Annotated in this window: 213 protein-coding genes and 3 tRNA genes (2 of these 216 running past the window's edge); 87 read left to right on the forward strand and 129 right to left on the reverse strand. The window is 66.5% G+C overall.

What is annotated here, in order from left to right; translation table 11 throughout:
* Positions 1-590: the 3' portion of a YebC/PmpR family DNA-binding transcriptional regulator gene (locus ABS767_RS10820; RefSeq protein ID WP_408078356.1), read on the forward strand. It extends 154 nt beyond the left edge of the window; only the last 590 of its 744 coding nucleotides appear in the window; its start codon lies beyond the left edge, outside the window; it ends in the stop codon at positions 588-590.
* 45 nt (positions 591-635) lie between these two features.
* On the opposite strand, the gene ABS767_RS10825 is transcribed toward ABS767_RS10820, so the two are convergent.
* A complete protein-coding gene (locus tag ABS767_RS10825) occupies positions 636-1,091 on the reverse strand; it encodes a hypothetical protein (RefSeq protein WP_408078357.1) in 456 nt (151 codons plus the stop codon).
* Positions 1,092-1,311: 220 nt separating this feature from the next.
* On the opposite strand from ABS767_RS10825, the gene ruvC reads away from it, so the two are divergent.
* Complete coding sequence (gene ruvC / locus ABS767_RS10830; RefSeq protein ID WP_408078358.1) at positions 1,312-1,806, forward strand: crossover junction endodeoxyribonuclease RuvC; 495 nt, start codon at positions 1,312-1,314, stop codon at positions 1,804-1,806.
* A gap of 5 nt (positions 1,807-1,811) precedes the next feature.
* Here ruvC and ABS767_RS10835 read toward each other — a convergent pair whose 3' ends face one another.
* Positions 1,812-2,267 (reverse strand): hypothetical protein, encoded by a 456-nt coding sequence (locus ABS767_RS10835; RefSeq protein WP_408078359.1) that lies wholly within the window; start codon positions 2,265-2,267, stop codon positions 1,812-1,814.
* A gap of 111 nt (positions 2,268-2,378) precedes the next feature.
* On the opposite strand from ABS767_RS10835, the gene ruvA reads away from it, so the two are divergent.
* From ruvA to ABS767_RS10855, 4 genes are read left to right on the forward strand one after another with little or no spacing between them, the layout of a single operon-like run.
* Positions 2,379-2,978 (forward strand): Holliday junction branch migration protein RuvA, encoded by a 600-nt coding sequence (ruvA, locus tag ABS767_RS10840; RefSeq protein WP_408078360.1) that lies wholly within the window; start codon positions 2,379-2,381, stop codon positions 2,976-2,978.
* A gap of 17 nt (positions 2,979-2,995) precedes the next feature.
* Complete coding sequence (locus tag ABS767_RS10845) at positions 2,996-3,391, forward strand: hypothetical protein (RefSeq protein WP_408078361.1); 396 nt, start codon at positions 2,996-2,998, stop codon at positions 3,389-3,391.
* Complete coding sequence (gene ruvB, locus ABS767_RS10850; RefSeq protein ID WP_408078362.1) at positions 3,388-4,413, forward strand: Holliday junction branch migration DNA helicase RuvB; 1,026 nt, start codon at positions 3,388-3,390, stop codon at positions 4,411-4,413. Before ABS767_RS10845 ends, ruvB begins: the two co-directional genes overlap by 4 nt.
* On the forward strand, positions 4,403-5,752 hold the full coding sequence (locus tag ABS767_RS10855) for a tetratricopeptide repeat protein (RefSeq protein WP_408078363.1): 1,350 nt from the start codon (positions 4,403-4,405) through the stop codon (positions 5,750-5,752). The genes ruvB and ABS767_RS10855 overlap by 11 nt, the downstream gene beginning before the upstream one ends.
* Positions 5,753-5,785: 33 nt before the next feature.
* On the opposite strand, the gene ABS767_RS10860 is transcribed toward ABS767_RS10855, so the two are convergent.
* From ABS767_RS10860 to ABS767_RS10875, 4 genes are all read right to left on the reverse strand, one after another.
* Complete coding sequence (locus ABS767_RS10860) at positions 5,786-6,667, reverse strand: OmpA family protein (RefSeq protein ID WP_408078364.1); 882 nt, start codon at positions 6,665-6,667, stop codon at positions 5,786-5,788.
* A gap of 148 nt (positions 6,668-6,815) precedes the next feature.
* Entirely contained in the window at positions 6,816-7,796 is a 981-nt protein-coding gene (locus ABS767_RS10865) for a helix-turn-helix domain-containing protein (protein ID WP_408078365.1), read from the reverse strand.
* Between the two features lie 104 nt (positions 7,797-7,900).
* The gene (locus tag ABS767_RS10870) at positions 7,901-8,269 is read right to left on the reverse strand and encodes a hypothetical protein (RefSeq protein ID WP_408078366.1); all 369 of its coding nucleotides are present in this window, start codon (positions 8,267-8,269) and stop codon (positions 7,901-7,903) included.
* A 21-nt stretch (positions 8,270-8,290) separates the two neighbouring features.
* A complete protein-coding gene (locus tag ABS767_RS10875) occupies positions 8,291-9,061 on the reverse strand; it encodes an HNH endonuclease (protein WP_408078367.1) in 771 nt (256 codons plus the stop codon).
* A 28-nt stretch (positions 9,062-9,089) separates the two neighbouring features.
* Between ABS767_RS10875 and ABS767_RS10880 the strand changes: the two genes are divergently transcribed.
* A complete protein-coding gene (locus tag ABS767_RS10880) occupies positions 9,090-9,254 on the forward strand; it encodes a hypothetical protein (RefSeq protein ID WP_408078368.1) in 165 nt (54 codons plus the stop codon).
* Between the two features lie 125 nt (positions 9,255-9,379).
* On the opposite strand, the gene ABS767_RS10885 is transcribed toward ABS767_RS10880, so the two are convergent.
* From ABS767_RS10885 to ABS767_RS10905, 5 genes are all read right to left on the reverse strand, one after another.
* Positions 9,380-9,700, reverse strand: a complete 321-nt coding sequence (locus ABS767_RS10885; RefSeq protein ID WP_408078369.1) for an XRE family transcriptional regulator — start codon at positions 9,698-9,700, stop codon at positions 9,380-9,382.
* 1 nt (position 9,701) lies between these two features.
* On the reverse strand, positions 9,702-10,064 hold the full coding sequence (locus tag ABS767_RS10890) for a type II toxin-antitoxin system RelE/ParE family toxin (protein ID WP_408078370.1): 363 nt from the start codon (positions 10,062-10,064) through the stop codon (positions 9,702-9,704).
* Between the two features lie 128 nt (positions 10,065-10,192).
* Positions 10,193-12,007 (reverse strand): translational GTPase TypA, encoded by a 1,815-nt coding sequence (typA, locus tag ABS767_RS10895; protein ID WP_408078371.1) that lies wholly within the window; start codon positions 12,005-12,007, stop codon positions 10,193-10,195.
* Positions 12,008-12,080: 73 nt separating this feature from the next.
* Positions 12,081-12,539, reverse strand: coding sequence for a hypothetical protein (locus ABS767_RS10900; RefSeq protein ID WP_408078372.1), 459 nt, complete (start codon positions 12,537-12,539; stop codon positions 12,081-12,083).
* A 154-nt stretch (positions 12,540-12,693) separates the two neighbouring features.
* Positions 12,694-12,861 (reverse strand): hypothetical protein, encoded by a 168-nt coding sequence (locus ABS767_RS10905; protein WP_408078373.1) that lies wholly within the window; start codon positions 12,859-12,861, stop codon positions 12,694-12,696.
* 156 nt (positions 12,862-13,017) lie between these two features.
* Between ABS767_RS10905 and ABS767_RS10910 the strand changes: the two genes are divergently transcribed.
* A complete protein-coding gene (locus ABS767_RS10910; RefSeq protein ID WP_408078374.1) occupies positions 13,018-14,226 on the forward strand; it encodes a toxic anion resistance protein in 1,209 nt (402 codons plus the stop codon).
* Positions 14,227-14,232: 6 nt separating this feature from the next.
* Positions 14,233-14,943 (forward strand): hypothetical protein, encoded by a 711-nt coding sequence (locus tag ABS767_RS10915; protein ID WP_408078375.1) that lies wholly within the window; start codon positions 14,233-14,235, stop codon positions 14,941-14,943.
* A gap of 6 nt (positions 14,944-14,949) precedes the next feature.
* On the opposite strand, the gene ABS767_RS10920 is transcribed toward ABS767_RS10915, so the two are convergent.
* The 3 genes from ABS767_RS10920 to ubiA are packed head-to-tail and all read right to left on the reverse strand — an operon-like array spanning position 14,950 to position 18,020.
* The gene (locus ABS767_RS10920; RefSeq protein WP_408078376.1) at positions 14,950-15,732 is read right to left on the reverse strand and encodes an inositol monophosphatase family protein; all 783 of its coding nucleotides are present in this window, start codon (positions 15,730-15,732) and stop codon (positions 14,950-14,952) included.
* The gene (locus ABS767_RS10925) at positions 15,725-17,071 is read right to left on the reverse strand and encodes a TldD/PmbA family protein (protein WP_408078377.1); all 1,347 of its coding nucleotides are present in this window, start codon (positions 17,069-17,071) and stop codon (positions 15,725-15,727) included. Before ABS767_RS10925 ends, ABS767_RS10920 begins: the two co-directional genes overlap by 8 nt.
* Before the next feature lie 31 nt (positions 17,072-17,102).
* Entirely contained in the window at positions 17,103-18,020 is a 918-nt protein-coding gene (gene ubiA / locus ABS767_RS10930) for a 4-hydroxybenzoate octaprenyltransferase (protein ID WP_408078378.1), read from the reverse strand.
* A 123-nt stretch (positions 18,021-18,143) separates the two neighbouring features.
* Here ubiA and ABS767_RS10935 point away from each other — a divergent pair, with 123 nt between their 5' ends.
* The 5 genes from ABS767_RS10935 (at position 18,144) to ABS767_RS10955 (ending at position 24,031) form a co-directional block, all read left to right on the forward strand.
* The gene (locus ABS767_RS10935; protein WP_408078379.1) at positions 18,144-19,220 is read left to right on the forward strand and encodes an oxidoreductase; all 1,077 of its coding nucleotides are present in this window, start codon (positions 18,144-18,146) and stop codon (positions 19,218-19,220) included.
* Entirely contained in the window at positions 19,217-19,960 is a 744-nt protein-coding gene (locus ABS767_RS10940; RefSeq protein WP_408078380.1) for a 16S rRNA (uracil(1498)-N(3))-methyltransferase, read from the forward strand. Before ABS767_RS10935 ends, ABS767_RS10940 begins: the two co-directional genes overlap by 4 nt.
* Positions 19,961-20,203: 243 nt before the next feature.
* The gene (locus ABS767_RS10945) at positions 20,204-20,449 is read left to right on the forward strand and encodes a hypothetical protein (RefSeq protein ID WP_408078381.1); all 246 of its coding nucleotides are present in this window, start codon (positions 20,204-20,206) and stop codon (positions 20,447-20,449) included.
* Between the two features lie 3 nt (positions 20,450-20,452).
* Positions 20,453-22,504 (forward strand): putative bifunctional diguanylate cyclase/phosphodiesterase, encoded by a 2,052-nt coding sequence (locus tag ABS767_RS10950; RefSeq protein ID WP_408078382.1) that lies wholly within the window; start codon positions 20,453-20,455, stop codon positions 22,502-22,504.
* Between the two features lie 153 nt (positions 22,505-22,657).
* The gene (locus tag ABS767_RS10955) at positions 22,658-24,031 is read left to right on the forward strand and encodes a glutamate--cysteine ligase (RefSeq protein WP_408078383.1); all 1,374 of its coding nucleotides are present in this window, start codon (positions 22,658-22,660) and stop codon (positions 24,029-24,031) included.
* Here the strand turns inward: ABS767_RS10955 and ABS767_RS10960 are convergent.
* The 4 genes from ABS767_RS10960 to secB all read right to left on the reverse strand — a co-directional run bounded on the left by ABS767_RS10960 (position 24,028) and on the right by secB (position 28,815).
* Positions 24,028-25,611 (reverse strand): hypothetical protein, encoded by a 1,584-nt coding sequence (locus tag ABS767_RS10960; RefSeq protein WP_408078384.1) that lies wholly within the window; start codon positions 25,609-25,611, stop codon positions 24,028-24,030. The genes ABS767_RS10955 and ABS767_RS10960 overlap by 4 nt on opposite strands.
* 74 nt (positions 25,612-25,685) lie before the next feature.
* The gene (gene trpS, locus ABS767_RS10965; protein WP_408078385.1) at positions 25,686-26,696 is read right to left on the reverse strand and encodes a tryptophan--tRNA ligase; all 1,011 of its coding nucleotides are present in this window, start codon (positions 26,694-26,696) and stop codon (positions 25,686-25,688) included.
* A 17-nt stretch (positions 26,697-26,713) separates the two neighbouring features.
* Positions 26,714-28,279 (reverse strand): murein biosynthesis integral membrane protein MurJ, encoded by a 1,566-nt coding sequence (murJ, locus tag ABS767_RS10970; RefSeq protein ID WP_408078386.1) that lies wholly within the window; start codon positions 28,277-28,279, stop codon positions 26,714-26,716.
* A 23-nt stretch (positions 28,280-28,302) separates the two neighbouring features.
* The gene (gene secB / locus ABS767_RS10975) at positions 28,303-28,815 is read right to left on the reverse strand and encodes a protein-export chaperone SecB (RefSeq protein WP_408078387.1); all 513 of its coding nucleotides are present in this window, start codon (positions 28,813-28,815) and stop codon (positions 28,303-28,305) included.
* Positions 28,816-28,988: 173 nt separating this feature from the next.
* On the opposite strand from secB, the gene ABS767_RS10980 reads away from it, so the two are divergent.
* Positions 28,989-29,633, forward strand: coding sequence for a Tim44/TimA family putative adaptor protein (locus tag ABS767_RS10980; RefSeq protein WP_408078388.1), 645 nt, complete (start codon positions 28,989-28,991; stop codon positions 29,631-29,633).
* Between the two features lie 28 nt (positions 29,634-29,661).
* Here the strand turns inward: ABS767_RS10980 and ABS767_RS10985 are convergent, their stop codons facing one another.
* Positions 29,662-29,922 (reverse strand): hypothetical protein, encoded by a 261-nt coding sequence (locus tag ABS767_RS10985; RefSeq protein ID WP_408078712.1) that lies wholly within the window; start codon positions 29,920-29,922, stop codon positions 29,662-29,664.
* Between ABS767_RS10985 and mltA the strand changes: the two genes are divergently transcribed.
* The 3 genes from mltA to ABS767_RS11000 all read left to right on the forward strand — a co-directional run bounded on the left by mltA (position 29,858) and on the right by ABS767_RS11000 (position 33,305).
* A complete protein-coding gene (gene mltA / locus ABS767_RS10990) occupies positions 29,858-30,961 on the forward strand; it encodes a murein transglycosylase A (RefSeq protein ID WP_408078691.1) in 1,104 nt (367 codons plus the stop codon). The genes ABS767_RS10985 and mltA overlap by 65 nt on opposite strands.
* 187 nt (positions 30,962-31,148) lie before the next feature.
* On the forward strand, positions 31,149-31,562 hold the full coding sequence (locus ABS767_RS10995; protein ID WP_408078389.1) for a Smr/MutS family protein: 414 nt from the start codon (positions 31,149-31,151) through the stop codon (positions 31,560-31,562).
* A gap of 66 nt (positions 31,563-31,628) precedes the next feature.
* Positions 31,629-33,305 (forward strand): putative bifunctional diguanylate cyclase/phosphodiesterase, encoded by a 1,677-nt coding sequence (locus ABS767_RS11000; RefSeq protein WP_408078390.1) that lies wholly within the window; start codon positions 31,629-31,631, stop codon positions 33,303-33,305.
* Here ABS767_RS11000 and dapE read toward each other — a convergent pair.
* Positions 33,302-34,423, reverse strand: a complete 1,122-nt coding sequence (gene dapE / locus ABS767_RS11005; protein ID WP_408078391.1) for a succinyl-diaminopimelate desuccinylase — start codon at positions 34,421-34,423, stop codon at positions 33,302-33,304. The two genes, ABS767_RS11000 and dapE, sit on opposite strands and share 4 nt — an antisense overlap.
* A gap of 29 nt (positions 34,424-34,452) precedes the next feature.
* Between dapE and ABS767_RS11010 the strand changes: the two genes are divergently transcribed.
* Both ABS767_RS11010 and ABS767_RS11015 read left to right on the forward strand, forming a co-directional pair.
* Entirely contained in the window at positions 34,453-34,905 is a 453-nt protein-coding gene (locus tag ABS767_RS11010) for a cupin domain-containing protein (protein WP_408078392.1), read from the forward strand.
* Positions 34,906-34,908: 3 nt separating this feature from the next.
* Entirely contained in the window at positions 34,909-36,501 is a 1,593-nt protein-coding gene (locus tag ABS767_RS11015) for a hypothetical protein (protein ID WP_408078393.1), read from the forward strand.
* A gap of 11 nt (positions 36,502-36,512) precedes the next feature.
* Here ABS767_RS11015 and ABS767_RS11020 read toward each other — a convergent pair whose 3' ends face one another.
* A complete protein-coding gene (locus tag ABS767_RS11020; protein ID WP_408078394.1) occupies positions 36,513-37,178 on the reverse strand; it encodes a glutathione S-transferase family protein in 666 nt (221 codons plus the stop codon).
* A 115-nt stretch (positions 37,179-37,293) separates the two neighbouring features.
* Between ABS767_RS11020 and ABS767_RS11025 the strand changes: the two genes are divergently transcribed.
* Positions 37,294-39,228, forward strand: coding sequence for an alpha/beta hydrolase family protein (locus ABS767_RS11025; RefSeq protein WP_408078395.1), 1,935 nt, complete (start codon positions 37,294-37,296; stop codon positions 39,226-39,228).
* Positions 39,229-39,284: 56 nt separating this feature from the next.
* Positions 39,285-40,049 (forward strand): MerR family transcriptional regulator, encoded by a 765-nt coding sequence (locus ABS767_RS11030; protein ID WP_408078396.1) that lies wholly within the window; start codon positions 39,285-39,287, stop codon positions 40,047-40,049.
* 48 nt (positions 40,050-40,097) lie between these two features.
* On the opposite strand, the gene yihA is transcribed toward ABS767_RS11030, so the two are convergent.
* From yihA to ABS767_RS11060, 6 genes are all read right to left on the reverse strand, one after another.
* Positions 40,098-40,739: a ribosome biogenesis GTP-binding protein YihA/YsxC gene (gene yihA, locus ABS767_RS11035; protein ID WP_408078397.1), complete on the reverse strand. Its 642-nt coding sequence runs from the start codon at positions 40,737-40,739 to the stop codon at positions 40,098-40,100.
* A complete protein-coding gene (yidC, locus tag ABS767_RS11040; RefSeq protein ID WP_408078398.1) occupies positions 40,736-42,484 on the reverse strand; it encodes a membrane protein insertase YidC in 1,749 nt (582 codons plus the stop codon). Before yidC ends, yihA begins: the two co-directional genes overlap by 4 nt.
* A gap of 21 nt (positions 42,485-42,505) precedes the next feature.
* A complete protein-coding gene (gene yidD, locus ABS767_RS11045) occupies positions 42,506-42,718 on the reverse strand; it encodes a membrane protein insertion efficiency factor YidD (RefSeq protein ID WP_408078399.1) in 213 nt (70 codons plus the stop codon).
* Positions 42,715-43,032: a ribonuclease P protein component gene (rnpA, locus tag ABS767_RS11050; RefSeq protein WP_408078400.1), complete on the reverse strand. Its 318-nt coding sequence runs from the start codon at positions 43,030-43,032 to the stop codon at positions 42,715-42,717. The genes yidD and rnpA overlap by 4 nt, the downstream gene beginning before the upstream one ends.
* Positions 43,033-43,124: 92 nt before the next feature.
* Positions 43,125-43,259, reverse strand: coding sequence for a 50S ribosomal protein L34 (gene rpmH, locus ABS767_RS11055; protein WP_044332822.1), 135 nt, complete (start codon positions 43,257-43,259; stop codon positions 43,125-43,127).
* 87 nt (positions 43,260-43,346) lie between these two features.
* A complete protein-coding gene (locus ABS767_RS11060) occupies positions 43,347-43,607 on the reverse strand; it encodes a hypothetical protein (RefSeq protein WP_408078401.1) in 261 nt (86 codons plus the stop codon).
* 128 nt (positions 43,608-43,735) lie between these two features.
* Between ABS767_RS11060 and ABS767_RS11065 the strand changes: the two genes are divergently transcribed.
* The 3 genes from ABS767_RS11065 to ABS767_RS11075 are packed head-to-tail and all read left to right on the forward strand — an operon-like array spanning position 43,736 to position 46,462.
* Complete coding sequence (locus tag ABS767_RS11065) at positions 43,736-45,244, forward strand: YifB family Mg chelatase-like AAA ATPase (protein ID WP_408078402.1); 1,509 nt, start codon at positions 43,736-43,738, stop codon at positions 45,242-45,244.
* 22 nt (positions 45,245-45,266) lie between these two features.
* On the forward strand, positions 45,267-45,980 hold the full coding sequence (locus ABS767_RS11070) for a hypothetical protein (RefSeq protein WP_408078403.1): 714 nt from the start codon (positions 45,267-45,269) through the stop codon (positions 45,978-45,980).
* Positions 45,977-46,462, forward strand: a complete 486-nt coding sequence (locus ABS767_RS11075) for a DUF2846 domain-containing protein (RefSeq protein ID WP_408078404.1) — start codon at positions 45,977-45,979, stop codon at positions 46,460-46,462. The genes ABS767_RS11070 and ABS767_RS11075 overlap by 4 nt, the downstream gene beginning before the upstream one ends.
* A gap of 88 nt (positions 46,463-46,550) precedes the next feature.
* Here ABS767_RS11075 and rpoC read toward each other — a convergent pair whose 3' ends face one another.
* Both rpoC and rpoB read right to left on the reverse strand, forming a co-directional pair.
* Positions 46,551-50,828: a DNA-directed RNA polymerase subunit beta' gene (gene rpoC, locus ABS767_RS11080; protein ID WP_408078405.1), complete on the reverse strand. Its 4,278-nt coding sequence runs from the start codon at positions 50,826-50,828 to the stop codon at positions 46,551-46,553.
* Positions 50,829-50,912: 84 nt separating this feature from the next.
* Positions 50,913-55,058 (reverse strand): DNA-directed RNA polymerase subunit beta, encoded by a 4,146-nt coding sequence (gene rpoB / locus ABS767_RS11085; RefSeq protein WP_408078406.1) that lies wholly within the window; start codon positions 55,056-55,058, stop codon positions 50,913-50,915.
* Positions 55,059-55,351: 293 nt separating this feature from the next.
* Between rpoB and ABS767_RS11090 the strand changes: the two genes are divergently transcribed.
* Positions 55,352-55,435: transfer RNA gene (locus tag ABS767_RS11090), tRNA-Leu, on the forward strand.
* Between the two features lie 27 nt (positions 55,436-55,462).
* On the opposite strand, the gene ABS767_RS11095 is transcribed toward ABS767_RS11090, so the two are convergent.
* From ABS767_RS11095 to ABS767_RS11130, 8 genes are all read right to left on the reverse strand, one after another.
* The gene (locus ABS767_RS11095; protein ID WP_408078407.1) at positions 55,463-57,769 is read right to left on the reverse strand and encodes a 2-hydroxyacyl-CoA dehydratase; all 2,307 of its coding nucleotides are present in this window, start codon (positions 57,767-57,769) and stop codon (positions 55,463-55,465) included.
* On the reverse strand, positions 57,769-59,016 hold the full coding sequence (locus ABS767_RS11100) for a CaiB/BaiF CoA transferase family protein (protein ID WP_408078408.1): 1,248 nt from the start codon (positions 59,014-59,016) through the stop codon (positions 57,769-57,771). Before ABS767_RS11100 ends, ABS767_RS11095 begins: the two co-directional genes overlap by 1 nt.
* Positions 59,013-60,182 (reverse strand): CaiB/BaiF CoA transferase family protein, encoded by a 1,170-nt coding sequence (locus ABS767_RS11105; RefSeq protein ID WP_408078409.1) that lies wholly within the window; start codon positions 60,180-60,182, stop codon positions 59,013-59,015. Before ABS767_RS11105 ends, ABS767_RS11100 begins: the two co-directional genes overlap by 4 nt.
* A complete protein-coding gene (locus ABS767_RS11110) occupies positions 60,179-61,144 on the reverse strand; it encodes a CoA transferase (RefSeq protein WP_408078410.1) in 966 nt (321 codons plus the stop codon). Before ABS767_RS11110 ends, ABS767_RS11105 begins: the two co-directional genes overlap by 4 nt.
* Positions 61,141-62,334 (reverse strand): CaiB/BaiF CoA transferase family protein, encoded by a 1,194-nt coding sequence (locus tag ABS767_RS11115; RefSeq protein WP_408078411.1) that lies wholly within the window; start codon positions 62,332-62,334, stop codon positions 61,141-61,143. Before ABS767_RS11115 ends, ABS767_RS11110 begins: the two co-directional genes overlap by 4 nt.
* A 142-nt stretch (positions 62,335-62,476) precedes the next feature.
* On the reverse strand, positions 62,477-63,517 hold the full coding sequence (gene dctP / locus ABS767_RS11120; protein ID WP_408078412.1) for a TRAP transporter substrate-binding protein DctP: 1,041 nt from the start codon (positions 63,515-63,517) through the stop codon (positions 62,477-62,479).
* A 3-nt stretch (positions 63,518-63,520) separates the two neighbouring features.
* Positions 63,521-64,825 carry a TRAP transporter large permease gene (locus tag ABS767_RS11125; RefSeq protein ID WP_408078413.1) on the reverse strand — a complete coding sequence of 435 codons (1,305 nt, stop codon included), beginning with the start codon at positions 64,823-64,825 and terminating at the stop codon, positions 63,521-63,523.
* The gene (locus ABS767_RS11130; protein WP_408078414.1) at positions 64,815-65,351 is read right to left on the reverse strand and encodes a TRAP transporter small permease subunit; all 537 of its coding nucleotides are present in this window, start codon (positions 65,349-65,351) and stop codon (positions 64,815-64,817) included. The genes ABS767_RS11125 and ABS767_RS11130 overlap by 11 nt, the downstream gene beginning before the upstream one ends.
* 128 nt (positions 65,352-65,479) lie before the next feature.
* On the opposite strand from ABS767_RS11130, the gene ABS767_RS11135 reads away from it, so the two are divergent.
* The gene (locus ABS767_RS11135; RefSeq protein ID WP_408078415.1) at positions 65,480-65,959 is read left to right on the forward strand and encodes a MarR family winged helix-turn-helix transcriptional regulator; all 480 of its coding nucleotides are present in this window, start codon (positions 65,480-65,482) and stop codon (positions 65,957-65,959) included.
* Positions 65,960-66,003: 44 nt separating this feature from the next.
* Here the strand turns inward: ABS767_RS11135 and ABS767_RS11140 are convergent, their stop codons facing one another.
* On the reverse strand, positions 66,004-68,664 hold the full coding sequence (locus ABS767_RS11140; RefSeq protein ID WP_408078416.1) for a TonB-dependent receptor plug domain-containing protein: 2,661 nt from the start codon (positions 68,662-68,664) through the stop codon (positions 66,004-66,006).
* Between the two features lie 173 nt (positions 68,665-68,837).
* On the opposite strand from ABS767_RS11140, the gene ABS767_RS11145 reads away from it, so the two are divergent.
* Positions 68,838-69,290 carry a MarR family winged helix-turn-helix transcriptional regulator gene (locus ABS767_RS11145; RefSeq protein ID WP_408078417.1) on the forward strand — a complete coding sequence of 151 codons (453 nt, stop codon included), beginning with the start codon at positions 68,838-68,840 and terminating at the stop codon, positions 69,288-69,290.
* Here ABS767_RS11145 and ABS767_RS11150 read toward each other — a convergent pair.
* From ABS767_RS11150 to ligK, 4 genes are all read right to left on the reverse strand, one after another.
* Positions 69,287-70,501 carry an MFS transporter gene (locus ABS767_RS11150; protein ID WP_408078693.1) on the reverse strand — a complete coding sequence of 405 codons (1,215 nt, stop codon included), beginning with the start codon at positions 70,499-70,501 and terminating at the stop codon, positions 69,287-69,289. The genes ABS767_RS11145 and ABS767_RS11150 overlap by 4 nt on opposite strands.
* Entirely contained in the window at positions 70,483-71,376 is an 894-nt protein-coding gene (locus ABS767_RS11155) for an amidohydrolase family protein (protein WP_408078418.1), read from the reverse strand. Before ABS767_RS11155 ends, ABS767_RS11150 begins: the two co-directional genes overlap by 19 nt.
* Before the next feature lie 135 nt (positions 71,377-71,511).
* Positions 71,512-72,564: a 4-oxalomesaconate tautomerase gene (locus ABS767_RS11160; protein ID WP_408078419.1), complete on the reverse strand. Its 1,053-nt coding sequence runs from the start codon at positions 72,562-72,564 to the stop codon at positions 71,512-71,514.
* Positions 72,565-72,648: 84 nt separating this feature from the next.
* Positions 72,649-73,323 carry a 4-carboxy-4-hydroxy-2-oxoadipate aldolase/oxaloacetate decarboxylase gene (ligK, locus tag ABS767_RS11165; protein WP_408078420.1) on the reverse strand — a complete coding sequence of 225 codons (675 nt, stop codon included), beginning with the start codon at positions 73,321-73,323 and terminating at the stop codon, positions 72,649-72,651.
* 117 nt (positions 73,324-73,440) lie between these two features.
* On the opposite strand from ligK, the gene ABS767_RS11170 reads away from it, so the two are divergent.
* The 7 genes from ABS767_RS11170 (at position 73,441) to pobA (ending at position 80,160) form a co-directional block, all read left to right on the forward strand.
* Positions 73,441-74,649, forward strand: coding sequence for a LysR family transcriptional regulator (locus tag ABS767_RS11170; RefSeq protein WP_408078421.1), 1,209 nt, complete (start codon positions 73,441-73,443; stop codon positions 74,647-74,649).
* Positions 74,650-74,701: 52 nt separating this feature from the next.
* Complete coding sequence (locus ABS767_RS11175; protein ID WP_408078422.1) at positions 74,702-75,565, forward strand: NAD(P)-dependent oxidoreductase; 864 nt, start codon at positions 74,702-74,704, stop codon at positions 75,563-75,565.
* Complete coding sequence (locus ABS767_RS11180) at positions 75,562-76,581, forward strand: amidohydrolase family protein (protein WP_408078423.1); 1,020 nt, start codon at positions 75,562-75,564, stop codon at positions 76,579-76,581. The genes ABS767_RS11175 and ABS767_RS11180 overlap by 4 nt, the downstream gene beginning before the upstream one ends.
* On the forward strand, positions 76,578-77,000 hold the full coding sequence (gene ligA, locus ABS767_RS11185; protein WP_408078424.1) for a protocatechuate 4,5-dioxygenase subunit alpha: 423 nt from the start codon (positions 76,578-76,580) through the stop codon (positions 76,998-77,000). The genes ABS767_RS11180 and ligA (ABS767_RS11185) overlap by 4 nt, the downstream gene beginning before the upstream one ends.
* On the forward strand, positions 77,000-77,890 hold the full coding sequence (locus ABS767_RS11190) for a class III extradiol dioxygenase subunit beta (RefSeq protein WP_408078425.1): 891 nt from the start codon (positions 77,000-77,002) through the stop codon (positions 77,888-77,890). Before ligA (ABS767_RS11185) ends, ABS767_RS11190 begins: the two co-directional genes overlap by 1 nt.
* Positions 77,891-78,019: 129 nt before the next feature.
* Positions 78,020-78,967, forward strand: coding sequence for a Gfo/Idh/MocA family oxidoreductase (locus ABS767_RS11195; RefSeq protein ID WP_408078426.1), 948 nt, complete (start codon positions 78,020-78,022; stop codon positions 78,965-78,967).
* A gap of 23 nt (positions 78,968-78,990) precedes the next feature.
* Positions 78,991-80,160, forward strand: coding sequence for a 4-hydroxybenzoate 3-monooxygenase (pobA, locus tag ABS767_RS11200; protein ID WP_408078427.1), 1,170 nt, complete (start codon positions 78,991-78,993; stop codon positions 80,158-80,160).
* Positions 80,161-80,176: 16 nt separating this feature from the next.
* On the opposite strand, the gene ABS767_RS11205 is transcribed toward pobA, so the two are convergent.
* The 9 genes from ABS767_RS11205 to fliG form a co-directional block, all read right to left on the reverse strand.
* On the reverse strand, positions 80,177-82,033 hold the full coding sequence (locus ABS767_RS11205) for a putative bifunctional diguanylate cyclase/phosphodiesterase (RefSeq protein WP_408078428.1): 1,857 nt from the start codon (positions 82,031-82,033) through the stop codon (positions 80,177-80,179).
* A 267-nt stretch (positions 82,034-82,300) separates the two neighbouring features.
* Positions 82,301-82,957 carry a flagellar hook assembly protein FlgD gene (locus tag ABS767_RS11210; protein WP_408078429.1) on the reverse strand — a complete coding sequence of 219 codons (657 nt, stop codon included), beginning with the start codon at positions 82,955-82,957 and terminating at the stop codon, positions 82,301-82,303.
* An 11-nt stretch (positions 82,958-82,968) separates the two neighbouring features.
* Positions 82,969-85,029, reverse strand: coding sequence for a flagellar hook-length control protein FliK (locus ABS767_RS11215; RefSeq protein WP_408078430.1), 2,061 nt, complete (start codon positions 85,027-85,029; stop codon positions 82,969-82,971).
* Positions 85,030-85,032: 3 nt separating this feature from the next.
* Positions 85,033-87,114, reverse strand: a complete 2,082-nt coding sequence (flhA, locus tag ABS767_RS11220) for a flagellar biosynthesis protein FlhA (protein ID WP_408078431.1) — start codon at positions 87,112-87,114, stop codon at positions 85,033-85,035.
* A 16-nt stretch (positions 87,115-87,130) separates the two neighbouring features.
* Positions 87,131-88,402 (reverse strand): sigma-54-dependent transcriptional regulator, encoded by a 1,272-nt coding sequence (locus ABS767_RS11225; RefSeq protein ID WP_408078432.1) that lies wholly within the window; start codon positions 88,400-88,402, stop codon positions 87,131-87,133.
* Positions 88,403-88,418: 16 nt separating this feature from the next.
* Entirely contained in the window at positions 88,419-88,778 is a 360-nt protein-coding gene (fliN, locus tag ABS767_RS11230; RefSeq protein WP_408078433.1) for a flagellar motor switch protein FliN, read from the reverse strand.
* A gap of 11 nt (positions 88,779-88,789) precedes the next feature.
* Positions 88,790-90,412 carry a flagellar basal-body MS-ring/collar protein FliF gene (gene fliF / locus ABS767_RS11235; RefSeq protein WP_408078434.1) on the reverse strand — a complete coding sequence of 541 codons (1,623 nt, stop codon included), beginning with the start codon at positions 90,410-90,412 and terminating at the stop codon, positions 88,790-88,792.
* A gap of 126 nt (positions 90,413-90,538) precedes the next feature.
* A complete protein-coding gene (locus ABS767_RS11240; RefSeq protein ID WP_408078435.1) occupies positions 90,539-91,219 on the reverse strand; it encodes a FliH/SctL family protein in 681 nt (226 codons plus the stop codon).
* Positions 91,220-91,229: 10 nt separating this feature from the next.
* On the reverse strand, positions 91,230-92,261 hold the full coding sequence (gene fliG / locus ABS767_RS11245; RefSeq protein WP_408078436.1) for a flagellar motor switch protein FliG: 1,032 nt from the start codon (positions 92,259-92,261) through the stop codon (positions 91,230-91,232).
* Between the two features lie 103 nt (positions 92,262-92,364).
* On the opposite strand from fliG, the gene ABS767_RS11250 reads away from it, so the two are divergent.
* Together ABS767_RS11250 and ABS767_RS11255 are read left to right on the forward strand one after the other, a co-directional pair.
* Positions 92,365-95,028, forward strand: coding sequence for a hypothetical protein (locus ABS767_RS11250; RefSeq protein WP_408078437.1), 2,664 nt, complete (start codon positions 92,365-92,367; stop codon positions 95,026-95,028).
* A gap of 3 nt (positions 95,029-95,031) precedes the next feature.
* The gene (locus tag ABS767_RS11255) at positions 95,032-95,448 is read left to right on the forward strand and encodes a flagellar basal body protein (RefSeq protein WP_408078438.1); all 417 of its coding nucleotides are present in this window, start codon (positions 95,032-95,034) and stop codon (positions 95,446-95,448) included.
* A gap of 98 nt (positions 95,449-95,546) precedes the next feature.
* On the opposite strand, the gene ABS767_RS11260 is transcribed toward ABS767_RS11255, so the two are convergent.
* From ABS767_RS11260 to ABS767_RS11280, 5 genes are read right to left on the reverse strand one after another with little or no spacing between them, the layout of a single operon-like run.
* Positions 95,547-97,088 (reverse strand): methyl-accepting chemotaxis protein, encoded by a 1,542-nt coding sequence (locus ABS767_RS11260; protein WP_408078439.1) that lies wholly within the window; start codon positions 97,086-97,088, stop codon positions 95,547-95,549.
* Positions 97,081-97,383 (reverse strand): hypothetical protein, encoded by a 303-nt coding sequence (locus ABS767_RS11265; protein ID WP_408078440.1) that lies wholly within the window; start codon positions 97,381-97,383, stop codon positions 97,081-97,083. Before ABS767_RS11265 ends, ABS767_RS11260 begins: the two co-directional genes overlap by 8 nt.
* A 3-nt stretch (positions 97,384-97,386) precedes the next feature.
* Positions 97,387-97,806 (reverse strand): hypothetical protein, encoded by a 420-nt coding sequence (locus ABS767_RS11270; protein WP_408078441.1) that lies wholly within the window; start codon positions 97,804-97,806, stop codon positions 97,387-97,389.
* Positions 97,796-98,095, reverse strand: a complete 300-nt coding sequence (locus tag ABS767_RS11275) for a rod-binding protein (RefSeq protein ID WP_408078442.1) — start codon at positions 98,093-98,095, stop codon at positions 97,796-97,798. The genes ABS767_RS11270 and ABS767_RS11275 overlap by 11 nt, the downstream gene beginning before the upstream one ends.
* Positions 98,095-99,213, reverse strand: coding sequence for a flagellar basal body P-ring protein FlgI (locus ABS767_RS11280; protein ID WP_408078443.1), 1,119 nt, complete (start codon positions 99,211-99,213; stop codon positions 98,095-98,097). Before ABS767_RS11280 ends, ABS767_RS11275 begins: the two co-directional genes overlap by 1 nt.
* A 72-nt stretch (positions 99,214-99,285) precedes the next feature.
* On the opposite strand from ABS767_RS11280, the gene ABS767_RS11285 reads away from it, so the two are divergent.
* Positions 99,286-99,711, forward strand: coding sequence for a flagellar assembly protein FliX (locus ABS767_RS11285; RefSeq protein WP_408078444.1), 426 nt, complete (start codon positions 99,286-99,288; stop codon positions 99,709-99,711).
* A gap of 90 nt (positions 99,712-99,801) precedes the next feature.
* On the opposite strand, the gene flhB is transcribed toward ABS767_RS11285, so the two are convergent.
* Genes flhB through flgC form a run of 5 tightly spaced genes read right to left on the reverse strand, consistent with a single transcriptional unit; the run spans position 99,802 to position 102,671 of the window.
* Positions 99,802-100,875, reverse strand: a complete 1,074-nt coding sequence (flhB, locus tag ABS767_RS11290; RefSeq protein WP_408078445.1) for a flagellar biosynthesis protein FlhB — start codon at positions 100,873-100,875, stop codon at positions 99,802-99,804.
* Positions 100,876-100,879: 4 nt separating this feature from the next.
* A complete protein-coding gene (gene fliR, locus ABS767_RS11295; RefSeq protein WP_408078446.1) occupies positions 100,880-101,638 on the reverse strand; it encodes a flagellar biosynthetic protein FliR in 759 nt (252 codons plus the stop codon).
* 8 nt (positions 101,639-101,646) lie between these two features.
* Positions 101,647-101,913, reverse strand: coding sequence for a flagellar biosynthetic protein FliQ (locus tag ABS767_RS11300; RefSeq protein ID WP_408078447.1), 267 nt, complete (start codon positions 101,911-101,913; stop codon positions 101,647-101,649).
* A 9-nt stretch (positions 101,914-101,922) separates the two neighbouring features.
* The gene (locus ABS767_RS11305) at positions 101,923-102,252 is read right to left on the reverse strand and encodes a flagellar hook-basal body complex protein FliE (protein WP_408078448.1); all 330 of its coding nucleotides are present in this window, start codon (positions 102,250-102,252) and stop codon (positions 101,923-101,925) included.
* A gap of 11 nt (positions 102,253-102,263) precedes the next feature.
* Positions 102,264-102,671 carry a flagellar basal body rod protein FlgC gene (gene flgC / locus ABS767_RS11310; protein ID WP_408078449.1) on the reverse strand — a complete coding sequence of 136 codons (408 nt, stop codon included), beginning with the start codon at positions 102,669-102,671 and terminating at the stop codon, positions 102,264-102,266.
* A 149-nt stretch (positions 102,672-102,820) separates the two neighbouring features.
* Between flgC and ABS767_RS11315 the strand changes: the two genes are divergently transcribed.
* From ABS767_RS11315 to fliP, 3 genes are read left to right on the forward strand one after another with little or no spacing between them, the layout of a single operon-like run.
* Positions 102,821-103,039 carry a FliM/FliN family flagellar motor switch protein gene (locus ABS767_RS11315; protein ID WP_408078696.1) on the forward strand — a complete coding sequence of 73 codons (219 nt, stop codon included), beginning with the start codon at positions 102,821-102,823 and terminating at the stop codon, positions 103,037-103,039.
* Positions 103,036-103,473, forward strand: coding sequence for a FliO/MopB family protein (locus ABS767_RS11320; RefSeq protein ID WP_408078450.1), 438 nt, complete (start codon positions 103,036-103,038; stop codon positions 103,471-103,473). The genes ABS767_RS11315 and ABS767_RS11320 overlap by 4 nt, the downstream gene beginning before the upstream one ends.
* Positions 103,448-104,194, forward strand: a complete 747-nt coding sequence (gene fliP, locus ABS767_RS11325) for a flagellar type III secretion system pore protein FliP (RefSeq protein ID WP_408078451.1) — start codon at positions 103,448-103,450, stop codon at positions 104,192-104,194. Before ABS767_RS11320 ends, fliP begins: the two co-directional genes overlap by 26 nt.
* On the opposite strand, the gene ABS767_RS11330 is transcribed toward fliP, so the two are convergent.
* The 13 genes from ABS767_RS11330 to motA are packed head-to-tail and all read right to left on the reverse strand — an operon-like array spanning position 104,195 to position 113,509.
* A complete protein-coding gene (locus ABS767_RS11330) occupies positions 104,195-104,839 on the reverse strand; it encodes a PilZ domain-containing protein (protein ID WP_408078452.1) in 645 nt (214 codons plus the stop codon).
* The gene (locus tag ABS767_RS11335) at positions 104,839-105,288 is read right to left on the reverse strand and encodes a hypothetical protein (RefSeq protein ID WP_408078453.1); all 450 of its coding nucleotides are present in this window, start codon (positions 105,286-105,288) and stop codon (positions 104,839-104,841) included. Before ABS767_RS11335 ends, ABS767_RS11330 begins: the two co-directional genes overlap by 1 nt.
* Before the next feature lie 10 nt (positions 105,289-105,298).
* On the reverse strand, positions 105,299-106,153 hold the full coding sequence (locus tag ABS767_RS11340; RefSeq protein ID WP_408078454.1) for a flagellar motor protein MotB: 855 nt from the start codon (positions 106,151-106,153) through the stop codon (positions 105,299-105,301).
* Between the two features lie 3 nt (positions 106,154-106,156).
* Positions 106,157-106,474, reverse strand: a complete 318-nt coding sequence (locus ABS767_RS11345) for a hypothetical protein (RefSeq protein ID WP_408078455.1) — start codon at positions 106,472-106,474, stop codon at positions 106,157-106,159.
* An 11-nt stretch (positions 106,475-106,485) separates the two neighbouring features.
* On the reverse strand, positions 106,486-107,019 hold the full coding sequence (locus ABS767_RS11350) for a chemotaxis protein CheD (RefSeq protein WP_408078456.1): 534 nt from the start codon (positions 107,017-107,019) through the stop codon (positions 106,486-106,488).
* Positions 107,016-107,405 (reverse strand): response regulator, encoded by a 390-nt coding sequence (locus tag ABS767_RS11355; RefSeq protein ID WP_408078457.1) that lies wholly within the window; start codon positions 107,403-107,405, stop codon positions 107,016-107,018. The genes ABS767_RS11350 and ABS767_RS11355 overlap by 4 nt, the downstream gene beginning before the upstream one ends.
* The gene (locus ABS767_RS11360; protein WP_408078458.1) at positions 107,406-108,452 is read right to left on the reverse strand and encodes a protein-glutamate methylesterase/protein-glutamine glutaminase; all 1,047 of its coding nucleotides are present in this window, start codon (positions 108,450-108,452) and stop codon (positions 107,406-107,408) included.
* Positions 108,449-109,330 (reverse strand): CheR family methyltransferase, encoded by an 882-nt coding sequence (locus ABS767_RS11365; RefSeq protein WP_408078459.1) that lies wholly within the window; start codon positions 109,328-109,330, stop codon positions 108,449-108,451. The genes ABS767_RS11360 and ABS767_RS11365 overlap by 4 nt, the downstream gene beginning before the upstream one ends.
* A complete protein-coding gene (locus tag ABS767_RS11370) occupies positions 109,327-109,818 on the reverse strand; it encodes a chemotaxis protein CheW (protein WP_408078460.1) in 492 nt (163 codons plus the stop codon). The genes ABS767_RS11365 and ABS767_RS11370 overlap by 4 nt, the downstream gene beginning before the upstream one ends.
* Positions 109,815-111,959 (reverse strand): chemotaxis protein CheA, encoded by a 2,145-nt coding sequence (locus ABS767_RS11375; protein WP_408078461.1) that lies wholly within the window; start codon positions 111,957-111,959, stop codon positions 109,815-109,817. Before ABS767_RS11375 ends, ABS767_RS11370 begins: the two co-directional genes overlap by 4 nt.
* Positions 111,956-112,321, reverse strand: a complete 366-nt coding sequence (locus ABS767_RS11380) for a response regulator (protein ID WP_408078462.1) — start codon at positions 112,319-112,321, stop codon at positions 111,956-111,958. The genes ABS767_RS11375 and ABS767_RS11380 overlap by 4 nt, the downstream gene beginning before the upstream one ends.
* Positions 112,318-112,650 carry an STAS domain-containing protein gene (locus ABS767_RS11385; protein ID WP_408078463.1) on the reverse strand — a complete coding sequence of 111 codons (333 nt, stop codon included), beginning with the start codon at positions 112,648-112,650 and terminating at the stop codon, positions 112,318-112,320. Before ABS767_RS11385 ends, ABS767_RS11380 begins: the two co-directional genes overlap by 4 nt.
* Positions 112,625-113,509 carry a flagellar motor stator protein MotA gene (motA, locus tag ABS767_RS11390; RefSeq protein ID WP_408078464.1) on the reverse strand — a complete coding sequence of 295 codons (885 nt, stop codon included), beginning with the start codon at positions 113,507-113,509 and terminating at the stop codon, positions 112,625-112,627. The genes ABS767_RS11385 and motA overlap by 26 nt, the downstream gene beginning before the upstream one ends.
* A 176-nt stretch (positions 113,510-113,685) precedes the next feature.
* On the opposite strand from motA, the gene flaF reads away from it, so the two are divergent.
* Positions 113,686-114,045 carry a flagellar biosynthesis regulator FlaF gene (flaF, locus tag ABS767_RS11395; RefSeq protein ID WP_408078465.1) on the forward strand — a complete coding sequence of 120 codons (360 nt, stop codon included), beginning with the start codon at positions 113,686-113,688 and terminating at the stop codon, positions 114,043-114,045.
* A 7-nt stretch (positions 114,046-114,052) separates the two neighbouring features.
* Here flaF and ABS767_RS11400 read toward each other — a convergent pair whose 3' ends face one another.
* The 10 genes from ABS767_RS11400 to ABS767_RS11445 all read right to left on the reverse strand — a co-directional run bounded on the left by ABS767_RS11400 (position 114,053) and on the right by ABS767_RS11445 (position 124,762).
* Positions 114,053-114,667, reverse strand: coding sequence for a response regulator transcription factor (locus ABS767_RS11400; RefSeq protein WP_408078466.1), 615 nt, complete (start codon positions 114,665-114,667; stop codon positions 114,053-114,055).
* Positions 114,667-117,231, reverse strand: a complete 2,565-nt coding sequence (locus ABS767_RS11405; RefSeq protein WP_408078467.1) for a PAS domain S-box protein — start codon at positions 117,229-117,231, stop codon at positions 114,667-114,669. Before ABS767_RS11405 ends, ABS767_RS11400 begins: the two co-directional genes overlap by 1 nt.
* 170 nt (positions 117,232-117,401) lie before the next feature.
* Entirely contained in the window at positions 117,402-118,499 is a 1,098-nt protein-coding gene (locus tag ABS767_RS11410; RefSeq protein ID WP_408078468.1) for an XRE family transcriptional regulator, read from the reverse strand.
* Positions 118,500-118,575: 76 nt separating this feature from the next.
* On the reverse strand, positions 118,576-119,070 hold the full coding sequence (locus tag ABS767_RS11415) for a hypothetical protein (RefSeq protein ID WP_408078469.1): 495 nt from the start codon (positions 119,068-119,070) through the stop codon (positions 118,576-118,578).
* A 10-nt stretch (positions 119,071-119,080) separates the two neighbouring features.
* Positions 119,081-120,112 carry a sigma-70 family RNA polymerase sigma factor gene (locus ABS767_RS11420; protein ID WP_408078470.1) on the reverse strand — a complete coding sequence of 344 codons (1,032 nt, stop codon included), beginning with the start codon at positions 120,110-120,112 and terminating at the stop codon, positions 119,081-119,083.
* 135 nt (positions 120,113-120,247) lie between these two features.
* On the reverse strand, positions 120,248-121,594 hold the full coding sequence (locus ABS767_RS11425; protein WP_408078471.1) for a protoglobin domain-containing protein: 1,347 nt from the start codon (positions 121,592-121,594) through the stop codon (positions 120,248-120,250).
* 71 nt (positions 121,595-121,665) lie between these two features.
* On the reverse strand, positions 121,666-122,604 hold the full coding sequence (locus ABS767_RS11430; protein WP_408078472.1) for a peptidoglycan-binding protein: 939 nt from the start codon (positions 122,602-122,604) through the stop codon (positions 121,666-121,668).
* Positions 122,601-123,035: a hypothetical protein gene (locus tag ABS767_RS11435; protein WP_408078473.1), complete on the reverse strand. Its 435-nt coding sequence runs from the start codon at positions 123,033-123,035 to the stop codon at positions 122,601-122,603. The genes ABS767_RS11430 and ABS767_RS11435 overlap by 4 nt, the downstream gene beginning before the upstream one ends.
* Positions 123,019-124,356 (reverse strand): flagellar protein export ATPase FliI, encoded by a 1,338-nt coding sequence (fliI, locus tag ABS767_RS11440; RefSeq protein ID WP_408078474.1) that lies wholly within the window; start codon positions 124,354-124,356, stop codon positions 123,019-123,021. The genes ABS767_RS11435 and fliI overlap by 17 nt, the downstream gene beginning before the upstream one ends.
* Before the next feature lie 10 nt (positions 124,357-124,366).
* Positions 124,367-124,762: a flagellar biosynthesis repressor FlbT gene (locus ABS767_RS11445; RefSeq protein ID WP_408078475.1), complete on the reverse strand. Its 396-nt coding sequence runs from the start codon at positions 124,760-124,762 to the stop codon at positions 124,367-124,369.
* Between the two features lie 178 nt (positions 124,763-124,940).
* On the opposite strand from ABS767_RS11445, the gene ABS767_RS11450 reads away from it, so the two are divergent.
* From ABS767_RS11450 to ABS767_RS11465, 4 genes are all read left to right on the forward strand, one after another.
* On the forward strand, positions 124,941-126,251 hold the full coding sequence (locus ABS767_RS11450) for a flagellar hook protein FlgE (protein WP_408078476.1): 1,311 nt from the start codon (positions 124,941-124,943) through the stop codon (positions 126,249-126,251).
* 25 nt (positions 126,252-126,276) lie between these two features.
* A complete protein-coding gene (locus ABS767_RS11455; RefSeq protein WP_408078477.1) occupies positions 126,277-128,382 on the forward strand; it encodes a flagellar hook-associated protein FlgK in 2,106 nt (701 codons plus the stop codon).
* Positions 128,383-128,393: 11 nt separating this feature from the next.
* Positions 128,394-129,296: a flagellin gene (locus ABS767_RS11460; protein WP_408078478.1), complete on the forward strand. Its 903-nt coding sequence runs from the start codon at positions 128,394-128,396 to the stop codon at positions 129,294-129,296.
* A gap of 74 nt (positions 129,297-129,370) precedes the next feature.
* Entirely contained in the window at positions 129,371-131,338 is a 1,968-nt protein-coding gene (locus tag ABS767_RS11465) for a methyl-accepting chemotaxis protein (protein ID WP_408078479.1), read from the forward strand.
* 162 nt (positions 131,339-131,500) lie between these two features.
* On the opposite strand, the gene ABS767_RS11470 is transcribed toward ABS767_RS11465, so the two are convergent.
* Entirely contained in the window at positions 131,501-133,231 is a 1,731-nt protein-coding gene (locus ABS767_RS11470) for an endoglucanase (RefSeq protein WP_408078480.1), read from the reverse strand.
* A gap of 302 nt (positions 133,232-133,533) precedes the next feature.
* Here ABS767_RS11470 and ABS767_RS11475 point away from each other — a divergent pair, with 302 nt between their 5' ends.
* Positions 133,534-133,938: a hypothetical protein gene (locus ABS767_RS11475; RefSeq protein WP_408078481.1), complete on the forward strand. Its 405-nt coding sequence runs from the start codon at positions 133,534-133,536 to the stop codon at positions 133,936-133,938.
* Positions 133,939-133,951: 13 nt separating this feature from the next.
* On the opposite strand, the gene ABS767_RS11480 is transcribed toward ABS767_RS11475, so the two are convergent.
* The 5 genes from ABS767_RS11480 to ABS767_RS11500 all read right to left on the reverse strand — a co-directional run bounded on the left by ABS767_RS11480 (position 133,952) and on the right by ABS767_RS11500 (position 137,158).
* Complete coding sequence (locus tag ABS767_RS11480) at positions 133,952-134,581, reverse strand: GAF domain-containing protein (RefSeq protein ID WP_408078482.1); 630 nt, start codon at positions 134,579-134,581, stop codon at positions 133,952-133,954.
* 111 nt (positions 134,582-134,692) lie between these two features.
* On the reverse strand, positions 134,693-135,262 hold the full coding sequence (locus ABS767_RS11485; protein WP_408078483.1) for a MotE family protein: 570 nt from the start codon (positions 135,260-135,262) through the stop codon (positions 134,693-134,695).
* A complete protein-coding gene (locus tag ABS767_RS11490) occupies positions 135,262-135,600 on the reverse strand; it encodes a DUF6468 domain-containing protein (protein ID WP_408078484.1) in 339 nt (112 codons plus the stop codon). Before ABS767_RS11490 ends, ABS767_RS11485 begins: the two co-directional genes overlap by 1 nt.
* Positions 135,597-136,613, reverse strand: coding sequence for a flagellar motor switch protein FliM (gene fliM / locus ABS767_RS11495; RefSeq protein WP_408078485.1), 1,017 nt, complete (start codon positions 136,611-136,613; stop codon positions 135,597-135,599). Before fliM ends, ABS767_RS11490 begins: the two co-directional genes overlap by 4 nt.
* Positions 136,610-137,158, reverse strand: coding sequence for a flagellar basal body-associated FliL family protein (locus ABS767_RS11500; protein ID WP_408078486.1), 549 nt, complete (start codon positions 137,156-137,158; stop codon positions 136,610-136,612). The genes fliM and ABS767_RS11500 overlap by 4 nt, the downstream gene beginning before the upstream one ends.
* Before the next feature lie 124 nt (positions 137,159-137,282).
* Here ABS767_RS11500 and ABS767_RS11505 point away from each other — a divergent pair, with 124 nt between their 5' ends.
* Genes ABS767_RS11505 through flgH form a run of 4 tightly spaced genes read left to right on the forward strand, consistent with a single transcriptional unit; the run spans position 137,283 to position 140,087 of the window.
* Complete coding sequence (locus tag ABS767_RS11505; RefSeq protein ID WP_408078487.1) at positions 137,283-138,023, forward strand: flagellar hook basal-body protein; 741 nt, start codon at positions 137,283-137,285, stop codon at positions 138,021-138,023.
* Between the two features lie 25 nt (positions 138,024-138,048).
* Complete coding sequence (flgG, locus tag ABS767_RS11510; RefSeq protein WP_408078488.1) at positions 138,049-138,831, forward strand: flagellar basal-body rod protein FlgG; 783 nt, start codon at positions 138,049-138,051, stop codon at positions 138,829-138,831.
* Entirely contained in the window at positions 138,831-139,295 is a 465-nt protein-coding gene (gene flgA, locus ABS767_RS11515; protein WP_408078489.1) for a flagellar basal body P-ring formation chaperone FlgA, read from the forward strand. The genes flgG and flgA overlap by 1 nt, the downstream gene beginning before the upstream one ends.
* A gap of 12 nt (positions 139,296-139,307) precedes the next feature.
* Positions 139,308-140,087 (forward strand): flagellar basal body L-ring protein FlgH, encoded by a 780-nt coding sequence (gene flgH / locus ABS767_RS11520; RefSeq protein ID WP_408078490.1) that lies wholly within the window; start codon positions 139,308-139,310, stop codon positions 140,085-140,087.
* Positions 140,088-140,206: 119 nt separating this feature from the next.
* On the opposite strand, the gene ABS767_RS11525 is transcribed toward flgH, so the two are convergent.
* The 3 genes from ABS767_RS11525 to ABS767_RS11535 form a co-directional block, all read right to left on the reverse strand.
* Positions 140,207-141,964, reverse strand: a complete 1,758-nt coding sequence (locus ABS767_RS11525) for a phage tail sheath C-terminal domain-containing protein (RefSeq protein ID WP_408078491.1) — start codon at positions 141,962-141,964, stop codon at positions 140,207-140,209.
* Between the two features lie 211 nt (positions 141,965-142,175).
* On the reverse strand, positions 142,176-143,492 hold the full coding sequence (locus ABS767_RS11530) for an alginate export family protein (RefSeq protein WP_408078492.1): 1,317 nt from the start codon (positions 143,490-143,492) through the stop codon (positions 142,176-142,178).
* Complete coding sequence (locus tag ABS767_RS11535) at positions 143,489-145,252, reverse strand: methyl-accepting chemotaxis protein (protein ID WP_408078493.1); 1,764 nt, start codon at positions 145,250-145,252, stop codon at positions 143,489-143,491. The genes ABS767_RS11530 and ABS767_RS11535 overlap by 4 nt, the downstream gene beginning before the upstream one ends.
* A gap of 293 nt (positions 145,253-145,545) precedes the next feature.
* Between ABS767_RS11535 and ABS767_RS11540 the strand changes: the two genes are divergently transcribed.
* The 3 genes from ABS767_RS11540 to ABS767_RS11550 all read left to right on the forward strand — a co-directional run bounded on the left by ABS767_RS11540 (position 145,546) and on the right by ABS767_RS11550 (position 147,345).
* Positions 145,546-146,364 carry a flagellin gene (locus ABS767_RS11540; RefSeq protein ID WP_408078494.1) on the forward strand — a complete coding sequence of 273 codons (819 nt, stop codon included), beginning with the start codon at positions 145,546-145,548 and terminating at the stop codon, positions 146,362-146,364.
* Between the two features lie 140 nt (positions 146,365-146,504).
* Positions 146,505-146,918 carry a hypothetical protein gene (locus ABS767_RS11545; RefSeq protein ID WP_408078495.1) on the forward strand — a complete coding sequence of 138 codons (414 nt, stop codon included), beginning with the start codon at positions 146,505-146,507 and terminating at the stop codon, positions 146,916-146,918.
* Positions 146,919-147,018: 100 nt separating this feature from the next.
* Entirely contained in the window at positions 147,019-147,345 is a 327-nt protein-coding gene (locus ABS767_RS11550; RefSeq protein ID WP_408078496.1) for a hypothetical protein, read from the forward strand.
* Between the two features lie 98 nt (positions 147,346-147,443).
* On the opposite strand, the gene ABS767_RS11555 is transcribed toward ABS767_RS11550, so the two are convergent.
* Both ABS767_RS11555 and ABS767_RS11560 read right to left on the reverse strand, forming a co-directional pair.
* Positions 147,444-148,862, reverse strand: a complete 1,419-nt coding sequence (locus ABS767_RS11555) for a sugar MFS transporter (RefSeq protein WP_408078698.1) — start codon at positions 148,860-148,862, stop codon at positions 147,444-147,446.
* 238 nt (positions 148,863-149,100) lie between these two features.
* On the reverse strand, positions 149,101-151,734 hold the full coding sequence (locus ABS767_RS11560; RefSeq protein ID WP_408078497.1) for a TonB-dependent receptor: 2,634 nt from the start codon (positions 151,732-151,734) through the stop codon (positions 149,101-149,103).
* A gap of 196 nt (positions 151,735-151,930) precedes the next feature.
* Here ABS767_RS11560 and ABS767_RS11565 point away from each other — a divergent pair, with 196 nt between their 5' ends.
* Entirely contained in the window at positions 151,931-152,818 is an 888-nt protein-coding gene (locus tag ABS767_RS11565; protein WP_408078498.1) for a TetR/AcrR family transcriptional regulator, read from the forward strand.
* 1 nt (position 152,819) lies between these two features.
* Here ABS767_RS11565 and ABS767_RS11570 read toward each other — a convergent pair whose 3' ends face one another.
* The 4 genes from ABS767_RS11570 to ABS767_RS11585 all read right to left on the reverse strand — a co-directional run bounded on the left by ABS767_RS11570 (position 152,820) and on the right by ABS767_RS11585 (position 155,804).
* A complete protein-coding gene (locus tag ABS767_RS11570) occupies positions 152,820-153,428 on the reverse strand; it encodes a TetR/AcrR family transcriptional regulator (protein ID WP_408078499.1) in 609 nt (202 codons plus the stop codon).
* Between the two features lie 131 nt (positions 153,429-153,559).
* Positions 153,560-154,741 (reverse strand): amidohydrolase family protein, encoded by a 1,182-nt coding sequence (locus ABS767_RS11575; RefSeq protein ID WP_408078500.1) that lies wholly within the window; start codon positions 154,739-154,741, stop codon positions 153,560-153,562.
* A 135-nt stretch (positions 154,742-154,876) separates the two neighbouring features.
* Entirely contained in the window at positions 154,877-155,275 is a 399-nt protein-coding gene (locus ABS767_RS11580) for a VOC family protein (RefSeq protein ID WP_408078501.1), read from the reverse strand.
* Positions 155,276-155,300: 25 nt separating this feature from the next.
* Positions 155,301-155,804 (reverse strand): flavin reductase family protein, encoded by a 504-nt coding sequence (locus ABS767_RS11585; RefSeq protein WP_408078502.1) that lies wholly within the window; start codon positions 155,802-155,804, stop codon positions 155,301-155,303.
* Between the two features lie 161 nt (positions 155,805-155,965).
* Between ABS767_RS11585 and ABS767_RS11590 the strand changes: the two genes are divergently transcribed.
* Together ABS767_RS11590 and ABS767_RS11595 are read left to right on the forward strand one after the other, a co-directional pair.
* Entirely contained in the window at positions 155,966-157,453 is a 1,488-nt protein-coding gene (locus ABS767_RS11590; protein ID WP_408078503.1) for an MFS transporter, read from the forward strand.
* Positions 157,454-157,505: 52 nt separating this feature from the next.
* The gene (locus tag ABS767_RS11595) at positions 157,506-158,642 is read left to right on the forward strand and encodes a glutathione S-transferase family protein (RefSeq protein WP_408078504.1); all 1,137 of its coding nucleotides are present in this window, start codon (positions 157,506-157,508) and stop codon (positions 158,640-158,642) included.
* Between the two features lie 22 nt (positions 158,643-158,664).
* Here ABS767_RS11595 and ABS767_RS11600 read toward each other — a convergent pair.
* A tRNA-Thr gene (locus ABS767_RS11600) sits at positions 158,665-158,740 on the reverse strand.
* A gap of 46 nt (positions 158,741-158,786) precedes the next feature.
* A complete protein-coding gene (locus tag ABS767_RS11605; RefSeq protein WP_408078505.1) occupies positions 158,787-159,647 on the reverse strand; it encodes a hypothetical protein in 861 nt (286 codons plus the stop codon).
* A 105-nt stretch (positions 159,648-159,752) separates the two neighbouring features.
* Between ABS767_RS11605 and treF the strand changes: the two genes are divergently transcribed.
* Positions 159,753-161,336: an alpha,alpha-trehalase TreF gene (treF, locus tag ABS767_RS11610; protein ID WP_408078506.1), complete on the forward strand. Its 1,584-nt coding sequence runs from the start codon at positions 159,753-159,755 to the stop codon at positions 161,334-161,336.
* Here treF and ABS767_RS11615 read toward each other — a convergent pair.
* The 3 genes from ABS767_RS11615 to ABS767_RS11625 all read right to left on the reverse strand — a co-directional run bounded on the left by ABS767_RS11615 (position 161,333) and on the right by ABS767_RS11625 (position 165,783).
* On the reverse strand, positions 161,333-161,947 hold the full coding sequence (locus ABS767_RS11615; RefSeq protein WP_408078507.1) for a response regulator transcription factor: 615 nt from the start codon (positions 161,945-161,947) through the stop codon (positions 161,333-161,335). The two genes, treF and ABS767_RS11615, sit on opposite strands and share 4 nt — an antisense overlap.
* 77 nt (positions 161,948-162,024) lie before the next feature.
* On the reverse strand, positions 162,025-165,573 hold the full coding sequence (locus ABS767_RS11620) for a CHASE domain-containing protein (RefSeq protein WP_408078508.1): 3,549 nt from the start codon (positions 165,571-165,573) through the stop codon (positions 162,025-162,027).
* A 133-nt stretch (positions 165,574-165,706) separates the two neighbouring features.
* Positions 165,707-165,783: transfer RNA gene (locus ABS767_RS11625), tRNA-Pro, on the reverse strand.
* 173 nt (positions 165,784-165,956) lie between these two features.
* On the opposite strand from ABS767_RS11625, the gene yajC reads away from it, so the two are divergent.
* The 5 genes from yajC (at position 165,957) to ABS767_RS11650 (ending at position 170,500) form a co-directional block, all read left to right on the forward strand.
* Entirely contained in the window at positions 165,957-166,298 is a 342-nt protein-coding gene (gene yajC / locus ABS767_RS11630; protein WP_408078509.1) for a preprotein translocase subunit YajC, read from the forward strand.
* A 15-nt stretch (positions 166,299-166,313) separates the two neighbouring features.
* On the forward strand, positions 166,314-167,951 hold the full coding sequence (gene secD, locus ABS767_RS11635) for a protein translocase subunit SecD (protein ID WP_408078510.1): 1,638 nt from the start codon (positions 166,314-166,316) through the stop codon (positions 167,949-167,951).
* An 11-nt stretch (positions 167,952-167,962) separates the two neighbouring features.
* The gene (secF, locus tag ABS767_RS11640; protein ID WP_408078511.1) at positions 167,963-168,949 is read left to right on the forward strand and encodes a protein translocase subunit SecF; all 987 of its coding nucleotides are present in this window, start codon (positions 167,963-167,965) and stop codon (positions 168,947-168,949) included.
* 17 nt (positions 168,950-168,966) lie between these two features.
* Positions 168,967-169,308, forward strand: coding sequence for an MTH938/NDUFAF3 family protein (locus ABS767_RS11645; protein WP_408078700.1), 342 nt, complete (start codon positions 168,967-168,969; stop codon positions 169,306-169,308).
* Between the two features lie 67 nt (positions 169,309-169,375).
* Positions 169,376-170,500, forward strand: a complete 1,125-nt coding sequence (locus tag ABS767_RS11650) for a DUF3089 domain-containing protein (RefSeq protein ID WP_408078512.1) — start codon at positions 169,376-169,378, stop codon at positions 170,498-170,500.
* On the opposite strand, the gene ABS767_RS11655 is transcribed toward ABS767_RS11650, so the two are convergent.
* The 3 genes from ABS767_RS11655 to ABS767_RS11665 all read right to left on the reverse strand — a co-directional run bounded on the left by ABS767_RS11655 (position 170,497) and on the right by ABS767_RS11665 (position 172,523).
* The gene (locus tag ABS767_RS11655) at positions 170,497-171,663 is read right to left on the reverse strand and encodes a glycosyltransferase (protein ID WP_408078513.1); all 1,167 of its coding nucleotides are present in this window, start codon (positions 171,661-171,663) and stop codon (positions 170,497-170,499) included. The genes ABS767_RS11650 and ABS767_RS11655 overlap by 4 nt on opposite strands.
* Before the next feature lie 50 nt (positions 171,664-171,713).
* Entirely contained in the window at positions 171,714-172,097 is a 384-nt protein-coding gene (locus tag ABS767_RS11660; protein WP_408078514.1) for a glycine zipper 2TM domain-containing protein, read from the reverse strand.
* 99 nt (positions 172,098-172,196) lie between these two features.
* Positions 172,197-172,523, reverse strand: coding sequence for a glycine zipper 2TM domain-containing protein (locus ABS767_RS11665; RefSeq protein ID WP_408078515.1), 327 nt, complete (start codon positions 172,521-172,523; stop codon positions 172,197-172,199).
* A 94-nt stretch (positions 172,524-172,617) separates the two neighbouring features.
* Between ABS767_RS11665 and ABS767_RS11670 the strand changes: the two genes are divergently transcribed.
* The 3 genes from ABS767_RS11670 to ABS767_RS11680 all read left to right on the forward strand — a co-directional run bounded on the left by ABS767_RS11670 (position 172,618) and on the right by ABS767_RS11680 (position 175,655).
* Positions 172,618-173,052 (forward strand): cupin domain-containing protein, encoded by a 435-nt coding sequence (locus ABS767_RS11670; RefSeq protein WP_408078516.1) that lies wholly within the window; start codon positions 172,618-172,620, stop codon positions 173,050-173,052.
* A 938-nt stretch (positions 173,053-173,990) separates the two neighbouring features.
* Positions 173,991-174,872 (forward strand): AraC family transcriptional regulator, encoded by an 882-nt coding sequence (locus ABS767_RS11675; protein WP_408078517.1) that lies wholly within the window; start codon positions 173,991-173,993, stop codon positions 174,870-174,872.
* Between the two features lie 39 nt (positions 174,873-174,911).
* Positions 174,912-175,655 (forward strand): sulfite exporter TauE/SafE family protein, encoded by a 744-nt coding sequence (locus ABS767_RS11680; RefSeq protein WP_408078518.1) that lies wholly within the window; start codon positions 174,912-174,914, stop codon positions 175,653-175,655.
* A gap of 153 nt (positions 175,656-175,808) precedes the next feature.
* On the opposite strand, the gene dnaJ is transcribed toward ABS767_RS11680, so the two are convergent.
* Both dnaJ and dnaK read right to left on the reverse strand, forming a co-directional pair.
* Positions 175,809-176,915, reverse strand: a complete 1,107-nt coding sequence (dnaJ, locus tag ABS767_RS11685; RefSeq protein ID WP_408078519.1) for a molecular chaperone DnaJ — start codon at positions 176,913-176,915, stop codon at positions 175,809-175,811.
* 129 nt (positions 176,916-177,044) lie between these two features.
* The gene (gene dnaK / locus ABS767_RS11690) at positions 177,045-178,961 is read right to left on the reverse strand and encodes a molecular chaperone DnaK (RefSeq protein ID WP_408078520.1); all 1,917 of its coding nucleotides are present in this window, start codon (positions 178,959-178,961) and stop codon (positions 177,045-177,047) included.
* A gap of 175 nt (positions 178,962-179,136) precedes the next feature.
* Between dnaK and ABS767_RS11695 the strand changes: the two genes are divergently transcribed.
* Positions 179,137-179,565, forward strand: coding sequence for a copper chaperone PCu(A)C (locus ABS767_RS11695; protein ID WP_408078521.1), 429 nt, complete (start codon positions 179,137-179,139; stop codon positions 179,563-179,565).
* Between the two features lie 185 nt (positions 179,566-179,750).
* Here the strand turns inward: ABS767_RS11695 and ABS767_RS11700 are convergent, their stop codons facing one another.
* The 4 genes from ABS767_RS11700 to ABS767_RS11715 form a co-directional block, all read right to left on the reverse strand.
* Positions 179,751-181,877 carry a TonB-dependent receptor gene (locus ABS767_RS11700; RefSeq protein WP_408078522.1) on the reverse strand — a complete coding sequence of 709 codons (2,127 nt, stop codon included), beginning with the start codon at positions 181,875-181,877 and terminating at the stop codon, positions 179,751-179,753.
* A gap of 26 nt (positions 181,878-181,903) precedes the next feature.
* Positions 181,904-182,095 carry a hypothetical protein gene (locus ABS767_RS11705; RefSeq protein WP_408078523.1) on the reverse strand — a complete coding sequence of 64 codons (192 nt, stop codon included), beginning with the start codon at positions 182,093-182,095 and terminating at the stop codon, positions 181,904-181,906.
* Positions 182,092-183,240 (reverse strand): PepSY-associated TM helix domain-containing protein, encoded by a 1,149-nt coding sequence (locus tag ABS767_RS11710; RefSeq protein ID WP_408078524.1) that lies wholly within the window; start codon positions 183,238-183,240, stop codon positions 182,092-182,094. Before ABS767_RS11710 ends, ABS767_RS11705 begins: the two co-directional genes overlap by 4 nt.
* Positions 183,241-183,332: 92 nt before the next feature.
* Complete coding sequence (locus ABS767_RS11715; protein WP_408078702.1) at positions 183,333-183,863, reverse strand: rRNA large subunit pseudouridine synthase E; 531 nt, start codon at positions 183,861-183,863, stop codon at positions 183,333-183,335.
* 46 nt (positions 183,864-183,909) lie between these two features.
* Here ABS767_RS11715 and ABS767_RS11720 point away from each other — a divergent pair, with 46 nt between their 5' ends.
* Positions 183,910-184,371 (forward strand): vgr related protein, encoded by a 462-nt coding sequence (locus ABS767_RS11720; RefSeq protein ID WP_408078525.1) that lies wholly within the window; start codon positions 183,910-183,912, stop codon positions 184,369-184,371.
* Positions 184,372-184,377: 6 nt separating this feature from the next.
* Here ABS767_RS11720 and ABS767_RS11725 read toward each other — a convergent pair whose 3' ends face one another.
* The 4 genes from ABS767_RS11725 to ABS767_RS11740 all read right to left on the reverse strand — a co-directional run bounded on the left by ABS767_RS11725 (position 184,378) and on the right by ABS767_RS11740 (position 194,591).
* Complete coding sequence (locus tag ABS767_RS11725; RefSeq protein ID WP_408078526.1) at positions 184,378-186,198, reverse strand: hypothetical protein; 1,821 nt, start codon at positions 186,196-186,198, stop codon at positions 184,378-184,380.
* Positions 186,199-186,321: 123 nt separating this feature from the next.
* Positions 186,322-190,617 carry a beta strand repeat-containing protein gene (locus tag ABS767_RS11730; RefSeq protein WP_408078527.1) on the reverse strand — a complete coding sequence of 1,432 codons (4,296 nt, stop codon included), beginning with the start codon at positions 190,615-190,617 and terminating at the stop codon, positions 186,322-186,324.
* A gap of 178 nt (positions 190,618-190,795) precedes the next feature.
* Positions 190,796-193,891, reverse strand: a complete 3,096-nt coding sequence (locus ABS767_RS11735; protein ID WP_408078528.1) for a hypothetical protein — start codon at positions 193,889-193,891, stop codon at positions 190,796-190,798.
* A 163-nt stretch (positions 193,892-194,054) separates the two neighbouring features.
* A complete protein-coding gene (locus tag ABS767_RS11740) occupies positions 194,055-194,591 on the reverse strand; it encodes a hypothetical protein (protein WP_408078529.1) in 537 nt (178 codons plus the stop codon).
* A 129-nt stretch (positions 194,592-194,720) separates the two neighbouring features.
* On the opposite strand from ABS767_RS11740, the gene ABS767_RS11745 reads away from it, so the two are divergent.
* Positions 194,721-195,014 (forward strand): UvrB/UvrC motif-containing protein, encoded by a 294-nt coding sequence (locus ABS767_RS11745; protein ID WP_408078704.1) that lies wholly within the window; start codon positions 194,721-194,723, stop codon positions 195,012-195,014.
* Positions 195,015-195,042: 28 nt separating this feature from the next.
* Here the strand turns inward: ABS767_RS11745 and ABS767_RS11750 are convergent, their stop codons facing one another.
* Complete coding sequence (locus ABS767_RS11750) at positions 195,043-195,546, reverse strand: DUF1993 domain-containing protein (protein WP_408078530.1); 504 nt, start codon at positions 195,544-195,546, stop codon at positions 195,043-195,045.
* Positions 195,547-195,690: 144 nt separating this feature from the next.
* Between ABS767_RS11750 and uvrA the strand changes: the two genes are divergently transcribed.
* The 4 genes from uvrA to ABS767_RS11770 all read left to right on the forward strand — a co-directional run bounded on the left by uvrA (position 195,691) and on the right by ABS767_RS11770 (position 200,418).
* Positions 195,691-198,711, forward strand: coding sequence for an excinuclease ABC subunit UvrA (uvrA, locus tag ABS767_RS11755; protein ID WP_408078531.1), 3,021 nt, complete (start codon positions 195,691-195,693; stop codon positions 198,709-198,711).
* 81 nt (positions 198,712-198,792) lie between these two features.
* Positions 198,793-199,266 carry a hypothetical protein gene (locus ABS767_RS11760; protein ID WP_408078532.1) on the forward strand — a complete coding sequence of 158 codons (474 nt, stop codon included), beginning with the start codon at positions 198,793-198,795 and terminating at the stop codon, positions 199,264-199,266.
* Positions 199,267-199,273: 7 nt separating this feature from the next.
* On the forward strand, positions 199,274-199,963 hold the full coding sequence (locus ABS767_RS11765; protein ID WP_408078533.1) for a hypothetical protein: 690 nt from the start codon (positions 199,274-199,276) through the stop codon (positions 199,961-199,963).
* A gap of 191 nt (positions 199,964-200,154) precedes the next feature.
* A complete protein-coding gene (locus ABS767_RS11770) occupies positions 200,155-200,418 on the forward strand; it encodes a hypothetical protein (RefSeq protein ID WP_408078534.1) in 264 nt (87 codons plus the stop codon).
* On the opposite strand, the gene ABS767_RS11775 is transcribed toward ABS767_RS11770, so the two are convergent.
* Entirely contained in the window at positions 200,403-200,603 is a 201-nt protein-coding gene (locus tag ABS767_RS11775) for a DUF433 domain-containing protein (RefSeq protein WP_408078535.1), read from the reverse strand. The genes ABS767_RS11770 and ABS767_RS11775 overlap by 16 nt on opposite strands.
* Before the next feature lie 42 nt (positions 200,604-200,645).
* On the opposite strand from ABS767_RS11775, the gene relB reads away from it, so the two are divergent.
* The 5 genes from relB (at position 200,646) to ABS767_RS11800 (ending at position 202,457) form a co-directional block, all read left to right on the forward strand.
* Positions 200,646-200,888: a type II toxin-antitoxin system RelB family antitoxin gene (gene relB, locus ABS767_RS11780; RefSeq protein ID WP_408078706.1), complete on the forward strand. Its 243-nt coding sequence runs from the start codon at positions 200,646-200,648 to the stop codon at positions 200,886-200,888.
* Positions 200,875-201,135, forward strand: coding sequence for a type II toxin-antitoxin system RelE family toxin (locus ABS767_RS11785; protein WP_408078536.1), 261 nt, complete (start codon positions 200,875-200,877; stop codon positions 201,133-201,135). The genes relB and ABS767_RS11785 overlap by 14 nt, the downstream gene beginning before the upstream one ends.
* Positions 201,136-201,150: 15 nt before the next feature.
* On the forward strand, positions 201,151-201,546 hold the full coding sequence (locus ABS767_RS11790; RefSeq protein ID WP_408078537.1) for a cupin domain-containing protein: 396 nt from the start codon (positions 201,151-201,153) through the stop codon (positions 201,544-201,546).
* A gap of 97 nt (positions 201,547-201,643) precedes the next feature.
* Entirely contained in the window at positions 201,644-201,910 is a 267-nt protein-coding gene (locus tag ABS767_RS11795; protein WP_408078538.1) for a hypothetical protein, read from the forward strand.
* A gap of 97 nt (positions 201,911-202,007) precedes the next feature.
* Positions 202,008-202,457, forward strand: coding sequence for a hypothetical protein (locus ABS767_RS11800; protein WP_408078539.1), 450 nt, complete (start codon positions 202,008-202,010; stop codon positions 202,455-202,457).
* A 290-nt stretch (positions 202,458-202,747) separates the two neighbouring features.
* On the opposite strand, the gene ABS767_RS11805 is transcribed toward ABS767_RS11800, so the two are convergent.
* Together ABS767_RS11805 and ABS767_RS11810 are read right to left on the reverse strand one after the other, a co-directional pair.
* Positions 202,748-203,104 (reverse strand): DUF1622 domain-containing protein, encoded by a 357-nt coding sequence (locus ABS767_RS11805; protein WP_408078540.1) that lies wholly within the window; start codon positions 203,102-203,104, stop codon positions 202,748-202,750.
* Positions 203,101-203,613 (reverse strand): DUF421 domain-containing protein, encoded by a 513-nt coding sequence (locus ABS767_RS11810; protein ID WP_408078541.1) that lies wholly within the window; start codon positions 203,611-203,613, stop codon positions 203,101-203,103. The genes ABS767_RS11805 and ABS767_RS11810 overlap by 4 nt, the downstream gene beginning before the upstream one ends.
* A gap of 79 nt (positions 203,614-203,692) precedes the next feature.
* Between ABS767_RS11810 and ABS767_RS11815 the strand changes: the two genes are divergently transcribed.
* The 3 genes from ABS767_RS11815 (at position 203,693) to ABS767_RS11825 (ending at position 204,884) form a co-directional block, all read left to right on the forward strand.
* The gene (locus ABS767_RS11815; protein WP_408078542.1) at positions 203,693-204,220 is read left to right on the forward strand and encodes a hypothetical protein; all 528 of its coding nucleotides are present in this window, start codon (positions 203,693-203,695) and stop codon (positions 204,218-204,220) included.
* A gap of 171 nt (positions 204,221-204,391) precedes the next feature.
* Positions 204,392-204,604, forward strand: a complete 213-nt coding sequence (locus tag ABS767_RS11820) for a cold-shock protein (protein WP_408078543.1) — start codon at positions 204,392-204,394, stop codon at positions 204,602-204,604.
* A 79-nt stretch (positions 204,605-204,683) separates the two neighbouring features.
* Positions 204,684-204,884 (forward strand): hypothetical protein, encoded by a 201-nt coding sequence (locus ABS767_RS11825; RefSeq protein WP_408078544.1) that lies wholly within the window; start codon positions 204,684-204,686, stop codon positions 204,882-204,884.
* Positions 204,885-205,359: 475 nt separating this feature from the next.
* Here the strand turns inward: ABS767_RS11825 and ABS767_RS11830 are convergent, their stop codons facing one another.
* A complete protein-coding gene (locus ABS767_RS11830; RefSeq protein ID WP_408078545.1) occupies positions 205,360-208,791 on the reverse strand; it encodes a TonB-dependent receptor in 3,432 nt (1,143 codons plus the stop codon).
* 136 nt (positions 208,792-208,927) lie between these two features.
* Positions 208,928-211,060, reverse strand: coding sequence for an NAD-dependent DNA ligase LigA (gene ligA / locus ABS767_RS11835; protein ID WP_408078546.1), 2,133 nt, complete (start codon positions 211,058-211,060; stop codon positions 208,928-208,930).
* A 169-nt stretch (positions 211,061-211,229) separates the two neighbouring features.
* On the opposite strand from ligA (ABS767_RS11835), the gene ABS767_RS11840 reads away from it, so the two are divergent.
* Positions 211,230-211,694 (forward strand): hypothetical protein, encoded by a 465-nt coding sequence (locus ABS767_RS11840; RefSeq protein ID WP_408078547.1) that lies wholly within the window; start codon positions 211,230-211,232, stop codon positions 211,692-211,694.
* A 45-nt stretch (positions 211,695-211,739) separates the two neighbouring features.
* Here the strand turns inward: ABS767_RS11840 and ABS767_RS11845 are convergent, their stop codons facing one another.
* Together ABS767_RS11845 and ABS767_RS11850 are read right to left on the reverse strand one after the other, a co-directional pair.
* A complete protein-coding gene (locus ABS767_RS11845) occupies positions 211,740-212,282 on the reverse strand; it encodes a DUF3617 domain-containing protein (RefSeq protein WP_408078548.1) in 543 nt (180 codons plus the stop codon).
* Between the two features lie 155 nt (positions 212,283-212,437).
* Positions 212,438-212,932, reverse strand: coding sequence for a hypothetical protein (locus tag ABS767_RS11850; RefSeq protein WP_408078549.1), 495 nt, complete (start codon positions 212,930-212,932; stop codon positions 212,438-212,440).
* A 440-nt stretch (positions 212,933-213,372) separates the two neighbouring features.
* Here ABS767_RS11850 and uvrB point away from each other — a divergent pair, with 440 nt between their 5' ends.
* Together uvrB and ABS767_RS11860 are read left to right on the forward strand one after the other, a co-directional pair.
* The gene (uvrB, locus tag ABS767_RS11855) at positions 213,373-215,562 is read left to right on the forward strand and encodes an excinuclease ABC subunit UvrB (RefSeq protein ID WP_408078550.1); all 2,190 of its coding nucleotides are present in this window, start codon (positions 213,373-213,375) and stop codon (positions 215,560-215,562) included.
* A 41-nt stretch (positions 215,563-215,603) separates the two neighbouring features.
* Positions 215,604-216,140 carry a hypothetical protein gene (locus ABS767_RS11860; RefSeq protein WP_408078551.1) on the forward strand — a complete coding sequence of 179 codons (537 nt, stop codon included), beginning with the start codon at positions 215,604-215,606 and terminating at the stop codon, positions 216,138-216,140.
* A 385-nt stretch (positions 216,141-216,525) separates the two neighbouring features.
* On the opposite strand, the gene ABS767_RS11865 is transcribed toward ABS767_RS11860, so the two are convergent.
* The gene (locus tag ABS767_RS11865) at positions 216,526-217,089 is read right to left on the reverse strand and encodes a hypothetical protein (RefSeq protein WP_408078552.1); all 564 of its coding nucleotides are present in this window, start codon (positions 217,087-217,089) and stop codon (positions 216,526-216,528) included.
* Positions 217,090-217,154: 65 nt separating this feature from the next.
* Between ABS767_RS11865 and ABS767_RS11870 the strand changes: the two genes are divergently transcribed.
* Positions 217,155-217,745, forward strand: a complete 591-nt coding sequence (locus tag ABS767_RS11870; RefSeq protein ID WP_408078553.1) for an NADPH-dependent FMN reductase — start codon at positions 217,155-217,157, stop codon at positions 217,743-217,745.
* 7 nt (positions 217,746-217,752) lie between these two features.
* On the opposite strand, the gene ABS767_RS11875 is transcribed toward ABS767_RS11870, so the two are convergent.
* Positions 217,753-217,914 (reverse strand): hypothetical protein, encoded by a 162-nt coding sequence (locus ABS767_RS11875; RefSeq protein ID WP_408078554.1) that lies wholly within the window; start codon positions 217,912-217,914, stop codon positions 217,753-217,755.
* Positions 217,911-220,487, reverse strand: a complete 2,577-nt coding sequence (gene mutS, locus ABS767_RS11880; RefSeq protein WP_408078708.1) for a DNA mismatch repair protein MutS — start codon at positions 220,485-220,487, stop codon at positions 217,911-217,913. Before mutS ends, ABS767_RS11875 begins: the two co-directional genes overlap by 4 nt.
* Before the next feature lie 235 nt (positions 220,488-220,722).
* On the opposite strand from mutS, the gene ABS767_RS11885 reads away from it, so the two are divergent.
* Positions 220,723-222,981 (forward strand): NADP-dependent malic enzyme, encoded by a 2,259-nt coding sequence (locus tag ABS767_RS11885; protein ID WP_408078555.1) that lies wholly within the window; start codon positions 220,723-220,725, stop codon positions 222,979-222,981.
* 58 nt (positions 222,982-223,039) lie between these two features.
* Positions 223,040-224,953: a CocE/NonD family hydrolase gene (locus tag ABS767_RS11890; RefSeq protein ID WP_408078556.1), complete on the forward strand. Its 1,914-nt coding sequence runs from the start codon at positions 223,040-223,042 to the stop codon at positions 224,951-224,953.
* Between the two features lie 45 nt (positions 224,954-224,998).
* On the opposite strand, the gene ABS767_RS11895 is transcribed toward ABS767_RS11890, so the two are convergent.
* Positions 224,999-225,965: the 3' portion of a lactonase family protein gene (locus ABS767_RS11895; protein ID WP_408078557.1), read on the reverse strand. The gene runs 119 nt beyond the window's last position; 967 of the gene's 1,086 nt are visible here — the last part of the coding sequence; its start codon lies beyond the right edge, outside the window; it ends in the stop codon at positions 224,999-225,001.

The following is a 225,965-nucleotide window of genomic DNA, read 5'->3' on the forward strand; positions in this document are numbered from 1 at the left end:
CGGTCAACGCCGCCAAGGCGCAGTCGATGCCCAAGGACAATATCCAGCGCGCGATCGACAAGGCGAGCAAGGGCGACGGCGAGAATTACGAGGAAATCCGCTATGAGGGCTTCGGCCCCGGCGGCGTCAGCCTGATCATCGAGGCGCTGAGCGACAACCGCAACCGCACCGCCACCAACGTCCGCACCGCGGTCAGCAAGAATGGCGGCAATCTCGGCGCATCGGGATCGGTCAGCCACGCCTTCGACCGGGTCGGCCTGATCACCTATCCCGCGAGCGCGGGGGATGCCGAGAAGGTATTTGAAGCGGCGCTCGAGGCCGGTGCCGAGGACGTGACGTCGAGCGAGGATGGCCACGAGATCTGGACCGCCAACGCCGACCTGCACGAAGTCGCCAAGGCGCTCGAACCCGTGCTGGGCGAGGCCGAGGGCGCCAAGCTCGCCTGGAAGCCGCAGACGATGGTCGAGGTCGACGAAAACGACGCCGCGACATTGTTCAAGCTGATCGACGCGCTCGACGACGATGACGACGTGCAGACCGTGTGGGGCAATTACGAAGTCTCGGACGAGGTGATGGCCAAGCTCGGCTGAGCGCCGTTCCGCCGGGCTTCCCCCAATGTGGGGGAAGCGGGCGCGCTATGTCGCCCGATCGTCGACCGAGTCTTTGCCCAGCAGCGTCCGCACCCGCCATGCGTCGGCGGCCCAGTTCGTGCCCTGCGCGAATGATATCGGCGCAACCTTGGGTGCGTTGTCGAGCCAGGGGAACAGCTCGCGCTCCTCGCGGTCCATCCGGTCCTCGAGTTCGGCAGTCCGCAGCCGCACGGCGACCGCATAGGCACGCCAGTCGCGCACGACGGTATCGGGCGGGAAGCGCTTGGTGTGTGCGGCAAAGCGCGCGTAATCGACCGTGGTGGATGTATCGAACCGTTCTGCAGCTGCGCGCGCCTCAGGATCGGCATGCAGCCGCAGGCGGGGATAGATCATCCGGTCCTTGAGCGTAAGGGTGCGCAGCAGGGCGCGGGTGAAGCGCCAGCGGGCGTCGTTTAGCTCCTCGACCCCGGGCGCGTCGAATTGCCGGGCAAGTGTTGCCATCTCCACGTTACATGCGCGCAGACGGCGATGTTCGGCGAAAAACTGATCGAGATTGGACACTTACGAACCCGCTTTCATGCTCCGACTATGATCCGGCCGCGCCGACCGGCGAACCGGGGGGAAGGCTGGTGCCACCCGCTGGACTATTTTAGGGGAGTTACGTGGATACAGGTCATCTTCTAGGTAATCTTGCTCATCGCTGCCGTAACGATCGCGGCGCATGATCCTGCTCGGCCTCGATCCCGGCCTCGGCACCACCGGCTGGGGACTGATCCGCGCGAACGGAAACCGCCTGTCGCATCTCGGCAACGGCCAACTCAAGACCGACGCCCGCGCGCCGTTGCCCGCGCGGCTCGCGCATCTCGATGCGATGCTCGCCGCGCTGGTTTCCGATCATGCCCCCGAAGCGGCGGCTGTCGAGGAAGTGTTCGTCAACGCCAATCCGCAATCGACGCTGAAGCTGGGGCAGGCGCGCGGTGTGGTCATCTGCGCCGTCGCGCGCAGCGGGATCGACGTCGGCGAATACGCCCCCCGTCTGGTCAAGAAATCGGTGGTCGGGACCGGTACCGCCGAAAAGGCGCAGGTCCACGCGATGGTCGGGCGTCTGCTTCCGGGCGCGAAGATCGCGGGTGAGGACGCCGCCGATGCGCTCGCTGTGGCGATCTGTCATGCCCATCATCTGGCGAGCGCGCAGGGCCGTGCGCGGTTGCGATAGGCGCGTCAGGCGGCGCGCGCGACCGCTCGGGCCGGGTCGTCGGCGTCGTTGGCGGGCGGGCGCGGGCGCTGGACACGGGGGGTCCGCCGCGCTGCACGCGGCGCGGGCCGGGAAAGGCGTAGCGACAGCCACACCTTCACGCCGCGGAGCCGCATCGACCCCGCCGTCACGATCCCGACCATGATCGCATCGACTGCGGCGGTGAACTCGACGCTCGCCGCCAGCGCCATCAATTCGGGCGCGTACATGCTGGCGAGCCGCAGACCTTCTTCCTCCATGATCCAGAACAGCAGGCCAGCGAACAGCGCCGACAGGCCGAGGACGATGGCCTGGCCGCGCGTGAACCGGTTGAGCCAGCGCGCCGGGTTGACGACCAGCACCACATTCAGGGTCCTCCCGGTACCGGTCCCACGGGCAAGCAACAGCGCCGCCCAGATCAAGAGTGTCGCGATGGCCAGCATGAGATCGTCCCCCCAAATTCCCGCGTCGAAATGGGGATCCGTTGCCGCTTGCCAAGGGATGACGCGCCTTTTCGCTTTCATCTCGCGGCTCGTTCCGCTTATGTCCCGGCGATGATCGCGCATCTGAACGGCCATCTCGCCACCACCGGCATCGACCATGCGGTGATCGACGTGAACGGCGTCGGCTATCTCGTCGGTGCCTCGGCCAGGACGCTGGCGGCGCTCGGCGCGCTCGGCGAGTTCGTCACGGTGCACACCGAGATGCTGGTGTCGGAGGATTCGATCCGCCTGATGGGGTTTGCCAGCGCCGAGGAACGTGACTGGTTCCGACTGCTCACCGGCGTGCAGGGGGTGGGGGCCAAGGTCGCACTCGCCATCCTCTCGATCCTCTCACCCGCCGAGGTCCAGACGGCGATCGCCCGCGCCGACGCCGCGATGGTCGCGCGCGCCAACGGCGTGGGTCCGAAACTGGCGCAGCGCATCGTCAACGAACTCAAGGACAAGGCGGGCGGGGTGGCGATCGGCGGCGGCGGGGCAGGGGCGGCGCCTCCGGTCGGCAGCGCGGCGAACGACGCGGTCTCGGCGTTGCTCAACCTCGGATTCAAGCCGGCGGAGGCGAGCAACGCGGTGAATGCGGCCAGCGATGAACTGGGGGCAGGGGCGACGCTGGACGCGCTGGTGCGGCTGGCCTTGCGGAAGGCAGCGAAGTGATGCGGCTTGCGGTGCTAATGGCCGCGGCCCTGATTGGCACTGCCAACTTGGCCAGCGCATGTTTGACCCGGGAATTCGAGGATCACGTCTTTCTTGGCGAACGCCCCGATGTAAGCCTGCCTGCCGGTTTGATGGCGTTGCGGGTTGAGGTCCTCGATGCTGCGCAATTCGAAAAGCGCGGATATGTGGACCGCGCGGTGGTGGTTGTACTCGAAAGCAAAGCCGGTCTCATCGCTGGGCAAAGGCTCCATCTGAATGCGGTTATCGCCTCTAGCTGCAGTCGGTGGGGCAAGGTCGATGGTCCGGCCTATGTGATCGGAAAGCTGGTTTCGGGGCCTTCTGGTCCCGTGTTTCAGGCGGCGTCCTATCGGTATGATCAAGTGATCAGCCGCCTGCGGGGAAGCGTGCAATGACCGACCCCGATCGCATCCTCACCGCATCCCGCCGCCCGGAGGATGTCGACGCGGCGCTGCGCCCCAAATCGCTCGACGAGTTCGTCGGTCAGCGTGCCGCCCGCGAGAACCTTCGCGTGTTTATCGAGGCGGCGCGCAGTCGCGGCGATGCGCTCGACCACGTTCTCTTCTTCGGTCCGCCCGGCCTCGGCAAGACGACGCTCGCGCAGATCATCGCCAAGGAAATGGGCGTGGGCTTCCGCGCCACCTCCGGCCCCGTCATCGCCAAGTCGGGCGATCTCGCGGCGTTGCTCACCAATCTCGAGGACGGCGACGTCCTGTTCATCGACGAGATTCATCGCCTCAATCCGGCGGTCGAAGAAGTCCTGTACCCCGCGATGGAGGATCGCGCGCTCGACCTGATGATCGGGGAGGGGCCGTCGGCGCGCAGTGTCCGCATCGATTTGCCGCGCTTCACGCTGGTCGGCGCGACGACACGACAAGGGCTGCTCACGACGCCGCTGCGCGACCGTTTCGGCATTCCGGTCCGACTGCAATTCTATACCGTTGACGAGCTCACGCGCGTCGTCACCCGGGCCGCCGGGCTGCTGGACCTTGCGATCGCCGAGGATGGCGCGGCGGAGATCGCGCGCCGCTCGCGCGGTACGCCGCGCATCGCCGGCCGCTTGCTGCGCCGCGTGCGCGATTTCGCCAATGTCGCGGGGGAGCCGGTCGTGCATGCCCGCGCCGCCGACGCGGCGCTCAACCGGCTCGAAGTCGACGCGCTCGGTCTCGACGCGATGGACCGCCGCTACCTCACCATGATCGCCGACATCTATCGCGGCGGCCCGGTCGGGGTGGAAACGCTCGCCGCGGGCCTCAGCGAGCCGCGCGATACGATCGAGGAGGTGATCGAGCCCTATCTCATTCAGATCGGCATGATCGCCCGCACCGCGCGCGGTCGCTGCCTCAATGCGGCGGGGTGGAAGCATCTCGGCCTCAATCCGCCCGCGGGCGCGCAGGAGGGGCTGTTTGACACCTAATCCCCGCGACGAAGCCCGCGCCGCGCTTGCCGAGGCGATGAGTCAGCATGAATCGGGAAATCTCGAAGGCGCCGAACTCGGTTACCGCCATGTTCTCGCCCGGAACTATCGCACGACCGATGTGCTGCCGTTGCTCGCCGGGCTGCTCGGTCGCCTGTCGCGCGGGGAGGAGGCGCTCGCCGCGTGGGACCAGCTTCTCGCGATCGAGCCGATGCACGCGGTCGCACTGCACGAACGGGGGCTGACGCTTCACTGGCTCGGGCGCACCGAGGAGGCGATCGCCAGCCTGGACCGTGCCTGTGCGATCGATCCCGATAATGCCGTGGCGCTCGGCAATCTCGGCGTCGTGCTGGCCGACGCCGGCCGCAACCTGGACGCGATCCGCACCTTCCGCCGTGCGCTGGCGCTCCAGCCCGACAATCTCCATCTGCGCCATCAGGTGCGGCGGCTCGGCTCGGCATCGGTGCCGTTCTGGCACATCCCGATGATGAACGACGCGCCGCGGAACGATGCGTTCGAAGCGGCGATCCGGGCCGCGGTCGCTACCGCCGGTCCCGACGCGCGCGTGCTCGATATCGGCGCGGGCAGCGGGCTGTTGTCGCTGATGGCCGCCCGCGCGGGGGCGCAACGCGTCGTGGCGTGCGAGATGGAACCGATGATCGCCGAGATGGCGCAGCGCATCGTCGCCCAAAACGGCTATGCCGATCGCATCACGGTCCACGCCAAGCCCTCGACCGCGCTGTCGGTCGGTGCTGAACTCGATGCCCCGGCCGACATCCTCGTTTCGGAAATCCTCTCCAGCGACCTGCTGACCGAAAAGGTGCTCGACACGTTCGAGGATGCCCATCGACGCCTGCTCGCGCCCGATGCGCTGGTGATCCCGCGTGCCGCCAGCGCGATGGGCTGCCTGGTCGCGAGCGATACGCTCGCCGACTATGCCTTTATCGGCCAGGTCTCCGGCTTCGACCTGTCGCCATTTACCGATTTCGCGCCCCAGCGTTTGCCCATCCACGGCACGATGACGCAGTGGCAGCGGCTGTCGGATGATATCGAACTCGTCCGCCTGGACCTCACGCGCACCAAGCATGACGGTGGGCTGACCCGCCTCGAGATTCCGGTCACGGCCAGCGGGCGCGCGATCGGCATCGTCCAGTGGATGCACATCGATCTGTGGCCGGGCGTCGCGTTCGACAACCATCCCGATCGCTACAGCGATGGCGGCTGGCTGCAGATCCTGCACAGCTTCCCGCAGCCGATCGACGTCAGCGCGGGCGATACGCTCGCAATCGCCGCCGGGCACGACCGGATCACGCTGATCCTCTTGCCGCTGCCCCGCTAGCGTGGCGCCGGGGCTGTCCCCGGCGCCGGTCGCTCACAGCCCCTCGACGGCCTTGCTGACGAGGATGTTGACCGCCACCCGACGGTTCTGCGCCTTGCCCTCGGGCGTGCTGTTGTCCGCGAGCGGATCCGCCTCGGCCATGCCGGTCGGGGTCAGCATGCGATAGGGCTTCCACCCGCACGCCTGCTGCAGGTGATTGACCACCCGCGCCGCGCGCTTCTCGCTCAGCGTCTGGTTCAGCTCCTCGCTGCCGGTCGAGTCGGTGTATCCGACGACGAGCAACAGCGCATTGTCCATCGACTGCGCCTGCGCTGCGGCGCTGCACAGATCCGCCTTGGCCTGTGCGGTCAGCACCGCCTTGCCGGTGTCGAAGTTCACGTTGGTGGTGCCCTTGACGTTATACTGGTCGATATCGCCCATCCGGCCCTTCAGCGCCTCGGTCGCCGCGGTCTGCTGGGCAAAGCGCTGGTCGGTGCCGTTGTAGATCATCGACGCGGTCTTCAAATCCTTGGTCGCGACCTTCACCTCGCTCGCCACCAGCCCGCCGCCGAACTGGCGCGTCTTCATCGTCACCGGCAGGCCGTTCAGCAGCTGGTTCGACGCCAGCTTGCTGCGGCTGAGCCCCAGGAAGCCGCCGCTCGCGCGAATCTCGGTCGCGTCGGTCACCGCCACCAGCGTCGGCGTGCCGTCGGCGGTCGTCACCTGGATCTGGTCGCCCTGCCGCGCGGAGATCATTCCCGCGACCTCGGGCCCGGCGGGCAGCTGATCCAGCGGGGGGATCGCCGTGCTCTGGATCGTCACCTGCTCGGCGTCATAGCCGTCGCTGCGGTCCTGCGCCGCCAGTGCCGCCGGGGCCGCCGCCCCCAGCATCGAAACCAGCATCACCGCATGGGAAGTCTTCGAAATGGGACGCATACGCTACTCCTTCATTCACGTGTCTGCCCCCGGGGTGTTCAGCCCAACCTTGCGCGCGGATGAACCGATCGCAGGACCCCCGCGATTCCGGGGGCGGTGCGAGCGGATCGCGCGACGGGCCGTGCGTGTCGTTCAGCTGGCGTAGCGCTCACCCGGTGCGCTTGCGGACCCGTTTGCGCGGCGCCGGGTCCGCGAGTCCGTCCGCGGCACTCCCCGCATCGCTCGCCGCGACGGGCACCCATTCGGTGACCTCCGAACCGATCCGCTCCCACGGGTCCTCGCCCGGCACGAACGGCTTCCATTCCTCTAGCATCACCGGAGGCTCCAGCGCACCGCGCCAGTCCAGTCCCGACGGATCGGCCTCGACATAGTCGGTCGCGGGATCGCCCGCCTCGGCCTCGCGCCGCGCCGTCCCGCCGTTATCGATCGCCGCGTCCAGCGCCCGCTTGCGCGCCGCGCACGCCGCCAGCGCCGCGCCGATCTCCGCCTGCGCTTGCGGGTCCAGCGTCACTCCGGCAAAGCCCTCGATCCGCTCCGCCGCTTCCTCGATCCGCGCCGCCGATACGCCGCCGCCGCCCTCGGTCAGCGTGGTGCGCACCGTCGTCGTCGCTGCCTCGGCCACCGCTCCCGCAGCGTCCCGGCCATCGCCGCCGGCCCCGGCCCCGGCCCCGGCTCCGGCACTCGCACGGGTCGAGAAATAGTTGATCGTCGTGCGCTTGCCGTTCGCGTCCTGCCCGTAATGGCGCAGGCAGAACATCAGCAGTGCGTCGTTGCGCTTGCGGCGATAGCCCATCAGCCGCCCGCCGACGAACACCGGGATCAGTTCGCCGTCGATCGCGCGCTCGAACGCGATGTCCTTCAGCCGCTGAACCCCGAAATCGAGCGCAGCCTCCCACGCCGCGCGAAAGCTCTCCGCCCCCGGCGCCCGCCGCAGCGTATAGCAATTGGCCTGCGCCATGTTGACCTGCCTGGCCGCGCGACTGACCGAGCCGGTATCCGCCAGCGCCTCGATAAACGCCCGCTGCCGCTCGGGCGTCCACCCGTCATGCCGGTTGCACTTGCGCGGCACCGGCGTGAACGCGGGCAGGGGCGAACGATCCTCCGCCTTCACCGGAACCCGTTTCTGCATGTCTGCCTCCCTGAATGTGCTCAACCGATTAGGGTGTAGGCAGAATGGGGGCTTGTAGGAAAGGGATTTTGTTGCCAGTTTGTTCCACTTGTGCCTAGCCTGTCCTATGTGTAAGCGCCGAGGCAAAAGTGCGGGGAAAGCGAGCCCTTCCACTCGGATACGGCCAAGAGTCGTGCAGTGAAATCGGTAGCGTTGCCCCAAAGAGGGGTATCTGGCTCAATCGTATCCGTCACAGCAACTTCAACAAACTCATGCCAGCAATGGTCAGCGAGTGTAGGCCCATTACTGAATTCATACAGCGCGCTATATAGTGGGGGTATATCCAGTTGCTCTGCAACGAAGAACTCACTTTCTTCAAGCCGCATTAGCGCTGCCTCCCAGCACTCTGAAGGCACCACGCCCGTCAAGGCGACCGTGCCGTTTGCCTTGTAATTGTTTGCGTCGCGATAGCGGTAGTGGAACAACGTCATCATCTGCTGTTCTCCATTCGCAGTTCAAGGAAGAAAGCGCTCGTTATGAGCGGTAAGGAACGCCGGATCAGGGGTTAAGTGGGTGGGTGTTCGCAGTTTTCTCCCTTCGTATGGCCCGAAATAGGCGCGAGTATCGGACGTCGCCCCCTTGGTAAGCTGGCTGGAGAGTCGGATTGTGAAATCCGGCAACACGGTGAGCAATAGCTTATCAAAGGCAAGGTCGAAGGTGGCGGAGAGGCATAAGCCGTTCCGGGGATTGTGACGGTTAAAAGCATCGTCCTTCCACGGAGAGATGTGGCTCGCCACCAACAAGCGAGGTTCCTCGATTCCCGTCACGGCGCATGTATTCTCGAAATTTGCTAGAACAGCTCGGCGAAAGAATGTTTGTCCGACACGCCGCTCGATTTCGGTCCGAACTGTCGTCGCGCCCTCAGGGGGCTCATATCGGAAGCTAACCTGAGCGTCGCGTACCTTGCTGTCATCCAGACCCCCGCCTGATTCGTGAGACGCGGACTCAACGATTAGCTTCGTCCAATCCGCGTTGAACTCATTCCAGACTTGCCGATCTAGCGCGCTCGCTCCGGCCAGACCCTTCCGACCGCTTTCAACGATCTTGGGATCGAGACTGGCGAAGTTGGCCAGCTTCATCGCCACTGAAGAAGGCGTTCTGCTTAACGATGCTGCCAGCGCAATAATCTCCGAATTTTTCCGGTGCAGTTGCCCGAAGGGTAGCTGGAAATATAGGAACAGAGCGCGCTTGGTTTCAGCCTCCGTCCACCGAGCAGTTGTTGCCATTCCTCCACCCCCAACGCTCATCGTCGCTGTGGCAGCATATCGCTATGAGAAAACGGAACAAGATGGAAACAAGCTAAACTATCAATTCCGTCTCACCGTCGGAAAGGCTCTGCAGATGAGCGCGAACATTATCGATCTCTGGGTCGAAGTCTTCCCAAAGGGCATCGTCGGGACAGTGATCGAGAAAATATGAGGAGATGCCATCGATCAGTGCAGTCAAGGCAATGGCTCGGGCCTTCATTGGATCGCGTCCTCGGTTCTTTGCCGTCTGTCAAACAGCAAGCATTCGTCTGTTCTGGCGTTGCTACTCTCCGCAGGTCAGGCGTTCAAATCCCCCACACCCGTCAGATGCATCACACCCTTGCCGGGCAGTTCGACTCGCAACTCCAGCTTCCCGCCCGCCGCCTCCACAAATCGACGCAGCGTCGACAGATACAGGTCCGTCTGCTTCTCGATCTTATGCACCGACGGCTGCTTGATGTTGAGCAGCGTCGCCATTTCCTCCTGACTGCGCTCGGCCAACTGGCGCAGCGCCTTCAGGCCCTCGACCTCGGCGATCAGTTCGGCCGACCGTGCCTCGACCTTGCGCCGCCGCGCTTCGGGCAGCGCCGCCATCATCTCGTCGAGCTTACGCGCCATCTTACGTCTCCTTCGCGGCCAATGCCGCCAAATGATCGTCGAACCTCTTGTCGGCGGTCGCGATCAGCACCTTGTAGAACCGCTTCTGAGCCACGCCGGACTTGTCGCCGGCGACCAGCAGGATCGCCTGACGCTCGGGATCGAACGCAAAGGCGACACGCCAAATCCCGTCTGCCGCCTTGAACCGCAACTCCTTCATATTCGCGTGCCGCGAGCCGGAAAGCGTATCGGCATGCGGGCGACCGAGTTGCGGGCCGTAGGTCGCCAAAAGCTGCATCATCGCCAGCAGTTCGTCCTGCACCGCTTCGGGCAAGGCGTCATACTCAGGATCAAACGCATCGTGAGTGGCGATCGTCCATGTCATGTGGTCATATAGCCATGAAGCTATAATTTGTCCATAGCCTTAAGGCTATGTTGTTGGATGGCGATAAAATATAGAAAAGCGCCGGAGTTCCCCCCGGCGCCTTCCCATTCAACCTAACCTAAAACCCCTCAAGCCGCCTTGGCGCGGCTCGCGCGCTTGCGCTCGTGCGGATCGAGGAAGCGCTTGCGCAGGCGGATGGTCTTGGGGGTCACCTCGACCATCTCGTCATCGTCGATATAGGCGATCGCCTGCTCCAGCGTCATCTTTTTCGGCGGGGTCAGGCGGATCGCGTCGTCCTTGCCCGACGATCGGATGTTGGTCAGCTGCTTCGCCTTCATCGGATTGACCTCAAGGTCGTCCGGCTTGGCGTTCTCGCCGATGATCATGCCCTCGTACAGCGCCTCGCCATGCCCGACGAACAGAATGCCGCGCTCCTCCAGGCTGTTGAGCGAATAGGCGTTCGCCTCGCCGGTGCCGTTCGAAATGAGCACACCGTTCTTGCGGCCCTCGATCACGCCCTTGTGCGGCCCGTATTTCTCGAACAGCCGGTTCATGATGCCGGTGCCGCGCGTGTCGGACAGGAATTCGCCGTGATAGCCGATCATGCCGCGGCTCGGCGCGCTGAAGGTGATGCGCGTCTTGCCGCCGCCCGAGGGGCGCATGTCGGTCATCTCGGCCTTCCGCAGGTTCATCTTCTCGACCACCGCGCCCGAATGCTCGTCGTCGACGTCGATGATGACGGTCTCGTACGGCTCCATCTTCTGGCCGTCCTCTTCCTGCAGCAGCACGCGCGGGCGGCTGATGCCGAGCTCGAAGCCCTCGCGGCGCATCGTCTCGATCAGCACGCCCAGCTGAAGCTCGCCGCGGCCGGCGACTTCGAAGCTGTCCTTGTCGGCGGCTTCGGTCACCTTGATCGCGACGTTCGATTCGGCTTCGCGCAGCAGGCGGTCGCGGATCATGCGGCTCGTCACCTTGCTGCCCTCGCGCCCCGCCATCGGCGAATCGTTGACGGCAAAGCGCATCGACAGCGTCGGCGGATCGATCGGCTGCGCCTGGATCGCTTCGCTCACGCTGGTGTCGGCGATGGTGTTCGACACGGTCGCGACCGCCAGGCCGGCGAGGCTGATGATGTCGCCCGCCTGCGCTTCGTCGACCGGCACGCGATCGAGCCCGCGGAACGCCATGATCTTCGACGCGCGCCCGGTTTCGATGACGTTGCCGTCCATGTCGAGCGCGTGGATCGCCTGGTTTGCGCGCACCTTGCCGCTGGTGACGCGGCCGGTGAGCACGCGACCGAGGAAGTTGTCGCGGTCGAGCAGCGTGACGAGGAAGGTGAAGGGCGCGTCGACGTCGAGCGCGGGGGGCGGGACGTGATCGACGATTTTCTGGAACAGCGGCTCCAGCGTGCCCTCGCGCAGGCTCGGGTCTTCGTTGGCATAGCCATTGCGGCCCGAGGCGTAGAGGACCGGAAAATCGAGCTGTTCGTCGGTCGCGTCGAGCGACACGAACAGGTCGAACACCTCGTCGAGCACTTCCTGAATGCGCTCGTCAGGGCGGTCGATCTTGTTGACCACCACGATCGGACGCAGGCCGAGCTTGAGCGCCTTGCCGGTCACGAACTTGGTCTGCGGCATCGCGCCTTCGGAGCTGTCGACCAGCAGGATGACGCCGTCGACCATCGACAGGATGCGCTCCACCTCGCCGCCGAAATCGGCGTGGCCGGGCGTATCGACGATGTTGATCCGCGTGCCGTTCCACTCGACCGACGTCGGCTTGGCGAGGATCGTGATCCCACGCTCCTTTTCCAAGTCATTGGAATCCATGGCTCTTTCTTCAACGCGCTGGTTGTCGCGGAAGGTGCCGGATTGACGGAAGAGCTGGTCGACGAGCGTGGTTTTGCCGTGGTCGACGTGGGCGATGATCGCCACGTTGCGGAGGTTCATGTCGGTTCCTGGATGCCGCGGAAGCGCGGGTCGCGGGCGCCCTTAGCGGAAATTGTGCGGCGCGGGAAGGGCTTCAGTCCGTCCGGCGGGGGCGCCACCTCTCGACGATATCGACGCGAACGTCCTTCAGCACGAGGCTGCGGCCTTCGATCGCGAAGTCGATCAGCGCATCGCCGCCGCTGGGACAACAATTGGCGTCCTTGTCGCGCCACAGCTTGCTGCTCGCCCCCAGACCCTCGAAGTCGTAATCGACTCCCTTCCAGATGCCGAACCCCTTGGGCAGTCTGGTGGGCAGCGCATCGCGCCAGCTTTCCAGTGTCTTCACCATCGCGCGCACGCCGCTCGCCTGCGCCAGCGCCTTGTCGAGCTCGGCGATGTGGTCGCGAAACCGCTCGGCCAGTTCATTGTCGGAAAGCGGCTTGCCGACATAGTCGCGCGCCTCCGCGATCTCGCGCAGCGCTTTGGCCTGCCGCGCGCGCCGCGTTGCGGTGCGGTTGTCCGTCGCCAGCACGGCGGCGAATTTGTGGGCCATCTCGGCACGAAGGGGCGCGAGGGCAGGGGTGTCGCACACGCGCCGGGAATAGCTGTCGAGGCATCGGGCCGGGCCGGGGTCGGCTTGCGTTGCGACCTGTCCGGCCGAGAGCGATGAACCCGGCGCTGCCGCAAGAATGGCGACTGCGAACAGTCTAACGCGCATGTCCCTCCGTCGTGGAGGGGGCGTCACTCGCAGGCTGGGCCTTCAGGCGATAGACCTTGCCCAGATCGACCAGCGCCGGATGCGCCTCGGCGGCCGAAGCCACCGGCACCCACACCGCGATCGAACCGGCGATCATCATCCTGAGCCTGCGTTCCATGAACTCCTCCGTACCGCCCGAATATTAACAGCCTGCGACACCCGAACCCCTGATAATCCCAGTCAGTTGCACGACGATACAAGTGTATTATATTCGCGATACACTTGAAGGCCGCGCGGTTCCCGTTCATCTAGGGCGGAACCGCTGGAGGATGCGATGGCGACCGAGACTGCGACTGCCGAGAAGACCGACGACCTGGTGCTGACCGCGCCCGAGCCGCTCAAGGAGCGCCCGGCCGAGAAAATGGCGGGGCTCGTCCCCGTCGACGAAGGCAAGAAGGGTGAACTGGTCACCCGGGTCGAATCGTTCATCGACGACCTCGTCGCCCAGGACGTGAACTCGCCCGAATTCGGCAAGCGCGTCGATGCGATCACTGCGATGGGATCGAAGGAAATCCGCGATGCGGCGGGCCAGTCCAACCGCTTCCTCGACCGCCCGGTGCGGGCGATGGACAAGGACGTCGGCGTCGGCAAGGATCTGGCCGAACTGCGGCGCGTGGTCGAAGACCTCGATCCCGGCAAGCGTGGCGACCTTACCCAGCGCAAGAAGCTGTTCGGAATCATCCCGTTCGGGAACAAGCTGCGCAATTATTTCGACAGCTACAAATCGAGCCAGGGCCACATCGCCGCGATCCTGAAGAGCCTGCAGTCGGGCAAGGACGAGCTGTTGATGGACAACGCCGCGATCGACGTGGAGCGGCAGAACCTGTGGGCTGCGATGGGGCGGCTCGAGCAGATGATCTACATCTCGAAGGAGATGGACCAGCGGTTGGAGGACAAGGCCAACGAACTCGACCACACCGATCCGGCCAAGGCCAAGGCGATCCGCGAGACCGCTTTGTTCTACACGCGCCAGCGCACGCAGGACCTGCTGACCCAGATGGCCGTGACGGTTCAGGGCTATCTTGCGCTCGATCTGGTCAAGAAGAACAATGTCGAGCTGGTGAAGGGTGTCGATCGTGCCAGCACCACCACCGTCGGCGCACTGCGCACAGCGGTGACGGTGGCACAGGCGCTGACCGCCCAGCGGCTGGTGCTCGACCAGATTACCGCGCTAAACACCACCACCGCCAACATCATCGATTCGACCGGCAAGCTGCTCAAGGACAATACCGGCCGGATCCACGAGCAGGCGGCATCGGCGACGATTCCCATCGAAACGCTCCAGCGCGCGTTCCAGAATATCTACGATACGATGGATGCGATCGACACCTTCAAGGTGAAGGCGCTCGACAATATGAAGACCACGGTGAACGTCCTGTCGAACGAGGTGGACAAGTCCAAGGGCTATATCGCTCGGGCAGAGGGCGCTGCGCAGAACCAGGTTTCGGGCACGAACGATCAGTTCAAGCTGGAGGCGCTGTAAGCCGCGATGCCGACCGAGATCGACCGCCAGATCGACCGCGCGAGCGAAGTGCTCAACCGTTCGCGGGAGCGCTACACCAACCTGACCGCGCGCGCCAAGAAACGGCGCGATGCCGAGATTCTGGGCCGGGTCGGCCGGATTGCGGCGGCGGCAGGAGCGATCGTCGTCGGCGCGATGGTGCTTGGCTGGTTCATCCCGCTGGGCATGGGCGGAGCGTTGCTGGTGATGGCGGCGCTGATCGCGGTGACGCTGTTCTTCGGCATGATGCCGACCAGCCGCGAGGTGACGCCGGAGAAGTTCGGTGGGGTGTCGCTGGCGACGCTTCCGCTGCAGACCGAGGAGTGGCTCGACCGCCAGCGTCCGAACCTGCCCGGCGCGGCGATGCCGCTGGTCGATACGATCGGGGTGAAGCTGGAAACGCTGGCGGGCCAACTACGGACGCTCGACGAGGGCGAGCCTGCGGCCGCCGAAGTCCGCAAGCTGGTCGGCGAGCAATTGCCGGAGCTGATCAAGGGCTATCAGCGCGTGCCCGACAATCTGCGCGGAGTGGACCGGTTCGGCCAGTCGCCCGACAAGCAGCTCGTGGAAGGACTGTCGCTGATCGATCAGGAGATTGCCCAGATGTCAGCGCAGCTGGCGCAGGGCGACCTGGATGCGCTGGCGACGCGCGGCCGGTATCTCCAGATTCGCTATCGCGGCGACGACGCGGTCGAATAATCGGCGTCAGGGCTTACCCAACGCCTCGACGGCGCGAGGGCGGAGGCGGTCGGCGGCAGCGGCGTGGATTCCCGGCGCGCTGGCCAGCAGACCGAAGCTCTCACCGCGCGGCGTATTGAACCGTATCTTCTTGCCCAACGCGTCTGTCACGGTCGCACCCGCTTCGCGCGCGATCAGCACGGCGGCGGCGATGTCCCAGTCGGCGCCCCAGCGAAACGTGGCGAGCAGGTCGGCCTCGCCTGCGGCGACCATCGCCATGCGCAATGCGATCGAGTTGGGCTTGGGGACCATGACCAGGTCCTGGTCTACCCTGGGCAAGTCGTCGGCGGGCACGCGCGCGCCGGGCAGGTCGGCGCGGCCCGACGCCGCGATCTGTTCGCCGTCGCGCGTGGCCCCCGCATCGCGGACCCCGATCCAGTGCTCGCCCCGCGCGGGGGCGTCGAGAACGCCGATCACCGGCTGTCCATCCTCGACCAGCGCGACGGAGACCGCCCAGCCGGGCCGACCGCGCAGATAATCGCGCGTGCCGTCGATCGGATCGACCACCCAGACCCGGCGATGCGACAGGCGGGCGAGATCGTCGGCGGTCTCTTCGGACAGCCAGCCGGCGTCGGGGAGCAAAGCGGAGAGTCGCTCGCGCAGCAATTCGTCGACCGCGAGATCGACTTCGCAGACGAAATTGTTCGGGGATTTCTCCCATTTGCGCACATCGGTGCCGAACCTGGCGTGCGCCAGCCGTCCCGCCTCGGCGGCGACCGCGCTGACCGCCCGGACGAGCCCGTCAGCCACTGGCCACCGTCATTCCGTCGATCCGCAGGGTGGGGACGTTGATGCCGTAGCGCAGTTCGAGATCGTTGGCGGGGACCAGCGCGCGGAACATCGCCTGAAGCGTTCCAGCGATGGTGAATTCGCTGATCGGCCGGGTGATCTCGCCGCGTTCGATCAGGAATCCCGCAGCGCCGCGGCTATAGTCGCCGGTGACGAGGTTCACGCCCTGGCCCGACAGTTCGGTGACGTAGACGCCATAGTCGATATCGCCGATCAGCGTTTCGACGGGCAGCTTGCCATTCTGCATATAGAGGTTGCTCGGCCCGACCGAGGGCGCCCCGCCGATACCGCGCACCGCGTGCCCGGTGGGTTCGAGGCCAAGCTGACGCGCCGATGCGCTGTCGAGCAGCCAGGTTTCGAGCATGCCGTCCTCGATCAGCGCGATCGGCGAGACGGGCAGTCCCTCGCCGTCGAACGGCCGCGAACGCAGCCCGTGCGGACGGTGTGGATCGTCGAGGATGGAGATGCCGGGGGCAAACAGCTGGGTCCCCATAGCGTCGAGCAGGAAGCTGGTCTTGCGAGTGATCGCGCTGCCCGAGATCGCGCCGCTCAGATGACCGAGCAGGCCGTTGCCGACGCGCGGGTCGAATACGACCGGCATCGCGCCACTGCGGACCCGACCGGCGCCCACCCGCGCGACCGTGCGCTCGCCGGCGCGGCGGCCGATGTCCTCGGGAGAATCGAGATGACGCGCATGGCGCGCACTGTGATAGGCGTAGTCGCGCTCCATTGCGCCGGTTTCGCCGGCCAAAACGCTGGCGGAAACGCTGTGGTTCGAGGTGCCATAGGCGCCGGTGAATCCATGACTGGTGGCGAGCGCCCACACGCTGCGGCTCGCGCTCGCGCTCCCGCCCTCGCTGTTGGTGACGCCGGCAACGGCGCGCGCGGCGTCCTCGACGGCGAGCGCGGTGGCGCGCAGCGCCACCGGATCGCCCAGCGCGCCGTCGTCCAGGTCGAGTTGCGGGACCGCGCCGTGCAGCAGGCGTTCGGCCGGGGCCAGGCCGGCCCATTCGTCCTCGGGCGCCTCGCGCGCCATCGCCACCGCGCGTTCGGCCAGCGTGTCGAGCGCCGCCGGGGTGAAATCGGTGGTCGAAATGCTGGCGGAACGGGTCCCGCAGAAGACGCGCAGCCCCAGCTCGGCATGCTCGGCCCGATCGACATCCTCGAGCGCGCCGAGCCGGACCGAAACCGATAGCGATTCCCCCGCAGAGAGCATGGCGTCAGCGGCATCGGCGCCGGCACGGGTGGCGCGGGCGATGGCGTCGTGGACGCGGGTCTGGGCTTCGTCTGGGGTTAGCATCGCGGCGATCTAGGTATTCGGGGGGCGAAGGTCAAAAGGCGGTGGTCCCCACGACGAAGCAGGCGGCGAACATCAGCAGCCCGGCATTGCGGTTCGAGCGGAAGCGGTGAAGCGCGTTGGCGCCATCGGCGGGGACCAGCGTCGCCACCTGCCAGGCGAGATGCAGCGCCATCGGAGCGAGCGCGGCGAGGACCAGTGGATCGGGCCGCACCTGCCACAGGGCGGCGGCCCATAGCGCGAGCGCGAGTATGTAGAAACCGGCCACTCCCGGACGAACGCGACTCCCCAGGCGCCGCGCGGCGGAGCGGACGCCGACCAGCGCATCATCCTCGACATCCTGCAGCGCGTAGATCGTGTCGTACCCGATCACCCAAGCGATGCAGCCGGCATAGAGCAGCAGGGCAGGGGTGGGGAGCTCACGCGCGATCGCTACCCAGCCGACCAGCGCCGCCCAGGAGAAGACGAGACCCAGCCACGCCTGCGGCCACCAGGTGATCCGCTTCATGAACGGATAGGCGGCGACGAGTGCGAGGCTGGCGAGCGCGACGACTGCGGCGAAGGGGTTGAGCTGGAGCAGGACGACCAGCCCGATCAGGCAGAGCGCGAGCAGCCAGATCCACGCGGCCTTCAAGCTCACCGCGCCGCTGGCGAGCGGGCGGCTGCGGGTGCGCGCGACCTGCCGGTCGAGATCGCGGTCGACGATGTCGTTATAGACACATCCAGCGCCGCGCATCGCGACCGCGCCGAGCAGGAACCACAGGATCATGTCCCACCGCTCGATCGCGCCGCCGGACAGCGCGATCGCCCAGGCGCCGGGCCAGAACAGCAGCCACCATCCGATCGGCCGGTCGAACCGTGCGAGCAGTGCGTAAGGGCGCGCGGCGGCGGGCAGCAGCGCCATCAGGCCGCGATGCTGGGTATCCGGCACGGTCTGCGCGGGATCAGGCATGACGATTCTGACAAAAAATGCGGTGTCGCGTGTGAAGGTGTAAGGTTGAAGGAGAAGCTGAAAGCATGGCTTCGTGCTGCCACAGGCCGGGGTCTGTAGGACAGTCTTTTCTCGGGAGTTTGCATGGTTCGGGTCGGTCTGGTCGGGTTCGGGTTCGCATCGCGCACCTTTCATGCGCCGCTGATCGGCGCGGTGGAGGGGATGAAGATCGTTGCGGTCGCATCGAGCGATCCGGCGAAGGTCGCGTGTACCCTTCCTGGCGTGGCAGTGGTGGCGAGTCATGACGCTCTGATCGCACGCGACGATCTCGACCTGATCGTCATCGCCTCGCCCAACGAAACACATGCGCCGATCGCTTCGGCAGCGCTGACGGCGGGCAAGCATGTTGTGATCGACAAGCCGTTCACGGTGACGCTCGACGAAGCGCGCGGTCTGATCGCCCAGGCCGAGAATGCGGGGCGGCTGTTGAGCGTGTTCCACAACCGGCGCTGGGACAGCGATTTCCTGTCGGTCTCGCGGGCGATCCGCGACGGGCTGGTGGGCGAGGTGGCGCAGTTCGAATCGCATTTCGACCGGTTTCGACCGGAGGTGCGCGACCGGTGGCGCGAGCGCGTGGTGCCGGGCGGCGGGATCTGGTTCGATCTGGGGCCACATCTGGTGGATCAGGCCTTGTGCCTGTTCGGTCTGCCCGATTGGGTGCAGGGCGATCTGGCGATTCAGCGCGCGGGTGGGCAGGCGGACGATTGGGCGCAGGTCGTGCTGGGCTATGGCGCGATGCGCGTGGTGCTGCACGCGTCGATGCTGGTGGCGGGCGGATCGGCCCGGTTTACGGTGCACGGCCAGCGTGGATCGCTGATCAAGGCGCGGATCGATCAGCAGGAGGCGCAGTTGCTCGCGGGGATGGTGCCCGGCAGCACGGGCTGGGGCTTGGATGACGACGCGCTGACGCTGTTCGACGGTGCGGGCGAGAAGCGGATCGCGGCCGAGCGGGGCGACCAGCGGCGCTATTATGCGGGAATTGGCGATGCGATCCGGGGAGAGGGTGCCAATCCGGTCCCGGCGATCGAGGGGTTGGCGGCGATGGCGGTGATCGATGCCGCACAGCGATCGTCGCAGCACGGCGTACGCGTCGAACCGGCGCTGAGCGACAGCGAGCGGCTTGCCTATGCCGCGGCGCGCGGGCAGGGGGCGGCGCGATGATCGCCACCCCCGCCTGGCCCCCGCAATCGACTCCGCGCCTGTTCGTCGAAAAGGAACTGACGCAGGGCGAGCATCGCCGCATCGACGGGCAGCAGGGTCATTATCTCGCCAGCGTAATGCGGTTGAAGGTCGGCGATCCGGTCAAGCTGTTCGACGATTCGACAGGCGAATGGCTGGGCGTCGCGACCGAGGTGCGCAAGCGAGATGTGACGCTGGAAATCCGTGAGCGGCTGCGCGAGCGCGAGGCGGTCCCCGACCTGTGGCTGTGCGCCGCGCCGATCAAGAAGGGGCGGATCGACTGGGTGGTCGAAAAGGCGTGCGAGCTGGGCGTCGCGCGCGTCGCGCCGGTGCTGACGCGCCGCGCGGTGGTGGACAAGCTCAACCTCGAGCGGCTGCGTGCACACATGATCGAGGCGGCCGAGCAATGCGGGCGTACCGCGCTGCCCGAGCTAGCCGAGCCGGTGAAACTGGCGGCGCTGCTGCGCGACTGGCCGACAGAGCGCGCGCTGTTCTTTGCCGACGAAACCGGGGGCATCCCCGCTCTGGAGGCAATGCGGGCGCATCCCGGGGCGGCGGCGATCCTGATCGGACCGGAGGGCGGCTTCGACGCCGAGGAGCGCGAGGCTATCCGTGCCGTGTCCGCTGCAGTGGGAATTTCGCTCGGGCCGCGAATTCTGCGCGCGGAAACCGCAGCTGCGGCCGCGGTCAGCTTGTGGATGGGCGCGGCAGGGGATTGGTAAGCGCCTGAGCGCGGTCACGCGGCCTGAGGCAAATGTAGTAATGCGCCCTCTGCTTCACCGCCCCGCGCAACGGCAGGGGGCGTCCGCCAGCCGGACAACGCGCCTATAATGATGGATCAGGGCACTTCGACCCGAGCCGGCCGCACGTGCACAGGCGACGGTGCATCTGGTTGTTGATCACGGGCGCGGGCTTCGATGTACCAGTTTTCACTCTTCGACATCGCAAATCCCCGGTCGCGTTTCTTGGCGCTCGTTGCGCTTCCGGCCATCTGCCTGGCTGCCGCGCTGATAGGATTCGGCCTGTGGAGCCTATGGATCACCGCGGAGAAAAGCGATGCGGCGATCCGCGACAGGCAAGTTCGCGAGGTCCGCCTCGCGATTGGAACGACGCTCGACGAACTCGCGCAGAGCCAGTCGGGAATCGCCATTTGGGACCCGGTCTACGCCGAAGCGAGGAAGCGCAAACCCGACCTCGACTGGTTCGACTAGAATGTGGGTACGTGGCTGAACTACGTCTTCAACCACGAAGTGGACATCATCCTGGATGGCCAGGATCGTGCGGTCTACGCAATGAAGGAGGGCGTCCGGGTCGACCCGAAAACCCTGGCGCAAGTCCAGAAAGATGTCGCCCCGCTGATCGCCGAGGTGCGCGGGAAGGTCCGCACTGCCGCCAATCCGCACGAGCGTCTTCCGAACCGCAAGCTTCACCCGCAGAGCACCGTCAGGACGTCGCCTAACGCAGTGCATGCGACCGATCTGGTGAACATCGACGGTCGATTGGCGGCAGCGAGCGTCATGCGCATGATCCCGGATTCCTACTATGCCAGCGAGGCCCCCGGGACCGAGCCACTGCTCATCAGCGTCCGCTATCTGAATACCAGCCTGATGAACCGGCTTCAGCGCGAGCGCGGGATCGTCGATGCGCGCGTGACCAAGCTACCCCCAAAAGAAACTCCCGATGCGTACAGCGTCGCGCTGTCTTCCTGGCACGGCAAGCCGATCGGGTATTTCACATGGCGTCCCGAGATGCCGGGCAAGGGCATTCTGCGCTCTGTGCTGCTTCACGGGGGAGCGGCGATCGCCGCGCTGCTCGGTCTGCTTGCCGTGCTGATCGGCAGTGTCGGCCGGCTTATGTCGCGGGATGCGAAATCGATCGCGTGTCTCGAAGACGCGCGCCTCGAGCTGCAGGCATCCGAAGCCCAGGCGCTGTATCTCGCCAACCATGACGCATTGACCGGGCTCCCGAACCGAGCGTCGTTCAGCAGGTTCGTCGATGAAGCGATCGGCGCGGCGCGATCGGACGCCCTGCTCGCCGTGATGCTGATCGACCTCGACCGGTTCAAGCAGGTCAATGACACGCTGGGGCATCTGGCGGGCGACAAGCTGATTCAGGCGGTGGCGGCCCGGCTCGTGCGCTGCATCGGCGACCATGACGTCGTCGCGCGGCTTGGCGGCGACGAATTTGCAATCTGCCTCCCCGAACGCCGCGCGTGCGATGACCTCGCTGTCGCTGCGAACGCGATTCTCGACGAATTGCGAAAGCCGTTCGAGATCATGGGCTCGATCGTCCATGTGGGCGGCAGCATCGGGATCGCGATGTCCCCCGACCATGGCGTCGAGAGGACCGAGCTGCTGAGAAAGGCCGATATCGCGATGTACAAGGCGAAGGAGGACGGTCGCAACGACTATCGCTTCTTCACAGGCGAAATGGACGAGAGCATCGCCCGCCGCCATGTCATCGAAGACGAGCTGAGAGCGGCGTTGCGATCGGGCGAGGGCCTGTTTCTGGAGTACCAGCCCAAGCTCGACGCCACCGGACGACGCATCTCCGGGCTGGAGGCGCTTGTGAGGTGGCAGCATCCCACCCGCGGCAGGCTCACGCCCGAAGCGTTCATCCCCGTCGCCGAGGAATGCGGGCTCATCGATGGGCTGGCCGAGTGGGTGCTTACCGAAGCCTGTAGCGTAGCGCGCCACTGGCCTGCGCTGTCGATGGCGGTCAACATCTCCCCGGTTCAGTTTCGCACCGCCGGTGTGGCCGATACGATCCGATCGACCGTGCTGGCAGCCGGCGTCAAGCCCGAGCAGATCGAGCTGGAGGTTACCGAGAGCATCCTTGTCGAAGACGATGAGGTCGTTAAAGCCGCGCTGGAGGACCTGCGTGCCTCTGGCTTCAGGATCGCGCTCGATGATTTCGGCACCGGCTATTCCAGCTTGAGCTACCTCAAGAAATTCAAGGTCGACCGGATCAAAATCGACAAAAGCTTCGTCAAGCGGCTTGGGCACGATCCCGAGGCCATCGCCATCGTGCAGGCGGTGGTTGCTCTGGGCCATGCAATGGCTCTTTCCGTCACCGCGGAGGGCGTGGAGACGGAGGAGCAGGAGAGCTTGCTTCAGGTTGCCGGGTGCAATGAGCTTCAGGGCTTCTTGTTCTCCAAGGCGCTGAGCGAACGGGACCTGTACGCCTTCTGCCGCGAGCATCGCGGGCTGTTCGATGATACGGAGCTGGGGGCCAGGGCTAGGCCGCAGCTTCGCTTTGGCACGTGACCGGGGCGCGCCCAGCGCAGCGATCGGCTGACTGGACGGCGCAAGTACGCGCGACGTGCGATCGTTCTTGACTGCGATTTACGGATTTCCCATCCCGATCCGGGTGATTTATCCCCCCTTTCGCAGATCGTTTCGCGCGCCTACATGCGCGCGATGAGCACCAAGACGGTTTCAAACAGCAACGCGCCTGTCATCGAGAGCCGTCAGATGCTCCTCGATTATTTCGCCGGGGGCGAAAAGCCCGCCGAACGGTGGCGGATCGGCACCGAGCATGAGAAGTTCGTCTATGCGATCGGCGACAATCACGCGCCATCCTATGACGAGCCGGGCGGCATCCGCGACCTGCTCGCCGAGCTGACGCAGTTCGGCTGGTCGCCGGTCGAGGAGGGGGGCAAGGTCATTGCCCTGTCCGGTCCGGATGGAACGGTCAGCCTCGAACCCGCCGGTCAGCTCGAACTTTCCGGCGCGCCGCTCGAAAACCTGCACGAGACCTGTGCCGAGACCGGGCGGCACCTGCAACAGGTCAAGGCGGTGGGCGAGAAGCTGGGGGTCGGCTTCCTTGGCCTCGGCATGTGGCCTGACAAGAGCCGCGCCGAGCTGCCGATCATGCCCAAGGGGCGGTACGGCATCATGCTCAACCATATGCCGCGCGTTGGCAGCCTTGGCCTCGACATGATGCTGCGCACCTGCACGATCCAGGTGAACCTCGACTATGCGAGCGAGGCGGACATGGTGCAGAAATTTCGTGTAGGTCTAGCGCTGCAGCCGCTGGCGACGGCGCTGTTCGCCAACTCGCCGTTCACCGACGGCAAGCCCAACGGCATGCTGTCGTACCGCAGCTATATCTGGTCGGACACCGACCCGGCGCGAACCGGCATGCTGCCGTTCGTGTTCGAGGACGGGTTCGGGTACGAGCGCTATGCCGACTATGCGCTCGATGTGCCGATGTATTTCGTGTACCGCGAGGGGCGCTACATCGACGCCGCCGGGCTGAGCTTTCGCGACTTCCTCAACGGCGAGCTGTCCGTGCTGCCGGGCGAGAAGCCGACGATCGACGACTGGGCGGATCATCTGTCGACCGCCTTCCCCGAAGTGCGGCTCAAGACCTTTCTGGAGATGCGCGGCGCCGATGGCGGGCCGTGGAACCGGATTTGCGCGCTGCCGGCCTTGTGGGTCGGGCTGCTGTATGACCAAGGCGCGCTCGATGCTGCGTGGGATCTGGTCAAGGACTGGGACATGGCCGGGCGGCAGGAACTGCGCGATACGGTCCCGAAGCTTGGGCTCGATGCGCCGCTTCCGGGGGGCGGGAAGCTGCGCGACATCGCCGGACAGGTGATCGACATCGCCGGAGCGGGCCTCACTGCCCGTGCGCGCCTCAACTCGGCCGGCGATAGTGAGAACGGCTTCCTCGACCCGCTGCGCGAGATCGTGCGGACAGGGAAGGTGCCGGCGCAGGCGCTGCTGGATCGCTATGCCGGGGTGTGGGACGGCGACGTCACGCGCATCTATGACGAGACGCGCTTCTAGCGCTGTTGCTGCGCCGCCGTTTCCCAGGCGGCGCGGACCTGAAGCGCGAAGATGCCCCTGAAGTCGCGCATTTCCCTCTGCGCTTTGGCCCCGAAATCGCGATAGGCGGCGGCGCGGTCAAGACCGGCGCGGGTGACGAGGCGCAACTGGGCGAGCGCGGCGGCGGAATCGCGGCGTGCGTAGAGCAGCAGCGCGGCATAGGCCAGTTCGGCCTGGACGCGCTCATAATGCGTCGCGGAGCGGGTCTCGCGAACGATCTCGACCGCCTCGCGCATCAATCCGAACCCGTCGCCCTTGCGCTGGCGCGTCAGCACCATCGCTTCGAACATCATCGCGCGGCCGACGAGCGGATGGCGCTTTCCGAACGCTTCCTGGAGCGCCTTGCGCGCGGTGGCGAAGGCCGCTTCGGCGGCGGGGATATCGCTCACACCGAGCAGCGTCGAGCCCCAGTCCAGATAGGCGGTGGCGGTTTCCGGGTGGGCCAGCCGCAAATGGCGCTCCAGCACGGGAATCGCTTCGCGCCATAGCGCATCGGCTTCGGCGAACCGCTGATAGCCGTCGAGGTGGCGGGCATAGGCGACCTTTGCCCGTGCAGTCTGGACATGCTGTTCACCGAATTGCTTGCGTCGCAGGTCGAGCGCGGCGCTGGTCAGCGCCAGCCCTTCGTCGGGGTCTACCAGCGGGGTAAGATCCAGATAGGCGCGGACGAGACGGTCGGGATCGCCCTTGCCATTGAGCAAATCGGCGATGACCGCGCGGTGCAGTTGTTCGGCGGCCTCGGTCCGGTCGACTGCCGCAAGGAATCGGGCCTTGCGCGCACGGGCGTCGAGCAGGACGTCGGGCGGTTGCGTCGCGAGCCCTTTGAGCGCGCGGTCGTAGAGCGGCTCGGCTTCGGCGGTCTGGCCAAGGCCGGTAAGCACGTCGGCAAGCGAGAGCACGATCCGTGCCGTGGCCGGGTCGTCGGCGCCATAGGCGCGGGTCACGTCGATCAGCGCCTGTCGCGCGACCGGTAGCCCCTCGGCGATGCCTGGCGAGTCGATGTATGAATCGATCAGCTTGGCGGCGGCGCGGAACTGGGCGCGCATATGGGCCGGTGTCGTGCCGTCGTTGCGCCAGATCGACACCGCAGTGCCATAGCGCGCAGCCGACATACGATAGAAAGCAGTACCGCCGCGGACCCCGGCATCGCCCTCGATCTCGGCGATGTCCGCCATTTCGAGCCAGAGCGGCGCGTTCAGCTTACCGACCCGGTCGATCTCCGCCTGTTCGGCGGGGGTAATGGTGCCGGCTTCCGCCTTTTCGTGCAGCGGACGCAGCGGGGCGGTGCGGGCCTCCATCGCGGCATTGAGGTCGAGACGCGCCTGATCGGCGATCCGGGCGGCACGATCGGGGTCGGTCGGGATCAGCGCGCGGGCGAAGGCGAGCTGGAGATCGAGACAGCGATCCCCCCGCGGGGCAGTCGCCTTGCAGCGATCATGCGCGGCTTCAAGCTGGGCCAAAGTCGCGCGGGGTGGCACGGGCGCACGTTGCGCGGCCACAGCCGGCGCGGTGAGGGCGAGCAGGGGGAGTAACGCACGCATCCCCAACAGCCTAGCAGCTGCGCATTCGCCTTCCACTGACAAACACGGACGGCTGCATTGTCGACGCAATGGCTCTAGCCGATGCGCAGCCCCATCGCCTGCTGCACATCGCGCAGCAGCGGCGCGGCGAGATTGGCCGCGCGCTCGGCACCCTTGCGCAGCTCGGCATCGACCGCGCCCTTGTCAGCGATCAGGCGCACCATTTCGTCGCGGATGGGGCCGAGTTTTGCGACCGCAAGATCGGCGAGCGCGGGCTTGAAGCTGCCGAAGCCCTGCCCGGCATAGTCGGCAACGACGTCCTCGGGCGTGCGGTCGGCGAGTGCGGCGAAGATGGTGACGAGGTTCTTGGCCTCGGGGCGATCCTTGAGCGATTCCCAGCTCTCGCCCATCGGCTCCGGATCGGTCTTCGCCTTGCGGAATTTCTGGGCGATCGCGTCGTCGTCATCGACCAGGTTGATCCGCGCCGCATCCGACGGGTTGGACTTGGACATCTTCTGCGTCGCATCGCGCAGCGACATGATGCGTGGCGCCGCTTTGCTGATCAGCGGTTCGGGTTCGAGCAGCAGGTCGGTCTTGTAGTCGAGGTTGAACTTGGCGGCGATGTCGCGCGCCAGCTCGAGATGCTGCTTCTGATCCTCGCCCACCGGCACGTGCGTCGCGCGGTAGAGCAGCACGTCGGCGGCCATCAGTACGGGATAGTCGTACAGCCCGACGCTCGCGCCCTCGCGGTTCTTGCCCGCCTTGTCCTTGAACTGGGTCATGCGGTTGAGCCAGCCGACGCGCGCGACATTGTTGAGCAGCCAGGCGAGTTCGCTGTGCGCCGGCACGCGCGCTTGGTTGAACAGGATCGAGCGCGCGGGATCGATGCCGCTGGCGATCATCGCGGCGCTCACCTCGAACGTGCTGTCGGTGATCGCGGCTGGCTCGCTCCATTCGGTAAGCGCGTGCAGGTCGGCAATAAAGTACATCGACTCGCCGCCCGCCGCCTCGACATCGGCCTGCATACCGACCCACTGCTTGATCGCACCGAGATAGTTGCCGAGGTGGAGATTGCCGGTGGGCTTGATGCCGGAAACGACGCGCATGGGTTAATTCCAGGTCTTCAGGTTGATTTGCGGCGCACCAGCGACACGATGTCGCTTGGCCGGAATGCGCCGGTCGCGAAACAGGCGGCGGCGTAGACGATGCAGCCCGCGCCGACCAGCACCATCATCGCCGCGGTTCGGACCGTCCACGCGCCGCTGGTATAGGGGGCGAACAGGTCGTTGAGGAAGAACATCACCGCGCCCATCACCAGCGCCGCGCCGACCAACCGCCAGACGCGGCGGCGCAGCTGCGAATCCACCTCGAAATGGCCACGCTGGCGCAACGCGCGATAGAGCAGGGCGAGATTGACCCAGGCGGCGATCGCGGTGGCAAGCGGCGGCCCCATGTGACGGAGCGGGATGATCAGCGCGAGGTTGAGGGCGAGGTTGACCACGATGGAGATGGTGGCGAAGCGCACCGGGGTCTTCGTGTCCGAGCGTGCGTAGAAGCCTGGGGTGATCACCTTGATCAGGATATAGGCGGGCAGGCCGATCGAGAAGGCGGCGAGCGACTGCGCGGTAAGGCGGGTATCCTCCGCCGTGAACGCGCCGTGCTGGAACAGCGCTGCGACGATCGGTGCGCCGCAGATCACCAGCGCCACGGTTGCGGGCAGCGTCAGGAACAGCGCCAGTTCGGTGCCGCGATTCTGGGTGTGCATCGCCGCCCCGTCATTTCCCGCCCCCAGCTGCCGCGCGATGGTGGGGAGGAGGACGGTGCCGAGGCCGATGCCGATCAAGCCGAGGGGAAGTTGGTTCAGCCGGTCGGCGTAGTAGATGTAGGAGACCGAGCCCTCCACCAGCAGGCTCGCGGCGAGCGCGGTCGAGATGACGAGGTTGATCTGATAGGCGCCCGCGCCCGCCGCGGCAGGGCCGATCAACGCCAGCAGCTTACGCACGTCCGGCGTCAGGCGCGGGAGCCGCAGCTTGAGCCTCACCCCTGCGGCCCGACAGGTGAGGATCAGCCAGAGCAGCTGAAGCGCCCCGGAGACGGTAACCGCGATCGCCTGGTTCCGCGCGGTCAGCAGCGTGTCGTCGGTGTGGAAGAACAGCAGTGCGGCGATGAGCGTCGCGTTGAGCAGGATCGGCGCGGCGGCATTGACCCAGAATTTGTGCAGCGAATTGAGGATGCCGCCCAACAGAGAGACGAGGCTGATCAGGAGCAGGTAGGGAAAGGTGATCCGCGACAGCTCGACCGCATAGCCGAATTCGCCGGGGGTCACGTCGTTGAACCCGCCCGACAGCGCCCAGACGACCGGGAAGGCAGCGATCTCCATCACTGCGGTCAACAGGATCAGGATCGGCAGCAGGACCGCCAGCGCCTCTTCCGCGAGACGCAGTCCGGGAGCGACGTCACCGCCCGCCTCACCGACCTTGCGGCTGAACATCGGAACGAAGGCGGCGCTGAACGCCCCTTCGGCGAACAGCGCGCGGAACAGGTTGGGAAGGCGGAAGGCGACCAGAAACGCGTCCGACGCGAAGCTGGCGCCGACATAGCGCGCAAACAGCGAATCGCGGACCAGTCCGAGCACCCGGCTGACGAGCGTGAGCCCGCCGATCGATCCGAGCGCCCGGACGAGGTTCATGGTTCAGACCCCCGCGGGAGCAATCAGGCCTGGCCTGCTTCCCCACCGGCCTGAAGCTGCGCGTCGCGTTCCATGCGCTGCTGCTCGTACAGGCCGTTGAAGTCGATCGGCTCGAGCATCAGCGGCGGGAAGCCGCCGTCGCGGACGGCATCGGCCAGCACGCGGCGCGCGAACGGGAAGAGCAGGCGCGGCGCTTCTCCGAGCAGGAAGGGCTGGAGATGTTCTTCGGGAATGTTGCGGATCGCGAACAGGCCCGAATAGGAGAGGTCGACGATGAACGCGACCTGGTCCTCCATCTGGGCGCGGACGTCGATCTTGAGCGTCACTTCGTGAACGTCCTGCGCGACTTCGGCGGCGCCGATGTTGAACTGCACGTCGAAGGCGGGCTGGCCCTGGATCTGGTAGATGGCGGGCGAATTGGGATTCTCGAACGAGAAGTCCTTCACATATTGCGAGATCACACCCACCGACGGCGCGGTGTCGGCGCCGTTCGCCAGCGGATCGCCATTCGGCGCTGCGTTTTCCGGCGTGTCCATGGTACAGAAGATCCTTTGCAAGTCTGGGATATTGTCGCGGCGATCCGCGTTCGAATGACCGCCGCGCCTAGCAGGGGCGGTTCCGCGTTTCAACGGGGCCGCGCATCGCGACATCGCGGATTTGAATCATGGCGCCATCGCGCTTATGTGGTGGGCAGAAAGAGGTGCCAAACGTGTATCTAGTGATCCTGTTCGCGGCCATCGCGGCCTTCCTGGCGCTCCGGCTCTACTCTGTCCTGGGCAAACGCACGGGGCATGAGCAGCCCCTGCCGCGTCCGGCCGAGGAACGCGTGGGCGCGCCGCAGATGCCGCGCACCATCGACATGCCGCCTGAGGTCCGCGAAACCGGCCCACGCGCCGTGGAAACCGGTGCGGAGGGCGGGTTGCGCGCGCTTGTGGCCGCCGACCCTGCGTTCGATGTGAACCAGTTCGTCGAGGGTGCGAAATCCGCCTATCGCATGATCCTCGAGGCCTTCTGGAAGGGCGACCGAGAGACGCTCGACTGGCTGGTCGAGCCGGACGTGCGCGAGAGCTTCGTCGAGGCGATCGATGCGCGCGAGGCTGCGGGCGAGACGCTGGACAACCGCCTGATCTCGATCGAGCGCGCCGCCATCTCGGACATCGCGCTCGAGGGCCGGGTGGCGCGGATCACCATGCGCTTCGACGCCGATATCGCTGCGATCACGCGCGACAAGGACGGCAACGTCATCGCCGGATCGCTGAGCGACGCGGTCGAGACGCACGACGTGTGGACGTTCAGCCGCGATCTCGCCAGCGGCGATCCGAACTGGAAGCTGAGCGACACCGACGAAGCCTGAACCGCGCAGGCGGTGATGCCGGAGCCGCCTAGGCGGCAATGCCTGACCGCGAACGCGGCAATGATGGAGTGACCATGCGCGTTTGGGGGGTAGCGGCGCTCGCCGCGCTGTTGGGGGCCTGTTCGTCCGGCGTCGTGCCGTCTTCGCGACCCGCGACGTCGGGCTCGCAGCCATCGCGTTCGTCATCGTCGATCCCGGTTCGCCAGCCGGTCGCCGCCACCCCGTTGGCACCCGCTCCGGCGCCTGCTGCTCCGGCCAGCGCCACGACCGCTGGGATGGCCGGTGTCATCGCCGGGCCCCGGATCGAAAGCCTCCCGATCACTATGGCGGCTGCAGCGCGGGCGCTGGGCGCGTTCAAGATCAGCTGCGCGACGTTGATGCGGCGCACCGACGCCACGGGGCTGACGCGCGGCGAGGATTGGCGCCCCGCATGCGACGCGGCGCGCAGCACGCAGGATCGCGACGCCAGCACCTTCTTCGCGCGCTATTTCGAGACCGTGCAGATCGCCGACGGCAAGGCGTTCGCCACCGGCTATTACGAGCCGGAGATCGCCGGATCGCGCACCCGGCGGCCCGGCTTTGAAGTCCCGATCTACGGCCGCCCCGCCGACTTGATCGATGTCGATCTCGGCAGCTTTTCCGATGCGCTGCAGGGCAAGTCGGTCCGCGGCCGGGTCGATGGCACCAAATTGGTCCCCTATCACGACCGCACCGCGATCGAGCAGGGTGCGCTGCAGGGGCGGGGGCTGGAGATCGCCTGGGCGGCCGACCCGATCGAGCTGTTCTTCCTGCAGATCCAGGGGTCCGGTCGTCTGCGGCAGCCCGACGGATCGGTGATGCGGATCGGCTATGCCAGCCAGAACGGGCGCGAATATACGGGCATCGGGAAGTTGATGCTCGACCGCGGCCTCGTCGCCCGCGGGCAGGCGTCGATGCAGGGCCTGATGGCGTGGCTGCGCGCGAACCCCGAACAGGGCCGAGCGATCATGCGCGAGAACAAAAGCTATGTCTTTTTTCGCGAGCTGACGGGTCCCGGGCCTCTGGGTGCGCTCGGCGTTCCCGTGACCGGTCTAGCCAGCGTGGCGGCCGATCCGAAGTTCGTGCCGCTGGGCGCTCCGGTGTTCCTGTCAATGGACCGGCAGGATGCCAATGGCCTGTGGGTGGCGCAGGACACCGGCGGTGCGATCAAGGGCGCCAACCGCTTCGATACCTTCTGGGGTGCTGGCGACGATGCGCGCGCGACTGCAGGCGGCATGTCGGCTCGGGGCACCGCCTGGCTGCTGCTCCCGCGCGGGACGCTCGCGCGCCTCGGCGCCGCGCGCGACTGAAGTCGGGGCCGCGATGCCCCGTCAACCCCCGCGCGGCATGACGGCCGAGGAGCAGGCGTTGTGGGCGCGGGTGACGGCGAGCATCAAGCCGTTGTCGCGCGAGGCGCCACGCCCGGTGCAGCCGCTCGGGCCCGCCTTGGACCTTTCGCCCCCCGTAGTTGCGACTCAAGTCCCTCCCAAGGGAAGGGTGCCTGCACCGGTATCGCGACCGAGCCAGCCGTCCCCCGCGCCCCCGCCGCGCGACACGCTGGACGGGGGGTGGGACAAAAGGCTGTCGCGCGGGCTCGTCGGACCGGACACCACGCTCGACCTGCACGGCCATACGCTGGCGAGCGCGCACGCGCTGCTCGATCGTGGGCTGGACCGGGCGATCGCGCGGGGCGACCGGTTGATGTTGCTGATCACCGGAAAGCCGCCGCGTCCGGAGTCGGATCGCCCTCATGCCCGTGGGGCGATCCGGGCGGCGGTGCGCGACTGGCTGGCGGCGTCGCGTCATGCCGATCGAATCGCGGCCGTGCGCGGCGCGCATTCCCGGCACGGAGGGCAGGGCGCGCTCTATATCGTGTTGCGCAGAGAACGGTCGCCTACGCGAAAATTTTAACTCTTTGCGTTCACTGTCCGCCGATCGCCGGGATGGTTCGGCGCGGGTGGGGGTTCGCGAAACGGGATGGAAGGATTCTCGCTCAAGAGTCGTGCGATCGCATTTGCGATCTGCGCCGGGGCGTTCGTCTTCATTCTTGCGCTCGCCGCCACCTCGCGTGGAGCGTTCGACGTCGTCAGCGCCAGCCGCGCGCTGATCGCGGCAATTATCTGCGCCGTGATGTGCTGGGCCTATGCCGAGCGGACGATCGCCGCGACCGCAGAGGCCATCGACGCAGCGATTTTGCGCCTGACGCGTGCCGCCAATGGCGATCTGGAGAGCGAAATCCCCCGCGAGGTGGAGATTTGCGTGCCGCCGCTCGCCCACGCCATGGATGGGCTGTTTCGCCAGCTGCATTCCAATCTTGAGAGCGTCCAGCGGCTTGCGCTGTACGATCCGGTCACCGGGCTGCCCAATCGCGTGCATTTCCGCCGCAGCTGCGAGCGGATGCTGAGCGAACTGCCGCCCGATGCGATGGCAGCGCTGTTCTTCATCGATCTCGATCGGTTCAAGGCGGTCAATGATACGTTGGGCCATGCGGTGGGCGACCAATTGCTGGGCATGGTGGCAAACCGCCTGCGCGCCGTTGCGGACCGGTTCGCGATCGATGGCGATTCGCGCCAGCCGCTGATCGGGCGCCTGTCGGGCGACGAGTTCACGATCTATTTCCCCGAGCTGGGCCATCTACGTGACGCCGACCGGGTCGGTCGCGGCATCCTGTTCGCGCTGTCCGAACCCTTCGACCTGGCCGATCAGGAGGTGTCGATCGGCGCGTCGGTGGGCATCGCGATGCGCCCAGAACATGGTAGCTCGCTCACCGACCTGATGCGCGCGGCCGACGCCGCCATGTATCATGCCAAGGCGCAGGGACGCGGGCGCGCCGAGCATTTTACCGCGCAGCTCGCCGCCGAGATCGCCGAGCGCGCGCTGCTGGAGAGCGACTTGCGCGCAGCGGTCGAGCAGGATCAGTTCACGCTGGTCTATCAGCCACAGGTCAGCGCGAGCGACGGGCGGATCGTTGCGGCCGAGGCGCTGCTCCGCTGGGAGCACCCGAAACGCGGCCTGTGTCTCCCCGGCACGTTCATCCACCGCGCCGAGGAAACCGGACTGATCGTCGAGATCGGCGAATGGGTGGTCAAGCATGTCGCGTCGACCATCGCACGCTGGGGCGCGATCGGAGTCGAGCAACGGCTCGCGGTCAATATCAGCCCGCGCCAGCTCGACCATGCCGCGTTCTTCCGCCGATTGAGGGAAGCGATGCAGGAGGCGGGAGCACCCGCACGCCTGCTCGAACTCGAAATCACCGAGACGCTGGCGATGCACTGCTCGAGCGAGGTGATCGAGGCGATCACCGCGCTGCGCGCCGACGGCGCGAGCATTGCGGTGGACGATTTCGGCACCGGCTATTCCAATCTCGCCCGGCTGCGCGACCTGCCGCTCGACCGGGTGAAGCTGGACCGCAGCCTGGTCGAGAACGTCGCGACCAGTGTCGAAGCACGTACGATCGCGCAGGCGGTGATCGGCCTGATCCACGGCATCGGCTGCGAAGTCGTGGCCGAGGGGATCGAGACCGAGGCGCAGCTCGAAGTGCTGCGCGTCATCGGCTGCGATGTTCTTCAGGGCTATGTCATCGGGCGTCCTATGCCCGAGACGGCGTTCCTGGGCTGGGCGCAGGCCGAACCGCGCCGCGCGTTGCGCGCCTAGCCGAACACCCGAGCCAGCACGCCCGCGTAGATGCAGGTCAGCGCGTGAAGGTCGTCCAGCGCGACCGCTTCGTCCAGCTTGTGCATCGTCGCATTGAGCAGGCCGAATTCGACCACTGGGCAAAGGCGCGCGAGGAAGCGGGCATCGGAAGTGCCGCCGCTGGTGGACAATTCCGCCTCGACCCCGGTCTCCGCGCGGATCGCATCGCTCACCAGCGTCGAGAGCGTACCCGGCTCGGTCAGAAATGCCTCGCCATAGACGCGGCCGTGAACGATTCCCGCCGGGGCGTGGGCACGGACGATGCGCTCGACCCGCTCGATCAGGTCATGACCACGGTGCAGATCGTTGAAACGGATGCTGATCCGCGCCGCAGCCTTGCCCGGGATGACGTTCGTGGCGGGATTGCCGACCGCCAGATCGATGACTTCGATATTCGACGGCTGGAACCAGTCGGTCCCGTCATCGAGCGTGATCGCATCGATCTCCGCCAGCGCGCGCACGAGGCGGGGGATGGGATTGTCGGCGATATGGGGGTAGGCGACATGGCCCTGCCGGCCCGGCACGGTGATGTCGATGACGGTCGATCCGCGGCGCCCGATCTTGATCGTGTCGCCGAGGCGCTGACTGCTGGTCGGCTCGCCGACCAGGCACAGGTCCGGGGTCAGCCCGCGCTGCGCCATGCGGTCTATGATCGCGAGCGTGCCAAAGGTCGCGGGGCCTTCTTCGTCGCCGGTGATGATCAGGCTGACGGTGCCCTGCGCGGGCAGACCGGCGAGCGCCGCGGTGAAGGCGGCAATCGCGCCCTTCATGTCCACCGCGCCGCGCCCATAGAGCAGATCGCCGCGGATTTCCGGTTCGAACGCGCCCGACGCCCAGCCTTCCCCCGGCGGGACCACGTCGAGATGCCCGGCAAAGGCGAAATGCGGGCCCGGGCCGGCGGTGCGCACCGCGAGAAGGTTTTCGACCGGCCCGTCGGGCGCCTCGCCCGCGACGAACCGCTCTACCGCGAAGCCGAGCGGGAGCAGCGCTGCCTCCAGCACATCGAACACGGTCCCGCGCGCCGGAGTGATGCTGGGCGCAGCGATCAGCGCCTTGGTGAGTTCGACTACATCGGGCATGACAGGCTCCACCGCTACGGGAGGTTCCATTGCCCAAGCTCGATCTAGACACAATCCCGCAGACCAATGCGACCGGCTATCCGGCCGAATATGCCGATGTGGTGTCGCAGCGCTGGTATCGCCGCCTCGCGCCCGCAGCGGGGCTTGAGGATTTCGGAGCGAGCCATGTGACGCTGAAGCCCGGCGCGTGGTCGGCGCATCGCCACTGGCACGAGGGTGAGGATGAACTGGTCGTCATGGTCGCGGGCGAGGCGGTGCTGGTCGACGATGCGGGCGAGCATGTCATGCGCCCCGGCGACGTCGCGGCGTTCCCCAAGGGCGACGGCAACGGCCATGTCCTTCAGAACCGCAGCGACGCCGACTGCGTGTTCGTCGCGATCGGCAAGCCGGCGGCGAGCGATTGCCATTACCCCGATATCGACATGCATCTGATCGCCGGACAGGGGTTTCGGCGAAAGGATGGGTCCGGCTTCGGAGGCTGAACCATGCTCGGCCGCGCCGCACTTGCGATCTCGCTGATCTCGATTCTCCCGGCGTCGGCGCAGACGGACCTGCGGTCGATGCCGCCTGCTGTCGAAGCGGCGGCGAAGGCGGCGCCCGACGCACGCATGGAAGCGATCGTCCGCCGGGAATATGCCGCGTGCGTCGCGGACCAGAGTAGGCAGGGCGATTCGAAGGGCTTCGAATGTAACGGCATCCTGGCCTGGGTCTTCGCCGAGGCGCGGCGCCGCGATCTTCGCGCGCTCTCGGAATGGGCGGTCCGCGGCGTGACGGCGTCGATCTACGATCCGGTCGATGCGCGCACATCGCTGACGCTTCTGGGAGAGGCGGGCAGGATCCTGTCGTCGGCCGATTATCCTCGGTCGCTGCCGTTTCACGCAGCCTATGTCGAGGACACCCTTGCCGATCCGAACGCCGGGGCCGACGCGCTCGCGGAGTTGCGGACGCGCGCCGAGCGCTATGAGACGCTGGGCCTTCCGGCCACCGATGCGATCTACGCCGGCGGTGCCGCCACTCTTGCGCGGCGGATCGAGGGGGCGGGGTCCGTCACCGCTTCACGCATGGATGCACAGGCATTGCGTGCCTGGGCGATGCTGGGCCGGGAGGAAGCCGCCCGCCGCTGCGCGTCCGACCCTGCGGCGTCGGTGACCGATGCCGGGGTACGTCTGCACGTTCGGGTCAGTTGTGCGATCGCGGCGGAGCAGGCGGGGCGGTGGCGGGACGCGGAGGCGCAATTGCGCGCGCTGCTTCCCGAGGCGCAGGCTCAGGATGCGCCCCAGGCGCGCGCGGACCTGCTGATGGCGCTTGGGCGCAACCTGACCCGCCAGGAGCTTTACGACGCGGCGGTCGGCTATCTCACCACTGCCCGGGACCTCCTCGCGCCGCTCGTGATGGAGGAGGATGAGCGCAATCTGCGCGCCCCGGCCATCCGCGCCGCGCGGGCGCAGGGCGCGTTGAACATCGCGACGGGATTTCGCGACATGCAGACGTCGGGTGTCCATCGGAACCTGACCGGCATCTACAAACTGGAGGCGAAGATCGCCGCCGCCGACACCTGGGCGATGCGGGCAGAGGCGCTTCAGCGCCAAATCGACGGTGGGTCGCTGCGCTGGGAGGGCGGGGTGTGGCGCCAGATGCTGTACGCCTATGGCGATGCCGCGGAAGAGGCCAGGCGACTGATCGGCCGGGACGCGCCGATCGTGGCGATGCTGCGCGCAAAGGATGCGCAGGGCCGGGAGCAGTTTCTGACCGAAGGATTCCGTCGCCCGCTGTCGGACACCGTCACCGAGCGCGAGCTGGTCGACGCGATGAATGCCGCCGCAAAGAGCATCGCGTCCCTGCCATGGACCGATCGATACCGCATCGAGGGGCTACAGGTCGCGGCCGGGTTTATGGCGCGCAACCGGCGCAACGTGCCGGAGGCACGCAGCCTGTGCCGCTCCGCCATGGATGGCGCGATCGAGCGGATGCGATCGCATGGCGAGTTCGACGCGGCCGCTCAGGCGCAGTTGCGGCGCCGGGCCCCGCTGTTCGCCGAATGCGTAAAGGTGGCCTGGCTGTCGCAGGGCAGACGTTAGGGTCTAAAGTTTCAGGCCGGTTCCTGCTCGAACTGTTCCAGCACCCACTCCTCCTCCTGCGCCGCGGCGATCCAGTCCTGCATGAAGGGGTGCTGCAGCACCGCGTTCATATAGGCCGGCGCGAACCGCGCGACGGGGAGCGAATAGGTGACGAAGCGCGTGACGACCGGCGCGAACATCAGGTCGACCGCGCCGAACTCGCCGAACAGGAATTCGCCGTCGCCGCCATAGCGGGCGCGGGCCTGTGCCCAGAGTTCCATGACCCGCTGGATATCCTGCATGACATCTTCGTCCGGGGTCTTGGGCGGATAGACCTGGCGGATGTTCATGCTGTGCTTGCGACGCAGCGCCGCGAAGCCCGAATGCATCTCGGCCGCCATCGATCGCGCCATTGCGCGCGCGGCATTGTCGGTCGGCCAGAAGCGGTCGCCGCCCGATTTCTCGTTGAGATATTCGACGATGGCGAGGCTGTCCCACACCACCGCGTCGCCGTCCCACAGGATCGGCACCTTGCCCGACGACGGTGCGAACTCGTCGCCTTCGCGCCGCTGGTCCCAGTCCTGATCGTAGAGCGGCACGACGACCTCTTCGAACGGCAGGCCGGAAAGTTTGCACGCCAGCCAGCCGCGCAGCGACCACGACGAATAGGCTTTGTTGCCGATGAAAAGCTTGAGCATGGCGGGGGGATAGCGGCGGCGTGGGGCAGGGGCAACCGCGCACGGAAACGCTTGCGAATCCCGATCGCCCCGCACAGGCTGCGGCCGGCATGACAGGCGAGTAGGGGGAGCGGGAATGTCACGCATATTCATGACGATACTGACGGGTCTGGCGACGATCGCGACGGTGACTGCCGCGCCGCAACAGACGCCCGCCGCGCGTACGCGCGCGCCTCTGCCGATCGAGGCGTTCGCCGACATGCCGCAGCTCGAGCGCCCGCAGCTGTCGCCCGATGGCACCCGGATCGCCGCGAAGATCGCGATCAGCGGACAGCAGTATTTCGCGGTGCTGACGCTGGGCAAGCAGGGGCCGCCGCAGTTGATGAAAGCCGGCGAAGCGGATGTGAACTGGTGGCGCTGGGTCAATGACGACTGGCTGGTGCTCGGCATCGGCCGGAGCGTGCCGGTCGAGGGCGACGAATGGTATGTGACGCGCGCGATCGCCTATCAGCCGTCGACGAACAAGGTGATCCAGCTCCCCCCGCGCGATGTGGCGCAAAAGGGCGACGATGTAATCTGGGTCGCGCGGGACGGCAGCGCGCGGGTGATGCTCGCCTATCAGACGTCGATCTATATCAACCGTGAGGGCTTCTGGCCCAAGGTGGAGGAGATCGACCTCGATACCGGGAAGCGCCGGACCATCCTTGCCGGGCGGGCCGGGGTGATGGACTGGTATGCCGATGGCGCGGGCGTAGTCCGCATGGGCATCGGCGTTAGCGAAGACGGGCGGTCGCGACGGCTGCTCTATCGCGACAGCAACAGCGCCATGTTCCGCACGATCGACAAGGCGCGGCGCGGCGACGATCGGTTGATCGTCCCGGCGCTGTTCCTGGAGGACAAGAGCAAGGCGCTCGTGATCGATGACGACGAGGATGGATATTCCGCGCTGTATGAGCTTGACCTGGCAACGCTGGAGCGCGGCAAGCAGCTTTTTGCCAGCAAGGGGTACGACATTGGCAGCCTGATCGCGGATCCTCGCGGGTCGGGCGTGCTGGGGATCGCGCTTCAGGAGGATGCGCCCGGCGTCCGCTGGGTGGATCCGGACATGCAGGCGATGCAGGAGACCGTCTCGTCGCTGGTGAAGGGCGCCGAGGTCGCGATCGTGTCGACCAGCCGCGATCGCAGCCGCGCGATCGTGGCGATCGGCGGGGCCGATGCCCCCGGCGGCTATTTCGACTTTGGCCGGGCCCACAAGACGATGACCCCGCTGGGTTTCAATAATCCCAGCATCCGGATGAAGCGAATGCACCCGGTCCGGACGATCCGGTACAAGGCGCGTGATGGACTGGAGATCGCCGCGGTCCTGACCCTGCCCAAGGACCGGTCGGGCAAGCTGCCGCTGATCGTGATGCCGCATGGCGGGCCGTTCGCGCGCGACAGCGAGAGCTGGGACTGGTGGACGCAGTTCCTGGCGGATCGCGGCTATGCGGTAATCCAGCCCAATTATCGCGGATCGTCCGGCTTCGGCACCGCCTTTGCGCGACGCGGCGAGGGCCAATGGGGGCTGGCGATGCAGGACGACCTGAACGACGCCGTGACCGAGCTGGCGAAGCTCGGCATCGCCGACCCCAAGCGGGTGTGCATGGTCGGAGCCTCCTATGGCGGGTACGCGGCAGTGCGGGCCGCACAGCGCGACGGCACGCGCTATCGCTGCGCCATCTCCTATGCCGGCGTGTCCGACCTCAACCGGATGATGAAGCATTCGCGCAATTATCTGCACAGCGGGGCGCGGAGCGACTGGCTGCGCGAGCAGGCCCCGGACCTGAAGGGCGTGTCGCCGCTCAACTTCCCGGAGGAATTCTCGATTCCGGTGCTGCTCGTCCATGGTGACAAGGATGTCGTGGTGCCCCCGGTCCAGTCGCGCCTGCTGGCCGAGCGCCTGCAAAAGGCGGGCAAGGACGTGACCTATATCCGCCAGCCCGAGGCGGACCATCATTTCAGCCGCGGCGAGGATCGCCTGGAATTTCTGAAGGCGATGGAGGCGTTTCTGGCCAAGCATAACCCGGCCTGAGCGCGCCCGTTTTTTGGGCTTGCGCTTGACGCTGCGTCAACTGGCATAGCGGCCCCATGATTGAGTCGCTCGACATTGCCGAAGTCGCCCGGCGCAGCGGGATCACCGCGCGCGCGCTCCGCTTCTACGAGGCGCGCGGACTGCTGCGCCCGCTGCGCACCGCGTCGGGGCGGCGCTGCTATGGCCCGGCGGAGCTGGAACAGGTCCACCGCATCGTCCTGCTCAAGCGCGCCGGTCTCAGCCTCGCGCAGATCCAACGCCTGACCGCGCATGCGCCGGTCGATCTCGGGCGGTTGGTCGATGTCCAGCTGGAAACGCTGGCCGAACAGGCCGCCGAGATCGAAGCCGCCCGCGCGCTGCTTCGCACCGTCAAGTCCCGCATCGATTCCGGCGAGCGCATCGATGTCGCGACATTCTGCTCGCTGATACGACAAGGAGACATGCAGATGTCGCAGCAACAACAATGGGACAAAGTCGCCGACCGCTTCTTTACTGCTGAGGAAAAAGCGCAGTTCGAAGCCACGATGGCGCAGCTGCCCGCCGATTTCGATCATGCGGATTATACGCGCGGCTGGGCCGATCTGGGCGCGCGGATCAAGGCGGCGTTGCCCCTGGATCCGGCAAGCGTGCAAGCTCAGGCGTTCGTCGCCGAATGGCGTGAAATGCTTGCGCCGTTCAACGCCGTCGCGACCCCGGCGATGAAGGCGGGGGTCCAGCGCATGTATGAGCGCATGGACACGTGGCAGGGTCAGGCCGATCCCGGCTTCGACGCCGAGGTGTTCGCCTTTATCCAGTCGGCGTTGCGCGCGAAGGCGGGTTGAGCGAAAGGTCGGGCCGGTTGCTGGCCGGCCCGGCTTCGCGTGACGCGTTCAGACGCTCACCGCCTCGACCACCGCGGCGCGCAGTTCGGCGATGCCGTCGCTCTTCTCGCTCGACGTGGCGAGAATGTCGGGGTGTGCGGCGGGGCGCTTCCGTGCTTCGTCGATGGTACGCTGAGTCACCTCTGCCAGTTCCGCCGACTTTATCTTGTCGCCCTTGGTCAGGACAATGCGATAGCTGACCGCCGCTGCATCGAGCATGTCGAGGATGTCGCGATCGACCTCCTTGATCCCGTGGCGGCTGTCGATCAGCACCAGCACGCGCTTGAGCACGTCGCGCCCCCGCAGATAGTCGTTCACCAGGAAGCGCCATTTCTTGACGACGTCCTTGGGTGCCTTGGCAAAGCCGTAGCCGGGCATGTCGACCAGCCGGAATTTCACCGGATCGCCGATGTCGAAGAAGTTGAGTTCCTGCGTCCGACCCGGCGTGTTCGACGTGCGCGCGAGACCGTTGCGGTTGGTCAGCGCGTTGAGCAGCGAGGATTTGCCGACATTCGACCGCCCCGCGAACGCCACTTCCGGCACCGTCGGTTCGGGCAGGAAGTGGAGCGCGGGCGCGGACTTCAGGAACGCGACCGGACCGGCAAAGGTCTTGCGCGCGCTCTCGATCAGTTCGGGGTCGAAATCGCTCACTTCTTCCCCTTGGCGGGCTTGCCGTCGATCACCGCTCCGGAGGCGGGCGCGGGTTCCTTGAGCGCCGGGTGGCGCATGTAGAGGAACTTCTGCTGCGCGATGGTGAGCAGGTTCGAGGTGATCCAGTAGACCTGGAGCCCGGTGGCGAACGGCGCCATCACGAACATCAGCACCCACGGCATGATCGCGAACATCTGCTTCTGCATCTCGTCCATCGGTGCCGGGTTCAGCTTGAACTGTGCCCACATCGATGCGCCGAGCAGGATCGGCAGCACGCCGATGGCGAGGAAACCGGGCGGGTTGAAGTCAAGCAGGCCGAACAGGTTCAGGACATGCAGCGGATCGGGTGCCGACAGGTCCTTGATCCACAGGATGAACGGCTGGTGCCGCATCTCGATCGACAGCATCAGGCACTTGTAGAGCGCATAGAGGATCGGAATCTGCAGCAGGGTCGGCAGGCAGCCCGCGAGCGGGTTCACCTTCTCGTCCTTGTACAGCTTCATGATCTCCTGCTGCTGGCGCGGCTTGTCGTCCTTGTAGCGTTCCTGCAGCGCCTTCATCTTGGGCTGGAGCGCGCGCATCGACGCCATCGATGCGAACTGCTTCTGCGCGATCGGGAATAGCAGCGCGCGGACGGTGACCGTCAACAGGATGATCGCCAGGCCGAAATTGCCGACCATGCGGAACAGCCAGTGGAGATAGTGGAAGATCGGCTTTTCGAAGATCTCGAACCAGCCCCAGTCGATCGCCTTGCCGAACTGGCGGATGCCGCCCTGTTCCTCATACTGATCGAGCAGGTTGACGTCCTTTGCGCCAGCGAAGAAGCGCGTCGTCTGGGTCATCACCTGGCCGGGGCCGACCTGACGGGCGGAGGTCGGCTCGAACTGCGCCTGGGTCGCGCCATTGGCGGCGGGACGGAAGCTGAGCGCGACGGGCATGCCCTGATCGGGAACCAGCGCGGTCAGCCAGTAGATGTCGGTATAGCCGAGCCAGCCGCCCTTCGAGTCGAAGCGCTTGGCGCCCTCGTCCGTCACGGTGCTGTAGTTGACGCCATAGTCGACCGTGCCGTTGTACGACGCGACCGGGCCGGCGTGGATGGTCCAGGTGTCGTGATCCTTGCCCGGGCCGTAGCGGTAGAGATAGCCATAGCCGGCGACGCTGATCGCCCGCTGGCCGAGGTTCGCGACCTTCTGGCGGACGGTGAACATATAGCCGTCGTCGACCGAAAGCTCGATCGCGAAGCGCTGGGTACCGCTGGTGGCGGTGAGCGTAATCGGGGTGGATGGAGTGAGCTTCGCACCGCTCGCCTGCCACACCGAATCCGGACCGGGGGCGTTCAGGCCCTGACCCGACCAGCCGAAGCCGGCGAAATAGGCGTCGCGCGTGCCGCTGGGCGAGAGCAGGCGGATCGGATCGCTGTCCTTGGCGATCGTTTCCTGATGCTTGATCAGCACCAGATCGTCGATCCGCGCGCCCTTGAGGCTGATCGAGCCGCGCACGGTGGGGGTTTCGATCGCGACGCGCGGGCTTTCCGCGAGCACAAGCTTGCGGTCACGGACCGCCCTGGGCGTATCGGCGGCGGGGTCGGCGCCCGGATTGGGGACGACCTTGGTCTCGCCGCCCTGCACCTTGGTCGCGGGGGGATTTGCGGTGGGGAAGAACCAGCCGGTGATCGCGGGCCACGCGAACAGCAGCAACGCGGCGATCACCGCGAACAGCAGGAAATTCTTCTGGTCGTCTTTCACGTCATTCCCCGGTTCAGGAACTCAGGGCACGGGATCATAGCCATGCCCACCCCATGGATGGCAGCGAAGGATGCGCCGCAGCGCGAGCCATCCGCCCTTGAGCGCCCCATAGCGGGAGAGCGCCTCGATTGCATAGGCCGAACAGCTGGGTGCGAACCGGCAACTGGGCGGCAGGACGCGCGACGGGCCGATCTGCCAGCCGCGCGCGATGAGAATGAGGATGCGGGCGATCATCGGCGCAGTTTCGCCAGCGCCTTGACCAGTTCGGCCTTGAGCGCGGCATAGTCCCGCTCGATCCCGCTGGCGCGGCCGATCAGGACATGGTCGGCGCCCGCAATACCTTCGACCGGGAGGACGGCGCGCGCCAGTTCGCGAAAGCGGCGCTTCATGCGGTTGCGGATCACGGCATTGCCGACCTTCTTCGACACGGTGATGCCGATTCGCATCGTTGCGTCATCGTCGCCGCGCCGACGCACAAGCAGGACGAAGCCCGGCATCGGCGCACGCTTTCCGGCGTTGGCGGCAAGATAGTCCCGGCGTACCGTCATCCGCGCGAGCTGGGGAGGGGGCGAACGCAAACAGCCCGCCTCCTCGTCCGAGGAAACGGGCTGGTCCGGCACCAGCGATGCTGGAGTCAGGCTTACGCGCTCAGCTTGTTGCGGCCGCGGGCGCGGCGGGCGCGAATCACATTGCGGCCGCCGGGGGTCGCCATGCGCGCGCGGAAGCCGTGCCGGCGCGCTCGCACCAGGTTGCTCGGCTGAAAGGTCCGCTTCATCGCTCATTCCCTGAAATCTAGAAACTAAAATGGCCGCCGCGGGGGCGACCGTGTGAAGGGGGCCGTTAGCCAACGCAGCCGGCAAAGTCAATTCGTCGCGAGCTTTTTCGCGGCTTCACGGCGGCGCTTGGCGCTGCCACGCGCCAGAATTCGATCGATGAACGCGCCGACGCGCGGCCATTGCGCCTTCGCCCGCACGAATCGGTGCCGTGCCCAGCGCGAATTGCGCAGGATCAGGATCAGACCGAACGCTGCGATCACCGTTCCGCCCGGTCCCGGCAGCGGCGACGCGAGCGGTGCCACGATGAAGAACAGCAGCACTCCGATCGTCAGCAGCGCGATTCTCACAAAAGGATGTGGCTTGGGTCGCATGCTAGTGAGATGGGGCCGTGTGTTGGCGATGCAAGACGCCGCTGCGATGAACCGTTCCCCTCCAGCGAAAAACCGGTACAACCGGGCGAACAAAAGGGGGGCATATGGTCGCGAGCGTGTCGACGGTGGCGTATCTGGGGTTGGAAGCCCGCAGCGTCGAGGTCCAGTGCAATCTCGTCCCCGGCCTGCCCAAGTTCATGATCGTCGGCCTGCCCGACAAGGCGGTGGCGGAAAGCCGCGAGCGGGTGCGCGCGGCGATGGCGGCGATCGGGCTCGCCATGCCGCCCAAGCATATCGTGCTCAACCTCTCGCCCGCCGACCTGCCCAAGGAAGGATCGCATTTCGACCTGCCGATCGCGCTGGCGTTGCTGGCGGCGATGGGGGTGACCGATGCCGAGGCGCTGGCGGACTATGTCGTGGTCGGCGAACTGGCACTGGATGGTCGCATTGCGCCATCGCCCGGGGTGCTGCTCGCCGCGCTGCATGCGGCGGGGGAGGGGAAGGGGCTGATCTGCCCCGCCGCGCAGGGGGCGGAGGCCGCATGGGCCGGAACTGGCGCCGTGCTGGCTGCACCCGACCTGATCGGTCTGCTCAATCACCTCAAGGGCCAGCAACTGCTCGGCCAGCCCGAACCGGGCGAGGCCGACGCGCCCGGCTTCGGCCCCGACCTGCGCCAGGTGAAGGGGCAGGAAACCGCCAAGCGCGCACTGGAGATCGCCGCCGCGGGCGGCCACAACATGCTGATGGTCGGTCCTCCGGGCGCGGGCAAGTCGCTGATGGCGAGCTGCCTGCCGGGCATTCTGCCCCCGCTCGATGCCGCGGAGGCGCTGGAGGTGTCCATGGTCGCCAGTGTCGCCGGCACGCTGGAGGGCGGGCGGCTGACGCGCACGCGGCCGTTCCGCAGTCCGCATCACAGCGCGTCGATGGCGGCGCTGACCGGCGGCGGGCTGAAGGTCAAGCCGGGCGAGGTCAGCCTCGCGCATCTCGGCGTGTTGTTCCTCGACGAATTGCCCGAATTTCAGCGCGCCGTGCTTGATTCGCTGCGCCAGCCGCTGGAGGCGGGGGTGGTCAGCGTCGCACGCGCGAACGCGCATGTGACCTTTCCGGCGCGCGTTCAGCTGGTCGCGGCGATGAACCCGTGCCGCTGCGGGCATCTCGGCGATCCGGCGCTGGCCTGCGCGCGTGCGCCGCGCTGTGCTGCGGACTATCAGGCCAAGGTGTCGGGCCCGCTGCTCGACCGCATCGACCTGCATGTCGAGGTACAGCCGGTCACCGCCGCAGATCTGGTACTGCCCCCGCCCGCGGAGGGCTCGGCCGAGGTCGCTGCACGGGTTGCGGCGGCGCGATCGGTCCAGCGCGATCGCTTTGGACCGGATGGCCCGCGCACCAATGCCGAAGCCGACGGCCCGGTCCTCGACATGGCGGCCACCCCGGACGAACCCGGGCGCAAGCTGCTCGCGCAGGCGGCGGAAGCGATGCGGATGAGCGCGCGCGGCTACACGCGCGTGCTGCGCGTCGCGCGTACGATCGCCGATCTGGCAGGCGTGGAGACGGTCGGCCGCATCCATGTCGCCGAAGCGCTGAGCTACCGCCGACAGGCACCGCGCAGCTGATCGGCGGGGCGCGCCGGCGGGCGTGAAACGCCCGGTTCGCGGCCCATTGCCATTGGCGAAATCCCGCCATAATCATCTGAAAACGGGGGGATTGATGGGCTGGGACATGGTCGCCGTCTTGGGGGCGGCGCTGATCGCGATGCCGGGCGTTCAGGACGGGGAGTCGCGATCCGACACTCCTTCAGCGCCCGAAACGATTCCAGCCGACGCGCCGTCGCTGCCGCTGCGGATCGCCGCCCAGACTCTCGTGATCGTCGAAATAGCGGAGCCGCTCAGTTCCCGGTCTGCGGTGGTCGGTCAGCGCTTCGCCATCACGCTCGCCGAACCGATCGTGGACGCGGGCGGGCAGGTGGTGATTCGCGCCGGGACCACGGGCGAGGGCGAGGTGATCCATGCCCGAAAGGCCGGCTTTGCTGGCAAGGCGGGCGAACTGATCGTCGCCGCCCGCTTTCTGCGCTGCGGCGCCACCGAAATCCCCCTGGGCCGGTTCAAGTTCGGGCTGGCGGGCGATGACCACAGCAAGGCGGTCGGCGTGGCGAGTTCGGCGGTAGCAGGTGCGTCGGTCGTCGCGCCGGTGGCGGGAGTCGCCTCGGTCGTCGCGTTCGTGATCAAGGGCGGCCAGATCGAGGTTCCGGTCGGGGCTCGCGGCAACGCCAGGCTCAAGGCCGATTTGGAGATGACGAAGGAAGCCGTCGCCGAGTGTGGCACGGCCGTTGTGAAGCAGGGGGAATTATGAGGAAGAAGCTGTTCGCGGCCGCGCTCGTGCTGAGTGTGGCGGCGCCGGTCGCTGCCGTGGTGGCGATGCCGGGCGATGATGCGCCGCTGGTCACCAAGTCTGGCCCGCTCGGCGCGCCGGAGGCGGGCACCGGGCAGGTCGTGTTCTACCGGCCGGGGTCGCTGATGGGCGCCGCGCTGGGATGCACGGTGCGCGAGGGCGATACGCAGATCGCACGCCTGGGTTCGGGAAAATTCTACGCAGTTTCGGTCGCGCCGGGCGTTCATACCTACAACACCCGTGGCGAGGCGAAGGACGAAATCCGGCTCGAGGTCGAGGCCGACGAAACCTATTTCGTGCGCTGTAACATCGGCATGGGCGTCATGGCGGGCCGTGCGAACCTGTCCCCGTCCGACCGCGAGGCCTTCGCGAAGAAGGCAAAGGGTCTGAAGATGTGGGAACCGAAGGACGACCCGGAAGAGAAGGAGCCGAAGGCCGAATAGGCCGTCGCTTCAGCCGGCATGAAAAAGGCCGCCGTCCGGGCTTCGGACGGCGGCCTTATCATGTCTGCGCCGCGCGGGGCGCGGGCGATTATTCCTCGTTGAGGTAATCGCCCGCGGCCGCGTCGCTGCCGTCGCCCGACGTTTCGACCTTCTCCAGCGCGTCGCTGGTGACCATCGCGTCGATCGGGTCCTGCGCCAGCTCGGCGGCGTGCTCTTCCGCCGCCGAGTTCGGCGCGATCAGCGCTTCCTGCAGCTTGCGCTGCTGGGCGCGGAGCGCGACGTCGCGGCTCGTGGCCGCGATGCGCATCCGGTTCATGCCCGCGCCGGTACCGGCGGGGATGAGACGGCCGACGATCACGTTCTCCTTGAGGCCGATCAGCGTGTCCTGCTTGCCCTGGACCGCCGCCTCGGTGAGGACGCGGGTGGTCTCCTGGAACGACGCCGCCGAGATGAAGCTGCGGGTCTGCAGCGACGCCTTGGTGATGCCGAGCAGGACGGGCTTGCCCTGTGCCGGCGCCTGACCCGGCTCCAGCTTGCTGTTCTGATCGTCCATCTCGTCGCGATCGACCTGTTCGCCCGCCAGCAGCGTGGTGTCGCCGCCGTCGGTGATCTCGACCTTCTGCAGCATCTGGCGAACGATCACCTCGATGTGTTTGTCGTTGATCTTCACGCCCTGGAGTCGATAGACTTCCTGGATTTCCGCGACGAGATATTCCGCCAGCGGCTCGATGCCGAGCACTTCGAGGATGTCGTGCGGATCGGGCGAGCCGCCGATCAGGTTGTCGCCACGCTTGACGTAGTCGCCTTCCTGAACGTCGATCACCTTCGACTTCGGAACCAGATACTCGACGACCTCGCCGCCATCCTCGGGCTGGATGCCGATCTTGCGCTTCGCCTTGTAATCCTTGCCGAACACCACGCGGCCCGAGACCTTCGCGATGATCGCGTTCTCCTTGGGCTTGCGCGCCTCGAACAGCTCGGCGACGCGCGGCAGACCGCCGGTGATGTCACGCGTCTTTGCGCTCTCGCGGCTGACGCGTGCCAGGACGTCGCCGCCCTGAACCGTCGCGCCGTCCTCGACGCTGATCACCGCACCCGGCGCCAGCATGTAGCGCGCGGCCTCGCCTTCGCCTTCGCCGGTGAGGGTCAGGCGCGGACGCAGGTCTTCCTTCTTCGCTGCGGCACCGCGGTTCTCGACCACGACGCGCTGGGCGATGCCCGTCGCTTCGTCGACCTGCTCGGCCAGCGTCTTGCCGTCGATCAGGTCCTGATACTTCACGACGCCGCCGGTTTCCGTGATTACCGGCATGGTGAACGGATCCCACTCCGCCATGCGGTCGCCCTTGCTGACGATGTGACCATCGTCGAACATGACGTACGCGCCGTACGGAATGCGGTGCACCGCGAGTTCGCGGCCATCATCGTCCAGGATCGCGATCTCACCCGAACGGGCGAGAACCACGCGGCGGCCGCGCTGGTCGGTGATCAGGCGCAGGTCGCGGAATTCGACCGTGCCGTCCACAGGGGCTTCGAGGTTCGACTGCTCGTTGAGCTGAGCCGCGCCGCCGATGTGGAAGGTACGCATCGTCAGCTGCGTGCCCGGCTCACCGATCGACTGCGCCGCGATCACGCCGACTGCTTCGCCGATGTTCACCGGCGTACCGCGGGCGAGGTCACGCCCGTAGCACTTGGCGCACACGCCGATCTTGGCTTCGCAGACGAGCGGCGAGCGGATCTTCATGCCCTGAACGCCCAGCGCCTCGATCTGCGCGATCATCGGCTCGTCCAGCAGCGTGCCGGTCGGGATCGCCACGTCGCCGCTCTTGGGATCGACCACGTCCTCGGCCGTGGTGCGGCCCAGGATGCGCTCGCCCAGCGACGCGATGACGCTGCCGCCCTGCACGATCGCCTTCATCTCCAGCGCGCGCTCGGTCCCGCAATCCTGCTCCATCACGACGCAGTCCTGCGACACGTCGACCAGGCGGCGGGTGAGGTAACCCGAGTTCGCGGTCTTCAACGCCGTATCCGCGAGGCCCTTGCGGGCGCCGTGGGTCGAGTTGAAGTATTCAAGGACGGTCAGGCCTTCCTTGAAGTTCGAGATGATCGGCGTTTCGATGATCTCGCCCGACGGCTTGGCCATCAGGCCGCGCATGCCGGCCAGCTGCTTGATCTGCGCCGCCGAACCACGCGCACCGGAATGCGCCATCATGTAGATCGCATTGGCGGGCTTTTCACGGCCGGTTGCCGCGTCGACCTTCACCGACTTGATCTCGTCCATCATGGCGGCCGCCACCACGTCGCCGCAACGGCTCCAGGCGTCGATCACCTTGTTGTACTTCTCCTGCTGCGTGATCAGGCCGTCCTGATACTGCTGTTCGAAGTCCTTCACGAGGGTGCGGGTCTCGTCGACCGTCGCTTCCTTCGACGCCGGGATGATCATGTCGTCCTTACCGAACGAGATGCCCGCCTTGAACGCGTGGCGGAAGCCGAGCGCCATGATCGCGTCGGCGAACAGGACGGTCTCCTTCTGGCCGGTGTGGCGATAGACCTCGTCGATCACGTCGCCCACGTCCTTCTTCGTCAGCAGGCGGTTGACGACGTCGAACGGCACCTTGTGCGACTTCGGCAGGCACTCGCCGAGCAGCATGCGGCCCGGGGTGGTCTCGAACCGCTTCATATAGGTGTTGCCGTCCTCGTCCGTCTGCGGGACGCGGCTGGTAATCTTGGTGTGCAGCGTCACCGCACCGTTGAACAGCGCCTGGTGCACTTCGGCCATGTCGCCGAGCACCATGCCCTGGCCCGGCTCGCCTTCCTTCTCCATCGAGAGATAGTAGAGGCCCAGCACCATGTCCTGCGACGGCACGATGATCGGCTTGCCGTTCGCGGGGCTGAGGATGTTGTTGGTCGACATCATCAGCACGCGCGCTTCCAGCTGCGCCTCGAGGCTCAGCGGAACGTGAACGGCCATCTGGTCACCGTCGAAGTCAGCATTGAACGCCGAGCAGACCAGCGGGTGCAGCTGGATTGCCTTGCCCTCGATCAGCACCGGCTCGAACGCCTGGATGCCCAGACGGTGAAGCGTCGGTGCGCGGTTGAGCAGGACCGGGTGCTCGCGAATGACTTCGTCGAGGATGTCCCAGACTTCCTTGCGCTCCTTCTCGACCCACTTCTTCGCCTGCTTGAGGGTCATCGACAGACCCTTGGCGTCGAGGCGCGCGTAGATGAAAGGCTTGAACAGCTCGAGCGCCATCTTCTTCGGCAGGCCGCACTGGTGCAGCTTGAGCTCCGGACCGGTCACGATGACCGAACGACCCGAATAGTCGACGCGCTTGCCGAGCAGGTTCTGGCGGAAGCGACCCTGCTTGCCCTTGAGCATGTCGGACAGTGACTTGAGCGGACGCTTGTTCGCACCGGTGATGGTGCGACCGCGGCGGCCGTTGTCGAACAGCGCGTCGACGGCTTCCTGCAGCATGCGCTTTTCGTTGCGGACGATGATGTCCGGCGCGCGCAGCTCCATCAGCCGCTTGAGGCGGTTGTTCCGGTTGATCACGCGGCGATACAGATCGTTGAGATCCGAGGTCGCGAAGCGGCCGCCGTCCAGCGGCACCAGCGGACGCAGTTCGGGCGGGATGACCGGAACGACGTCGAGGATCATCCATTCGGGGCGGTTGCCCGATTCCAGGAAGCTCTCGACGACCTTCAGCCGCTTGATGATCTTCTTGGGCTTCAGCTCCGACTTGGTCGTCGCCAGCTCTTCAAGCAGCGTGCGCTTCTCACCCTCGAGGTCGAGGTCCATGAGCATGATCTTGACCGCTTCCGCGCCGATGCCGGCGGAGAAGGCGTCCTCGCCATATTCGTCCTGCGCGTCGAGCAGCTCGTCCTCGGTCAGCAGCTGGAACTTCTCCAGCGGCGTCAGGCCCGGCTCGGTGACGATGTAGGACTCGAAATACAGCACGCGCTCGAGCTGCTTGAGCTGCATGTCGAGCAGCAGGCCGATGCGCGAGGGCAGCGACTTGAGGAACCAGATGTGCGCGACCGGGGCGGCGAGCTCGATATGGCCCATGCGCTCGCGGCGGACCTTCGAGACCGTGACCTCGACGCCGCACTTTTCGCAGACGATGCCCTTGTACTTCATGCGCTTGTACTTGCCGCACAGGCACTCGTAATCCTTGATCGGACCGAAGATGCGCGCGCAGAACAGGCCGTCACGCTCGGGCTTGAACGTGCGATAGTTGATCGTCTCGGGCTTCTTGATCTCGCCGAACGACCACGAACGGATGCGGTCAGGCGACGCGATGCCGATCTGGATCTGGTCGAAGGTCTCCGGCTTGGCCACCGGGTTCGCGAAGTTGGTCAGTTCGTTCATATTCTTTCGTCCCTCTAGAGGGTCAATCTTTCCGGGCGGGGAGGGGACGGAGCACCGGTTTTGTAAACCGATGCTCCAAATCCCTTATTCCGCCGCCTCGGCCAGGTCGTCGCCGTCTTCCATCGACTTGAGTTCGACGTTGAGGCCCAGCGAGCGCATTTCCTTGACGAGCACGTTGAAGCTCTCGGGGATGCCGGCCTCGAACGTATCGTCACCCTTGACGATCGCCTCATAGACCTTGGTGCGGCCGACAACGTCGTCGGACTTCACCGTCAGCATTTCCTGCAGCGTATAGGCAGCGCCATACGCCTGCAGTGCCCAGACCTCCATCTCACCGAAGCGCTGGCCGCCGAACTGTGCCTTGCCGCCCAGCGGCTGCTGGGTGACGAGGCTGTACGGCCCGATCGAACGCGCGTGGATCTTGTCGTCGACAAGGTGGTGCAGCTTGAGCACGTATTTGTACCCAACCGTCACCTTGCGATCGAACATGTCGCCGGTGCGTCCGTCGAACAGATCGACCTGACCACTCTCGTCGAGGCCCGCCAGCTTCAGCATTGCCGACACATCCGATTCGACCGCGCCGTCGAACACCGGAGTGCCCATCGGAACGCCGGCACGGACATTCTGCGCCAGCTCGACCAGCGACGCAGTGTCGCGGCGCTCGATGTCGTCGGCATAGTTGTCGCCATAGACTTCCTTGAGCAGCGCCTTGACCGCTTCCGGCGGCTGGCCGGCCTCGGGGTTCGGGTTCGCTTCGCGCCATGCGTCGAGCGCATCGCCGATCCTGGCGCCGAGGCCGCGTGCGGCCCAGCCCAGATGCGTCTCGAAGATCTGCCCGACATTCATGCGCGACGGCACGCCCAGCGGGTTGAGCACGAAGTCGACCGGGGTCCCGTCCTCGAGGAACGGCATGTCCTCCTGCGGCAGGATGCGGCTGATGATGCCCTTGTTGCCGTGACGGCCAGCCATTTTGTCGCCCGGCTGCAGCTTGCGCTTCACCGCGACGAACACCTTGACCATCTTCAGCACGCCCGGCGGCAGCTCGTCGCCCCGCTCCAGCTTCTCGCGGCGATCCTCGAACTTGTCCTTGATGCGCTTGACGGCCTCGTCATACTGACCCTTGACGGTCTCGAGATCGCCCTGGACCTTGTCGTCGGCAACGGCGAACTTCCACCATTCGTGGCGGTCGACGCTGTCGAGCAGATCCTCGTCGATCACCGAGCCCTTCTTCAGGCCCTTCGGTACGCCGGTCGCGGTCTGGCCGAGCAGCATCTCCTTGAGGCGCGACCAGGTCGCACGGTTGAGGATGTTGCGCTCGTCGTCCGAGTCCTTCTTCAGGCGCTCGATCTCCTCGCGCTCGATCGCCATCGCGCGCTCGTCCTTGTCGATGCCGTGGCGGTTGAAGACGCGCACGTCGACGACCGTCCCGGTGACGCCAGGCGGCAGGCGGAGCGAGGTGTCGCGCACGTCGCTGGCCTTCTCACCGAAGATCGCGCGGAGCAGCTTCTCTTCCGGCGTCATCGGGCTTTCGCCCTTCGGCGTGATCTTGCCGACCAGGATGTCGCCCGGCTCGACCTCGGCGCCGATGTACACGATGCCCGCCTCGTCGAGGTTGCGCAGCGCTTCCTCGCCGACGTTGGGGATGTCGCGGGTGATGTCCTCCGGCCCCAGCTTGGTGTCGCGGGCCATGACCTCGAACTCGTCGATATGGATCGACGTGAACACGTCGTCCTTCACGATCCGCTCGCTGATCAGGATCGAGTCCTCATAATTGTAGCCGTTCCAGGGCATGAACGCGACGAGCACGTTGCGGCCCAGCGCCAGTTCGCCGAACTCGGTCGACGGGCCGTCGGCGATGATGTCGCCCGCGCTGACCAGCTCGCCCACCTTCACCAGGGGACGCTGGTTGATGCAGGTCGACTGGTTCGAACGCTCGAACTTCATCAGCGTGTAGATGTCCACGCCGCTCTCTTCCGCCGAGACCTCACCGGTCGCGCGGATGACGATGCGGCTGGCATCGACCTGGTCGACGATGCCGGCGCGCTTGGCCGAGATCGCCGCGCCCGAATCGCGCGCCACGGTCTCTTCCATGCCGGTGCCGACGAACGGCGCCTCGGCCTTGACCAGCGGCACCGCCTGGCGCTGCATGTTCGAGCCCATGAGCGCGCGGTTGGCGTCGTCATTTTCAAGGAACGGGATCAGCGAAGCCGCGACCGACACCAGCTGCTTCGGGCTGACGTCCATCAGCGTGACCGTTTCGGGCAGCGCCATCAGGAATTCGCCGGCCTGACGCGCAGAGACCAGATCTTCGGTGAAGCGGCCATCGGCATCGGTTTCGGCCGACGCCTGCGCGATGGTGTGCTTCGCCTCTTCCATCGCCGACAGATAGACGACCTCGTTGGTCACCTTGCGGTCCTGCACCTTGCGGTACGGGGTTTCGATGAAACCGTATTTGTTGACGCGGCTGAACGTGGCCAGGCTGTTGATCAGACCGATGTTCGGGCCTTCCGGCGTCTCGATCGGGCAGATACGGCCATAGTGCGTCGGATGGACGTCGCGGACTTCGAAGCCCGCGCGCTCACGCGTCAGACCACCCGGGCCAAGCGCCGAAACGCGACGCTTGTGCGTCACTTCGGAGAGCGGATTGGTCTGGTCCATGAACTGCGACAGCTGCGACGAACCGAAGAACTCGCGCACCGCGGCGACCGCGGGCTTCGCGTTGATCAGGTCGTTCGGCATGACGGTCGACACGTCGACCGACGACATGCGCTCCTTCACTGCACGCTCCATGCGCAGCAGGCCGACGCGATACTGGTTTTCCAGCAGCTCGCCCACCGAACGCACGCGGCGGTTGCCGAGATTGTCGATGTCGTCGACTTCGCCCTTGCCGTCCTTGAGGTCGACCAGCGTCTTGACGACGGCCAGAATGTCCTCGGTGCGCAGCGTGGTCACCGTGTCCTCGGCATCGAGGTCGAGACGCATGTTCAGCTTGACGCGGCCCACGGCCGACAGGTCGTAGCGCTCCGGATCGAAGAACAGCCCGCCGAACAGCGATTCCGCCGTCTCCAGCGTCGGCGGCTCGCCGGGGCGCATCACGCGATAGATGTCCGACAGCGCCTGCTCGCGCTCCTCGGCCTTGTCGACCTTGAGCGTGTTGCGGATCCACGGACCGGTCGAGATATGGTCGATGTCGAGCAGCTCGATGCGCTCGATCCCGGCCTTGTCCAGTTTCTCGAGATTCTCGGCCGACACCTCGTCGCCCGCCTCGATATAGATCTCGCCGGTCGACTCGTTGATCAGGTCGAACGCGCTATAGCGGCCGAAGATTTCCTCGGTCGGGATCAGCAGCGTCTCGAGACCGTCCTTGCCCGCCTTGTTGGCGGCGCGCGGGCTGATCTTCTGGCCTGCGGGGAAGATCACTTCGCCCGACTTGGCGTCGACGATGTCGAACATCGGCTTGGCGCCGCGCCAGTTCTCCGGCGCGAACGGAATCTGCCAGCCACCCGGACCGCGCACATAGGTGACGGTGTTGTAGAAGTGGTTGAGGATATCCTCGCTGCTCAGGCCCAGCGCATACAGCAGCGTCGTGACCGGCAGCTTGCGCTTGCGGTCGATACGGACGTTGACGATGTCCTTGGCGTCGAACTCGAAGTCGAGCCACGACCCGCGATAGGGGATTACGCGCGCGGCGAACAGATACTTGCCCGATGCGTGCGTCTTGCCGCGGTCATGGTCGAACAGCACGCCCGGCGAACGGTGCATCTGCGACACGATGACGCGCTCGGTGCCGTTGATGAAGAAGGTGCCGTTGCCCGTCATCAGGGGCATGTCGCCCATGTAGACGTCCTGCTCCTTGATATCGAGGACCGAGCGGGCATCCGTATCGGGATCGACCTCGAACACGATCAGGCGCAGCGTCACGCGCATCGGGGCGGCATAGGTGATGCCGCGCTGACGGCATTCCTCGACGTCGAACTTCGGCGCTTCGAGCTCATAGGTCACGAAGTCGAGTTCGGCCGTTCCGGCGAAGTCGCGGATCGGGAACACGCTGCGCAGCGTCTTCTCGAGTCCGGAGACATAGCCGATCGACGGATCGCTCCGCAGGAACTGTTCGTAGGATTCGCGCTGAACCTCGATCAGGTTCGGCATCTGCACCACTTCGTGGATGTCGCCGAACACCTTGCGGATGCGGCGCTTTGCGGTGCCGCTTTCGATCGCCTTGGTTGCCATATGCTGTTTTCGCCTTTTCAGCCTGAATTTCGACCCGGGTACCGCCGGGGCAGGCACGCATAGCGACGCCAAAAGGGCCGAGCGCTTCCATCCGTCTGCAACGGGGAAATACTCAGCCTCTCAAGCGTCTATGGTTCCCGGCGGTCCATTCGTCCGGTGCGCTGCGCGACGGCACACCATTTCCCGACCGTTCGGGTAGAGCGGCGATATAGGCACGGGAGGGGGCGGTGTCAAACCGACGCGCTTAAGTGCTTGCCGTTGCCGGAGGCTTGGTCTAGCCAGCCTCGCTCGCTGCCCCTGTGGCGAAATGGTAGACGCAGTCGACTCAAAATCGACCGCCGAAAGGCATGCTGGTTCGAGTCCGGCCAGGGGCACCAGAGCTTCATTTCAGCGCTATAGAGCGTTCAGCCGCGACGTGCGGCGTACATGCTCACCGGTCCCTCGAGAAATGCCGCGATCTGGCGGTCGATCGCATCGCCATCGCTGGCTTCGCGATTGTAGTTGTCGAGATCGAGGCTGAGCACCGGCACCCCTGCGCGACGCAGCGCGCGCAGCACGAACGGATCGGCATCGCTCAGCGCCACCGCACCATCGACGGCATGGCTCTCCGCCTCGCGGACGTGCCACGCGCCCGCCCAGGTCGGCATGCGCAGCTCGTCGCCCATCGTGACGAACCGTGCCGCGAGCGCGCGCATCGGATCCTGTCCCGGCGCGATCCGGCGGATATAGCCGTCGGCGGCGAGCGCGAGGTACATCGACCAGACGAATACCGCGCCATGGCTTTCTTCCCAGCGCTGGGTGAAGCCCATGTCGCTCCACATCCCGCGGCCGACCCACATCAGGCGCAGCCTCTCGTCGGGGCAGGCGGCTTCACCCGCTTCGTGGCGTGCCTTGACCTCATGGTAGAGATCCCGCGCCGCGTCGCGCGCCCATTCGGTCCCGCGATGCCATTGCGGCACCATCGTCGCGGGCATGGTGTCGCTGATCGACACCGGGGCTGGATGCGCGCCTGCGATCAGGTCGCGGGTCTTGCGGTAGTAATCCTCCTGCTCGTTCACCAGGTCCATGATCCGGGCGAAGCGATCGGGATCGAAGCGGCGGTCGGTGGTCGCCTCGATCCGGGCGATCACCGCGCGCAGCTCGGCGGTCATCAGGTCGAGCCGTTCGCCCTCGATCGCGCTGTCCCAGTCGTCGTGCAGCCGGTCCCACCAGTCGATCGGAAAGTCGATGCGGCTTTCGATGCTGCGTTCGAACAGGAACGGGTCGGCCCCGGCTTCGCGGGCCCAATGGTCGAAGATGCGCGGGGTCGCGTCGGTTCCGATCGGGGCCTGGACCAAGGCAGGGCGGGGGAGCCCGCCCCACGGCGCCTGTTCCGGGTCAGAGTCGAAGACGGCCGCGATCCCCTGCGCGCTATAGGCTTCGGCATCGCTGGGATAACCATGATCGCGCAGTAGCTGGAAATAGCGCGGCGATTGCTGCTTGGCGGCGACGATCGACGCCCACCATTGGTTGACCACGAACGGCACGTCCATCGCGCGCAGGATTTCCTGCGGCGAATTGGCGTTGACGACGGCGAGCGGGGCGCCGGCGGCGACCTGCGCCCGCACGCCCTTGAACCAGTCGCGCTGATAGGCGCCGAAGCTGGCGATCGAGGCGAGCGACTTGCGGCTGCGGCGCCCGTCCGCGCCGCGCGGGGCGGGGCGTGCGGGATCGGGGCCGGGGGCGGGGGGCGGTGCGGTACCGATCCGGTCGACCGCGAATCCCGCTTCCTGCAACCTGTCGGAAAGATAGCCGGCGTCCCATGCCGCGGCCTCGTCGCCAACGGACTCGACGATCACCGCGCGGGCGATGCCGAGCGCCTGCATCCGTTCGATCGCCGCGTCGGCGCGAATGGCGGCGGGGATCAGCTTGGATGGGGTCAGGCGTGCCGGATCGGCGAGCGCGTCGATCGCGACTGCGCTGTCTGCCCAGCCCGCCACTAGCGGGTCGCCCCAGTCCTGATCGTCGGCGCGCGCGTCGAGGCCGCTCGCCGCGAGATCGCGTGCGCGCGCCGTCGAGAAGTGCGCAGAGCCGAGGACGAGCACCGGCTCGCCCGCCGGCTCCGCTTCGGCCTGCCCAACCAGCGCGCGCCATTCGGCTGGGGGAAGCGCGTGCGCCGCCCCGATCGCCGCGATCCGGAGCACGCCGGTCAGGGGGCGCATCGCCGCCGGGCGGGCGCGTTCTTCCTCTGCGGCGCGAGCCAGCGCCTGCGGATCGACCCCACCGAGCCAGTCGACCAGCTGCGCGATCCGCGCGGCGTTGTAGCGGCGACTGGACTCGCGCGGCTGGTGGCCGAGGTCGAGCATATGGATCGGCCGAGCCGCGATATCGCCCGCGCGGATCAGGTCGCGCACCGTGGCGAACAACTGCGGCAGTTCCGAATCCGCATGCGTGAACAGCACGGGCGTGGCGTCCGTGTCGGCGACGATCTGCTGCAGCAACGACCGCCCACGCTGTGAGAGCGTGCCGTCGCCCGCCAGCGCATCGGCGTCGGGCGTCGCACCCGGGCGGGGGACGAGGCGCACCGGGGCGCGACCCGCGGCGCGCAGCAGCGCATAGGGCGCGTCCTGGCCGAGCACGCGGATCACATCGCATCCCGCTGCGCGCAGCCGTGCGGCCACCGCACCGGGATCATCGCACGCCGCGATCAGCTGCGCCACTGCGTCGGCCATCAGATCACGCCCCGTGCGCGCAACGCAGCGATGCGATCGGCATCATAGCCGAGCGTCGCGGCGAGCACCTGGTCATTATGCTCCCCGACCTGGATCGGGGTCACGTCGTCGAAGCCGGTATCCGCGCCCGAAAAGACGATCGGGATCCCCGCGGTGCGCAGGTCGATTTCCGATCCGTAGCTGGGATGCGCGACCGGGACCGCTTCGTGCCGCGCGACGACGCGCGGATCGAGCAATGCGTCCTCCGGGTGCCGCACCGGCGCGACCGGAACGCCCTCCGCCTCCAGCGCGGCGACGACATCCTCGACGCGATGCTGGCGCGACCAGCCGTTGATCGTTTCTTCGAGCACCACCGCGTTGGCGACGCGGCTGTCGCGATTGGCGAAGCGCGGATCGTCCGAAAGCTCGGGCCGACCCATCGCGCGGAACAGCCCCTGCGCCAGCTTCTCATGCACTGCGACGACCGCGACATAGCCGTCGGCGCATTCGAACACCCCGAACGGGGACAGCCGCTGGACGGTCAGTCCGGTGCGCGCCTGCATCCCTGCTGCAGCCATCGCCGACCAATTCTCGATCGCGACGAAGCTGGTCAGAGCGCCCAGCATCGACACGTCGATATGCTGGCCGACCCCGGTGCGGTGGCGCTGTTCGAGCGCCGATAGGATGCCGATCACCGAGAATACCGGGGCGAGCATGTCGGCAATCGGAATGCCGATGCGCACCGGCGGTTCGCCCGGACCGCCGCTCGCGTACATCGCGCCCGACAGCGCCTGGATGATTATGTCCATCGCCTTGCCCCCCTCTGGCGCGGTCGCGCCGAAGCCGGAGAGCGAGCAATAGATGATGCGCGGATTGGCGGCCTTGGCGGCTTCGTACCCGACGCCCAGCCGCTCGGCGGTGCCGGCGGTGAAGTTCTCGACCACGATATCGGCAGTGCGGACGAGGTCGAGGAACACGTCCTTCGCCTCGGGCGCCTTGAGGTTGAGGGATACGCCCAGCTTGCCGCGCGCCCGCGTCAGGTGGCTGATCGACACATCGTCGTCATGCTTGCGCTCGACGGTGATGCCGTCGCGTCCGACATAGGGGCTGTTGTCGCGCGCCAGGTCGCCGCCCTTGGGATCCTCGACCTTGATCACCTCGGCGCCGAGCCCGGCGAGCAACAGCGTCGCATAGGGTCCGGCAAGCGCGCGGGTCAGGTCGATGACGCGCAGCCCTTCGAGCGGGCGTTCGCGGGTGGCTTCGGTCACGGGAGTCGTCCTTCAAGTGCAGCGGCCTGCGCCGCGGTGTAGCCAAGCTCCGCCAGAACCTCCGCCGTATCGGCACCCGCAGGGCGGGCGACGGCGGCGGGGGTGGCGGGGGTGTCGGAAAGGCGGATCGGGCAGCCGGTGTGGCGCACCGTGCCGCCGCCCGGCGCGGGCAGATTGAGGATCATACCGCGCGCATGGTTGTGCGGGTCTTCCATCGCCTGTGCGACGGTCAGGATCGGCGCGAACTGCGTGCCCGCGGCGTCGAGGATGGCGAGCCATTCGTCGCGCGGCTTGGTCGCCATCACGGCGGCGATGCGGTCCTTCATCGCCGGCCAGTCGGCGCGATCCATCTGCTTGTCGGCAAGGTCGGGCAGGCCGATCGTCTCGACGAAGATGCGCCAGTAGCGCGGCTCCATGTCGGTGGTCACCAGCCACTCGCCATCGGCGCAGCGCCAGATGCCGCTGTCGGCGCGGTGCATCCCCTTGGGCGGAGCCTTGGCGAGGTCGGGATTGCGCGAGAGAATGTTGCCGATCAGCGCGAGCGACGCATCGGACATGGCGATGTCGACCTGCTGCCCCTTGCCCGTCGTCGCGCGAGCGATGACGGCGGCGAGGATGCCGATCACGGCGTTCGATCCGCTCAGCAGATCGGCGACCGGCACGCCGGGGAAGGCGGGCCGTTCGGGATCGTCACCGATCCGCGACAGCGCGCCGGCAATGGCGAGCGCGACCGGGTCATGGCCCGGCTTGCGCGCATAGGGGCCGGTCTGACCGCACAGCGTGACCGAGCAATAGATCAGCCGCGGGTTGCGCGCCGCCATCTCGGGCCAGCCATAGCCCATGCTCGCCATCACGCCCGGTCGGTAATCCTCCACCAGGATGTCGGCCCGATCGATCAGCTTGAGGATCGCCTCGCGGCCGTCATCGCTGCCGGGGTCAATCAGCACGCTCTTCTTGCCGCGCGCGAGGATGTCGTGCGCGCGCAGCCGGGCATTCTCCTCGTCCGACAGCTTGTCCCAGCCGAACACCTTGCGCTGCTTCGCCAGCTCGCGCGGGTTCTCGATGCGGATCACCTCCGCGCCGAGATCGGCGAGCATCCAGCTGCAATAGGGGCCGGGCAGGAATTTGCTGAAGTCGACGACCTTCAGGCCCTGAAGCGCGGTCATTGCCCCTCCTCCAGCGAAGACACCCACAGCTTGCCGGGCAGCTTCACCCCGTCGACATCGCGCCACAGGCTGCGGGCGGCGAGATGCTCGCTGTTTAGCGCGTCGGCCGGCGTGTCGATCCACGACAGCCCGAGGCCGCCGCTGGTGGACATCGCGCCCAGCTGAGCGCGGGTGCGGCGCAAGAAAAAGGCTTCGACCACTGCCTCCCATTCGACCAGCGTCTCGCGCGGCATGTCGGCGACCAGGATTGCGTCCCAATCGACCTCGGCCAGTGGGCCGGCAGCGTCACCCATCGCCTTGACCATGCCGCGCATCATCGGCGGATTGTCGACCAGCGCCCAGGTGACATGACCATCGGCGCATTCCCAGATCTGCTTCACGCCAGACTTGCCGCGGATCAGCAGATTGCCGGTGCGGTTGCCGACGCGCCCGACCCAGCCCCACGTCAGCGGCTCGCGATAATTGGCGAGCACGGCGGACTGATAGGCGGAGACTTCGACCAGCTGACCCGTCCCGCTCGCCGCGCGTGCGTGGAGCGCGGTCAGCGCCCCGATGACGGCCTGAATGCCGCCGAGCGCATAGGCCTGCTGCCCTGGCATCGTCATCGGCGCGCGATCGGGATCGCCCAGGATCGTCATCAGGCCGGATCGGGCCATCAGCGTGAGGTCGGTCTCGGGTCGAGCGTCATTGGGGCCGCCGGGCAGGAAAGGCGCGACGACGACATCGATCAGCTTGGGATTGGCGGCGATCAGCTCGCAATGCTCGCGCCCCGGATTGCGGAACACGACATCCGCGCTGGCGAGCAGGGCTTCGGCGTCGCCGATTTCCTTGCCGTGGTTCCATGCGACCGATCCGCCGGCATCGGCCCGGACGACGCGTGCGCCGAGTTCGGCGAGCATGCGCCCGGCGATCTCGCCCAGCCCGGCGGTCAGATCGACGATGAGAAGGTGTGAGAGCATCATGCCAGCGCCCCCTTCGCGGTCAGATCGGCGACCTCGGCCTCGCTCATACCGAGCAGGTCGACGAAAATCGCGTGATTGTGCTCGCCCAGATTCGGCGGCGGTCCGACGCGGATCGCGCTGTCCGAAAAGCGCAGCGGCGGGGCCGGCATGTCGCAGGTGCCGAGCTTGCTGTGCGTGATCCGGCGATAATGGCCGCGCTTGGTCAGTTCCGGATCGGTATAGACGTCGCGGCCGTCATTGACCGCTTCCGCCGCGATGCCATGGGCCGCGAGCGTGTCGGCAAGGCTGTGCTTGTCGTGCAGACGGGTCCAGGCGCCGAGCGCCGCTTCCAGCGCGTCCTCGTCCGCCTTGCGCCCGGCGAAGGTGGCGAAGCGCGCGTCGTCGATTCCCGCGAGCTCGGCCAGCGCCGCCCACTCCGCGTCGTCGCGTACCGCGATCGCGATCCACTGGTCGACACCGCGCGCCGGAAAGGCTCCGTGCGGCGCATGCGCGCGCGACCGGTTGCCGGGCTTGGCACCATCGCCCGCCTGTTCCGCGGCGAAGCAATCGGCCATGGCGTGGACGAGGGGCTCGACCTGGCTAATGTCGATATGCTGACCCTCGCCGGTCACGCGGCGCTGCTCCAGCGCGGCGAGCATCGCGACGGTGGCGAACATCGGTGCGACCACATCGCCATAGGCGAAGGGCGGCATGTGCGGCCCGCGGTCGGGCCAGCCGGACAGATGCGCCAGCCCCGACAGCGCCGCCGCGCTGTTGCCATATCCGCGCATCGGCCCCAGCGGCCCCTTGCGACCGGCGACGCTGACGCTCACCTGGATGATGTCGGGATTGATCGCGCGCAGCGTATCGAAGCTGAGGCCGATGCGATCCATATAGCCGAAGCTGAAATTCTCGACGACGATGTCGGCCCAGGCGACGAGCTTCTTCGCGACCGCGATCCCGTCGGGATCGTTGAGGTTGATCGTCACCCCGAGCTTGCTGGTGTTGGTGATCGCGAAGAAGGTCGATGCATCGGGGTCGCGCCCGCCGCCGGCGAAGGGGGGCGAGAGGCGGCCAAGGTCGAGCCGCTTGCGCGACTCGATCTTGATCACGGTCGCGCCCAGGTCCGCCAAATCCTTGGTCGCACGCGGCCCTGCACCGACCCATGAGAAATCGGCGACCTTGACGCCTTCGAGGGGGAGTCCCGCCATCAGCCTTCCTTTCCTTCGTCACCCCGGCCTTGTGCCGGGGTCCACGGCGCGTCAGGCGTGGGACAAGAGGCTCTCGCGCTGCGCTCGCCGCCCTGTGGACCCCGGCACAAGGCCGGGGTGACGTTGGCTTGTGGGGACAGGTTCATCGCGCTGCCTCTCCGGTTACACACCGGATATCCCCGCCCGCGATCAGCCGCTGCGCCTCTTCATAGATCGGCACTGCATCGATCCCGATCTTGCCCAGCCGCTGCGCCTGGACGCGGGCGTCCTTGTTGTAGAGCGCATCGAACGCGCGCTGCTCGTCCGCGGGAATGGCGGAGAAGGTGATGCCTTCCTTCCGGCCATAGGCGATGCCCGCTTCCTCGGCCTTGAGCAGCTGGCGGTTGAGCGCGGCCTCCCACACCTGACGGCCCTCGGTCATGATCGCCTGAAGGTCGGGGGACAGCGACCGCCACGTCTTGTCCGACATCGCGCGCGCGGGATAGGCGCCGCGACTGAAGCGGATCGTGGTGAAATGCTTGGCCACTTCGGCGAAATGCAGGCTGCGGATCGTGTCCGCAGGGGCGACGACGCCGTCGATCACGCCCTTGGCCAGCGCCGAATAGACTTCGCCCATCGGCATGTTGACCGGGTCCGCGCCCAGCTGTTTCAGGATGTCGATCGCGTCGCTCTGCGCGCGCAGGCGCAGGCCCTTGAAATCGGCGAGGCTGCGGATCGGTCGGTCGCGGGTCAGCACGCCGGGAAAATTGCCGCCCTGAACCGCCAGGATGTGCAGGCCGTGCAGTTCCTTCTCGAAATGCGGAAAGCGGTTTGCAAGGCAGTCATAGACGGCGACCTGATCGGTGATCGTGCGGACCCCGCCATAATAGGCCGCCTGACCGCGCAGCAGATGCGCGCCGCCCTTGGAATAGATCGGCGTGATCAGGCCGATATCGGCGACGCCGTGCCGGATCTCTTCCATGCTCATATCGGACGAGATCAGGGCGCCGGACCAGAACGGCCTGAACGCGATGCGCCCGGCGCTCTTCGCCTCGACCCACTTCATCCACTCCTGATCGGCAAGGCCGAAGGGATGGGTAGGGGGGTAGGGGCTGGCATAGGTCAGCACATGCTCGGCGGTGGGCGCAGGCGCGACGCTGCATCCGGCGAGCGCGAGTGCGGCGAGGATCGACAGGAACCGCATCGGTCAGCCTCCCATCGCGCTGGGCAGCCACAGCGTCACCACCGGAAAGGCGATCAGCATGGCGAGATGGAAGAAATCGGCGATCAGGAAGGGCACGATGCCGCGAAAAATCTGGCCGAGCGGAATGTCCTTGCCGATCGACTGGATGACATAGACGTTGAGGCCGAGCGGCGGGTGGACGAACCCGATCTCCATCGTGCGGACCAGGAAGATGCCGAACCAGATCGGGCTATAGCCCAGCTCCAGCACGATCGGCAGGAAGATCGGCGTGGTCAGCAGCATCAGCGCAAGACCGTCGAGGAACGATCCCAGCACCAGCAGCATCAGCGCGATGACGATGATGATCACCACCGGGCTCGCATCCATCTCGCGCACGGTGCTGGACATCAGGTCGGCGATGCCGGTCACGCTGATGAACGTCGCGAACAGGATCGCGCCGATGATGATCAGGTAGATCATGCCGGTGGTCGACAGCGTCTTGGCAAAGGCGTCGCCGATCGCGGCGCGATTGAACGCGCCGCGGATTGCCATCAGGACGAACGCGACGATCACGCCGACGGACGCCGCTTCGGTCGGGGTGAACCACCCGATCATCAGTCCCCCGATGACGAACACGACCAGGATGAGGATGTCGATGATGCCGAGCAGCCCGCGCATCCGCTCGCGCCAGCCGACCCGCACCGACCGCGGACCCAGCTCCGGCTTGAACCAGCACAGCACCGCGATCGCGATCATGTAGAACAGCGCCTGGGTGAAGCCCGGGATGATCGCTGCGGTGAACAGGTGCCCGATCGAGACTTCGGCGATGATGCCGAACACGATCAGCGCGCCCGATGGCGGGATCAGCGCGCCGAGCGTGCCGCCCGCGGCAAGTGCGCCGGCGGCGAACCCGGGATTATAGCCTGCGCGCCGCATCTCGGGCAGGGCGGCCGAGCCGACGGTGGCGACCGTGGCCAGGCTGGAGCCGCTGATCGCGCCGAACCCCGCGCATCCGGCGATCGACGCCAGGCCCAGCCCGCCGCGACGATGCCCGACGAAGCGCGCCGCGACCTCGAAGAAGTCGCGGCTCGCTCCAGCGGCGAAGCACAGATGCGCCATGAGCAGGAAGAGGGGGAGGACGCCGAGCTCGTATTTCTGCGCGACCTCGAACACCACCACCCCGGCCTTTACCAGTGCGGCTTCGGGCGAGAGCATGACCATCAGCCCGACCATGCCGGTCAGCGCGAGGCTGACGCCGATCGGCACGCCGATCGTCAGCGCGCCCAGCAGCGCCAGGATGCCGATCAGGCCGACCAGCTCAGGCGCCATGACCGGCCCCCGGACCCGTGCGCGACACGGCGTGGCGAACGAACAGGATCGCGACGAACAGCAAGGCTGCGATCATCAGCAGGCGGAACCAGCGCAGCGGAATATGCAGCAGCTCCGAGCGTTCGTGCCCGTTCCACAGGTCGCCCAGCAGGATCACCGATCCAGCCGCCAGCAGCAGCACCGCGAGCGCGCCGAGCAGGTTCGGAACCCGTGCCAGCCGCGCGCGGCGCGCCGGATCGAGCCGGTCGGTCAGGATATGCACCGTGGCATGGCCGCGCGCCAGGGTCACCGCGACCATCGAGGATGCGGCGATGAAGACGATCGCCGCCTGCACGATCTCGATCGAGCCGATCAGCGCGAACCCGGCATGACGACCGAGCACCGCGATCGAATCCGCCGCAGTCGCGATCAGCAGGCCCGCTGAGCCGATGAAGAACGCCGCCCGGCCCGCGATTCCCGCGGTCGGGGCAGGCGCTGCATCCTCGTCGTGCAGCGGCGCTGCGCTATCGGTCACCGGGTCGGACACGCCTTGCCTCTCCTGATTGACAGCCTCTCGCCGGGGCGGTCTAACTGAACGGTAGGATTAAAACCGTAGATAATTTCAACCATCTGTCAATTGCACGAATTGCCAGGGGCGACAAGGGGACATACGTGGTGCAATCGCGGTCGAAGACACCGGACGAGGACGCATCCGGAAGTGGGCTGAAGCTCGGCCGCCTGGGCGATTATGTCGGCTTTCGCATGCGCCGGGTCCAGAACCAGCTGTCGGCCGATTTCGCCGCGGCGACCGCGCACTACAAGATCCGCGCGGGCCTGTTCTCCTCGCTCGCGCTGATCGAGGCCAATCCCGGCCTGTCGCAACAGCAATTGTCGAGCACGGTCGGGCTCGACAAGTCGATCACCGTGCAGATCGTCGACGAACTCGAAAAGCGCGGCTGGGCAAAGCGCGAGCGTTCCACCGTCGACCGTCGTCGTCACGCTCTGACGATCCAGCCCGAGGGCAAGAAGACGCTCGACGACCTGTTCAACATCATGAAGGGCGTCGAAGCCGAAGTCCTCGCGCAGCTCAGCCCCGAAGAGCGCCCGGTGTTCGACGCCGCGCTCGACCGGATGTACGCCGTTTTCCATCGCTGACCCTGGCGTCCGGGGACGGCGCGGGCCGCCCCCGGTGCCCCCCTCTACATGCGGAACCGCAGCGACGCCGCAAGGACGCGGCCGATCGGGTTCGCCGCCGACGGATCGTACCCGCCGCCGCCATTCAGGCCCGGCGCGACGTTCACATAAGGCGGCTGGAGGTCGAACAGGTTGCGGACCTCAAGGCCCAGTTCGAAGCCGCCGAGCACCGACGGCGCACCCATCTTGCCGAGATTCCACGTCATCGCGAGGTCGATCGGCGTGTAGCTCTTGACCGACTGGTTGGGATTGATCGCGGTGTTGGTATAGCCGCCGACATGCGTCGCGGTCAGCTGCACGCGCATCGGATCGTAATCCCACACCACGCTGCCCCGCGCCTTGAACTTGAGCGGGTTGTAGATGGTGTTGAGGCGGCTGCGCGGCGTGCCGGCGGGCGATACCGCGGTTTCATAGTGGAAGAGATAGGCGCCCGACGCGTTGAAGCTGAAGGTGCCGAGCGTATCGGTCGGCAGGCGCCAGTTGACGACGAAGTCCATGCCGCGCGTGGTCGACTGGCCGAGATTGTTGTTCCGCCCGTCGACGAACAGCGTCACGTTGTTCGGATTGCCGCCCGGGAAGGTGCCGCGCGCCAGCGTCACGCCCTGCGCCAGCAGTTCGAGCACGCGGTCGCGCGCCTCGGTCCCGCGCAGGATGATCCCGGTCCCGGCGAATTCGGATTCGCGCGACAGGATCGCCAGATCGGCCAGATAGCTGTCGACCTGGTTGATGTACTTCACGTCCCAATAGGTCGCACTGACGCGCAGATTGGGGGTCACGTCCCAGTCGCCGCCGACCGACCAGGTGGTCGCTTCTTCCGGCGCAAGGTTGGTGTTCGGGCCCGAATAGGCAAAACCGGTCAGCGGCGCACCGCCCGCCGGGTTCTGATAGGTCTGCCCGAACAGATTGTTGCTGTTGCCATAGATCTGCGAGATCAGCGGCGCGCGGAACGAGGTGCCATAGCTGCCGCGCAGCACCAGTCCGCGGACCGGCGACCAGTTGACCCCGAACTTGGGATTGGTGGTGTCGCCCACGTCCGAATATTTGTCGTAGCGGACCGCCGCATTGATCTCTAGCCGCTCGAACCCGCCGATTGCGTTTGCAGTGCCGAACACCGGCACCAGCAATTCGGCATAGGCCGAATCGACGCGGCGCGTGAACCGGCGGAACGTGACGGGGGTGCCCGCCGCGCCGCGCGCCGATCCGAGGCGAGTCTCGATCTCTTGCCCCTCATAGCCGGTCGCGAGCTTCACGCTGCCGCCGGGCAGGTCGACGATCGAACCGTTGAGCCGCGCCTCATAGCCGTTGAAGTCGTTGAGCGTCGGCGACAGCGTCAGGAAGTTGCTGATCGCGAGCAGCGTCGCGTCGGACGTGCGGCCAAGGCCATAGGGGTCGAACGCAGTAGCGGGATTGCTGCTGGCCAGCGCCGCGTTCAGCGCACCGGCGTTGAGGCCGCGCACCTGATCGGACTGGTCGTTGCCGCGCCCATAGGTGAACAGGCCCTCCAGCTCCCAGTCGCCCGGCAGCTTGACGCGGACGCCCGGCGTGATCTGCCAGTTCTCGGCAAAGCCGCGCGACACGTCCTGCGGCAGGTCGTTGCGGAAATTATAGTCGATCGTATAGCTCGTGCCGGTGAACCCGGCCGGGCGGACGAAGAACGCATTGGTCTGGGGCACGGTCAGCGTTGAGCTGAAATAGGCCGGAAGCCGCTCATATTCGCGCTTGCTGTAGAAACCGTCGGCGAACACGGTGAGCCAGTCGGTCAGCTCGAAGGTCGCGGTCCCGTTGACCGAGTTGTAGGTCTGCTGCGGGAACAGATCCTGCCCGACCAGATCGTCGCACCGATTGACGGTGCCGGGAACGAGGCTGCCGACATTGGCCGGGGTCAGCTGAGCCGGCAAGGCATAGGAGACGCCGCCTGCGCGCAGGGTGCCGGGCGCGCAGCGGGTCACGCGATAGTCGTTGCCGCCGAAGTCGCGCTGGTCGGAGCGGAAGAACGGGCGATCGTCGCCGCTCAGGTTCGAGCGATAGGAATGCTCATAAGCGAGCATCACCTGGCCGCGATCCCACACCTTTCCGGCCGCGATCCCGAACTGATATTCGTTGAAATCCGCGCCCCAGCCGCCGCGCGCGGTGGCTTCGACGCCGTCGAGGCGGCGGCGCGGGATCAGGTTGACGACGCCGGCGATCGCATCGGACCCATAGATCGCGGAGGCGCCGTCGGCGACAACCTCGACGCGCTCGAGCCCAAGCGTCGGGATGACCGACGGCTCGAACGCGCGACTGTTGTTCACCGCGCGATGACCGTCGACCAGGATCAGCGTCGCATAGGGGCCGATGCCGCGCAGGTTGATCGTGTTGCCATAGGTGATGTTGCCGCTGCCGCCGCCCTGCGCGCGGGAATTCTCGCTCACGCCCAGGTCGAGCACCTGCGGGATTTGCTGGATCAGGCGATCGGTGGAGATCGCGCCCGCTGCGACGATGTCTTCGCGGTCGACCGCGATGACCGTCGATCCGACCGGCGCGGCGCCGCGCAGGCGGCTGCCCGTCACGACGATCTCGGACGATCCTTCGGGTTCGGATGTCTGGGTTTCCGGCCCGGCCGGTGAGGTTTCGGGCGCATCCTGCGCGAATGCTGGCGCCTGCGTCGCCAGAATGATGGCCAGCACGCTTCCCGCGCAGCGCAAATGTCGTCCAGAACCAGCCATTGCATCCTCCCAGTTTGAAACGGTCGTTATCGACTCGAGTAGATATGATCATAAACAGTGGATATCGTCAACGGTATCCATTCCACCCCATGCTCGCATTGACGAACTGTGCGAAATCGTGCTCACGCTGGCGCATGTCAGAAGAACAGGAACGGGTCGGCGCGCTGGGGCCGCTGGTCGGCTATCATCTGCGTCGTGCGTTTGGCGCCTTCGCCGCGGACTTTGCGAACGCGATGGACGGAACCGGGATGCGGCAGGTGCTGGTGGGCATCCTGGCGGTCGTGTCGGGAAGCCCGGGCATAAACCAGGGCGCGGTCGGGCGGGTCCTGGGGATCAAGCGCGCCAACATGGTGTCGCTGATCAACGAACTGGTCGACATGAAGCTGATCGAGCGCGTGGTGGATCCGTCCGACCGTCGCGCCTTCGCGCTCACCCTGACCGATGCCGGCCGCACGATGCTGACCGAATGCCTTGCCAAGATCGAGGCGCATGAGCGCGCCATGCTCGCCGGGCTCAGCGAGGCGGAGCGCGCGACGCTGCTCGATCTGCTCGGCCGGATCGAGCGCCGCGAACCCGCGGCTGGCTAGGCGGTAGGACCCGCGCCGGCGGCGTTCCCCGCCCAGGCGCGCAGGGCCAGCGCGAGCCACACCAGTACACCGATCAGCGCCAGCTCCAGCTGCGGGCCAGGGGCCAGCCGCACCGCCGCGGTCGAGATCAGCGCCGCGCCGCCCATCTGCATCGTGCCGAACAGGCTGGTCGCGACGCTCGCCCGCTCGCGTTGCCGCTCGATCGCTTCGGCCAGCAGGGCCGGGCCGGTCAATCCCGCGCCGAATGCGATCAGTGCCATCGAAACGAACAGCCCGACAAGGTTCGCGCCGGTTGCCGCAACCGCCAGTACCGCGAGTCCGCCGGTCCCCAGCGCCAAGGATCCGCCTGTCTTCAGCCGCGTCGGCCAGCGACGCAGGATCACCGGCACGCACAGCGTTCCGCCGATGATCGCGCACGCCACCCCCGAATAGAACAGGCCCGCCAGCGCCGGGGTCGCTCCGGCCGCTTCGAGCACGAAGGGGGAGGCGGCGAGGAAGGTGTAGAACCCGCCGCTGATCAGCGCATTGGATGCGGCGAGCGGAAGATAGCCGCCGTGCCGCGCAACCCGCCAATAGGTGCCGATCAGCCGCCGGGGATTTTGCGGAACGCGGTCACCGGGACGCGTTTCGGGCAGCATGCGCGGCGCGAGCATCCCGCCGATCAGCGTGAGTGCCGCGAGAATCCAGAACAGCGCGCGCCATCCGCCGATGCTGGTGATCGCACCCCCCACGGCAGGCGCGAGCGCGGGGGAGATCAGCGTGACGCTGGTCAGGATCGCCAGTGGCGCGGCGGCCTTTCCCGCCGGCGCGGTATCGGTCGCCATGGCGCGCCCGGTGACCAGCGACGAGGATGCGCCGACCGACTGGATCGCCCGGCCGAGCAGCATCGTGGCAAGATCCCCGGCGACGGCGCAGACCAGCGTGCCGATCAGGAAGATGACGATCCCGGCGAGCAGGACGGGCCTGCGCCCGTGAAAATCGGCGATCGGAGCCCAGACGAGCTGGCCCAGCGCCAGCGCCACCAGATACACCGATATGACGAGCTGACCGCCCGCGGCGCTGGCGTCGATGCCCTGAGCAAGCTGGGGCAGGGCGGGAACGATGATCTGAATCGCCAGCGATCCGAGCGCGGTGATCGCGCCGAGCAGGATCAGCCGACCTGTCCCGCTGCTGGCCCGGGCGGGGCCGATGGTCAGGCTTCCTCCGGCCAGTAAAGCCGCATCGGATTGGCGACGAGCAGCTTGTGCTGCAGCTCGGCTGTCACCGCAATCTGGGGGATGACATCGACCAGCCCGCCGTCATCGGGCAGTACTTTCTCCATGTTGGGATGCGGCCAGTCGGTGCCCCACAGGACGCGATCGGGATAAGCCTCCACGATCGGCCGCACGCTGCGCACGAAGTCGGCATAGGGGGGGCCTGCAGGGTCGAGCCGGTCGGGGCAGGTCACCTTGGTCCAGATGTCGGCGCGGCTGTCGAGCAGCGCGCGGAACCCGGTCATGTCCGCGCCGTCCGGCCCCTGGCGTACATCGGGGCGGCCCATATGGTCGATCACGACCGGCACGGGGATGGCGGCGAGGAACGGCTTCATCTCGTCGAGAATGTCCGCCTCGAAATAGACCACGACGTGCCAGCCGAGCCGCGCAATGCGGTGCGCGACGTCGAGGAACTTGTCCTTCGGCGCGTCGTCCACCAGCCGCTTGAGGAAGTTGAAGCGCACGCCGCGAATGCCGCCTGCATGCAGCGCGTCGAGTTCGGCGTCCGAAATCGCGGGATCGACCACCGCCACGCCCCGGCACGTCCCGCCCGACACCGCAATGCCGTTCAGCGTCGCCGCGTTGTCGGTGCCGTGGCAGCTCGCCTGCACGATCACGTTGCGCGCAAAGCCGAGCCGCTCGCGCAGCGCGAACAGTGCGTCGGGGCCGGCATCCTGCGGCAGATATTTGGCCTTGGGGCTGAACGGGAACTGCGCCTGTGGTCCGAACACATGGCAATGCGCATCGACCGCGCCCGGCGGCGGAGTGAAGCGCGGCGTCGACGGCTCCAGCGTCCAGCTGCGGATGCGGCCGTCTGCGTCGGTGGTGTTCAATTCATCGCCCCTTCTGATCCATCGTTGCGCAAGTCACCCTCACCCTTCCGGCGCTTCGCGCCTCCCTCCCTCTCCCATTGGGAGAGGGAAGGGGCCCGCCGCCGCAGGCGGTGGGAAGGGTGAGGGTGGCGGGCATCACCCGAACACCACCCCTTCCATCAATTTCCGCGCTGTTCGCAGCATCCCCGCCTCCACCGGAATCCCGTCCTCATCCAGCGTCACCACGCATTCGGTCACCCCGGTCGGGTGCTCGACGCCCAATGTCAGCGACCGTCCCTCCGGCACCACCGCCAGCGCGGCCGCGGGCGAACCCTCGATCAGGCACGCCGTCGCGACGCTGACGGCCCCCAGCACCCCGATCGAGGCATGGACGCGGTGCGGGATCAGCGAGCGGACGGCGATCGCGCCGCCGTCGCGTGGCGCAGCGACCAGCATCATCTTGGGCACCGATTTCTCGGTCACGTCGCCCAGGTTCATCAGCGGTCCGGCCTTCAGCCGGATCGCCTCGACCTTCGCCTTCATCGCCTCGTCGGCGTCGAGCGTGTCGCGGTCTTCATAACCGGTGATGCCCATGTCACTGGCGGCGATCACCACGCACGGCATGCCGTTGTCGATCATCGTCACCTGGACGCCGTCGATCGCGTCGACTCCGTTCCCGGTCGGCAGCAGCGCGCCGCAGCTCGACCCGGCGGTATCGCGGAAGGCGAGGGGGATTGGCGCCGCCGTTCCCGGCACGCCGCTGATGCTCGCGTCTCCGTCATAGCGAACCGTGCCGCCGGGCGTCTGCACCGTCGCCACCGCGACCTGCCCGGTATTCTCCATGAAGATGGCGACGCGCGTCTCGCCATCCTGCGCCGCGACCAGCCCGCGCTCGATCGCGAACGGGCCGATCCCTGCGAGGATGTTTCCACAATTCTGCGCGTCGGTGACGATCGCCTGGTCGACGAAGACCTGGAGGAACAGATAATCGACATCGACGCCGTCGCGCTCCGACTTGCGCACCACGGCGACCTTGCTGGTCAGCGGATCCGCGCCGCCCATGCCATCGATCTGGCGCGGATCGGGCGACCCCATCACCCGCAGCAGAAAGGCATCGCGCGCGGCAATTTCGGCGGGCAGGTCGTCGGCGAGGAAATAGCCGCCCTTGGACGTGCCGCCGCGCATCCACATGCAGCGGACGCCGCTCATAAAATCCTCCCCGGAACGGGGAGGGGGACCGCCGAAGGCGGTGGAGGGGGCCCGAGGCAGGGGCGTCCGGTGCGGCTCGCCGCCTCACTCATACTTCAGCCCCATCTCCTCGAGGCGGGGGCGCATGTCATAGATGTCGAGTCCCAGCTCGCCCGCCGCCAGCCGCTTGCGCTTGGCCTCCTCGGCCGCCTCGCGCTTTCGCGCCGCCTCCAGCACTGTGGCGGCATCGGCGCGCTTGACCACGCACACGCCATCGTCATCGGCAACGATCACATCGCCCGGTTCGATCGCCGCACCGGCGCAGACGATCGGGACGTTGACCGACCCCAGCGTATTCTTGACCGTCCCTTGCGCGAACACCGCCTTCGACCAGACCGGAAAGCCCATCTGGGTCAGGTCGCGCACATCGCGCACGCCCGCGTCGATCACCAGCCCCCGGCACCCGCGCGCCATCGCGCTCGTCGCCAGCAGGTCGCCGAAATAGCCATCGACGCAGGGCGACGTCGGCGCAAGGACGAGGATGTCGCCAGCCTGCAACTGCTCGATTGCGACATGCACCATCCAGTTGTCGCCGGGCGGGGAAGAGATCGTCACCGCGTTGCCCGCGATCCGCGCGCCCGCGTAGATCGGACGCATATGATGGGCGAGCAGGCCGATCCGACCCTGCGCCTCGTGCACCGTGGCGACCCCGGGTTCGGCGAGCCCGTCGACAATGTCTATCGGAGTGCGCTGGATAGTTTGCACGACGCGTGCGGACATTGGACATCTCCCGAGGGACAGAGTGAAACGGGCGGGGTGCGGGTGTAACGTTGTTTGGCGATGCGGTCTTTATCTGAAAACCCGCGCGGCCATAAGAAATTCTGATATGTCTGCGGAATGATTCGCCCGTTCGATCTCAACCTGCGTCATCTGCGCGCGCTCGGCCAGGTCATCGCGCAGGGCAGCCTCAATCGCGCAGCCGAAGCGGTCGGGCTCTCGCAGCCCGCGCTGACCCAGGGCCTCGCCAAGCTCGAGAAACAGATCGGCGTCACGCTGTTCGACCGGCACTCCGATGGTGTCACGCCCAGCCCCGCGGGCACGGCGCTCGCGGATCGGGCGGGGCGTGCCTTCGGGCAGCTCGCCGCCGCCACCCGCCGCTCGGCACGCGGGGGCACGCGCGGCTTTGCGCGCCCCGAAATGCTGATGACCGCCACCCAGCTGGACGCGTTCCTGCACTTTGCCGACGCGCAGGGCTTTGTCGGCGCCGCGGAGGCGAGCGGCATGTCGCAGCCGGCGGTGCACCGTGCGGTCCGCGATCTCGAACAGCTGTGCGCCACCCCTTTGGCGGAGCGTCGCGGTCGCGGCATGGTGCTGACCCCGGCGGGGCGGGCGCTGGCGCGCGGCGTTCGTCTTGCCGCCGGCGAGATCGCGGCCGGGATCGCCGAAGCGCGCGGCGACGATGATGAAGGCGGGCGCATCGCGATCGGCGCAATGCCGCTCAGCCGCGCGCTGCTGCTCCCGCACAGCCTCGCCCAGTTCCTGACCGAAGAGCCGCGCACCGTGGTCGATGTGGTCGAGGGATCGTGGCGCGAGCTGGTCGATCCGCTGCTCGACGGCATCATCGACATCATGGTCGGCGCGCTGCGCGAGGACTGCCCGCCGGGCGTGGAGCAGGTCCCGCTGTTCACCGACCATCTCGCCATCTTCGGCAGGCGCGGACACCCCCTCGCGACGGCTCATGTCGACCTCGATACGCTTGCCGCGCAATCCTGGGTGGTCGGCCCGGTCGGCACGCCGCTGCGCGCGCATTGGGAGGCGCTGTTTGCCGGGCGTGACCTGCCGCCCGTGCCGATCGAGTGCGGATCGGTGATGGTGATCCGCGGTCTGCTCGTTCAGAGCGACCTGCTGACCCTATTGTCGCCCGATCAGGTCGCGCTCGAGGTGGGGGCGGGGATGCTCGAACGCATCGGCCCAAACCTGCCCGGCGCGGTGCGCACGATCGGCATCAGCACCCGCGCCAACTGGCGGCCCACCCGCGCCCAGGCGCGCATGATCGCGCTGCTTCGCGGGGCGTCTCGAAGTACAAGAATTCAGGAAAACGGATAGCTCTCGGCGCAATCCGATTGGACCATCGGGCGTAACCCCGCTTCATGGTCCCATGATCGACGCGACGTCTCTGGTAGGATTTGGCGAGGCCGGGCAGGCATTCTCCCGGCCCGGCGTTGCCGCGTTCGACATCAAGACCGACGACGCTGCAACCCGTCCCACCAAGATCGCCGATTTCGAACGCGCGGGTGTGCGCTGGTCGGCGACCCCGGCGGGCGCGCTGGCGCAGGCCGACCTCGCCCTGTGCCTCGTCACCGCCGATCAGGCGCTCGCCGCCGCGCAACGTTGCGCGCCGCTGCTGAAATCCGGCGCCTTGTGGCTCGACATGAACAGCGTCGCCCCGGGCACCAAGCGCCGGGCAGCCGTCGCGGTCGAGGCGGCCGGCGCGCGCTATGTCGATGTCGCGGTGATGGCGCCGGTGCTGCCCGCACGCCTCGCCGTGCCGCTGCTGGTCGCGGGGCCGCATGCGGATGCCGCCGCCGATGCGCTGCGTGCCTATGGCTTCACCCGGGTCACGGTTGCCGGGCCGCAGGTCGGCGACGCGTCGGCGATCAAGATGATCCGATCGGTGATGGTCAAGGGGCTGGAGGCGCTGACCGCCGAGTGCGTTCTCGCCGCGGAGCGCGCAGGCGTGCGCGAGGCGGTGCTCGCCTCGCTCGATGCGAGCTGGAAGGAACAGTCCTGGACCGAACGCGCCGACTATAATCTGGATCGCATGCTCGCACACGGCACGCGCCGCGCGGCCGAGATGGAAGAGGTGGCGAAGACGCTGGCCGAACTGGGTGTCGACCCGGCCGTCACGCGCGGCACGATCCAGCGCCAGCGCGCGCTCGGCGCACTCGGCGTCGCACCACCTGCAGGACTGACCGCGAAACTCGCCGCGATCGAGACCAAGGAAGAGGACCAAGCCGCGTGATTATCGACTGCCACGGTCATTATACGGTGCTGCCCAAGGCGCACGACGCCTGGCGCGAGGAGCAGAAGGCGGCGTTCAAGGCCGGGACGCCATGCCCGCCCTATCCCGAGATATCGGACGACGAAATCCGCGAGACGATCGAGGCGAACCAGCTGCGCCTGATCAAGGAGCGCGGCGCCGACCTCACCATCTTCTCGCCCCGCGCCTCGGCAATGGCGCCGCACGTCGGGGACGAAGCCGTCGCGATCGAATGGGCGCGACGCTGCAACGACCTGATCGCACGCGTGGTCGGACTGTTCCCGGAGACGTTCGTCGGCGTGTGCATGCTGCCGCAATCGCCCAAGGCGGACATGACCGCGAGCATCGCCGAGCTCGAGCGCTGCGTGGCCGAACTCGGCTTCATCGGCTGCAACCTCAACCCCGATCCCGGCGGCGGGCACTTCACCCATCCGCCGCTGACCGACCGCTACTGGTATCCCTTCTACGAGAAGATGGTCGAGCTGGACGTCCCGGCGATGATCCACGTCTCGGGCAGCTGCAACCCGGCGATGCATGCGACCGGTGGCTATTACCTCGCCGCCGACACCGTCGCCTTCATGCAATTGCTGGAGGGCGATCTGTTCGCCGATTTCCCGACCCTGCGCTTCATCATCCCGCATGGCGGCGGCGCGGTGCCGTACCATTGGGGGCGCTATCGCGGCCTGGCCGACATGCTGAAAAAGCCGGCGCTCGACACCCATCTGATGAACAACATCTTCTTCGACACCTGCGTCTATCACCAGCCGGGCATCGACCTGCTTGCCGACGTGATCGAGAACAAGAACATCCTGTTCGGATCGGAAATGGTCGGCGCGGTGCGCGGCATCGATCCGACCACCGGCCATTATTTCGACGACACCAAGCGTTATGTCGACGCGCTCGAGATTTCGGACGCCGAGCGCGCCGCGATCTTTTCCGGCAATGCCCGCCGCGTCTTCCCGCGTCTCGACACCAAGCTGAAGGAGCGCGGGCTGTGATCACCGAAGATCCCGACAAGCAGGACATCCACGAATATCTCGCCGAGTTCGAGGATATCCCCGGCACGCGTGTCTATACCGCCGCGCGGGCGCGCAAGGGCTATCACCTCAACCAGTTCGCGATGAGCCTGATGAAGGCCGAAAACCGCGAACGCTGGAAGGCGGACGAGCGCGCCTATCTCGAAGACTGGCCGATGACGCCGGAGCAGAAACAGGCGGTGCTCGACCGCGATTACAACCGCCTGCTCGACCTTGGCGGCAACATCTACTTCCTCGCCAAGGTGTTCTCGACCGATGGTCTGAGCTTCGTCCAGGCGGTGAGCACCATGACCGGCATGTCGGTCGAGGACTATCAGGCGATGATGAATTCCGGCGGACGTTCGCCCGAAGGCGTCCGCTCGATCAAGGAGGCGCGCTGATGGCCCGCATTACCGCAGGCGTGGCGTCGAGCCACGTCCCCCTACTCGGCGTCGCGCACGACATGGGCAAGGATCGCGACGCGTACTTCAGCCCGATCTTCGCCGGGTACGACTGGACCCGCCAATGGGAAAAGGCCGAGAAGCCCGATGTCGTGATCCTGGTCTATAACGATCACGCCAGCGCGTTCGACATGAAGATCATCCCGACCTTCGCGATCGGCTGCGGCGAGCGTTATGCTCCCGCCGACGAGGGCTGGGGCCCGCGCAAGGTGCCGGACGTCCACGGTCACCCCGATCTCGCCTGGCATATCGCGCAGAGCCTGATCCTCGACGAATTCGACATGACGATCATCAACGAGATGGACGTCGACCATGGGCTTACCGTGCCGCTCAGCATGATGTTCGGCGATGTCCCCGAATGGCCGTGCAAGGTGATCCCGCTCGCGGTCAACGTCGTCACCTATCCGCCGCCCTCGGGCAATCGCTGCTGGGCGCTGGGCGAGGCGATCGCGCGTGCGGTGGCGAGCTTCCCGGAGGATCTCAACGTCCAGGTCTGGGGCACGGGCGGCATGAGCCACCAGCTTCAGGGGCAGCGCGCCGGACTGATCAATCGCGAATGGGACAACATGTTCCTCGACGGTTTGATCGGCGAGAGCGATCATCTGCGCCGCATCCCGCACATCGAATATCTGCGCGAGACCGGCAGCGAGGGGATCGAGATGGTAATGTGGCTCATCATGCGCGGCGCACTCGGCAAGCGCACCGCCGCGCTGCACCGCCATTATCACGTCCCGTGCTCGAACACCGCGATCGGGCATCTGGTCTTGCGCCCCGACAATGGCGAAGGGCTGGATATGGCTGGGAGTGGGTTCGCGCAGGCGGCGGAATAATCAAAGCCCTCTCCCCTTCAGGGGAGAGGGTTGGGAGAGGGGCAGTCCTTCAATTTTCAGCGTTGGGCCGGATCGGGAGGACTGCCCCTCTCCCCGGCCCTCTCCCCTGAAGGGGAGAGGGAGTTAGTCATGAAAATCGCACTCGCAGGCGCCGGCGCATTCGGCGAAAAGCATCTCGACGGCCTCAAGAACATCGACGGGGTCGAGGTGATCTCGGTCGTCGGCCGCCGGCTCGAACCGACCCAGGCGGTCGCGGCCAAATACGGCATCCCGCACGCCACCACCGACCTTGCCGAAGCACTGGAACAGCCCGGTCTCGACGCGGTGATCCTGTGCACCCCCACCCAGATGCACGCCGCGCAGACGATCCAGTGCATGGATGCGGGCAAGCATGTGCAAGTCGAAATCCCGCTGTGCGACAGCGTGGCGGACGGCGAGGCTGTGCTGGCCAAGGCGCAGGAGACCGGCCTCACCGCGATGGTCGGCCACACTCGCCGCTTCAACCCCAGCCACCAGTATCTGCACGACAAGATCGCCGCGGGCGACCTGTCGATCCAGCAGATGGACGTGCAGACCTATTTCTTCCGCCGCCAGAACATGAACGCGAAGGGCGAGGCGCGCAGCTGGACCGATCATCTGCTGTGGCACCACGCCGCACATACCGTCGATCTGTTCGCCTATCAGGCCGGGCCGATCGTCGCCGCCAATGCGATCCAGGGGCCGATTCATCCCGAACTCGGCATCGCGATGGATATGTCTATACAATTGAAGGCCGAGAGCGGCGCGATCTGCACGCTGTCGCTCAGCTTCAACAATGACGGGCCGCTCGGCACCTTCTTCCGCTACATCTGCGACAACGGGACTTGGATCGCACGCTATGACGATCTGGTCACCGGGCGCGAGGAGCCGGTCGATCTGTCAGGCGTCGCGGTGTCGACCAACGGCATCGAGCTGCAGGACCGCGAGTTCATCGCCGCGATCCGCGAAGGGCGCGAACCCAATGCCAGCGTTGCGCAGGTGCTGCCCTGTTACCGCGTGCTGCATGACCTTGAGCAGCAGCTCAACGCCACGCGCTGACACCTCGTTTCGGGAAGATCGGTATGAAGACCCAGGTCGCGATTATTGGGGCAGGTCCGTCTGGACTGTTGCTCGGCCACCTTCTGCGTCAGGCAGGCGTCGATTGCGTGATCGTCGAACGCGCGTCGGCCGACTATGTGCTCGGCCGCATCCGCGCCGGCGTGCTCGAGACGATCACCACCGATCTGATGACGCGTCTTGGCATCGACGCGCGGATGAATGCGGAGGGTCTGATCGAGGCGGGGTTCAACCTCGCCACCGACGACCGGCTGATCCGCATCGACATCACCGCGCTCACCGGTCGGCACGTCATGGTCTATGGCCAGACCGAACTGACCCGCGACCTGATGGATGCCGCGCCGGAGCGGGGACTCGAGATCGTGTACGAGGCGGGCGACGTCGCGCTGCACGATCTGGAAACCGACGCGCCGTTCGTGACCTATGTGAAGGACGGCGAGACGCGGCGCATCGATTGCGCCTATATCGCCGGGTGCGACGGCTTCCACGGCCCCTCGCGCAAGGCGATCCCGGCGAGCGCGGTCCGCGAGTTCGAGCGCGTCTATCCCTTCGGCTGGCTCGGCATCCTCGCCGATGTGCCGCCCTGTCATGACGAACTGATCTATGCCAACACCGACAGGGGCTTCGCGCTCGCCTCGATGCGCTCGAAGACGCGCAGCCGCTATTATATCCAGGTACCGCTGACCGACCGGGTCGAGGACTGGAGCGAGGAAAAGCTCTGGGACGAGCTGTCCGCACGGTTCGACCCGATCAGCCAACACGGCGTCACGCGCGGACCCGCGCTGGAGATGTCGATCGCCCCGCTGCGCAGCTATGTGTTCGAGACGATGCGCCACGGGCGCCTGTTCCTGGCGGGGGACAGCGCGCACATCGTTCCGCCGACCGGGGCGAAGGGACTGAACCTGGCCGCATCGGATGTCGCCTATCTGGCCGAAGCGCTGATCGCGGCGACGCTGTCGAATGAGCAGGCGGGACTGGACGGCTATCAGGCGCGGGCACTGGCGCGCATCTGGAAGGCGGAGCGGTTCAGCTGGTATCTCACCAAGCTGATGCACCGCTTCCCCGAAGACGGCGCGTTCGAGCATCGCATGCAAGCGGCGGAACTGGACTACGTCGCCAGTTCGAACGCGATGCAGACCGCGATCGCCGAAAACTATGTCGGGCTGCCCTTATAGGCGACCGGCAATCCCCTCAGGCGGCGGCGCTTTCGGGTTGCGCATGCCGCCGATCTTCGCGGACGGCGCGCAACAAGGTGCCCATCGGCATCGGGCGTCCGAGCAGATAGCCCTGCGCATAGCGACAGCCGAGCAGCGACACCTCCGCAAGCTGGGCGTCGTTCTCGACCCCCTCGATCACGCACTCGAGCGAGAGCGATTGCGCGAGGCTGCGGATCGCGGCGATCATCGCGCGGCCCGATGGCGTGGTCATCTCCGCGGCCAGGCTGCGATCGACCTTGAGCACGTCGAGCGGGATCTGGTGCAGCATGCCGAGGTTGGAATAGCCCGTGCCGAAGTCATCCAGCGCGACACGCGCGCCGAGCTTGCGCAGTCGACCGAGCGTGGCGCGTGCCGCCGCGCAATCCGACATCAGGGCCGTCTCGGTGATCTCGAAGGTCAGGCGCCGCGGATCGATCCCGCTTTCCCCGATCATGCCGATCAGGTCATGCACCGTTTCCGGGGAAGCGATGTCGTGCACCGACAGGTTGAAGTTCATGCCGATCCCGTCGGGCAGCCGCGGAAGTTCGGCCAGCGCCTTCGCGAACAGGATGCGGGTGATCTGATTGATCATGCCCAGCCGTTCGGCCATCGCGATCAGCCGGTCCGGCGCCACCTGACCCAGGATCGGCGACTGCCAGCGTGCCAGCGCCTCCACCCCGGTCATTCCGATGCCGCGCGCTTCGTAGATCGGCTGGAACACCAGGCTCAATTCGCCATCCAGATCGGCATGGCGCAGCGCGGTTTCCAGGCGATGTTCGTCGCGGATCAGCGCTTCATGTTCGCGGGAGAAGATGACGCACTGGCCGCGTTCGTGCGACTTGGCGTGGTACAGCGCATAGTCCGACCGGTCGAACAGCGCATGCGCGCTGCGGCCGGCGTCGGGATAGGAGGCCAGGCCGACCGAGCAGCCGACACGCAGCACCGCGTCCTGGATCGTCACCGGCGCGCACACCGCTTCGCGCAGCGCCTGGACCCGCCGGCAGGCACTCTCACCGCCGCCGTCGATCAACACGCCGAACTCGTCCCCGCCTAGCCGCGCGATCAGCAGATCGTCGGCGGCATAGGCCGACAGGCGCCGACCGATCTCGCCGAGCAATTTGTCGCCGACGGCATGCCCGAAGGTATCGTTGATCGGCTTGAACCGGTCGAGATCGAGCACCCCCACGCAGAACTGCGCCTGCGTCTCGGCCTCGCGTTTCCTGAGGCACGCGTCGAGCCGGGCGAAGAAGTGGCGCCGATTGGGCAGGCCCGTGAGCGGATCGGTATGCGCGAGCAGCTGGTTTTCGTCGCTCAGTCGGCTGGCCTGATGGCGCTCCTCGCTGAGCGCCTGTTGCGAGCGGATGAGATCGACGAACATCCGGTGCGAACCGCCCAGCACCTTGACCACCACCCCGGCGACCAGTGCGATATTGGCTGCGATGACTATGGCGGACAGGCTGCCCAGCGTGAGGCAATAGATGAAAAACGGCACGACGACGCTCGTCGCGACCATTCCCGCCACTTTCGGCGCCTGCATCAGGCAGAGCAGACAACTCAACATCGTCGCCGCAACGGCGACGACGACATGATCGCGGCTGACGCCGTTCGACGACCAGTCGAGCGCGATCGTCCATCCGATAAAGACACTTGCGATCACAAAGGCGAGAATCTGCGTGCGGGCGATGCGCGTATCGGCCTCGGCTTCCGAAAGCGATTCGGCGAGCGGGGCGCGTAGCCACACTACCAGCCGCAAGAATGCCACGGCGATAAGGACCGCGGGCAGCCATCGGGTGAGCAGGACGGGCGCAGCTCGCTGGTGGGTGATCGAGAGCGAAATGCCGTTGGCGATCAACAGCCCGTAGAGCCAGGGAACGTTTTGGCGGAGCTGTTCATACTGCGCGAGCGGCAGAGACCGCGGATCCGGAGCGAACAAGGAAGGCAACGCGTGTGACATCGGGGTTCCAGTGAGGCGGGATACCCGATGCGATCTTAACGGACTCTCAAGATCGGCAGCCGTTGGATCGCGGTACGGCCTGCCAGCAGGGGGGAAGGCTTACCGCGGCCGCGATCCGAATTGACTATAGAGGCAAGAAGCATGCGCCGGTTTCGGCGCGAGCGATTATTCGGTGGCCAGGCTGAGCAACATGTTCGCGCCATAGGTCACGCCATTGACCATGAACGCCATGCCCGAGGCGTCCTGCGTGATCTCGCGCACCGTACCGCGCGCGAAAATCCCGACCGGAACGGCACCGCCCGCCGCATCGGTCGCCGTGATCGACAACGTGTAGATACCTGGCGGGGCGGTGTTGCCATCGGCCAACGTGCCGTCCCAGCTGATCTCGCCGGTCGCGTCGGTGCGGTCGATCGTGTGAACCGGCTTCCCGCTCGCATCGAGGATGGTGGCGATGACCCGGCCCGTCGGGCGCTCGGCGACATAGGACCAGCGCGCCGGCGCGTCGGCCGTCAGCCCGGCATCGGAGCTGGCGAAATTGCCGATCTTGCCGACCGCGGGGGCGGCGCTGAGCAGCCCGTCGGACGACAATGCCGACAGGATCGATTTCAGCGTCGCATTCTGCTGGATCGACTGTTCGACCTGGGAGAACTGGACGAGCTGCGCGGTATATTCCGACGTGTCCATCGGGTCGAGCGGGTCTTGGTTCTGCATCTGCGTGGTGAGCAGGCGCAGGAACATGGTCGAGTCCGTCGCGAGCTTCGACAGCGCGCTGGATTGGGTCGTGGCGGCGTTCCCGCTGCCGGAGATGGTGTCGACGGCCATGGATGGCTCCTTCAGGCGAACAGGTCGATGCGGCCAGCGCTGCGGACCTGCATGGGTTGGACGGATGCGGCGGGTGCGGCGGTTTCGCCCTCGCCCAGATAGGCGCGGTGAGCGGTACGGCGTTCCTGCTGGCCGAACCCGGATTCGCCGCCCTGACCCGTGCCGCGTCCGTCGAAGCGCAGGCTCTGCCCCTCGGTGCGGAAGCCTGCATCGTTGAGCGCGCGGCTCAGACTGTCGGAGTCGCGACGGAGCAGGTCGAGCGTCGCCGGCTGGTCGGCGGTCAACTCGGCGGACAGGCGCTGCCCGTCCTCGACCTTGAGCCGCACTTCGATCCGGCCGAGTTCGCCCGGATCGAGCCGGATGACGAGCAGATCGTCGGATCCCGCCTCGACATGCCGAACGATAGCGACGGCAACATCCTCACCGACTGCGGCTGCCCGCGCGCGCGGCTCGGCCGGCTGCGCGGCGCCGAGCGGATCGGTGTCCGGGATCAGCTGGCTGAAGACGACGGGAGCGCTGGCAGGTGGCGTAGCGGGCGCTGGCGCGACCGCCGGTGCGGCGGCCGGCTGCCGCCCACCCTCGCCATGATCGCGACCCGCCTGGCTTGAAGCGGTCGCGCTACTGCGCTGCGCGTCGGCGTGCGCCGCATGTCCAATCGGCTGAGCCTCGGGGGCAGCCGGCGCGTCGCCCACGCTCGCGACATCCTGCGGGGCCGGGGTCGCCAGACGGGGCGCGATCCCCTCGCTTTGCGCCGGCGCTGCCGGTTCGCCTGCCGCACGCGGTGCCGCGACGCTATCGGGGAGCGGAGCCTCGGCGACCAGCGCCAGTGCGTCGGGTTGCGGTGATCCGGACGGGACCGGCGCGGCTGGAGCCGGCTGTGGAACAACGGCGTCGATCACGACCGGATTCGGGATCGGTGCCGCGCTATCGTCATTCGCGGCCTGCGTTGTTTCTGCCTGTCCCTCACCGGAAATCTGCGCGTTGAGCATCGGCGCTTCGGGCCCCGACGCCGTGCCGCTGATAGGCCGCTTGATCTCGGCGACCGGCTGGTCGTTCGGTGGGGCAGGGGGGCCGGCGACAGGTGCCGTCTTCGGGGACACCGTGCACGGACGCTTCGGGCTGCTCTGTTCAGCTTCGACAGGTCGCTGCTGGGCGGTCAGCCCGTCCAATGCGGCGGCAGGCGCACGATCCGCCGGGGCCGGCGGCGTCAGAGCTGCAGCACCGGTGGCGGCGCGGTCGACCGGAGGTTGCGGATTTGCATCGACGGCAACGCGCACGGGCGCAGGCGCATCTGCTGCCGGCTCGGGATCGGCTGCGCTGGGCGCAAGGATCGGTCTGCGCGCCGGATCGATAACGATCGGCTCGCTCGCCGCCACCGCGTTGATCGTGTCGACCGGCCCTGTCTTATCGACCGGGTCGATCGGCCCCGTTTTATCGACTGGTGCCATCGTATCGACCGCCTCCGTCGGGGCGATCGGCAGCATCGGTGCGATCGCATCCCCATCGGAAGCGCCGACCGGCTCGGGTCGATCCGCAGATTGCGTCATCCCCGGCGCAGCCACCTGGATCGGTGCCACGTCCGCTGCGATCGGCCCGGTCGTCACATGACGCACCAGCGGTGCGTCGACGGCCGTGGCGGCAACTGAACTGTCGACTATCGGAAGCGCATACGCAGAGCGCCGATCCGGGGCGATCTGGACCGCGACGCTATCAGGTGTCTCGGGCACGTCCGAAAGCGGGGAGAGTTGCGTGGCAGCCGCGCGGAGCGGGGTGACGCCCTCTGCCGCTCGCATAGCGTCGGGAACCGCACTCGCCTTGGTCTCAGCCGTCATCAGCAGCGGTCTGGCAAACGCGGACACCAGCGCTTGTGTCTCGGGCGCCGCCTCCGCCGCAGCGACCGGCAGGATCGGCGCGGCACTGCCCAGCAAGGTCGCGAAGGCGGGCAGCCCCGTGACCGGCTGTTGGTGTTCCGGGCTGATCTGGCCTTCACCGACAAAGGCCGGAATCGAAACGGGCTGGAGGAATGGCACCATCATCGTTTCATAGAGGCCAGCCGGCGCGTCCGGTCGCATGGCTTAGCCTATCGTGCCCAGGGCGCGGACGCGCGAGCGGGCGTGAATCTCGTTCTGCGAGAGGACGACGGTGGCCGGGCGCACCCGCTCGATCACGCTGCGCACGAACGGGCGGATCGTCGGGTTGGTCAGCAAACAGGGGATCTCGCCGTTGCTCGCCAGATGGTCATAGGTCTCGCGCACCGCGGCGATGAAGCTCTGCAGCATCGACGGCGGCATGGCGAGGTGCCGGTCGTCGCCCTGGCCGACGATGTTCTCCGCAAATGCCGTGTCCCAGTGCGGCGACAGGGTGACGATCGGAATCGCCCCGTCACGACCCTGCACCGCCGAGATCTGCCGCGCGAGGCGGGCGCGCACATGTTCGGTGATCTGCGTGAGATTGCCGGTGATTGGCGCAGCCTCCGCGATCCCCTCCAGGATCGTGGGGATGTCGCGGATCGACACGCCCTCGCCGAGCAGGTTCTGCAGGATCCGCTGCACGCCGGAGATCGAGATGCGCGACGGGATGATCTCCGCCACCAGCTTGGCCGATTCGGTGTGCACGTCGTTGAGCAGCTTCTGCACCTCGGTATAGCTCAGCATGTCGGCGATGTTATCCTTGACCAGTTCGGTCAGGTGGGTCGTGATGATCGTCCCGGCATCGACCACGGTCAGCCCGCGAAAACCGGCTTCTTCGCGCAGTTCGCGATCGATCCACAGTGCGGGCAGGTTGAACACCGGCTCGTGGGTCGGTTCGCCGGGAATGCCCGCCGGGCCGTCGCCGGGATTGATCACCAGCAGGCGATCGAGCCGGATGTCGCCGCGCGCTGCCTCGGTCTCCTTGATGTAGATGACGTACTGGTTCGCCTGGAGGCCCATATTGTCGATGATCCGCACCGATGGCAGCACGAAGCCATATTCGGTGGCCATCTGGCGGCGCAGCGCGCGGACCTGATCGTCGAGGCGCGGCTCGCGCGCCGCGTCGTTGATGATCGGCAGCAGGCCATAGCCGATCTCGATGCGCACCGCGTCGATGGCGAGGGTGCGCGAGATCGGTTCCTCGACCTCCGCCGCGGTCTGCGCTTCCTGGACTTCGGCCTGATAGGCGGCTGCCCGCGCCTGTTCTTTCGCCTTTTTCGACAGATACCAGGCGGCATAGCCCGACCCGCCGGCAAAGGCGGCGAAGGGGATGAAGGGCAGGCCGGGCATCAGCGCGAGCAGGCCCATCAGCACCGCGACCATGCCGAACGCCTGCGGATAGCGGCCGAGCTGTTCGCCCAGCGCAGCGCCGGTCTTGCCGGCCTGGCTGCCCTTCGACACCAGCAGGCCCGCCGCGGTCGACACGATCAGCGCCGGGATCTGGCTCACCAGGCCGTCGCCGACGGTCAGCAGGGTATAGCTCTGGAATGCGGTGCCGATATCCACCCCGTGGATCGCAACGCCGATGATCAGTCCCACGAGCACGTTGATGCCCGTGATCAGCAGCCCGGCGATCGCGTCGCCCTTCACGAACTTGGACGCACCGTCCATCGACCCGAAAAAGCCGCTCTCGGCCTCGACTTCGGTGCGACGCGCGCGTGCCTGTTCCTCGGAGATCATGCCCGCTGACAGGTCGGCGTCGATCGCCATCTGCTTGCCCGGCATCGCGTCGAGGCTGAAGCGCGCGGCGACCTCGGCGATGCGGCCCGCACCCTTCGTAATCACCACGAAGTTGATGACGACCAGGATCGCGAAGATGGTGAGCCCGATCACCATCTGGCCGCCGATCAGGAAATCGCCGAACGCCGCGATCACGCCACCCGCCGCATGCGGCCCCTCATGACCGTGCGACAGGATCAGGCGGGTCGAGGCGAGGTTGAGGCCGAGCCGCAGCATCGTCGCGATGAGCAGGATCGTTGGAAAGGACGACAGCTGGAGCGGCTTTTCGATGAACAGCGCGGTCATCAGGATCATCGCCGACAGCGTGATCGACAGCGCCAGTCCCAAGTCGAGCAGCCAGCCCGGCATCGGCAGGATCAGCATGCCGATAATCGCGACGACGCCCACCGCCAGCGCGATGTCGCGGCTGGCGCCGACGCGGTTCAGAAAGGCGGAGATAGCGTCCATGCCCGTTCAGTCTCCGTCAGGCGGCCGGGACGACGGGGATGCCCGCCTCGACGAACGCCTTCAGCTTGTTACGCATCGTGCGCACCGAAATTCCCAGGATCTGCGAGGCCGAGGTGCGGTTCCCCTGGCACCGCTCCAGCGTTTCGAGGATCAGCGCGCGTTCGACCTCCTCGACCGTCTGTCCGACCAGCGACGAGATCACCGGGCGGCCTGCGGCGGGCGCAGGGGCGGTGATCCGCGATCCATCGGCCAGGACGATCGCGTCGGGCCCGATATAGCCGTCGGGGGACAGCAATACGGCGCGGTGCATCGCCTCCTGGAGCTCGGCGACGTTGCCGGGCCATTCATAGGTGACGAGCAGGCGTTCGGCGGCCGGGTCGATCAGCGGCGAAGGCTGGCCCTGCATCGCGGCGAAGCGCATCGCGAAGGCGGTGGCGAGCAGCGGAATGTCGCCGCCGCGCTGACGCAACGGGGGCAGCGCAACCGTCGCCAGCGCGAACCGCGCGAGCAGGTCGCTGCGGAACTCACCGGCTTCGACGAACAGGCTGAGGCGGCGGGTGCTGCTGGCGATCACATTGGGCGCGTCGGCCTCGCTCATCGCTTCGAGCACGCGCAGCTGCAGCGGCGCGGGAAGGCGATCGATATCGCGCAGGAACAGCGTTCCGCCGCGCGCGGTGGCGAACGCGCCCCGCCGCGCCGCACGCGCGCCGTCAAAGGCACCGGCGGTGTGGCCGAACAGCTCGGATTCGAGCACGTTCGCCGCGACGCCGGCGCATTCGACGGTGACGAAGCCATGGCGGCCCGATGCGGCATGCGCGGTATGGGCGACGCGTTCCTTGCCGGTGCCGCGTTCGCCGGTGATCAGGATCGGCGCGTGCGCCGGCGCCATCGCGCGGGCGAAGTCGAGCGCGCTGCGAAAGGCCGGATCGTCGCCGATCAGATCGCTGGTGTCGACCTGCGCCAGCTGGGTGATCGCCGCGGCGATCAGGTCCCGATCGGGGGGCAGGGGGATATAGTCGCGCGCACCGGCGCGCACCGCTGCGACCGCGCGGTCGGCCGACGCGTCGATCCCGCAGGCGAGAACGGGCACCGCGAACCGCTCGATCTGCAGCGTCTTCATGAATTCGGGCACATCGGTATCGACGTCGATCATCACGAGGCCAGCTCCGGTTTCACGCAATTGGTCGAGGGCGGTGGCGGGGGATTCGGCAAGCGTCACTTCGGCGCCCAGGTCGCGCGCCATTTGCGCGGCCTCGCCAAAGGCGCCGGTCCTGCTTCCGACGATCATCAGGCGCACCTGCATGTCAGCCGTCCTGCCGGACGATCTCGGTCAGGGTGACGCCGAGCGCATGATCGACCAGCATCACTTCGCCACGGGCGACCAGCCGGTTGTTGACGAACACGTCGACCGGCTCGCCGACGCGGCGGTCCAGTTCGAGGACCATGCCCGACTTCATCCGGATCAGCTCACCCACGGGCACGCGGGCGCGTCCCAGCACCGCCTGCACCCGCACCGGCACTTCGTTGACTGCGGTCAGCGGGCCGTTGCGGCCCGGATCGACCGCGGGGGTGTCGCTGCCGAATTCCTCGAACGCGGGCGAGGCCTCGCTATCGGCGACCGGCGCGATCTCCTGATTGGGAACGGGATCGGCGTTTTCGGACATGGGAGTCTCCATCATGCGTTCATCCATTGGCGGATCACTGCCGTGGCTTCGGGTGCGTTGCCGGCGACCAGATCGCCGACCTTGCGCAAGTGCGAAGCCTTCACCTGGCCGTCGACATTGCTGAGCGTGATTTCATGGTCGAGCAGCGGCACCTCGGGCTGCGTCCCCTGGATCGCCTCGAGCTGCTTCAGTGCCTCGGGATCGCCATCGGCGGCCTGCTGGGCGATGGCGAGCATCTCGGCGTTGCGGTCGCTGGGCAGCATGGTCGCCTCATCCGCCCCGGCCGCGATGGCGTCCTTGTTGGCGCGGGTACGCAGCATGCGCAGCACCACCAGCCCGACGATCGCGACCAGCACCAGCTTGAGCAGGCCGACGACCTGGTCCGACGTCAGCAGCGCCCACCAGGCGGGCTGGGTATCGGCCAGATCGGCAGGCGCGGCGAAGGCCATGCTCTCGACCACCACGCTGTCGCCACGCTCGGCATCGATGCCCACGGCATTCTCGACCAGGCGGGTCAGCTGTTGCTTGCGCGCCTCGGGCAGGCCCTTCGCGCCGCCGTCGACGGTGACCGCGACGGACAGCCGGGTGACCTTGCCCGGCTCGCGCGAGACGATGCTGCGGGTCGAGCTGTTGGCGTAGGTGGTGTCCTCGGACGTTTCCTTGCGCGACTGCTGGCGGGTATCGCCGCCGGCGCCCCCGACCGGCGCCTGCTGCGCCTCGGGCAGCTGGTTGCCGACGGTGACGGCCTGGTCCTCGCTGTTCTCGCGCGACTGGTCGTCGCTTTCGACCGTCACCTGCCGCGCGATCACCTGCTTGTCGGGATCGAAGACATTGGATTCCTCGCGGGTCGCGTCGCGGTCGATCTGCGCGGCCACTTCGGCGCGGACCTTGCCCTGGCCGACGATCGGCTCGAGCAGCGCGACGATCTCCTCGCGCATCTTGCTTTCGATCTGGGCCTGGCGCTCGTCCATGCTGCCGCCGCCGGCCGAGCCCTGTTCGCCGGCGCGGGCGAGCAGGGCGCCCGACTGGTCGACGATCGACACCGATTCAGGCGACAGTTCGGGGACGGCGGAGGAGACGAGATAGCGGATCGCCTGGATCGTCTCGGCGGGCAGGCGCCCCTTGGTCTTGACCGTGACCGAAGCGGTGGCGGGCCGTGCCTCGGCGGCGAACATCGCGCGCTCTGGCATCACGATATGCACGCGCGCGCTGCTGACTGCGTCCAGGCTCTGGATCGACCGGACCAGCTCGCCCTCGATCGCGCGGGTCTCGTTGAGCTTGGCGCGGCTCGCCGAAACGCCGAACGGCTGTTCCTCGTCGAGCACGTCATAGCCGATCTTGCCGCCCAGCTTCTCTCCGGCCATCGCCATGCGCAGCTCGGCGAGCTTGTCGACCGGCGCCATCACCGCGGTGCCGTCGGCGGACAGTTCGAACGGGACGTTCTGCGCCTTCAGCTTCTCGGTGATCGCTGCGGCGCCCGCGGGGTCGAGATCGGTATACAGAAACCCCATGGTCGCGGTTTCGCCGCGCAGCGCGACCATCGCCAGCGCGGCCATGATCAGCGCGGCAACGCCGCCCATGATGGCGAGCCGCCTGGTTCCCAGCTGCGCGATCAGCCCTTTAACCTGCTCCAAGATGCACCCTATCAGCGATCCGGGGAGAAGTGCCCCATGGCTGAATTATAGATGCGGGACGGGCGGCAGGTTTTGCCGGTAGGAAAAAATTGCCGCACCCCGAAAGCAACGGGGCACGGCTGGAGGTCAGGCGGCGTCCGCTACCGGCGCCGCGGGGAAAAGATTGCCGAGTTCGCGCAGCACTGCGGCCTCGCGCGCCGACCGGTCGAGCGTCAGTCCGCCTTCGTCCCATTCGATCCGCGCGTCGCCGGGGGCGAGCGTGGCGTCATGGGCGATGTGCAGGTTCAGCCGTCGGCGATCATTCGCTTGGCGCTGGGCGATCCGCTCCTCGATCTGCTCGGCCATGTCGGGATTGACCCGCACGGTCAGCTCGGTGCCGCGCGCGACCTGCGACAGCGCTCTTCCGATCGCATCGTCGATGGCCTGGGCGGGGCAGGAGAGCAGCGGATGCCCGGCAAGGTGCTCGGCCACCGCCATCACCAGCTCTGCCGCCTCGCGCGCGGTATCGGCCTGGAAGCCCGCGCGCTCGTCGCTGATCCCCTCGACTCCCGCCTGCAGCGCGTCGAGCGCGGCGAGCAGAGCGGTTTCGCGGTCGTTGCGGGCGGCATCCAGCCCCGCCTGGAACCCGTCGGCCCGGGCGCGGGCGAGTTCCTCATTCTGCATCCGGCGCAGATGCGCGATCTCGTCTTCGAGCGCTTCGATCCGGATCGTCTGGGACAGCGAGTCATGCTCGACCGTGCAAGTCGTCTCGCGTGTGGTGAACACACGGTCGAACCCGAACGGCCTGGTGCTGAAGGAAAGGTCCATGTGCCGCTCCTCAGATAATCATCGTGTCGTCGCTCTTGGGATCGACCAGCACGATCTCCCCCATGTCGGCGAGGTTCTTGGCCAGGCGGACCAGCGCCGACTGCGCTTCTTCGCAATCGCGGGCGCGCACAGGCCCCATCGATGCCATGTCCTCGCGCAGCAGCTTCGCGGAGCGTTCGGTCATGGTCGAGAAGAACAGCTGCTTGATCTCGTCCGGCGCACCCTTGAGCGCCAGCGCCATCTGGCGCTTGTCGGCCTGGCGTACGATGACCGCGATCGCGGCGGGCAGCAGGCCGCCCAGATCCTCGAAGGTGAACATGAGCGAACGGATACGGTCGGCGGCGTCGGGCGAGCGTGCGTCGAGCGCCTGCAGCATATTCTCTTCGGTCGCGCGGTCCATCGCGTTGAAGATCTCGGCCATCGCCTCATGCGGATCGCGGCGCTGGGCGCGCGCGAAGTTCGCCATGAACTCGGTCTTCAGCGTCGCCTCGACCTGTGCCAGCACTTCCTTTTGCACGGTCTCCATCCGCAGCATCCGCTGGACGACGTCGACCGCGATCTCGCGCGGCAATGCGCCCAGCACGCGCGCGGCATGATCGGATTTCAGCTTGGACAGGATCACCGCGATCGTCTGCGGATACTCGTTGCGCAGATAGCCGGCCAGCACCGCCTCGCTGACGTTGGACAGCTTGTCCCACATCGTCCGCCCCGACGGACCACGGATATCCTCCATGATCTCCTTGACCCGGTCGGGGTCGAGCACGCCGTTGAGCAGCCGTTCGGTCGTCTCGAACGAGCCGTGGCACGACGACATCGACGACATCTCCGCCTCGAACTGGGCGAGCAGGTGCTCGACGATGTTCGACGGGATGCGACCGAGCTGTGCCATGCTGGCCGACAGCTCCTTCACCTCGTCGATCGACAGCTGTTCCCAGATCGGCCCGCCATGTTCCTGGCCGAGCGCGAGCATTAGCGCGGCCGCGCGCTGGCGCTGGTTGAGCCGCTTAAATTCTGGCGGTTCGACGACCGGAGTCATCATCATCGTCTAGGTCCCCTGCATTATTCGTGGTCACCGCGTCGGTAACGCGCGCACACCCTCTATTATGGACGCAGAAGGGGGCTGGCGGTCGCGTGGAGAAAAACTGATGAACATCGCTTCGGGTCTGGCCGGGCTCAGCCTGCTGGGCGGCGATACGAGCCTGTTTTCGGCGTCCGGCGGCGGTCTGGCGATCGAAAGCCGTGCCGTGCGCGAAGCCAAGGCACAGTTCACGCTACCCGAAACCACCCCGCCGTGGCGCCAGCCCGGGCCGACCTCGTCCATCTATACCCAGGTCGCGGAAATCCGCCGCCTGTCGACGCTGATCGACAAGCCGCTGACGGGTTCGCGCGCCCTGCCAACCGACGTCCAGACCGCCTTCACCACCTGGAAGGCGCTCGACCGGCTCAACCTGCTTGCGGAAAACGCCGCCAAGCCCGGCCTCACCGCAACCGAGCGCGCCCAGCTCGCCACCACCTTCACCAAGGGGCTGAGCGACCTCCAGACCTTCATGGGCAGCGCGCCCTCCGACAAGCTCGACCTGTCCTTCGGCCAGCCGGTGCGTCGGGCCGAGAGCGTCGCGGTGTCTCCGGGCACCGGCGGGCTGGCGGTCAGCGTCACCGGAAAGGGGGTCGTCGCGCAGCGGGACGAGGTTCTGTCGCAGCTATCGGGTACCGAGCGGTTCCGCGTCACGCTGGAGCGTGGAAGTTCGATCGACACCGTCGTCATCGATCTCGGCACGCTTCCCGAACCGCCGACGCTCGACAGCGTCGCCAACCTGATCAACCTGGCCATCGCGGACATTCCGATGCGCGATCTGAACGGCGATGTCGTGCTCGACACCGATGGCAACGCTGTTCCGAAGTGGAAGGTCGAGTTCGAGCCTGAAAAGACCGCCGATGGCTGGGCGATGGGCATGACCCGCCAGGGGCTGGAAGCGGTGTCGATCGATCAGGTCGATGCTCCCGATGCGCTGCTGGTCGCGACCGGTCGCACCGGGCTCGAAACCCCGACCGCCGCGCGCGTGCTGCGCATCGACGATCCGCAGGCGGCGATGACCAACAAGACGCTGGCCACGATCGAGGCCAAGGATCGCCTGACGACCAAGGCGGTGGCGACGACCACCGACGCGATCGCGACCGATGCCGATGGCTTCGCCTATGTCGTCGGCACCGCGTCGGGCGATCTGGACGCGCTGCGCGTCGCCGGCAGCCAGGACCTGTATGTCACCAAGATGGACAGCCTGGGGAATGTCGTCTGGCAGCGCAGCCTGGGCGCTTCGGACAGCGCTTCGGGCGCCGCGATCACCGTGGCGGACAATGGCGACATCGTCGTCGCTGGCACCGTCTCGGGCCATTTCGGCGGCACCGACGCCGATCCCGACATGCTGGTCGCGCGCTTCGCCAGCAATGGCGACGAGCAGTTCGCCACCCGTATCCGCTCGGCCGGGGAGGATCGCGCGACCAGCGTGACCGTCGCCGACGATGGCGCGATCCTGGTCGGCGGGCGTGCGGCGCTGGGCGGCGGCGACGCCTTCGTCGCGCGGCTGAGCGGCACCGGTGCGCTCCAGCTGCGCCAGCGGATCGACGCCGGCGGCGACGAGACCATCACCGCGATGGCGATGACCGCCGATGACCGCCTGGCTGCGCTCACGCGCGAGGGCGACACGTCGCGGCTGCGGTTCCTCGACCCGGCAAATCCTGCGGTCGAACTCGGCTCGGTCGATCTCGGCACGGCGGACGCGCGCGCCATCGCGATCGCGCCCGACGGGTCGATCGCGATCGGCGGCACGACGCTAGCCGCGCTGCCCGGCACGCAGACCAACGGCCTGTCCGGCGGCCGTGACGGCTTCGTCGCGCGCATGGCCGCCGACGGCTCGGGGCTCGCGGTGACCTATCTCGGCACGGCCGGCAACGAACAGGTCGACAGCCTCGCCTTCACCAACGGCAAGCTCTATGTCGGCGGCCGCACCAGCGGCGACCTCGGCGGCCCTCGCAACGGACCGGTGGACGGCTTCGTCGCACGGCTCGATCCGGCAAGCGGCGCGGTCGAGCAGGTCAGCCAGTTCGGCCAGTCGACGCTGCGCACCGAACCCGTGCGCGTCGCCGCCTCGAGCGGCGGCACCAGCAAGGTCGACGCGCTCGGCTTCGGGCGCGGCACGATGACGCCCGACGGCTCGCTCAAGCTCACCACCGCGTCCAGCCTGCGCGCCGGTGACACCTTCCAGATGCGCGTTGCCGGCGGCGTCGTCCGCACGGTCACGATCGACAAGGACGAGACGCTGACCTCGCTCGCCGACAAGGTACGCCGCATCACCGGGGCAAAGGCGCTCGTGACGACGCCGAAAAGCGGGGAGGGGGCGATGCTGCGCGTCGCGCCCAAGGCGAGCATCGACATCGAATTCATCGCCGGCCCGGCCGGGCGCGATGCGCTCGAGAAGCTCGGCCTGCCCGCAGCGCGCGTGTCCGGCATGGACCCGATCGACAAGAACGGGCCGGCGGTGAAGCCGGGCGGCACCTATGGCCTCGGGCTCGATCTGTCGCTGTCGATCGCCGACACCAAATCGGCCAAGGCGGCGCTCGCGAAGCTCAAGTCCGCGCTCTCGATCTCGCAGACCGGCTACCGCTCCCTCTACTGGGACGACACCAAGCTGGCTCTGGTCGAAGGCAAGATGAAGGGCGGAAGCACCGCCCGCCAACAGGCGCAACTCGCCAACTACCAGGCGGCGCTCGACCGGCTCGTGTCCGGCCCGCCGACTTCGATGGGATTTTAGGCAATGACCGATCTGATCGGCGGCATCGCCCGCAGCATGAAACACCTCTCGGAACGCCAGCGCGTCGTGGCCGAGAATATCGCCAACAGCGAGACGCCGGGCTTCAAGGCGCGCGAGGTGCGCGAACCGAGCTTCGCCGACCTGCTCCAGACCGGCAGCGGCGCCGGGCAGGTCACGCGGCCGCAGGTCCGCCTGACCGGCGGCATGGCCGCGCTCGGCGCGCGTGCCCCGATCTCCGCCGGCAGCGTGATGCTCGACGCCAACACCACCGAGACCAAGCCCGACGGCAACAATGTCACGCTCGAGGAACAGCTGCTCAAGATGGGGCAGATCCAGGCGGACTTCGCCGCGATGACCAGCCTGTACCGCAAGAGCCAGGGTCTCATCCAGTCGGCCCTGGGCCGCAAGGGCGGCGGCTGACGCCAACCCGCGACTCACGCAGGCGCCGACACGAAAAGGGCCGCCCCGCCAAGTCCAGGCGGGGCGGCCCTTTTACATGCCGCAAGCGGGTCTGCGCCTCAGGCCGCTTGCAGCTGCCCGACCTGCTGCGCGTCCTTCGTGCCCGTCTGGAAGCGATCGGTCAGGCTCGTCAGCGATCCGACTTCCTCGGACAGCGCGCGCGCGGTCGCGGTGCACTCCTCGACCATCGCCGCATTGTGCTGGGTGATTTCCTCCAGCGTGCGGAAGGCCGCGCCGATCTCGCCCAGCGCGGCAACCTGCGCGCCATATTCGTCCGCGATGCTCGCGACCAGCCCATGCACGTCGCCGACCACGGACTCGATCCCGCCCAGCGCACCGTCGACCTCGGCGATCGCCTCGACGGCGTGTGCCACCTGCTCCTGGGTCGATGTGAGCTGCTCGCGTGCGCGCTTGGCCTCTTCTTCCGACCGCATCGCCAGTTGGCCGACGAGATCCGCGACGACGGCAAAACCGCGCCCGGCATCGCCTGCGCGCCCGGCCTCGACCGCCGCGTTCATCGCCAGCACGCGGGTCTGGAACGCGATCTTGTCGAGCCCCTCGATCACCGCGTCGATGCCGACCGCGCTCTGGGCGACGCCCTCCATGCGCTTGACCGCCAGATCGGCGACACCGCGGCCACGCTGGACGCTGTCGATCGCCGCGTTGGCGCGGCCGACGGTCTGGTTCAACGTCTGGTTGCCATGATTCAGCCGCTCGTCGACCTGCGCGAGCGCAACCGACGCTTCCTCGATACGGTTCGACGTGCGCTCAGTGCGCTCGGCGAGTTCGTCGGCCGCCTGGGTGATGTGCGACGAGCTCTGGTGCAGCTGGACCGCGCCGCCCGCGACCGCGACGACCAGCCCGCGCAGCGCGCTGATCGCCTGGTTGAAATGGCGCTGGATCGCGGCATAGGCGTCGGGGAACTGGCGATCGATCGTGCGATGCAGCTCGCCCCGGCTCAGGCCAGCGAGTCCGTCGGCGAGTGCGGTGGTCGCCAGCTCCAGCTCCTGCATCCGCGCATTGCGCTCGGCGGCGACCTCGGCCTCCAGCGCGGCCTGTGCCGCGTTCTTCTCCGCCACGGCATGAAGCAGCGCGACGACGCGCGAACAGATGAATACCAGCGCGCCCGCTTCGGCGAGCAGGATCACCGCGTGCAGCAGGATGCGCGGCAGCGATCCCGCACCGATGAATACCCATTCGGGCAGCATCATGCCGACCAGCAGGTGATGGACCGCGACGATGGCGGTGGCGCCGACGATCGCGCGCCAGTCACACAGCACTGCGGTGATCGCCAGCGCGGCGAAGAACGCCATATGCAGGTCGACCTGCCACGCCATGCCGCGAAACGCATAGAGCATCACCGCCGGAATCGCGACGATCGCCATGCTCGCGGCAAGGCGCGCGGTATCGCCGGCATCGCCCTTGCGCCACAGCCATGCCGGATAGGCGAGCAGCGCGACCAGCGAAAGCGCGACGGAAACGAAGCCGTCAGCGCCGGTCGCGAGCATCCCTGCCAGCGTCGCCGCGCTCAATCCCGCGCCGCATCCCAGGACCAGCGTCAATCCGGTCTTGCGAATTCCATCCAGAGTCAGCTCATGCACCCCAATCATTCCTTCCGGTGCAGCCTTGCGGGCTGGTGGCGAGCACCACGGCACCATGCCGCAGCGTCTCGCGCAAAATGGCGTCGCGGCGCCCCGCGACGATCAGCGTTCCGGGGACCGGGCCCAGCCCCAGAAGGCCGGCATCGGCGCGGGCCGCCCAGCCGATCATCTCGGCCTGGCTCGCCGGCCGCAGCGCGACGATCATCATCGCGCCGCGTTCGGGCGGCGTGGCCACGGCGACCAGCGGCACGGCGACGGGCATCGCCAGCGCGAGTGCGAGGGCGCCGCCGCGCATCGATCAGAAGCTCGTGTTGACCGAAATCGGCACGGCGATGCTGTTCGCGGTCATCGCGCCGCTCGCGCCATAGGCCTCGCTGCGGCCGCCCCGGCGCCGACGCGCGTCGGCGGAGATTTCCGCCATCAGGTCGTCGGACAAGTCGATCTGGCGGCGCAGCGTCGCGGCATTGTCGCGCGCCGCATCGCGCAGGCGAAGGGCAAGGTCGCCCAGCTCGGCGCGCGTCTCGCCGTCCAGCGTATCGCGCCAGTCCGGGCTGACGCGGTCGAGCCGCGCGACTTCGGCGTCGACCGCGCCGACCAGGCGCGTCTTGGCCTGGACCAGCCCGGCGACGTCGCCGCGGCGGCCCTGCTGCAGCAACGCGGTCTCTTCCTCGCAGATCGAGGCGAGCGATCGGAACAGGTCGGTGAGTTCAGTTTCCATTCGAAGCCCCTCCCTGAAGCTTGATGATCTGGTCGAGCACATGGGGGGCAAGGCCGATCCCGCCCTTTGCCGACATGGCCGTGCCGAGCTGCTCCGCCAGCACGCCGCGAAACATCTGTTCGCCATGCCCGCCGGAAAATTCGCCCTGCTCGACGCTTTCCAGCATCAGCTGGGTCATCTGGCCGATGAACACCGCCTCGAACGCCTTTGCGGTCTCCTCGCTCTTGGGCGTGCGGGCGGTGGGGGCGGCGCGCGGTGTTGCGCCGACGGGAGCGGAGAGCGGGTTCATCACTGGACCTCGATATCGGCCTGAAGCGCGCCGGCGCTTTTCACGGCCTGAAGAATGGTGATCAGGTCGCGCGGGCTGACGCCGAGCGCGTTGAGCCCTGCGACGAGCGACGAGAGCGACGTTTCGCCGCCGACCGTGCCGAGCGAGCGGCCCGATCCGTCGTCGACTGCGACCTGCGTGCGCGGCACGACCTGCGTCTGGCCCTGCGACAGGGGGGCGGGCTGCGACACCTGCGGCGTCTCGGCGATGCTGATCGTCAGGCCGCCCTGCGCGATCGCGACCGGGCTGATGCGGACATTCGATCCCATCACCACCGTTCCCGATGCTTCGTTGACGATGACCTTGGCGGGCTGATCGACCGAAACCGGCAGGTTTTCGATGCGCGCGACCAGATCGACGACCGATCCGGGAAAACCCGGTCCCGGCTTCAGCTCGACCGTCGCGGGATCGAGCACCTCGGCGGTACCCGCGAACGCGGAGTTGATGACGCCGGCGATCTGGTTGGCCGTGGTGAAGTCGGGGTTCTTGAGCGCGAGCTTGAGGCTGGTCGCGCTGCGCAGCGCATAGGGCACCTCGCGCTCGATGATCGCGCCGTCGGCGATCCGCGCGGAGGTGGAAACGCCGCGGCTGATGCTCGCCGCCGCGCCCTGCGCCTTGAATCCGGAGACCGAGACCTGCCCCTGCGCGACGGCATAGATCTCGCCGTCCAGCGCGCGCAGCGACGATGCGATCAGCGTCCCGCCCTGCAGGCTCGTCGCGTCGCCGATCGCCGAGACGGTCACGTCGATCCGCGACCCCGATCGTGCAAAGGCGGGCATCGTCGCGGTGATCGACACGGCGGCGACATTGGCGGTCTTGAGCTGCGACCCGCGGACATTGACGCCCATGCGCTCGAGCATCGCCTGCACCGATTCCTCGGTAAATGGCGTGTTGCGCGTGCGGTCGCCGGTGCCGGCCAGGCCGACGACCAGGCCATAGCCGACCAGCTGGTTCTCGCGGACATTCTCGACATCGACGATGTCCTTGATCCGGTGCGCGTTGCGCGCGGCAGCGGTGTTCGGCAGCGCCAGCGCAAGGGCTAGCAGCAGAAAGCTCAAAATGCGCATAAACCTGTCCATCGGCTCCGAAACTCCGTTAATCTTCTTATAGGAAGAGGAAGGCCGTTCCGGTCTTGACGGAGGAATGTTCCCGTGCGTGTCGAGGGTGTGTCGTTGCAGGTCAGGATGGTGCTCAACGCACTGTCGAAGGCCGACACGGCTGCGCTCGCGACGCTGCCGAAAATGGCGATGCCGGAGGCGCCGAAACAGGCGCCGCAATCCTCGCCGACGCTGCAGACCGCGGCCAATGTCAGCGTGCTGCTGGCCGCCGGTGCGGCACTCGAAAGCCCGATAGACAAGCGCCGCCGCGAGGCGCGCCCGGCCGCAAAGGGCCTCGACATGCTCGACAAGCTTCACGCCGCCGGGGTGAAGGGGCTGCCGCAAAAGGAAGTCCTCGATGCCCTCGCCCAATGGGCCGAGGCGTTCGAGCTGCCCGAGGATCCGGAACTGGCGGACATCGCCCGCGACATCGAGCTGCGTGTCCGCGTCGAACTGGCGAAGCACGACCGCGTCGTCTGATCGCGAAATCCCTGATAAAGATGGTTAGCAGGTGCCACGCGCAACCCGCGAACTTCCAGCATCCTCCCCCGGAGGGGGCGCCGGTCGAATTCAGGTACCGCCGCGCGCCAGTTTCAGCACATAGCTGATGACTTCCGCCACCGCCTGATAGTGCTCCACCGGGATCGGCCGGTCGACCTCCGCGCTGGCGTGCAGCGCGCGGGCGAGCGGGCGGTTCTCGACCAGCGGCACGCCGTTCGCGGTCGCGATCTCGCGGATCTTGAGTGCGATCGCGTCGGTGCCCTTGGCCACCACGATCGGGGCGGACATGTCGCCATGATCGTATCGCAGCGCGACCGCATAGTGGGTCGGGTTGGTGATCACCACGGTCGCGGTCGGGACCGCCGCCATCATCCGCTTGCGTGAGCGCTGCATGCCGATCTGGCGGATGCGCGCCTTGATCTTGGGATCGCCTTCCTGCTGCTTGTGCTCGTCCTTGATGTCCTGCAGCGACATCATCTTCTTCTTGGTCCAGCTGTGCCGCTGGTAGAAGAAATCGAACACCGCGATCGCGATGATCAGTCCGATCACGACCAGCAGCACATCGGCGACCATGCCATGCGCCAGGTCGGCGATCGTGCCGGGGCCGATCCCGACCATGGTTTCGAACCCGGGAAGGAACGGCCACAGGATCAGGCTTCCGATCCCCGCCACCGCGGCGAGCTTGGCCAGCGTCTTGCCGAACTCGACGAACGCCCGCATGCCGAACAACCGTCCGAAGCCTGAGATCGGGTTGATCTTCGACCATTTGGGCTGGAGCCGCGACCAGTTCATCATCGGCCGGCCCTGCATCAGCCCGCCGAGCAGCGCGAAGCCGAACAGCGCGCCGAGCAGCGGCAGCAGCCCGCTCGCCACCTCGCCCAGCATGAACCCGCCGAACGCCTGCGCGCCCTGCGGCTCGAACAGGAAGCTGTCGGCGCGGCCCCAGATGCGCGCCATCGACGCCGCAAGCTTCGATGCGCTGTAGGCGCCCAGGCTGCCCGTGGCGACGATCAGGCCCAGGAACATCGCGGCCTGGCGCATCTCCGGCGCCATCGGGACGTCGCCCTTCTTGCGCGCGTCCTCGATCCGCTTCTCGGTCGGGGCGTAGGTCTTCTGATCCTTGTCCTGATCTTCCGATGCCATCGCGTCAGCTCCAGCCCGCGTTCATCCAGCTCGCCATGCTGTCGGCGAAGGCGATCAGCGCCGCGCCCAGCGTCGCGGCGGTGATGGTGACGCCGAGCAGCAGGTTGAGCGGCTGCGCGATGAAGAACACCTGCAGCGCCGGCGCGACGCGCGCGACGAGGCCGAGGACGACGTTGAAGACGATGCCGTACACCAGCAGCGGCGCGGCCAGCGACACGCCGAGCGCCAGCGAATTGCCCGCGATGCGCACCGCCAGGTCGGCAAAATCTGCCGTGTTGGGAAACACGCCGACCGGAAAGATCGCATAGGATTTGATGATCGCGCCGATCCACAGATGATGGACCGCCATCGCGAAGCACACCACGGCCGCCGCGACGCCGACGAAGCGCGACAGGATCGGTGCGTGACCCGACTGGCCGGGGTCGAAGATCACGGCGGAGGTGAGGCCGATCTGCAGGCTGATGAGCGACCCCGCGATCGAGATCGCCTGGTACATCATCCGCATGATGAGGCCGAGCGCGAGGCCGACGACGATCTCCGGCACCAGCACCCCCGCCAGCGCAAGATCCTGCAGATTCGCCATCGGCGCAACGCTCGGCGAAAGGAAACCCCACAGCGCAAGCGTGATCCCCATCGCCGCAAACAGCCGGATTTGCGCGGGAATGCCGTCTTCCGAGAAGATCGGGAGCAGCATCACGATCGCGCCCGCGCGGGCGAACAGGATCAGGAAGCTGGTCGCGTGCAGGGGCAGGTCGGCGATCATCGGACCCGTCAGCCGCCCTGGACGATCTTGTCGCTCAGCACGCGCATGAAATCGCCCAGCGCGCCGCCGATCATCGGGAAGCACAGCAACAGCGTCAGGCCCATCACGATCAGTTTGGGTACGAAGGTGAGCGTCTGTTCCTGGATCTGCGTCAACGCCTGGAGCAGGCCGATCACGACACCGGTGCCGAGCGCCGCGAACAGCAGCGGCCCGGCGACGGTGAGCGTCAGGATCAGCGCGGAGCGCGCGATCTCCAAGGCGGAAGCGGCATCCACGGGCCGAGCCTAGATCTGCATCCGCATGATGTCGGAATAGGCGTTCACCACCCGGTCGCGCACCGCGACTACGGTGTCGAGCGCGACTTCGGCGGCGCCCATCGCGGTCACCACGTCGATCAGGTCGCCCTTGCCGGCGATCTGCTTCGCCGATGCGGTTTCGGCCGCCTTCAGGCTCGACGACGCATCGCCGACCATATCCTGGACGAGCTGGCCGAACCCGCCCGCGACCGGCGCCGCGGTGCCGGACGGGCCACCGATCCCGGGGCCCCGCGCAAGCGGCGCGACGCCGGCGGCGCGGCCATAGGCAGAGAGTGCATCGAGCGATCCGATGGACATTGCGGCAATCCTTATTTCAGCAGGTCGATGGTGCGCATCGTCATGCCCTTGGCGGCTTCGATGGCGCTGAGATTGGCCTCGTACGAGCGTTGCGCCGACTTCATGTCGGCCGTCTCGACCAGGCTGTTGACGTTCGGCATCAGCACATAGCCCTTGGCGTCCGCGGCCGGGTTGCCCGGCTGATAGACGCGCTGGAACGCCGACTTGTCGGATGCGACGCCCTTGACCTCGACCTTGGTCGCCCCGCTCGCGCGATCGACCTGCGCGGCAAAGGTCGCGACGCGACGGCGATAGGGATCGCCGCCCGGCGTCTGCGAGACCGAGCCCTGGTTGGCCAGATTCTCCGCGATCACGCGCATGCGCAGCGATTGCGCGCGCAGACCCGATGCGGAGACGGAAACGGAACTCTTCAGATCCATATGCCCAATTCCGGTGCGGCGGGCAGGAATTGCCGCCGACACAAACCTTATAGGCAAGATTTTCCGGGTCGGTCGGACCGGGGGCAATTTCTGCCACCTATAAAAGCTGCATCACGGCCACGCAGGGGAATGCAGTGCTCAACGATGTGATGGTGGAATTGTCGATCGTGCTGGGGTCCACCCGGCTGCCGATCCGCGAAGTGCTCAAGATGAGCCGCGGCGCGATCGTCGCGCTCGACAGCACCGATGCCGACCCGACGCTCGTCTATGTCAACGACACGCTGATCGCGCGCGGCCGCGTCATCGTCAACGGCGAGCATATGTCGCTGGAGATCAGCGAAGTCCTGCCCGGAAAGGTCACGGCATGACGATCCTCGCATTGCTGCGCATGTTCGGTGCGCTCGCGATAGTGCTCGGCCTGCTCGCCGGCGCGCTGTGGGCGGTGCGGCGCTTCAACCTGCGCCTGCCCGGACGGATCGGCGGGGGCGGGGTGGACGAACGGCGCCTCGCGGTTGTCGAACGGCTGAGCGTCGATCAGAAGCGTTCGCTGCTGCTCGTGCGCCGCGACAATGTCGAGCATCTCGTGCTGATGGCGCCGGAGGGCAATGTGGTGCTCAACGCGCCGCGTGCCGAGGCGTCCGAGCTGCGGCTGGCCCGCACCCCGGTCGCGCACCCGGTTGCTGCGTTACCGTCGTTCGACGCCGAGACCGACGCTGGCGAGGGGAGGGGGTCGACGGCCTTTCTCGGCAACCTCCACAGCGTCCAGAGCTTCGCGCATGCCCGGCTGGCGCGACATGCCTAGGCTGTTGCGCATCGCGCTCGCCGCGACCCTGATGCTGCTTCCCACCGCCGCCGCCGCCGCTCCGTCGCTGGGGCTGGGCGGGGAGGGGTCGATGAGCGGCAAGGCGATCGGCCTCGTCGCGCTGCTGACCGTGCTCAGCCTCGCGCCGGGCATCCTGATGACGGTGACGTCGTTCACGCGCATCGTCGTCGCACTCTCGCTGCTGCGCACGGGTCTCGGCGCGCAGGGCGTGCCGCCGAACCCGGTGATCATCAGCCTGGCGCTGTTCCTGTCGATGTTCGTGATGACCCCGACCTTCAGCCAGGCGTGGGACGCCGGCATCAAGCCCTATACCGAAGGCAAGATCAGCGAAGAGGTCGCGTTCGAGAAGACGGCGGAGCCGTTTCGCAAGTTCATGTTGGGCCAGGTCCGCGATGACGATATCGCGCTGTTCAACGGCCTTGCCGCGCAGCCGGCGAAGACGCGCGCCGAACTTCCGCTCGGCACGCTCGTGCCTGCCTTCATGATCTCGGAGCTGCGGCGCGCCTTCGAAATCGGCTTCCTGCTGCTGCTGCCCTTCCTCGTCATCGATCTCGCGGTGTCGGCGGTGCTGATGGCGATGGGCATGATGATGCTGCCACCGACGACGATCGCATTGCCGTGCAAGATCATTTTCTTCGTGCTGGTCGATGGCTGGGCGCTGGTTGCCGGCAGCCTGATCCGAAGCTTCGGATCGGGCTAGCTAGGCCCGCCGCGCGAAGCGTCGCGCCGGATCGACCAGCCAGGCCGAGAGGATCTCGAACCGGATCGGCGTCACGAATTGCAGCCCGGCCGCACCCTCCCGCTGCCAGCGCAGCCCGGCATTCATCGTGCCGAGTTCGGACACATGGACCGACAAGGTGCCGTCCGTCAGCGCGGTCGACAGCTCGTCGATCCGCATGCCGCGCTGGTTGATGTCGCGCAGCGTCGCGGCGATACGCCGGCCGTTGCAGGTCACCAGAACGGCGCATTCGGTTTCCAGCCGCGGGAGGCGGTTGTGCCAGCCGCGGTGCTTGGGCTCGGGCTTCAGGATCAGTTCGCTCGGCACCGGCGAATGGAAATGCAGGCCGGTCGCGCCGCCCTGCGCCCACGCCACTTCGGCCTCGAGCAGCTCGGCGCCGCGCAGCTCCAGCTGCACCTTCTCGCCGCGGCCCAACGGGATCGCGCATTCGATCCGCGCACCGTTTGCGGAGATATTGCGAACGCGACACACGACATCGCCGCGCGCGGTGACCAGGCGACCGACCAGCAGCGTGGTGACGAGGCGGGTGTCCGCAGTCGCGCGCCGGTCCTGGATGCCGCTATCCTGTTCGAGCGGGCGAAACGCATCGGGTTGGGGGATGAACATCAGGCTGGCTCCGCTTTGGTGATTGCGACCTTGCGCACCATGTCCGGCCCGATCGCCTCGCGTGCCGCCTCGATGACGATGCGGCGAAAGCTGTCGAGGTCGGGCAGCATCCCGTCCGCGCCGGCGGCGAGCGGAATCCGGAAGGTGCGCAGATTGATGGCGTGCTGCAGGAAGGGCAGCCGCGCCGTGACCGCGTCGACATTCTCTTCGCCGACTTCGAGCTGGACCTCGAACGCGGCATAGCCGGACAGCTTGCCGTCCTTGAGCACCAGCGGCGCGGTCATGCGTGGGAGCGCGACGAACTTGCCCGGCGTTTCGGGCTCGGCATGCTTGGTCGCCGCCGCTTCCCCCGCCGGGGTTCCGACGAAGCGGGTCATCGCATAGCCGCTGCCGGCGCCGATCGCGGCGCCAATGATCAGCAGCAGAAGCGGGAACAGGATCTTCTTCACGCCGCGTGCCTCACATCTTGAAACTCGCATCGGCGGGGGTCGGCGGCGCCTCACCCTTGACGATGATGGTGATGCGGCGGTTCTCCGCACGGTCGGGCTCGCCGGGGTAGAGTGGCTGGCTCGCGCCGCGCGCGACGACCCCTGCGATGCGGTCGCTGGTGATCCCGCCGGCCAGCAGGACCGCGCGGGAGGCGAGCGCGCGCTCGCCCGACAGACGCCAGTTGGCTTCGCTCTCACCGCCGGTGCCGTCGGTATGCCCCTCGATCGTCAGCCGCGCGCCGGACCGGATGAGCTTCTCGGCGACGACGCCCAGGCGGCGGCGGGCAAAGTCGTTCAGCTGCGCGGTCCCGGGACGGAACATCGGCTGGCGCACGCTGTCCATCAGCGTGATGCGCAGGCCGTCCTCGTCATTTTCGATCTTGGCCGTCTCCGCGCCGTCGGGCGACGGGGTCGCATCCAGCGACACGCGCAGTTCCTGCGCCGCCACGCGCAGCGACGCATCGGGAATCGTCGCGCTGCCGCCCCGCGCGGTTCCGATGCTTTGCGCTTCCATTGCGGGAACGCCGCTCGGCTTGGCGGCATCGGCGCTTCGTGCCCGGCCATGACCGCCCGATCCTGCCTGCGCGCCGCCCGCGGCCGCGCCGGCGCTGCCGACCATCGGCGGGCCGGGTGAAAAATACTCCGCGAGACCCTTAAGCGTATCCTTTTCTGGATTGCTGATCAGCCAGAGCAGCATGAAAAAGGCCATCATCGCGGTCACGAAATCGGCATAAGCGACCTTCCACGCGCCGCCGTGATGGCCGCCGACGACCTTCTTCACCTTGCGGATCACGATTGGCCGGGCATTGGGAGCGTGGCTTGCCATCGGTCAGAGTCCGGCCGCCAGCGCCGCCTGCAGCCGCTGCTGGACCTGGCCCAGGCGAACGGGTTCGATCGCGGAGCGGGTGCACGCGCCCGCCGCGAGGCGGTCGAGCACGGCCGCGCTCTCCTCGGTGCACTGGACCAGCAGGTCGAACGCCTGGAGCTTGTCCAGATAGCGATCGACGAAATGCTCGTCGGCGACCAGCGCCTCGGCCAGTTCCTCGATCAGTGTGCGCACGTGACGCAACTCGACCGCGACGGCGCCGTGCAGCAGGCTGACGAGCCGATCGGTCGACGGGGTGGGGGCGGGGGCGTGGACGTTCATATGCTGGCCCTTCAGAAAAGGTCGATTTCGCCACCATGCGCAGGGGCACGGGTGGGGAGGGTGACGGGCGGCGGCTCTGCAACATAGTTGCAGCGGATCTTGCCGTCATAGGGACGGAACTCGACCTTGCGTGCACGTGTGCCGCCGGTGTCGTTGTGGCCGATGGCGATGCCCTCGGTCTGCAGGAAGCGCAGCGCAAAGGCCGCGTTCGCCGAACCAATTCCCCCCAGCCCGGCGATAATGTTCGCGCCGCCATACAGGTGCGCGCGCAGCCTGGGCCGCTCGGCACCGGCCTTCATCATGCCGTTGATCAGCAGCTCCATGGCGTGGACGCCATAGCGTTGCAGGTCCGCCTCGCTGACGCGGTGGTCGGGGCTGGGTTCGCCCAGCAGGAAATGATTCATGCCGCCGATGCGCGCGCCCGCGTCATGCAGGCAGACGGCGATGCACGATCCCAACAGCGTCGAGATGATCGTGTCGGGCTGCGACAGGACCTTGAACTCGCCCTGGATGATGGTGACGCGGTTGCGGGTGGCGAGCGTCATGTCAGCCCGCCGAACACGCGCTCGATCTTCTCCTTCAGCGCCGCTGGCGCGAAGGGTTTCACGAGATAGTTGTTGACTCCCAGCGCGGCGGCCTTCTGCACCACCTCGCGGTCGGACGATCCGGTCAGCATGATGAAGACCGTCTTGGCCAGGGCTTCGTCCTTGCGGACCGTCGCCAGGAACTCGAGGCCATCCATCTCGGGCATGTTATAGTCCGAGATGATGAGATGGACCCGGTCCGTTCGGATCGCGGAGAGCGCCTCGGGAGCGCTCGCCTTGTCGCGGATGTCCTTGAAGCCGAAATCCTGGAGCGCGCGGCGGATCATCGCACGCATGCTCGTCTGGTCATCGACTACCATGACCCGGATTGCAGACGCGGCGGGCATTCAACGCTCCTGATGCTTGGCGCCGCGCGCGGCGGCGAGGATGACGCCTGCCATTGTCGACAGGCTGGATTCGGTTTCGACGCCGCCGGCGTGCAGTGCCGCGCGGGGCATGCCCCACACGACGCAGTCTTCGCGCGACTGGCCAAAGGTGCGGGCGCCTGCGTTGCGCATCGCCAGCATGCCCTCGGCACCGTCATTGCCCATGCCGGTCAGGATGGCGCCCACGGCGGAACTGCCGAGCGGGGCGATCGACCTGAACAGCATGTCGACCGAAGGGCGGTGGCCATTGACGGGATCTGCGGCGACCAGTCTGATGCGACCGTGCGTACCACCCTCCAGCGTCATATGGTGCGACCCTCCAGGCGCAATATAGACCGTTCCGGGCTTCACCGGTGCGCCATCGGTCGCTTCGACCACATTGACCGCGCAACTGCGGTCGAGCCGGGCCGCGAAGCTCGCGGTAAAGGCTGCCGGCATGTGCTGCACGACCAGCACCGGCGGCGAATCCTCCGGGAGCGCGCCCAGCACGTGGAACAGCGCTTCGACCCCGCCCGTCGACGCGCCGATCGCAATCACGACGTCGCGGAACGGCGCGTGCGTCGCCGCTGCGGGCGGTGCCCTGTGGGCGGGAGCCGCCATCCGGCGCGCGCGCGAGCGCGCCGCGCCCTTCACGATCTCGCGCAGCTGGCTCGCGCCCGCGGCCAGTTCCGCCGGGCCGCCGACGGGCTTGGCGATACAATCGACCGCACCCAGCCGCAGCGCCTCGATCGTGACATCGGCACCTGCCGCGGTCAGCGACGAGCACATGACGACCGGCATCGGGCGCAGACGCATGATCCGCTCGAGGAAGGACAGACCGTCCATCCCCGGCATTTCGACGTCCAGCGTCAGCACGTCGGGATTGAGTTCCTTGATCAGCTCGCGGGCGCGATGCGGCTCGGGGGCGGCACCGACGACCTCGATCTCGGGATCGCCGGAGAGGATGCGCGTCAGAGCGGCGCGCATCGAAGCGCTGTCGTCGACGATCAGGGCTCGGATCGGGCTCATGACGCACCGTCCGTGCGCTGATAGATCGTATTGCCGCGACTGCGCATGCGCTCGGCGGCAGGCCCGATCAGGCGTTCGCTATGCCCGATATACAGGAATCCGCCCGGCTTGAGCATGTCGACCAGCCGCGCTTCGAGCTCCGACTTCGCGGTATCGTCGAAATAGATCATCACGTTACGACAGAAAATGGCGTCGTAGCGCTGCTTCATCGGCCAATCGCCGAACAGGTTGAGCACCTTGGCGGAGACCAGCGCGCGCGCCGTATCCGCCATGCGATAACCGGCGCCCTCGCGCACCATCCACGCGCGGCGATACGCCTCGGGCACGCCCTCCGTGATCGACTCCGCATAGAAGCCTTCGGCCGCGGCGCGCACGACCGGTTCGGAGATATCGGTCGCGAGCAGACGCACGTCCCGCCCGCGCATCCACTCGGACTGCGCGCGATCGGTGCCCAGCAGCGTCATCGCCAGCGTGTACACCTCCTCGCCGCTCGAACAGCCGGCGGACCACATCCGCACCGGCGCGCGGGCGGGGTCGCGCTGAAGCTGCGGCATTAGCACGTCGCGCAAATGATCGAAATGATGCGACTCGCGGAAGAAATGCGTGTGGTTCGTGGTCAGCGCCGTCACCAGCAGTCGCAGCTCCTCCGCGTCCCGCTGCGCGAAGTCGATATAGTCCTTGAACGATTTCAGGCCGTTGTCGCGCAGGCGACGCGACAGGCGCGAATGCACCAGCACCTTCTTGGTCGGCGGCAGATGGATGCGCGCCTCGGCCATCATGATCCGCGCGATCGCCGCAAATTCGCTGTCGCCGAGCGCGGGTCCTCCGTCGCTCAGCAGCGAATTGCCCGACATCGGCGCCAGCGCAGCGCTCGTCATGCGGCAAGGTCCAGATGGCGGGTGATGGCAAGCGAGTCGAGGTCGAGCAGAAGCACCATCTGCGGCTTCGGATCGCTCCCGTCGCGGGCGCGGGCGGTGATCTGCACCAGGCCCGAGATGACGTTCGCTTCCTGAAGCTCGACATCGGGCGCGGCCTGGATCGCGCTTTCCTGGATGGCGACGATGTCGTCGACCTCATCGACCAGGAAGCCGGCCTGCTTGCCCGCGATGTTCACGACCAGCACGCACGAACGCGCATGGATCGTGCTCGGCGTCCAGCCCAGCCGCTCGGCGAGGCCGACGACCGGCACCACCGTGCCGCGCAGGTTGGTAACGCCGAGGATGTAGCCCGGAACGCTCGGCAGCGGGGTCGGCTCGGCCCATTCGCGGATTTCGATCAGCGAGCGCATGTCGATCCCGAAATTGCGGTGGCCCAGGGTGAAGGTGACGATCTTGATTTCGTCGACAGGCGTCTCTTGTTCGGTCATGCTGCGAGTCCTCTGAGGAAGTTGCGGTTCTGATTTCCGGATGAAGCGACCAGCGCCTCGATATCGAGGATCAGGGCGATCGACCCGTCGCCGAGGATCGTGGCGCCCCCCAGGCCGCGGATCGGGTGGAGGTTCTGCTCGAGGCTCTTGATCACGACCTCGCGGCGGTCGTCGATCGTATCGACCAGCAGGCCAACACGTCCGGCGCTCTCGCTTTCGACGATGATGACCAGGCTCTCGTGGATCGGGCGGTCCTCGTTGGCATGCAGGCCGAACACTTCGGTCAGGCGCCGCACCGGCAGATATTCGCCGCGGATCTCGATCACTTCGCTTTCCGGGGTCGTCGCGCTGACCTGGCCCGGCTCGGGGCGGATCGCCTCGATCACGGTCGCGAGCGGCAGCACGAACCGCTGGCCGGCCAGGCGCACTACCATCCCGTCAAGGATGGCGAGCGTCAGCGGCAGCACCAGGGTAAAGCTGGTGCCCTTGCCGGGCGTCGACGCGATCTCGACCCGGCCGCCGAGTGCCTCGACGTTCGATCGGACCACGTCCATGCCGACGCCGCGACCGGAAATGTTCGAAATCGTCGCGGCGGTGGAAAAGCCCGGCGCGCAGATCAGCTGATCGATCTCTTCGTCGGTCAGCACCGCGTCGGCGGGGATGATCCCCTTTTCGACCGCCTTGGCCCGAACCCGCGCACGGTCGATCCCGCGACCGTCGTCGGCGACGGTCACGATGATCCGTGCGCCCTTCTGCTCGGCGGAGAGATGGACGGTGCCTTCCGCGGGCTTCCCGGCGCGCAACCGCTCCTCCGGCGTCTCCAGCCCGTGGTCCACCGCGTTGCGGATCAGGTGGGTCAGCGGATCGCCAATCTTCTCGATCACGCCCTTGTCGACCTCGGTCGTCTCGCCAAAGGTCTGGAGCTGAACCTGCTTGCCGGTCTCGGCCATCAGGTCGCGCAGCATGCGCGGCACGCGGCTGAACGCCTGCTTGATCGGCTGGGCGCGCAGCGACATCACATTGTCCTGGATCTCGCGCGTCAGCCGGGCGAGCTCGGGCAGTTCGACGCGTTCCTGATCCTTCGCGCTCAGGCGATCGGACAGGATCGAGTTGCGGATCACCAGCTCGCCGACGAGATTCAGGAGGTTGTCGAGCTTGTGCAGGTCGACGCGGATCGTCTGCGATGCGCTCTCGATCACGCGCGTCTCCGCGGCCTGCGCGGCAGCGGCGATCGTGGGCGCAGCGGCCTCGACCTGTTCGACAGGCGCGCGCGCCTTGTCGGCGCCGCGTTCTTCGGCCTCCGTGGCCACGGTCCCGCTCGGCGTCTCGACGCGTCCGATCGCGATATCGGAATCGGGCGCGACGAAATCGAACGCCTCGCGAATGCTGCTTTCCTGGGTCCAGGACGGAAGCTGGATGGTCCAGCGCAGATAGGACTCCTCGGGCTCGAGGTCGCGCAGCCCGGGCAGTGCGGTGTAATCGACGGCGACCACGCGCCCGCCGAGATCCTCGAGTTCGCGGATCACCAGCATCGGCTCGGAACCGCCGGCCATCGCGTCGCGCGAAGGTCTGAACTCCACCTGCCAGTCGGGATCGCCCACGGGGGCGGCGCCGGCGTCGTCGGCGGGCGCCATCATCGCGTCCAGATCGAAATCTTCGACTACGACGCTGACCGGCTCGAACCCGAACGGGTCCACTTCGCTCTGGGCCGGTTCGGCCGCGGGCGGTGCCGGGGGCACGTCGGGAGCCGCCGTCGCTTCGCCATTCAGCACCGCTTCGATCGCACTCAGCGACGCGGTGTCGTCCGGCGTCGGCGCGGTTCCCTGCGACGCTGCGACGTGATCCGAAAGGATGTCGAGCGCCGACAGCATCACGCCTACCGTCGATGGCGTGGGAGCGATCCGCTCGGCGCGGACTTCATCGAGCAGGTTTTCGAACTTGTGCGCGAAAGCAGTCAGCGCGACATGCCCGAACGCGCCTGCGCCGCCCTTGATCGAATGCACCGCGCGGAACACGGCCGCGATCGTCGCCGCGGACACGTCGCCTGCCTGCATCGCCGACAGGCCCTGTTCGGCGGCTGCCAGTCCCTCGGCGCATTCTTCGAAGAAGATCGCCTGGATGTCGTCCATATCGTCGCTCATGGGCAGACACGGCGGATCGCCGCTCCCAGCTTCGCCGCCTCGAACGGCTTGGTGATCCAGCCGGTCGCGCCGGCCGAGCGGGCACGCGACTTCTTCTCGTCCGAGAATTCGGTCGACAGGACCAGGATCGGCGTGCCGCGGAACTGGGGCAGCGCACGCACGGCCTCGATCAGCTCGAACCCGTCCATTTCCGGCATGTTGATGTCGGTGATGAGCAGGTCGGGCTTGACCTCCTGCATCCGCTCCAGCCCGTGGCGCCCGTCATTGGCGGCCTCGATTTGGAATCCCTGCGCGCTCAGCGATGCCTTGAGCAGCATGCGCATGCTGGCGGAATCGTCGACGGTAAGAATGAGCTTGCTCACGATTGCAGTTCCTCTGTCTGGCTGAGGCCGAGTTGGTCGCTCAGACCAAGTGCCTCGATCCGCGCCAGGAAGGCGGGGCTGGGGTTCTGGATGACGAAATGATGGCCCGAGGCCTCGGCTTCGACGCGTGCGGCCAGCAGGAGCTGGAGCACGGCCTGGCCGACACTCTCGACGGCGCTGGCGTCGACCGTGAGATCGCCGCCGAAGTCGGCCGCAAGGACGAGGCGCACCTTCAGATCCTCGGCGGTCACGGTGACGCCATGGGCCGGAAGGTCGATCACGCCGCCCGCATAATTTTCGGGATCAGGCTGGTTGGGCTGCGAGGTCACTTTTCGCCTCCTCAAGTGCGGTTTCGAGTTGCTGGAAGGTCGGCGCCTTGTCCGACGGCGTCGCGCGGCGGGCGATCTCGACCGCCACTTGGGTCGGCATGCCCTGGGCATGCGCAACGATCGCGGTCTTGGCGATGACGAACGGCTTGCCGTCGCCCTCGATCACCTGCTGCAGCTTGGCTGCGAGCGGACCGACGAAGCAGTAGGACAGCAGCACGCCCAGGAACGTCCCGACCAGCGCGCCGCCGATCATCGCGCCCAGGATCTCGACCGGCTGGTCGATCGACCCCATCGTCTTGATCACGCCCAGCACCGCCGCGACGATGCCGATCGCGGGCAGGCCGTCGGCCATTTGCTGCAGCGCATGCTGCGGGTGCATCTCGTGATGGTGATGCGCCTCGATGTCGTTTTCCATCGCCTCGGCGAGCTGGTGCGGATCCTCGAAATTCACCGTCATCATGCGCAGATAGTCGCAGATGAACTCGATCAGATGATGGTCTGCGATCAGGCGCGGATAGCGTTTGAAGATGCTGCTTTCGGCGGGTGTGTCGAGATGCGGTTCGATCGCGGTCGCGCCGCCCTTCTTGAACGTGGTCAGCAGTCCGAACATCAGCGTCAGCAGATCGCGATAGTCGGAATCTTTCCACTTGCTGCCCTTGAACGATCGCATGACGCCCTTGCCGGCCTGCTTCACCACCGGCATCGGGTTTGACACCAGGAATGCGCCGATCGCCGCGCCGCCGATCGCCATCATCTCGTGCGGCAGCGCGTGCAGGATCACGTCCATCTTGCCGCCGGCCATGATGAAGCTGCCGAACACGCATATCATGATGATGATGAAACCGACGCCGTTAAGCATGATGGTTGCCGTTTCCCCTGCGCCGTGACCGGCAGTTTTGTGGATTATAGGGCGGGGGCAGGGGGGCCGGACGCGCCCGGGCATCTTTTGCGCGATCGACAAATGCCTGCGCATCTCCGCGACCGGACGCCGCGGCTTTTATCTAGAATGCGCTAAACCCCGAACGAGGAACCCGCATGTCGCTTAGCGCCTATCAACGTGCCCGCACGCTCGTCGAAACCCCCCGGGCAACCGAGCAACGCCTGATCCGGGAGGTTACCGCCGCGCTGATCGAGGCGCGGGACGGGTGCTATTCGGGGGGCAGGCTGATGAATGCGCTGCACTGGAACCGCGAGATGTGGGACGCCTTTGCCAACGCATGTGGCGCGCCGGGCAACGGTCTTCCGGACGAACTGCGCGCGTCGATCATCTCGATCGGATTGTGGGTGAGCCGTCACGCCAGCGACGTGATGAAGGGACGCGAGACGATCGATCCGCTGATCGACGTCAATCGCTCGCTGCTGGAAGGGCTTACCGAAGGTCGAATGGCGGCCTGACCCGACGTCAGACGGCTACGGCGACCTCCGCGGCATAGGCAAGGCGCAGCGCCTCGGACAGGCTGCTGACGTCCAGCTTCTCCATCATGTTGGCCCGATAGATTTCCACCGTGCGCGGCGAGAGATCGAGCTGGTGCGCAATCACCTTGTTGGGCCGCCCCTCGATCAATCCCATCAGCACTTCATGCTCGCGCGGCGACAGGCGGGCGATCCGGGCGCGCGCTTGTTCGCGCCGCTCGGCAATGCCGCTCGTCTCGTTGAACCGCGCGAACGCTTCGTCGAGCAGGTTGAGGAGATGGTGGGGGTCGTAGGGCTTTTCCAGGAAATCGGTGGCACCCGCCTTCATCGCCTGCACCGCGAGGGAAATATCGCCCTGGCCGGTCAGCATGATCGTCAGGAACTTGGCATGGCGCTCCTGCAGCGCGCTCATCACCTCGACGCCGTTTCGGCCCGGCATCTGGTAGTCCAGCAGCAGCACGCCCCCGTCGCTGGGCTCGATATTCTCCAGAAACGCCTCGCCGGACGCGAAGACGCGGATGACCAGATTGGGGCGCTCGGACAACAGGCCGTGCAGCGATTGGCGGACGGCCTGATCGTCGTCGACGATATAAACGCTCTGCATCATTCCTCTCCCACTCCCGGTTCTATACCAGGGACGGTGAACCGGAATGTAGATCCGCCCCCCTTGTTGTTATGCGCGCTCATCGTTCCACCATGCGCCTCGACGATGCGCCGACAGATCAACAGCCCGAACCCCATACTGCCTTCTCCCTTCGAGGAATTAAACGGCTGAAACATCTGTTCCAGGACGGGTTCGTCCACACCTGGACCATTGTCGCACACCGAAATCTCGATCCAGTCGCCCTCTACGCGCCGCGTCACCAGATCGATCCGACGATGTTCGGCGGCGACCACCGCCAGCGCCTCGAGGGCATTGCGCATCAGGTTCACCAGCACCTGCTGGATCTGGATCTTGTCCGCGAGCATCAGCTGCGCGTCAGGTGCGAAGTCATAGTGCAGCGCCAGATCGACCCGCTGATGTCCCACCAGCACCAGCGCGCTCGCCTCGCGGATCGTCTCCTCGACCGGCTCTGCCCGCAATTCGATCTCGCGACGGGACACGAACCCGCGCAGACGCCGGATGATCTCGCCCGCGCGCAAAGCCTGTTCGCGCGTCGACTGGAGCTGGCCCGCGATGCGTTCGAGATCGCCGCTGGTCTGCAGGATCACCTCCGCCGTGGCGATATGGTTGGCGATCGCTGCGAGCGGCTGGTTCAGCTCATGCGCCAGCGTGGCGCCAAGTTCCCCCATCGCGTTGACGCGCCCGATCTGGGTCAGCTCGTTGCTCAGCTGCTGGAAGCGCTCCTCGGTCTGCAGCCGCTCGGTCAGATCGGTGATGAACCCCGTGAAGACGCGGGTATCGTCATAGACGGCCTCGCCGACATGCAGCTCGATCGGGATCTCGCTGCCGTCGGCGTGACGCGCGGTAAGGATCTGGGGAATGCCGATGATGCGACGTTCACCGGTGCGCAGATAGTGATCGAGATAGTCGTCGTGCCGGACGCGATGCTCGTCGCCCATCAGCATCGAGACATTCCGCCCGACGACATCGGCCACCGCATAGCCGAACAGCCGCTCCGCAGCGGGGCTGAAGCTCAGGATCGTGCCACGCTCGTCGATCACCACCATCGCGCTCGGTACGGTCTCGAGAATCGAGCGAAGTTGCGCCTCCCGAGCCACGAGTTGCGCCGTCTGCTCCACGCGATCGGTCACATCGATGTTAACCCCCAAAGTCCGCACCAGCGTGCCGTCGGAGTCGTAGAAGCAGCGCGCCGACCCTTCGATCGCGCGCATTTTTCCGTCGGCAAGGGTCAAACGATAGAAGAAGGAAAAGCGATCCAGTTGGCGCTCCCTGACGGCCTCCATTCGCGTGCGGATCACGGCCAGGTCTTCGGGCACGATCCGCTCGGCCCAGCTCTCATAATCGGTCAGCGTCCCCGCCGGGAGGCCGAGCAGCGGCTCGGTGTCGGCGAACCATGCGAGCTTTCCGGTCGCCACGTCCCATTCGAAGATGCCGATCCGGTGCGCCTGCGCGGCGAGCAGGAGCCGTTCCTCGCTATCTTTGCGCGCGACCTGAGCGCGCATCAGCGGACCCAGATCGGTCATCGCCAGCACCGTGATCGGCGCGTCGTCGTCATCGCCGATCTTCTGTCGGCGTTCCAGGAGCCGGAGTTCGCGCCCGTCCTTGCCGGTCTCGATGATCTGGAAACTTCCCTGACTGGCGGTCGGGCTCCAATCCGCGGATTCGCCGGGCGCAGCACGGCTGGCCAGAAGCTTGTGCTTGAGGCGCCCGATCGCTTCGTCCGCGCCAAAGCCGTACAGTGATGCGCATCCGCGCGACCATTGGACGATCCGGCCGTCGCGGTCGACGAACGCGATCGGCTCGCTATCGAGCGACTGGGCGTAGAGGCTGATCTTGGACCGGTGACGCGACAGGCTGGCGACCGACCACAGTAACACCGATCCGACGATCAGCGTGTTTGCCAGCATGCCCCAGATTTCCGCGGTGACCGGGAAATCGCGCGAATCGAAGACGAGCAATTCGATCGCCAGCACGATTGCCGGCGCAACCATCAGCGTGGGGACCGCGCGCAAGGCGATGGGCCAGCGCTCGTCGCCTTCTGTTCGATACGCTCGCAACGCGTGTTGCGTCGCCAGAAGCAGCAAGCCGATGCCCAGCGTCAGCGCCGCAACATTCGTGATGATCGGGATGTGCCACGGCTGGATCGTCGCACCGCGAACATCGGCGGCGAGAAGCTGACCCGCCAACAGCAGCAACGCGAAACTGATGACGAGCGCGGCGATCATCGCAGCGATCGGGGCGCCTTCCCGCCCGGCGCGCATCTGGATCAGCGCGCTGGTGGAAAGCAGGAAGATCAACAGGCAGGAGACGGGGCTGCCCGCGTTGGGGACCACGAATGTAAGGTTGAGCAGGATCGCCGCGATGACGATCACGACGGCGACGATCGCAGCGCCGATCCGACGGATACGCGCGTCCACGACGGGGCGGGCGAACAGGACCAAAGTCGTCGCCAGGATCGCGATCGCCACAAGGCTGGGGGGCCAGGGGTCGGCGAAGCCGGCGATGGGCGAGCGCAGCCAGGAAATCGCGAACAGCCAACCCACCAGTCCGGCGATCGCGAGCGCGTTTGCGCTGGCGAAGCAGAGGGTGGCGACCCTGCTGCGCGTCGATCCTCTCGGCGTCCAGTTTCGCGCCCCTGTCACTCATCACCACATACAGGCTACGCCATATGGCGTATTTCAATCTTACCCATTACGGATACGGTTACAACCGCTTAGACGAAGCGGGCGGCAATCACCGCGTACAGGCGGTCCTGGGTGATGTCGGCAAGGTCGATGCTGCGCGGCGGATGCTGGCTGTGGCCGACCAGCAGGCCGTCCGGTCCGACCGAAATCGAAAGGACGCGGTAACCGTCCGCCTCGCGCAGGACCGCGAGGCCCCCCGCCACGGGATAGCGATCGGGATCGACGAAGAGGATCGACTGGCCCGGCAATGCTGCGCCCAGCGTGGCGCGGCACATGCGCAATGCGAACATGCGACGGCCGCCACCGGGCGGCGGCGCGACCCGCTCGCCGGTGTCGTGATCCGCGATCAGTCCATCGGGACCTGCAATACCGATCACGGCGATCGCTTCCGCACCCGCGGCGCGCGGCAGCGGCACCACGGTTCGAGGGGCCTTCGGATCGGGATCGGCGATCTCCGCGCGCAGCGCGGCGACCTTCTCTCGCGTCCGCCGAAGACGCTCCTCCGGATCGCTGATTGCCGCAAGCCACGGCGCCAGGTCGCCGTTGCGAAGCAATCCGTCGACGCGGGCCCGCAGCGCGGCCTCGTCGCTTGCGCCAAGCATCGCGCAGATTGCCTCGCGCGTGGGCGCGTTCCAATCCTCGAAGGCGCGCTGCGCATTCTCGAGGCGCGACAGGTTCACCGGCGCGATGCCATGACGCTCTGCAATCGCCTGGATCGTCAGCGTGCGATCGGTCGCTCGGACATGGCGCACCGCCGCGGCGAGCAACGCGGCGAAACGCTCGCGTGCAGGATCGGGCACGGTCACGCCGACAAAGGGCTCGGCCCAGCGCTCGATCGAGAAGTCGGGCGCGTCGACATCGATCAGCAGCGCGTCGGGCGGTATGTCGAGCGCCGCTGCGATATCGACCAGCTCGCGCGCACGGGCGAACACTTCCCCACGCTCGATCTTCGACAGGCGAATATAGGTCAGCTCGGGAAGCCGGTGCGATAGCGCGATCAGCCGGTGCAGCCCCGCCTTGCGGCGGAATTCGCGGATGCGGTTCGGAAACACGAAATTCCGCCACGTATCGACGGGCACCGCTCCCGGCGCGGCGATGCTTGCGTGCAGCTTCACCGGTGCGTCCATCTCTCCCCGTCTCCCTCCTTGCCGGTATAGGATAACGGGCTTCCAATAGCTATCCGCTGATCGCTTTCAAATGCTTCTACCTTATATGGCGTCCGGTCGTCGAACGGGCCGGGTGGGAAAGCAGCGCCCAGTTGCCAGACGGATCGAAGCGGCGCAGTGCGACCAGGCTTCCCGGTCGTGCAATTCGCCGGTCGAGCCACCCCGGGGCGAGGGGCCATGGGTCTTCGGGCGCAATGCCGACACCCGTGCCGTCGCTAACCAGGCCGATGCTGTGCGGTGCCATCCCGGCGGGCCAGCGTTGCCGCACGCGCTCGAGAAGAGTCCGGGCCAGACGTTCGGCGGCGCGCGCGTTGCGACCTTCGATCTCGTGGCGCTTCAGCCAGCGGTCCCAGCTCGCACCGAAATCGCCATTGGTGCCGATTCCCCAGATCGCCACCAGATGGTTGGACCGATCCAGCCAGCGATGCGCTGTGCCGCAGAATTCTCGTGCAAGTTCGTCCAGGCTGGGGTCGATGAACGGCAGCAGGCCGACGGTGCTTTCCGGAGCGATCATGATGCTCTCGCGGATCATCGTGCCGGGCTCAGTGCGAACGGACGCCGCGGGGCAGTGCTACCAGCTGCTCCGCCTGATCCTCCGCTTCCGGCGCCTGGTGCAGCGTCGTCGCCGGCACGATCGCGACCACGCGGCTCAGCTGATTGTGCGGCGCATTGTGGTCGGGAAGGACGGTGGCGGCCGGAGCGACCTTGTCGGTCGCGCGGCGGCGCGCCTTGGGACGGGGGCGCTCGAACATGCCGCCGAAGCGAGGATCGTTCGCCGCGATCTCGGCGATCGTCTTGGCGGCGCGCTTGGCGACCTGGCGCTGGCGCTCGCGCTCCTGCGGGTCGAGCTCGGATTCATCCGGCATATCGTCGGACAGGCGGCGCGCGACGATCTGGCGCTGTGCGTCCAGCTTCTCTTCCAGCTCTGCGATTTCGGCCGGGTCGATGATCGCGGCGCCGGCACGGAAACGCGGCAGGCGCGGATCGACCACCTGGACCGAGCGGCTCGAGCGGGCGCGCCGCTTCATCTGTTCCATCGCCACGCCGCGCAGATGGTCGACATAGGCGTCCAGCAGGGCCTCGCGGGTCTTCACCGCCAGATGATCGCCGGCGCAGGCCTCGGTGCGGTCGAGCGCGAATTCGTCCTCGATCATGCTTTCCAGCGTGTTGCTCTCGCCGTCCGCATTGTTCGTGACGGCATGGAGCGAAACCGTGCTCGCCTCGACCTTCTTTGCCGAGGGGCGTTGATCCGTCATCAGGCGGAAGCGCAGGCTCTGCAGCTCGCCGCGCAGCTGCCAGTTGACGAACGTCGTGAACTGGGCGCGCTCGGGATCATAGGCCTGGATCGCACGGTGAACGCCGATCGCACAGCACTGCTCCGCATCGTCCCAGTGACCGGCAAGGCCATATTGGCGGATGAAGTGGCGCACGCGCGGCGCCAGAATTTTCATCACCTGGGCAAAGGCGCGGTCGCCATAAACGCGCTGACGGTTGGTCTGCGTCTCACCATCCTTGGGCAGGTGTGCGATGACGGCAGCGACGGCGGCTTCAAGCGCGGCAGTGGTATTCGACATGATCGTCCCCTCGATCGTATCGCCAGAGCCGCAATGGCCTTGGCTTCGAGGGATAAGATGGGCCGCCCGGGTAAATAGGAGTAAACTCCTCCTATACGTATATCCTCTATAAGTATTAACACAGTAGCGCGGGAACTAGGCCGCCTGCACCTGACTCACGAAGCGATGCACCTGGGAGGAGAGGCTGCTCGCCTGACCCGACAACGTCGTTGCGGAGGTGAAAACCTGGCTGGCGGCGGAGCCTGTGGCTTCCGATGCGTGGCTCACACCGACGATATTTGTCGAGACCTCGTGGGCCGCCTGCGCCGTCTGCTGGATGTTGCGGCTGATCTCCGCGGTCGCACTGTTCTGCTGATTGACCGCGCCGGCGATCGAACTGCTGATTTCGGCTACCTGTCCGATCGTCGCGGCGATGGTGGTAAGGCCCGACACTGCCTGGCGCGTAACCCCCTGGATGTCGCGGATCTGCCCCTCGACTTCCTCCGTCATTCGCTCGGTCTGGGTGGCCAGCGCCTTTACCTCGGCGGCCACGACCTCGAACGCCTTGCCGGCCTCGCCTGCGCGCGCGGCTTCGATAGAGGCATTGAGCGCGAGCATATTGGTCTTGCCCGCGATCTGTCCGATCAGCCCCACGACGGTGCCGATCCGCTCGGCCGCCTCGTCAAGGGCGCGGACCACCTGGTCGGTGCGTTCGGCATCGGCGACTGCGCGCTGCGTGGTTTTTGAGGATTCGGCGACCTGGCTGGCGATCATCTGGATCGAAGCCGACAGTTCTTCCGCGGCGGACGCTACGGTCTGCACGCCCGCGCTGGCCTGCTCGGCGGCTGCGGCGACGGCCATGGCGCGGGCGTTCGCCTCCCCGCTATTCTCGGTCATCGTCTGCGCGCTGGCTTCGAGTTCGTTGGACGCGACGCTGAGCTGGTCGACCAGCGCGCCGACCTGACCCTGAAAGTCCTCGGCGAGTGCCGCGAGCTTCGCGTCATAGGCAGTCTTGTTCTCGGCGATGTAGCAGGAGATGGCGAGATCCATGTCGATCATCACGGCCAAGTTGATGGCGGTGCACAACTGCGCCGTGCGCGCTGCGGCGGCGGGGCTGAGCGCGCGGCCGGCCGATTTTGCGGCGAGGTCGAACAGATGACGCAGGATGAAGCTGTAGCCGCCGATATACCAGCGTGGGTCGAGCCCGATCTTGCTATGCATCAGGCCGATCCGCTTGACCGAGCTCGCATAGGCATCGTCGAACCGGCCAGAGAACAGCATCTGCCAGTGCGCGGATTGCGCGCGTGCGGCGCGGGGCATCGCCTCGCCATCCTTGAACATCGCGGCCAGCTCGGGCCAGCGGCGCAGGTTCGCGTAGAATGCATCCACGATCGCCGGCAGCTCCTTTTCGAGCGTCGGTGCGAACCGGGCCAAGGCATCGCGTTGGGCATCGGTGAACCCGGCAAATGCAAGACGGTCAACCAGTTCAGCGCTTACAGTCATCGACGTTACCCTAATCCAATATTACCCATATAGGAGAGACTCGACACATCGGGTTGACTGGGGGAAACTACCTAGGCGAAATTCTCGGGTCGGACCCGGCGCTCGACATAGTTGTCGAGCCAGGCGCGGTGGGCCGCGCTGGCGTCGCCGTTGGTCGCGATTGCGCGCTGTGCGCGCCCGCTGCCGATCTGTGCGCGCAACAGCACCGCCGCGCGATCATCGCTTAGTCCCGTCTTCAGATATTTGACTGCGTCGCCGGGTCCGAGATGATGGGCGAGATAGGCGGTGCGCGCGACCGCCGACGGGTCGTCGCCCGTGCGCACGCCGGAGCGTTCGAGCAGCTTCAGATTTGCCCGGGCATAGTCCGCCGTGGTCTCGATCGATGCGGTCGGGTCATAGCGAAGTTGCAGCATTGCCGCGCGCGCCGCCGGGCGCACCTGGCCCGACCGGTCGAGCCAGCCGCGGGCCTGCGCGGTTTCGTTGAGCCATGTACCGCGCGTCTCCGCCATCCCTTCCCAGGTGCGGCTGAGGAATTGCCCCAGGCCGGCGGCGGAAGATCGACTGTTGCGCGAATAGACGTTCCACTGTCCCGACGAATCCTTGGCGGCTTCGGCGTTGACGATCGCGGCGAGCGCGGTGGCGGGGATACCCGTGCGTTCGGCGGCGCGGTCCAGCGCGGGCGCATGGCGCGCATTGGCGCCAAGACGACCGACATCGAGATCCGCCGCGCTCGTCCCGCCGGTCACCCGCGTCACCGGTTCTGTGGGAATCGTCTGGATGGTCTGGATGGCGCGCGGCTGCGTCGCCAGATCGGCGAGCGCCAGCAGGCTGTCGATGTCGAGCCGATCGTCGCCGCGTCGCGGCAGGTTGATCTCCGCGTCGGGCGTCATCGTCCCGATCGCTGCCTGCCACAGCCGCTTCTGCGCGGCTCCCAGCGCATTGCGGTGGATCGCGGCGGCGGTCGCCGCGGTGTCGGTGACCGATAGCGATCGGCCCTGGACGGTGATCATGTGCGCGCCCTCCGCAGTTCGCGTGCACGGCGCACGAACCGCGCCGCCGTTAGGTCATCGAGCATCGCCTGTTCGGCGCTCTGCAATTTGCGTTCGGCTTCGGCGCGGAACGTGTCCGCGGCGCCGCCGACCGCGCGGATCGACGCATATTGCTGCGCGGCCTTGCGGCGCAGCATGGTCAGCTCGACCTCCGCATCGTGACGAAGCGACTCAAGCCGGCGCCGTTCCTCCCGCGCCCGCGCGAGATAGGCGTCGGCATGCAGCTGCCACTCGACCGCGCTCAATTCGGTCTCGCGCGCGATCTGCGTGGTCAGCGCCTCGTGCAGCGTGTGCATGCCATCGAGCCGCGCCGTCGCATCCGCGATCAGCGTCTTGAGCGCATCCATGTCGCGGCCGAGCGCGCGCAGCGCGGCGTCATAGGGCGTGCGCATGGTCACTCTCCATCAGCGTGGCGAGGCGGGCAAAGCCGTCGTCGGCATGGCCGCGATCGCCCTTGGTCTGGGTCAGCATCGCTTCGATCTGCGGCGCGATCCGCACCGCTTCGTCGACCTCCGGACTGGACCCTGCCTTGTAGGCGCCCAGCCGGACGATTTCCTCCATATCGGCATAGGTGCCGAGGATGCGGCGGGCGGCAAGGCGCGTCTGGTTCTGCTCCGGCTCCAGGCAATGCGGCAAGGCGCGCGAGACCGACTTGAGCAGGTCGATCGCCGGATAGCGCCCGCGCTCGGCGATCTTGCGCGTGATCACGACATGCCCGTCCAGAATGCCGCGCACCGCGTCGGCGACCGGCTCGTTATGATCGTCGCCATCGACCAGCACGGTGAACAGGCCGGTGATCGAACCCTGGCCCGGCAGTCCCGGCCCGGCGCGCTCGAGCAGGCGGGGCAGCTCGGCGAACACCGTCGGGGTATAGCCGCGCGTCGCCGGCGGCTCGCCATTGGCGAGGCCGATCTCGCGCTGCGCCATGGCAAAGCGGGTGACCGAGTCCATCAGGCACAGCACGCGCAGGCCGCGGTCGCGAAAATGCTCGGCAAGCGCCAGCGTGGTCCACGCCGCCTGGCGCCGCATCAGCGCCGGCTCGTCCGACGTCGCGACGACCACGATGCTGCGCGCCATCCCTTCAGGGCCCAGATCGTCCTCGACGAATTCCTGCACCTCGCGGCCGCGCTCGCCGATCAGGCCGATGATCGCGACATCGCATTCGGTCCAGCGTGCGAGCATCGAGAGCAACACCGATTTGCCGACGCCCGATCCCGCGAACAGGCCAAGCCGCTGGCCGGTGCACAGCGGCACGAACAGGTCGAGCGCGCGTACGCCGGTTTCGATCCGGGCGCCGACGCGGGCGCGCGTCGCGGCGAGGGGAGGGGGCGCCTTGATCGGCTGGCGCGTCGCACCGAGCGGCAGTTCACCCTTGCCGTCGACCGGGCGGCCCAGTCCATCGACCATCCGGCCGAGCCAGGCATCGCACGGGCGCAGCGACAGCGCGCCCGGGTGCAGCCAGGCGATCGTGCCCGAGCTCAGCCCCTGCGGCTCGCGAAACGGCATGCATTGGGCAAGGCCGGCCTCGATCCCCGTGACTTCGGCCGGAACGACGCCATCGGGCGTATCGATATCGATGCGGGCACCGATCTGCGCAGCGCCGGCCAGCCCCTCCACCTCGATCAGCGCGCCACGCACCGCGACGACGCGGCCGTACCGCTTGTCGAGCGGGAGCGCAGCGATGCTGTGCGCGGCGGTGGACAGGCTGTGCACGGATCGCGCCTCAGGCGGCCTCGTTTGCGGGCGCGCGCACCGCGTCCTCGAACTCGATCAGCGCGCGGCACGCGGCAAGGCCGCGATAGTAATTGCCCTCGGCGACCAGTCGCGCGAAGCGGACACAGGCGGCGCGGCCTTCATCGCTGTCCATCACCGGGATCAACAGCGTCAGTTCGTCGATCACCTGATTCTTGTGCGTGTCGGGCTCGTCGCCCAGATACGCCATCATCGTCGCGAAATAGAGGCGGCGTGCGGTGCTCGTCGCCTCTTCCGGCGTCATGATCTCGCGGCCGCGCAGCAGCGCGACCTTGTTCTCGATCACCAGCTCTGAGCGCCCCTTGGAGCGCAGCATCGCGCCATTGATCACCAGCGCCTCGCCATCGCGAAGGGAAATTCGCAGCATCGTTCGATCCTCAACTCTTGCGTTGCTGTCATCATAGGCGCCCGGCGCGGCGCGCGGTTCGGCCACCCGGAAAAAATTGCCGCCCCGGAAATTTAGGGGCGCGATGCAGACCGGGGCGATGTGCGGCGCTCTATCATGGCCTTGTCCTGCCCGAACGGGCGCGAACCGGAGACAGTCCTTGAGCCTTTATTCCGCACTTTATGCCGGCGTTTCCGGCCTGGGCGCCGAAGCGACCGCGATGGCGGTGGTCGCCGACAATATCAGCAACATCAACACGATCGGCTATAAGGGGAGCGACATTCAGTTCCGCACCCTGGTCAGCGACGGGCGTGCCCGATCGACCTACACCGCGGGCGGGGTCATGGCGGCGCCGCAGACGCTGATCTCCAAGCAGGGCCTGCTTCAGGCGTCCAGCAGCACCACCGATCTCGGCATCGAAGGGGCAGGCTTCTTCGTGGTGCGCGATGCGATCGGGTCGTCGAATGATGGCGTTGCCTTCACCCGCGCCGGATCGTTTCGCCCCGACGAGTTCGGCTATCTGCGCAATGCGTCTGGCCTTTATCTGCAGGGCTGGCGCCTCGACAATTACGGGCAGTTCGTGAACACCGGAAACGTCGCCGCGCTGGCGCCGGTGCGCGTCAGCGATCTGACGGGTTCGGCCGCGCCGACGACGCTGATCGACATTCGTGCGAACCTTCAGTCGACCGCCGAAGCGCTGCCCGGCGCCTACGCGGCGGGCGACATGGCGAACGGCACCGTCACGCCGAACTTCAGCCGTTCGTTCGATATCTTCGATTCCCAGGGCACCTCGCACCGCGTCACGATGGCGTATGTCCGCACCGGACCGAACAGCTGGCAGGGCGAACTCTACGCAGACCCCGCGAGCGATGTGGCCGCGCCCGGCGGCGTGCTCGCCAGTGGTGAAATCCGCTTCAATCCCGACGGCAGCCTGATCCGCGACGATGCGGTCTATACCTCGGACCTGTTCAACCCGGTCGACATCAACTGGACCAACGGCGCCGGCTCGGTGCCGTTGCGGCTCGGCCTGGGCGAGGACGGCACGATCAGCGGGCTCAGCCAGTTCGGATCGGAATCGGCGCTGATCGCCGCGACGACCGACGGCGGCGTGCTGGGCAACATCGCGTCGATCCAGGTTTCGGAAACCGGCGTCCTCAGCGCGGTGTTCGACAATGGCGTCACGCGGCCGGTGTTCCAGCTGCCGATCGCTACCTTCCCCAACCCGGACGGCCTGACCCGCGTTAGCGGCAACGCCTATCTGATGTCGGACAAGTCGGGCAACGCATCGATCGACATCGCCGGTGCGCTCGGCGCCGGGACGATCCGCGCGAGCACGCTCGAGGCATCGACCGTCGATCTGGCGCAGGAGTTCAGCAACATGATCCGCTTCCAGCGGGCCTATAGCGCGGCGTCCAAGATCATCACGACGGTGGACGACATGTTGCAGGAAGTGAGCAACCTGAAGCGCTGATCGCGCTTCTGGCGGGGGACGGTTCGTGTCGCTGAGTGAAATTCTGGGGGCGGCCGTATCGGGCTTGAACGCGGCGCAGGCCGGGCTCAAGACGGTGTCGACCAACATCGCCAATGTCGGCACCCCCGGCTACGCGCGCGAGCGCGTCAACCAGTCGACCGCCGTCACCGCGGATCGGATCAGCGGCGTCACCGTCGGCGAACCGATCCGGATCGCCGACAAGTTCCTGGAGGCGGCGGTGTACCGTCGCGCCACGGACCTTGGCGTATCCGAAGTTCAGGCCAACTATCTCGATCGCATGCAGGCGCTGCTGGGCGCTCCCGATTCCGCGTCCGGCCTGCCGTCGCGGCTCGACGCGATCAACAGCGCCGCCATCGCCATGACCGGCGCGCTGGGCGCCGAGCAGAATGCGGCCGACTTCATCGCCCGGGCGAGCGATGCGATCGGCACGATCCAGCGGCTCGATACGGATATCGCGATGCTGTCGGCGGACGCCGATGCCGAGATCGGGCTCACGGTCGAACGGGTCAACGCGCTTCTCACCCAGATCCACAAGCTCAACGACACCGTGTCGCGCCTCGACGGTCTGGGTCGCAGTTCGGCCGGGACGGTCGATCAGCGCAACATGGCCGTTGAGGAATTGAGCGGGCTGCTCGGCGTGGTCGCGCGCGAACAGCCCAATGGCCGGATCATGATCGAAACCGCGAGCGGCGCACCGCTGCTCGACGGGCGGCTGCGGCTTCTCTCCTATCCCAGCTCGAAATCCGGCACGGGCGCGGCGCTGGCCGACTATCCCGGAATCGACATCCGGTTCGCGAACGACAAGGGCGAGATGGGCGCCGCGACCGGCGATCGCATCGAATCCTCCGCCGTCGGCGGCAAGCTCGGCGGCCTGATCGACCTGCGCGATCGCACGATGCCGGGCTTTCGCGAACAGCTCGGCACGCTGTTCACCGGCTTGGCACGCGCGCTCAACGGCGCGTCGAACGCGTCCAGTTCGGTCCCCGCTCCGGCGCGCCTCTATGGCAGCACGACCGCACTGGCGACCAGTGACCGTCTCGGCTTCACGGGCGCCGCCTATTTCGCGGTGACCGCGTCGGATGGCACCGTCGTTGCGCAAACGCGCGTCGACTTCGACGCTCTGGGCAGCGGCGCGACCGTCGCGGATGCGCTGTCCGCGATCAACTCGGGTCTCGGTGGGGCAGGCACCGCGACGTTCACCAACGGACGACTGGTGATCGAAGCCAGCGGCGCGGGGCGTGGGGCCGTCGTCGCGGACGATCCGACCGCGCCGTCCAACCGCGGTGGTGTCGGGTTCAGCCAGTATTTCGGCCTAAACGACATGGTCCGCGCCGAGGGCGCGCTGACGGTTCCAGCCGGATTTGCGCCGGGCGATGCCCATGGCTTCGATGCGGGCAGCACGGCCGATCTGATGCTGCGCGACGCATCGGGCCGCGTCATCGCGCGCGCGACGATGGCGCCGGTCGCCGGCGGAACGATGGGCGACCTCCTCACGCAGATGAACGCCAGCCCGGTCGGCGCCTATGGCCGGTTCTCGATCGACGGAGCGGGCCGGTTCCGGTTCGACCAGGCCCCCGGGGTCACCGGAACAGTCCTGTCGATCCCCGCCGATTCGACCAACCGGCACGCCACGGGAATCTCCTTTTCCGCGCTGGCGGGACTGACCGGCAGCACCAATGCGCTCGCCGCGGGAGAGGTGGCGCCGGAACTGCGCAATTCGCCGTCGCGCCTGCCGCTCGCGATCTTCGATCCGTCGGCCGGGGTGGGCAAGCGTGGGTTGCTCGCGACCGACACGCGCGCCGCGCAATTCTATACCGACAGCTTCAGCAAGGTCGCCGATCTGGGCAAGGACGGGAACGTCTCCCTCGAACGCTATGCCTCGCTGATCCTGGGTGAGGCCGGGACGACCGCCGCCAACGCCCAGAGCCGCCTCGAAGACGCCACCGCCCGCAAGCAGGACGCGACCAACCGCCGCGACAGCTTCTCGGGCGTCAATATCGACGAGGAGTTGGCGCAGATGATCGTGCTGCAGAACAGCTACTCCGCGGCTGCCCGCGTCGTGAGCGTCGCCGGCGAAATGTACGACACCCTGATCGGCATGATGAACTGAGGAACCCGTAGATGCGTGTCGCAACCATCCCCCTGCAGCAGACCACGGCGAATGCGATCCAGCGTGCCCAGCAGAAGCTGGCGGTCACGCAGGCGCAGCTGTCCACGGGCAAGAAGGCGCCCGATCTCGCGGCGCTGGGCAGCGAAGCCGTGCGCACCTTGTCCGCGCACACGCTCCTCGCGAAGCAGGAGGCGCACGCCACCAACGCGACGCGGCTCGGCACGACCCTGTCGCTCTACGAGACCGCGATCACCTCGATCGAGAATACGACGATGGATCTGGGCAACCGCGTCCTTCAGGCGATCGGGACCGGCGAGGCCGCAGGTCTGGACGAGGCGATTTCCGCCACGTTCGACCAGTTCCGGTCGATGCTCAACGCCAGCGAGGGCGGACTGCCGCTGTTCGGCGGAGGGATCGCGGGCGAGCCGTTCACCGCGGTCAAGATCGAGGAACTGATCGGCACCGATCCCGCGGATCACTTCGTCGATGGCAAGGCAAAGGCACGCGCGCGTGTCGGCGACGGCCTCGACCTCAACTATGGCATCACCGCCACCGAGATCGGCGCCGAAGTCACCGAAATCTATCGCCAGCTGGTCGAAGCCGGACCGTTCGACGAGCAGTTGAACGACGCGCAGAAGGACGTGCTGCGCGGGATCAAGGACCGGCTGGACGATGCCGTGAGCAACGTCCGGCGGACGAATGCCGAAAATGGCCGCCGCCTCGCCCAGACCGAGACGCTGGTCGATCGCGCCAATGATCGCGCGCTCGTGCTCAAGGACGTCATCAGCCGCAACGAGGATGCCGATCTCGCGCAGGTCGCAATGGACCTGGCGCAGCACAAGACCGCGCTGGAAGCGAGCTACTCGGTGTTCAGCCAGCTCAACCAGCTCAGCCTGCTCTCGTACCTCCGCTAGTCGCTCGGCACGACGCGCTGATTTTCCACGGAAACCGGCCGCATCGCGCTCCCAGACAGAAAGCCAAAGCCTCCATGAAAGCCTTCACCAATCTCAAGATCGCCTACAAGATCGCGGCGCTGATGCTGTTGCTCGGCGCGGTCACGCTTGCCGTCGCGCTCAACGGCGTCGGCGCGATCCGCAAGGTCGATACCGACTATTCGCAGCTGGCTGACGTGAAGCTGCCCAACAATGTCGAGCTCGCCCGCGCCTATCAGGGCGCGCTGCAGATGACCTATTCGGGCTATCAGCTCACCGCCTATCCCGGGCGCAGCGCGGAGGGGCGTGCAGCCGTCGAGGCCGAGCGCGAGGCCTATACCACCGCGCGCGAGCGCCTGGCCAATATGATGAAGGCCGAGCCGGAGACCGCGCCGGTCGTCGAATCGCTGCTCAAGCAGTTTGACGACCTGCATCGGCTGACCACGGCCGCGATGGAGCTTGGCCTGGAAGATCGCAACGACGAAGCGCGCGCCGGCATGGCCCAGGCGGATCTGAAGGCGAACGAGATCCGCAAGGAGCTGCGCCGCTTTACGATCGAAAGAGCCGAAAATGCGAAGGCGGAAGGCGTCGCATTGACCGAGTCCACCAACGCAGCGATCACATCCATGCTCCTAATAGCCCTCCTCGGCGTCGTCGTCGCGGTGGGGCTGGGGATCTTGGTCGCACGGCGTACGATCATCGCGCCGCTGCTCGGTCTTGAAGGCTCCATGCGCACGCTGGCGAGCGGCAACAACACTATTGATGTGCCCGGGGCCGATCGCGGCGACGAGGTGGGCGAAATGGCCAAGGCGGTCCTGGTGTTTCGCGACGCCGCGCGCGAACTGGCGCGTGCCGAGGCAGCAAAAGCCGAGGCGGAAGCCGAGCAGAAGAAGGTCATCGAAACGCTCTCGCATCATCTGGGAACCATGGCCCAGGGCGATCTGACGCGGGGCATTGATGTCGAATTCAATGGCACCTACGCCACGCTCAAGGCGAACTTCAACGGCGCGGTGGACTCGCTTCGCACGCTCATCCAGTCGGTCATGGATAGTGCGCGCACCATCGGCGCGGGCTCGAGCCAGATCGAGGAAGCGTCGGAAGATCTCGCCCGCCGCACCGAAAGTGCCGCTGCCTCGCTCGAGGAGACCTCGGCCGCCGTTTCGCAAATCAACGATCGCCTTCGTGCCGGCGCCGAAGCATCGACCCGTACCGTCTCGCGCGCGGATCAGGCGATCGTCACGGTCGGTACGGGCCGCGGCACTGCCGAAGAAGCGGTGTCCGCGATGGGCCGGGTCGCCGAAAGCGCCAAGGGCATCGACAGCGTGATCGAGGGCCTGGACAAGATCGCGTTCCAGACCCGCGTTCTCGCGATGAACGCAGCGGTTGAAGCAGGTCGCGCAGGCGAGGCGGGTCGCGGCTTTGCGGTGGTCGCCGATCTGGTCGGACAGCTGGCGATGCGGTCGGAAGAAGAGGCGAAGCGTGCGCGCGAACAGCTCACCACGACGCAGAACGATGTCGAACTGGCGGTCTCCGCGGTCCAGCGGGTCGATGGTGCGCTGGTCGCGATTTCGGCGGACGTTTCCACCGTCCACGAATTGCTCGGGACGATGGCCGAGGACAATCAGGCGCAGGCTGCGGCAATCCAGCAGATCGCGTCCGCGATCAGCACGATGGATCATTCGACGCAGCAAAACGCCGCGATGGTCGAGGAAGCATCGGCGGCCGCGCGCAGCCTGAATGCGGAAGTCGGCGTGCTGGGCGAGCGGGCCGGGGCGTTCCGCATCGGTGCGACAGCGCAGCAGGTCCGTGCCGCACCCCCGCGCAAGGCTGCGCAGCCGGCGTCCGGACGTGCCACCGGAACGGCCAAGACGGCGCCCGCCAAACCCGTGCAGCAGACCAGCGGAAGAAAGCCTGCAAAGCCGGCCAAGGCGAGCGAGATCGTCTATCAGTCGCCGGTCAAGCCGCTGCCGCCCGCGGCTATCCCGTCGCTGGTCCGCGGCAATGACGACTGGGACGAATTCTGATCCCCACCGGATTTGTCCGGCACCTGTTGCGGTGGCGTTCCACACGGAGCGCCACCGCTTTTTTGTGCGCAACAACGCGGCGTAAGGGACATGCCCTCAAGCGATGGCGCGGGATGATCAAATCATAAGAGAAAAAAAGGGGGCGGTGCGGCGGACGGGGGCTCAGGACTGGCCGAGCAGCAGCAGGTCGCCATCGACCTGCGTGTCGCCAAGTCCCGCCATGGCCGCGTCGAGCGCGGCGGGATCGCTTTTCCCATCGGGCGCTGCGAGCGCATCGAGTGCTGCGCCCGCCGGAGTGCCGCGCAGCGCTGCACCATGCTGACGCCGTAGCGCGGTCAGTCCCGCATCGTCGCCGACCATCGTCAGCGCAACCGCCTGGCGCAACACTGCGGTGCGGCTTGTCGGCAGACGGTTGCGATTGGCCTGTACGAAGCGTTTCCAGTCGCGCGCCTGCCAGAGCATTTCCGCGCGCAGCGCGTCGGCGTCCGCGAGCTGATCGAGCATCGCGAGCGCATCTTCGCGACGACCCATGCGATAGGTCGCAATGACCTGCATACGTCGCCGTTCGGCGGCGATGGCGTCGGGATAGGCGGGGCCGTCGCTCAGTCGCAGCGCGGCGAGCACGTGATCGGGCTTGCCCGCCTGTAACAGCAACCGCGCGATGCGGATCGAGAGCGGCCCCTTTGCGATATCCACCGCGCGGGCGGTCATCTGATAGCTGAGCAGCTCTGCGGCTCGTGAATGCAGGCCGGCATCCGCCAGCCGCTCCGACAAGCGGGTGACCATGAGATCGCCGGCAGCGCCGGTAGGCGCAAGATCGCGATATTCCCAGAACAGCCCCGCCGCCTCTGCGATCGGGCGATTGCGGTCCGCGATCAGGGTGGACAGTTCGGCCTGGATCGCCGTCAGCGCCCCCGGCGTGTCTGCCCCCAGATCGAAATACCGGAATAGCGTCGCAGATGCGGTCAGCACTGCGACGCGATCACCGACGCGCTGCGCCAGATTCCGCTTCAGTTCGATCGCCGCACGCTCGGTCGCGTCACCGCGCCAGCTCAGCATCAGCGCGTCGAGGCGCTTGGTCGCCTGGCGATAGCCGATCTTTTTCGCGTCGACGCCCAGCAGGATCAGCTCCAGTTCCGCTGCGGCACGCTCGCCGGGGGCGCCGGAGAGCTGCACGCGCTCGAACTTCAGTCGCGCTGCCTCGTCCTGTCCGGTGCGCACGAGCGCGATTCCGCGCCTCAGATTGGCCGCAGGATCCTGCTCGGGCATTGCCGCCAGCAACCGGAGCGCGGGTCCGGGTTCGCCGATCTTGAGCAGTGCATCGGCCGCGGCCGCTACAAAGGCGCCGCGCTGGTTCGTCGGGCGTACGACGATCGCCGGGATTGCGCATTTGAGCAGCGGGCGGTCGACAGGCACGCCGGCACGGAGCCGCCACGCGCAAGCTTCGGCATCGGCGGCGAGCTCGGGAATGTTCAGCCAATCGCGCGCGGCAGCATCGCGGCCGGCAAGCACGCTGGCCGCGCCCATCGCCAGCCGCCAGGCCGGTACCAGTTTCAGAGCATCGTCGTCGCGACGCATCGTTTCGAGCACGCCGATCGCCTCTTCGCCGTGCGCGCGGTCCAGCAACGCGGCGGCGAGTTTCCAGCGCGCACCCTGGCGTGTCTCCGCCGTGCTTTTCGCCACCAGTGACCAGGCTAGTGCAATATCCACCGCGGGGCGCTGACCGGGTGCGGCGCGTGGCGTTTCGGCGAGCTGGGCGGCGAATGGCGCCAGGCGCGTTTCGGCGATGCGCGCGACCGGCGCCGTGGGCGGTGGCGCATGACCGTCTGCCGCAAGTGCGCTTGTCGACACTCCGGCGAGCAGCAGGGCGAGGTGAGGCAGCATGCGGTTCATGAGGGCAGGACGAACACTTGCAGCGCACCTCCCGCCGCCGCGCCGACAAGAAACAGGAGCACGAGCACTGCTCGGGCTTTGCGCTTTACGGCCGGAGTTTCCCGGGGCGTCGCGCGCGCGGAATCTTGGATCGGCGCGGGCCGAGCGACGCGGCGGACCGCTGTATCGCTCAATCCGAATATCCGTGCGCGCTTCGGTTTCTGATCGTGGCTCATCCGGGTCCCAAACGGGTAAATTCATCCTATTATAGAGGGGCGGGGCCATGTGCGGTCCGGCCGAGAGAGCCTTTCCGGGAGTGTGCAATGCGATTTTCGACGGCCCGTCTGGCTCTTGCCGCTTCGCTGCTCGCGATTGCGGCTCCGGTTGGCGCCTCCGGCGGCGAAAGCGGCGGTGTCGTCCCGCTTGGGACGTTCAACGTCCCCATCGTCGATGGCGGGCGTATCGATGGCAGCCTGCAGCTCGCTCTGGCCATCGCCCCGGCCGCTGGAGCGGACGCGGCGCAACTCGGCGCGGCACAACCCGCGATCCGCGCCGCGGTTCTTGGTGCTGTGCTGGACTTCGCGCAGCTTCGAGCATCGCCCCGCGTCGCCGTTGACGCGGACGCCCTGTCCCGCGCTCTCGATGCCGCCGCCCATTCGGTCGACCCAGCTGCGGGACATGTGCTGATCCTTGAGGTGCGTACGCGATCGGCACCCGCGATGCCCTGACTGGGGGCGTCCTTCAGACGTCGCGGATGCCGGTATGCGGAAGGATCGTCTGTAGAACCCGGTCAATCGCGGTGACCAGTTCGTCGTCGCCGTCGCGGGTCGCATCGCGGATCAGCGCTTCCAGCTCCGCCAGGGTCGTATGCCCCATCCGGCGCAGGTGATACGGCGCCGAGGCTTCGGCCATGATATGGCGCGCAGCGTGTTCAAGTGTCGCTTTCGCGCGAACGAGAAAGTCCGGCCGCGCCTTGCGGTCTCCGATGAAAACCGTTCCCAGTTCCACGCCTTCGATCCCCCGTAGCGGGGCGGAGGCGAAGGCGCGAATGGCCATGGGCCCCGCGACGAGTGGATGATCCCTGTAGCGCGCGGATGCGAGCAGGTCTGGTTCGAGCAGGTCGGCCGGAAAACCATTGGTGTCAACGCACAGCGCATCGGAGATCGGGAGCCGCTCGATATTGAGTCCCAGCGCAACCGGTAGCCAGCAAAAGCCGTTCTCGATCACCGACACGCCGGTGATCGGTACATCTATCTGGTGCGCGACATCGTCAAGCAGAGCATGAAGCGGCATCGATCCGCGCAGGGCGAGCAGGCCCGAGGCGAACAGAGCCGCGCGTCGGAATGCATCCGCACTGTAAATCGGGAGCATGCCCGATTTGGGGGCCGTCACTTCGTTCTCCGATCAAGAACCCCGACCTGCCCAGAATGTCGTTTAATTCCACCACCGGTTAGCATTGTAGAAATACGTAGCTGCGTCGCACTATCGTTTGGAAACGGTCTTGCCTCCGCCCGGTCCCTTAGCGGAAGCAGGTGACGACGTCTCGCCACGCGCTAGCGCCATGCCCAGCGTAGCGGCCGCCTCTGGCGACATCGCTTGCATCATCATCGCCGCATTGCGGTCGCGCATGCGCTGGGCGACCTGAAACTGCACCTCGGGGGTCAGCTTTTCAAACACGGGGGCAGCCTTTGCGGGCTTCATCGACTGAAAGATGCGGGCGAGATCGCTATAGCGCTGCTCCGCCGCCGGGGCGGTTTGGGACGCGTCGCCGGCGGGGGAGGGGGCAGCCGCAGCTGCGGCTTCCTTTTGCGCCTGTTGCTGCTGGCGCTGCAATCTGAGCCGCGCCGCCTTCAACGCCTGTTCGCGCAGGTCCAGCGCGCGGCGGCGCTCAGCCTCCTTGCGTTGCGCCTCGCCGAGTTCGCCTTCGATCTGGGCGCCGAGGCGGGTCTTGGGAACCACCGATTGACCGACCGAGACCGCCGCATCGACACCATTCGCGATCACGCCGATCCCGGCGGCACCGGCCAGCAGCAGAAGAAAGGGAATGCGCATCAATAGCGCTCCACCGGCTCGACGCGCCGGGCAGCAGCGGCGGCATCGACCAGCCGCTCTGCCGTGGAATCGGCGATATCGATCATCATTTTGAGTTCGTCCGAAATGGCCTTGGCGCGTGCCGCATCGCCTGCGCGGCTCGAATATTGCGTCAACGTCCCCTTGAGCTCGGACAGGACCAGGCGCGCCTGCACCGTCGCCTGGTCGAGCGCGGAGACCATCTGGCCAAGATCGTTGCGCTTCAGCGCGTTCAGGCTGCGCATCATCCGCGTGCTCTGAACGATCACGGCCACGCAGAGCAGCATGGTCAGCACGTTCGCGAGGATCTGATAGGTCATGCGCGAGTCTCCTTTGCGATGTCGGACATCAACCGCACCGCGATCTTGTTCGACCGCTGGCCGATCTGGGCGCGCCCGATGGTCACGCCGCCGCACTGCATGTCGAGGGGCTGGTCGGGATCGGCGAACAGGGGGATGGTCTGTCCGATCTTTAAGTCGCGCACCGTACCCAGGTCCATGTCACGCTCGCCGAGCACCACGTCGAGCGTCACGTCGACCTTGCGGACCTCGGACGCCATGTGCGATTCCCAGATCGTATCGCGGCCGAGCTTCTCGCCCATGAAGCGCTGGTTGAGCAGGTGGCGCACCGGCTCGATCGTCGCGTAGGGCAGCAGGATGCTGAAGCTTCCGCCACGCTCGTCCATGTCGACGCGGAAGGTTGCGACGGCGCAGACGTTGGTCGTCCCGGCGATCGCGACGAAGCGCGGGCTGCTCTCCACGCGCTCGAGTTCGAACGTCGTCGGAGTAATCGGCGCCATCGAAGTCGACAGGTCGCTGAGCACATGGCCCAGCATGCGCGAGACGAGATCGGTCTCGATCGTCGTGAAGCCGCGTCCATCGATCATCAACGGCTCGCCACCGCGCCGTCCGCCCAGCAGCGCATCGACCACGGCATAGATCAGGCCGGAATCGACGGTCACCAGGCCGTAATTCTCCCATTCCTCGACGCGGAACACCCCGATCATCGCCGGCAGCATGATGTGATTGAGATAGTCGCCGAAGCGGATCGAGGTCACTTCCTCCAGGCTCACATCGATGGCGTCCGAGGTGAGATTGCGCATCGAGGTCGCGAAGATGCGAACCATGCGATCGAACACGACCTCCAGCATCGGCAGCCGCTCACGGCTGATGACATTGGATTCGATGACCGCGCGCAGTCCCTCCTTGGGCTGGCCGAAGCCGCCCACCTGTCCGAACAGCGCATCGATGCCTGCCTGATCGAGCAGACCCTCGGCACCCTGATCGATACGCGGCGGTTCGGGCAGATCGAAATCGTCGAAGCCGTCGCTCATTGCTGCACCAGATCCTGGATGAGAACGTCCTTCACTCGGTCTGCGCCAAGCGTCTGGGTGGCGCGGATCAGCAGCTCTTCCTTGACGCGATAGACCGCGCCCGAGCCGTTGAGATCCTCCGGGCGAAGCTCGCGCAGAAAGGGCTGATAGGCGTCGATCACCAGCGGAAGCTTTTCCTTCAGGCTCTCACTCGACACGCCCGGTGCCGGTACCAGCATGAAATGAAGCTTCAGGAACCGCGCGGCGCCATCGGTGCTGCGCAGGTTCACGACCATCGGCGGAACGTCCAGATAGGCCGAACTGCCTTCCTTCCCCTCTTCCTTGCTCTCGCCATGGTCGGCTTCCGCGTCGGCCTCTGCCTTTGCGTCGCCATGCTCCCCGGCAGATTCTGCCGCCTTGCTGTCCGATCCCATCAGGAACCAGGCGGCACCACCACCGCCGCCGCCCAAAACCAGCACGGCCGCGCCGACGATGATCAGCAGCTTCTTCTGCCCCTTTTTGGGGGGAGTGCCCTCGTCTGCCTCGACGATGATGTCGTCGCTCATATCCTGTTCCCACTCTTTGCCCATCCGCGACCGGATCGGCGGAATGTTCCTATTATAGGAGAGCGGGGCGGCAACATTTGCCTAGCTGCAAAAACGACGAAGATTTTTTTGAAAGGCGCCGCCGATGGATGTTTCATCCTATGTGCTGCTAAGTCACGAACAGGCATTGCGACGCCGGCTCGACGTCACGGCCAACAATATGGCCAACCTGTCGACGGCCGGGTTCAAGCGTGAGCAGCCGGTGTTCCGCGAATATGTCGAGCAGGCGGGCGGCGGCGACGCTCCGCTCAAGACCGCGTCGATGGTGCTCGACTATGGCGCCGTGCACGATCAGAGCGCGGGAGCGTTCCTGGCGACCGGCAATGCCACCGATGTGATGATCGACGGCGCCGGCTATCTCGCGGTCGAAACGCCCGAGGGCGGCACCGCCTATACGCGCGCGGGCTATCTGCGCGTCGGCGAGGACGGCAACCTGCAGACCTCGGGTGGCCTGACGCTGCTGGGCGAGGGCGGACGTCCGATCGCGATCCCGCCCGATCAGGCCGCCACTGTCGCCATCGGCGAGGATGGAACCGTCAGTGCCGGGGGCGAGCGCGTCGGGCGCGTGGCGGTCACCGTATTTGACGACGAGCGCGCCGTCGACCCGCGTGGCGACGGCACCTTCAACGGCACCGGCGGGCGCGAACTCGGCGCGCAGGAAACCAAATTGCGCGCGGGCGGGGTCGAAGGATCGAACGTCCAGGCGATCGTCGAGACGACGTCGATGGTCGAAATCCTGCGGGCCTACCAGACCAGCATGAAGATGTCGGAAGCGCTTGGCGACCTCCGCCGCTCGGCGATCGACAAGCTTGGCCGCTTCGGCTGAACCCTTTTCTACGGAGACCGATCCAATGCGTACCCTCTCCATCGCCGGCACCGGGATGCTCGCGCAGCAGACCAATGTCGACGTTATCTCGAACAATATCGCGAACATGAACACGACGGCGTACAAGCGCCAGCGTGCCGAATTCCAGGACCTGCTGTATCAGCAGGTCTCGCGTCCCGGCGGTACCACCGGCCCCGACAGCCGTGTGCCGACCGGCATCCAGATCGGCGCGGGCGTCAAGACCGGCGGCGTCTATCGCATCGCCACGCAGGGCGCGCTGACCCAGACCGACAATCGCTACGACACGGCGATCCAGGGCCGCGGCTATTTTGCGATCACGCTGCCGTCGGGCGAGACCGCCTATACCCGCGACGGATCGTTCCAGCTGTCCGACCAGGGCGAACTCGTCAATGCCGACGGCTTCCCAGTTCAGCCGGGGATCACCATCCCCGCCGAGGCGGTCGACGTCACCATTTCGAAGACCGGCGAGGTCCAGGTGATCCTGGCCGGACAGCCCGAGCCGCAGAATGTCGGCCAGCTCCAGCTCGCGACCTTCATCAACGAAGCCGGTCTCGAAGCGCAGGGCGGCAACTTGTTCCTCGAAACCGCGGCATCAGGCCAGGCGACCATCGCCAATCCGGGCGAGCCCGGCTTCGGCACGCTGCAACAGGGGTTTGTCGAGGCCTCGAACGTCAATCCGGTGGCCGAAATCACCGCGCTGATCACGGCGCAGCGCGCCTATGAGATGAACAGCCGCGTGGTGAAGACCGCGGACGAGATGCTGGCGACGACCAGCCAGCTGCGCTGATGTTGCGGCTCGCCTTCCTCGTCGCCGTGCTGGTGCCATTCCCGGCGCCCGCGCAGACCGCGTCGACGTCCGCCGCGTCGCCGACCCAGGTCGAAGTCGCGATCCTCGCGCGTCCAATCCAGCGCGGCGAGATCCTGTCGCCCGACGACTTCGTCTACGAGCAGCGCTCGCCGAACATGGCGCGCGGCGCGATCGAGGCGGATGCGGCCAAGGGGATGGAGGCGGTTCGCCCGCTCGCCCCAGGCCGGATCGTCCGGGTCAGCGACATCATCACGCCGCGCCTCGTGCGGCGCGGCGAGCCGGTGCTGATCGCCTACAAGACCGGCGGCCTGACCATCACCACCCAGGGCCGCGCGCTCGCCAGCGCAGGCGCGGGCGAACAGGTCCGCGTCGTCACCAACTCCACCCAGCGCACGCTCGACGGCTTCGTCGCCGGCAACGGGCTGGTCCGCATCGCATATTGAGGGAATAGCGCTATGAAGAAGATCATTCTCGCCATCACCGTCGCCAGCCTGGTTTCGGGCTGCGGCAGCGTCGGACGTCTCAGCCGTATCGGCAAGGCGCCCAAGATGACCGCACCCGAGGAGCTGGCGATGCCCGGCGGCGAGCGCTCGATCGGCACGCCCGGCTATCGCGGCGGCACCGTCGCGGCGGCGGTGGCGAACGCTCCCGCCCCGGCAGGCGCGATCCCGGTGCAGGCGCCAGCTGCCTCCGCCTCGCTGTTCCGTGCCGGCGCCGGCGCATTCCTCAGCGATCAGCGCGCGACGCGGCTGGGCGACATCCTGACGATCAAGATCAACATCGCCGACAAGGCGGAAGTGGGCAACAACACCTCACGCGTGCGCAACGGATCGGAAAGCGCCAGCATCGCCTCGCTGCTCGGCCTCGAGAAGCTGCTGCCGAAGGCGCTGGACCCAACCAATCTCGCCAGCACGAGCTCGAAGTCGCAATCGGGCGGCGGCGGCAATATCAGCCGGTCCGAGACGATCAACATGACCATGTCGGCGATCGTCACCAACGTCTTCCCCAACGGCAATCTCGGCATTCGGGGGCGTCAGGAAGTGCGCGTGAACAACGAGCTGCGCGAGCTGGTGGTGAGCGGCGTGGTGCGCCCGCAGGACATCGCCCGGGACAATTCAGTACGGCACAGCCAGATCGCCGAAGCGCGGATCAGCTATGGTGGCCGTGGCCAGCTGTCGGACGCGCAGCAGGCGCGCTGGGGCCAGCAGATTTACGACGCCCTGTTTCCCTTCTGAGCCGGGGGGCAAAGGAAGGAGTCCCTTTTCCGAGCCGGGGGGCAGAGGAAAGGGAAGGGCGAGGGAGAATCCCGGTTCGTATCGATGGGGGAGGGGAGAAACCCTTCCCCCTTTTCGCTTCAGCTGCCCATCGCCTGGGTGAAGTTCAGCTCGATGAACTCCGCCGGGTGGATCATCTGAAGCGTGACCGCGACGATCATGTAGCCGTCCAGGATATTCTGCGACGTCATCGTCGACCCAAGCCCGCACTGTATCGTGAATGCGTCGCTGGCCTTGGCACCCATCAACCCGCCCTGCTGCCACAGCCCGGTGAGGAAGCGCGAGATCGCGGCGGTCACCGTCGCCCATGTGGTGGCATCGTTGGCGGCGAACGCATAGGATTTCAGTGCGGTTTTGATCGACTGTTCGATATAGATCAGCGTCCGCCGGACCTGGATATAGCGATAGTCGAAGCTGTTCCCGTCCAGCGTCCGGGCGCCCCACACGACCGTGCCGCGGTTGACCATCTGGCGGAGCGCGTTGATCGCTTGCCCATTGACCGGCACGTTGAACCCGGCCTGCTCGCTGTCGCTCATATTGTAGAGCGGCGACGCGATCGAAGCGAGCGCGAGGTTTGCGGGAGCGTTCCACACGCCCCGGCTATTATCGCTTAGCGCCCACACGCCGGCGATCGCGCCACTTGGCGGGGCGATGTTCATCGCGTTGGCGATCAACTGCTCGATCTCCTTGAAAATCGGCAGGTTGTTGAGAAGAAACGTGTCGAGTGCCCGCTGCCAACGGGGGAGCGCCGGTCCCGGCGGCGGGGCCGGATAAGCGCTCGCATCGACGGAATATTGGGCGGTGTCGCTCGTTCCGTACGTCGGCCCCGGAGGGAATGCGGCGGCGATCGCGCTCCGGGCGGTCGCCAGTTGCGTACCGGTGTAGAGCTGTATCGCCTGGGTCGTCAGAATATTGTTGATGATCGAATTGTCGCCGTCCGACGCCGTCAGGTTGGTGAATATGAGATCGGCGGTCGTCACCACTGTGGCGTTGAGCGCCGGAGCATAGGCCGCGCCATAGCTGAGGTTCGCCGTCTGCGAATCTATCGCGGCGGTCAGATTCTCCTGGCACGTCTGCAACGCGGCATAGGTGTCGGCGGTCATGCAGCCGGGCAGGTCGAGGATCGCGACGCGGTCCTGGAGCGACCCGGCCTGTTCGAGCATCGCTGTCGCGACCCTCGCATAGTCGGCCTGGTCGAGCTGGCACGCCTCCGGGATGACAATCATCGTCGGCCCCACCGCCGCACCCGCCGCGTCGAGCCCGCCCAACAGGCCGGGCTTACCTGACTGTGCAGGGTCCCCGGCGGCGATCGTTCCGGGCAGCCAGTCGGCCGGAACCGGCCCGGGGAAGCGCGCCGGATACTGGTCCGCCCAATAGCTCCCGACCGATACGACGTAGCAAATGCCGCCGCCGTTGGCGAAGAACAGCTGCATCTGCCAGTAGAGGTTGAACGAGGCCCCGTCTGCCGCTGGCGTGAGCGTGAATGCCGTGGGGACCACTTCCGGAGCGCCCGGATCGGTTGAGACCATTGTATAGTAGGCAGTGAAACCTGGCGTGGGAGCAGGCGAGGTCGCCGTCGGCTGTGGCGCCGGCTGTACCGTATAGGTTTGCGGGGCGGCACCGCCGAAATAGATCTCGAATTCGGCCATCGACGTGATCGAAACCGGGGTGTTGTACAGCGCCCGTCCGGTGTTCGGGTCTCCCGCAAACTCTGTATAGCCGATGAAGACCGGCACCGACGTCGGCACGCCGACGATCGAGTTGCCGAATGCATCGAGCTCCGTGATGTAGACGCCGGGTGTCGAGCGATTGAGATAGGAACTCGTTGCGTTGGCCATGGCTGCTCCCCCTTGCAGACCGCGTCGCCGAACGAGAGCGCGGTGCATCGGTCCGGCCATACTCAAATCGGTCAGGTGCGACAACGGTTCGGTAGAGCGTTGATGGGCCAAACGGCATCGACCCGCCTGCGCGCTCCGGCGTCCCCGAGGGAGCGGGGGGTGGAGGGGCAGGCGGGCCGTTCGCGTCCCGGGAAGCGGACACGAAACAGGGTCAGAAGCTCGCGGAGAGCTCCGTGAAGCCGTAATGCGGGTTGCCGGAGGCGGGTGCGTTCGGCGCCTCCTTCAGGAACCGGCCCTTGAACAGCGTCGCCGCGCCGACCGCGAGCGTCAGCTTGCCGTCCATCAGCTTGCGACGCACACGGGCGTCGATCTGCGTTCCGGCATAGTCGCCCGATGCGCCGCTCGCATCGCGCACCCCGGTGCCGCCGAAACTGTCGGTGGACGAGGCGAGCCAGGCCGGACGCACGGCAACATAGGCGTCGCTGCGCTTGCCCGGCTTGCCCTCGAAGCGCAGTTCCGCGCTCTTGAGATTGGCGCGGGCGATCGGGCCGAAGATGCCGGTCGGCCCGAAATCGAACACCCGGTCGCCGAACAATGTGTCGTAGCGACCATAGGTGCGACCGCTGCCGTCACCGCTCGCATAGTCGAACGCCACCTGGACGCGCGGCGACCAGCTCGCATCGAAGCTGCGGCCCAGCGCGACGCGGAGCAGCGCGGCATCGACCGGAACGTCGTTCAGATCGGCGGCGCCGGTCGACAGGCGGGTGGTGCCGCTCTGCCAGACCGCTTCGATCTCGCCGTCGAATGCGTTTTTGGACGCGGGCTTCACCGCGCGCAGACCGACCGTCCAAAGGCGTCGGTTACGCGTCGCGAAGCCGGGCGCATCCTCCTCGGCCAGGCGATAGGCATAGGCTTCGCCATTCACCCCGGCCGCGATCTTCGCGCGGGTCGCGTGGATGCCGAAGAACTGGACGCCGGTGCGAAAATTGTCGATCTCGACAACATTGTCGCGCACCGACGCTGCGTCCTTGGGCAAACGGTTGGATGGCATCGTCCAGAACAGCGTCGCGCCATTGCCCTTGGACGGGTTCCAGTCGAAACGCGCACCGACGAAGCTGGTGGTGACGTTACCGAACCCGGCCCGCGCAACCAGACGACGCGAGCCCCAGTCCATCGTGAACCGACCGGCGGTCAGCTTGGCGCGGTCGCCCAGCTTCACCGCGGCATAGGCCTGGATCGGCTCGATCGCGTTGACGTCGCCGGTGCCGAGCGGGGGCAGGCTGGAGTCGACGAAATAGGTCCGCGAGTCCTGGATCTCACCGACCAGCTCCAGCGGTCCGGTGCGATATTCGGCCTTGAGCGTGGTACGCAGCCACAGGCCGCCGCCATCGCCACCCGAAGGACGGAATTGCTCGTCGAGCAGTTCGGCGCGGGCGCGGGCGGTGCCCGACAGGGTCAGGCCGTAATCCTCGGCGAGCGCGGGGGTGGCAATCGTGGCGCAGGTCGCCAGCAACGCGATCCGGATCATGCTGCGATCTCCCAGTCCTGTGCGGCATGGTCGGCGCCATGCGTTCCGCGCAGGCCCGGTTCGAACGCGCTCGCATGTTCGGCGAGACGGTCTGCCTCGACGCTGAGCGTGCGTGCGGCGGCCGAGGTCTCCTCGACCATCGCGGCATTCTGCTGCGTCGCGCTGTCGAGCGACTGGATCGCGCCGGACACTTCGCTGATCGCAGTCGCCTGCGACCGGCTGCCCTCGGCGACCGAGTTCAACAGGCTGTTCACCTCGTCCACATCGCCGGCGATGCCGACCAGTGCGGCGTCGACGCGGCGCACCGCCTCGACCGCACCCTCGATATCGACCTGGGTCGCGGTGAGCTGTTCGCGCGCCTGCTTCGATTCCTCTTCCGCGCGCATCGCGAGCGCGGAGACGAGGTCGGCGACGACGGCGAAGCCGCGGCCGGCCTCGCCCGCACGGCCCGCCTCGACGGCGGCGTTCATCGCAAGGACGCGGGTCTGGAAGGCGATCTTGTCGAGGCCCTCGATCACGTCGTCGATGCCGCGCGCGCTGTCCGAAACGCGGGTCATCGCCTGCATCGCTTCGTCCGCGACGGAGCGCCCGGATTCGACCGCTTCATGCGCGCGGCTGGCGCGGTTGACGGTCTGGCCGGCGGCGTCGGTGTTGGCGCGGACGCTGCCGTCGATCTGCGTCACCGCAGCGGCGGTCTCCTCGATCGAGGCGGCGTTGCTCTCGGTGCGACGGGCAAGGTCGTTGGTGGCGCTGGCGATCTCGCTGGTGCCGGTACGGATCGCGCTCACGCTCTGGCTGACCGCGGTCACCAGATTGCGCAGACCGCCGACCGCGGCATTATAGTCATCGCGCAGGCCCTGATAGGCGGGGGCCACATCGGCGTCGATGCTGTGCGAGACGTCGCCGGCCGACAGGCGCTTGAGCGCGCCGCTCAGCAGGTCGACGACCTTTTTCTGCTCGGCCTCGGCGACACGCTTGGCAGCGTCGGAACGCTCCTTTTCGATCGCGGCGTCGCGGAAGACGTGCAGCGCCCGGCCCATGTCGCCGATTTCGTCGCGGCGGTCGCCGGTCTCGGCCTCGACAGCGTGATCGCCGGCAGCCAGGCGGCCCATCTTGTCGACCATGGCCGACACCGGCTTGGCGATCGAACGATTGAGCAGATAGGCAAGGCCACCCGAAAGTGCCACCATGATCGCGATGCCGAGGCCCAGGGTCCACTGCACTGCCGAGCGCAGCTGGGCTTCCTCGGCGTCGGCCGCCACGACGCGGTCGCCCTGCGCCTTGTCGATCACTTCGATTGCGTCACGGATCCGGCCAAGCTGCTTCTTGCCGGCCAGTTCCTGCGCCTCGAGGCGGGTCGCGGGGTTACGAGCCAGTGCGATCGTCGGCTCGAGCTTTTCCTTCTGCCATTCTTCGGTGGCCGCGGCATATTCGTCGATCAGCGCGCCGAAATCATGGCCCTCGGAGAATTTGCGGATGTCCGCGACGGCGGGAGTCACGCGATCCCGGTTCTCGACATAGGTCTTGTAGAACGCTTCCTGGCCGAGGATGGTGAAGCCGCGCACGGCGTTCATCTGTTCGAGCGTCAGGTAGAGCAGGGTCTGCGCAACCCGCGCAGCTTCGTGCGCATGGGCCTTTTCGGTCTGGGCCTTTTGCAGCCCCGACATGCTGGAGACGATAAGTGCGCTGACGCCTGCGAAAGTCAGGACGAGCAGCAGGAAGGACGCGGCGAGTTTTCGCCAGATGGGCCAGTTCTGCATCAGGAAGAACCCTCATTGTTATGACGCTGGACGCCAGCCGTGCAGGTGGCGAAACGCCATCATTATAGGCGCGCGTCGGGCTCTACGGTCGGGGGCTGGTGGGGAAATGGGGGGCGGGAGAGCCGGGACGCGGCGCTTAACGGTGCGCTAACCATCATTTTTCGGCGTGCGCGACCGAACCTGTCGGCATCTTCCCAAAATGGAACCGCGGCCTGTGCATTTGCAGGCCGTCGGGGGGCCAGCGTCCTGGCTCTGGCCGCAGAAGCAGCCAATTATTCCAGAAGGAAATTATCATGGGCTTTTCCGTTAACACCAACGTTGGCGCGATGGCGGCTCTCCAGAGCCTGAATCAGACCAACAAGTCCCTGGCTACCACGCAGAGCCGCATCAACACCGGCATGAACGTCGCGTCGACCAAGGATGACTCGGCTGCCTTCGCGGTCGCTCAGACGCTTCGCGGCGATCTGGGTGGTCTGAAGTCGGTCGGTTCGTCGCTCAGCCGTGCGAAGAGCACGGTTGACGTCGCGGTTGCCGGCGCCGAGCAGATCTCCGACCTTGTCAACCAGATGAAGGCGAAGGCTGTCGAAGCGTCGGATGCTGGCCTCGATGCGGACAGCCGCACCGCTCTGGCAGCGGATTTCGACGGACTCAAGGAACAGATCGAAACGGTGATCGAATCCAGCGAGTTCAACGGAACCAACCTGCTCAAGGCGGCCGGCGGCACCGTTGCCGCGCTGCAGTCGACCGACACGGCCGCTGCGACGCTCGACGTTGCGAACCAGGACTTCACGGCGGTTGTGACCGCAGTGGGGGCCACCTTCACCGACGCCGCCACGGCGAAGACGATGGTGGATACTCTCGACACGCAGGCTGCTGCGATCAACGGCAAGCTGAGCACCCTGGGTGCGGCTTCGCGCAAGATCGAAGGTCAGCAGTCGTTCGTCAGCAAGCTGTCGGACGTGATCGAGAGCGGCATCGGCAACCTTGTCGACGCCGATCTGGCGAAGGAATCGGCGCGTCTTCAGGCGCTGCAGGTCAAGCAGCAGCTCGGCGTGCAGGCTCTGTCGATCGCCAATCAGGCGCCGCAGACGATTACCTCGCTGTTCCGTTAAACCTAACGGCCCTGACAAAGGCGGGCCGGGACGCATCCGCGTTCCGGCCCGTTTTTCGTTCGACGTTCGAAGCGAGAAAGTTGGATCACAATTTCGGGTAACGCATCCGCCGCGTGGTTGACGCTTCTATAAGGAAGACCATGGTAACGACCGCGCCGCGCATCCGGGAAATCATCGACGCCACCGGAATCCGGCTGCGCGTCACCATCGATCGCGATGCACGCGGCGTGGCCGTTAGACTGCACCGGTTCGACATCGATGCGGAGGTGCGCCTCGACATCCACGGCGTCGATCTGCTGTGCGGCTATATCGTTGCCGCGCGGCTGGCGGGGCGGCAACAGCTGCCCGACGAAACATCATTCGGACCGATCGCGGCAACGTTCAGCCTGGGCCACGACCCGGTGGTGCGGATCGAAGTTCGCCGCCATCCGCTCGACGAAGCGGCCCTGACGATCCCCGCGACAATGTGGGACCGGCTGTTCGCGGAATTGTGCATCGTCTGCGCCCATGCGCGCGCGCTTGGAACGATGCCATCCGCGGAGCGGGCGGCCTAGGTACAATTACGATAGGTAGTCCCGCGATATTTCGATCCGCTCGAAAAACGGCGATGAACGGGACGCTGAATACCGATGAACAGGTTGGGAGCACGAACTGATGGATCCGCGCGAGACTCATGGCCTGAAGAACGATCCGGATCGTCGCGCGTGGGGGATGGGGCCCCAGCCCGAGTTCCGCGTGACAGTGACGCTGGCACTGACCGACGCCGAACGGCTGTGGGCTGCGGCGCGCGACCGGCTGCTTGCGGCGCCGGGCAGCAATCGCGAGTTGATCGAGGAAACCATCGGGCCGGCCGAGGCGCCGCAGCTTGCCGATTGCATCGCGCTGCTTTGTGCGCCGTCGCAGGTTCCGGGCTGTTCGGTCGACGATTTCTGGGTCGATGCGATGCCCGGCCTGCCCGGACAAGAGGCGCTCGCCGCCTGATCCTTTTTTAACATTCCGGGGCGCCACCTGCCACTTCTGGTCGCCCTCGAACGAAGGGGCCGGCACTCCCTCTGCCGGCCCCTTCACCGTTTAGTGCCTCATCCTGCGACCGGCCCGTCATAGGGGCGGCGGGCGTAATAGCCGAAGCAGGCGATGATCGCGTAGCACAGCGCCGGCAGCGCGAAGGCGATGGCGAGGCTGCCGGTATTGTCGGCAATCGCCCCCGTGGCCAGCGGGATCACCGCACCGCCGAAGATCGCGACGTTGATGATGCCCGAACCGTCCGCCGCGCGGCTGCCCAGCTTTTCGCTGGCCAGGCTAAAGATCGTCGGGAACATGATCGCGTTCATCAGGCCGATCGCCAGCAGCGAATAGGCCGCGACGCTGCCGGTGGTGTTGGCCGAGATCGCAATCAGGGCGATCGCGCCGACCGCGACGACAGCGAGCAGCTTGCCCGGGCTGATCACGCGCATCAGCGCCGATCCGATGAAGCGTCCGACCATCGCGCCGCCCCAGTAGAGCGAGACCATCCAGCCGACGACCGATTCCGGCTGGCCCAGAACGCGGTCGAGCGCGAGATAGTTGATGATCAGCGACCCGATCGACACCTCCGCGCCGACATAGAGGAAGATGCACAGCGCGCCGAAGCTGAAGCGCGGACGGCTGAGCAGATCGTTGCCGTACAGCCAGACGACCGGAGCCAGCAGGATCAGGATCAGCCCGACGATCGCGTTCACCTGGACTGCGAGCACCGCGCCGATGATGAACAGGACAAGGCCCATGCCGTAGCGCGAAAGACCGACAAATTCCTTGTCACCCATGCTGTCGGCGTCGTGCGGCAGGCGATTGCGGAACAGCCAGACGGCGATGGCGACGATGGCGAGCGCGGCGGCGATCCCGAGATAGCCGTTGACGATGACCTGGCTCTCGGCGGAGCGGTATGCCGCGAGTTCGGCGCCGGACAGGGTCGCGACGTCGACGCCGGCAATGCTACCAAGGATGATCGCGGCCCCGACATAGGGAAAGACCGTGGTGCCGAGCGAATTGAACGCCTGGGCGAAGGTCAGCCGGCTATGCGCCGTCTGTGGCTTGCCGAGCAGCGAGATCAGCGGGTTCGCGACCACCTGCACGATCACCACGCCGCTGGCCAGCACGAACAACGCACCGAGGAACAGGGCATAAGTCGCGGTCTGGGCCGCAGGGATGAACAGCAGACAGCCAACGATCATCGTGGCGAGGCCCGCGACCGCGCCGCGCATGTAACCCAGCTTCTTGACCAGCTTCGCGCCCGGGATGCCGATCACCAGATAGGCGGTGAAGAAGCAGAACTGGATGAGCATCGCCTGGGTGAAGTTGAGCGTGAACAGCTCCTTCAGCTTGGGGATGATGACGTCGTTCAGCGATGTGATGCCGCCGAAGATGAAGAACAGGGCGAATACGAAGACCTGAAGGTCCGGGGCGTTGACGCCCTGTGCACTCGGATCGCCCGGTTGCGGGTCGGTCGAGTTCATTTCCATAACGGGTGCGGCCAAGGCCCCTCTCCTGATAACGTTGTCAGTTGCGCGCATGTTTAGCGCGGCAGCGACGAAAGGCGAGGGGAAAGTGTTCAGTGCTCAAGCGCGGCAGAAGGGAGCGCTCGGGGCGATCGTCGATCGCGCGCGCCGCGATCGGGTGGATTGCCGAAATAAAGAGAACCGGGCTCTTCCCGACTGCGTGCGCAATCGAAAAGAGCCCGGCTCATGTGCGGCGATGTGCTCAGAAGCGACCGCGGACCGTCAGGCCATAGGTACGCGGTTCGGCAAGATATGCCGAGAAGGTGTTCTGCAGCGCGCTGTCGAAGATCACCTGCGTATAGTCGGTATTCAGCAGATTCTGCGCCCAGAGTTCGACCGCCCAGCGCTCGTCTTTGCCGCGCAGCCCGATGCGCGCGTTCATGATCGTGTAGCCGTCCTGGATCTTGTTGTCGCCCAGGCTAGAGCCGGTGTTGTAGTCGCTGCTGGTCCGCGCGTTGACGAAGAACAGCGCCGACAGTCCGCTCGATCCGATCTCCGGCGTCCAGCTCACCGAATTGGTGATGACATAGGCTGGCGCGTTCGAGATCCGCTCGCCGGGCAGGCGACGAAGCGCAGTGCTGAGCGGCGTGCCGGCGGCGCTGCCGACCAGATTGTCGGCATAGCGGGTGTCGGTATAGGTGAGGCCCAGCCCGACATTGAAGTTGCGCGCGGGCCGCAGGCTCGCCTCCAGCTCGATCCCCTGCGCGATCACGCCGGCCTTCACGTCGTCCGGGTTGCACGCACCGGTTGCCGGGTTGGTGTCGCGATCGGCTCCGCCCAGATCGGTCCCGCAGCCATTGATCGTCTCGACGATATATTTGGTGCCGTCGAAGGTGTTGAGCTGGAAATTCTCGAACTCGGAGCGGAAGGCCGCGGCCGACAGCGTGAATTGCGGCCGCGAATATTTGACGCCGAATTCATAGGCGGTGACCTTTTCGGGGTCGAAGCGCAGCTTCACGACGTCGGCCGGGCCGACCACCGTGTTGGGCGAGCCGAGTGCGCCGCGGTCGAGGTTGAACCCGCCCGCCTTGTACCCGCGTGAGTAGCTGCCGTAGATCAGGACGTCCGGCGTCGGCTTCCACGAAAGCACCGCCGTCCCCGTCCACTCGTCTTCCTCGATCCGGTCGGACAGTCCGAAGGCGTTGATTTCGGACGAGGAGTTGCCGAGGCAGCCGAGCGTCGTGATGCCCGAGGCATTGCCGACCAGTGCGCGGATCTGCGGGCAATAGATGTTGGAGTTGTCGAGCGTCGCGCCGAGCTCCTTGGTCTCGCGCGTGTAGCGCAGTCCCAGCGTCAGATCGAGCGTATCGGTGACGTGGAAGATGTTGTGCGTGAACCCGGCCAGGCTGTCGCTCTTCTGGCGATAGCGTGTTCCTTCGTCGCCGACATCGGCCACCTGGCTCAGCAGGTCGAGCGCGCGCACGGTCGGGGACAGGTTGCCGCCCAGCACGGCGCGACCGGTCGGCGTCAGGCAGCCGGGCGCCGCGGCGGAGATGAGCGCGGTGCTGATCGCGGAAACCACGCGGCAGGCCGAGAACTGACCATATTGACTACCGAACTTCAGGCCCGAGCCGGTGTTCAGGATCTCGCTCGAATAATAGCCACCGACCAGCCAGTCGAGCTTGTCGTCGAACGCGCTGCCCTGGAGCCGCAGTTCCTGCGAGAAGGTATAGAAGCGCCGGCCGCCTCCGGTGCCGTCGATGTAGAGCAGGTCGACCAGGCTGTAGTCAGCGTCCGCCGCCTGAGCGTTCGAGAATTCGCGATAGGCGGTGACCGAGGTGAGCGAGAGATCGCCCGGGTTCCAGTTGATCTCGACCGACCCGCCATAATCCTTGGTCTCACCGCCGAAGCCACGCCCGGGCGACAGCGCCGCGCGACGGGAATAGGGGTCGTCGAGGCTGGGATAGAGATCGGTATAGCCGCCCGGCGCGAGCAGATCGAGGATGCCGACCAGCGGGTTTGCCGCGGGATTGAGCGTCGCCGAATTGCCCGGCGCGATCGCGTCGGTCGCGAACACCGCTGCGCAGCACGCTTCGCTGCGCTTGGTATAGTCGCCGATGACCCGTACCGACAGGTCGGCGCCGGGTTCGAACAACAGCTGGCCGCGGATCAGGTAGCGGTCGCGGGTGTTGATCCGATCGCCCGAGGTGACGTCGAGATAATAGCCGTCGCGGCTCTCATACACCGCCTCCAGCTTGGCCGCGATCGTCGAGGTCAGTGGGCCGGTCACGCCGCCTTCAAATCGGGCATAATCGTAATTGCCGTAGGACGCATAGGCATAGCCGCGAAAGTCGAACTCGGGCGCCTTGGTGATTACATGGATCAGGCCGGCGGACGCGTTGCGGCCGAACAGCGTACCCTGCGGTCCGCGCAGCACCTCCACGCGCTCGACTTCGCCGAGTTCGTTCATCCCGACGCCGGTGCGCGAGCGATAGACGCCGTCGACAAAGATCGCGACCGAGCTTTCGAGTCCGGCATTGTCGCCGACCGTGCCGACGCCGCGAATCCGCGCCGAAGTATTGGCTTCGGAACCAGTAGAAGAGACGAGCAACGACGGCGCGAGTTGGTTGAGCTGGCGAATGTCGGATGCGCCCGAATTGCGCAACGCTTCTTCGCCGACCGCGGAAATCGCGATCGGCACATCGGTGACGCTGGTCGCGCGGCGCGTTGCGGTCACGACGATCTCGGCGGTGCTCGCATCATCGTCGGCGCGGGCGGCCTCGGTCGACTCCTGCGCGGCCGCAACGGGTTCGGCGGTTTCTGCCGCCCAGGCGGGCATGGCCGCAATGGTGAATATGCTCGCCGCGCCGAGCAACGTGAAACGCGATGCCTTCATGACAATCCCTCCCGATACGATGCGCCCTTGATGGGCTGCTTGCCCGGCAACATGCCTGCATTGAATACTGGGTCAAGGATATTTTCACGCGCACCACTATATTTTTCGAGTTTTCGGTATCCCCGAATGACGGTTCGACCGCGGACGATACGCCGCCGCCCTTTCGCAGCCGCCGGCGCTCCGCTATCGTGGGGGCATGGGGAATGAGCATCCGCAGGGCGGCAAGTCCGGTTCCGGCCGCACCATTACGCGCGACGAACTCTATGCGCTGGTCTGGTCCGAGCCGCTCGCCAACGTCGCCGCCCGCTTCAGTCTGAGCGCGAACGGCATCGCCAAGATCTGCGACCGGCTGGGGATCCCGCGGCCCGAGCGCAGCTACTGGATGCGATCGGTCGCCGCACGGCCCCCACGCACGCCGCTGAGCCCGGCGCCCGAGGGGGTGGAAGAGCAGCTGGTGCTGGGTGCCGGGCGCGCGATGGCGCGGCGCCCGCGTTCGCGCCGTTCGCGTGCCGACCGCCGGTCCGAGCTGCTCGATGCCGCGGCGGCGATGGCGCTCCAGACGGGCGTGGCCGAAGTGACGCTGAAACGGCTCGCGCGCCAAATCGGGATCAGCGAGGCGCAGGCCCATAACTGCTTCCCGGGCCGGACCGATCTTCTGCTCGCGCTCGCGCGGCGCGAGATCGCCGAGGTCGAGGAGCGTCGCCAGTCGGTGGTCGCGCGCGGCGAGGATCGGCTCGCCAGCATCGTGATCTCGACCGTGACCTATCTCCACCAGGCCAAGGCGCGCGGCACCTTGCTGCAGCTGTTGCTGCGCACGCCCGAAATCCGCGAGGGGCTTCGCGCCGAACGCGCCGAGGCTGCGGCAGTCGCACGCGAGCCGATCCTGCGATCGCTGTCGGACCGGTTCGCGATGGAGCGCTCATTGGCCAATGCCTCGACCGCTGCGCTCACCGCGGTATGCCTGCGCGCGGGCGGGCTGATCGCGGCCGGGCGCGATTCCTTTGCCGATGTCGAGCGGATTTGCCTGGCGTTAGTGATGGCTGGCGCGCGCAGCAACGAAAGCCTCAACGCGCGCGGCGGCTGACCTAGAGTGCTGTCGGTCTGAGCGAATCGATCCCCGCAAGGACGAGGCGTCGGTTGGTCGCATGCGCATCCTCGCACGACAGCTCGCCGCGCCGGACCAGCCGCGCAAGCTCTTCGGGGATCGCTCCGAGCAGCTCGACCAGGATCAGCGCCTCGCGCGGCGGAAGCGACAGTTCGCGCTTCAGCGCGCCTGCCAGGCTATGGATCGTTGTCCCCCGATAGCTGCGCACCGCCTCCGGCAGCGTCACCGTGCGCGGCACCTCGCGCCCGATATAGTGGAGCACCGGGCCATGTTCGACGACGTGATCGAGGTAGATCGACGTCGCCGCGATCAGGCGATCGGCGGCATCGCCGGTGCGGCAGGCGGCGGTGAACCCTGCCTCGTCGAGCCGTTCGATCGCGCGCACCATCACCGCATCGATCAGCGCGTTCTGGTCGGAAAAATAGGCGTAGACGAGCGCGCGGCTCGACCCCATCGCATCGGCGATCGCCTGGATCGACAGCGGCAACGTGCCCGTCGCCAGAATTTGCGCTTCGGCGAGATCGACGATCTCGCTGATCCGGTCGCCCGAACGCTTGCGCTTCTGCGGGACCGCCTCCTGTTGCTCCATGGCTGCGTTGCTAGGGCAAGCGACTGGTCGCTGGCAACCATCGACGCGCACTGAAAAAAGGCTCCGGCAGCGATGTGCCGGAGCCAAGGGAAGCACCCGGGAGTGGGTGTTTTGGTGGAGCCGCGTGCGGCTTATTCTGCGGCGATCGCCTCGGCGGCGGCCGGCATGTTCATCAGCGCCTCGTAATTGCGGCGATAGAAGGCGTCCTTCGCGTCCTCGTCGATGCCCTCCATCGTCGCCTCGAAGCGGCCGATCGGATCCTTCGTCCCCTCGGGATGCGGATAATCGCTCGAGAACAGGAACAGCTCGGCCCCCGCATCGCGGATCATCCGGCCGACATCTTCCGACGGGAAGGGCGTGAACTTCATCGCGCGGCGCACATATTCCGACGGCTTGAGTTTCATCGCCTGGAGATAGGGGTCGGTCTTGCCGAACGAACGCAGCCCGCCGTCGAGCTGACGCAGGAATTCCGGCACCCAGCCCGCGCCGCACTCGACCACCGCCCCGCGCAGCGCGGGGAAGCGATCGAAGACGCCATCATAGACCAGCGCGGTGATGAACATCTGCGGTGCATAGCCGAGGCACGGATAGTCGCCGAAGCGCAGATTCTCGCCGCCGCCATGCAGGTCGGGCGCGCGCTCGCGACCGTTGTTGTGGAATGCCTTGGGCTGCATGAACGTGCCCGGGCCGATATGGAGCGTGAAGGGAATGTCCTCCGCCTCCAGTTTTGCCCAGAACGGATCGTAGACCGTGTGGCCGGGCGAACGTTCGCCCGCCGGCGCGTTCGACGGCAACAACACCGCGCCCGCGCCCTGTTCGATCGCCTTGTCGAGCAGGTCCATCGCGCGGTCCGGATTGTCGAGCGGAATGAAGGCGATGTAGATCAGCCGCGGATCGGCAGCGCAGAAGGCGGCCTGCGCGCAATTGAGCGCGTGCGCCGCCTTGTACAGCGTATCCTCGTCCTTGGCGCGGCGTACCAGCCCCAGGCCGAAGGTCGGAAAGACCAGCTGCGACTCGAAGCCGAGCGCGTCGAGCGCGCGCACCCGCTCATCGGTATCGAACGCACCATAACCGCCCCAGCCCTTGGTACCGGCGATGATATTCTCGCGCGCTTCGGCATCGGCGGCGGCGTCGTTCTTGCGCGCGCGGGCCTGTTCGATGACCGAGAGAATGCGCTGCCCCGTCGTCGCATCGCCGTAAAGCGAGCCGAGCGACTCGACGAGGCTGGGGTCCAGATAAGGCGCCAGCCAGTCGCCCGTTTCCATCGTGTGGCTATCCGCATCGTGGATGATGCGACCGTTCGCATAGGTCATTGTCGAGGCTCCTCACCGTTTGTTAGTGCGTATGTCACAAGCGAGAATAAGGTGGACTCAAAGAACGTGTCAACACGATTCCCAGTGCATCGACCCGCGCACGCGTGAAATCGCCGATCTATTCTAGTGCGATCGTCATTTCGTTTGGGGTGCAGCGCCGCCGGGGTTGAGAATCTCGACCGAATGGCCGTCGGGATCGCGGAAGATCGCTACGCGTGCCGGCCCATAGGCTGAGGGCGGAAACAGCGCCGCCGCCCCGGCCGCGCAGCACGCCGCATAGGTCGAGTCTACATCGGCTACGACAAAGCCGACCGGTCCATGCGCATTGCCGCGATCCAGTGCGCGGCCATCCTTCCACCGGCACAGAACCAGGCTGCCGCCCCCATCGCGGGCACGCAGCACCAGTTCGTCGAACTCCGGTGTCGCAAAGCGTTGTGCGGGTTCGAGGCCCAGTCCCGCACGATAGAATTCGGCCGATCGATCGAGATCGGTCACGAAGAGCTTGGCAAAGGCGAGGCCGCGTGAGGCAGTCATAACTCGATCTCCAGGTTGCAGGTCGTCAGGTCACTAGGGCGCCGTAGCGCCGGTTCGCGTAGAGCAGCGCCGGCCGCTCGCCGCCCAGCCGGACGGCGTCGACCGCACACGCGAAAATCGTGTGCGTGCTAAAGGGATGGTGCGACTCCACGCTCAGGTCGATCGACGCGAGCGCATTCACGAAGGACGGGCCAGCGGGGGCGTCGAGCGACCAGCGTGACGGATCGAATCGCGCGAGGCCGACCTCACCCGTCCCGCCGGCGAAGCGCGCGGCCAGTTCCTCTTCCCCCGCGCCGAGCAGGTTGAGGCACAGCCGACCGGTTTCGATCATCGCCGAATGCGCGCGTGCCGACCGGTTGATGCACACGACCATCGCTGCCGGCTCGACGCTCAGCGAGCATGCGGCGGTGACCGTCATGCCATGGCACCCGGTGGCGTCGCGCGCCGTTACGACGTGCACGCTCGCCGCGAGCCGGCGCATCGCCGAGCGAAATTCCTCCACCATCGTCGCGTCTGCGGCGCTCAACACGGTTACAAGCTCCTCCCACGCGTCGCATGCATAAACTGATATACGCACCACTAAATGCGCGTCATAGTGCTTGGAAATCAAGCCTCACTCGCATATGCGCAGGATCATGGGGCGCAATGCCGTGAAAGTTTAATGACGATAACACCAATACGGAGGGGTTGATGAGCGAGGCGGGACGGATGGAGGCGGACCCCCGTTCAAGGATCGACCCGCCGCCGCTGGGTCGCGGCACGCGGATCGCCTATGGCAGCGGCGCCATCGCCAATGGCGTCAAGAACGTCGCCTTCACCGCCTATCTCATGTTCTTCTACAATCAGGTGATCGGCGCCCCGGCGGCGATCGTGTCGGGCGCGATTGCGTTGACGCTGATCGTCGATGCCGTGTTCGATCCGGCGCTCGGCCGCTGGTCGGACAGCATCCGGACCCGCTGGGGCCGCCGTCACCCGTTCATCTATGCCTCCGCGCTGCCCACCGCGCTGTGCTTCGCATTGGTCTGGTTCCCGCCTGCCGGGCTGAGCGACATGCGCATGGGATTGTGGATTTTCGTCACCGCGATGCTCACCCGCATCGCGATCAGCGCCTTCGAAATCGCATCGCAGGCGATGGCGGCGGAACTGACCGATCGCTATGCCGAGCGTACCCGCCTGTTCGCGCTGCGTTACTGGTTCCTGTATCTCGGCCAATATGGCTTCAGCGCGTTTTCGCTGGCGGTGTTCTTCGCCGCGACGCCCGCCTTCCCGCGCGGCCAGCTCAATCCGGACAGCTATACCGGCTTCGCGCTGCTCGGTTCGGCGTTGATTCTCGCGGCGATGCTGGCCTGTGGCCTCGGCACGCATCGGCGCATTCCCTATCTGCGCCAGGCGGAGGTGCGCACGACCCGGCGTGGCGCGGGCGTGCACCTGGGTGAGATGCTGACGGCGGTGCGCAACCGCGCCTTCCTCGCCATCTTCGGGTTCGGCGTGCTCAAATTCACCGCGATCGGGCTGTACAGCGCCGTCGCGCTCTATTTTCACACCTATCTGTTCGATCTGAACGCGCGCCAGCTCGCCGTGCTGGTGCTCGATGCCCTGCTCGCCGCGACCGTCGCGGCCCCGCTCGCCCCGATCATGTCGAACCGCCTGGGCAAGCGCGGGAGTTCGATGATCTTCGCGATCGTCGGCGTCAGCCTGTCGCTCGCGCCGGTCATCCTGACCTATCTCGGCCTATTCCTGCCGGCCGGCGATCCATGGCTGGTCCCGCTGCTGTTCGCGTTCGGCGCGGTCAGCGGTGCGGCGATCGCGATCTCGCTGATCAACACCTCCTCGATGCTCGCCGATGTGGTGGAGGACCATGCGGTGCGCACCGGGCGGCACGAGGCGGGCCTGTTCTTCGCCGCGTCCAGCTTCATGCAGCAATGCTCCACCGCGCTCGGCATCGCGCTCAGCGGCGTCCTGCTCTCGGTTGCCGGCGTCCCGTCGCGTGGCGCCGGGGTCGCGGTGCCCGATGCAGCGATCCGCCATCTGATCGAATTCTACGTTCCCACCTCGGCGCTGCTCTGGCTGGCCGGGTGCCTGATCCTGCTCGCCTACCCGATCACGCGCAGGTCGCATGAGGAGAATGTCGGTCTGCTGCGCGCACGCGATCGGGGCGCGGAGATACCGGCCGAGTGATCGGCCGCGACCGCGGCTTGATCCCGGGCTGATCGTATCACACAGGTCTGCAATGCAACCGATCATCCTCTATGGCGCACCGCATTCGCTCTACACGGGCAAGACCCGCGCCTATCTGCGCAAGCAGGGTATCTTCTATATCGAACGCTCGACCGCCGACCCGCGCTTCCGAAACGAAGTCGTGCCGGCGATCGGGCGGGGCATCATCCCGGTGGTGGTTCTGACCGACGGTACGATCATCCAGGACACGGTCGACATCCTCGACCATTTCGAGCGTAAGGGCGTGCCGCTAACCGCCTATCCTGAAGGTGCGCTGCAGCGGGTGCTCGCGCATATCGCCGAACTCTATGCCGTGGCCGGGCTGACGCGCCATGCGATGCACTATCGCTGGACCTATGCGAAGGAGCAGGAGCGCTTCCTCGCCGACGCATTTGCCCCCGTATCCGGCGGCGCAAGCGCGGGGCAGGTGATGGCACGGATGCAATCCTACCTCCCGATGCTCGGCGTCACGCCCGAAACCAGGTCGGCGATCGAGACCTCTTATGAAACGCTGCTCGATCTGCTGGAGGCGCATTTCGCGGATCATCCCTATCTGTTCGGGGGCCAGCCATCGGTTGGCGACTATGGACTGCTGGGGCCGCTATTCGCCCATCTCGGGCGCGATCCGGTTCCCGCGGGCCTGATGAAAACGCGCGCGCCGAGGGTGTTCCGCTGGGTCGAGCGGATGAACGCACCCGATGCGGACATGCCCGAATATCCGGACTATCCGGCCGGGTTCCTTACCGGCGACACCGTCCCGGAGACGCTGAACGCGCTCTTCCGCCACATGGCCGACGAGTTGTTCCCCGAACTGTCCGACAAGGTGGCGATGCTGCGCGACTTCGTGGATCGCACCGACCCGGTCGAGGGAAGCCCGGTTACCGCAAAGCCGCACCAGCGCATCGTCGGGACAGTCGCCACCCGCTTTCGCGGCATCGCGATTGAGAGCGGGGTCCAGCCCTATGCCTTCTACCTGTGGCAGCGGATTACCGATGCATTTGCCGCGCTCCCTCCGGCGAGCGCCGAGCGTGTCCGCGCATGGCTCGACGGCACCGGGCTGTCGCCGCTGCTCGCGCTCTCTGTGCCGATCAGGGTCGAACGCCGCGACAATATCGAAGTGTGGGGCGCGCGCGCCGATCGCGAGCCATGACCAGCGCTGAGAGGAGGGCAGGTGGTGCCGGTTGCAGGAATCGAACCCGCGACCTTCGGTTTACAAAACCGCTGCTCTACCAGCTGAGCTAAACCGGCGCGGCGGGCGTCAACTCGGCCCGCGTCTGGATGGCGCTCCTTTGCGTCAAGCGATCCCGAAGGTCCAGCCCTCGCTGCGTGCAATTTCGTCCGTCATCCGGTGCGGACGCCACAGCGATGGGTCGTCTGCTGCGCGGCGCAGCCACGCGGCGGTCAGCAGCGCATCGGTCGCATGGTCGGTATAGCGGTCGAGCGCGGCATGGGGGCGGGAGCCCAGCGCCTTGAGGCCCGCGTCGAGTGCCGCCGCGTCGCGCAGCTTCGACCGCCCCTTGGGCAGACCGGCGGCGCGCGCGGCGATCGTAGTATAGATCTCGACGACCAGCGCGCCGCGATCGGGCACCGGGTCGAACGGCCAGACCGGAACGCGCCCGTCGAGCCTGTGGAGAAGCCGCATCCCTGCAAAGCTTGCCTTGGCCACCTGCGCCGCGCCGATCGCGTCGAACACCGTGGAGGGCTTGGTGCTGCCGTCATGCGCCGTTTCGCACGCGCGCCAGTGGAGGAAATCGGCCTTCGCGCCGTCCGCCGCGCCGAGATAGAAATGCGTGCCGCGCCGCGCCTCCAAAAAGCTCGCCGCGCCCAGGTCCGGATCGTCGCATGCCGCTTCGACATAGGCCCACAGGTCGGAAGCGGTGCGGCTGTCGCTCTCGCCGGGCAGATGCGCGCCGCGCGTCACGAACGGCGCGGAAAAGCTGAAATCGAAGCCCGTCAGCAGCGGCGCGTCGGCCTGCGCCAGGATCCAGTCGAGAACCTCGCGACGCGACCAGCGACCGTTCGGCGGCGGTACCAGCACGGGGGCGGCGTCGCCCTGTTCGCACCACGCCACCGCGATTCCCGGGTGTCGCTCACCCTTTGCACCCGACCAGTCGATTGCGGCGAAACGGCGGAAATGGGTGGGGGCAGGGGACACGCGCCATCCCCTGCGCCGGATCGCGTCGCACGGCAACCCGCCGCCTGGGGACATTCCGCGCCGCTCGTTCATTATCCTCGCAAGGCCGAACCGGAGGGAGCCGCAATGCCACGCACCATCACCGCCCGCGCACGCCTCGCGCTCGGCATCGCGACGCTGCTGCTGGTACCAGGCTGTGCGACCGTGCCGCCCCCGGAAGAGGCGCTGCGCACCGACAGGGCGCGAAGCCCCGCGCAGTTGTTTGGCCCGCTGTTCGCACAGGTGCAGATGCGCCAGCTGTTTGCCGACGGGAAGACCTTCGTCGACGCCGTGCCGCGGCACGATCCGCAGGCGATCCTTGCCGATTACCGTGCGCACACCCCCCGAACCGACGCCGCGCTGCGCGCCTTCGTGCTGGCGAATTTCGATCTGCCGCCCGCGCCCTCGTCGGTCGTCGACCAGCCCGCACGACCGACGCGACCGCTGCTTGCCCATATCCGCGCTTTGTGGGACGATCTTGCCCGACCGCCGGTGGTGCCGGTGCCGGGCAGCTCGGCGCTGGAATTTTCCGGGGCGCATGTCGTGCCGGGCGGGCGGTTCCGCGAAATCTATTATTGGGACAGTTATTTCACGATGCTCGGCCTGCGCGAGGATCGGCGGCAAGACCTGATCGAAGGGATGATCGACGGTTTCGTGGGGCTGGTCGAACGCCATGGCCATGTCCCGAACGGTGCGCGAACCTATTACCTCAGTCGTTCGCAGCCGCCGTTCCTGTACGCCATGATGGACCTGTCGGACGCGCGCGACCCGGCTGTGCTTGCGCGACGCCTGGACGCGCTGATCGCCGAACATGGCTATTGGATGCGTGGTGGCCGGGTCGTGCGTATGCCCGACGGATCACTGCTCAACCGCTACTGGGACGACCGCGATACCCCGCGCGACGAGAGCTATCGCGAGGATGTCGAAACCGCACGCGCCAGCACACGCCCTCCCGCGACCGTCTATCGGCACCTCCGTGCCGCCGCGGAGAGCGGCTGGGATTTTTCCTCGCGCTGGCTTTCCGACGGACGGACCCTTGCGACGATCGACACCACCAACCTTGTCCCGGCGGATCTGAACAGCCTGCTCTATGGGCTTGAGCGGGCCATCGCCGCGCGCTGCCGGGCGCTCGCCCGCCCGTGCGCTACACCGTTCGAGCGGCAGGCCGCTGCGCGCCGCGTGGCGGTCGAGCGTTGGCTGTGGGACGAGGCCGAGGGCCGCTATGGCGATTACGATCGCAAGGCGCGGCGCATCCGCCCCGGCGTGAGCGCAGTCACCGCCTATCCCCTGTTCACGCGCCTCGCATCGGAAGCGCGTGCCGCACGCGTGGCCGCGACGATCGAGGCAAAGCTGATCGCGCCGGGCGGTTTGCGGACGACCACCATCGCCACCGGCCAGCAATGGGACGCACCCAATGGCTGGGCGCCGCTGCAGTGGATCGCCGCGGACGGCCTGCTGGCCTATGGCCATGACGGGCCCGCGCGGAAGATCGCCGTGCGCTGGGTGGGGACGGTGCAGCGCGGCTACGCATCCAGCGGCAAGCTGGTCGAGAAATACGACGTCGAGACGGTGCGGCCCGGCGGGGGTGGGGAATATCCGCTTCAGGACGGCTTCGGCTGGACCAACGGCGTCACCCGCGCGATGCTGTCGCGCTGGGGGATCGGCGATTAGCGTGGGGTCTCGATCCCGGCCAGCACGGCAAGGCGGATCGCCTCGGCAAAGCTCGACACATCGAGCTTCAGCATGATCCGCGCGCGGTGCGATTCGACCGTGCGGACGCTGAGCCCCAGCTTTTCGGCGACTTCGCGATTGGTGAGCCCATCGACCAGCAACGCCAGGATTTCGACCTCGCGATCGCTCAACGCGTCCAGACGCTCGCGATTCTCGTCGTTGGTACGCTCCGTGGCCATCGTGCGATCGAGCGACTGGAACGCGATCTTGAGCGGGTTGAGCAGCTTTTCCAGCGTGAACGGTTTTTCGATGAAATCGATGGCGCCGCGCTTCAGCGATTCCACCGCCGACGTAATCTCGCCCTGGCCGGACACGATGATCGCGGCAAAGCGCTGGTGATCGAGCGATCTGAGGGCTTCATTCCCCGAAAGACCAGGCATGTTGAGGTCCAGCAGCACGACGCCGGGATTTGCCCCGTCCCGCGCAGCGGCGAGGAAACTCTCGGCCGATTCCCAGGCGTGAACCGTTACGCCGGGCAGTGTCGCGACCAGGCTCGCAATAACGTCGCGAGCGAGATCGTCATCGTCAACGATGTGAATCGTGCGGGGCATGGGCATTCGCTAACTTAGGTTATTGCGTAAATATACGTCGCACACGGCAAGTCCAGCCCAGCCGCACGCAGCCGTACTCAAGATCCTGTGCGTTGGGAACCTGTTTCAAGAATTGTCAGAAATGCGCGCACCAACGCAACCCGCTCTTCCGGACTCGCGTCGAGCAGGGCGGGTTCGATTTCGCGCGCCGCCGCGCCGGCTGCGTCGTCGCCGAAATAGGCTGCGGTGCCCGCTAGCTTGTGTATCTCGGAGACCAGCCGGGCAACGCGCTGCGTTTCCTTGGCGACGCCGATATCGAACGCGCGCAACAGATCGACGAGTGCGGCACGGCGCCCGGTATAGCGTTCGACCAGCGAAGTCGGGATCGCCGCGGCGGCTTCGGGGACCGTATCCGCAGTACCGCGGACGGGGCCGGACCGTCTGGCCCAGGTCGCGATCGCGCGCTCCAGCGCTTCGCGGCGCAGCGGTTTGGGCAGGTGCGCCTGCATGCCTGCAGCGATGCACGCATCGACATCGTCCTGATAGACATTGGCGGTCAGTGCGATGATCGGCAGCCGTTCGGGGCTGTGCCCCTTCGCGCGAAGCTGTTCGGTTGCGACCAAGCCGTTCATCACCGGCATCTGAATGTCCATCAGCACCAGATCATAGGGCGCGCCTTCGCGTTCGGCCTGTTCGACCCGTGCGACCGCTTCCGCTCCATTCTCGACGGTGTCGAGGTTCAGGCCCAGTTGCTGGGCGGTCGCGCGGATCAGCGCCTGGTTGATGTCGTTATCCTCGGCCAGCAGGACGCGCGCGGCCGGGACCGTCAGCGGGGCGGCGAGCGGGTCATCGCCGTCCGAACCGGTCGCGGCCTCGGGCGCGGCGACGCAGGGGAGGGTGAAGAAAAACGTGCTGCCCTCGCCGGGCTTGCTGTTCACCTGCAGCCGACCGCCCATCAGGCGGACCAGCGAGTCGCTGATGGCGAGGCCAAGCCCGGTGCCGATGCCTGCGGTGCGCGCGGTCGGGTCGAGCTGTACGAACGATCCGAAGATGTCTTCCAGCCGTTCCCGAGGGATGCCTACCCCGCTATCCGCCACGGCAAATCGCATGCGCGCACCCTGGCGGCGGACCTCGAGCCGGATGAAGCCGCGTTCGGTGAATTTGGCGGCGTTCCCCAGCAGGTTGAGCAACACCTGGCGCAGCCGAAGTTTGTCGCCGATCACCCGGTCCGGCAGAGCGGGGTCGATCTGCAATTCGAGGAAGACCTCGCGCTGTCGCAAGCTCGGCAACAGCATCCGCATCGCAGAATTGGCCAGCTCGCTCATGTCGATCGCCTCGCTCGCCAGCGCCATGTGGCCGGCCTCGATTTTCGACAGGTCGAGCACGTCGTTGAGCAGCGACATCATGCTGGCGCTCGAGTCCGCGATGATCTGTGCATGGGAGCGCTGCTCGGGATCGAGCGGCGTCTGCAGCAGCAGTTCGGCAAAGCCGATCACGCCGTTCATCGGCGTGCGGATCTCGTGGCTGAGATTGGCGAGGAAGGCCCCGCGCGCGCGCGCCGCCTCCTGCGCCGCGTCCCGCGCGACGAGCAATTGTTCGCGCACCTTGGTTTCGCTCGTCACATCCTGAAGCACGCCGAATACGGTGACCGGCGAACCGTCCTGACCCCCCTCGGCGCGGCCGAGCGAGGACAGATACCGCACCGCGCCGTCGGGGCGCACGATGCGCGCGCGGTAGCGGAACTCCGTGCCCTCAGCGATGGCGTTGAGGATGATTCGACGGACCTGATCGCGATCGTCGGGATGATAGGCGCGATGCGCGAGGTGCCGATCGACCGGGGTCCCGGGCTTGAGCCCGTGGATGCGATAGACCTCGTCCGACCAGAACAGCGCATCGGTCTTCTCGTCGTAGCGCCAATGGCCGACATGGGCGCGCGCTTCGGTCAGCATCAGCATCCGGTTGGTTTCGGAAAGTTTGGCCGTGGCCCGCTCCACCTCGCGTGTGACGATCGATTCGCGCCGCGCGATGATCGCGAGCACCGCCGCCAGCGCGATGTTGATGGTGAGCCCGGTCAGCAGCACCAGCAGCGGCTCGGAACTTGCGACCCGCTCTTCGAAGGCGGGGGTGCTGTGCCAATGGATCGTCCAGCGTCGTCCCTGCGATTCGAACTGGCGCGACGCGGTGAATTGTGTCGGAGGCACCGGTTCGTCGGTCGAGCCGGTGGAGTGATAGACCAGGTCCTCCCCGCCATCGGCGCGGTCGACGGAGATGCCCAGATCGAATTCCTTGCCCTGACGCGGCGTCAGCCGGCCAAAGAAGTCGGGGGCGGTGAAGGGATGATAGACCCAGCCGATAAAGCTGCGCTGTCGTTCGGCTGCGGTCCGCGGCGCGATCGGTCCCCGGTGCACGGGGCGCAGCATGATGAAACTGGCCCCTGGGCCGCGATACTGGACGAAGGCGATCGGCCGCGAGACGATCGCAGTGCCCGATACGCGCGCCCGGTCCGCTGCCTCCCGGCGGCGCGCGTCGAAGGTGATGTCCATCCCCAGCACGCGGCCGTTCGTCTGGAGCGGGTAGATATATTTGACGACATAATGGGGACCCGTGGCGCGCTGTTGAAGGATCTGGTCGATCGGCAGTCCGTCGCGCGCCGCCTCGGCGCGAAAGGCCGCTAGCCCGTCTTCAGGAACCGCCCGAATGAACCCGATATCGCGTATTCCGGGCAGCGAATCCTCGACGTCCACCACGTTGGCGAAGGTTATCCACTCCGGCCAGGTCACGCGCTCCCCCGCGCTGAACAATGCAGCGGCGCCGTCCAGGCTGCGCGCAGCCGCATTCAGCTGGCCGCGCAGCGCCTGCTCGCTTTCCACGGTCAGCGCGGCAAAGGCGGACTCGTTGCGTTCATGAATCCGTTCGCGGGCGATCGACCAGGCGAACAGGGTGAGGGCGAGCCCCAGTCCGAACCCGAGTGCCAGGAACCCGTACAGGCCGCGTACCGCATGATCGCGCCAATAGGCCCGCAGGCGCCGTCGTTTGCCGATCATCGCAAAGGGTGCGACCATCGCGATGCCGAGCGCATCGCCCAGCGCCCAGATCGCGACGCTGGAGGGCAGTCGATCGGCAGGAAAGTCGCGCAGCAGCACCAGCCCGATATGGCCGATCCCGGACGAACAGAGCGCCGGTATCACGGCACCGAGCACGATCGCTGCAACTACCGCCGACGGTCGGGAAACATCGATTCGCGCCCCGAACCGTCGCCGCAACAACCATTCCGCGGCCAGCGCCTGAAGCGTTGCGCCGGTCGCGGTGAACAGCGCGAGAGTCGCGGCCGCCTCCGGCTTAGAGCCCATCGAGACGCCGAGAACGATATTGAGCGCATAGGAACCGGCCCATACGCCCGGCCACAACCACCGGCCGTACAGCAGCAGCGCCCCGACCGCGACGCCCGACGGAAACCACAGCATCGTCACGCGCGCCGGCGGTATCGCAAGCTGTCTGGCGACGAGACCGCTGAGCGTGAAGCAGATGGCAAGGAGCAGGACTGCCTGGGCGCGATATCGCAAGCCGCGTTCCGGGGCCACGAATGCCGTCGGTTCCGGAGCGGCATCGACCCCGGCGGCGATGGACCACGAAGGGGCGTCCGTCATCTGCACGACACCCGCGTATAGCAGCGCCGCCCGCGCCGCACCCCTGGAATGTTACGCAGGCGGCAAAAAGCGCACGACGCCGCGCGTCCTCGGGTTTGCGGGGCGCCAGCACGGGTCCGATGCTATGGAAAATTGGTCGGGGCGACAGGATTCGAACCTGCGACCCCCACACCCCCAGTGTGATGCGCTACCAGGCTGCGCTACGCCCCGACCGAAGGCAGGCCCTCTAGGCGCGGGCGCCGTGCGATGCAAGGGGGATCGGATATGGTGTTGCGGGGCGGCGACAGTTGCGCGGGCGCAACACTCATGGTAGCGCCCGCCGCTTGAACCGGGGGGCCTCGCTCCCCACCATTCAGGCCCATTAGTCCAGGCCCGGGAAACCCATGATCATCACCCCAGCATTTGCACAGGCCGCAGGCAGCGCGGCAGGAGCCGGCAGCGCCGCCGGTTCGTTCCTTTCGATCGCGCCGCTCGTCCTGATTTTCGTCGCCTTCTACTTCCTGATGATTCGCCCGCAGCAGAAGCGGATGAAGACGCTTCAGGCGTCGATCGGGTCGATGAAGAAGAACGACACCGTCGTCACCGCCGGCGGGCTGGTCGGCAAGGTGGTGTCGGTCGACGACAGCTACGCCAATGTCGAGATCGCCACCGGCGTGAAGGTCAAGGTGGTCAAGGCGACCATCGTCGAGGTCCAGCCGCTCGGCGGCAAGCCCGCGAACGACTGATAGGGTCGTAACCAGATGCTCGATTTTCCGAAGTGGAAGGTGTGGTCGGTCTGGCTGACCATCCTCGTCTTCACCCTGTGCGCCGTGCCGAGCTTCATGCCGCAGAGCGTGCGTGCCAACTGGCCGAGCTGGGTTCCTCAGCCGACGGTCAATCTCGGCCTCGACCTTGCCGGCGGCAGCTACATCCTGCTCGAAGCGGACATGAACGATTTCGCGCGCGTGCGGCTCGCCGCCAAGCGTGACGAGATCGAGACCGAGTTCCGCCGTCAGGACCCGCGCATCGACATCGGCGACATCTCGCTGCGCGACAATCGCATCACCTTCATGGTGCGCGATGCGAGCAAGGTGGATGCGGCGCGCGAACGTCTGCTCCAGCTTGCAGGCAGCGGTGTCGGCATGACCGGCCAGCGCGAATGGACGATCGAGGTGCGGGATTCGACGCGCTTCATCGTCACCCCGACCCAGGCGGGCATTGCTCAGGCGATCGATCAGGCGATGAACGACGCGCGCGAGGTGGTGGATCGCCGCATCAACGCGCTCGGCACGCTCGAACCGACGATCGTACGCCAGGGCGCGGACCGCATCGTTGTGCAGGTCCCCGGCCTGCAGGACCCTGAGGCGCTCAAGGCGCTGCTCGGCAAGACCGCACGGCTCGAATTCAAGCTGGTCGACATTACCGCAAGCCCGGTCGATATCGCCCGCGGCGTGGCGCCGATCGGCAGCGAGATCATGCCCTATCCCTCGGCGCCGCCGGGGTTGCCCTATGTCGCCTATCCGACGCAGGAGGGCCATGTCGCGCAGATCGCGCTCAAGCGCCAGACGATCGTCAGCGGCGATCAGCTGATCAACGCGAACCAGGAATACAACCAGAATCAGGAAGTCGTCGTCGGCTTCACCTTCGATGCGCAGGGCGGACGCCGCTTCGCTCAGACGACGCAGCAGAATACCGGCAAGCCGTTCGCGATCATCGTCGACGGATCGGTAATCTCGGCGCCGAACATCAACGAGCCGATCCTGGGCGGCAAGGGCCAGATCTCGGGCGGCTTCACCGTCGAAAGCGCCAACCAGCTCGCGATCGCGCTGCGCTCGGGCAAGATGCCGGTGCAGCTCAACGTGGTCGAGGAATCGACGATCAGCCCCGAACTGGGCGCCGATTCGATCGAGGCGGGGATCATCGCCGGCAGCGTCGGCACAATCGCGATCGTCCTGCTGATGCTCGTCGCCTATTTCCGCTTCGGCGTTTACGCCAATATCGCGCTAGTCGTGAACGTGATCATGATCATCGGCATCATGGCGCTGTTCAACGCGACGCTGACCCTGCCCGGCATCGCCGGCTTCGTGCTGACGATCGGCGCCGCCGTCGATGCGAACGTGCTGATCAACGAGCGTATCCGCGAAGAGCTGCACCGCGGCCGCGCGAACAATTCCGCAGTGGAGTTCGGATACAAGGAAGCGAGCCGCGCCATTCTCGACGCGAACGTCACCAACGTCATCGCCGCCTTCATCATGTTCATCTTCGGCGCGGGACCCGTGCGCGGCTTTGCGGTGGTGTTGACCATCGGCATCGTCACCTCGGTCTTCACGGCGGTGACCTTCACGCGCCTGATGGTCGCGAACTGGCTCAAGACCCGGCCCAAAGAGCTGGTGATCTGAGGAAAATCGACATGCGTCCCCTGAAACTCGTCCCCGACAACGTCAACATCGACTGGATGCGCTGGCGTCACGTCGCGACCTTCTTCACCCTCGCGATGGTGATCGCCTCGATTGCGATGCTGGGCATTCGCGGGCTCAATTTCGGCATCGACTTTGTCGGTGGCCAGAATATCCGCGTCACCTTCGCCCAGCCGATCGAGATCGATACGCTGCGCGAGCGTGTCGATGCGCTCGGCTATGGCGAATCGACCGTCCAGCAATTCGGATCGGCGCAGGAAGTATCGATCCGCATGCCGGTCCCCGGCGACGACAAGGATGCGACGGCGCGGGCCACGGCGCGGGTTCGCGAGGTCATCTCGAAAAATTACCCCGGCTCGCAGGTCGCCTCGGTCGAGGCGGTGTCGGGCAAGGTCTCGGGCGAATTGTTCCAGAAGGGCGCGATGGCGCTCGGCTTCGCGATGCTGGCGGTCGCGATCTATATCTGGTTCCGGTTCGAATGGCAGTTCGGCGTCGGCGCCCTGCTCGCACTCGCGCAGGACATGCTGGTGACGCTCGGCTTCTTCGCCGCGACCCAGCTCGAGTTCAACCTCAACACCGTCGCCGCGCTGCTCACGATCATCGGCTATTCGCTGAACGACAAGATCGTGATCTTCGACCGTGTTCGCGAGAATCTGCGAAAATATCGCAAAATGGAAATCGTGCCGCTCCTCAACCTCTCGATCAACGAGACGCTGGCACGCACCGTGATGACCTCGCTCACGCTGATCACCGCGCTCGCCGCGCTCGTGTTCCTGGGGCCGGACGTGATCTTCGGATTCTCGCTGGCGATGCTGCTCGGTATCGTCGTCGGGACCTATTCCTCGATGTTCGTCGGCAACGGCATCCTGATCCAGTTCAAGGTCGGCCCGGGCAGCTTCAAGTCGGACGAGGAAAAGGCGGCCGAGGCCAAGGAAACCGCCAAGGCCACCGGCCAGGTCAATTTCAAGGACATGCCCTGAAGGTCGACCGGACCCGGATCGAGGGGCCGGTCGTCTCGGGCTTCTCCGGGCGAGGTTTCCGCGTCGATGACGGCGTCTATGAAGGGCTGCTGCTCACCCCGTCGCGCGCGGAGGGATGGGCGCCGCCCCCGCTCGAGGCGTTGACGCCGGAGGCGTTCGCGCCGCTGCTCGCCCTCGATCGTCTGCCGGAATTCGTGCTGCTGGGCACCGGCAGCAAGCTGCGCCGTCCATCGCCCGCGCTGGAGGCCGCGCTGCCTTTCGGGATCGAAGTGATGGATAGCCGCGCCGCCGCGCGTGCCTGGGGCGTGCTTCGCGGGGAGCTGCGCTGGATCGCCGCCTTGCTTTACCCGCTGGATTGAGCATACCCGATCTTCCAATTTGAATCGAAGTGCGGCATGATCCCTCCAAAGAACAGAGGAGAGGATCATGCTGACTGCCGCAATTGCGCTCGCCGCCGCCCAAGCCGCCACGCCCGCGCCTGCCGACTATCGTGACACCACCAACTGGCTGTGCCGCCCGGGTCGCGAGGATGCCTGCACCGTCAATCTCGATGCAACAGTGGTGGCACCCGATGGCTCGCGCACTGTCGAATCCTTCAAGGCCGCGGCAAACCCGAAATTCGATTGCTTCTATGTCTATCCCACCGTCTCGACCGACGATGCGGGCAATAGCGACCTCGTCATCGACGATGCCGAACGCCGCGTCGCGATGATCCAGGCGGCGCGCTTTCGCGAGGTGTGCCGGGTGTACGCGCCGATGTACCGGCAGGTGACGCTCAAGGCGCTGCGCGACGTGATGGCGGGCAAGCCGCTCGCCGCCGATCCGGCGCTCGGCTATGCCGATGTGAAGGCGGCCTTCGACGATTATATGAAGCACGACAACAAGGGGCGGGGCGTCGTCCTGATCGGGCATAGCCAGGGGTCGCGAATGATCTCGCAGCTGCTCGAGAAGGAGTTCGACGGCAAGCCCGATCGGATGAAGCAGATCATCTCGATCATGCCGATCGGCTTCAATCTCGACGTCACGGCGGGCCAGCGCACCGGAACGCTCAAATCGATCCCGACCTGCGCGAGCGCCTCCGATACCGGTTGCGTGGTCACCTATGTGAGCTTCCGCTCGACCGTTCCCCCGCCGGCCAAGACGCGGTTCGCCCGCACCGCCGCGCCGGGGATGCAGGTCGCCTGCACCAATCCCGCCGCGCTGGGCGGCGGCAGCGCGACGCTCGACGCCTATCTCCCCACCGGCTCGCTGCTCGGCACCGCGCCGCCGGTCGAATGGAGCAAGGGCGGTGCGGCGGTAACGACCCCCTTCGTCAAACTGCCCGGAATGGTGACCGGCGCCTGCGTGGAGAAGGGCGGGGCGAGCTATTTCGAGGTGACACTGAAGCCCGATCCCGCCGATGCGCGAACCGATGATATTCCCGGCGACGTGATGGTCGGTCCGCAGCGGCTCGACGATTGGGGGTTGCACCTGATCGACATGAATCTCGCGCTGGGCGATCTGGTCGAACTGGCCGCGACCCAAGCGGCGGCGTGGGAGAAGACGCGCTAGCCGCGCACCAGCCCCGACAGATGGTCGTAAAGCGCCGCGCTGTTCGCCTCCCAGGTGAACCCCGCGGCGCCCGCGCGCACTGCGGCCGGCGCGGGCGGCTCGGAAAGGATTTCTGAGATCGCCGCGGCGAAGGCCGGCGCCGTGCGTGCGACGATCCGGCCATGGTCAGGCGCCGTGACCAGCTCGCGTGCGCCCCCCGCGTCCGGGATCACCACCGGCGTACCGCTCGCCAGCGCCTCGACCCAGGCGTTCGCCAGCCCTTCGGAGGAAGAGGCCAGCGCCATCACGTCCGCGGCGGCAAGCAGGCCCGGCAGGTCCCCATGCGCCACGCTGCCCATCAGCGTCACCCGGTCGCCCAGGCCCGATCGCGCGATCTGCGCCGCGAGCTTCGGTCGCTCGGGACCTTCGCCTGCGATCATCAGTCGCACCCCGGGCAATGCTGCGATCGCCTCGATCACGATGTCATGCCCCTTGCGAGGGATCAGAGCGCCCACGCTCGCGACCAGCGGCCCGGTGACGCCCAGCGCCGCCTTGGCGGCCAGCCGGTCGCGCGGCGCGAACCGGTCCAGGTCTACCCCGGTCCGGTGGACGCGGATCTTCTCCGGGTCCATCCCCAGCGCGACCATGTCGGCGCGCATCGATTCCGAAACCGCCAGCAGTCCATCCGCCGCCGCGCCCGCCGCGATCACATGCGCGCCGGTCGAAGGACTGTGACCCCAGTGATGGATGTCCGCGCCACGTGCCTTGATCGAGACTGGAACGCCGAACCGGCGCCCCAGCGCGGCTGCCGCGACGCCATCGGGAAAGAAGAAGCTCGCGTCGATCACATCAAACGCGAAGTCGCGCCGGACCCGGGCGAGCAGCGGTCCCAGACGCGCGGCCAGCGTCCGTGCGTGAAATCTGCCGCCCGTCCCGGGAAGGTTCACGAACCGCGGACGCCACGTCTCGACCCCTTTCCACTCTTCATGCGCCGGGAGAGCGGAGAGGGGTGCGTATCGCCCAAGTCGCGACAGCGGCCAGGGCGGCAGGCCGACAGGCGCCACCAGCTTCAGCGCCACCTCCGGGTGAGCCGCAAGTCCCAGCGTCTGGCGCTCGACGAACACGCCGAAATTTGGTCGCGAGGCGTCCGGAAACAACGACGAAAGGGTGAGCACGCGGAGCATTGCCCCGCGCATTACACCCTTCGCGTTAACTTAGCTTTGCGTGACAGCGCTTAGCGGCACTTCACCTCGCCCTTGTCGACCTGCGACCCGATCGCGGCGCCGCCGGCGGCACCGATGATCGTGCCGAGCGTCTTGGAGCCGCCCGGAGCGATGATGTTGCCGAGCACGCCGCCCGCAAGCCCACCGATCACGAGACCCGCGGTTCCGTCGCTGCGCTTGCAGTAATAGCGCCCGTCGCGGCCGACATAGACGCGATCGCCGCGGCTCAGGCGCCGTTCCTGATAATTGCCGTCGCGATAGTAACGCGGTGCATCCCAATAGTCGCCGCCGCTGGCATAGCCGGGCCGATCGGCGCCATAGCCGGTGCACGCGCCGGTCATCGCCATTGCAGCGGCGCTGAGCGCGATGGCTCCCGTCTTCATCGGATTATTCATCGGGCATCTCCCTAAGCATTGACACCCCCCACACATGTTTCACGAACGAAACGGGGCCCGGATATATCCCGAGCCCCGCTTCTTTTTCTCAAAATCGCTTTAGCGGCAGCGCCGCTTGCTTCCGCTGCGCTCGATCTCGCGACCTGCGACTGCGCCTGCTGCCGCACCGAGCAGTGTGCCGACGGTGCGATCGCCGCGCGTATCGATCGTCCGGCCGACCAGTGCACCGGCGACACCGCCAACGACCAGTCCGGTCGTCCCGTCGGACTTGCGGCAGTAGCGACGCCCGTCGCGTCCACGCCATTCGCGATAGCTGTAGCGCTTCTTCTTGCTCTGCGCCTGCGCATCGGTCGAGAAGCTGGGGACCAGCACAGTGGCCGGAACGGCCAGCGAAGCGGCGCCAAGCGCCAGCATCAGGTTACGCATCATCATTACTCCATCTTCCTGAATTCTGCCGACAAGAACGCCGCGCTCTTCGAGAGGGTTTCATGAACGCAACATTTCGGGCAGTTCATCGCCCATGCAGGATGCCCGCAGCCTCATCGAAACCCTCGCTCTCGCACCCCATCCGGAAGGCGGCTGGTACCGGGAAACATGGCGTTCTCAACCGCTTGCCGATGGCGCGCGCTCGCCGGGAACGGCAATTCTGTTCCTGCTCGAGCACGGTCAGCGATCGCATTGGCACAAGGTGGACGCCGATGAACTGTGGCTCTGGCACGCCGGGTCGCCGCTGGACCTGGCGATCGCCGATGCGGCAGACGCCAATCCGGCGACGATCCGCCTTGGCGGCGATGTCGCGGCAGGCTACGCGCCGCAAGCCCGCGTGCCGGCGAATCGCTGGCAGGCCGCCACGGCGGAGCTTGGCTGGGCATTGGTCAGCTGCATCGTCGTCCCCGGCTTCGAGTTTGCCGGGTTCGAACTGGCCCCGCCGCAATGGTCGCCGCCGCGAACCTGAATCCGCTCCCGCGATTCACGTTATCCACAGATGGTAACGTGCACTGAGCCCTTCTTCCGACTCGCAACTCGTGACAGCATCCATGGGCAGGCAGATGAGGCCGCAGCGGGAAACCAAAGCGAAATCAACTGTTTGTCACGGCTCGAACCGTGCAGGTGCCTTAGGGAAACCGCATGGGTCGGGACGGGGACGCCACCCCGGGAGACCGTGATATCGATGTTCGCATCGGCATCGCGGAAACGAAACGGACAGGCGTCCGACGGCATCCCAGGGCTTCGTGCCGGGGATGACGGGCGGAAGGGCAGGGGCCGATGCCTTCGGGCAGCGGTTCTGACCGGAAGCCTTGGACGCAAAACCCGTCTTCGGACCGGGTGGAGCGGGTTGCAGCGGAAGGACAACGCCTTCGGGTGCTGTTCGGAAGATGCGGCCACCGCCGCGACGAACAAGGAGCCTTTCGGGGCGAATTGATCAACGCGAGGCCATCGAGCGAAACGACCCCTCGGGGATCGTATTGCCTTGGTGACCGGACCGCGATGCCCGAACGCCGCAAGGCGCAAAGGATCGCAAGGACATCGAGGCGGGTTCGCGGCTCTTCGGAGACGCGCCCGTCCCGGTGACCGGCCAGCGGCCGCACGCCGAACGCTGGAACGCATGGTTCCGCATCCCTTGCCGGTTAGCGGAACCGTGCATGCCGCCGCCGCGGCGCGCCCGTCTCCCGGATGGGCAAGCGAGCGGATGGCGACACCGGGGGGCTGGCGGAAACGCCGGCCCTCTTTTGGTTTCGTGCGGCACGCGTCGCCTCCATCCAAATTCCCGCTGCCAGCAGACGCCGACGCATCGAGCGTTGAAATCCGATCCGCTATGCCCAAAGCGCAAGATCGGTCGAGCGCGGCATCTCGGTTCGCGGCTAACTGGTCTCGCCACGAAGGGACGGGACGATGAAGGCGGCGGTTCGGAATTATCAGGCGCGGATGCAACGCGTGCTCGACCATATCGACCGGAATCTCGACGGCGATCTGGATCTCGAGACGTTGAGCGGTGTCGCCGCCTTCTCCAGATATCATTTCCACCGCCAGTTCAGCGCGACTTTCGGACTTTCGCTGCACCGCTACGTCCAGCTCGCCCGGATGCGGCGCGCGTCGCACCAGCTTGCCCATTGCCAGCACGCCAGCGTCACCGACATCGCGATGGCCGCCGGCTACGACGCACCGGACGCCTTTGCCCGCGCCTTCCGCCAACGCTTCGGACAGTCGCCGTCGGCCTTCCGCAAGGCTCCCGACTGGGCGCCGTGGCTTGCCGCCTTCGAACCGCTCGACAATGCCAGGAGCCAGCTCATGCAGACGACCTTTTCCGACAACGACGTCTCGATCCGCACCGTCGCACCGACGCGCGTGGCGATGTTCGAGCATCGCGGCGATCCCGCAACCATCGGCGCCACCGTCCAGCGCTTCATCGCCTGGCGCAAGGCAGCGGGACTCTCGCCCCGGACGAACCCGACCTTCAACATCTGGTACTCGGAGCGCCGCCCGGCCGATCCCGCCGACTATCGCATGGACCTGTGCGTCGGGTTGGCTGACGATCAGTCGATCGACCCGGGCGACGATGCGGTCAGGATCGGAGAAATCCCCGGCGGACGCTGCGCGGTGCTGCGCGTGACCGGCGACACCCATAATCTCGAGCCCGCCGCGCTGTTCCTTTACCGAGAATGGCTTCCGGCGAGTGGCGCGGAGATGCGCGACTTCCCGATCTACTGCCAGCGCTTCTTCCTCGACGATCCCGACCAGCGCCCGGCGGCAGACCTGTTCCTCCCGCTGATCTAGCTTGGCCAGCGCGATGTTGCCGGTTACGCCTGCCGCGCAATGACGTTCGACACGCTCCACCTCGCGCTCGCTTCATGCCTGTTCTTCGGCGCGCTGCTCTATTCCAGCGTCGGGCATGGTGGGGCATCGTCCTATATCGCGCTGATGGCGTTGTTCAGCGTGCCCGCAGCGGTGATGCGGCCGACCGCGCTGGTGCTCAACCTGATCGTCGCGGGCCTCGGATCGATCCGCTACGCGCGCGCCGGCCTGTTCCGTTGGCGCACGCTGTGGCCGTTCCTGGTCGGCGCCTTTCCCGCAGCATTCGTCGGCGGGGCGATCCATGTCCCGCCCGAAATCTATCGCCCGATCATGGGCGTCGTGCTCGCCTTTTCCGCCGCGCGGATGCTGTGGCCACGCGAACTCAAGGCCGAGCGCGAATGGCGCGATCCGCCGATCTGGGTCGCGATCCTCGCGGGGGTGGGGCTGGGCCTGCTCGCCGGACTGACCGGCACCGGCGGCGGCATCTTCCTCTCGCCGCTGCTGCTGTTCCTCGCCTGGTCCGCGCCCAAGCCAGCGTCGGGCGTGGTGGCCGTATTCATCCTCGCCAATTCCGCCTCGGGACTGGCCGGCAACCTCGCCTCGGTCGGCAGCCTGCCGCCAGAGCTACCGCTCTATGCGGTCGCGGTGCTTGCGGGCGGCGTAATCGGCACGACCCTCGGCATCCGGCTACCCCAGAAGTGGATTCTGCGTGCGCTCGGCCTCGTCCTGCTGGTCGCCAGCGCCAAGCTGTTCGGGGTGTATTGAACCAACCTCGGTCACCCCGGCCTCGTGCCGGGGTCCACCGTTCGGCAAATCCAGCGCTCGAGCCTCAGGCTTCGCGCTGGCGGCAAAGTGGACCCCGGCACAAGGCCGGGGTGACGATTTGGGATAGGTATGAAGGCTGACGGTCAGGGGGCCTCAGCCCCCCACCGCTTTTTTCAGCTTGTCGAAGAACCCGGTCGACACCGGGCATTCCTCGCCGGTTTCCAGCGCGCGGAACTGTTCGAGCAGGTCGCGCTGTTCGCCGGTCAGCTTGGTCGGGATCTCGACCTCGATCCGCACCACCAGGTCGCCGCGCCCGCGGCCCTGCAGCACCGGCATGCCGGCGCCGCGATGGCGGATTTCGCGGCCGCTCTGCGTGCCGGGATGCAGCGGGATGCGGTGCAGTTCGCCATCCGGCCCCGGAATCTCGATCTCGCCGCCCAGCGCTGCGGTCGTGAAGCTGATCGGCGCGCGGGCGTACAGCGTCGTGCCCTCGCGCTCGAACAGCGCATGTGGCTTGACGTGCAGGAAGATGTAGAGGTCGCCCGGAGGCGCGCCGCGCGCGCCAGCCTCGCCCTGGCCGGACAGGCGGATGCGCGTGCCTTCGTCGACGCCCGGCGGCACGTTGACCGCCAGCGTCACGGTCTTGTCGACCCGGCCCTCGCCGCGGCAGTTGCGGCACGGATCGGAAATCGTCTGTCCCGCGCCATGGCAGGAGGGGCAGGTCCGCTCGACCACGAAAAAGCCCTGCTGCGCGCGCACTTTGCCATGCCCGGCGCAGGTGGGGCAGCGTTTGGCCATCGTCCCCGGCGATGCGCCGGTGCCGCCGCACGGTTCGCACGGCCCGGAAACATCGATGGTGATGTCGGTCTGCTTGCCGTGGAAGGCGTCTTCCAGCGTGATGTCCATGTCGTAGCGCAGGTCCGCGCCGCGCCGCGTCTGGCCGCCGCGTCCGCCGCCGCCCATGAATTCGCCGAACATGGATTCGAAGATATCGGCAAAGCCGTCAAAGCCCTGGCCGCCGCCGCCCATGCCTTGCGGCCCGGCATGGCCGAACCGGTCATAGGCCGCGCGCTTTTGCGGGTCCTTCAGGCAATCATAGGCTTCGTTGATCGCCTTGAACTTGGCCTCGTGCTCCTTGCACCCGCCATGCTTGTCCGGGTGGCACTGGATCGCCAGCTTGCGAAACGCGGACTTGATCGTCGCGTCGTCGGCGGTGCGCTCGACACCGAGCAGTTCGTAATAATCTACCTGGGTGGTCATTCAAAAAGCCCTCTCCCCTTCAGGGGAGAGGGTTGGGAGAGGGGCAGTAACCGCAGTGGTGAACCCTGCATCTGCCCCACTCCCCCTCTCCCCGGCCCTCTCCCCTGAAGGGAAGAGGGAGGGGGTTGATTACGCCTTGTTGTCGTCCACCTCGGAGAATTCGGCGTCGACGACTTCCTCGCCGCCAGCCTCGCTCCCCGCAGCCGCGCCTGCATCCGCCTGCGGCGATGCCTCGCTCTGCTGCTGCTTCTCATAGATCGCCTGACCCAGCTTCATCGCGACCTGCGCAAGGGCCTGGCTCTTCTCGTTCATCGCTTCGGCGTCGCCGCCTTCAATCGCCGCCTTGGTCGCGTCGATCGCCGACTGGATCTCGCCCTTCAGCGCGTCGTCGACCTTGTCACCATTCTCGGCAAGCTGGCGCTCGGTCGTGTGGACCAGGCTTTCGGCGTTGTTCTTCGCCTCGGCGGCCGCACGGCGCTTCTTGTCTTCCTCGGCGAACTGCTCGGCATCGCGCACCATCTGGTCGATGTCGCTGTCCGACAGGCCACCGCTGGCCTGGATGCGGATCTGCTGCTCCTTGCCGGTGCCCTTGTCCTTGGCCGACACGTTGACGATGCCGTTCGCGTCGATGTCGAACACGACCTCGATCTGCGGCACGCCGCGCGGGGCAGGGGGGATGCCGACCAGGTCGAACTGACCCAGCATCTTGTTGTCCGCCGCCATTTCGCGCTCGCCCTGAAACACGCGGATGGTCACCGCCTGCTGATTGTCATCGGCAGTCGAATAGACCTGGCTCTTCTTCGTCGGGATCGTGGTGTTGCGGTCGATCATGCGGGTGAACACGCCACCCAGCGTCTCGATGCCGAGGCTCAGCGGGGTCACGTCGAGCAACAGCACGTCCTTGACGTCGCCCTGCAGCACGCCGGCCTGGATCGCCGCACCGATCGCGACGACCTCGTCCGGGTTGACGCCGGTGTGCGGCTCCTTGCCGAAGAACTCCTTCACGACCTGGCGCACCTTAGGCATGCGGGTCATGCCGCCGACCAGCACCACTTCGTCGATCTGCGCCGACTTGACGCCGGCATCGGCCATCGCCTTGCGGCACGGCTCCAGCGTGCGGGTGATCAGGTCGTCGACCAGTCGCTCCAGCTCGGCGCGGCTCAGCGTCTTCACCAGATGCTTCGGCCCGTTCTGGTCCGCGGTGATGAAGGGCAGGTTGACCTCGGTCGTCTGCGCCGAAGACAGCTCGATCTTCGCCTTCTCGGCGGCTTCCTTGAGCCGCTGCAGCGCGAGCTTGTCCTTGGTCAGGTCGATGCCTTCGGCCTTCTTGAACTCGTCGGCGAAATACTGGACCAGCTTGGAGTCGAAATCCTCGCCGCCCAGGAAGGTGTCGCCATTGGTCGCCTTCACCTCGAACACGCCGTCGCCGATCTCGAGGATCGAGATATCGAACGTACCGCCGCCAAGGTCATAGACCGCGATGGTCTTGTTGTTGTCCTTCTCGAGGCCATAGGCCAGCGCCGCCGCGGTCGGCTCGTTGATGATGCGCAGCACTTCCAGACCCGCGATCTTGCCCGCGTCCTTGGTCGCCTGGCGCTGCGCGTCGTTGAAGTACGCCGGCACGGTGATCACCGCCTGCGTCACGGTCTCGCCGAGGTAGCTCTCGGCGGTTTCCTTCATCTTCTGCAGGATGAAGGCCGAAATCTGCGAAGGCGAATAATCCTCGCCGCCCGCCTTGACCCACGCGTCGCCGTTCGCACCCTTCACGATCGTGTAGGGGACCAGCTCGGTGTCCTTCTTGGTGATGGGGTCTTCGAAGCGGCGGCCGATCAGGCGCTTCACCGCGAAGACGGTGTTGTCGGGGTTCGTGACCGCCTGGCGCTTGGCCGGCTGGCCGATCAGTCGCTCGCCATCCTTGGCGAAGGCGACGATGGACGGCGTGGTACGCGCGCCCTCTGCATTCTCGATCACCTTGGGCTTGCCGCCCTCCATCACTGCCACGCAGCTATTGGTCGTGCCGAGATCGATTCCGATAACCTTACCCATGAGTCCTCATTGGCCCCCGTGTGCTAAATCAAGTTAATCCAGTGCGTTACCGCGCCCCTGAAGCGGCAACGCGGCCTTCACAAGGGGCGATATAGGAGTGCCGCGCCTTGCCGCAAGGCCATGGCGCACTTAGGAATTTCAAGAAGGTTCCCGAATCGGGAGAAGGAGTTCGAGGATGCGGTCGGTTGTTGCAGCGTTGGGGATGGCGATCGCCCTTGCGGGGTGCGAGCAGGCAGAGCTCGGCGTCGCCGATGCCTGGGTCCGCGCGCCCGCCGTGTCGGGTCGTCCCGGTGCAGCTTATTTCACCGTGACGGGCGGGGGCGAGGCGACGAACCTGCTCGCAGTATCTTCACCGGTCGCGGTGCGCACCGAGCTGCACGAGATGAAGCACGATGGCGGCATGATGACGATGACCCCGCTCAAGGATGTCGCGATCCCCGCCCGCGCAACCGTGAAGTTCGAACCCGGCGGCAAGCATGTCATGCTCTACGACCTCGCCCCCGGCGTCCGTGCGGGGACGAAGGTGCCGCTGCGCATCGCCTTCGCCAACGGCAAGACGATCGAGGTCGAGGCCGAGGTCCGCGCCCCGGGTCAGGAGAAGTAAATGAAGTTCCTCCCCTGCGGAGCAGGGGAGGTGGCAGCGCGAAGCGCTGACGGAGGGGCCGCTCTCGCAGAGAGCGGAATTTTGTCGAGATGCTCACGGCCGTCTGCGCGGCCGCCCCTTCACCACCGCCTGCGGCGGCGGTCCCCCTCCCCTGAGACAAGCTCAGGGGAGGAATCGTTTGTTCGTCAGAAATCCACCGACAGCGATGCGCGCACGGTGCGCGGCGCACCCTGCAACAGCGCCTGGTTGAACGCGTCGTACGCCGACGCCCAATAGCGCGCATTGGCGACGTTATCGACGCCGACACGCAACGTCAGCGGCTTGTCCCCCGCCGCGAAGACATAGCGTGCGCCCAGGTCGACGCGGGTCCAGTCGTCCAGCTCGAGCGTGTTGGCGACGTTCACCGCCTGTGGCCCGGTATGCACCACGCGCCCGGTAAGCGTCAGGCCGGGAACGAAGCCCAGATCCCATTCGGCATTCAGGTTGGCGGTATATTCCGGCACGCCCTGCGCACGATTGCCTTCGTTCGCGCCGCCCAGCGTCTCGCGCAGCTTGGCATCCACCACGGTGCCGCCGCCGATCAGACGCAGCCCGGGCGCAACCTCACCGGCAAAGCTCAGTTCGATCCCGCGATTGCGCTGCTTGCCGAACAGCCCATAGACCTGCTGCCCTCCGCTGCCGGTCGGCACCGCATAGGCGCTCGGCAGGTCGATCTGGAACAGCGCCAAGCTGGCGTCGAACCCGCCGATCGCGATCTTGCCGCCCACCTCATATTGCACCGACTTGGTTGGCGCGAACACTTCGCCCGGATTGACCAGGATCGGATCGATCGGCGCGGTCGGCCCCTGCTGCAGCCCCTCGATGCGGTTGGCGAACAGCGACACGCCGGCGACCGGCTTCACCACCACGCCGACCACCGGCGTTACCGCATTCTCCTCGTACACACTGTCGAGCAGCCCGCCATTATAGGCGTTGAAGGTCTGGACGCGGATCGACTGCAGCCGCAGCCCGCCGGTCACCAGCAGGCGATTGTCGAACAGTCCGATCGTGTCCGACGCGAACACGCTCCACAGCCGCGTCTTGCTGATCGGGAACGGTTCGTCGAGATTGCCGCCGACCAGCGTCGACGACGGGATCGCCGCCACCGGCGTGTCATAGAGATTGGTGTCGAACCCTGCGAAGCCGGGGCCGTACAGGAAATCGAACGCGTTGCGATTGGTCAGCCACGCGATGTTCCCGCCGAAATTCACCTCATGCGTCACCGCCTGGCCCAGCTTGACGCGCAGCCCCGCCTCGATCGCCTCGTTATTGTCGGTGCGGGGGACGTAGAGCGCGTTGCCGTTGGCCGCGCCCGTCGTCGCGTCCAGCACGGTCAGGCCGCTATAGATGCCCTCCTCCATGCCGTCGCGCGCGCCGGCGGTGGCGTAGAGCAGCGCGTTGTCGCCGACGTCATACTCGATCCGCGCCACGCCGAACACGTCGCGCATGTCGGTATAGGTCCAGGGCTGGGCGTAGTTCGCGTCCGCTTCGGGCACGCGCGGGATCACCGTGGTGCCGATCGTCACCTTTGGCCGCAGTCCGTCGACTTCGACCCGCTGATAGCCGAGGTCGAGCGACGCGCGCACCCGCTCGCCGCGCCAGTCGAACGCCGCGCCCAGCACGGCGGTGCGGCGGAATTCGCCCTCGATCGCCACGTCGCCGCTGCGGAACGCGCCGTTGACGCGCACCCCGAACGACCCGTCGCCAAAGCGGCGCGCGACGTCGAAGCTCCCGCCGAAATGCTGGTCGCCGATATAGCTCGCGGTCGCTCTGGTCAGGTCGCGGTCGGCGCGCTTGAGCTGAAGATTGACGCTGCCCCCGATCCCCGATCCGCCGGGCGCCGCACCATTGAGGAAGGCGGAGGCGCCGTTCAGCACTTGCACGCTCTGGAACAGTTCGGGTGCGATCAGCTGGCGCGGCGCAATCCCGTACAGGCCATTAAGGCCGACATCGTCGCCGAACAGCTGGAAGCCGCGGATCACGAACTGCTCGGACGCATTGCCGAAGCCATAGCTGGTACGGATCGTCGGATCGTTCTCGAGCAGCGCGCCCAGCGTCAGCGGCTGCTGATTGAGGATGATCGCCTCATTATACGAACGCACCACGAACGGCACGTCCTCCGTCTTCTTGTCGCCCAGCGCGCCCAGATCGCCTTCGCCGGTCACCGCGCTGGCATTTTCGCGCTGCGCCTGGATCACGATCTCATCCTCCTGCGCCAGGGCAGGGGTGGCGATCGCGGCGAGCGATACGGTGGCAAGCATCAGGCGCTTCATTTGTCTATCCATTTGTCTAGCGTTGATCAGGACCGGCGCAGCCAGCTGCGCAGGAAGAACAGGATGGGGAGGGCGAGCAACAGCGACGCGGCGATATCGGGCCAGCCATCGCCGGTCAGGCCGAGGATCAATCCGGCAAGGCTCGCCAGCACCAGCATCGCAGGCATGGCAAGCACTGCGGCGGCACCGCGGCGCGGGATGCGGCGCGACGCGGTCACAGCGCGGCCCCGGCATGGACGATCTCGTCCACCGCCCGCTCGGTCCCGCGCGCGCCCTTGCCCAGCCAAAGCTGCAGCCCGCTCCACAGCACCCAGATCGTGGCGAGCGTCAGGACCGCCCACAGGATCTTGAGCGCGATCCCGCCATAATCGCCGAAATGCAGCGGCTTCGACAGCATCAGCGCCTGGTTGAGCGCGGGCATCGATGCCGTGTCGGTCACCGTGCCGCTCGCCGCGTCGACCAGCGCCGGCGTCAGCACATGGCTGGTGAGCGGCGTGTCGCCCTGAAAGAAGATCGCATAATGCCGCCCGCTGCTCCACGCGCCGCCGGGGAAGCCGATGAACTGCGGCGACACGCCGGGCAGCGCCGCCTTGGCCGCGGCCATCGCCTTGTCGACCGATCCGTAGTCGGCCGGCGCGAGCGGCCGGTCCGCGCCGTGCGCCGCGACCATCGCCTTCAGCTCGCCCTCGCGCCAGCTGTCGGTCAGCGGGTCGGCAAAGGCGTTGATCACCCCGGTCAGCCCGACCACCAGCGCCCAGCCCAGCGTCACCACACCGAGCAGATTGTGCGTGTCGAGCCGCCGCACGCGCTTGCTCCGCGTCCGCCGCAGCGTCCCGAAGCGCAGCCGCCGCATGAAGGGCACATAGAGGACGACGCCCGACACGATGGCGAGGACGAACAGCGCGCCCATCACCCCCAGGAACAACATGCCGGGAAGCCCCAGGAACATGTCGGTATGCAGCTGGAGAAGGAAGTGCATCACGCCCTCCTCCCTGATCTCGCCCGCGCTCGCGCCGGTGCTGCGGTCATAGGAAAACAGGCGCATCGCCGATCCCGGCGCATCCGGGGTCGGACCGGTGGTCACGGTGACGATCGGATTGTCCTGGCTGAACCCGATGAACAAGGGGACCCCGCCGCCGCCCTGCGCCACCGCCTTGGCAATCAGGCTGTCGAGCGGCACGCCACCCTCGGCCGACGGCGTGCCCTGCATCGCCGCGGCGGCGTCATGCCCGCCCAGCGCCTCGATCTCGTCATGGAAGATCAGCGGCAGGCCAGTGACGCACAGCATCAGCAGGAACGCCGTCGAGACGATGCTGCTCCACTTGTGGACCAGGAACCAGGCCTTGATCGTCGAGCGGGTCACGGAGAGCGGGAATCCTGGCTGGCGGCGAAACGATTGCTGCGCGCCTAACCTGCCCGGCAACTCACGTCAATGCGAAGCATTCGCAATTGCAGTCAGGCCTCCCGCCACGCGCCCGGCGTGATCGTGTCGACCGACCAGTCGCCCACGCGCCACCGCACCAGCCGCAATGTCGGATGCCCCACCGCCGCCGTCATCCGCCGCACCTGGCGGTTGCGCCCTTCGGTGATCGTCAGCGCGATCCAGCAATCCGGCACGCTCTTGCGGAACCGGACCGGCGGGTCGCGCGGCCACAGGGTAGGGGGATCGATCCGCTCGACCTGCGCCGGTCGAGTCATCCCGTCCTTCAGCCGCACGCCGCGCCGCAGCGCCTCCAGCGCCGCCGTATCCGGCTCGCCCTCGACCTGCGCCCAATAGGTCTTGGCCACCTTGTGCCGAGGATCGGCGATCCGCGCCTGCAGCCGCCCGTCATCGGTCAGCAGCAACAATCCCTCGCTGTCCCGGTCCAGCCGCCCCGCCGGATACACGCCCGGCACGTCGATATAGTCGGCCAGCGTCGGATGCCCGCTGCCCTCGTCGGTGAATTGCGACAGTACGCCCCACGGCTTGTTGAACAGGATCAGCATCGCGAATGCCCTAGACATAAGCGCCTGCGCGATCCACCTCGGCGGCATGACCCAGCGCCGCCCGCTCACCGCCGGAGAGATCGCCCTGTCGCGGAGCGTATTCGGCGATGCGATCGATTACGGGCGCGCGCATATCGCCAACCGCAAATGGATCTTCTTTCAGCCCAAACGCGTGACGATGGCGCCGCTCGGCTGCATCCATTTCCACCCCAAGGGCGACGCCTATCGCGACGACTTCGCTTCCGCTCCGCTCGGCCTGCAGGGGCATTTCATCCATGAGATGACGCATATCTGGCAGCATCAGCGCGGCCTGTTCCTCCCGCTCCGCCGCCACCCGTTCTGCCGCTACGATTATGCGCTCAAGCCCGGCTGGATGCTGGAGCGCTACGGGATCGAACAGCAGGCGGAGATCGTCCGCCACATCTTCCTGCTCGGGCGGGGCGCCGCGATACCCGGCGCCCCGCCGATCGCCCACTATCGCGGCATTCTTCCCTTCACACCCGTTTGAAAGGGCTCAGTCGGGCCGTTCGGTATCGCGCAGCGGCGGGCGTCGCTCCGGCGGGGCCGACGGTGCGGGCCGGGGCGGCGGAGGCGGTGCCGCCTGCGGCTGCGGTTGCGGGCGCGGCGCTGGCTGAACCTGCGGCTGGGGCCGGGGTTGCTGGATGACCGGCGGGCGCGGCTGGGGCCGTGGCTGCATCACCTCTGGCTGCGGCGCAGGCCGCTGCACCACTGGCGGACGCGGCTGCGGTTGCGCGAGCGGCGGCGGCGCAGGGCGCGGCTGAACCTGCGGCGGGGGTGGCGCCGGGCGGGACACCGGAGGTCGCGGCTGGACCTGCACGGGCCGCTGTGGCTCGCGTTCGCGCACCAGTCCGCCGTCCGGCGCACGACGATCGGGATCCACCCGCCGCGGACCCTCGGGTCGTCCGATCGGTGGGCGAGGCGGCAAGGTGCGAGGCGGCGTCACCTGCACCGGCGGAGGGGGCGTGGGGGTCGCGACCGGCGGAGGCGTGCCGCCCGGCCCTCCCGGCCGTGGGCCACCGGGCCGGCCGGGGCCGCTCCCGCCACCGGGGCGCGAGACCGGCGGGGTTCCCGTATCGGGGCGTCCGGTACCGGGGCGATCGCCATCCGGCCTCCCGGTGCCCGGCCGTCCACCGCCCGGACGTCCCTCACCGGGCCCGCCCGGCCGCCCGCCGGGGCGACCCGCACCGGGCTCGCCGGGGCGACCGCCGGGACGACCCACGCCGGGTCTTCCAGGCCCACCGTTGCCGGGACGCTCTACGCCCGGTCTGCCGGGACGCTCTACGCCCGGCTCGCCGGGACGACCGCCAGGGCGCCCCACACCGGGACCGCCCGGCCGACCGTCCGGTCGTCCGGCACCTGGCCGTCCGGCGCCGGGACGTCCGCCTCCCGGTCGTCCCGGACCGTCCCCGCGCGGCGGGCGAACGCCCAGCGCAGGGCGCCCCGGGCGCTGGATCCCGATCGCCGGGGGCGGTCCGCGATATCCGCTGCGCTGCCAGGCGCGAAACCGGTCGCCGTCCATGCGCCGCCGGACCCGCTCATTGCCCAGCCGGTTGCGCCACCGCGCCGATTGCGCGCCGCTGCGCCACCGCTGCCAGCCGGGATGCCGCGATCGCCCGCTTTCCCAGCGCAGCCGCAGATCGATCACCGTGGCGATCTGCCCGGCCCACCATCCCGCGTCGACCGCGTCCCACTGATCCTCGCCCTCCGCCGCTTCGCGCATCGCGACGCCGCGTGCATAGAGGTCTTCCGCGCGCGCGTCGTGCAGCCGGGCTTCGGCGGGGGACAGCACGGCCCCGCCGCTGTCGTACACCGCCGCCAGCCGCTGCCGCGCAAACGCAAAGGACAAGCGCGTCTCCTGCACCAGGAACGGCGCATCGTCGTCGGCCTCATAATAGAAATAGCGGATCGACCCGTCCCCTGTGGCCTCGGCCAGCACCATATGCCCGGTCTCCGCGGTCCAGCCCCATGCCTCGTCCCGATCGAAATCGAATACGAAGTCCGGCGGCGCGTCTCCGATCGCCTCCAGCAGCCCATCGGCGGTGTCGATCCAGTAATAGTCCGCCGCATCGGCCTGCCACCGGGCCTGCGTCGGCGCAGGCGTCGCGGCATAGGGTGCGGGGGCGGGAACCGGGGCCGGGGAGGGGGCAGGTGCGCGATACGCCTCGCGCGCCACCGGCGCAGCCTCGGCGGGCGGCGCCTCATAGACCGGCGGCGGCCCATAGCCCGCGCTCGGTTCCTCGACCGTGCATCCCCCCGCCAGCGCCAGTCCCAGCGCCGCCAGGCTCGTCCCCATGATCCGCAGCTTGTCGTTCACATGCCCTCTCCCGAACTCATGGCCGCATCATCGCCCAGTCTTGATGAACGACAACTGCATGATTTCAGGGCGAGAAGCGATGTCGGAAACTGTCCGAAGGTCCGGCGGAACCGCCTCGATCGCTCAGAAGAGCGGCTCTGCGGCAACCGCGTCGATCAGACGTGCCCCATTCAGCGAAATGGTGCGCTCGACCATATCGGTCGGGTCCGCGCGATACGACGCAGGGTCGACCGGGACGTCCGAAGCGGCCGGGGTCGGTGCCGTGAGGATGAAATCGTCCGCGTCCAGCATCGACATCGCCACGCCGTTCAGAACCACGATATCCGCCCCGCCCAGCGCGATGAAGCTGGTTCCGCCATTCTCCCCCATCAGCGCCTGAACCTGCGCGAAGCTGGTGAAGCCGAACGCCGAAAGGTCGATCCGGTCGGTCCCGGGTGTAAAATCGCCGATCGCGTCGGCACGGGTGCCGCGTTCGAACACGAAGATATCCGCGCCCGCCTCACCGAACAGGACGTCGTTGCCACTGCGGCCGTTGAGTACGTCGTTGCCTGCACCGCCCAGCAGCCAGTTCGATGCCGCGTTGCCGGTAATATGGTTGTCGAGGTCGTTGCCGACGCCAAAGGGCGTGTTTCCGCCCAGCACCAGGTTCTCGACATTGGCGTAGAGATAGTAACCCGCACCATTGATCGTGGCGTATACGGTGTCGACGCCGCCATTGGCGGCCTCGAACGTCAGGTCGTCGGGCGTGTCGACATAATAGCTGTCATTCCCGGCGCCGCCATCCATCAGGTCATAATCGCCGAGCCCGCTGTCTCCGCGCAGAATGTCGTTGCCCGCACCCCCGACCAGGATGTCGGTAAAAAAGCCGTCGCCGTCGATCAGAACGTCGTCGCCATCCTCGCCATACAGGGCATCGGCATGCATCCCCCCGTCCAGCACATCGTTGCCCGCGCCGCCGACCAGATAATCGATATTATAGTCGCCGAAGAGCCAGTCGTCGCCGTCCTCGCCGAAGATCGAGTCATTGCCCGCGCGGCCACTAATATCGTCTCCGCCGGCGCCCCCCAGCAACAGATTGGCATAGTTGGACCCGGTAATCACATTGTCGAGATCGTTGCCGACCCCAAAGCTCCCGTCGCGTCCACCGATGGTCAGTGCCTCGATATTGTCGTAAAGATAGAAGCTGGTGTCGCTCTCCACGGTGTCGCGTCCACCGCCTGCCTCTTCAAAGACCAGGTCGTCTAGACCCGCGACGCGGTAGAGGTCGTCGCCCAGGCCGCCATACAGCCGGTCGTGCCCGGCATCGTAGCTGTTCAGTTGGTCGGCGGCATCGGACCCGATCAGGACATTGTCGAGTGCATTGCCCCCGCCGCTTCCCCCGATCAGTCGCTCGACGTTCTCCGGAAGCCGGAAATACAGGCCCTGTGCTGCGGCATTGGGACTGATAACGATGGTGTCATAGCCCTCACCCTCGAATTCGCGTACCACGTCGATCTCGGAGTCGACATAATAGATGTCGTCGCCCGCCCCGCCGACCATCATGTCGTTCCCGGCGCCACCATCGATCCGGTCGTTGCCCGCCAGACCGACGATCAGGTCGTCACCGCCAAGCCCCTCGATCAGGCTCCCGCCGGCGGCCGCGAATAACGTGTCCGCATGCGTGGTACCAGCTCGCGGCGCCACAAGGATATCGTCTGCGGTGATCGTGCCGCGGACAAGCACGGTCAACGTGCCCTGGCTGGACGTCGCGGTAACGGTCGTCCCGCCGGGTCCGGCACTCAGCGTCACCGAACTGGGAGCGATGGCGGACAGGTCGAGCGTGTCGGTGCCGGAAACGAAATCGTTGACGGTTCCGGTCCCGGCACCGGCAAAGCGGAAATGGTCTCGTCCTGCACCGCCCTGGAGCGTGTCGCCCGATCGGCCGATCAGCGTATCGTTGCCATCGCCACCGGCGATCGTCGACGCCCACTGCGCCCGCGATCCATCATAATAATCGTCCCCGCCCCCCAGCGCGATCGAACCGGTGATGATGCCGGTGTTGCGGACGAAGTCACCCCGGTCGAACAGGTCGATCGCTCCGTCGATACGGCCGTAATTGAGCAATATGGCAGCCCCGCCGGTCCCCTGGACCGCGGTCGTTCCGATCACGGTCCCGCGGTTTTCGAACGTGGTGGGGATGAAGCCGTTATTATAGATCGTAACGCCGACCGCGTCCGCAACGCCCGACCCGGCGACATTGCGCGCGGTGATGAGCGATTCATTTACGAACCGGCCTTCGACGTGGAGTTGGAGGGCGATCGTCCCCGCTCCCCCGGTCGCGCTGATCGTGCCGGTGTTGGTTCCGGTCCGTCCATCTGCCTCTAGCGACATGCCGACAATGACAGCGGCGTTCGCGATACCGTTCGACGTCGCGCTGATCGTCCCGCTGTTCGAAAACTCGGGGCCATTCGACATCTGTCGGGACCAGACCGCCGTCGCCCGACCGAGGTCGGCGATCGCCTCGATGACCCCCGAATTGGACACGGGCCCAGTGCTCGAAGGTTCAATAATGCTGACATAGGCAATTCCAACGCCGGTCACCCGGATCGCCCCGGTATTGACGACCTGGCCGAAATTGTTGCCGGTAATTGCGATGAAGCCGTTGCCGGGATTTGCCGTTGCAAGCAACGTCCCGTGATTCACGAACTGCGAGCTGAAGCCATATCCCGCGATGAAGGGCAGGTCCGTGTTCACCCAGGTTTCGTCGGCGTCGACGACCACAGTCCGGTAGGAGTCGCCCACGAAGATATTGGTCGAGGTCGCGCTGGTCAGTTCTCCCCCGGCAACCGACCCGGCGACCGGGGCCGCGCCGCCGCTCGCCACCGATGCCAGGCTCGTGAAGCCCGCCCCGGGCGTCGCTCCGGCCATCGCTGCAATCTCGCGTTCGACCAGTACCGTCTCGCCGCCCAGCGTGTAGCTTCGGTACACGATGCCTTCGCGCGTCACGTCCGGTCCGGAAACCCATGCACCGACCAGCAGCACGGCATCCGCAGCCGTCCCGGTGAACGCCAGCGTCCCGCCCGACAGCGCAAACGCGTCGCCCGCGCGCACCGCCACTTGCTGGTCGCCGCTCAGGGCGATGGTTTCGATGCTCGACAGCCGACCCGATGCCAGCGCAGCCGACAGGTCCAGGCGCAGCCCGGCCTGGCCGAATTCCAGCACATCCTGGCCGCCGCCGCCATCGATCCGGGCAAAGCTCAGGTCGCCGGCGTGCAGCACGTCGTCGCCATCCCCGCCGAAGGCTGCGTCCCCGCCCTGGGTGACGATGCGATCGTTGCCACTTTCGCCGTACAGCCCGTCATTGCCGCTGCCGCCGACGATCAGGTCGTCGCCGGTCCCGCCGAGCAGCAGGTCGTTGCCACCGTTGCCGTACAGCGCATCGCCGTTGCGGTCGCCCCTGACCACATCGGACGCGCTCGATCCCTGGAACAGGTCCTCGTCCCAACCGAGATTGGCGGTACCGGTCCAGGTCCCCGCCGACGTGTCGAACTCGTCCCGTCCGATGCCCGTGGAGACATTTCCGATCAACGTGCCGGCGTTGACGACGCGATCGTCCCCTGCACGCAGGTCCAGCGCGCCCTCGATCCTTCCGCCGACCAGATTGCGGATTTCCGCTTCGCCGCGGGTGAGCGGGTTGAAGCTCGTTTCGTGCGTTTCGATCGCGACATCGCCACGGATGACACCGTCATTCTCGATCAGCGCCGCCTGGCCGCCAAGATAGTGAAACGCGATCGCAACCGACTGATGGGCGCCCCCCAGCGTCGCAACCTCGATCAGGCCATGGTTGGATATCTGCGCCTGGCCGCCCAGGTCGACGGCATGACCCATGACGATCGCATTCGCATAAACCCCCTCGCCGAGGATCGATGCGCCGACGTGGTTCGTGATCTGTCCGCCGTTGAACAGTGCGATCGCGACCGCGCCGCCAACGCCGCCGCCGCCTTCGGCCAACGCCTGCGCCGCGATCAGTCCGGTGTTGATGACGCGATGGTTCGGATCGAACCCCCAGATCGCGTGCGCGTTGCCCATTCGGGTCGCCGCCACCATGGTGCCGGAATTGACGACATAGTCGCCTCCTGATCCCATCGAGAGGGTATAGGCGTTACCCGCGGCCGAATTGACGACCATCGTCCCGGAATTGACGACATTGTAGATATAGAATCCCGACAGCACCCCGGCCGGCTCGGGAGAGGACTCGTTCCACAGCACACCGGCATTGTTGAATCCATTGACCGTGTAGCTGCTGAACAGGCTGCCGATCTGGGCGGTCGCGAAATAGATCGTGTCAGCGCTGATCGTCATGCCGGGCGTCGGCGTCATCATGGCTGTGACGTTTGGCGCGATGGTCGGTCGCGTCAGCGTCGGGATGATGCTCGGCATTCAAATTCCCCCAATTGTCGCAACTGGTTGACCCTGCCGGACAGTCGCGCCGGGATGCTGTAGGATTTGGGGAAAGCACACAAGCCGTAAAGACGCGGACGCCTCGTCCGCATCGCGCACCAGTCCTGACGGCGACGAGAAGGGCAGGGGAGGGCGCCCGCGTCGCGCCCGTCCGATCTCAGAGGTGGAGCTCCGGCGCCAGCCAGGCCGAAAGCCTGCCTGCCGCGTCCGGGAGACCCATCGGCAGGTCGGAAAACGGCACCCCAACCGATCCAGCCCCATCGTCGGGATATCCGTCCTGAGGCAGTTGCGCCGAGGCAAGTATGAAATCTCCCGCCGACAGTGCCGCGCGCGCGACCCCGTTGAGCACGACCATGTCGCCATTGCCCAGCGCGATGAAGCTCGTCCCGCCATTCTCCCCCATTACGGCCTGAACCTGCGCGAAGCTGGTGAAGCCGAACGCCGAGAGGTCGATCCGGTCCGTCCCGGCCAAAAAGTCGCCGATCGCGTCGGCACCTGTGCCGCGCTCGAACACGAAGATGTCGGCACCCGCCTCGCCGAACAGCACGTCGTTGCCGCCCGCGCCGTTGAGCACGTCGTTTCCCGCGCCACCCAGCAGCCAGTTTGCCGCAGCGCTCCCGGTGATGCGGTTGTCGAGCCCATTGCCTACCCCGAACGGCGTGTTGCCGCCGAGCACAAGGTTCTCGACATTGGCATAGAGATAGTAACCCGCACCATTGATCGTCGCGTAAACCGTATCGGCGCCGCCATTCGCCGCCTCGAATGTCAGGTCGTCGGGCGTGTCGACATAATAGCTGTCGTTGCCCGCGCCGCCATCCATCAGGTCATAGTCGCCAAGTCCGCTGTTACCGCGCAGCGTGTCGTTGCCCGCCCCGCCGACCAGGATGTCGGTGTGGAAGCTGGTGCCGCCGATCAGCACATCGTCGCCATCTTCCCCATACAGCGCATCGGCATCGGCCCCGCCATCCAGCGTGTCGTTACCGATCCCGCCCACCAGATAGTCGATCCCCGCATCACCGAAGAGCTGATCCGAGCCATTCTCCCCGAACAGCGAATCCACCCCGTCGCCGCCGCGAATCACGTCGTTCCCAGCGCCGCCGATCAGCAGGTTCGAGCCGACATTGCCGGTGATCGTGTTGGCAAGTTCGTTGCCGACCCCGAACAGGTCGGCGCTACCCGTCAGCGTCAGATTCTCGATATTGGCAAAGAGATAATAGTTCGCACTCGACGTGACGGTATCGGTGCCTTCGCCGGCGAACTCGAACACGATATCGCCTGTTGCATCGACGATGAAACTGTCGTCGCCAGCCCCCCCGTAGAGAAGGTCGTTCCCGCCCCCGCCGTCCAGAATATCGTTGCCATCTCCGCCGATCAGCTGGTCGTCACCAGCGCTACCCTGCAAATCGTCGTCACCACCGCGGCCGTCGAAGGTTACGCCCACGCTGCCGTCGTTAAAGGCACTATTTACGAAGAAGCGGTTAGCACCGGCATCGCCGGAAATGTGCGACGCGTAGCCCTGCCAGGCGTAGACACTGACATTTTCGACGCTCGTTATCGCATACTCTGAGCCGGTAGCCGGTCCGCGTGCCCAGCCGGCAGCTAAGTCAACGGTCCACCCGAAACCCAAATCAAGCATGTCGGTCCCGCTCCCGCCATCGACGGTACCCACACCCGAATAATATAGCTCGAAACTATCGTCGCCGTCTTCGCCAAAGGCGATGTCGCCCGAACGTACATTGATCGCGTCGTCGCCGCCTCCGCCGTAAAAAGTATCGGCATGGGCGAAGGAGCCGATCATGACGTCCCCTTGAGCGCCGCCATAGACCGTCATCGATGTAAGTGCCGTCTGGAACAGGAACCAGTTAGGGCCAGATCCTCCATACACCGTCTCGACATTCCGCACGATGAAATCGCCGACCCGGAACGCGCCAGCCTCCTCACTGTAATCCGTGAAGAACAGATAGGCCGATCCTGCCGACACCGAGCGCGCGTCGAGCGTATCCGTGCCCGCCGCGCCATCGAGCGTCGTCAGGGCCATGCCCGACGAAATCCCGGTCAACTGGAACACGTCGTCGCCCGTGCCCGCCGAGATCGAGGGCGCGCCGGGAGCAACATCATAGGACGATCCGCTTTCCGCGCCGCGCACGAACACCAGCGGATAGGCATCCGGAGTTTGGCTCAGTTCAATGGCGTAGCGTCCGTTGGACAGGACGATCGAGGCATCGGCGATACCGTCCCCGCTGTGGTCGATCTCCAGGACTGTGTTTCCGCCGTCGAAATGGTATCGAATTTCGGCGCGCGTGCCGCTGAATGCGGCGGATCCGATAAACCCGTCCGCTGCGACCATCCCCAAAACGGTGTAACCCGACAGATCGATCTGGTCCTCTGTCGAGAAATCCGTGATTTCGACTGTACCTTCAGGATACGCGATCAGGTAATCCGCAAAGACATCAGCCCCGTCGCCGCCGGTCAATACGCTGCCGCTGAACCCCAAGTTCATCGCGAACACGTCTGCTCCCGACCCGCCGATGATGGTGTTCACCTGTGCGGTCGCCGAAAAATAGGCGCCGACCGTCAGTGCGGATGCATCGATCCGCAAATGTTCCCGAAGGTTCGTGATCGGGTAGAATGCCAGACTTTCCGCATTGCTGATCGATCCGATCGTCTGGCCACCGCTGGTCAACGTAACCACCGATCCGGTTTGGTCGACGATGATCAAGTCCTCTGTAGTCAGCCTAAAGCGTACGTAGTCGTTCCCTTCGCCGGCATCGACAGTAGACCCCTGACCCACAGACAGCCGGTCTGCGTAACGCGTGCCGGTCACCTGATGCGCGCCGGGTCCGATATCCGTGAAAAGGGCGAAATTCCCAGGGGCTACATCAGCCTCAAATCCGCTCGCATCGATAAAGAACGTATTGGCGAAATACGAGCCGTTACTGTTCTGATCTCGGCCGATAATGGAGACAAACTCTATACTGTTAAGTGTGGTGTTGATCGTTCCGCCAAAGCCGCTTCCGACTATATTCGATCCGGTGATATTCAGTGTTACCGGCCCGGTCGGACTGGGAAGTTCGAATGCAGTTGGTCGGCTACCAAACCGAATCGAAAGATCGTCAGCGCCGTCGCCGCCATTAAGGACATCATTCCCAAAGCTGAGGAAGAAGTGGTCGTTACCGCTCAGCCCGTCAATCAGATCGTCCCCACTGGTTCCGGGCAGCGTGTCAGTTCCAGTCGTCCCAGTGATGGTCGGCATGATGAATTCCCCCGTGATCGCCTCGGCACATCCACTTCTGGTTTGCGGTTCGGCGCCTCAATGATCAAACCTAGCCTGCGGAATTCAAACGGACAATCATTCACAGCAGCACTTCGTCCTAAAGAGAAGCGCCGAGGGTTTCACGCGCAGATAAGATTTCGCCTTACCCCCGCTCCAACTCCCGATACAGCGCCATCCAGCGCGGGTTGATCGCGTCCAGCCGCGCCTGATCCTGCGGCGTGATTGTGTGGTCCACCCCCGGCTCGCCATAGGCGTTGAGGATATCCGCGCGCTCGATCGACAGCGCGACATACTCTGCCGCGACCGGGTTGCCCGCCTCCGCCATCAGCCGGTTGGGACGGAAGCGGGTGGGGTCGAACACCGCGCCCGGATCGCTCAGGAACAGGATACGCGTCTGTCCGTACAGCATCGGCGTCACGTCGTGCAGCGTCCCGTCCGAACGGCGGCACACCGCGTGATGCTCCGCCTCGAAATAGCGGCCCGGCCAGCGCCAGATGATCCAGCCATAGGCAACCGACCCGCCATGCCGCCGCACCGCTTCCGCGGCGTTGCTGAAGCAATAGGCGATCTGCGCGCCTTCGCCCGGGACCACGTCGACATATTCGGGCATGCCCGGCGCGATCGTCGCGCAAAAGGCGAGCGCCGCCGCGTCGATGCTTTCCGGCGTATCCGTACCCATAACCCGCTCTTGTCCCAGTCCAGAATGCTTGCGGCGACGGTGCCGCTTGTGTTGTCGGCGTTCCCGCGCCCGATTGCCATTGCCGCCGGTGCGTGCGGCACTTCTGCGTGCGCCGTCCGTTACCTCGCGATGGACGACAGCATCGCAACGCTCACCGCCCGGATGGAGGCCGCCGCCGCGGCGATGGACTTCGAAGAGGCGCGGCGGCTGCGCGACCGCATCGCGCTGCTGCGCGGCGGGGCGGACAGCGCCGATGCCGCCGCCGCAGATACCGACGGGCTGACGCGACAGCAACCCGGTGCGATGGGGCTCGGCACCAGCCGCGCGCGGCTCTCGCGTCCCGCCGACTGGACCCCGCCGCGCAAGCCCGATCCGATGACCACGGGCCGCAGCCGGCGGGGCGGGCGGGGCAGGGCGGACTGATCGCGCGCCGATGCCGCGCCCGGCCGCCTCACCGCGCCCCGAGGAAATCGAGCTTGCCGACCGGCACGCCCTTCATCCGCAAAATCGCATAGGCCGTCGTGACATGAAAATAGAAGTTCGGGAGCGCGAAGTTGAACACATAGTCCGCGCCGCGGAACGGCACGTCGCCGCGCGGGGTCTTCAGCACCACCTCGGTCTCTTCCTTGCCGTCGAACCCGTCGCGCGGCGCGGCCTTCAGGAAGTCGATCGTCCGGTCGATCCGCGCGGCCAGGTCCGCGAAGCTCGCCTCCTCGTCCGCCATCGCGACGCTCTCCACCCCGCCGACGCGCACCGCCAGGAACTTGGCGCTGTCGCTCGCGCGCTGCACCTGCGCGGTCAGCGGGTGCATGTCGTCGGCCAGCCGCGCCTGCGTCAGTTCCGCCTCGTCCCACCCCTGCGCCTCGGCATAGGCGCGGCCCTTTTCCAGGAACGCCTTCATGCTGGTTAGCGCGCGGATCATCGGCGGGATCGAAACGTCGTACAGATTGTGCATCGGTGTCCCTTCGGAAACGGCCAGCGCCGCAAATGGGGCGAGCCCCCGCCGGTAACAAGGGGCCGCTCCACCCCTCGCAACCGGCGGCCCGCGCCCCTATCTGCCCCCTAGCATCCCCTCAAGAACAAAGCTAGAACTCCCTGCATGGCACTTACGCATATTTCCGTCCGCGGCGCGCGCGAGCACAATCTCAAGGGCGTTGACATCGACATTCCGCGCGACACGCTCACCGTCATCACCGGCCTGTCCGGCTCGGGCAAGTCCAGCCTCGCCTTCGACACCATCTATGCCGAGGGCCAGCGCCGCTATGTCGAGAGCCTGAGCGCCTATGCGCGCCAGTTCCTCGAGATGATGCAGAAGCCCGATGTCGAGCATATCGATGGCCTCTCGCCCGCGATCAGCATCGAGCAGAAGACCACCAGCCGCAACCCGCGCTCGACCGTCGCGACGGTGACCGAGATCTACGATTACATGCGCCTGCTCTGGGCGCGCATCGGCATCCCCTACAGCCCCGCGACCGGCCTGCCGATCAGCGCGCAGACCGTCAGCCAGATGGTCGACCGCGTCCTCGCGCTCCCCGAGGGCACGCGCCTGCTGCTCCTCGCCCCGGTCGTGCGCGGCCGCAAGGGCGAGTATCGCAAGGAACTCGCCGAATGGCAGAAGGCCGGCTTCCAGCGCGTCCGCATCGATGGCGAAACGTACCTGATCGAGGACGCCCCCGCGCTCGACAAGAAGTACAAGCACGACATCGAGGTGGTGATCGACCGCCTCGTCGTCCGCGACGACATCGCCACGCGCCTCGCGGAGAGCTTCGAGACCGCGCTCAAGCTCGCCGACGGCCTGGCGTACGTCGATCTGGTCGATACCACGGTAGGCTCCCTCTCCCCTTCAGGGGAGAGGGGCAGTGCGGTTCGCGAAGCCCCGCAGGCGTTTGTCGCCGAAGGACAGGCCCCTCTCCCAACCCTCTCCCCTGAAGGAGAGAGGGCTAAAGGCGGCATGAAGAACACCGGTATCCCCGACAACCGCATCGTCTTCTCCGAACGCTTCGCCTGTCCGGTCAGCGGCTTCACCATCGCCGAGATCGAGCCGCGCCTGTTCTCCTTCAACGCCCCGCAGGGCGCGTGCCCGGCATGCGACGGCCTCGGCGAAAAGCAGATCTTCGACGAAGACCTCGTCGTCCCCAACCACGATCTCAGCATCAAGAAGGGCGCCGTCGTCCCCTGGGCCAAGTCCAACCCGCCCAGCCCTTATTACATGCAGGTGCTCGGCAGCCTCGCGGGCGAATTCGGCTTCAGCCTCGAAACCCCGTGGAAGGACCTGCCCGAGGAGGTCCACTACCTCATCCTCCATGGCAGCCGCGGCAAGCCGGTCACGCTCACCTTTATCGACGGCCGCAAGAGCTACGACGTGAAGAAGCCGTTCGAGGGCGTCATCGGCAACCTCAACCGCCGCATGCTGCAGACCGAAAGCGCGTGGATGCGCGAGGAGCTGAGCAAGTACCAGGCCGCGCATGCGTGCGAGACCTGCCACGGCGCCCGCCTCAAGCCCGAGGCGCTGGCGGTCAAGGTGGCGATGCGCGACATCTCCAGCGTCACCCGCCTGTCGGTCGCCGACGCGGTCCCCTTCTTCAAGACGCTGCCCGACGCGCTCACCCCGCAGCAGCAGGAGATCGCCAGGGCGATCCTCAAGGAAATCGACGAACGCCTCGGCTTCCTCAACAATGTCGGGCTCGACTACCTCAACCTCGATCGCACCAGCGGCACGCTGTCGGGCGGCGAGAGCCAGCGCATCCGCCTCGCCTCGCAGATCGGCTCGGGCCTCTCCGGCGTTCTCTACGTCCTCGACGAGCCCAGCATCGGCCTGCACCAGCGCGACAACGACATGCTGCTCGTCACGCTGCGCCGCCTGCGCGATCTCGGCAACACCGTGCTGGTCGTCGAGCATGACGAGGATGCGATCCGCAGCGCCGACTATGTCATCGACATGGGGCCGGGCGCCGGCGTGCATGGCGGCGAGGTCGTGGCACAGGGCACGCTCGAACAGGTGCTCGCCAGCACCGACAGCGTCACCGCCGACTATCTCTCCGGCCGCCGCGAAGTCGCGGTCCCGAACAGGCGGCGCAAGGGCAATGGCAAGAAGCTCACCGTCCACAACGCCACCGCCAACAACCTCACCGGCGTCACCGCGTCGATCCCGCTCGGCACCTTCACCTGCATCACCGGCGTGTCCGGATCGGGCAAGTCGAGCTTTACCATCGACACGCTCTACGCCGCCGCCGCGCGCGCGCTCAACGGCGCCCGCGTCCTCGCCGGCAAGCATGACAGGATCACCGGGCTCGACCATCTCGACAAGGTGATCGACATCGATCAGTCGCCGATCGGCCGCACCCCGCGCTCGAACCCGGCGACGTACACCGGCGCCTTCACCAACATCCGCGACTGGTTCGCCGGCCTGCCGGAGGCACAGGCGCGCGGCTACAAGCCCGGCCGGTTCAGCTTCAACGTCAAGGGCGGCCGGTGCGAGGCGTGCCAGGGCGACGGCGTGCTCAAGATCGAGATGCACTTCCTCCCCGACGTCTACGTCACCTGCGACGTGTGCCACGGCCAGCGCTACAATCGCGAGACGCTGGAGGTGAAGTTCAAGGGACGCAGCATCGCCGACGTGCTCGACATGACGGTCGAGGATGCGGTGGAGTTCTTCAAGGCCGTCCCCCCGATCCGCGACAAGATGGCGATGCTGGCGGAGGTCGGCCTCGGCTATATCAAGGTCGGCCAACAGGCCACGACCCTGTCCGGCGGCGAGGCCCAGCGCGTCAAGCTCGCCAAGGAACTCAGCCGCCGCGCCACCGGCCAGACGCTCTACATCCTCGACGAGCCCACGACGGGCCTGCATTTCGAGGACGTCCGCAAGCTGCTGGAAGTGCTCCACGCACTGGTCGAACAGGGCAACACCGTGGTGGTGATCGAACACAATCTCGACGTCATCAAGACCGCCGACTGGATCCTCGACCTCGGCCCCGAAGGCGGCGTCAAGGGCGGCGAGATCGTCGCCGAGGGCACGCCGGAGGCGGTGGCGAAGGAGCCGCGCAGCTATACGGGGAAGTATCTTGCGCCGTTGTTGGAGCGGGGTGGGGTCAAGGAGCGGGCTGAGGTGGCGGCGGAGTGAGTCGGCAAGTTATGGCGATTTGCATTTCATGGCGAATACGCCAAGACTTGGAGAGTGTAGACAGCAGAGGGGCAATGCTGAGTGACTGAGAAGAATGGCGGCTCGACGACCGATGACCAGGAACCACTGCTTCCACTGATGACGCTTGATGATGTGTCTCAGCGGCTCCAGAAATTTCTAGAGCAAAATCCCTCTGCTTCTCTTAGTACTTTTGACCTTCCAAAAATCGGGCCTTGTCATAGGATCGAGAAGCCGTGGGGGGATCCTACGCTCGCGATTGCAATACCGACGGTCGAGGATGCGAGCTTTTTTGCCTCTCTGAATGCAGTAATACTGCCTGAAAGATTGTCGGCTCTCTGGCACGAGGATACTAAAGACTTAGAAATAATATGGACCGCGCTTCCTCTTTCTGAAAGTCAGATCGAGGTAAGTGGCCGAAAATTCATTTTTCAATATAGCAACAAAAGATACAAGTGTGAATTCGGGCCGTCGAGTGACCGCTTGAAACTCATGGCTTCGCTCACGATGCCTCTCACAAACCCATCTGCGTCTTAATTTCTATATGTCTTATTACGATGCAAAATCGCCTAGAATACTTGTGCATGATATTCATGATCCGGTCAAGCCTCGAAATAGGTATATTGCTGGAAAATTTCCTGAAGTAATTTCGGGGAGGGCGCTGGATGAGAACTTGATGAGTTTTTGGGATGCCACTAGGCAGCCGAACGCAATCCTCAGATTCATATTTTATTACAGAATCATAGAATATGCAGCATCGCATTATGTTGATAGCTCAGTACGGGCGAAGCTTGCCAAAGTCCTAGCAAACCCGGCGGTGTCAATGGATATTCAAAAATCCGTCGATTTAGTTTTGTCGGCCTACGACGGGGCGAGAGGGGATGACGTCCCAAGGTTCAATGCATTGCTTCAGCACGCGGTTGCTCCAGAGATTGTCTGGAAAGAGATCGAAAATAATAAGGCGGCTTTTGCCGAAGATGTAATTTTCGATGGCGGTTTCAAACTTAACGCGATTCTTGATAAGAATGAATCGCTTTCCACCTTCAGCAGGGGCGGGATGGTAAAGTTCGCCAATGCTATTCGAGGATTGCGAAATGTATTAGCCCACGGCAGGGATCAAAATACTTCGACTGCGATCACGCCAACGCCGCGCAACTTAAAATATCTTTCAGTGTGGGTAAACGCGATCGCTGCTGCGGCGGGCGAGGTTGTACTCTACGGGGCCAACCCCTAAATCATTTGTTGACATGTTGGAAACACAATGTCTGTGTTTGCAAGCCCAGTAAGCTGGGTATGGGAGAGTCGAATGGACAACGGTGGCTAAGCAGCGTTGGCTACGAGGATAGCCAGTTCGCCGCCCTTTTGGGCGGCGAACTTTTATATGGCTGCTGGCCTGCTTGCAACGAACCGGATCGAACCTTCCCCATGCCCCGCCTAGACACCCAATTCGCCCATCTCGGCCTCAACGCCACCGCCACCGTCGAGCCCCCCTTCGAAGGCGTGCCCTGGTACGCCGGCTACGAACAACGCCACGCCGCCGACGGGATCGAGGGCCGCCTCGTCTCGCAATACAGCTTCACCGAAAGCTGGGAATTCCGGGGACACGGGAATTCCGGGGACACTATACCTAACTACGCCTGCACGAATTCCGGGGACACTATACTTAATTTCGCCTACGCCGCCGCATAGGCCAGCACCGCGCGCACATCATCCTCGCACAGATAGGGGAAGTCGGCGGCGATCTCCGCCGGGGTCGCGCCGCCCGCCAGCATTTCCAGCACATCCTTTACCCGAACGCGCGTGCCGGTCACGACCGGACGCCCGCCACAGACCAGCGGGTCCACCGAAATGCGCGGGAAGCCGGCAAGCGTCATGCAAATTAAACTGGGTGTTTCTTTTGCATCGGTCAATATGCGATACTCCCCCAAAGGACGCGGCCCATGATCGAACTCAACCTCGACCCGGAACTCGAAAAGGCGCTTGCCGCTGCCGCCGCGCGCACGGGCGAAGCGCCCGCCGATCTCGCGCGCAAGGCGTTGCTCGCCTATCTCGAAGACCTTGAGGACTATGCGCTCGCCGTCGAAGCCAGCCGTGATCTAGATCGCAAGGACACGGTCTCGCTGCACGAGATGATGACGCGCTATAATGTGGAAGGTTGAGTTCAGCCGCCGGGCTGAGAAACAGATTGCGAAGATCGATGCCGAAGCGCGCAGCCGCATCCTGAAGAAACTCGCCACGGTTGCGCAGTCTGAAGACCCCCGCACGTCCGCCGAGCCGCTGACCGGCGGCTGGACTGGCTACTGGCGCTTCCGCATCGGCGACTATCGCGCAATCGCGGAGATCGCGGATGAATGCGTAACCGTGTTCGTGATCGAAGTCGGCCACCGCCGCGAAATCTATCGCTGACCGCAGGAGCCATCGATGCCCCGCCTCGACACCCAATTCGCCCATCTCGGCCTCAACGCCACCGCCAGCGTCGAACCCCCCTTCGACGGCATGGAGTGGTACGAAGGCTACGGCCAGCGCCACGCCGCCGACGGGATCGAGGGTCGCCTCGTCTCGCAATACAGCTTCACCGAAAGCTGGACCTCCTGGGAAGTCCATCCGCACGGCGCGGAGCTGGTCATCTGCACCGCGGGGGAGATCACGCTGATCCAGGAAGCGCCCGACGGCGCTACCACCCGCGTCACCCTCCACCCCGGCGACTATGCGATCAACCCGCCCGGCGTCTGGCACACCGCCGACGTGCCCCCCGGCACCACCGCCACCGCCATCTTCATCACCCCGGGCGCCGACACCGATCACCGCCCGCGCTGATCCGCCCGCTTGCATCGCCGCGCCGTCTGCGCTCTGATCGCGTCGCCCGACCGGTCGGGGGCCGTGGGGGCAGGGGCCGACGGGGCAGGGGGATATGATGGGGAACATGCTGGCGCTGCTGATCATCCTCGGCGGGATCGCCTTCCCGTTCATCGCCATGCCGCTGCTGTGGCGCCGCATGAAGCGCGTGCGCGACGCCTCCTATGACGCGGCACGCGCGCGCGAGCCGGTGCGGACGCCGTGGGAGGAGAACGAGGCGCGCGGCGACGGCCTCGCCACCACCCGCCGCGACGATCCCAACGAAGCGCTGATCGCGCTGGGCGATCGCGCCCGCCACAGCCGCTGGCCGCTCGACAACCAATAGCGGCGGCAATCGTGCGCATCGCCGGCCCGCTTGCGGAACCCACGCGCCCTCCGCGTGGTTCTCTCGCCATTCTTTCCGTTTTTCAGTGAGATCGATCATGGCCACGCGCACCCCCTCCGCCAAGACCAAGTCCGCGGGCACCCGCGCCACCACCCGCAAGCCGTCGACGCGCAAGGCGCCCGCACGCAAGGCGTCGACCAAGAAGCAGGATGCGGCCGCAGAGGGCGGGGCGACCACCGCCGCGCTGGGCACGCTGCGCCGCAACGCCTTCCCGATCGCCGGCGCCATCGCCGCGGGAGCCGCTGCCGCCGCCGCGATCTTCTTCACCCGCCGCGATGCCGACGCCCCCGCTACGGGCCACCCCGCGCCCGACCTTGAGGGCGACGCGCATCCCGGCCCCGACGATCGCGCCGCCCCGCATTTCCGCCCGGATATGGATGCGCAGATGACCGCAGCCGACCGCGCCGCGCTCGCCCCCGCGCTCGAACGCCCCACCATGGTCGCGGGCAGCGAAACCGACACCGCGCCGCCCGCCAGCCGCGCCTGACGCGTTCGGCGGGCGCGGGCAGGGGGCTTTCCTACAGACCCCGTTCCGGCATATCTGGATGGTCCTCTCCGTAGCGAAAGGACCACCATGCCTACGCCCGCCACGCGCGCATCCCGCAGACCCCGCACACCCGCATCCTCGCCTGACACGTGTCGCGTCGCTGTGGCGTCGCTGTCGCGCCGCCGTCGCCTCACTGTCGCCAAGCTGTCGCGTCACAGTCGCGTCCCGGTCGCTTCGCAGTCGCCTCGGCCCGAAACACCCCGTTTTTCGTCAGCTTCGTCGGACAGGTGTCAGCCGTCCCCCCGCTGCCACGGCCAGCGGCCCTCGATTTCCAGTTCCAGCGACAGGCTCAGGAGCGTCCGGATCGCCACGATGCCGGCCAGCACCGCGACGCTCGTCAGCGTCGGCTCGACCGCCACGGTGTTGATGATGTCCGCCGCGACCAGCAGCTCGAGCCCCAGCAGGATCGACCGCCCCAGGTTCGACCGCAGCGCCCGGTATGCACTCCCGCCGCCCGTTCCGGTCACGTCGCGGACGAAGCGATATGCCGACCACAGCGCCCCGATCAGGATCACCGCGATTCCTGCCAGCTCCACCCAGCGGGTGATCAAGTGAACCAGCTGCAACACCCCGGCATCGTCGATCATCGCTGCACGTCCTCCAGCATGTCGAGCTCGGCGGCCTTGCCGGCGTCGGCGGCGATCACGCTCAGGCTCCCGTCCGTTTCCAGCACAACCGCCGCCGCATCGGCAAGCCGCCCGATGCCCTTGCGGCGCAGCGCGGAGGCGACCTCGTCCGCCGTCACCCGCTCCGCCGTCATCGCATCGCGCTGCAGAACCCCGTCCTCGAGCAGCATCCTGGGCTCGGCGCGCACCGCATCGCGCACCTTGTCCGACCGGATCGATGCCCATGCGACGGCATATTGCAGCGCCGCCAGCATCGCGAACGCCATCGCCCCCTCGGCCAGCGCGACATCCTTGCTCAGCAGCACCGTCGCCAATGTCGACCCCAGCGCCACCGTCACCACCAGGTCGAACGCGTTGAGCTTCGCCAGCGCCCGCTTCCCGGCCGCGCGCAGCACGACGATCAGGATCACATAGGCGGACAGCGTGATGACGAAGACCCGCAACAGGCCCAATGCGTTGTCATAGAACATGCCCCACCAAGCCCCCGCGCGGCGCAAGGTTCCGCGCATGGCGCTTGGCAGCGGTCGCAACGCCTGCCACGCTGCGCGCATGACCGCTTCCCGCACCAGCCCCGCCGCCACGCTCGACCGCGAATTCGCGTGGTTCTCCGCCGTGCTCGATGCCCGGCTACGGAGCTATGCCGAACAGGACGTCGCGACCGAGGCGCCGCCGCCGCCCGCGCTGGCCGGATCGGATCCCTATGCCGCCGCCTGCACCGCCGCCGGGCTGGGACGGGACGAGCGTTCGGTCCTCGCCCTCGCGCTGCTACCCTGGTTCCGCCCCGCGGCGCTCGACCCGCTATCGCTCCGCAACGCCAGTACTGATCGGCACTTCACCGAATTCGGCGGCTTGCACTCCGAAGCCGGGCGACGGTTCGTCCCAACGCGGGAGACCTCGCTGTTCATTATCGCTGCGGACGACCTGGACCGGCGGATCGCCGCAATGCCGATGTTCGCCGCGACCGGCACGATGGTCCGCCATCATCTGCTGGTCCAGCAGGCGGACGATTACGCACCCTGGCTCCCCGTCGAGCCGCACCCGCAGCTGATCGAACGGCTGCTCGGCGGAACGGGGTAGGGGGGCTGAGGGGGCTTCCCTTGTAACTTTCCGCCTTCGGTGCCATATAGGTGCTGCTACAGTCGCAAATCGACGGTCTTCGGTGCTTTGCGGCCCTTCTTCCTTCTTTCCCTGCCTCCGCAGCCAGAGGTCCGTCCGCACGGGACGCGCCGACAATCGAAGGAAGATATCATGAGCATCACCGGTACCGTCAAATTCTTCAACGCCGACAAGGGCTATGGCTTCATCGCGCCGGACAATGGCGGCAACGACGCCTTCGTCCACATCACCGCAGTCGAGCGCGCCGGCATGGCGACGTTGAACCAGGACCAGCGCGTCAGCTACGAGCTGGAGCAGGACAAGCGCGGCAAGATGGCCGCAGTGAACCTGCAGGCGGCGGACTGATCGACCGAGGTCGTTGAAATCCCGGGCGGTGCGTTTCGGCGCGCCGCCCACTCACCTTCGAAGCAAAAGGGGAATGCCCATGGCCACCCAGACGCTCACCTATCGCCAGCATGCGGCAAAATGCCGCTCCGACGCGGACGCAGCGACACTCGACAATGTCCGCGACCGCAATCTGCGTGCCGAGGCCGCATGGCTCGCCATGGCGGACCGCCAGGAACGCACCGAAATCGCCCGCGCCCAGCGCGAGGCTGCCGTAATCCCCAGACAGGAAACCCAGTGAAGTCCATTTTCGACAAGCAGTTACGACCCGTTTCTCACGACCGCGCAACGATGCGCCCCCCACTTACCTTTCTTGCTCGCCGCACGCCTGCGGATCTCCGCGCCGCGGCCATCGCCCGCGCTGCCGTCGCCGAAGTGATCGGCTGATCCGGCCTGCTAAGCCACCACCCAGGCGTCGAGGATGCCGGTGGTGAGCAACATGGCGATCGCGCCGACCAGCATCCCGAGCAACGGCGTCAGCTATCCCACTTGATCGCTTTGGCGCCGCGCTTGAGCTTCAGAGTCCGGGAAATCCGCCCAGCACTTCGGCGATCGCGATACCGAGCAGCAAACCCAACGCTGCAAAGACCAATTCGGACAGCGACATCCCACGCTCGCTTTTGCCGACCAAGCTTCATCCCGCCGCCGCAAAAGAAAACCGCCGCCCCAGTTGCCCGGGACGGCGGTGTTTCGTCACGTCATCGAGGATGGTGCGATCAGAAGTTGTAGCTCACGCCGACCTTGATGCGCCACACCGAGCTCGAAACGTTGATCTGGTTGTCCGCGTCGAACGTCCCGCCGGTATAGCCGGTGACGATGTAGCGGCCCTGCGAGTCGACGCCCGAGGTGGTCGCGATGTCCTGAAGACCGGCGAACTGGCGACGGCGCTGGACGTTCCAGTTTTCGTCCAGAAGGTTCAGGAAGTTGTCGAACATCGCATAGACGCGGATCCGATCCTGGACACCGAACAGGCGGCCCGGTCCGGGCAGTTCCTGCGACAGCGACAGGTCGAGGTCGAAATACCAGTCGTTCTCGCAAGTATTACGCGGGATCGTGCGACCCTTATACTTATTTGCACAATCCAGCCCGTTCACGAAATTGACCAGGTTCGACACTGCAGTCGCGTTCGACGTGGGCGCAAGGTTCGGGTCGTTCACGCCGGTCGGGATATAGACCAGCGCATTGTCGTTGCCCGAGGTGCTGTCGGCGAACGTGCCGCCACCGCTCCAGGTCAGGCTGTACGGGCGCCCCGAACGTGCCACGAACGTCGCGCTCAGACTGGTGCTCAGGTCGGAGAAGAACTGCTCGCGGAACGTGGTCTGAAGCGTGATGTTGTGCTTGCTGCTATAGAAGCCGCGGCTCGCTTCGGGGTTCTGACGGTCGAATGCGGCAAGGTTGTCGTAGTTCGAACCGGCGGTCGAGTTGTACATGCTGCGGCGGTCATGCGCGTCGGTGAACGAGTAGCCGAGCGTGAAGAAGGTGGAACCACCTTCCGTGAACACGCCGCTGCGGAAGTTCTTCGACAGGATGAACGACGCGATGTGGCTGCGATAGCCATCGGTGTTCGTCAGCATCAGCTCGTCGTCGCGGCTGGTGTTGAAGCACGCCGTGGTCACGCCCGTCCAGACCGGAGCGGGATTGAGCCCGACCAGCTGAGCCGAACAGCCCGCAACCGTCGGATCGATCGCCTGATAGATCGGGCGACCGTCGATCGTATAGCCGTTCAGGCCGCGATCGATCCGCGGGGTCTGGCTGAGGTCTACCAGGCCGAACGGGTTCTTATACTCGCTGTAGATGTAGTCGAGGTTCAGCTTCCATCCGCTGAAGAACCCGCTGCTGGCGAAGTCGAGGTCCGACTGGAACCCGATGTTCGCACGCACGACCGTCGGCATCTTGATGTCCGGATTGATCGACTGGGCGTCACCCAGGCCGCGGGCCGCACTGGCCGAACCGGCCTGCTGGACGCAGGTCGGGACGCCGGTGAACGTGCCGCCGGTGACGACGTCCAGCGGACCAGTGCCACAGCCAGCGGCGCGGCTGTCACCCTGCGACACCAGGAAGCCGTTGTTCTGGAATGCGTTGCCGAACCACACCAGCGGATCGCCGCCAGAGAAGATCCCCACGCCACCACGCAGCTGACCGCGCGAGAAGACGGCGAAATCGCTCATGTCATAGGTGAAAGCGACACGCGGCAGCACCACCGGATCGATGTTGCTGAAGCCGGTGTTGTTCGGGAAGCCGTAGCGCGTGACGAACGTGGGGTTCAGCTGCGGACGGCCACCGTCATACCAGTCGGTCCGGACACCGGCGACGACGCTCAGGCGGTCGCTGACCTGCCAGGTGTCCTGCGCGAACACCGAGTAGATGTCGCGCGAGAAGATCGCGGCGGCATCGTTGATGTCGCCCGTCGCCGAATAGTTGCCATAGGCACCGATTGCGCTGCCCGACACCGCGTTCGCGCCGTTGGTGGTCGTGCTGCTGCCGTTGGACAGGATGCCCTGCTCCAGATCGGCGATGCTGCGGAAGGTCAGCGTGCCCGTGCCGTTCTGAACGAACAGGTTGTACAGGCTGGCATGGTTCAGCTCTGCGCCGATCTTGAGCTTGTGGTTGCCCAGCGCGATGTTGGCGACGGCGCGATACTGATCGATCTTCGTGCGAAGATCGTTCGACGAACGCGAGAAACCGGGGCCCGCGCCGACGGCGCCCGCGACGCCCGAACCGTTCGACCCGACCGCACCCGGGGTGTTGTCGATGCCGACGACGATGCGCGGGATCGGATTGCCCGACTGGGCTTCGCCACCGCCGACCGGGTCCTGCAGATCCTGCACTTCCGAACGCGAATAGCGCAATTCGGTCGAGAAGGCATCGCTCCATTGCGAATAGAGGCGGCCCGAATAGTAGTCGGACTTGGTGCCGCTCAGGTAGAAGGTGTTGGCGCCGACGATGGTGTTGGCAAAGGTGCCGCTGGTCGCCAGGTCGTCGGCACGCATCGTCGATTCCTCGAGATGCTGATAGGTGCCTTCCAGGCGATGGCGGTCGGTGATCTGCCAGTCCAGACGACCGAAATAGCGGTCGTTGGTGTACGGCCGGCTGGTCACGATGTCGCCGGTGTCGATACCATAGACGCGGTTCAGTACTTCGCGGACCTGGTTGAACTGCGCGACCGAGACGCCGGGGGTCGAGGTGGTGAAGTTGCCGCCGCTGGGGCCCTCGTCCTGCGAATACGATGCTTCCTGATGCTCGTAGGCGCCATAGAAGAACAGCTTGTCGGGGATGATGAAGCCGCCCAGGCTGGCGCCCCAGCGCTTCTCCGGCTCGACGCGCGAGATCGGCAGACCGGCGACCGAGTTGCCACGCATGCCCTGGTCGGCATATTCGAAGAAGCCGCCGCCGCTGAACTTGTTGCTGCCCGACTTGGTGACGACGTTGATCGCGCACCCGGTGAACTGGCCGTAATCGACATCGAACGGTGCGAACTGCACCTGCGTTTCGCGGACCGCGTCATAGGGGATCGGGGTCGACGAACGCGACGAGAAGCCGGTGTCGTTGAGTCCGTAGACGTCGCCCTGGGTGATGCCGTCAACGGTGAACGCGTTACCGCGATCGTTGCCGCCCAGGCAGGAGATGCGGTCCTGGCCCGAACCGCCATCGTCGCGATCGAGGCTGACGCGCGGGTCGATGCGCAGCACGTCACGCACGTCGCGATTGAAGCTCGGTGCGGAAGCAAGCACTTCGGCGCCGAATGAAGTGCCCGGACCGACCGCAAGCTGGGTGACGGCGACGCGCGTGCCGGTGACGACGATCTCGCCCGCGCCCGATGCCAGCGCGAAGGTCAGGCTGGTGTTGCCCTGAAGCGTGGTGACAATGTTCTCGACGGTCTGGCCTTCGAATCCATCAGCGTTCGCGGTAATCGTGTATGGCCCGCCGGTGACCAGCCCAGTTGCGCTGAACGATCCTCCCGAAGTCGTCGTCAGCGTACGCGTGGCGCCGGTGCGCGTGTCGGTAATGGTGACGGTCGAACCGGCCAGCGGCGCGCCATTTTCATCGGTCACGGTGCCGACGATGCCCGAGGTGATCTGCTGCGCACTGGCGGCGGCAGGAATGGCAAGCGCGGCAACGGCCACGCCCATGAACAGATGATTTCGCATTTTGGTCCCCTGATAGGATGGGCTCTTCAAAGCCTGCGCAAGCGGTGTCGTTCACCGTCCTGCGCTGCCCCATGGGGATGCTTCTTTGCGGAAATGTTACAGCTGTATCAAGTCCATTGTGCGTTGCAAAAAAGCATCACCCCGCAGAGGCTACGATTTCCGCCCATTTGGCCTCGTCGATCACCTCGATTCCAAGATCCGCGGCCTTTTTCAGCTTCGATCCGGCCCCGGGTCCGGCGACCACAAGGTCGGTTTTCGCGGACACCGAACCCGCGACTCGCGCGCCCAGTGATTCGGCCTGCGCCTTCGCCTCGTCGCGACTCAGCGTCTCTAGGCTGCCCGTGAACACCACCGTCTTGCCGCTGACTTCGGACGCGCGCGCTTCGACGATGAAGGGCGGCGGGGTGACCTCTGCCAGCAGATCGTCCCACACGCTGCGGTTGTGCGGCTCGTGGAAGAAATCGGCGAGCGCATGGCCCACGGCCGCGCCGACATTCTCGATCCCGATATGCTCGGCGATCGCCTTGTCCAGCCGCGCCGCGAACTTCGTTTCGCTCTCACCGATCGCCGGTGCCGTCGCCTCGCGCAGCGCGATGATCTGGTCTGCCAGCGCGGCGAGGGCGGGCAGGGTCTCCAGCCGCTTCATCAGGTCGCGCGCAGTGATCGCGCCGATATGCCGGATCCCCAGTCCGAACAGCAGCCGCGCGGCGTCGGGCTCCCGCTTCGCCTCGATCGCGGCGAGCAGATTGTCGACCGATTTCTCCTTCCATCCCTCGCGCCCCAGCAGCGCATCGCGATGACGCGACAGGCGGAAGATGTCCGCAGGTTCGGCGATCCAGCCCAGATCCAGGAATTCGGCGATCGTCTTCTCGCCCAGCCCCTCGATATCGAGCGCGCCCCGGCTGACGAAGTGCTTGAGCCGTTCCAGCCGCTGCGCCGGGCAGATCAGCCCGCCGGTGCAGCGTACATCCACCTCGCCCTCCTCGGCGACCGCTTCCGATCCGCATTCGGGGCAATGGTCGGGAAAGGCCCAGGGGGCGCGGGTCGCGTCCGGGGTCAGATTCTCCACGATCTGCGGGATCACGTCCCCCGCACGCTGCAGCAAAACGCGATCGCCCGGTCGCACGCCCAGCCGCGCGATCTCGTCGGCATTGTGCAGGGTCGCGTTGGTGACGGTGACCCCACCCACGGTCACCGGCTCCAGCCGCGCGACCGGGGTCAGTTTGCCGGTGCGCCCGACCTGGATGTCGATCGCATTGAGCACCGTCTCGGCGCGCTCGGCGGGAAACTTGTGCGCGATCGCCCAGCGCGGCGCGCGCCCCACGCTGCCCAGCCGCTCCTGCCAGTCGAGCCGGTCGACCTTGTACACCACCCCGTCGATGTCGAACGGCAGGTCGGCCCGCGCTTTCTCGATCTCGCGATAGACGGTCAGCGCCTGTGCGGCGGTGTCGGCGCCGCGGAACATGTCCGACACCGGAAAGCCCCAGGACCGGATCGCATCGACGACGGCGCTTTGCGTCTCCCCCGGAAGCGCCGCCACCTCGCCCCAGCCATGCGCCAGAAAGCGCAACGGCCGCGCCTGCGTCACCGCCGCGTCCTTCTGCCGCAGTGATCCGGCGGCGGCATTGCGCGGGTTGGCGAACTGCCGCGCCTCCTTGCCGGTCCCCTCCGCCTCGGCCAGCAGCCGTGCGTTGAGCGCCAGGAAATCGGCCTTGGCCATATAGACCTCGCCGCGCACCTCGAACAGGTCGGGCGCGTCGGCGGGCAATTCGGTCGGAATGTCCCCGATCGTCAGCGCGTTCGCGGTGACATTCTCGCCCACCCGTCCGTCGCCGCGCGTCGCCGCGAGCACCAGCTTGCGGTGCTCGTAGCGCAGCGAGCACGACAGCCCGTCGATCTTCGGCTCGGCCGTCAGCCTGACCGGCGCGTCGTCCTCCAGCTTCAGGAACCGCCGCACCCGCCCGACAAACTCCATCACCTCCTCGTCCGAAAAGGCGTTGTCGAGGCTCATCATCGGCTGCGCATGGGCCACTTTCGCCAGATGCCCGGCCGGCGCGGCGCCCACCTGCCGCGACGGCGAATCCGCCCGCACCAGCGCAGGGAACGCCGCCTCGATCGCGGCATTGCGCCGCATCAGCGCGTCATAGGCGGCATCGCTGATCTCAGGCGCGTCGTCGGTATGATACAGCCGGTTGTGGCGCGCGATCTCGACGGCCAGACGTTCGAGTTCGGCGGCGGCTTCGGCATCGGTGGCGGGCAGCGTGTCCATGGCTCTCCGCTACCGCGACGGCCTGTCCGCATCAACCGATCCCGCCCGAATCGCGCAGCGTGATCTGCCGACGCCCCGGCCTGTCCCACTTTAGGTAGTTTCCGCAGGCTCGACGCTTGGCCGTGCTCGTGAGCGATGGTAAGCCCTCCGCACCGGGGAGGGGTTTCTGGTGAATGACCAAGTGATGCGCACGTCCGCGGCGCATTATGATACCACGCTCGATCGCGCGGGGCTCGCCCTCGCGCTCGGCGGCGCATTGGGCGGCATCGTCGTGCTGTTGCTCGTCCTGGCGGCGGGGCAGCGGGATATCCTGGCGCTGTTTGCCTCCTGGGTGCTCGGCACCGTGTTCACGACGCTCGGCATCACGGCGGTGGGGGCGCCGCTTTGGTTGATCCTGCACCTCGCCGGGTTCCGGCGCGCGCGGCACGCCGGCGCGCTCGGTGCGCTGATCGCGCTGGTGATCTGCGTCGCGGGACAGACCTATGGCTTCGGGCTGATCGAGGCGCCGGTCAGCGACACCGGCACCTGGCTGTTTCGCTGGGCCAGCGCGCTGGCGACCAGCGCACTGCTGGCGATGGTGGCGGCCGGGATCGCCTTCGCCATGTGGCGCGTCGCCTATCGCCGGGTGGTGTGAGCGTCTCCTGATCCTCCCGCTGTCGGGAAGGATCAGGCCGGGCCCCTACGCTTTCCCCGCCGGGCATTCGCCCAGCCGCTTGCCGCTCGTCTTCGCCTTGATCTTCATCAGCCGTGCGCTGCCCGGCATCGTCGCCTGCATGTCGTTCTCGATCGCGAAGCTGTCGCCGGTGAAGCTTCCGGTGATCCGCATCGTCATCTTGCCGCCCTCGGCATCGCACGACAGCGTCCCGTCGATCTCGCCGCCGGCCATGGTGAACTTTTCATAGGTGCAGCGCCCCTGGCCGTTCGCCAGCACCTTGGCCGGCGGCGACTTGGCCTCCTCGGGCGTCACGCACGTCTTCCCGACCTGCTTCTTGTTGAGCATCGTCTGCGTCATCTGGTCTTTCATCGGCCCGGTAAGCCCGGGAATATCGACCGAGATCGTCTCGACGGTCGTCTCCCACTCGCCCGGATTGAACCGCGCGCCACCCGCCTCATCGACCTTCTTCGCGACCTCGTTGGGCGAGGCATTGGTCACGGAAACCTCGTCCCCGCCACAGGCAGCGAGGGCAAGGGCGGCGAAGGGAATCATGACCGTGACGCGCATATCTGGGCTCCTCTCTGGTTCGGGCCAAGGCTGGACCGGCGCACGGCAAAGCGCAACAGACGAGGTGCCGGGGCAGGGAAGTGTCACCGGAGTGACCGCTTTTGGCACGCGGGCTAGAGGACCGAAGCGGGGTGGTGAGCTGACCTATTCGCCTCTCAGCGCCAGATAGCCAAAAACACCTGGACATGTCGCTCGCGACCATCCTCCGCCGTGTTAGGCCATCGTTCTGACCTGAGACCGACGACGACACGGCTGGTGATAGCGCCGCCCCTCGCAAGGTAATTAAACACTTTGAATGATCGTGCCCGCGGAAGATCAGCAATTTCACCGTCGGTTGGATAGCCCTCGATCAGCATCTCTCCGCCGCATTTTTTAGCTTCGGACAGTACGGTCGTGAGAACCTCCTTGTGCCAGGCGGTCAGGTCAGACGAATTTCGCTCAAAGGTAAGAACATAAGGACCGGCGAAGCAGTGGCTGACCGGCGGAGCATGTAGGGCTTGAGCTGGCCCCGGTACGGCACTGCTCAGCGAGAGCACGGCGACTATTGCTCGAATGCTTGCTGCTCGAATGCTTGCGCTCATGTCCCAGCGTAGCACGCGCACCACCCTCCGCAACGGGTCGCGAGCGGTCAGGCAGCTTAATGTGTCCATGGCTTTGCGAAGATTGCGACGGCAGGCGACGCAAAATCGAACTCCTCCTGGCCGACCTGCAGTAAAGTGCCATTGTTCTTTATTTGTTCCCATTATTATGCTATCTTGCCGTAACGGAGGGCTACCCATGCAGCGCGCTTCCAATCGAGGTTTTTTCAGTGGCGTCACGTACCCGGCGCGTCGGCGTCGCGCACGCGTCGCTCTCCAGTCAAATCATGTCGCGTGCCAGTCGCGGCGGCGTCGCGTCCGCGACGCTGGGCTGTCGCGTTGCCGTCGCGACATCGTCGCTTCGGCGTCGCGGCACCGTCGCGTTCCTGTCGCGTTACACCTGTCTCGCTCTGGGGAGGCCTCGTGAAACCCGCATGTTTTTGTCAGCATCGTCTGTCAGCGTGACAGCTTCCCCCATTTGCACCCCAAACCTCAGGCCCCATATTCCCCCCATGGCGATCCAGATCCGCACCAGCCTTGCCGAGCCCGAAACCGGCCCCGGCTTCGTCCCCCACCGTCCGCAACGCCCCGACAAGAGCGAGGGCGGGCGGGCGTTCAAGCTGGTCAGCGACTATTCCCCCGCCGGCGACCAGCCGATGGCGATCGCCGAACTCACCGAAGCGGCATTGGCGGGGGAGCGCGATCAGGTGCTGCTCGGCGTCACCGGCTCGGGCAAGACCTTCACGATGGCGAGCGTCATCAACAACCTTCAGCGCCCCGCGCTGATCCTCGCCCCCAACAAGATCCTCGCAGCGCAGCTCTATGGCGAGTTCAAGAGCTTCTTTCCCGAAAATGCGGTCGAATATTTCGTCAGTTATTACGACTATTACCAGCCGGAGGCGTACGTGCCCCGGTCGGATACCTACATCGAGAAGGAAAGCTCGGTGAACGAGGCGATCGACCGGATGCGCCACTCGGCCACCCGCGCGCTGCTCGAACGCGACGACGTCATCATCGTCGCCTCGGTCAGCTGCCTTTATGGCATCGGCTCGGTCGAGACCTATTCGGCGATGATCTTCGATCTGAGGAAGGGGCAGGTGGTCGACCAGCGCGAGATCATCCGCAAGCTCGTCGCGCTCCAGTACAAGCGCAACGACGCCGCCTTCGCCCGCGGCAATTTCCGGGTGCGCGGCGATAGCCTCGAGATTTTCCCGTCGCACTATGAGGACACCGCCTGGCGGATCAGCTTCTTCGGCGACGATATCGAGGAGATCACCGAATTCGATCCGTTGACGGGGTCGAAGATCGCCAGCCTCGACAGCATCCGCGTCTATGCCAATTCGCACCACGTCACTCCGGGGCCGACGCTCAAACAGGCGATGGAGGCGATCAAGCACGAGTTGGCCGAGCGGCTCAAGGAACTGCACGCCGAGGGCAAGCTGCTCGAGGCGCAGCGGCTGGAGCAGCGCACCAATTTCGATCTCGAGATGATCGCCGCCACCGGCAGCTGCGCGGGGATCGAGAATTACAGCCGCTTCCTCACCGGGCGTCTGCCCGGCGAGCCGCCGCCCACTTTGTTCGAATATCTGCCCGAAAACGCGCTGCTGTTCGTCGACGAAAGCCACCAGACGGTGCCGCAGATCGGCGCGATGGCGCGCGGTGACCATCGCCGCAAGATCACGCTCGCCGAATATGGCTTTCGCCTGCCAAGCTGCATCGACAACCGTCCGCTGCGCTTCAACGAATGGGACGCGATGCGCCCGCAGACCGTCAGCGTCTCGGCGACGCCCGGCGGCTGGGAGATGGAGCAGACCGGCGGCGTATTCTCGGAACAGGTGATCCGTCCCACCGGCCTGATCGACCCGCCGGTCGAGATCAAGCCGGTCGAGGAACAGGTGCAGGACCTGATCGTCGAATGCCGCAAGACCGCCGAGCAAGGCTATCGCACGTTGGTGACCACGCTGACCAAGCGCATGGCCGAGGATCTCACCGAATATATGCACGAGGCGGGGATCAAGGTCCGCTACATGCACAGCGACGTCGAGACGCTGGAGCGCATCGAGCTGATCCGCGACCTCCGAATGGGGGTCTATGACGTGCTAATCGGTATCAACCTGCTGCGCGAAGGCCTTGATATCCCTGAGTGCGGCCTCGTCGCGATCCTCGACGCGGACAAGGAAGGCTTCCTCCGTTCCGAAACCTCGCTGATCCAGACGATCGGCCGCGCCGCGCGCAATGTCGACGGCCGCGTGATCCTCTATGCCGATCGCATCACCGGCAGCATGGAGCGCGCGCTCAACGAAACCGGCCGTCGTCGCGAGAAGCAGGAGGCCTATAACCGCGAACACGGCATCACCCCGACCACGATCAAGCGCAATATCGGCGACATCATCGCGCATGTCTCGTCCAAGGATCAGGTCACGGTCGAGATCGAGGATGGCCCCCAGCACATGGTCGGCCACAATCTGCGCGCCTATATCGAGGAGCTCGAAAAGAAGATGCGCAACGCCGCCGCCAACCTCGAATTCGAGGAGGCGGGGCGTCTGCGCGACGAGATCCGCAGCCTCGAGGCGGAGGAGCTCGGCCTCCCCGCCAACGAGCACAAGGCACCGGTGATGGGCCGCAGCAACGAAGGCAAGCCGGGGACGCGCAAGACCCGTTTCGGCAAGGTGCAGAAGAAGTGGGGCGGGGGGAGGCGCTGATGCGGTTGAGCCGGTCCGCCGCTTCGCCCATAAGGCGCGACATGCGCTCAATTCTCGCCCTCACGTCGCTCGCTGTTCTGGCTGCCTGCGCCCCTGTCATCCCGCCCGCCGCCGGACCCGCCCCGGCGCCGCCGGTCGCCGTTCCGGCACCGACGCCAACCCCGGCGCCGCCCCCGGCCGCCTTTGGTGGCGACTGGCGCGACTGGACGGTGGCGCGCGGCACCTGGGTCTATCGACAGGACGGGCAGGGGACGATCGCGCTGTTCGGCGTGCGGGAAAGCGATGCGGAACTGACGCTGCGCTGCGACCGCATCACGCGTCAGATCTATCTCTCCCGCCGCGGCGCCACGCCGGGTCCGATGACGATCCGCACCTCGACCACCGCCCGCGCATTGACCGCGCGGCCTGCGGGAGGTGCGCAGCCCTATATGGCGGTCGCGCTGGCGGTGAACGATCCCATCCTCGATGCGATCGGCTACAGCCGTGGCCGCTTCGTAGTGGAGATGCCGCCGCTCGCGCCGCTGGTCGTCCCGACCTGGGCGGAGATTCAGCGCGTGACGGAGGATTGCCGCCGTTGAACCGCTCGGATTCTTCACGCCGGAAAGACAAGATTCGCGCAAATTTAGTTACATTACAAGCCTTGTTCTATGCGCTGCATTGAACCACATTCGTTCTCGTACCCGGGCTGAGGTACGACGTTTCAACAAGCGAAAGGAGGTGATCCGATGTCTCATGGTTCAGCAGTGAGGTCGGTTCAGTTCGTTCGGGAGACGCGCCGCTAAGGCCGTTGCAGCGGATGGAAGCCCTCCATCCGTATGGCGCTCGGGAGGTATTCTCCTCCAATCAACGGCGCCGCAACAGCTGAAAGTGGTCCGCATGGTCTCCCGGGCTGGAGCTCTCCGGCCGCTGACCATGTCGGAGGTCACCGGGTGCCAGAGATGGCCCCGGTGGCCTCTTTCATTTCTAGATCAGGTAAACCACGAGATAACGCGCGACCAAGGCTGCCATCACCCCGATACTCGCTCTCTGGCCCCGCACCAGCATCGCCGCGACCATCAGCGCGATCAGCACCACGGTAAGCGCCAGCGACAGTGGTCGTTTCAGCGCCGGCGCCAGTTCCGGCACGCTCGCATAATAGCCCAGCTGGCAGAACAGCAACGCCAGCATCGTCCCCAGCACGATCCGGCGCACGCGAAAGAAATGCGTGTCGAGCTCGGCATGCGCCGCCGGTTCGCGCGGAAAGACGAGATGTGCAGCAAGATAATAGGCGCTGGCGAACACGGTGATCGCCATCAGCGAATGCCCGGATACACCCACCACGTTGCGAGTCACCCAGGCGGCCTGCCAGAATGACAGGAGATCGAGCAGCACGAAGATTCCGAGCAAGGGTGTCAACCAGCCGATCCGCAACCTGATGCCGGGGCGCAGCCAAGCCTCGATCGCCCGGGAAAGGCCGCCGAGTATCTCGACGATCGACAGGCCGAGCAGCAGCCCGAACAATGCGAAGATGAATTCGAACTCGCTCATGGTTTTTCCCCCGCCGCCCTCTATCCATTCCACTTATGCCCTGTCGAGCGAAAGGCCCGCCCACCATGTCCGACCGCATCCTCGTCCTCTATGGTTCCTACCGCCGTGATCGGATGGGCATCCGTCTCGCCCGCTGGCTGACCAAACAACTGAACGAACGCGGCTGTGACGCCGAACTGATCGACGCCCAGGCGGTCGGGCTGCCGATGCTCGACCGGATGTATAAGGAATATGTCGAGGGCGAGGCACCCGAAGCGATGGAGGCGCTGGCGCGCAAGATCGTCGCCGCTGATGGATTCCTGTTCGTCACCGGCGAGTATAACTGGGGCATGCAGCCGGGGCTCAAGAACCTCACCGACCATTTCCTCGAAGAATGGTTCTGGCGCCCCGCCGCGATTGCGAGCTACTCGGCCGGGCGGCTGGCGGGCGCGCGCAGCAATTCGATGTGGCATCCGACGCTCAGCGAGATGGGGATGGTCGTCACCTCCTCGACGCTCACGGTGGGCCAGATCGGCAAGGCGCTCAACGCCGACGATCGGCCGCAGGGCGAGGGCGGTGCCGCGCTGGAGCGCGCCTTCCCGCGCTTTGCCGACGATCTGCTATGGTGGGTCGAGGCCGCGAAGGCGCAGCGGGCGCGTCGCGACCCGCCCTATTGATCCGGGCTCAGGCGACCAGCCAGATCAGCCCGGCGACCAGCGCGACCGGAAGGGCAAGCAGCACCAGCAACGTCGCCACCACCGCCCATGCCCGGGTCGACCCGAACCCGGCCTGCGCACAGCGGAAGACGACCTGGATCAGCCCGACAAAGCCCGTTTCCCGCATCACTCGTTCACCAACGTCTTGAGCCGATACAGCGTGTCGAGCGCCTCGCGCGGACTCATCGCATCGATGTCAAGCGATGCCAGCTCAGCACGCAGGGCATCGACCGGCTCCTCCGGCGTAGCCTCGATCGCCGCGAAGAGCGGGAGGTCGTCCAGCCCCGCCGCGATGCCGCCAGTCTTCTCGCGTCCCGATTCCAGCTTGGTCAGAACCGCCTTGGCCCGCGCAATGGTAATCGGCGGAAGGCCCGCGAGGCGTGCGACGGCAAGGCCGTAGCTGCGATCCGCTGGTCCTTCCGCCACTTCGTGCAGCAGGACCAGGTCACCCTTCCACTCGCGCGCCCGCACGTGATGAAGCGACAGTGCATCGCACCGCTCGGCGAGGCGGGTCAGCTCGTGGTAATGCGTCGCGAACAGGCAGCGGCAGCGATTATCCTCATGGATCGCCTCCACCACGGCCCAGGCGATGGCGAGGCCGTCATAGGTGGACGTACCGCGGCCAACTTCGTCGAGGATAACGAAACTGCGCTGCGTCGCCTGCGCCAGGATCGCCGCGGTCTCGACCATCTCGACCATGAAGGTCGATCGCCCGCGAGCCAGATTGTCGGACGCGCCGACGCGACTGAATAGTCGGTCAACCAGCCCCAGCTTCGCCCGCGTCGCGGGGACATAGGCGCCAGCCTGCGCCAGCACCGCGATCAGCGCATTCTGGCGCAGGAAGGTCGACTTGCCGCCCATGTTCGGCCCGGTGACGAGCCACAGTCGATTGCTTTCGGACAGGACGCAATCGTTCGCGACGAAGCGCTCGCCGCTTCTCGCGAGCGCAGTCTCGACCACCGGATGGCGGCCGCCCTCGATTTCGAAGCACGGGTGGTCGACGAGGGCCGGACGCGTCCACCCACCTTCTGCCGCGCGCTCCGCCAGTCCCGCCGCGACGTCCAACCGGGCAAGCGCGTCGGCGGTGGCGGCGATCGCCTCGCGCCGGTCCAGCGCGGCAGCAGTGAGATCCTCAAGATGCGCGGCCTCGGCCGCCAGCGCATGCGCACCGGACTGGGTCACTTTCAGCGCGATTTCGTGCAGTTCGGGCGCGTTGAAGCGGACGACGCCCGCGAGCGTCTGGCGATGGGTGAAGCCGCTCTCGGGCCGCATCAGGTCGTCCGCGTGCTTGGCCGCGACCTCGATATGATAGCCGAGCACGCCATTATGCTTGATCTTGAGCGCGCCTACACCCGTGCGCGAACGATACTCGGCTTCCAGCGCTGCGATCGCCCGCCGCCCGCCGGCCCCGGCGTCGCGCAGGTCGTCGAGCGCGGCGTCATAGCCCTCGGCGATATAGCCGCCATGCGCCGCGTCGATCGGCGGGGAGGGGACCAGTGCGCGCTGGAGCAGGTCGATCAGCGACCCATGCCCGCGCAGCTGCGGGATCAATTCGCTCAGCAGCGTTGGTGGGGATGATATCCGGTCCAGCCGCTCGCCGAGCCGCCATGCCCCGTCCATCCCGTCGCGTAGCTGACCCAGGTCGCGCGGTGATCCCCGGCCCGCAGCGATGCGGCCGAGCGCGCGACCGATATCGGGCAGGGCGCGCAGCACGCCGCGAAGTTCCTCGCGCAGGCCCGGATCGTCATGGAAATGCTGCACCAGATCGAGTCGCGCATCGATCGCATCGCGCTCCATCAGCGGCGCGGCGATATCCTGTCCCAGCAACCGCGCGCCAGCGCCGGTCACGGTACGGTCGACCGCGTCGAGCAGGCTGCCCTTGCGCGTCCCCGACTGGCTTTGCGTCAACTCCAGACTCTCGCGCGTCGCCGCGTCGATTGCCATGCAGGCGTCCGATCGCGCGATGCGTGGCGGGCGCAGAAAGGGAAGCGTTCCCTTTGCAGTATGCGCGAGATAGGCGAGCAGCCCACCGGCGGCCGAGAGCGCCGCGCGGCTGAACGATCCGAAGCCGTCGAGCGTGGATACCCCGAATTGCTGCTTCAGCCGCGTCTCGCCCCGCGCGCTGTCGAACTCGCTGCGCGGCCGCGTGGTAGTTGCCAGTATCGCTACCTCGCTACCCTCGGCGGTAACGACCTCGGCAGGGTTCAGCCGCGCGATCGCCGCGCCCAACGCGTCGGCCCCGCACTCCAGCAACTCGAACCGGCCGGTCGAGATATCGGCGGCGGCAACCGCGACCTCTCCGCCCGCTTCGCCGACCGCGACGCACCAGTTGGCGGCACGGCTATCGAGCAGCGCCTCTTCCGTCAGCGTGCCCGCAGTAACGACCCGGATAATCGCGCGCGCGACGAGCGCCTTCGATCCGCCGCGCTTCTTCGCCTGTTCGGGGGTTTCGGTCTGCTCGGCGATGGCGACGCGATGCCCCGCCTTGATCAACCGCGCCAGATAACCCTCCGCGGAATGCGCGGGCACGCCGCACATCGGGATTTTCTCTCCGGCATGTTCGCCGCGTGCGGTCAGCGCAATATCCAGCACTGCGCTCGCGACCTTTGCGTCGTCGAAGAACAGTTCGAAGAAGTCGCCCATGCGGTAGAAGAGCAGGCAGTCCTGCGCATCCGCCTTGAGGGCGAGATACTGCGCCATCATCGGGGTAGGAGCGGCGTCGGCCATGGCCGCCGGGTAGCCCAGCATCCCGCACGCGACAATGGGCCGCGCCGCTCCCTCCACTGAATCGTGTGGATGACCGGATTGTGCGGGAAGTTGCACAGTTCATGGAGAACAGTGCAGCCGCGACGCTGAGGCAGGGTTGCATTCCCCACCGTCAAGGCGCGTTGCAAATTGAGCGCGCTCGCCCCTAAAGGGGGTGACCCGGGAGAGAAGAATGTCCGAAGAAGCCAATATCCAGTTTTCCGAGCGCGAGGCGCTGCTGTTCCACTCGGAAGGACGGCCCGGCAAGATCGAGATCGTCGCCTCGAAACCGCTGACGACCCAGCGCGACCTCGCGCTCGCCTATTCGCCGGGCGTCGCGGTGCCGGTGCAGGCGATCGCCGACGATCCGGCTACCGCGTACGACTATACTGCCAAGGGCAATCTGGTCGCGGTCATCTCGAACGGCACCGCCATTTTGGGTATGGGCAATCTTGGGGCTTTGGCCTCCAAACCCGTGATGGAGGGCAAGGCGGTGCTCTTCAAGCGCTTTGCCGATGTGGATTCGATCGATCTCGAGGTGAAGACGGAGGATGTCGACGCGTTCATCAACTGTGTCGAACTGCTCGAGCCCAGCTTCGGCGGAATCAACCTGGAAGACATCAAGGCGCCCGAATGCTTCATCATTGAGCAGACGCTGCGCGAGCGGATGAACATCCCCGTCTTTCATGACGACCAGCACGGCACCGCGATCATCACCGCCGCCGGCCTCATCAACGCCTGCCTGCTGACCGGCCGCAGCCTCGCCGACATCAAGGTGGTGGTGAACGGCGCGGGCGCCGCGGCGATCGCCTGCACCGAGCTGATCAAGGCGATGGGCGTGCGGCATGACAATGTGCTGATGTGCGACCGCAAGGGCGTCATCACCCCGGACCGCGAGGGCGTGAACCAGTGGCAGTCGGCACATGCCGTCGCGACCGATCGCACCACGCTGACCGAGGCTCTGGTCGGTGCCGACGTGTTTCTGGGTCTCTCCGCCGCCGGGGCGCTCAAGCCCGAGATGGTGAAGGATATGGCGGCCGCGCCGATCATCTTTGCCATGGCCAATCCCGAACCCGAAATTCGCCCCGAATTGGCCAAGGCCGCGCGTCCCGACGCGATCATCGCGACCGGCCGGTCCGATTATCCCAACCAGGTCAACAACGTGCTCGGCTTCCCGTTCATTTTCCGCGGCGCGCTCGACGTGCGCGCGACCGCGGTGAACGAGGAGATGAAGATCGCCGCGGCGCAGGCCATCGCCGAACTGGCCCGCGAGCAGGTGCCTGAGGAAGTGGCGCTCGCTTATGGCAAGGCGCACAGCTTCGGCCCCGAATACATCATCCCGGCGCCGTTCGACCCACGCCTAATGGAGGTTGTGTCGATGGCCGTCGCGAAGGCGGCGATGGACTCGGGCGTCGCGACCAAGCCGATTCTCGACATGGCTAGCTATCGCCACACGCTGCGCGGCCGTCTCAATCCGACCACGTCGGTGCTGACGCTCGCCTATGAGGGCGCGCGCGCGCATCCCAAGCGGGTGATCTTCGCCGAGGGCGAGGAAGAAGTCGTGCTGCGCGCCGCGATCGCATTCCGCGATGGTGGGTACGGCACGCCGGTGCTGGTTGGCCGCGACGATGTGCCTGAGCGGCTGCGCGCGCTCGGCGTCAGCGATCCCGACAGCTTCGAACTGCACAACAGCCGCAATTCGCCGCTCGTCCCGGCGATGGTCGACTTCCTCTACCAGCGGCTGCAAAGGCGCGGATACCTGCGCCGCGACTGCGAGCGGATGGTGAACCAGGATCGCAACATCTTCGGCTCGCTGCTGCTTCAGTTGGGCGAGGGCGATGTGATGATCACCGGTACCACCCGCACCTATGCGCAAACGATGCGCGAGGTGCGTCGCGTCATCGACGTGGCGGAGGGGCGGACCGCGTTCGGCGTGCATATCATGGTCGGCCAGAGCCATACCGTCTTTATCGCCGACACCACCGTGAACGAGCGCCCGAACGCCGAGGAACTTGCGGATATTGCGGAGCAGACTGCACAGGTCGCCCGGCGCATGGGCCATGAGCCGCGCGTCGCGTTCCTGAGCTACTCGACCTTCGGCAATCCCAAGGGCGCGTATCTCGAGAATATCCGCGACGCGGTAAAGGTGCTCGACAAGCGTGGCGTCGGCTTCGAATATGAAGGCGAGATGGCACCCGACGTGGCACTCAACCCGCGTCAGCTCGCGAATTATCCTTTCGCCCGCCTGTCCGGCCCGGCCAACATCCTGATCATGCCGGGCCTGCAGTCCGCGCATATCTCCGCCAAGCTGTTGCGCGAACTGGGGGGCGATGCGATGATCGGCCCAATGCTGGTCGGGATGGAAAAGCCGGTTCAGGTCGCACCGATGACCAGCAGCGCCGGCGACCTGGTGACGCTGGCGGTGCTCGCCGCGGGAGGAATCGCGCGCTAAGCGGAAGTGCATGAGGCGATCCGACGCCAGGATCGCGCCAACAAAAGGGGCTGTTCGGATGCTGAAGCGGTCGGGTCGCGGCGATTGGACGATTCTGGCGGCGGTCCTGCTGACGGCCACGATGGGCTGGTCGGTAGTGGCGCGCAGCACGCCGCCGCCGGTGACACAGGCCGTCGATCTGACCGACCAGGTGCCCGCAGGCGCCACGATCGGCGACTATGTCGGCGAGGACATGATGGTCCCGATGCGCGACGGCGTGAAGCTGCACGTGCAGGTCTGGCGGCCGAAGACGATGGACACGCCCTTGCCCATCCTGCTGAGCCGATCGCCCTATGGCTTCGGCAAGGCGCAGGTCACCAACATGTTGACCGCATCCTACAAGGAGCTGGCGGACGATCAGTTCATCTTCGTCCTGCAGGACATCCGCGGGCGCCTCGGCTCCGAAGGGACCTTCGTCAATCTGCGACCCAGCAATCCGGATCCGCGTGGCGTCGATGAGTCCACCGACACTTATGACTCCATCGACTGGCTGGTGAAGAACCTGCGCGCGAACAACGGCAAGGCCGGGGTGATCGGCGTCTCCTATGGTGGCTGGACCGCGGCGCAGGCGACGATCCGGCCGCACCCCGCGCTGAAGGCGGTTTCGTCACAGGCGTCGCCTAACGACATGTTCATCGGCGACGATTTCCTGCACAATGGCGCGTTCCGGCTGGACTATGCGTGGAGCTGGGTGAGCGCGCTGGAAACCGACGGCCGGACGATGAAGCGGTTCGATTTCGGCGGCGAGAAGGATGCCTTTGCCTGGTATCTGAAGCAGCAGGATCTGGCCACCCTGGACCAGCAGCATCTGGGATCGAGCATGCCCAGCTGGCAGAATTTCGTGAAGCACCCGAGCTATGACGCCTATTGGAAGGCGCAGCGGACCACGAACAACATGCCCCCCAAGGTGGCCACGCCCAACCTGATCGTCGCCGGATGGTATGATCAGGAGGATTTCTACGGCCCGCTCTCGATCTATGAGGAGCAGGAGAAGGGCGACGCCAAGGGGCTGAATTATCTTGTCGTTGGCCCCTGGAACCATGGCGGCTGGCGGGGTGCGGGCAAAGCCTACGGACCGTTCGATCTCGGCGATGCGACCGGCAACTGGTTTCGTAAGGAGGTCGAGCTTCCCTGGTTCCGCTTCTGGCTCAAGGGGCAGGGGACGCTGAACCAGCCCGAAGCGCTGATCTTCCAGACCGGCAGCAATCGCTGGCAGCGGCTCGACAATTGGCCAGCGCGGCGCAGCACGACCATGCGTAACCTGTATCTGCGCGCTGGCGGGAAGCTGTCGTTCGAGGGGCCGCGATGGGGCGAGGCGGCCGCGGACAGCTTCGTGTCCGATCCCGCCGACCCGGTGCCGTATCGTGATCGCGCGGTGATCAAGCCGTTCATGGCGGAAGGGTCGACCTGGTCGACCTGGCTGGCCGATGACCAGGCGCCGTTCGCCCGGCGCAAGGACGTGCTGTTCTGGCAAAGCGATCCACTGACGCAGGACGTCACGATATCCGGCGATGTCGCCGCGACGCTGTTCGCCAGCACCACCGGATCGGATGCCGACTGGGTGGTGAAGCTGGTCGATATCTATCCGACCGGGGAGCGCGTGCCGGCAGAGCTGCGCGGGCGGCAGCGGATGATCGCCAACGACGTGTTCCGCGGTCGCTTTCGCAAGAGCTACGCGCGACCCGAGCCGATCAGGCCGAACGCGGTGCTGGACTATCGCATCGACCTGCATTCGGCGTCGCACCGGTTCCAGAAGGGGCACCGGATCGGGGTGCAGGTACAGAGCAGCTGGTTCCCGCTGATCGGCCGCAACCCGCAGACCTATGTCCCGAACATCCTGCGCGCCAAGGCCACGGATTTCCGCAAGCAGACGCACCGCATCTATCACCGGCCGGGTCAGGCATCGGCAATCACGGTGGCGGTCGTTCAATAGCGACTGGTTGGGCGGGGCGACGGAACGGGTCGCGCCGCGCGCGCGTCACTCGGACAGGAAGACGACGCCCGGTATCGCGACTCCGCGCGCCGGATCGCCGAGCCGCCCGTCGGGCAGGATGCGCAGGACCGCGATATTGCCCGACCGCTCGTTGGCGACCAGCAGCTCGCCGCGCTGCTCGCGCAACAGGAACAGGCGGGGCCAGTGGCCGCCGCAGCCGACATGCTGCAGGAGGGTGAGCCCGCCGTCGCGAGCGATCGCGAAGACGGCGATGCTGTCATGACCGCGATTGGACAGGTACAGCCGCGTGCCCGCGCGATTGACCGCGATGTGCGCGGCCGATGACGCGCCTTCGAAACCGGCGGGCAGGGTGGAGAGCGTCGCACCTTCGATGAAGCTTCCGTCGCGGTCCGCGTGCAGGACCGTAACCGTGTTGGCGAGTTCGGCCAGCAGATAGGCCATAGGCAGCGTCGGATGCCAGGCGAGGTGGCGCGGGCCGGAGCCCGGCTGCGCATGATAGGCGGTCGCGGTGCCCATGACACGCCCGGTCATTGCATCGACCCGGTGCGCGAAGATCGCATCGGCGCCGAGATCGACCGCGTGCAGCAACGGTTCGCCGGACGCGAAGCCGACCCAATGGGCGTGGGGTGCGGCCTGCCTTCGCGGGTCAGGGCCGCTGCCGCTATGCGCCACGCTCTGGGCTTCGCCGATCGGGAGCCCGGTGTCGCGGTCGATCCGCCACAGCGCTATGCTGCCGCTGGAGTAGTTGGCGACGGCAAGGATGCGTCCGTCGGGGCTGAGCGCGGCATGGCATGGGTCGGCTCCGCGCGTGGAAAAGCTACCGCGCAACGCCAACGATCCGTCGTATACGCCGAGTGCGCCATCCGCCTGCTCGTCCAGCAGATAGCGGGTGCGGCGGTCCGGCGACATTACCCCGAACGAGGCATTGCGGATTGCCGCCGCCGGCGCTCCGGCCTTCCAGCCATTGGCGGTCGCGGTCATTGGCACCAAT

Source organism: Sphingomonas plantiphila (genome assembly GCF_046000505.1).
Taxonomy (GTDB): Bacteria; Pseudomonadota; Alphaproteobacteria; order Sphingomonadales; family Sphingomonadaceae; genus Sphingomonas; species Sphingomonas plantiphila.

Excerpts from the sequence above, each read along its gene's own strand:
- ABS767_RS10825 (WP_408078357.1), bottom strand. The coding sequence starts at position 1,091 with ATGGCAACACTTGCCCGGCAATTCGACGCGCCCGGGGTCGAGGAGCTA.
- ruvC (WP_408078358.1), top strand. The coding sequence starts at position 1,312 with ATGATCCTGCTCGGCCTCGATCCCGGCCTCGGCACCACCGGCTGGGGA.
- ABS767_RS10835 (WP_408078359.1), bottom strand. The coding sequence starts at position 2,267 with ATGCTGGCCATCGCGACACTCTTGATCTGGGCGGCGCTGTTGCTTGCC.
- ruvA (WP_408078360.1), top strand. The coding sequence starts at position 2,379 with ATGATCGCGCATCTGAACGGCCATCTCGCCACCACCGGCATCGACCAT.
- ABS767_RS10845 (WP_408078361.1), top strand. The coding sequence starts at position 2,996 with ATGGCCGCGGCCCTGATTGGCACTGCCAACTTGGCCAGCGCATGTTTG.
- ruvB (WP_408078362.1), top strand. The coding sequence starts at position 3,388 with ATGACCGACCCCGATCGCATCCTCACCGCATCCCGCCGCCCGGAGGAT.
- ABS767_RS10860 (WP_408078364.1), bottom strand. The coding sequence starts at position 6,667 with ATGCGTCCCATTTCGAAGACTTCCCATGCGGTGATGCTGGTTTCGATG.
- ABS767_RS10865 (WP_408078365.1), bottom strand. The coding sequence starts at position 7,796 with ATGCAGAAACGGGTTCCGGTGAAGGCGGAGGATCGTTCGCCCCTGCCC.
- ABS767_RS10870 (WP_408078366.1), bottom strand. The coding sequence starts at position 8,269 with ATGATGACGTTGTTCCACTACCGCTATCGCGACGCAAACAATTACAAG.
- ABS767_RS10875 (WP_408078367.1), bottom strand. The coding sequence starts at position 9,061 with ATGGCAACAACTGCTCGGTGGACGGAGGCTGAAACCAAGCGCGCTCTG.
- ABS767_RS10885 (WP_408078369.1), bottom strand. The coding sequence starts at position 9,700 with ATGGCGCGTAAGCTCGACGAGATGATGGCGGCGCTGCCCGAAGCGCGG.
- ABS767_RS10890 (WP_408078370.1), bottom strand. The coding sequence starts at position 10,064 with ATGACATGGACGATCGCCACTCACGATGCGTTTGATCCTGAGTATGAC.
- typA (WP_408078371.1), bottom strand. The coding sequence starts at position 12,007 with ATGAACCTCCGCAACGTGGCGATCATCGCCCACGTCGACCACGGCAAA.
- ABS767_RS10900 (WP_408078372.1), bottom strand. The coding sequence starts at position 12,539 with ATGGCCCACAAATTCGCCGCCGTGCTGGCGACGGACAACCGCACCGCA.
- ABS767_RS10905 (WP_408078373.1), bottom strand. The coding sequence starts at position 12,861 with ATGGAACGCAGGCTCAGGATGATGATCGCCGGTTCGATCGCGGTGTGG.
- ABS767_RS10910 (WP_408078374.1), top strand. The coding sequence starts at position 13,018 with ATGGCGACCGAGACTGCGACTGCCGAGAAGACCGACGACCTGGTGCTG.
- ABS767_RS10915 (WP_408078375.1), top strand. The coding sequence starts at position 14,233 with ATGCCGACCGAGATCGACCGCCAGATCGACCGCGCGAGCGAAGTGCTC.
- ABS767_RS10925 (WP_408078377.1), bottom strand. The coding sequence starts at position 17,071 with ATGCTAACCCCAGACGAAGCCCAGACCCGCGTCCACGACGCCATCGCC.
- ubiA (WP_408078378.1), bottom strand. The coding sequence starts at position 18,020 with ATGCCTGATCCCGCGCAGACCGTGCCGGATACCCAGCATCGCGGCCTG.
- ABS767_RS10935 (WP_408078379.1), top strand. The coding sequence starts at position 18,144 with ATGGTTCGGGTCGGTCTGGTCGGGTTCGGGTTCGCATCGCGCACCTTT.
- ABS767_RS10940 (WP_408078380.1), top strand. The coding sequence starts at position 19,217 with ATGATCGCCACCCCCGCCTGGCCCCCGCAATCGACTCCGCGCCTGTTC.
- ABS767_RS10955 (WP_408078383.1), top strand. The coding sequence starts at position 22,658 with ATGAGCACCAAGACGGTTTCAAACAGCAACGCGCCTGTCATCGAGAGC.
- ABS767_RS10960 (WP_408078384.1), bottom strand. The coding sequence starts at position 25,611 with ATGCGTGCGTTACTCCCCCTGCTCGCCCTCACCGCGCCGGCTGTGGCC.
- trpS (WP_408078385.1), bottom strand. The coding sequence starts at position 26,696 with ATGCGCGTCGTTTCCGGCATCAAGCCCACCGGCAATCTCCACCTCGGC.
- murJ (WP_408078386.1), bottom strand. The coding sequence starts at position 28,279 with ATGAACCTCGTCCGGGCGCTCGGATCGATCGGCGGGCTCACGCTCGTC.
- secB (WP_408078387.1), bottom strand. The coding sequence starts at position 28,815 with ATGGACACGCCGGAAAACGCAGCGCCGAATGGCGATCCGCTGGCGAAC.
- ABS767_RS10985 (WP_408078712.1), bottom strand. The coding sequence starts at position 29,922 with ATGACACCGGCCATCCCAGCGGTCGTGGCGCTGGCCGGAGCAGCAGGC.
- ABS767_RS11000 (WP_408078390.1), top strand. The coding sequence starts at position 31,629 with ATGGAAGGATTCTCGCTCAAGAGTCGTGCGATCGCATTTGCGATCTGC.
- dapE (WP_408078391.1), bottom strand. The coding sequence starts at position 34,423 with ATGCCCGATGTAGTCGAACTCACCAAGGCGCTGATCGCTGCGCCCAGC.
- ABS767_RS11015 (WP_408078393.1), top strand. The coding sequence starts at position 34,909 with ATGCTCGGCCGCGCCGCACTTGCGATCTCGCTGATCTCGATTCTCCCG.
- ABS767_RS11020 (WP_408078394.1), bottom strand. The coding sequence starts at position 37,178 with ATGCTCAAGCTTTTCATCGGCAACAAAGCCTATTCGTCGTGGTCGCTG.
- ABS767_RS11025 (WP_408078395.1), top strand. The coding sequence starts at position 37,294 with ATGTCACGCATATTCATGACGATACTGACGGGTCTGGCGACGATCGCG.
- ABS767_RS11030 (WP_408078396.1), top strand. The coding sequence starts at position 39,285 with ATGATTGAGTCGCTCGACATTGCCGAAGTCGCCCGGCGCAGCGGGATC.
- yidD (WP_408078399.1), bottom strand. The coding sequence starts at position 42,718 with ATGATCGCCCGCATCCTCATTCTCATCGCGCGCGGCTGGCAGATCGGC.
- rnpA (WP_408078400.1), bottom strand. The coding sequence starts at position 43,032 with ATGACGGTACGCCGGGACTATCTTGCCGCCAACGCCGGAAAGCGTGCG.
- rpmH (WP_044332822.1), bottom strand. The coding sequence starts at position 43,259 with ATGAAGCGGACCTTTCAGCCGAGCAACCTGGTGCGAGCGCGCCGGCAC.
- ABS767_RS11065 (WP_408078402.1), top strand. The coding sequence starts at position 43,736 with ATGGTCGCGAGCGTGTCGACGGTGGCGTATCTGGGGTTGGAAGCCCGC.
- ABS767_RS11075 (WP_408078404.1), top strand. The coding sequence starts at position 45,977 with ATGAGGAAGAAGCTGTTCGCGGCCGCGCTCGTGCTGAGTGTGGCGGCG.
- rpoC (WP_408078405.1), bottom strand. The coding sequence starts at position 50,828 with ATGAACGAACTGACCAACTTCGCGAACCCGGTGGCCAAGCCGGAGACC.
- rpoB (WP_408078406.1), bottom strand. The coding sequence starts at position 55,058 with ATGGCAACCAAGGCGATCGAAAGCGGCACCGCAAAGCGCCGCATCCGC.
- ABS767_RS11095 (WP_408078407.1), bottom strand. The coding sequence starts at position 57,769 with ATGGCCGACGCAGTGGCGCAGCTGATCGCGGCGTGCGATGATCCCGGT.
- ABS767_RS11105 (WP_408078409.1), bottom strand. The coding sequence starts at position 60,182 with ATGACCGCGCTTCAGGGCCTGAAGGTCGTCGACTTCAGCAAATTCCTG.
- ABS767_RS11110 (WP_408078410.1), bottom strand. The coding sequence starts at position 61,144 with ATGATGCTCTCACACCTTCTCATCGTCGATCTGACCGCCGGGCTGGGC.
- ABS767_RS11115 (WP_408078411.1), bottom strand. The coding sequence starts at position 62,334 with ATGGCGGGACTCCCCCTCGAAGGCGTCAAGGTCGCCGATTTCTCATGG.
- dctP (WP_408078412.1), bottom strand. The coding sequence starts at position 63,517 with ATGCGGTTCCTGTCGATCCTCGCCGCACTCGCGCTCGCCGGATGCAGC.
- ABS767_RS11125 (WP_408078413.1), bottom strand. The coding sequence starts at position 64,825 with ATGGCGCCTGAGCTGGTCGGCCTGATCGGCATCCTGGCGCTGCTGGGC.
- ABS767_RS11145 (WP_408078417.1), top strand. The coding sequence starts at position 68,838 with ATGTCAGAAGAACAGGAACGGGTCGGCGCGCTGGGGCCGCTGGTCGGC.
- ABS767_RS11160 (WP_408078419.1), bottom strand. The coding sequence starts at position 72,564 with ATGAGCGGCGTCCGCTGCATGTGGATGCGCGGCGGCACGTCCAAGGGC.
- ligK (WP_408078420.1), bottom strand. The coding sequence starts at position 73,323 with ATGTCCGCACGCGTCGTGCAAACTATCCAGCGCACTCCGATAGACATT.
- ABS767_RS11170 (WP_408078421.1), top strand. The coding sequence starts at position 73,441 with ATGATTCGCCCGTTCGATCTCAACCTGCGTCATCTGCGCGCGCTCGGC.
- ABS767_RS11175 (WP_408078422.1), top strand. The coding sequence starts at position 74,702 with ATGATCGACGCGACGTCTCTGGTAGGATTTGGCGAGGCCGGGCAGGCA.
- ABS767_RS11190 (WP_408078425.1), top strand. The coding sequence starts at position 77,000 with ATGGCCCGCATTACCGCAGGCGTGGCGTCGAGCCACGTCCCCCTACTC.
- ABS767_RS11195 (WP_408078426.1), top strand. The coding sequence starts at position 78,020 with ATGAAAATCGCACTCGCAGGCGCCGGCGCATTCGGCGAAAAGCATCTC.
- pobA (WP_408078427.1), top strand. The coding sequence starts at position 78,991 with ATGAAGACCCAGGTCGCGATTATTGGGGCAGGTCCGTCTGGACTGTTG.
- ABS767_RS11210 (WP_408078429.1), bottom strand. The coding sequence starts at position 82,957 with ATGGCCGTCGACACCATCTCCGGCAGCGGGAACGCCGCCACGACCCAA.
- ABS767_RS11215 (WP_408078430.1), bottom strand. The coding sequence starts at position 85,029 with ATGCGACCGGACGCGCCGGCTGGCCTCTATGAAACGATGATGGTGCCA.
- flhA (WP_408078431.1), bottom strand. The coding sequence starts at position 87,114 with ATGGACGCTATCTCCGCCTTTCTGAACCGCGTCGGCGCCAGCCGCGAC.
- ABS767_RS11225 (WP_408078432.1), bottom strand. The coding sequence starts at position 88,402 with ATGATCGTCGGAAGCAGGACCGGCGCCTTTGGCGAGGCCGCGCAAATG.
- fliN (WP_408078433.1), bottom strand. The coding sequence starts at position 88,778 with ATGTCCGAAAACGCCGATCCCGTTCCCAATCAGGAGATCGCGCCGGTC.
- ABS767_RS11240 (WP_408078435.1), bottom strand. The coding sequence starts at position 91,219 with ATGGACCTTTCCTTCAGCACCAGGCCGTTCGGGTTCGACCGTGTGTTC.
- fliG (WP_408078436.1), bottom strand. The coding sequence starts at position 92,261 with ATGATGATGACTCCGGTCGTCGAACCGCCAGAATTTAAGCGGCTCAAC.
- ABS767_RS11250 (WP_408078437.1), top strand. The coding sequence starts at position 92,365 with ATGAACATCGCTTCGGGTCTGGCCGGGCTCAGCCTGCTGGGCGGCGAT.
- ABS767_RS11255 (WP_408078438.1), top strand. The coding sequence starts at position 95,032 with ATGACCGATCTGATCGGCGGCATCGCCCGCAGCATGAAACACCTCTCG.
- ABS767_RS11265 (WP_408078440.1), bottom strand. The coding sequence starts at position 97,383 with ATGCGCGGCGGCGCCCTCGCACTCGCGCTGGCGATGCCCGTCGCCGTG.
- ABS767_RS11270 (WP_408078441.1), bottom strand. The coding sequence starts at position 97,806 with ATGGAAACTGAACTCACCGACCTGTTCCGATCGCTCGCCTCGATCTGC.
- ABS767_RS11275 (WP_408078442.1), bottom strand. The coding sequence starts at position 98,095 with ATGAACCCGCTCTCCGCTCCCGTCGGCGCAACACCGCGCGCCGCCCCC.
- ABS767_RS11280 (WP_408078443.1), bottom strand. The coding sequence starts at position 99,213 with ATGGACAGGTTTATGCGCATTTTGAGCTTTCTGCTGCTAGCCCTTGCG.
- flhB (WP_408078445.1), bottom strand. The coding sequence starts at position 100,875 with ATGGCATCGGAAGATCAGGACAAGGATCAGAAGACCTACGCCCCGACC.
- fliR (WP_408078446.1), bottom strand. The coding sequence starts at position 101,638 with ATGATCGCCGACCTGCCCCTGCACGCGACCAGCTTCCTGATCCTGTTC.
- ABS767_RS11305 (WP_408078448.1), bottom strand. The coding sequence starts at position 102,252 with ATGTCCATCGGATCGCTCGATGCACTCTCTGCCTATGGCCGCGCCGCC.
- flgC (WP_408078449.1), bottom strand. The coding sequence starts at position 102,671 with ATGGATCTGAAGAGTTCCGTTTCCGTCTCCGCATCGGGTCTGCGCGCG.
- ABS767_RS11315 (WP_408078696.1), top strand. The coding sequence starts at position 102,821 with ATGGTGGAATTGTCGATCGTGCTGGGGTCCACCCGGCTGCCGATCCGC.
- ABS767_RS11320 (WP_408078450.1), top strand. The coding sequence starts at position 103,036 with ATGACGATCCTCGCATTGCTGCGCATGTTCGGTGCGCTCGCGATAGTG.
- fliP (WP_408078451.1), top strand. The coding sequence starts at position 103,448 with ATGCCCGGCTGGCGCGACATGCCTAGGCTGTTGCGCATCGCGCTCGCC.
- ABS767_RS11330 (WP_408078452.1), bottom strand. The coding sequence starts at position 104,839 with ATGTTCATCCCCCAACCCGATGCGTTTCGCCCGCTCGAACAGGATAGC.
- ABS767_RS11340 (WP_408078454.1), bottom strand. The coding sequence starts at position 106,153 with ATGGCAAGCCACGCTCCCAATGCCCGGCCAATCGTGATCCGCAAGGTG.
- ABS767_RS11345 (WP_408078455.1), bottom strand. The coding sequence starts at position 106,474 with ATGAACGTCCACGCCCCCGCCCCCACCCCGTCGACCGATCGGCTCGTC.
- ABS767_RS11350 (WP_408078456.1), bottom strand. The coding sequence starts at position 107,019 with ATGACGCTCGCCACCCGCAACCGCGTCACCATCATCCAGGGCGAGTTC.
- ABS767_RS11355 (WP_408078457.1), bottom strand. The coding sequence starts at position 107,405 with ATGCCCGCCGCGTCTGCAATCCGGGTCATGGTAGTCGATGACCAGACG.
- ABS767_RS11360 (WP_408078458.1), bottom strand. The coding sequence starts at position 108,452 with ATGAGCCCGATCCGAGCCCTGATCGTCGACGACAGCGCTTCGATGCGC.
- ABS767_RS11365 (WP_408078459.1), bottom strand. The coding sequence starts at position 109,330 with ATGACGAGCGCTGCGCTGGCGCCGATGTCGGGCAATTCGCTGCTGAGC.
- ABS767_RS11370 (WP_408078460.1), bottom strand. The coding sequence starts at position 109,818 with ATGACCGAACAAGAGACGCCTGTCGACGAAATCAAGATCGTCACCTTC.
- ABS767_RS11375 (WP_408078461.1), bottom strand. The coding sequence starts at position 111,959 with ATGAGCGACGATATGGACGACATCCAGGCGATCTTCTTCGAAGAATGC.
- motA (WP_408078464.1), bottom strand. The coding sequence starts at position 113,509 with ATGCTTAACGGCGTCGGTTTCATCATCATCATGATATGCGTGTTCGGC.
- flaF (WP_408078465.1), top strand. The coding sequence starts at position 113,686 with ATGTCGCTTAGCGCCTATCAACGTGCCCGCACGCTCGTCGAAACCCCC.
- ABS767_RS11400 (WP_408078466.1), bottom strand. The coding sequence starts at position 114,667 with ATGCAGAGCGTTTATATCGTCGACGACGATCAGGCCGTCCGCCAATCG.
- ABS767_RS11410 (WP_408078468.1), bottom strand. The coding sequence starts at position 118,499 with ATGGACGCACCGGTGAAGCTGCACGCAAGCATCGCCGCGCCGGGAGCG.
- ABS767_RS11415 (WP_408078469.1), bottom strand. The coding sequence starts at position 119,070 with ATGATCCGCGAGAGCATCATGATCGCTCCGGAAAGCACCGTCGGCCTG.
- ABS767_RS11420 (WP_408078470.1), bottom strand. The coding sequence starts at position 120,112 with ATGTCGAATACCACTGCCGCGCTTGAAGCCGCCGTCGCTGCCGTCATC.
- ABS767_RS11425 (WP_408078471.1), bottom strand. The coding sequence starts at position 121,594 with ATGACTGTAAGCGCTGAACTGGTTGACCGTCTTGCATTTGCCGGGTTC.
- ABS767_RS11430 (WP_408078472.1), bottom strand. The coding sequence starts at position 122,604 with ATGATCACCGTCCAGGGCCGATCGCTATCGGTCACCGACACCGCGGCG.
- ABS767_RS11435 (WP_408078473.1), bottom strand. The coding sequence starts at position 123,035 with ATGCGCACGCCCTATGACGCCGCGCTGCGCGCGCTCGGCCGCGACATG.
- ABS767_RS11445 (WP_408078475.1), bottom strand. The coding sequence starts at position 124,762 with ATGCTGCGAATTTCCCTTCGCGATGGCGAGGCGCTGGTGATCAATGGC.
- ABS767_RS11460 (WP_408078478.1), top strand. The coding sequence starts at position 128,394 with ATGCGTGTCGCAACCATCCCCCTGCAGCAGACCACGGCGAATGCGATC.
- ABS767_RS11465 (WP_408078479.1), top strand. The coding sequence starts at position 129,371 with ATGAAAGCCTTCACCAATCTCAAGATCGCCTACAAGATCGCGGCGCTG.
- ABS767_RS11470 (WP_408078480.1), bottom strand. The coding sequence starts at position 133,231 with ATGAACCGCATGCTGCCTCACCTCGCCCTGCTGCTCGCCGGAGTGTCG.
- ABS767_RS11475 (WP_408078481.1), top strand. The coding sequence starts at position 133,534 with ATGCGATTTTCGACGGCCCGTCTGGCTCTTGCCGCTTCGCTGCTCGCG.
- ABS767_RS11480 (WP_408078482.1), bottom strand. The coding sequence starts at position 134,581 with ATGCTCCCGATTTACAGTGCGGATGCATTCCGACGCGCGGCTCTGTTC.
- ABS767_RS11485 (WP_408078483.1), bottom strand. The coding sequence starts at position 135,262 with ATGCGCATTCCCTTTCTTCTGCTGCTGGCCGGTGCCGCCGGGATCGGC.
- ABS767_RS11490 (WP_408078484.1), bottom strand. The coding sequence starts at position 135,600 with ATGACCTATCAGATCCTCGCGAACGTGCTGACCATGCTGCTCTGCGTG.
- fliM (WP_408078485.1), bottom strand. The coding sequence starts at position 136,613 with ATGAGCGACGGCTTCGACGATTTCGATCTGCCCGAACCGCCGCGTATC.
- ABS767_RS11500 (WP_408078486.1), bottom strand. The coding sequence starts at position 137,158 with ATGAGCGACGACATCATCGTCGAGGCAGACGAGGGCACTCCCCCCAAA.
- ABS767_RS11505 (WP_408078487.1), top strand. The coding sequence starts at position 137,283 with ATGGATGTTTCATCCTATGTGCTGCTAAGTCACGAACAGGCATTGCGA.
- flgG (WP_408078488.1), top strand. The coding sequence starts at position 138,049 with ATGCGTACCCTCTCCATCGCCGGCACCGGGATGCTCGCGCAGCAGACC.
- flgA (WP_408078489.1), top strand. The coding sequence starts at position 138,831 with ATGTTGCGGCTCGCCTTCCTCGTCGCCGTGCTGGTGCCATTCCCGGCG.
- flgH (WP_408078490.1), top strand. The coding sequence starts at position 139,308 with ATGAAGAAGATCATTCTCGCCATCACCGTCGCCAGCCTGGTTTCGGGC.
- ABS767_RS11525 (WP_408078491.1), bottom strand. The coding sequence starts at position 141,964 with ATGGCCAACGCAACGAGTTCCTATCTCAATCGCTCGACACCCGGCGTC.
- ABS767_RS11530 (WP_408078492.1), bottom strand. The coding sequence starts at position 143,492 with ATGATCCGGATCGCGTTGCTGGCGACCTGCGCCACGATTGCCACCCCC.
- ABS767_RS11535 (WP_408078493.1), bottom strand. The coding sequence starts at position 145,252 with ATGCAGAACTGGCCCATCTGGCGAAAACTCGCCGCGTCCTTCCTGCTG.
- ABS767_RS11540 (WP_408078494.1), top strand. The coding sequence starts at position 145,546 with ATGGGCTTTTCCGTTAACACCAACGTTGGCGCGATGGCGGCTCTCCAG.
- ABS767_RS11545 (WP_408078495.1), top strand. The coding sequence starts at position 146,505 with ATGGTAACGACCGCGCCGCGCATCCGGGAAATCATCGACGCCACCGGA.
- ABS767_RS11550 (WP_408078496.1), top strand. The coding sequence starts at position 147,019 with ATGGATCCGCGCGAGACTCATGGCCTGAAGAACGATCCGGATCGTCGC.
- ABS767_RS11555 (WP_408078698.1), bottom strand. The coding sequence starts at position 148,862 with ATGGAAATGAACTCGACCGACCCGCAACCGGGCGATCCGAGTGCACAG.
- ABS767_RS11560 (WP_408078497.1), bottom strand. The coding sequence starts at position 151,734 with ATGAAGGCATCGCGTTTCACGTTGCTCGGCGCGGCGAGCATATTCACC.
- ABS767_RS11565 (WP_408078498.1), top strand. The coding sequence starts at position 151,931 with ATGGGGAATGAGCATCCGCAGGGCGGCAAGTCCGGTTCCGGCCGCACC.
- ABS767_RS11570 (WP_408078499.1), bottom strand. The coding sequence starts at position 153,428 with ATGGAGCAACAGGAGGCGGTCCCGCAGAAGCGCAAGCGTTCGGGCGAC.
- ABS767_RS11575 (WP_408078500.1), bottom strand. The coding sequence starts at position 154,741 with ATGACCTATGCGAACGGTCGCATCATCCACGATGCGGATAGCCACACG.
- ABS767_RS11580 (WP_408078501.1), bottom strand. The coding sequence starts at position 155,275 with ATGACTGCCTCACGCGGCCTCGCCTTTGCCAAGCTCTTCGTGACCGAT.
- ABS767_RS11590 (WP_408078503.1), top strand. The coding sequence starts at position 155,966 with ATGAGCGAGGCGGGACGGATGGAGGCGGACCCCCGTTCAAGGATCGAC.
- ABS767_RS11595 (WP_408078504.1), top strand. The coding sequence starts at position 157,506 with ATGCAACCGATCATCCTCTATGGCGCACCGCATTCGCTCTACACGGGC.
- treF (WP_408078506.1), top strand. The coding sequence starts at position 159,753 with ATGCCACGCACCATCACCGCCCGCGCACGCCTCGCGCTCGGCATCGCG.
- ABS767_RS11615 (WP_408078507.1), bottom strand. The coding sequence starts at position 161,947 with ATGCCCCGCACGATTCACATCGTTGACGATGACGATCTCGCTCGCGAC.
- ABS767_RS11620 (WP_408078508.1), bottom strand. The coding sequence starts at position 165,573 with ATGACGGACGCCCCTTCGTGGTCCATCGCCGCCGGGGTCGATGCCGCT.
- yajC (WP_408078509.1), top strand. The coding sequence starts at position 165,957 with ATGATCATCACCCCAGCATTTGCACAGGCCGCAGGCAGCGCGGCAGGA.
- secD (WP_408078510.1), top strand. The coding sequence starts at position 166,314 with ATGCTCGATTTTCCGAAGTGGAAGGTGTGGTCGGTCTGGCTGACCATC.
- secF (WP_408078511.1), top strand. The coding sequence starts at position 167,963 with ATGCGTCCCCTGAAACTCGTCCCCGACAACGTCAACATCGACTGGATG.
- ABS767_RS11650 (WP_408078512.1), top strand. The coding sequence starts at position 169,376 with ATGCTGACTGCCGCAATTGCGCTCGCCGCCGCCCAAGCCGCCACGCCC.
- ABS767_RS11655 (WP_408078513.1), bottom strand. The coding sequence starts at position 171,663 with ATGCTCCGCGTGCTCACCCTTTCGTCGTTGTTTCCGGACGCCTCGCGA.
- ABS767_RS11660 (WP_408078514.1), bottom strand. The coding sequence starts at position 172,097 with ATGAATAATCCGATGAAGACGGGAGCCATCGCGCTCAGCGCCGCTGCA.
- ABS767_RS11665 (WP_408078515.1), bottom strand. The coding sequence starts at position 172,523 with ATGCGTAACCTGATGCTGGCGCTTGGCGCCGCTTCGCTGGCCGTTCCG.
- ABS767_RS11670 (WP_408078516.1), top strand. The coding sequence starts at position 172,618 with ATGCAGGATGCCCGCAGCCTCATCGAAACCCTCGCTCTCGCACCCCAT.
- ABS767_RS11675 (WP_408078517.1), top strand. The coding sequence starts at position 173,991 with ATGAAGGCGGCGGTTCGGAATTATCAGGCGCGGATGCAACGCGTGCTC.
- ABS767_RS11680 (WP_408078518.1), top strand. The coding sequence starts at position 174,912 with ATGACGTTCGACACGCTCCACCTCGCGCTCGCTTCATGCCTGTTCTTC.
- dnaJ (WP_408078519.1), bottom strand. The coding sequence starts at position 176,915 with ATGACCACCCAGGTAGATTATTACGAACTGCTCGGTGTCGAGCGCACC.
- dnaK (WP_408078520.1), bottom strand. The coding sequence starts at position 178,961 with ATGGGTAAGGTTATCGGAATCGATCTCGGCACGACCAATAGCTGCGTG.
- ABS767_RS11695 (WP_408078521.1), top strand. The coding sequence starts at position 179,137 with ATGCGGTCGGTTGTTGCAGCGTTGGGGATGGCGATCGCCCTTGCGGGG.
- ABS767_RS11700 (WP_408078522.1), bottom strand. The coding sequence starts at position 181,877 with ATGAAGCGCCTGATGCTTGCCACCGTATCGCTCGCCGCGATCGCCACC.
- ABS767_RS11715 (WP_408078702.1), bottom strand. The coding sequence starts at position 183,863 with ATGCTGATCCTGTTCAACAAGCCGTGGGGCGTACTGTCGCAATTCACC.
- ABS767_RS11720 (WP_408078525.1), top strand. The coding sequence starts at position 183,910 with ATGACCCAGCGCCGCCCGCTCACCGCCGGAGAGATCGCCCTGTCGCGG.
- ABS767_RS11730 (WP_408078527.1), bottom strand. The coding sequence starts at position 190,617 with ATGCCGAGCATCATCCCGACGCTGACGCGACCGACCATCGCGCCAAAC.
- ABS767_RS11735 (WP_408078528.1), bottom strand. The coding sequence starts at position 193,891 with ATGCCGACCATCACTGGGACGACTGGAACTGACACGCTGCCCGGAACC.
- ABS767_RS11740 (WP_408078529.1), bottom strand. The coding sequence starts at position 194,591 with ATGGGTACGGATACGCCGGAAAGCATCGACGCGGCGGCGCTCGCCTTT.
- ABS767_RS11745 (WP_408078704.1), top strand. The coding sequence starts at position 194,721 with ATGGACGACAGCATCGCAACGCTCACCGCCCGGATGGAGGCCGCCGCC.
- ABS767_RS11750 (WP_408078530.1), bottom strand. The coding sequence starts at position 195,546 with ATGCACAATCTGTACGACGTTTCGATCCCGCCGATGATCCGCGCGCTA.
- uvrA (WP_408078531.1), top strand. The coding sequence starts at position 195,691 with ATGGCACTTACGCATATTTCCGTCCGCGGCGCGCGCGAGCACAATCTC.
- ABS767_RS11765 (WP_408078533.1), top strand. The coding sequence starts at position 199,274 with ATGTCTTATTACGATGCAAAATCGCCTAGAATACTTGTGCATGATATT.
- ABS767_RS11770 (WP_408078534.1), top strand. The coding sequence starts at position 200,155 with ATGCCCCGCCTAGACACCCAATTCGCCCATCTCGGCCTCAACGCCACC.
- ABS767_RS11775 (WP_408078535.1), bottom strand. The coding sequence starts at position 200,603 with ATGACGCTTGCCGGCTTCCCGCGCATTTCGGTGGACCCGCTGGTCTGT.
- ABS767_RS11785 (WP_408078536.1), top strand. The coding sequence starts at position 200,875 with ATGTGGAAGGTTGAGTTCAGCCGCCGGGCTGAGAAACAGATTGCGAAG.
- ABS767_RS11790 (WP_408078537.1), top strand. The coding sequence starts at position 201,151 with ATGCCCCGCCTCGACACCCAATTCGCCCATCTCGGCCTCAACGCCACC.
- ABS767_RS11795 (WP_408078538.1), top strand. The coding sequence starts at position 201,644 with ATGGGGAACATGCTGGCGCTGCTGATCATCCTCGGCGGGATCGCCTTC.
- ABS767_RS11800 (WP_408078539.1), top strand. The coding sequence starts at position 202,008 with ATGGCCACGCGCACCCCCTCCGCCAAGACCAAGTCCGCGGGCACCCGC.
- ABS767_RS11805 (WP_408078540.1), bottom strand. The coding sequence starts at position 203,104 with ATGATCGACGATGCCGGGGTGTTGCAGCTGGTTCACTTGATCACCCGC.
- ABS767_RS11810 (WP_408078541.1), bottom strand. The coding sequence starts at position 203,613 with ATGTTCTATGACAACGCATTGGGCCTGTTGCGGGTCTTCGTCATCACG.
- ABS767_RS11815 (WP_408078542.1), top strand. The coding sequence starts at position 203,693 with ATGACCGCTTCCCGCACCAGCCCCGCCGCCACGCTCGACCGCGAATTC.
- ABS767_RS11820 (WP_408078543.1), top strand. The coding sequence starts at position 204,392 with ATGAGCATCACCGGTACCGTCAAATTCTTCAACGCCGACAAGGGCTAT.
- ABS767_RS11825 (WP_408078544.1), top strand. The coding sequence starts at position 204,684 with ATGGCCACCCAGACGCTCACCTATCGCCAGCATGCGGCAAAATGCCGC.
- ABS767_RS11830 (WP_408078545.1), bottom strand. The coding sequence starts at position 208,791 with ATGCGAAATCATCTGTTCATGGGCGTGGCCGTTGCCGCGCTTGCCATT.
- ligA (WP_408078546.1), bottom strand. The coding sequence starts at position 211,060 with ATGGACACGCTGCCCGCCACCGATGCCGAAGCCGCCGCCGAACTCGAA.
- ABS767_RS11845 (WP_408078548.1), bottom strand. The coding sequence starts at position 212,282 with ATGCGCGTCACGGTCATGATTCCCTTCGCCGCCCTTGCCCTCGCTGCC.
- ABS767_RS11850 (WP_408078549.1), bottom strand. The coding sequence starts at position 212,932 with ATGGACACATTAAGCTGCCTGACCGCTCGCGACCCGTTGCGGAGGGTG.
- uvrB (WP_408078550.1), top strand. The coding sequence starts at position 213,373 with ATGGCGATCCAGATCCGCACCAGCCTTGCCGAGCCCGAAACCGGCCCC.
- ABS767_RS11860 (WP_408078551.1), top strand. The coding sequence starts at position 215,604 with ATGCGCTCAATTCTCGCCCTCACGTCGCTCGCTGTTCTGGCTGCCTGC.
- ABS767_RS11865 (WP_408078552.1), bottom strand. The coding sequence starts at position 217,089 with ATGAGCGAGTTCGAATTCATCTTCGCATTGTTCGGGCTGCTGCTCGGC.
- ABS767_RS11870 (WP_408078553.1), top strand. The coding sequence starts at position 217,155 with ATGTCCGACCGCATCCTCGTCCTCTATGGTTCCTACCGCCGTGATCGG.
- mutS (WP_408078708.1), bottom strand. The coding sequence starts at position 220,487 with ATGATGGCGCAGTATCTCGCCCTCAAGGCGGATGCGCAGGACTGCCTG.
- ABS767_RS11885 (WP_408078555.1), top strand. The coding sequence starts at position 220,723 with ATGTCCGAAGAAGCCAATATCCAGTTTTCCGAGCGCGAGGCGCTGCTG.
- ABS767_RS11890 (WP_408078556.1), top strand. The coding sequence starts at position 223,040 with ATGCTGAAGCGGTCGGGTCGCGGCGATTGGACGATTCTGGCGGCGGTC.